General features: G+C 37.7%; 233 protein-coding genes, 3 tRNA genes and 2 pseudogenes. 45 read left to right on the forward strand and 193 right to left on the reverse strand.

Features of this window, described 5'->3' with window-relative positions:
* Positions 1-55 precede the first annotated feature (55 nt).
* The 3 genes from FC27_RS01230 to FC27_RS01240 all read right to left on the reverse strand — a co-directional run bounded on the left by FC27_RS01230 (position 56) and on the right by FC27_RS01240 (position 4728).
* Positions 56-1024, reverse strand: a complete 969-nt coding sequence (locus FC27_RS01230; RefSeq protein ID WP_010623916.1) for a serine hydrolase domain-containing protein — start codon at positions 1022-1024, stop codon at positions 56-58.
* A 120-nt stretch (positions 1025-1144) separates the two neighbouring features.
* The gene (locus FC27_RS01235) at positions 1145-3019 is read right to left on the reverse strand and encodes an ABC transporter ATP-binding protein (protein WP_010623917.1); all 1875 of its coding nucleotides are present in this window, start codon (positions 3017-3019) and stop codon (positions 1145-1147) included.
* Positions 3019-4728, reverse strand: coding sequence for an ABC transporter ATP-binding protein (locus tag FC27_RS01240; RefSeq protein ID WP_010623918.1), 1710 nt, complete (start codon positions 4726-4728; stop codon positions 3019-3021). The genes FC27_RS01235 and FC27_RS01240 overlap by 1 nt, the downstream gene beginning before the upstream one ends.
* A gap of 100 nt (positions 4729-4828) precedes the next feature.
* Here FC27_RS01240 and FC27_RS01245 point away from each other — a divergent pair, with 100 nt between their 5' ends.
* From FC27_RS01245 to FC27_RS01255, 3 genes are all read left to right on the forward strand, one after another.
* Positions 4829-5503 (forward strand): CPBP family intramembrane glutamic endopeptidase, encoded by a 675-nt coding sequence (locus tag FC27_RS01245; protein ID WP_010623919.1) that lies wholly within the window; start codon positions 4829-4831, stop codon positions 5501-5503.
* A 1-nt stretch (position 5504) separates the two neighbouring features.
* The gene (locus FC27_RS01250; RefSeq protein WP_010623920.1) at positions 5505-5735 is read left to right on the forward strand and encodes a hypothetical protein; all 231 of its coding nucleotides are present in this window, start codon (positions 5505-5507) and stop codon (positions 5733-5735) included.
* A gap of 42 nt (positions 5736-5777) precedes the next feature.
* Positions 5778-5850, forward strand: a tRNA-Glu gene (locus FC27_RS01255).
* A 687-nt stretch (positions 5851-6537) separates the two neighbouring features.
* Here FC27_RS01255 and FC27_RS01260 read toward each other — a convergent pair.
* The 42 genes from FC27_RS01260 to FC27_RS11730 form a co-directional block, all read right to left on the reverse strand.
* A complete protein-coding gene (locus tag FC27_RS01260; RefSeq protein WP_010623921.1) occupies positions 6538-6723 on the reverse strand; it encodes a CsbD family protein in 186 nt (61 codons plus the stop codon).
* Between the two features lie 26 nt (positions 6724-6749).
* Positions 6750-6887, reverse strand: a complete 138-nt coding sequence (locus tag FC27_RS11890; protein ID WP_010623922.1) for a hypothetical protein — start codon at positions 6885-6887, stop codon at positions 6750-6752.
* 13 nt (positions 6888-6900) lie between these two features.
* On the reverse strand, positions 6901-7146 hold the full coding sequence (locus FC27_RS01265) for a GlsB/YeaQ/YmgE family stress response membrane protein (RefSeq protein ID WP_010623923.1): 246 nt from the start codon (positions 7144-7146) through the stop codon (positions 6901-6903).
* A 116-nt stretch (positions 7147-7262) separates the two neighbouring features.
* Positions 7263-8249: an N-acetylmuramoyl-L-alanine amidase gene (locus FC27_RS01270; RefSeq protein ID WP_010623924.1), complete on the reverse strand. Its 987-nt coding sequence runs from the start codon at positions 8247-8249 to the stop codon at positions 7263-7265.
* Positions 8250-8669, reverse strand: a complete 420-nt coding sequence (locus FC27_RS01275) for a phage holin family protein (RefSeq protein ID WP_010623925.1) — start codon at positions 8667-8669, stop codon at positions 8250-8252. It lies immediately after the preceding gene.
* 113 nt (positions 8670-8782) lie between these two features.
* A complete protein-coding gene (locus FC27_RS01280; protein ID WP_010623926.1) occupies positions 8783-9190 on the reverse strand; it encodes a hypothetical protein in 408 nt (135 codons plus the stop codon).
* 12 nt (positions 9191-9202) lie between these two features.
* A complete protein-coding gene (locus tag FC27_RS01285; protein WP_010623927.1) occupies positions 9203-10888 on the reverse strand; it encodes a hypothetical protein in 1686 nt (561 codons plus the stop codon).
* Positions 10889-11164 (reverse strand): hypothetical protein, encoded by a 276-nt coding sequence (locus FC27_RS01290; RefSeq protein ID WP_010623928.1) that lies wholly within the window; start codon positions 11162-11164, stop codon positions 10889-10891.
* The gene (locus FC27_RS11715) at positions 11165-11308 is read right to left on the reverse strand and encodes a hypothetical protein (protein ID WP_155802070.1); all 144 of its coding nucleotides are present in this window, start codon (positions 11306-11308) and stop codon (positions 11165-11167) included. It abuts the gene before it with no gap.
* Positions 11308-12978, reverse strand: a complete 1671-nt coding sequence (locus FC27_RS01295; protein ID WP_010623929.1) for a phage tail spike protein — start codon at positions 12976-12978, stop codon at positions 11308-11310. The genes FC27_RS11715 and FC27_RS01295 overlap by 1 nt, the downstream gene beginning before the upstream one ends.
* Positions 12975-13610, reverse strand: coding sequence for a hypothetical protein (locus FC27_RS01300; RefSeq protein WP_010623930.1), 636 nt, complete (start codon positions 13608-13610; stop codon positions 12975-12977). The genes FC27_RS01295 and FC27_RS01300 overlap by 4 nt, the downstream gene beginning before the upstream one ends.
* Positions 13611-13710: 100 nt before the next feature.
* On the reverse strand, positions 13711-18663 hold the full coding sequence (locus FC27_RS01305; protein WP_010623931.1) for a phage tail tape measure protein: 4953 nt from the start codon (positions 18661-18663) through the stop codon (positions 13711-13713).
* 198 nt (positions 18664-18861) lie between these two features.
* Positions 18862-19197, reverse strand: coding sequence for a phage tail assembly chaperone G (gene gpG / locus FC27_RS01310; RefSeq protein ID WP_010623933.1), 336 nt, complete (start codon positions 19195-19197; stop codon positions 18862-18864).
* Positions 19198-19296: 99 nt separating this feature from the next.
* Positions 19297-19860 (reverse strand): hypothetical protein, encoded by a 564-nt coding sequence (locus FC27_RS01315; RefSeq protein ID WP_010623934.1) that lies wholly within the window; start codon positions 19858-19860, stop codon positions 19297-19299.
* Positions 19861-19897: 37 nt separating this feature from the next.
* The gene (locus FC27_RS01320; RefSeq protein ID WP_010623935.1) at positions 19898-20491 is read right to left on the reverse strand and encodes a major tail protein; all 594 of its coding nucleotides are present in this window, start codon (positions 20489-20491) and stop codon (positions 19898-19900) included.
* A gap of 53 nt (positions 20492-20544) precedes the next feature.
* Complete coding sequence (locus tag FC27_RS01325) at positions 20545-20955, reverse strand: hypothetical protein (protein WP_010623936.1); 411 nt, start codon at positions 20953-20955, stop codon at positions 20545-20547.
* Positions 20952-21323 (reverse strand): HK97-gp10 family putative phage morphogenesis protein, encoded by a 372-nt coding sequence (locus tag FC27_RS01330; protein ID WP_010623937.1) that lies wholly within the window; start codon positions 21321-21323, stop codon positions 20952-20954. The genes FC27_RS01325 and FC27_RS01330 overlap by 4 nt, the downstream gene beginning before the upstream one ends.
* The gene (locus FC27_RS01335) at positions 21324-21656 is read right to left on the reverse strand and encodes a phage head completion protein (RefSeq protein WP_010623938.1); all 333 of its coding nucleotides are present in this window, start codon (positions 21654-21656) and stop codon (positions 21324-21326) included.
* Positions 21656-21970 (reverse strand): head-tail connector protein, encoded by a 315-nt coding sequence (locus FC27_RS01340; RefSeq protein ID WP_010623939.1) that lies wholly within the window; start codon positions 21968-21970, stop codon positions 21656-21658. The genes FC27_RS01335 and FC27_RS01340 overlap by 1 nt, the downstream gene beginning before the upstream one ends.
* A gap of 148 nt (positions 21971-22118) precedes the next feature.
* Positions 22119-23279: a phage major capsid protein gene (locus FC27_RS01345; RefSeq protein ID WP_010623940.1), complete on the reverse strand. Its 1161-nt coding sequence runs from the start codon at positions 23277-23279 to the stop codon at positions 22119-22121.
* Positions 23280-23327: 48 nt separating this feature from the next.
* A complete protein-coding gene (locus FC27_RS01350) occupies positions 23328-23960 on the reverse strand; it encodes an HK97 family phage prohead protease (protein WP_010623941.1) in 633 nt (210 codons plus the stop codon).
* Positions 23923-25173, reverse strand: coding sequence for a phage portal protein (locus FC27_RS01355; RefSeq protein ID WP_010623942.1), 1251 nt, complete (start codon positions 25171-25173; stop codon positions 23923-23925). The genes FC27_RS01350 and FC27_RS01355 overlap by 38 nt, the downstream gene beginning before the upstream one ends.
* Positions 25174-25362: 189 nt before the next feature.
* On the reverse strand, positions 25363-27072 hold the full coding sequence (locus tag FC27_RS01360; RefSeq protein ID WP_010623943.1) for a terminase large subunit: 1710 nt from the start codon (positions 27070-27072) through the stop codon (positions 25363-25365).
* A gap of 12 nt (positions 27073-27084) precedes the next feature.
* Positions 27085-27537, reverse strand: coding sequence for a phage terminase small subunit P27 family (locus tag FC27_RS01365; protein ID WP_010623944.1), 453 nt, complete (start codon positions 27535-27537; stop codon positions 27085-27087).
* 267 nt (positions 27538-27804) lie between these two features.
* Positions 27805-28683, reverse strand: a complete 879-nt coding sequence (locus tag FC27_RS01370; RefSeq protein WP_040521112.1) for an HNH endonuclease — start codon at positions 28681-28683, stop codon at positions 27805-27807.
* 75 nt (positions 28684-28758) lie between these two features.
* Positions 28759-28828: transfer RNA gene (locus tag FC27_RS11720), tRNA-OTHER, on the reverse strand.
* 302 nt (positions 28829-29130) lie between these two features.
* The gene (locus FC27_RS01375) at positions 29131-29553 is read right to left on the reverse strand and encodes a transcriptional regulator (protein ID WP_162097645.1); all 423 of its coding nucleotides are present in this window, start codon (positions 29551-29553) and stop codon (positions 29131-29133) included.
* 7 nt (positions 29554-29560) lie between these two features.
* Positions 29561-29854, reverse strand: coding sequence for a hypothetical protein (locus FC27_RS11895; RefSeq protein WP_010623947.1), 294 nt, complete (start codon positions 29852-29854; stop codon positions 29561-29563).
* A complete protein-coding gene (locus FC27_RS01385; protein WP_010623948.1) occupies positions 29836-30192 on the reverse strand; it encodes a hypothetical protein in 357 nt (118 codons plus the stop codon). The genes FC27_RS11895 and FC27_RS01385 overlap by 19 nt, the downstream gene beginning before the upstream one ends.
* A gap of 20 nt (positions 30193-30212) precedes the next feature.
* Positions 30213-30623: a hypothetical protein gene (locus FC27_RS01390; protein WP_010623949.1), complete on the reverse strand. Its 411-nt coding sequence runs from the start codon at positions 30621-30623 to the stop codon at positions 30213-30215.
* Between the two features lie 209 nt (positions 30624-30832).
* Entirely contained in the window at positions 30833-31177 is a 345-nt protein-coding gene (locus FC27_RS01400; RefSeq protein ID WP_029508119.1) for a VRR-NUC domain-containing protein, read from the reverse strand.
* Between the two features lie 278 nt (positions 31178-31455).
* Positions 31456-32724, reverse strand: coding sequence for a virulence-associated E family protein (locus tag FC27_RS01405; protein WP_235807878.1), 1269 nt, complete (start codon positions 32722-32724; stop codon positions 31456-31458).
* Entirely contained in the window at positions 32693-33517 is an 825-nt protein-coding gene (locus tag FC27_RS01410; protein WP_010623953.1) for a bifunctional DNA primase/polymerase, read from the reverse strand. Before FC27_RS01410 ends, FC27_RS01405 begins: the two co-directional genes overlap by 32 nt.
* A complete protein-coding gene (locus FC27_RS01415) occupies positions 33501-34001 on the reverse strand; it encodes an AP2 domain-containing protein (RefSeq protein ID WP_010623954.1) in 501 nt (166 codons plus the stop codon). The genes FC27_RS01410 and FC27_RS01415 overlap by 17 nt, the downstream gene beginning before the upstream one ends.
* 71 nt (positions 34002-34072) lie before the next feature.
* Positions 34073-34672, reverse strand: a complete 600-nt coding sequence (locus tag FC27_RS01420; RefSeq protein ID WP_010623955.1) for a hypothetical protein — start codon at positions 34670-34672, stop codon at positions 34073-34075.
* A gap of 2 nt (positions 34673-34674) precedes the next feature.
* The gene (locus tag FC27_RS01425; RefSeq protein WP_010623956.1) at positions 34675-35427 is read right to left on the reverse strand and encodes an AAA family ATPase; all 753 of its coding nucleotides are present in this window, start codon (positions 35425-35427) and stop codon (positions 34675-34677) included.
* Positions 35424-36794 (reverse strand): DEAD/DEAH box helicase, encoded by a 1371-nt coding sequence (locus tag FC27_RS01430; protein ID WP_029508122.1) that lies wholly within the window; start codon positions 36792-36794, stop codon positions 35424-35426. The genes FC27_RS01425 and FC27_RS01430 overlap by 4 nt, the downstream gene beginning before the upstream one ends.
* 3 nt (positions 36795-36797) lie before the next feature.
* Positions 36798-37277, reverse strand: a complete 480-nt coding sequence (locus FC27_RS01435) for a siphovirus Gp157 family protein (protein ID WP_010623958.1) — start codon at positions 37275-37277, stop codon at positions 36798-36800.
* Complete coding sequence (locus FC27_RS01440; RefSeq protein WP_010623959.1) at positions 37278-37472, reverse strand: hypothetical protein; 195 nt, start codon at positions 37470-37472, stop codon at positions 37278-37280. It abuts the gene before it with no gap.
* 2 nt (positions 37473-37474) lie between these two features.
* Complete coding sequence (locus FC27_RS01445; RefSeq protein WP_010623960.1) at positions 37475-37687, reverse strand: hypothetical protein; 213 nt, start codon at positions 37685-37687, stop codon at positions 37475-37477.
* Complete coding sequence (locus FC27_RS11725; protein ID WP_155802072.1) at positions 37672-37839, reverse strand: hypothetical protein; 168 nt, start codon at positions 37837-37839, stop codon at positions 37672-37674. Before FC27_RS11725 ends, FC27_RS01445 begins: the two co-directional genes overlap by 16 nt.
* 199 nt (positions 37840-38038) lie before the next feature.
* Positions 38039-38188, reverse strand: a complete 150-nt coding sequence (locus FC27_RS11730; protein WP_155802074.1) for a hypothetical protein — start codon at positions 38186-38188, stop codon at positions 38039-38041.
* Positions 38189-38229: 41 nt separating this feature from the next.
* Here FC27_RS11730 and FC27_RS01450 point away from each other — a divergent pair, with 41 nt between their 5' ends.
* Positions 38230-38835, forward strand: coding sequence for a hypothetical protein (locus FC27_RS01450; RefSeq protein ID WP_029508123.1), 606 nt, complete (start codon positions 38230-38232; stop codon positions 38833-38835).
* Positions 38836-38915: 80 nt separating this feature from the next.
* Here the strand turns inward: FC27_RS01450 and FC27_RS01455 are convergent, their stop codons facing one another.
* From FC27_RS01455 to FC27_RS01470, 4 genes are all read right to left on the reverse strand, one after another.
* The gene (locus tag FC27_RS01455) at positions 38916-39095 is read right to left on the reverse strand and encodes a hypothetical protein (protein WP_029508124.1); all 180 of its coding nucleotides are present in this window, start codon (positions 39093-39095) and stop codon (positions 38916-38918) included.
* Positions 39096-39237: 142 nt separating this feature from the next.
* Positions 39238-39561, reverse strand: coding sequence for a DUF771 domain-containing protein (locus tag FC27_RS01460; protein ID WP_010623962.1), 324 nt, complete (start codon positions 39559-39561; stop codon positions 39238-39240).
* 3 nt (positions 39562-39564) lie between these two features.
* Positions 39565-40341, reverse strand: coding sequence for a phage antirepressor (locus FC27_RS01465; RefSeq protein ID WP_010623963.1), 777 nt, complete (start codon positions 40339-40341; stop codon positions 39565-39567).
* Positions 40342-40363: 22 nt separating this feature from the next.
* Entirely contained in the window at positions 40364-40567 is a 204-nt protein-coding gene (locus tag FC27_RS01470) for a helix-turn-helix domain-containing protein (protein ID WP_010623964.1), read from the reverse strand.
* Positions 40568-40829: 262 nt separating this feature from the next.
* On the opposite strand from FC27_RS01470, the gene FC27_RS01475 reads away from it, so the two are divergent.
* From FC27_RS01475 to FC27_RS01490, 4 genes are all read left to right on the forward strand, one after another.
* On the forward strand, positions 40830-41165 hold the full coding sequence (locus tag FC27_RS01475) for a helix-turn-helix domain-containing protein (RefSeq protein WP_010623965.1): 336 nt from the start codon (positions 40830-40832) through the stop codon (positions 41163-41165).
* Positions 41166-41168: 3 nt separating this feature from the next.
* Positions 41169-41567: a M48 family metalloprotease gene (locus FC27_RS01480; protein WP_010623966.1), complete on the forward strand. Its 399-nt coding sequence runs from the start codon at positions 41169-41171 to the stop codon at positions 41565-41567.
* 61 nt (positions 41568-41628) lie between these two features.
* Positions 41629-42246 carry a DUF5067 domain-containing protein gene (locus FC27_RS01485; RefSeq protein ID WP_010623967.1) on the forward strand — a complete coding sequence of 206 codons (618 nt, stop codon included), beginning with the start codon at positions 41629-41631 and terminating at the stop codon, positions 42244-42246.
* A gap of 125 nt (positions 42247-42371) precedes the next feature.
* Positions 42372-43493: a tyrosine-type recombinase/integrase gene (locus FC27_RS01490; protein WP_029508125.1), complete on the forward strand. Its 1122-nt coding sequence runs from the start codon at positions 42372-42374 to the stop codon at positions 43491-43493.
* Between the two features lie 465 nt (positions 43494-43958).
* Here FC27_RS01490 and FC27_RS01495 read toward each other — a convergent pair whose 3' ends face one another.
* The 4 genes from FC27_RS01495 to FC27_RS11965 form a co-directional block, all read right to left on the reverse strand.
* Positions 43959-44279 carry a hypothetical protein gene (locus FC27_RS01495; protein WP_010623969.1) on the reverse strand — a complete coding sequence of 107 codons (321 nt, stop codon included), beginning with the start codon at positions 44277-44279 and terminating at the stop codon, positions 43959-43961.
* Positions 44280-44440: 161 nt separating this feature from the next.
* Positions 44441-45499 carry a permease gene (locus tag FC27_RS01500; protein WP_010623970.1) on the reverse strand — a complete coding sequence of 353 codons (1059 nt, stop codon included), beginning with the start codon at positions 45497-45499 and terminating at the stop codon, positions 44441-44443.
* A gap of 634 nt (positions 45500-46133) precedes the next feature.
* Positions 46134-46358 (reverse strand): hypothetical protein, encoded by a 225-nt coding sequence (locus FC27_RS11960; RefSeq protein ID WP_010623971.1) that lies wholly within the window; start codon positions 46356-46358, stop codon positions 46134-46136.
* A 92-nt stretch (positions 46359-46450) separates the two neighbouring features.
* Positions 46451-46684 (reverse strand): TetR/AcrR family transcriptional regulator, encoded by a 234-nt coding sequence (locus FC27_RS11965; RefSeq protein ID WP_010623972.1) that lies wholly within the window; start codon positions 46682-46684, stop codon positions 46451-46453.
* A 159-nt stretch (positions 46685-46843) separates the two neighbouring features.
* Between FC27_RS11965 and FC27_RS01510 the strand changes: the two genes are divergently transcribed.
* Both FC27_RS01510 and FC27_RS01515 read left to right on the forward strand, forming a co-directional pair.
* Positions 46844-48118 carry a YhgE/Pip domain-containing protein gene (locus FC27_RS01510; protein ID WP_010623973.1) on the forward strand — a complete coding sequence of 425 codons (1275 nt, stop codon included), beginning with the start codon at positions 46844-46846 and terminating at the stop codon, positions 48116-48118.
* A gap of 171 nt (positions 48119-48289) precedes the next feature.
* On the forward strand, positions 48290-48826 hold the full coding sequence (locus FC27_RS01515) for a TetR/AcrR family transcriptional regulator (RefSeq protein WP_010623974.1): 537 nt from the start codon (positions 48290-48292) through the stop codon (positions 48824-48826).
* 89 nt (positions 48827-48915) lie between these two features.
* Here the strand turns inward: FC27_RS01515 and FC27_RS01520 are convergent, their stop codons facing one another.
* Positions 48916-49182, reverse strand: coding sequence for a hypothetical protein (locus tag FC27_RS01520; RefSeq protein ID WP_155802078.1), 267 nt, complete (start codon positions 49180-49182; stop codon positions 48916-48918).
* A 260-nt stretch (positions 49183-49442) separates the two neighbouring features.
* Between FC27_RS01520 and FC27_RS01525 the strand changes: the two genes are divergently transcribed.
* From FC27_RS01525 to FC27_RS01550, 6 genes are all read left to right on the forward strand, one after another.
* Positions 49443-49652: a hypothetical protein gene (locus tag FC27_RS01525; RefSeq protein WP_056938057.1), complete on the forward strand. Its 210-nt coding sequence runs from the start codon at positions 49443-49445 to the stop codon at positions 49650-49652.
* 784 nt (positions 49653-50436) lie between these two features.
* Positions 50437-51723 carry a glycosyltransferase family 2 protein gene (locus tag FC27_RS01530; protein WP_010623976.1) on the forward strand — a complete coding sequence of 429 codons (1287 nt, stop codon included), beginning with the start codon at positions 50437-50439 and terminating at the stop codon, positions 51721-51723.
* A gap of 14 nt (positions 51724-51737) precedes the next feature.
* Positions 51738-52724, forward strand: coding sequence for a glycosyltransferase family 39 protein (locus FC27_RS01535; protein WP_029508126.1), 987 nt, complete (start codon positions 51738-51740; stop codon positions 52722-52724).
* Entirely contained in the window at positions 52702-53460 is a 759-nt protein-coding gene (locus FC27_RS01540; RefSeq protein WP_056938058.1) for a hypothetical protein, read from the forward strand. Before FC27_RS01535 ends, FC27_RS01540 begins: the two co-directional genes overlap by 23 nt.
* Before the next feature lie 316 nt (positions 53461-53776).
* Positions 53777-54898 (forward strand): glycosyltransferase family 2 protein, encoded by a 1122-nt coding sequence (locus FC27_RS01545; RefSeq protein ID WP_010623977.1) that lies wholly within the window; start codon positions 53777-53779, stop codon positions 54896-54898.
* Positions 54899-54925: 27 nt separating this feature from the next.
* Entirely contained in the window at positions 54926-56554 is a 1629-nt protein-coding gene (locus FC27_RS01550; RefSeq protein ID WP_010623978.1) for a glycosyltransferase family 39 protein, read from the forward strand.
* 733 nt (positions 56555-57287) lie between these two features.
* Here the strand turns inward: FC27_RS01550 and FC27_RS01555 are convergent.
* The 3 genes from FC27_RS01555 to FC27_RS01565 form a co-directional block, all read right to left on the reverse strand.
* A complete protein-coding gene (locus tag FC27_RS01555; RefSeq protein WP_010623979.1) occupies positions 57288-57584 on the reverse strand; it encodes a hypothetical protein in 297 nt (98 codons plus the stop codon).
* A gap of 138 nt (positions 57585-57722) precedes the next feature.
* Positions 57723-58634: a serine hydrolase domain-containing protein gene (locus FC27_RS01560; RefSeq protein WP_010623980.1), complete on the reverse strand. Its 912-nt coding sequence runs from the start codon at positions 58632-58634 to the stop codon at positions 57723-57725.
* Positions 58631-58834: a hypothetical protein gene (locus FC27_RS01565; RefSeq protein ID WP_010623981.1), complete on the reverse strand. Its 204-nt coding sequence runs from the start codon at positions 58832-58834 to the stop codon at positions 58631-58633. The genes FC27_RS01560 and FC27_RS01565 overlap by 4 nt, the downstream gene beginning before the upstream one ends.
* Before the next feature lie 203 nt (positions 58835-59037).
* Here FC27_RS01565 and FC27_RS01570 point away from each other — a divergent pair, with 203 nt between their 5' ends.
* Positions 59038-59589 (forward strand): LemA family protein, encoded by a 552-nt coding sequence (locus FC27_RS01570; RefSeq protein ID WP_010623982.1) that lies wholly within the window; start codon positions 59038-59040, stop codon positions 59587-59589.
* A gap of 14 nt (positions 59590-59603) precedes the next feature.
* A complete protein-coding gene (htpX, locus tag FC27_RS01575; RefSeq protein WP_010623983.1) occupies positions 59604-60512 on the forward strand; it encodes a zinc metalloprotease HtpX in 909 nt (302 codons plus the stop codon).
* Between the two features lie 74 nt (positions 60513-60586).
* Here htpX and FC27_RS01580 read toward each other — a convergent pair whose 3' ends face one another.
* Both FC27_RS01580 and FC27_RS01585 read right to left on the reverse strand, forming a co-directional pair.
* The gene (locus FC27_RS01580) at positions 60587-61402 is read right to left on the reverse strand and encodes an NEAT domain-containing protein (RefSeq protein ID WP_010623984.1); all 816 of its coding nucleotides are present in this window, start codon (positions 61400-61402) and stop codon (positions 60587-60589) included.
* Positions 61403-61648: 246 nt separating this feature from the next.
* Positions 61649-63001 (reverse strand): FAD-dependent oxidoreductase, encoded by a 1353-nt coding sequence (locus tag FC27_RS01585; RefSeq protein WP_010623985.1) that lies wholly within the window; start codon positions 62999-63001, stop codon positions 61649-61651.
* A 181-nt stretch (positions 63002-63182) separates the two neighbouring features.
* On the opposite strand from FC27_RS01585, the gene FC27_RS01590 reads away from it, so the two are divergent.
* Positions 63183-63983, forward strand: coding sequence for a DNA/RNA non-specific endonuclease (locus tag FC27_RS01590; protein ID WP_010623986.1), 801 nt, complete (start codon positions 63183-63185; stop codon positions 63981-63983).
* Positions 63984-63995: 12 nt separating this feature from the next.
* Entirely contained in the window at positions 63996-65225 is a 1230-nt protein-coding gene (gene glyA / locus FC27_RS01595; RefSeq protein WP_010623987.1) for a serine hydroxymethyltransferase, read from the forward strand.
* Positions 65226-65294: 69 nt separating this feature from the next.
* Here glyA and yjeM read toward each other — a convergent pair whose 3' ends face one another.
* Both yjeM and FC27_RS01605 read right to left on the reverse strand, forming a co-directional pair.
* Entirely contained in the window at positions 65295-66809 is a 1515-nt protein-coding gene (gene yjeM / locus FC27_RS01600; protein ID WP_010623988.1) for a glutamate/gamma-aminobutyrate family transporter YjeM, read from the reverse strand.
* Positions 66810-66841: 32 nt separating this feature from the next.
* Positions 66842-68272, reverse strand: a complete 1431-nt coding sequence (locus tag FC27_RS01605; RefSeq protein WP_010623989.1) for a C69 family dipeptidase — start codon at positions 68270-68272, stop codon at positions 66842-66844.
* A 234-nt stretch (positions 68273-68506) separates the two neighbouring features.
* Here FC27_RS01605 and FC27_RS01610 point away from each other — a divergent pair.
* Positions 68507-68578, forward strand: a tRNA-Gln gene (locus FC27_RS01610).
* Positions 68579-68642: 64 nt separating this feature from the next.
* Here FC27_RS01610 and FC27_RS01615 read toward each other — a convergent pair.
* Positions 68643-69365 carry an SDR family NAD(P)-dependent oxidoreductase gene (locus tag FC27_RS01615; RefSeq protein ID WP_010623990.1) on the reverse strand — a complete coding sequence of 241 codons (723 nt, stop codon included), beginning with the start codon at positions 69363-69365 and terminating at the stop codon, positions 68643-68645.
* A gap of 528 nt (positions 69366-69893) precedes the next feature.
* Here FC27_RS01615 and FC27_RS01620 point away from each other — a divergent pair.
* Positions 69894-70709, forward strand: a complete 816-nt coding sequence (locus tag FC27_RS01620; protein WP_010623991.1) for a Cof-type HAD-IIB family hydrolase — start codon at positions 69894-69896, stop codon at positions 70707-70709.
* A 52-nt stretch (positions 70710-70761) separates the two neighbouring features.
* Here the strand turns inward: FC27_RS01620 and FC27_RS01625 are convergent, their stop codons facing one another.
* The 8 genes from FC27_RS01625 to FC27_RS01660 form a co-directional block, all read right to left on the reverse strand.
* Positions 70762-70998, reverse strand: coding sequence for a hypothetical protein (locus FC27_RS01625; RefSeq protein ID WP_010623992.1), 237 nt, complete (start codon positions 70996-70998; stop codon positions 70762-70764).
* A gap of 53 nt (positions 70999-71051) precedes the next feature.
* Positions 71052-71336: a hypothetical protein gene (locus FC27_RS01630; protein WP_010623993.1), complete on the reverse strand. Its 285-nt coding sequence runs from the start codon at positions 71334-71336 to the stop codon at positions 71052-71054.
* A gap of 88 nt (positions 71337-71424) precedes the next feature.
* Positions 71425-71847 (reverse strand): nucleoside 2-deoxyribosyltransferase, encoded by a 423-nt coding sequence (locus tag FC27_RS01635; RefSeq protein ID WP_010623994.1) that lies wholly within the window; start codon positions 71845-71847, stop codon positions 71425-71427.
* Between the two features lie 176 nt (positions 71848-72023).
* Positions 72024-72482 (reverse strand): hypothetical protein, encoded by a 459-nt coding sequence (locus FC27_RS01640; protein WP_010623995.1) that lies wholly within the window; start codon positions 72480-72482, stop codon positions 72024-72026.
* Positions 72483-72488: 6 nt separating this feature from the next.
* On the reverse strand, positions 72489-73643 hold the full coding sequence (locus tag FC27_RS01645) for an ABC transporter permease (protein WP_010623996.1): 1155 nt from the start codon (positions 73641-73643) through the stop codon (positions 72489-72491).
* Positions 73643-74326 carry an ABC transporter ATP-binding protein gene (locus FC27_RS01650; protein WP_010623997.1) on the reverse strand — a complete coding sequence of 228 codons (684 nt, stop codon included), beginning with the start codon at positions 74324-74326 and terminating at the stop codon, positions 73643-73645. Before FC27_RS01650 ends, FC27_RS01645 begins: the two co-directional genes overlap by 1 nt.
* Before the next feature lie 16 nt (positions 74327-74342).
* Positions 74343-75371, reverse strand: coding sequence for an efflux RND transporter periplasmic adaptor subunit (locus FC27_RS01655; RefSeq protein WP_010623998.1), 1029 nt, complete (start codon positions 75369-75371; stop codon positions 74343-74345).
* Positions 75372-75531: 160 nt separating this feature from the next.
* A complete protein-coding gene (locus FC27_RS01660; RefSeq protein ID WP_010623999.1) occupies positions 75532-76269 on the reverse strand; it encodes an NADPH-dependent oxidoreductase in 738 nt (245 codons plus the stop codon).
* Between the two features lie 101 nt (positions 76270-76370).
* Here FC27_RS01660 and FC27_RS01665 point away from each other — a divergent pair, with 101 nt between their 5' ends.
* Positions 76371-76697: an ArsR/SmtB family transcription factor gene (locus FC27_RS01665; protein WP_010624000.1), complete on the forward strand. Its 327-nt coding sequence runs from the start codon at positions 76371-76373 to the stop codon at positions 76695-76697.
* Positions 76687-77307, forward strand: a complete 621-nt coding sequence (locus FC27_RS01670; RefSeq protein WP_010624001.1) for a cation efflux transmembrane domain-containing protein — start codon at positions 76687-76689, stop codon at positions 77305-77307. The genes FC27_RS01665 and FC27_RS01670 overlap by 11 nt, the downstream gene beginning before the upstream one ends.
* Positions 77308-77394: 87 nt before the next feature.
* On the opposite strand, the gene FC27_RS01675 is transcribed toward FC27_RS01670, so the two are convergent.
* The 6 genes from FC27_RS01675 to FC27_RS01700 form a co-directional block, all read right to left on the reverse strand.
* Complete coding sequence (locus tag FC27_RS01675; protein WP_010624002.1) at positions 77395-78315, reverse strand: aldo/keto reductase; 921 nt, start codon at positions 78313-78315, stop codon at positions 77395-77397.
* 197 nt (positions 78316-78512) lie between these two features.
* Positions 78513-80510 carry a polyphosphate kinase 1 gene (gene ppk1, locus FC27_RS01680; protein WP_010624003.1) on the reverse strand — a complete coding sequence of 666 codons (1998 nt, stop codon included), beginning with the start codon at positions 80508-80510 and terminating at the stop codon, positions 78513-78515.
* Positions 80500-81873 (reverse strand): DUF2252 domain-containing protein, encoded by a 1374-nt coding sequence (locus tag FC27_RS01685; protein ID WP_010624004.1) that lies wholly within the window; start codon positions 81871-81873, stop codon positions 80500-80502. The genes ppk1 and FC27_RS01685 overlap by 11 nt, the downstream gene beginning before the upstream one ends.
* 393 nt (positions 81874-82266) lie before the next feature.
* Positions 82267-82770, reverse strand: coding sequence for a GNAT family N-acetyltransferase (locus tag FC27_RS01690; protein ID WP_010624005.1), 504 nt, complete (start codon positions 82768-82770; stop codon positions 82267-82269).
* Position 82771: 1 nt separating this feature from the next.
* Positions 82772-83224: a MarR family winged helix-turn-helix transcriptional regulator gene (locus FC27_RS01695; RefSeq protein WP_010624006.1), complete on the reverse strand. Its 453-nt coding sequence runs from the start codon at positions 83222-83224 to the stop codon at positions 82772-82774.
* A gap of 67 nt (positions 83225-83291) precedes the next feature.
* Positions 83292-84083 carry a hypothetical protein gene (locus FC27_RS01700; RefSeq protein ID WP_010624007.1) on the reverse strand — a complete coding sequence of 264 codons (792 nt, stop codon included), beginning with the start codon at positions 84081-84083 and terminating at the stop codon, positions 83292-83294.
* A gap of 178 nt (positions 84084-84261) precedes the next feature.
* On the opposite strand from FC27_RS01700, the gene FC27_RS01705 reads away from it, so the two are divergent.
* The gene (locus FC27_RS01705) at positions 84262-85023 is read left to right on the forward strand and encodes a hypothetical protein (RefSeq protein WP_010624008.1); all 762 of its coding nucleotides are present in this window, start codon (positions 84262-84264) and stop codon (positions 85021-85023) included.
* Positions 85024-85179: 156 nt separating this feature from the next.
* Here the strand turns inward: FC27_RS01705 and araA are convergent, their stop codons facing one another.
* The 6 genes and pseudogenes from araA to FC27_RS01735 form a co-directional block, all read right to left on the reverse strand.
* Complete coding sequence (gene araA, locus FC27_RS01710; protein WP_010624009.1) at positions 85180-86610, reverse strand: L-arabinose isomerase; 1431 nt, start codon at positions 86608-86610, stop codon at positions 85180-85182.
* 24 nt (positions 86611-86634) lie between these two features.
* Positions 86635-87379: pseudogene (locus tag FC27_RS01715) on the reverse strand (L-ribulose-5-phosphate 4-epimerase).
* Positions 87380-87391: 12 nt separating this feature from the next.
* The gene (locus FC27_RS01720; RefSeq protein WP_010624010.1) at positions 87392-88993 is read right to left on the reverse strand and encodes a xylulokinase; all 1602 of its coding nucleotides are present in this window, start codon (positions 88991-88993) and stop codon (positions 87392-87394) included.
* A 34-nt stretch (positions 88994-89027) separates the two neighbouring features.
* Entirely contained in the window at positions 89028-90431 is a 1404-nt protein-coding gene (locus FC27_RS01725; protein ID WP_010624011.1) for a sugar porter family MFS transporter, read from the reverse strand.
* Between the two features lie 212 nt (positions 90432-90643).
* Positions 90644-91735: a GntR family transcriptional regulator gene (locus FC27_RS01730; RefSeq protein WP_010624012.1), complete on the reverse strand. Its 1092-nt coding sequence runs from the start codon at positions 91733-91735 to the stop codon at positions 90644-90646.
* 156 nt (positions 91736-91891) lie between these two features.
* Complete coding sequence (locus tag FC27_RS01735; protein WP_010624013.1) at positions 91892-92833, reverse strand: LacI family DNA-binding transcriptional regulator; 942 nt, start codon at positions 92831-92833, stop codon at positions 91892-91894.
* A gap of 400 nt (positions 92834-93233) precedes the next feature.
* On the opposite strand from FC27_RS01735, the gene FC27_RS01740 reads away from it, so the two are divergent.
* Positions 93234-93956 carry a VIT1/CCC1 transporter family protein gene (locus FC27_RS01740; RefSeq protein WP_010624014.1) on the forward strand — a complete coding sequence of 241 codons (723 nt, stop codon included), beginning with the start codon at positions 93234-93236 and terminating at the stop codon, positions 93954-93956.
* Positions 93957-94009: 53 nt separating this feature from the next.
* On the opposite strand, the gene FC27_RS01745 is transcribed toward FC27_RS01740, so the two are convergent.
* The 5 genes from FC27_RS01745 to FC27_RS01765 all read right to left on the reverse strand — a co-directional run bounded on the left by FC27_RS01745 (position 94010) and on the right by FC27_RS01765 (position 97154).
* Positions 94010-94408, reverse strand: a complete 399-nt coding sequence (locus FC27_RS01745; protein WP_010624015.1) for a hypothetical protein — start codon at positions 94406-94408, stop codon at positions 94010-94012.
* 43 nt (positions 94409-94451) lie between these two features.
* A complete protein-coding gene (locus tag FC27_RS01750) occupies positions 94452-94943 on the reverse strand; it encodes a CAP domain-containing protein (RefSeq protein WP_338025902.1) in 492 nt (163 codons plus the stop codon).
* A complete protein-coding gene (locus tag FC27_RS01755) occupies positions 94944-95327 on the reverse strand; it encodes a spore germination YkwD domain-containing protein (RefSeq protein ID WP_010624017.1) in 384 nt (127 codons plus the stop codon).
* 68 nt (positions 95328-95395) lie between these two features.
* Positions 95396-96448 carry a WxLIP family cell surface protein gene (locus FC27_RS01760; RefSeq protein ID WP_010624018.1) on the reverse strand — a complete coding sequence of 351 codons (1053 nt, stop codon included), beginning with the start codon at positions 96446-96448 and terminating at the stop codon, positions 95396-95398.
* Positions 96449-96536: 88 nt separating this feature from the next.
* Positions 96537-97154: a WxL domain-containing protein gene (locus FC27_RS01765; RefSeq protein ID WP_010624019.1), complete on the reverse strand. Its 618-nt coding sequence runs from the start codon at positions 97152-97154 to the stop codon at positions 96537-96539.
* 795 nt (positions 97155-97949) lie between these two features.
* Here FC27_RS01765 and FC27_RS01770 point away from each other — a divergent pair.
* Entirely contained in the window at positions 97950-98228 is a 279-nt protein-coding gene (locus FC27_RS01770) for a hypothetical protein (RefSeq protein WP_010624020.1), read from the forward strand.
* A gap of 260 nt (positions 98229-98488) precedes the next feature.
* On the opposite strand, the gene FC27_RS01775 is transcribed toward FC27_RS01770, so the two are convergent.
* The 10 genes from FC27_RS01775 to FC27_RS01820 form a co-directional block, all read right to left on the reverse strand.
* A complete protein-coding gene (locus FC27_RS01775) occupies positions 98489-99124 on the reverse strand; it encodes a DUF6198 family protein (RefSeq protein ID WP_010624021.1) in 636 nt (211 codons plus the stop codon).
* Between the two features lie 84 nt (positions 99125-99208).
* Positions 99209-100165: a zinc-binding alcohol dehydrogenase family protein gene (locus tag FC27_RS01780; RefSeq protein ID WP_010624022.1), complete on the reverse strand. Its 957-nt coding sequence runs from the start codon at positions 100163-100165 to the stop codon at positions 99209-99211.
* 10 nt (positions 100166-100175) lie between these two features.
* Positions 100176-101036, reverse strand: a complete 861-nt coding sequence (locus FC27_RS01785; protein WP_010624023.1) for an NmrA family NAD(P)-binding protein — start codon at positions 101034-101036, stop codon at positions 100176-100178.
* Between the two features lie 55 nt (positions 101037-101091).
* On the reverse strand, positions 101092-101637 hold the full coding sequence (locus FC27_RS01790) for an O-acetyl-ADP-ribose deacetylase (protein WP_010624024.1): 546 nt from the start codon (positions 101635-101637) through the stop codon (positions 101092-101094).
* Between the two features lie 130 nt (positions 101638-101767).
* Positions 101768-102802, reverse strand: a complete 1035-nt coding sequence (locus FC27_RS01795; protein WP_010624025.1) for a WxLIP family cell surface protein — start codon at positions 102800-102802, stop codon at positions 101768-101770.
* Between the two features lie 42 nt (positions 102803-102844).
* The gene (locus tag FC27_RS01800; RefSeq protein ID WP_010624026.1) at positions 102845-103540 is read right to left on the reverse strand and encodes a WxL domain-containing protein; all 696 of its coding nucleotides are present in this window, start codon (positions 103538-103540) and stop codon (positions 102845-102847) included.
* 41 nt (positions 103541-103581) lie between these two features.
* Entirely contained in the window at positions 103582-104187 is a 606-nt protein-coding gene (locus tag FC27_RS01805; protein ID WP_010624027.1) for a WxL domain-containing protein, read from the reverse strand.
* Positions 104171-104581, reverse strand: a complete 411-nt coding sequence (locus FC27_RS01810; RefSeq protein ID WP_010624028.1) for a hypothetical protein — start codon at positions 104579-104581, stop codon at positions 104171-104173. Before FC27_RS01810 ends, FC27_RS01805 begins: the two co-directional genes overlap by 17 nt.
* Positions 104582-104985: 404 nt before the next feature.
* Positions 104986-105165: a hypothetical protein gene (locus tag FC27_RS01815; protein WP_010624029.1), complete on the reverse strand. Its 180-nt coding sequence runs from the start codon at positions 105163-105165 to the stop codon at positions 104986-104988.
* Entirely contained in the window at positions 105158-105916 is a 759-nt protein-coding gene (locus FC27_RS01820; protein WP_338025903.1) for an NAD(P)H-dependent oxidoreductase, read from the reverse strand. The genes FC27_RS01815 and FC27_RS01820 overlap by 8 nt, the downstream gene beginning before the upstream one ends.
* Positions 105917-105995: 79 nt before the next feature.
* Here FC27_RS01820 and FC27_RS01825 point away from each other — a divergent pair, with 79 nt between their 5' ends.
* On the forward strand, positions 105996-106277 hold the full coding sequence (locus FC27_RS01825; RefSeq protein ID WP_010624031.1) for an SLAP domain-containing protein: 282 nt from the start codon (positions 105996-105998) through the stop codon (positions 106275-106277).
* Between the two features lie 48 nt (positions 106278-106325).
* Here the strand turns inward: FC27_RS01825 and FC27_RS01830 are convergent, their stop codons facing one another.
* Together FC27_RS01830 and FC27_RS01835 are read right to left on the reverse strand one after the other, a co-directional pair.
* Positions 106326-107654: an aspartate kinase gene (locus tag FC27_RS01830; protein WP_010624032.1), complete on the reverse strand. Its 1329-nt coding sequence runs from the start codon at positions 107652-107654 to the stop codon at positions 106326-106328.
* On the reverse strand, positions 107654-108865 hold the full coding sequence (locus tag FC27_RS01835) for a homoserine dehydrogenase (RefSeq protein ID WP_010624033.1): 1212 nt from the start codon (positions 108863-108865) through the stop codon (positions 107654-107656). The genes FC27_RS01830 and FC27_RS01835 overlap by 1 nt, the downstream gene beginning before the upstream one ends.
* 110 nt (positions 108866-108975) lie before the next feature.
* Between FC27_RS01835 and thrC the strand changes: the two genes are divergently transcribed.
* From thrC to FC27_RS01850, 3 genes are read left to right on the forward strand one after another with little or no spacing between them, the layout of a single operon-like run.
* On the forward strand, positions 108976-110463 hold the full coding sequence (gene thrC, locus FC27_RS01840; RefSeq protein WP_010624034.1) for a threonine synthase: 1488 nt from the start codon (positions 108976-108978) through the stop codon (positions 110461-110463).
* A complete protein-coding gene (gene thrB, locus FC27_RS01845) occupies positions 110450-111331 on the forward strand; it encodes a homoserine kinase (RefSeq protein WP_010624035.1) in 882 nt (293 codons plus the stop codon). The genes thrC and thrB overlap by 14 nt, the downstream gene beginning before the upstream one ends.
* A 1-nt stretch (position 111332) precedes the next feature.
* A complete protein-coding gene (locus FC27_RS01850; protein WP_010624036.1) occupies positions 111333-111767 on the forward strand; it encodes an ACT domain-containing protein in 435 nt (144 codons plus the stop codon).
* A 94-nt stretch (positions 111768-111861) separates the two neighbouring features.
* On the opposite strand, the gene FC27_RS11735 is transcribed toward FC27_RS01850, so the two are convergent.
* Positions 111862-112014 (reverse strand): hypothetical protein, encoded by a 153-nt coding sequence (locus FC27_RS11735; RefSeq protein WP_155802086.1) that lies wholly within the window; start codon positions 112012-112014, stop codon positions 111862-111864.
* 145 nt (positions 112015-112159) lie between these two features.
* Here FC27_RS11735 and FC27_RS01855 point away from each other — a divergent pair, with 145 nt between their 5' ends.
* Complete coding sequence (locus FC27_RS01855) at positions 112160-113323, forward strand: cation:proton antiporter (protein ID WP_010624037.1); 1164 nt, start codon at positions 112160-112162, stop codon at positions 113321-113323.
* A 69-nt stretch (positions 113324-113392) separates the two neighbouring features.
* Here FC27_RS01855 and FC27_RS01860 read toward each other — a convergent pair whose 3' ends face one another.
* Positions 113393-114040 carry a DNA-3-methyladenine glycosylase family protein gene (locus FC27_RS01860; RefSeq protein ID WP_010624038.1) on the reverse strand — a complete coding sequence of 216 codons (648 nt, stop codon included), beginning with the start codon at positions 114038-114040 and terminating at the stop codon, positions 113393-113395.
* 107 nt (positions 114041-114147) lie between these two features.
* Here FC27_RS01860 and FC27_RS01865 point away from each other — a divergent pair, with 107 nt between their 5' ends.
* On the forward strand, positions 114148-115119 hold the full coding sequence (locus tag FC27_RS01865; RefSeq protein WP_010624039.1) for a DMT family transporter: 972 nt from the start codon (positions 114148-114150) through the stop codon (positions 115117-115119).
* Positions 115120-115193: 74 nt separating this feature from the next.
* Here the strand turns inward: FC27_RS01865 and FC27_RS01870 are convergent, their stop codons facing one another.
* The 4 genes from FC27_RS01870 to FC27_RS01885 form a co-directional block, all read right to left on the reverse strand.
* On the reverse strand, positions 115194-115883 hold the full coding sequence (locus tag FC27_RS01870; RefSeq protein ID WP_010624040.1) for a GntR family transcriptional regulator: 690 nt from the start codon (positions 115881-115883) through the stop codon (positions 115194-115196).
* Positions 115884-115998: 115 nt separating this feature from the next.
* On the reverse strand, positions 115999-116721 hold the full coding sequence (locus FC27_RS01875; RefSeq protein WP_420805441.1) for a DPBB and LysM peptidoglycan-binding domain-containing protein: 723 nt from the start codon (positions 116719-116721) through the stop codon (positions 115999-116001).
* 302 nt (positions 116722-117023) lie between these two features.
* Positions 117024-117731: a hypothetical protein gene (locus FC27_RS01880; RefSeq protein ID WP_010624042.1), complete on the reverse strand. Its 708-nt coding sequence runs from the start codon at positions 117729-117731 to the stop codon at positions 117024-117026.
* A 150-nt stretch (positions 117732-117881) separates the two neighbouring features.
* Positions 117882-119867, reverse strand: a complete 1986-nt coding sequence (locus FC27_RS01885) for a PTS sugar transporter subunit IIABC (RefSeq protein ID WP_010624043.1) — start codon at positions 119865-119867, stop codon at positions 117882-117884.
* Between the two features lie 234 nt (positions 119868-120101).
* Here FC27_RS01885 and FC27_RS01890 point away from each other — a divergent pair, with 234 nt between their 5' ends.
* Positions 120102-122813: a glycoside hydrolase family 65 protein gene (locus FC27_RS01890; RefSeq protein WP_010624044.1), complete on the forward strand. Its 2712-nt coding sequence runs from the start codon at positions 120102-120104 to the stop codon at positions 122811-122813.
* A gap of 111 nt (positions 122814-122924) precedes the next feature.
* On the opposite strand, the gene FC27_RS01895 is transcribed toward FC27_RS01890, so the two are convergent.
* Positions 122925-123713 (reverse strand): Cof-type HAD-IIB family hydrolase, encoded by a 789-nt coding sequence (locus FC27_RS01895; RefSeq protein WP_010624045.1) that lies wholly within the window; start codon positions 123711-123713, stop codon positions 122925-122927.
* A 269-nt stretch (positions 123714-123982) separates the two neighbouring features.
* Here FC27_RS01895 and FC27_RS01900 point away from each other — a divergent pair, with 269 nt between their 5' ends.
* A complete protein-coding gene (locus tag FC27_RS01900; RefSeq protein ID WP_010624046.1) occupies positions 123983-125359 on the forward strand; it encodes an MATE family efflux transporter in 1377 nt (458 codons plus the stop codon).
* A 98-nt stretch (positions 125360-125457) separates the two neighbouring features.
* Here FC27_RS01900 and FC27_RS01905 read toward each other — a convergent pair whose 3' ends face one another.
* The 57 genes from FC27_RS01905 to FC27_RS02185 all read right to left on the reverse strand — a co-directional run bounded on the left by FC27_RS01905 (position 125458) and on the right by FC27_RS02185 (position 172239).
* Positions 125458-126492, reverse strand: a complete 1035-nt coding sequence (locus FC27_RS01905) for an alpha/beta hydrolase fold domain-containing protein (RefSeq protein WP_010624047.1) — start codon at positions 126490-126492, stop codon at positions 125458-125460.
* A gap of 151 nt (positions 126493-126643) precedes the next feature.
* Complete coding sequence (locus FC27_RS01910) at positions 126644-127213, reverse strand: cob(I)yrinic acid a,c-diamide adenosyltransferase (RefSeq protein WP_010624048.1); 570 nt, start codon at positions 127211-127213, stop codon at positions 126644-126646.
* An 18-nt stretch (positions 127214-127231) separates the two neighbouring features.
* Positions 127232-127675: a flavodoxin gene (locus FC27_RS01915; protein ID WP_010624049.1), complete on the reverse strand. Its 444-nt coding sequence runs from the start codon at positions 127673-127675 to the stop codon at positions 127232-127234.
* A gap of 2 nt (positions 127676-127677) precedes the next feature.
* Positions 127678-128373 carry a uroporphyrinogen-III synthase gene (locus tag FC27_RS01920; protein WP_010624050.1) on the reverse strand — a complete coding sequence of 232 codons (696 nt, stop codon included), beginning with the start codon at positions 128371-128373 and terminating at the stop codon, positions 127678-127680.
* A 4-nt stretch (positions 128374-128377) separates the two neighbouring features.
* Entirely contained in the window at positions 128378-128980 is a 603-nt protein-coding gene (locus tag FC27_RS01925) for a histidine phosphatase family protein (protein WP_010624051.1), read from the reverse strand.
* Positions 128977-129720: an adenosylcobinamide-GDP ribazoletransferase gene (gene cobS / locus FC27_RS01930; RefSeq protein ID WP_010624052.1), complete on the reverse strand. Its 744-nt coding sequence runs from the start codon at positions 129718-129720 to the stop codon at positions 128977-128979. Before cobS ends, FC27_RS01925 begins: the two co-directional genes overlap by 4 nt.
* Positions 129721-129743: 23 nt before the next feature.
* Entirely contained in the window at positions 129744-130334 is a 591-nt protein-coding gene (gene cobU, locus FC27_RS01935; protein WP_010624053.1) for a bifunctional adenosylcobinamide kinase/adenosylcobinamide-phosphate guanylyltransferase, read from the reverse strand.
* Between the two features lie 3 nt (positions 130335-130337).
* Positions 130338-131084, reverse strand: a complete 747-nt coding sequence (locus FC27_RS01940; RefSeq protein WP_010624054.1) for a hypothetical protein — start codon at positions 131082-131084, stop codon at positions 130338-130340.
* An 8-nt stretch (positions 131085-131092) separates the two neighbouring features.
* Complete coding sequence (hemL, locus tag FC27_RS01945) at positions 131093-132382, reverse strand: glutamate-1-semialdehyde 2,1-aminomutase (protein ID WP_056938060.1); 1290 nt, start codon at positions 132380-132382, stop codon at positions 131093-131095.
* Positions 132383-132397: 15 nt separating this feature from the next.
* The gene (gene hemB / locus FC27_RS01950; RefSeq protein ID WP_010624056.1) at positions 132398-133381 is read right to left on the reverse strand and encodes a porphobilinogen synthase; all 984 of its coding nucleotides are present in this window, start codon (positions 133379-133381) and stop codon (positions 132398-132400) included.
* A complete protein-coding gene (gene hemC / locus FC27_RS01955; protein ID WP_056938061.1) occupies positions 133374-134318 on the reverse strand; it encodes a hydroxymethylbilane synthase in 945 nt (314 codons plus the stop codon). The genes hemB and hemC overlap by 8 nt, the downstream gene beginning before the upstream one ends.
* Positions 134319-134329: 11 nt before the next feature.
* Positions 134330-135592, reverse strand: a complete 1263-nt coding sequence (gene hemA / locus FC27_RS01960; RefSeq protein WP_029508135.1) for a glutamyl-tRNA reductase — start codon at positions 135590-135592, stop codon at positions 134330-134332.
* A 25-nt stretch (positions 135593-135617) separates the two neighbouring features.
* Complete coding sequence (locus FC27_RS01965) at positions 135618-136046, reverse strand: precorrin-2 dehydrogenase/sirohydrochlorin ferrochelatase family protein (RefSeq protein WP_010624059.1); 429 nt, start codon at positions 136044-136046, stop codon at positions 135618-135620.
* A 2-nt stretch (positions 136047-136048) separates the two neighbouring features.
* Positions 136049-137557, reverse strand: coding sequence for a cobyric acid synthase (locus tag FC27_RS01970; protein ID WP_010624060.1), 1509 nt, complete (start codon positions 137555-137557; stop codon positions 136049-136051).
* Between the two features lie 2 nt (positions 137558-137559).
* Positions 137560-138387 (reverse strand): energy-coupling factor ABC transporter ATP-binding protein, encoded by an 828-nt coding sequence (locus tag FC27_RS01975; protein WP_010624061.1) that lies wholly within the window; start codon positions 138385-138387, stop codon positions 137560-137562.
* A gap of 10 nt (positions 138388-138397) precedes the next feature.
* On the reverse strand, positions 138398-139078 hold the full coding sequence (cbiQ, locus tag FC27_RS01980; protein WP_010624062.1) for a cobalt ECF transporter T component CbiQ: 681 nt from the start codon (positions 139076-139078) through the stop codon (positions 138398-138400).
* Positions 139078-139404, reverse strand: a complete 327-nt coding sequence (locus tag FC27_RS01985) for an energy-coupling factor ABC transporter substrate-binding protein (RefSeq protein ID WP_010624063.1) — start codon at positions 139402-139404, stop codon at positions 139078-139080. The genes cbiQ and FC27_RS01985 overlap by 1 nt, the downstream gene beginning before the upstream one ends.
* Complete coding sequence (locus FC27_RS01990; protein ID WP_010624064.1) at positions 139394-140170, reverse strand: energy-coupling factor ABC transporter permease; 777 nt, start codon at positions 140168-140170, stop codon at positions 139394-139396. The genes FC27_RS01985 and FC27_RS01990 overlap by 11 nt, the downstream gene beginning before the upstream one ends.
* A gap of 147 nt (positions 140171-140317) precedes the next feature.
* Positions 140318-141007 carry a cobalt-factor II C(20)-methyltransferase gene (locus tag FC27_RS01995; RefSeq protein WP_010624065.1) on the reverse strand — a complete coding sequence of 230 codons (690 nt, stop codon included), beginning with the start codon at positions 141005-141007 and terminating at the stop codon, positions 140318-140320.
* The gene (locus tag FC27_RS02000) at positions 141000-141785 is read right to left on the reverse strand and encodes a sirohydrochlorin cobaltochelatase (protein WP_010624066.1); all 786 of its coding nucleotides are present in this window, start codon (positions 141783-141785) and stop codon (positions 141000-141002) included. The genes FC27_RS01995 and FC27_RS02000 overlap by 8 nt, the downstream gene beginning before the upstream one ends.
* Positions 141778-143175 carry a uroporphyrinogen-III C-methyltransferase gene (cobA, locus tag FC27_RS02005; protein ID WP_010624067.1) on the reverse strand — a complete coding sequence of 466 codons (1398 nt, stop codon included), beginning with the start codon at positions 143173-143175 and terminating at the stop codon, positions 141778-141780. Before cobA ends, FC27_RS02000 begins: the two co-directional genes overlap by 8 nt.
* Positions 143172-143924 carry a precorrin-6A reductase gene (cobK, locus tag FC27_RS02010; RefSeq protein ID WP_010624068.1) on the reverse strand — a complete coding sequence of 251 codons (753 nt, stop codon included), beginning with the start codon at positions 143922-143924 and terminating at the stop codon, positions 143172-143174. Before cobK ends, cobA begins: the two co-directional genes overlap by 4 nt.
* A gap of 1 nt (position 143925) precedes the next feature.
* Positions 143926-144657, reverse strand: coding sequence for a precorrin-3B C(17)-methyltransferase (gene cobJ / locus FC27_RS02015; RefSeq protein ID WP_010624069.1), 732 nt, complete (start codon positions 144655-144657; stop codon positions 143926-143928).
* A 12-nt stretch (positions 144658-144669) separates the two neighbouring features.
* Positions 144670-145731: a cobalt-precorrin 5A hydrolase gene (locus FC27_RS02020; protein ID WP_010624070.1), complete on the reverse strand. Its 1062-nt coding sequence runs from the start codon at positions 145729-145731 to the stop codon at positions 144670-144672.
* On the reverse strand, positions 145721-146491 hold the full coding sequence (locus FC27_RS02025) for a cobalt-precorrin-4 methyltransferase (protein ID WP_010624071.1): 771 nt from the start codon (positions 146489-146491) through the stop codon (positions 145721-145723). Before FC27_RS02025 ends, FC27_RS02020 begins: the two co-directional genes overlap by 11 nt.
* A 1-nt stretch (position 146492) precedes the next feature.
* Positions 146493-147056, reverse strand: coding sequence for a decarboxylating cobalt-precorrin-6B (C(15))-methyltransferase (locus tag FC27_RS02030; protein WP_010624072.1), 564 nt, complete (start codon positions 147054-147056; stop codon positions 146493-146495).
* Positions 147046-147648, reverse strand: a complete 603-nt coding sequence (locus tag FC27_RS02035; RefSeq protein WP_010624073.1) for a cobalt-precorrin-7 (C(5))-methyltransferase — start codon at positions 147646-147648, stop codon at positions 147046-147048. Before FC27_RS02035 ends, FC27_RS02030 begins: the two co-directional genes overlap by 11 nt.
* On the reverse strand, positions 147645-148778 hold the full coding sequence (gene cbiD / locus FC27_RS02040) for a cobalt-precorrin-5B (C(1))-methyltransferase CbiD (protein WP_010624074.1): 1134 nt from the start codon (positions 148776-148778) through the stop codon (positions 147645-147647). Before cbiD ends, FC27_RS02035 begins: the two co-directional genes overlap by 4 nt.
* Positions 148779-148782: 4 nt before the next feature.
* Positions 148783-149442 (reverse strand): cobalt-precorrin-8 methylmutase, encoded by a 660-nt coding sequence (locus FC27_RS02045; protein WP_010624075.1) that lies wholly within the window; start codon positions 149440-149442, stop codon positions 148783-148785.
* Positions 149443-149450: 8 nt separating this feature from the next.
* A complete protein-coding gene (cbiB, locus tag FC27_RS02050; RefSeq protein ID WP_010624076.1) occupies positions 149451-150404 on the reverse strand; it encodes an adenosylcobinamide-phosphate synthase CbiB in 954 nt (317 codons plus the stop codon).
* Positions 150405-151790 (reverse strand): cobyrinic acid a,c-diamide synthase CobB, encoded by a 1386-nt coding sequence (locus FC27_RS02055; protein WP_010624077.1) that lies wholly within the window; start codon positions 151788-151790, stop codon positions 150405-150407.
* Positions 151791-151792: 2 nt separating this feature from the next.
* Positions 151793-152860 (reverse strand): pyridoxal phosphate-dependent aminotransferase, encoded by a 1068-nt coding sequence (locus FC27_RS02060; RefSeq protein WP_010624078.1) that lies wholly within the window; start codon positions 152858-152860, stop codon positions 151793-151795.
* Positions 152860-153378: an ECF transporter S component gene (locus tag FC27_RS02065; protein ID WP_010624079.1), complete on the reverse strand. Its 519-nt coding sequence runs from the start codon at positions 153376-153378 to the stop codon at positions 152860-152862. The genes FC27_RS02060 and FC27_RS02065 overlap by 1 nt, the downstream gene beginning before the upstream one ends.
* A 23-nt stretch (positions 153379-153401) precedes the next feature.
* Positions 153402-153971 carry a cob(I)yrinic acid a,c-diamide adenosyltransferase gene (locus FC27_RS02070; protein ID WP_010624080.1) on the reverse strand — a complete coding sequence of 190 codons (570 nt, stop codon included), beginning with the start codon at positions 153969-153971 and terminating at the stop codon, positions 153402-153404.
* A gap of 12 nt (positions 153972-153983) precedes the next feature.
* Complete coding sequence (locus tag FC27_RS02075; RefSeq protein WP_010624081.1) at positions 153984-154763, reverse strand: inositol monophosphatase family protein; 780 nt, start codon at positions 154761-154763, stop codon at positions 153984-153986.
* Entirely contained in the window at positions 154760-155218 is a 459-nt protein-coding gene (locus tag FC27_RS02080; RefSeq protein WP_010624082.1) for a EutP/PduV family microcompartment system protein, read from the reverse strand. The genes FC27_RS02075 and FC27_RS02080 overlap by 4 nt, the downstream gene beginning before the upstream one ends.
* Positions 155219-155232: 14 nt before the next feature.
* Positions 155233-155913, reverse strand: coding sequence for an ECF transporter S component (locus FC27_RS02085; RefSeq protein WP_010624083.1), 681 nt, complete (start codon positions 155911-155913; stop codon positions 155233-155235).
* Positions 155903-157543, reverse strand: a complete 1641-nt coding sequence (locus FC27_RS02090; RefSeq protein WP_056938062.1) for an ATP-binding cassette domain-containing protein — start codon at positions 157541-157543, stop codon at positions 155903-155905. Before FC27_RS02090 ends, FC27_RS02085 begins: the two co-directional genes overlap by 11 nt.
* The gene (locus FC27_RS02095; RefSeq protein ID WP_010624085.1) at positions 157477-158409 is read right to left on the reverse strand and encodes an energy-coupling factor transporter transmembrane component T; all 933 of its coding nucleotides are present in this window, start codon (positions 158407-158409) and stop codon (positions 157477-157479) included. The genes FC27_RS02090 and FC27_RS02095 overlap by 67 nt, the downstream gene beginning before the upstream one ends.
* A gap of 55 nt (positions 158410-158464) precedes the next feature.
* A complete protein-coding gene (locus tag FC27_RS02100; protein ID WP_010624086.1) occupies positions 158465-158815 on the reverse strand; it encodes a BMC domain-containing protein in 351 nt (116 codons plus the stop codon).
* A 14-nt stretch (positions 158816-158829) separates the two neighbouring features.
* Positions 158830-160005 (reverse strand): acetate/propionate family kinase, encoded by a 1176-nt coding sequence (locus FC27_RS02105; RefSeq protein ID WP_010624087.1) that lies wholly within the window; start codon positions 160003-160005, stop codon positions 158830-158832.
* 29 nt (positions 160006-160034) lie between these two features.
* Positions 160035-161162: an iron-containing alcohol dehydrogenase gene (locus FC27_RS02110; RefSeq protein ID WP_010624088.1), complete on the reverse strand. Its 1128-nt coding sequence runs from the start codon at positions 161160-161162 to the stop codon at positions 160035-160037.
* Positions 161163-161178: 16 nt separating this feature from the next.
* Entirely contained in the window at positions 161179-162594 is a 1416-nt protein-coding gene (locus FC27_RS02115; protein WP_010624089.1) for an aldehyde dehydrogenase family protein, read from the reverse strand.
* The gene (locus FC27_RS02120) at positions 162594-163067 is read right to left on the reverse strand and encodes a GlcG/HbpS family heme-binding protein (RefSeq protein ID WP_010624090.1); all 474 of its coding nucleotides are present in this window, start codon (positions 163065-163067) and stop codon (positions 162594-162596) included. The genes FC27_RS02115 and FC27_RS02120 overlap by 1 nt, the downstream gene beginning before the upstream one ends.
* Positions 163068-163069: 2 nt before the next feature.
* Positions 163070-163642 carry a cob(I)yrinic acid a,c-diamide adenosyltransferase gene (locus tag FC27_RS02125; protein ID WP_010624091.1) on the reverse strand — a complete coding sequence of 191 codons (573 nt, stop codon included), beginning with the start codon at positions 163640-163642 and terminating at the stop codon, positions 163070-163072.
* Between the two features lie 11 nt (positions 163643-163653).
* Entirely contained in the window at positions 163654-163923 is a 270-nt protein-coding gene (locus FC27_RS02130) for a EutN/CcmL family microcompartment protein (RefSeq protein ID WP_010624092.1), read from the reverse strand.
* Entirely contained in the window at positions 163904-164419 is a 516-nt protein-coding gene (pduM, locus tag FC27_RS02135) for a PduM family microcompartment protein (protein WP_010624093.1), read from the reverse strand. Before pduM ends, FC27_RS02130 begins: the two co-directional genes overlap by 20 nt.
* A gap of 25 nt (positions 164420-164444) precedes the next feature.
* A complete protein-coding gene (gene pduL / locus FC27_RS02140; protein WP_010624094.1) occupies positions 164445-165092 on the reverse strand; it encodes a phosphate propanoyltransferase in 648 nt (215 codons plus the stop codon).
* A gap of 29 nt (positions 165093-165121) precedes the next feature.
* Positions 165122-165400 (reverse strand): BMC domain-containing protein, encoded by a 279-nt coding sequence (locus tag FC27_RS02145; protein WP_275452734.1) that lies wholly within the window; start codon positions 165398-165400, stop codon positions 165122-165124.
* 14 nt (positions 165401-165414) lie between these two features.
* Positions 165415-165894 carry a BMC domain-containing protein gene (locus FC27_RS02150; protein ID WP_010624096.1) on the reverse strand — a complete coding sequence of 160 codons (480 nt, stop codon included), beginning with the start codon at positions 165892-165894 and terminating at the stop codon, positions 165415-165417.
* Between the two features lies 1 nt (position 165895).
* Positions 165896-166261 (reverse strand): glycerol dehydratase reactivase beta/small subunit family protein, encoded by a 366-nt coding sequence (locus FC27_RS02155; protein WP_010624097.1) that lies wholly within the window; start codon positions 166259-166261, stop codon positions 165896-165898.
* Positions 166261-168093 carry a diol dehydratase reactivase subunit alpha gene (locus tag FC27_RS02160; protein WP_010624098.1) on the reverse strand — a complete coding sequence of 611 codons (1833 nt, stop codon included), beginning with the start codon at positions 168091-168093 and terminating at the stop codon, positions 166261-166263. Before FC27_RS02160 ends, FC27_RS02155 begins: the two co-directional genes overlap by 1 nt.
* Before the next feature lie 23 nt (positions 168094-168116).
* A complete protein-coding gene (locus tag FC27_RS02165; protein ID WP_010624099.1) occupies positions 168117-168659 on the reverse strand; it encodes a diol dehydratase small subunit in 543 nt (180 codons plus the stop codon).
* A 17-nt stretch (positions 168660-168676) separates the two neighbouring features.
* A complete protein-coding gene (locus FC27_RS02170) occupies positions 168677-169408 on the reverse strand; it encodes a propanediol/glycerol family dehydratase medium subunit (protein WP_010624100.1) in 732 nt (243 codons plus the stop codon).
* Between the two features lie 29 nt (positions 169409-169437).
* Positions 169438-171102, reverse strand: a complete 1665-nt coding sequence (locus FC27_RS02175) for a propanediol/glycerol family dehydratase large subunit (RefSeq protein WP_010624101.1) — start codon at positions 171100-171102, stop codon at positions 169438-169440.
* A gap of 36 nt (positions 171103-171138) precedes the next feature.
* The gene (gene pduB / locus FC27_RS02180) at positions 171139-171942 is read right to left on the reverse strand and encodes a propanediol utilization microcompartment protein PduB (RefSeq protein ID WP_010624102.1); all 804 of its coding nucleotides are present in this window, start codon (positions 171940-171942) and stop codon (positions 171139-171141) included.
* A 9-nt stretch (positions 171943-171951) separates the two neighbouring features.
* Complete coding sequence (locus FC27_RS02185; protein ID WP_010624103.1) at positions 171952-172239, reverse strand: BMC domain-containing protein; 288 nt, start codon at positions 172237-172239, stop codon at positions 171952-171954.
* 396 nt (positions 172240-172635) lie between these two features.
* Here FC27_RS02185 and FC27_RS02190 point away from each other — a divergent pair, with 396 nt between their 5' ends.
* Genes FC27_RS02190 through FC27_RS02200 form a run of 3 tightly spaced genes read left to right on the forward strand, consistent with a single transcriptional unit; the run spans position 172636 to position 173939 of the window.
* Positions 172636-173196 carry an NADPH-dependent FMN reductase gene (locus FC27_RS02190; RefSeq protein ID WP_076613319.1) on the forward strand — a complete coding sequence of 187 codons (561 nt, stop codon included), beginning with the start codon at positions 172636-172638 and terminating at the stop codon, positions 173194-173196.
* On the forward strand, positions 173189-173539 hold the full coding sequence (locus tag FC27_RS02195) for a BMC domain-containing protein (protein WP_010624105.1): 351 nt from the start codon (positions 173189-173191) through the stop codon (positions 173537-173539). Before FC27_RS02190 ends, FC27_RS02195 begins: the two co-directional genes overlap by 8 nt.
* Before the next feature lie 19 nt (positions 173540-173558).
* A complete protein-coding gene (locus FC27_RS02200) occupies positions 173559-173939 on the forward strand; it encodes a DUF4430 domain-containing protein (protein WP_010624106.1) in 381 nt (126 codons plus the stop codon).
* 58 nt (positions 173940-173997) lie between these two features.
* Here FC27_RS02200 and FC27_RS02205 read toward each other — a convergent pair whose 3' ends face one another.
* A complete protein-coding gene (locus FC27_RS02205; RefSeq protein WP_010624107.1) occupies positions 173998-175341 on the reverse strand; it encodes an NCS2 family permease in 1344 nt (447 codons plus the stop codon).
* Between the two features lie 240 nt (positions 175342-175581).
* On the opposite strand from FC27_RS02205, the pseudogene add reads away from it, so the two are divergent.
* Both add and FC27_RS02215 read left to right on the forward strand, forming a co-directional pair.
* A pseudogene (gene add, locus FC27_RS02210) lies at positions 175582-176580 on the forward strand (adenosine deaminase).
* A 194-nt stretch (positions 176581-176774) separates the two neighbouring features.
* A complete protein-coding gene (locus FC27_RS02215; protein WP_010624108.1) occupies positions 176775-178100 on the forward strand; it encodes an MATE family efflux transporter in 1326 nt (441 codons plus the stop codon).
* A 46-nt stretch (positions 178101-178146) separates the two neighbouring features.
* Here the strand turns inward: FC27_RS02215 and FC27_RS02220 are convergent, their stop codons facing one another.
* The 3 genes from FC27_RS02220 to FC27_RS02230 all read right to left on the reverse strand — a co-directional run bounded on the left by FC27_RS02220 (position 178147) and on the right by FC27_RS02230 (position 181523).
* Complete coding sequence (locus FC27_RS02220; protein ID WP_010624109.1) at positions 178147-179043, reverse strand: EamA family transporter; 897 nt, start codon at positions 179041-179043, stop codon at positions 178147-178149.
* A gap of 133 nt (positions 179044-179176) precedes the next feature.
* The gene (locus FC27_RS02225; protein WP_010624110.1) at positions 179177-181285 is read right to left on the reverse strand and encodes an AAA family ATPase; all 2109 of its coding nucleotides are present in this window, start codon (positions 181283-181285) and stop codon (positions 179177-179179) included.
* Positions 181286-181301: 16 nt separating this feature from the next.
* Positions 181302-181523, reverse strand: coding sequence for a hypothetical protein (locus FC27_RS02230; RefSeq protein WP_010624111.1), 222 nt, complete (start codon positions 181521-181523; stop codon positions 181302-181304).
* A 153-nt stretch (positions 181524-181676) separates the two neighbouring features.
* Here FC27_RS02230 and FC27_RS02235 point away from each other — a divergent pair, with 153 nt between their 5' ends.
* Positions 181677-183392 carry a DUF6792 domain-containing protein gene (locus FC27_RS02235; RefSeq protein ID WP_010624112.1) on the forward strand — a complete coding sequence of 572 codons (1716 nt, stop codon included), beginning with the start codon at positions 181677-181679 and terminating at the stop codon, positions 183390-183392.
* Positions 183393-183442: 50 nt separating this feature from the next.
* Here FC27_RS02235 and FC27_RS02240 read toward each other — a convergent pair whose 3' ends face one another.
* Positions 183443-184783: a glucose-6-phosphate isomerase gene (locus FC27_RS02240; protein WP_010624113.1), complete on the reverse strand. Its 1341-nt coding sequence runs from the start codon at positions 184781-184783 to the stop codon at positions 183443-183445.
* 40 nt (positions 184784-184823) lie between these two features.
* Entirely contained in the window at positions 184824-185456 is a 633-nt protein-coding gene (locus tag FC27_RS02245) for a VanZ family protein (protein WP_010624114.1), read from the reverse strand.
* A 109-nt stretch (positions 185457-185565) separates the two neighbouring features.
* Here FC27_RS02245 and FC27_RS02250 point away from each other — a divergent pair, with 109 nt between their 5' ends.
* Complete coding sequence (locus FC27_RS02250) at positions 185566-187722, forward strand: LTA synthase family protein (protein ID WP_010624115.1); 2157 nt, start codon at positions 185566-185568, stop codon at positions 187720-187722.
* A gap of 54 nt (positions 187723-187776) precedes the next feature.
* Here FC27_RS02250 and FC27_RS02255 read toward each other — a convergent pair whose 3' ends face one another.
* Positions 187777-189273, reverse strand: coding sequence for a sensor histidine kinase (locus FC27_RS02255; protein ID WP_010624116.1), 1497 nt, complete (start codon positions 189271-189273; stop codon positions 187777-187779).
* Entirely contained in the window at positions 189270-190025 is a 756-nt protein-coding gene (locus tag FC27_RS02260) for a response regulator transcription factor (RefSeq protein WP_010624117.1), read from the reverse strand. The genes FC27_RS02255 and FC27_RS02260 overlap by 4 nt, the downstream gene beginning before the upstream one ends.
* A gap of 69 nt (positions 190026-190094) precedes the next feature.
* Here FC27_RS02260 and FC27_RS02265 point away from each other — a divergent pair, with 69 nt between their 5' ends.
* Positions 190095-190880 (forward strand): Cof-type HAD-IIB family hydrolase, encoded by a 786-nt coding sequence (locus FC27_RS02265; RefSeq protein ID WP_235699637.1) that lies wholly within the window; start codon positions 190095-190097, stop codon positions 190878-190880.
* Positions 190881-191017: 137 nt separating this feature from the next.
* Here FC27_RS02265 and FC27_RS02270 read toward each other — a convergent pair whose 3' ends face one another.
* Together FC27_RS02270 and FC27_RS11565 are read right to left on the reverse strand one after the other, a co-directional pair.
* Positions 191018-192013: a zinc-binding alcohol dehydrogenase family protein gene (locus FC27_RS02270; RefSeq protein WP_010624119.1), complete on the reverse strand. Its 996-nt coding sequence runs from the start codon at positions 192011-192013 to the stop codon at positions 191018-191020.
* Positions 192014-192165: 152 nt separating this feature from the next.
* A complete protein-coding gene (locus FC27_RS11565; protein WP_010624120.1) occupies positions 192166-192837 on the reverse strand; it encodes a hypothetical protein in 672 nt (223 codons plus the stop codon).
* A gap of 342 nt (positions 192838-193179) precedes the next feature.
* On the opposite strand from FC27_RS11565, the gene FC27_RS02280 reads away from it, so the two are divergent.
* Entirely contained in the window at positions 193180-193734 is a 555-nt protein-coding gene (locus FC27_RS02280; protein WP_010624121.1) for an NADPH-dependent FMN reductase, read from the forward strand.
* 111 nt (positions 193735-193845) lie between these two features.
* Here FC27_RS02280 and FC27_RS02285 read toward each other — a convergent pair whose 3' ends face one another.
* The 4 genes from FC27_RS02285 to FC27_RS02300 all read right to left on the reverse strand — a co-directional run bounded on the left by FC27_RS02285 (position 193846) and on the right by FC27_RS02300 (position 198987).
* Positions 193846-196557, reverse strand: a complete 2712-nt coding sequence (locus tag FC27_RS02285) for a glycoside hydrolase family 3 protein (protein ID WP_010624122.1) — start codon at positions 196555-196557, stop codon at positions 193846-193848.
* Positions 196558-196736: 179 nt separating this feature from the next.
* Complete coding sequence (locus tag FC27_RS02290; RefSeq protein ID WP_010624123.1) at positions 196737-197723, reverse strand: 3-hydroxyacyl-CoA dehydrogenase; 987 nt, start codon at positions 197721-197723, stop codon at positions 196737-196739.
* 125 nt (positions 197724-197848) lie between these two features.
* A complete protein-coding gene (locus FC27_RS02295) occupies positions 197849-198724 on the reverse strand; it encodes an ABC transporter ATP-binding protein (RefSeq protein ID WP_010624124.1) in 876 nt (291 codons plus the stop codon).
* 71 nt (positions 198725-198795) lie between these two features.
* Positions 198796-198987, reverse strand: coding sequence for a hypothetical protein (locus tag FC27_RS02300; protein WP_010624125.1), 192 nt, complete (start codon positions 198985-198987; stop codon positions 198796-198798).
* A 52-nt stretch (positions 198988-199039) separates the two neighbouring features.
* Between FC27_RS02300 and coaBC the strand changes: the two genes are divergently transcribed.
* Positions 199040-200245 carry a bifunctional phosphopantothenoylcysteine decarboxylase/phosphopantothenate--cysteine ligase CoaBC gene (gene coaBC / locus FC27_RS02305; RefSeq protein ID WP_010624126.1) on the forward strand — a complete coding sequence of 402 codons (1206 nt, stop codon included), beginning with the start codon at positions 199040-199042 and terminating at the stop codon, positions 200243-200245.
* 13 nt (positions 200246-200258) lie between these two features.
* Here coaBC and lpdD read toward each other — a convergent pair whose 3' ends face one another.
* From lpdD to tnpA, 16 genes are all read right to left on the reverse strand, one after another.
* Positions 200259-200666, reverse strand: coding sequence for a prenylated flavin chaperone LpdD (lpdD, locus tag FC27_RS02310; RefSeq protein ID WP_010624127.1), 408 nt, complete (start codon positions 200664-200666; stop codon positions 200259-200261).
* Positions 200666-201241, reverse strand: coding sequence for a UbiX family flavin prenyltransferase (locus FC27_RS02315; protein WP_010624128.1), 576 nt, complete (start codon positions 201239-201241; stop codon positions 200666-200668). The genes lpdD and FC27_RS02315 overlap by 1 nt, the downstream gene beginning before the upstream one ends.
* A gap of 12 nt (positions 201242-201253) precedes the next feature.
* The gene (locus FC27_RS02320) at positions 201254-202726 is read right to left on the reverse strand and encodes a UbiD family decarboxylase (RefSeq protein ID WP_010624129.1); all 1473 of its coding nucleotides are present in this window, start codon (positions 202724-202726) and stop codon (positions 201254-201256) included.
* Between the two features lie 98 nt (positions 202727-202824).
* On the reverse strand, positions 202825-203706 hold the full coding sequence (locus FC27_RS02325; protein ID WP_010624130.1) for a LysR family transcriptional regulator: 882 nt from the start codon (positions 203704-203706) through the stop codon (positions 202825-202827).
* A gap of 97 nt (positions 203707-203803) precedes the next feature.
* A complete protein-coding gene (locus tag FC27_RS02330; protein ID WP_010624131.1) occupies positions 203804-205228 on the reverse strand; it encodes a C69 family dipeptidase in 1425 nt (474 codons plus the stop codon).
* A gap of 144 nt (positions 205229-205372) precedes the next feature.
* Complete coding sequence (locus FC27_RS02335; RefSeq protein WP_010624132.1) at positions 205373-205567, reverse strand: PspC domain-containing protein; 195 nt, start codon at positions 205565-205567, stop codon at positions 205373-205375.
* Positions 205536-205778 carry a PspC domain-containing protein gene (locus tag FC27_RS02340; RefSeq protein ID WP_010624133.1) on the reverse strand — a complete coding sequence of 81 codons (243 nt, stop codon included), beginning with the start codon at positions 205776-205778 and terminating at the stop codon, positions 205536-205538. The genes FC27_RS02335 and FC27_RS02340 overlap by 32 nt, the downstream gene beginning before the upstream one ends.
* Positions 205779-205879: 101 nt before the next feature.
* Complete coding sequence (locus FC27_RS02345; protein ID WP_155802088.1) at positions 205880-206083, reverse strand: hypothetical protein; 204 nt, start codon at positions 206081-206083, stop codon at positions 205880-205882.
* A 35-nt stretch (positions 206084-206118) separates the two neighbouring features.
* Positions 206119-206445, reverse strand: coding sequence for a TetR/AcrR family transcriptional regulator (locus FC27_RS02350; protein ID WP_010624135.1), 327 nt, complete (start codon positions 206443-206445; stop codon positions 206119-206121).
* 131 nt (positions 206446-206576) lie between these two features.
* Entirely contained in the window at positions 206577-207404 is an 828-nt protein-coding gene (locus FC27_RS02355; protein WP_010624136.1) for a MetQ/NlpA family ABC transporter substrate-binding protein, read from the reverse strand.
* 136 nt (positions 207405-207540) lie between these two features.
* Complete coding sequence (locus tag FC27_RS02360; RefSeq protein WP_010624137.1) at positions 207541-208230, reverse strand: methionine ABC transporter permease; 690 nt, start codon at positions 208228-208230, stop codon at positions 207541-207543.
* 2 nt (positions 208231-208232) lie between these two features.
* Complete coding sequence (locus tag FC27_RS02365) at positions 208233-209294, reverse strand: methionine ABC transporter ATP-binding protein (protein WP_010624138.1); 1062 nt, start codon at positions 209292-209294, stop codon at positions 208233-208235.
* 4 nt (positions 209295-209298) lie between these two features.
* A complete protein-coding gene (locus tag FC27_RS02370; protein ID WP_010624139.1) occupies positions 209299-210636 on the reverse strand; it encodes a M20/M25/M40 family metallo-hydrolase in 1338 nt (445 codons plus the stop codon).
* Between the two features lie 18 nt (positions 210637-210654).
* The gene (locus tag FC27_RS02375) at positions 210655-211482 is read right to left on the reverse strand and encodes a MetQ/NlpA family ABC transporter substrate-binding protein (RefSeq protein ID WP_010624140.1); all 828 of its coding nucleotides are present in this window, start codon (positions 211480-211482) and stop codon (positions 210655-210657) included.
* Between the two features lie 17 nt (positions 211483-211499).
* Positions 211500-212327, reverse strand: a complete 828-nt coding sequence (locus tag FC27_RS02380; RefSeq protein WP_010624141.1) for a MetQ/NlpA family ABC transporter substrate-binding protein — start codon at positions 212325-212327, stop codon at positions 211500-211502.
* Positions 212328-212906: 579 nt separating this feature from the next.
* Positions 212907-213166 (reverse strand): IS200/IS605 family transposase (tnpA, locus tag FC27_RS02385; protein WP_156402499.1); only part of this gene is annotated, 260 nt, incomplete at its 5' end.

Genomic DNA, 213166 nt, shown 5'->3' on the forward strand with positions numbered 1-213166 from the left:
CAGAAAGTTTAGACCCAAAAGTTCTGACCACTGATGTGAAGTGATCAGAACTTTTTTATTTATCTTCGATTAGAAAACTACTCAAAATATTCTCACGTCGATTCAAAAACAGTTGGTTATCCTCGACCGGGTGTACACGATTAGATAAGAAGACCATTGCAGAATCAGTCTGCTGATCCAAAGCAATGAAATGACCAGTATATCCAGTATGGAATAACACATGACCATTACCATCTGGCTTGATATCCCAACCGAGCGAACGTCCAGGATCCAATTGAGTGAAATTATGATACAAGTTTTTGAATTGTGGCTTTAACATGATAACTGCAAATTTCATGACATCATTTAAATTAGAGAACATCCCTGCAGACCCACATCTGACTCCTAGTTGACGCGCCTTAGGGTCATTTGCCACACCTTGCATAAATTCTCCATGTAATTGATAAGTGGGCGTACAGCGTGATTCTACAGGCTTAAAAGTACTATCTTCTAATTCCCAAGGAATCAAAATCTCATCAACGATGGCTTTTTGGACCGGCTCTTTGACAATTTTCTCAATGATCAAGCCTAAAAAAATCATTCCGGTATCTGTATATTTGACGATTCTTTCAAAATTTTCAGTTACCGGTAAATTCAACAGTGCATCGATCAACTCATCGCCATTCAATCGATCACGATTAGGGATATATCCGTCAATACCCGATGTGTGGGTAAGCAAATGAATGATTTTCACCCGCGGATCAGCAAATTTTGGTAAAATTTTTTGGATCGGATCTTCTAGAGAAATTTTTCCTTGGTCAACTAATTTTAGTATCAATGGGACAGTTCCCATGATTTTGGTCAAGGAGGCTAAATCGTATAATTCGTCGCCTTCTAGAGCTTGCTTTTCTGGCTGCCAGGAGCGATCGCCGTAAAATTCCTGCAAACTTTTTCCGTGATCGATAAAACCATAACTTACTCCGGGAACTATTTGTTGATTGACTAATGATCTGATCATTGCTGTCGTTTGTTCAAATGAGCTCATAGTTATCTCCTTTATCTAAAATAAAAGGTCGCAAATCCACGATGTGAGTTTGCGACCTTTGACGCAAGAAAACGCAACATCTATGCGAAATCTAATACGTCTGTATTATAACAAATTTCTTTAAATAGCAACGTTTCCAGCAAACTGACTATTATATAGATCAGCATAGAAACCGTTTTTAGCCATCAATTCTTCATGATTACCAGTTTCAACAATCGAGCCTTCATTCATGACGATGATCTTGTCAGCATCACGGATAGTTGATAATCGATGAGCTACCACGAAACTTGTCCGATTTTGCAACAAGCGCTGCATAGCGTGTTGAATATGGACTTCAGTTCTGGTATCGACTGAAGAAGTAGCTTCATCTAGAATCAGAATTTCTGGATCGGCAATAAATGCACGAGCAATAGTGATCAACTGACGCTGACCTTGAGAAATATTTGAGGCCTCTTCATTTAGGACAGTATCATAACCATCAGGCAACTGACGCACGAAACTATCGACATGGGCAGCCTTAGCAGCAGCCAGGATCTCTTCTTTAGAAGCTGACTCATTACTGTACTTAAGGTTGTCGTAAATCGTTCCTGTGAACAACCAAGTGTCCTGAAGGACCATGGCATAGTGTTGCCGAACTTCTTCACGACTCATGTTTCGGATATCACGACCGTCTAATTTGATCGAACCACCCTTCACATCGTAGAAACGTTCTAACAAGTTGATGACAGTTGTCTTACCGGCTCCCGTCGGTCCAACGATGGCAACCATCTCACCAGGGTCTACTTGCAGATTGTAGTCCTCCATTAACAATGGCTTATCCGCATAACCAAAATCCATATGATCCAAAATGATCTTCTTATCAGTCTCGATATCAGGGATATCGACTGGGTCATTATTCATTTCTGGTTCATCGATAACTTCAAAAATACGTTCTGCTGAAGCTACAGTGGCCTGAATAGTATTGGCTAAGTTAGCTAACTGAGTGATCGGTTGTGAAAATTGATTCATATATTGAAGAAAGGCTTGGATATTACCCAAAGCAATCCCACCATTAGCAACTTGGATACCACCAAACATGGCAATGAAAACATAACCCAAGTTATTAACTAAAGTCATTAAAGGCATGATGATACCAGAGATCATTTGTGCACGCCATGAAGCTTTATAGAGCGTAGCATTTTCCTGATCGAATTTTTCTAAAGCTGTCCGTTCATGGTTAAAACTCTTAACGACCACGTGACCAGCGTAATTTTCCTCAACTTGGTTGTTCAAAAGACCAAGTGATTTTTGTTGTCGAGCAAACAACTTCTGTGAAGCTGGAGCAACAAAACCAATCACGATCAAACTCAATGGAATAGTTGCTAAAGCAATCAGTGTAAGCTGCCAACTGATCGTGAACATCATGAACAAAACACCAACGAACGTCACAGTACTAGTTACGACCTGGGTGATACTTTGCTGTAAAGTACCAGCAATGTTATCCATATCGTTAATAGCACGAGACATGATATCACCATTGGAATGCTCATCATAATAACTGATCGGCAAACGTTTCATTTTAGCTTTCAGGTCTCTTCTTAATTTATACACAGTTCTTTGCGAAATCCGTGACATCACAAATTGTTGAACGAAGCCAAAGATGGCTGAAGCAATGTACATTAAGAACACGATAAGGATAATTTGTTTGATCTTATCAAAATCAATTGGGAATTGATCTACTTGAATACCAGCTTTTTGTTGAGCAACACCAGTCATGAAACCTTTATAAATAACTGTTGTAGCCTGACCTAAAACAGCCGGTGTCATTACTTGAAAAACTGAGGACAAAATTGTCAAAATGACGACTAAGACCATGCCCCAAATATAAACAGACATATACGAAGCCAAACGCCGAACTGTTTTCCAGAAATTCTTCGGCTTGCTAGCTTTAGGTCCAACTGCATGAGGATTTTTAGGCCCAACTGATTGAGTGGTAGTTTCTTTGTCTTTAGCCATTATTTGCCCCCTTTAATTTGAGACTCAATAATTTCTTGATAAGTCTTATTATTTTCTTTCAATTCTTGATGAGTTCCTAGTCCAACCATTTTACCGTTATCAAGGACTAAAATTTGATCGGCGTCAGCAACAGTTGAAACACGTTGTCCAACAATGACCACAACACTTTGATTGATCTTAGGATCTGCTTTTAGAGCAGTCCGAAGATTCAAGTCGGTCTTGAAATCAAGTGCGGAGAAGGAATCATCGAAGACATAGATCGAAGCATTTTTAACCAATGCACGTGCAATAGCTAAACGCTGCTTTTGACCACCAGAGAAGTTATCCCCGCCTTGTTCAACTTTGGCATCAAGGTCATCGACAAATTCAGTAGCTTGTGCGATATCCAATGCATGCCAAATATCATCATCAGTCGCATCATCACGCCCATAAAGCATATTACTGCGAATAGTTCCCTTAAACAGCACTGCTTCCTGAGGAACTAATGAAACTTGATGATTGATATCTTCAGTATTCAAAGCTTTAACATCCGTCCCATTGATCCGAACCGTTCCGGTTTCTGAATCATAAAATCTTGGGATCAGATTGATCAAAGTACTCTTACCAGATCCAGTACCACCAATAATAGCTAAAGTCTGACCTTTTTTCATATCAAAATTGATATTTGATAAAGCCAATTTTTCAGCACCTAGATAGCGGAAGTTTACATCATTGAACTCCAATGAAGCTTCCCCTTTGATCTTAGCTGGTTTAGCAACTGTATCGATCTGACTTTGTTTATCTAAAACTTCATTGATACGAGCAGCTGAAGCTGAAGCTCTTGGAATCAAAACAAAAATCAATGATAAAATCATAAAACTCATTAAAATTTGCATCGCATATGTCATAAACGCAATTAAATTACCAACTTGCATCGATTGGTTAGCGATATAATGAGACCCCAGCCAAGTAATACCAATATTAGTCCCACTCATGATCAATGTAATAAATGGAACCATCATTGCAACTATTGTATAAACTTTGATAGCATTGTTTGTATAGTTGTCATTGGCTCCTTTGAAACGATTTTGTTCAAAGTCATCCTGACGAAAGGCTCTAATAACCCTTACACCAGTCAATCCTTCACGGAAGATCAAGTTAAGCCGATCGGTCTTCTTCTGCATTGCCTTAAATAATGGCACTGCAAAATACATAACTGTACCGACAACAATGACCAAAGCAGGAATAACAACAATGAATATTTTTGTCATTGCCGCATTCTTCTGATAAGCCATAAATCCTGCACCTACTAGTAAGATTGGAGCCATGATCATCATCCTCAACATCATCACGATAACGTTTTGAATCTGCATAACATCGTTTGTAGTTCTCGTCGTCAAAGATGAAGTGTCAAACGCATCAAATTCATCATGAGAAAAGAATAAAACTTTTCTAAATAAATCTGAACGTAAATTTCTTCCTAATCCCTGTGAAGCTTGTGACGCCAAGAATACGTTACAAATCGAAGCTAGAACTGTTAGCACTGATACAAAAATCATTTTCATACCGGCAGTCACAATATAACCTGTTTGTCCTTTGGCAATACCGTTATTAACGATATCCGCAGTAATATTAGGTAGATATAATGAAGCAATAACTTGAACGATCATGAACATGATCGATCCAACGACTTGCCAGATATTCAAACGTCCGCGCACTACCTTAAACATTCATTCACTCCCTTTTCTCGAAGACCAAATCGGTCATTCTAGTATTAAATCACTTCTTGCGATAGAATTCTATAAATAGAACAAATAAGGTGGTCTTACATTGACTAATAAAAATCCAGAATTTAATCCATTTAAAAGTCTATTTCATATTATAGCCTTTATTTTACTTTTTATCGTTGAGCAAATACCATTAAGCATTTTAACTTTCACCAAAGCTCAACTTGGACCAAATTACGAAAGTTATTTAAAAGTTGCTCCAGTAATTTCATTATTATTAATGATCGTCACAGCAGCGATTTTATACTTCACATTTAAAAAAGCGCAAAAGTTCCCAACTGTTAGATTCACTAACAAAACCTGGCTGACTATTTTAGCTGGTACCATTTTGGCTCTGGTCATTAACTACGCAACAATACCCTTTATGAAGGCTCAAAATTCAAATGTTGATGCACTACAAACACTCGGGCAAAACAGTCAGATTTTATTAGTCTTTTCTGTCCTGGTTGTATCACCGATCTTTGAAGAGATACTCTTCCGAGGAATCATGATGAATTGGTTTTTTGTTAATCGACCATTTGTTTCAATTTTGATCAGTGGAATAATTTTTGGATTTGCTCATGCTCCGATTTCAAATAACATGGATTGGATCTATGCACTATCTAAGATTCTCTTAGGAATTTTACTAGCAATTGTATATTATAGAACCAAAAATATAAAAGCAGACATTTCTGTTCATTTCTTAAATAATTTCTTATCAATCGTGCTGGCTATATAATATGGATAAACAAGAGAAAACACTTCAAACAACTATCAAAAACACTATTCGAAATACTTTGATCTATGCTATCTTCAGTATTTTATTACTGACGACTGGCACGATCACAGGTTGGATCTTCTTTGAATTTGTCGCAATTGCCTCAGTCTTAGTCACCTTTATCTACTTAATTTACCTAGTGTATTTAACGATACTTAAAATAAGATTAAAAAATGACCAAAATCATCATTGACATATCTATGTCTTTCAAGTTAAAATATAAAAGTTGTTTAATTGCCCGTTGGTCAAATGGTTTAAGACGCCACCCTCTCAAGGTGGAGTTATGGGTTCGATTCCCATACGGGTGATATTTTAAGTATTTTATAACATTTTCATTTTTATAAAAGGGCTGTAAACGTTGAGTTTACGGCTTTTTTATTTTTTGCATATTCTAAAGCATTCTAGATTTTTATATAGTTGTCACACAAGTGTCACACAAATCACGCAAAAAAATACCCACACCTAAATTAATAGATGTGGGTTGTTATATAATTTTGCAAATAAAAAAGCCCTACTTGACAAAGGCAAATGACAAGCTAGGCTTCTACTAGAACGGCAAGACTACTGAGCGTTGTAGTCAAGAGATACGAAACATTCAAAACTTAATACAAGTGAATCTTAACAAATTATGTAGCAAACAGTCAAATTTTTTTCACTTTTCTCTTTCTTTTTGATAATATCTTAAAAGAGGACATGCACTGCGCTTCGTTCTCGTATGTTTGTGCTCTACGAAGAATAAATAGTTCTCAAATGGAGGTACGAACATGAAAAATTTAATACAATTTTTTGTTACACATGGATTCGAGTTGTTCACACTTGGCATAGCTATCATTGCCGAGTTATTAATCGCAATTTTTATTCATTAGTCAGCAGTGCGGCAGATGTGGGATTGAGCCCCCGCATCTGCTTTTTTTTTGTTTACACAATAACACATACTTTAATTTATATCCAATAAAAAAACCACACCTAATTTAATAGGTATGGTTAATTCAATATTACTTTTCAGACTTCTTGTTAATTTTTTCAGCAACCTTATCAACAATATTGTCGGCTTTTTCTTTGGCTTGTCCAACCTTTTCTTGAATCTTACCTTTTAGCTCTTTCTTATCATCGTCAGTTGCTTTCCCAACTGTCTCATTAGTTTTTCCTTTAATCCTATCCTTTTTGCTATCAATACTCATATTAACATCTCCTTTTGAATATATTATTAATGAACCTTTTTTTGCAATTCATCGCCAGCTTTATCAATACCTTTAGCGGCAACAATAGTTCCTCCTATAAGTACACCTCCGACGATCAATGTACTAACAGCCATAAAAACAAAAACATTCTTTAATATACCCATGATGTGATCCTCCTCAAGCTTTTTTTCTTACTACGAAGGATACAATCAATACAAGAACGATTGCTCCAATCAACGATGGAACGATTGCCATTCCTGCAAGTTGCGGACCCCATGATCCTAATATTCCTTCACCAATGAATGATCCCACAATACCAGCTATTATGTTAGCAATCCAGCCCATAGATTCTCCTCTATTAGTAACTGCTCCAGCGATTGCACCAATAACTGCACCTACAATTAGAACCCATAACCAATGCATAAAATCACTCCTTTTTATATTTATAATTAGATGCTAATATATTGAGATTATTTTTGCAAATTATACACAAAAAAAGACCCACACCTAAATTAATAGATGTGGGTATTATTGTATCTTTATCCCTTGAATCCAGAACCTTGCTGAAATTTTACTGGGATATATTCATCTGTGGAAACTTGGTAGCACCAGCCTACATTAGGTACTTTAAATAGTTCTTCACCGGTTGCCCATGAAGTGCCACCTTTAAATAATTGGTTGCTGTCTTTGATACTTTGACCTTTAGAATTGTATGCATTAACTCCGTAGCCGTCTAGATAATTAATCACGATCTTACCCGCCTTGTCAGTTACCGACTGTGGAATGTAAGTATCATTACCGATTTTAAAGTACGCTTTTTTATCATGTACTAGAATATCAGACGATTGCCATGCCGTTCCACTAAGGATGTCAGTCCCAATATTGGGAACGCCTTTGCTACTCGTTGTGGTAAATGCTTTGAAGTAATCAGCCGTCACGGTCACCACATTATTAATAGTGGCTTTTTTCTCTGGTTCGGGCTCGTCATCAAATCCGTTTGCAAGGTCATATGCTAGCTGTGATTTAATGATACCCATGCTTGCAAAATAAGGATAAGGGTCAACATGGTCACCGCCAAAATTATTAGTTACCCATTGATGTGTCTTGATTCCATTGCCCCCACCATCTAGGGTGAGTGGGATGCCGTAAGCATTAGCATAGTAGCGAGCTACTTCCACATACAAACGATAGACTTCTTGAAATTGCTGCTTGTCGCCTGTTCTTGCAAATTCGATTTGTACTGGTGCGTATGGATTAGCCGTTAATGCTCCCCACGATACGTAGCCTGGTTCACCGATTTGGTAAATTTGCGCCTTGCCATCCATATAACCAACGAAAAACTGAACGTAAGCACTGCCATAGTTATTATGCATATACTGTACTTCATGCAGTAACGCTTGTGAATCTCGCTTGTCGTTATCATTACCAGATTCGTGGAGGATAATAAAACGGTTAGAAGCTAGCCGTGTATCACCTTGATAATCGCCCAGTGCGTATGTCTTATTAATAATATTCGGATTAAACATTTATTTGCCCTCCTTATTTTCTTTCTTAGGTTCGCCATTCTCAGCATCTTGGCTAAGTTTGCTTAGCCTATCCTTGATAAATTGCGGAAGTGGCAAGCCCATTTGTCCTACGTTCTCTGTAATTGACGTAGCATACATAAATATCCACAACCATAGAACCGCATCGCCTACCCATTTATATCCAATAGCAATTGACCACGGATATAATAGCCACACTAAAAGTATGATCGTGATATGAATAGCGAATCCTTTTTTGCCGATACCGCTATCGGTTGTAGATGTTACTAATGATTTTGAAATCCCTGTAATCACATCGGCAAAAATTAAAACTGCCAATGTGAATAGCAACGAATTTTTGTCTAAGTGTTCCATTGCATCAATCCAATTAATTGGACCGACATTTGGTAATGGTGCATACATATATATATTTCATCTCCCTAATTTTTCGTAACTAAAATAAGCCTATAAGGCTGTGATTTTAGTTATTTTTATGTCAGTTACCTGACCCACCGTGATTTGTTGATTATTAATCATCAATTCCATTCTTCTACTGTTATCATAACTGTATAGTTATAGCCTTTGGATGTTGTCACTATAAGTTTGTCTGGTTCATCAGTCAAACTTCTTTCTCGATGGATTTTCAAAGATGTATTTTGGAACTGAGTTGGTTCATCAATCGAATTGACATCAAAAACCTGTTTCGATGTTACAGAACGAATTCTAAATTTTTTTAAACCCTCCCAATGTTTCCCCACGTTAGGAAATATTATTTCCGCCGTAGAGGGTGAGAGATATAAATCATCATTATATCTAGAAATAGTCGAGTCATGGTCACTACTTATATACAAAATAGTACCTGGTTCTAATTTAGCTGCGCCACCAAACTCTTGACCGTTATACATAATTTTACCCACGTCATTACCTCCAATTTTTAAATTCATTTAGATACCTCCTTAAGCATCAGGAATCACATACAGAATTTTTGGATCAACAGTTCCAGCACTAACTAACGCATCGTAGTCGTCTTGACTGATTGAAGTAATCATAGTTTTAACGGTGTTCTGTAGTGCTGTAACGTCCGTCTTGTCGGCTTTCTTCGTGATACTTTCATCAATAGCATCAACAGTAGTTTGATTCTTACTAATCGTATCTGCCAGTTCTTCAATAGTATCCATATTTTCAGGCGCTGACCCGATAATATCCTTGATACTTTGTTCAGCGTACGTTTTGGCTTGTCCAACACCTGTAGCAACCTTGCTGTCGACATTGGCAGTTGTGGAATAGTTGGCTTTGTCTAAGGCATTTGTAATAGATGTTTGAACATCTTCCGGAGCTGGTGTCCAATCAGTTACAATATTTCCTTCCTGAATTTGAACATTATCAACAGTTTTCCAGCCATATCCATCATTTAATGCAACAAACCCAAAGCGAAACCTAGTTATAGCAAAATCTTCTGAAATTTTTACAGTGCTAGTCCATCTCTCCCATTTTGTAGAATCACTTGTAACGTGCCGTGAATGTTCCATAAATGCACCCGTTAAAGGTGTTTCTCCAGAAAACACATAATCAGATGCCTGACCACCTGCGGAACCTGCGGTTGAATAGTAATAACTAAAAGTGTATGTTTTGCCGGCTTTTAGTTCAATCGGATTATCTAGCGTCCACGATTTACTATAATCCGTTACTTTTTCGCCAGAAATCTTTGCCATGTATGTTCCGAATGGCTTGGGAGAACCATCATATTCTTTAGACAAAATTAATCCATGGCTTTTTCCAGACTCAAAACTAGAATCCAAAACTAAGTTTCTAGTTCCAATTTCAGGAACCTTCAAAGCATCATATCTGTTTTCAATACCTGTTGCTCGGCTATCTAAACCGTCTAAAGATGTATTTAAATCTTCAACGTCTTTATTAATTAATGCTTTGAAGCTGTCATAGTCGCCTTGCAAAGTCTTTAGTAGTGCTTTAAATCTGTTTTCGAAGTCTGCTTTTTGCTTGCCGAAATCAGTTTCAAAGCCTGCTTTTTGGCTATTAAAATCACTTGTCCGTTTGCCTTGAGCGTCTGTAAATGCTGTCTGTGAACTACTTTGGAATTTGTTCCATGCCGCTTTAGCAGCATCCAAGTCTTCCTTCGACTTATCCACAAAGTCAGTCATCTTGCCAGTCAGCTCAGCGACTTTCCTATCAATCGTCGAATTTCCGGTATCTGCAAAGTCTTTTAATGCTAAAACGTAAGATTGACCTTCCTTGATTAATGTTTCAAAGTCATCGATATAACTGCCTGCTTCTTTTATTGATCCGATCCCTTGTAGCACGACTAACTTCACACTTGATGTGGAATCATCTCCGATTTTGAAATACATGTTTCTGAACACGCCGACATTTGTGTACATTTCATCTGGAAACTTGACCTTGAACGTGTTTCCCGACTTATCGGTCACAGGTTGCTTAATCAATCTTTCATCGGGTGTCTTGGCAATGAGTTCAATGTCAACTGTAGATAAATCAGTGTACTTTTCGAATGACTTTCCTAAAGTAACTTGTAGCTCGTCGCCTGTGTCGCCTTGACGAATCTTTAAAGGTAACTCGTAAATAGGCACTGTCTTGTCTGTATCTAGAATAATTTTAGGTAAACTCATTTAATTACCTCCATTCAAAATATTATTAATTAAACTTCTATCAAAATTAAAAGGTCTATGAAGTTGACCATCAAAATATGTATAGTAATCATGCAACTTTTCAAATAATGGATATTCCAAATCAATTAAATGAACATATGTATATCCTTGTTCGATAATGTTTTCATCCGGCTTAAAATCATTAAACAATTTGAAACTATATTTGGAATCGTCATCTGATTTAAGATAATCAGTTACGGCTCCAACATCGTTGGTTTTGATATAAATATTTGCCAATTATTTTTGCTCCTTTTTTAATTTTTCATTTTCTTCTTTGAGATGTTTATTTTCGATAAACAAAACAGAATTCTCAACCTGTGTATTAGCCAGCTTTTCAGATATATCCTTAATTACTTCATTTGCATCTACATTTGAATTCATTATTCTGTTAGCACCTTTCTGCCATTGATTAATAAATCTCCATTACTTGTACCGGTTAATTTAGCACCATCTACCCAGATGTACCCACCATTTGCAGTTGACATTCCACGAACTCCATCAATCTCATAAACAGTCAGATTAGGCGTTGAAATACCATAGCTAGTGACTGATGTTTTGGTTGAACCAGAACTTAAAGCAAGACCGGTATCACCAGTAATACTTACACCATGAATTTCACCACCATTGATATAAATACCTGTCATTGACTGACCCACAAATTTATCAGCATAGACGTTACCACGGTTATCAATAGCTACCGTACCTTTACCGTCATAATAGATACCTTTAGAGTTCCACCGCATTCCATAGTTACCACCCGATTCGCTGGCAACAATATCCGTTGGGTTTTCTCTATTGGGAAGGAACCTTATTACATAACGACCGCTGCCATTGATATAGCCCAACATGTTATCCCTGGTATCGTTAACATTTTTCTTCAATTCGTCCATCAACTGCTGTTTTTCTTTATCGCTGGCTTTCAAATCATCGACATTTTTGTTGGTTTCGTTAACATCATCCTTTACGTCTGAAACATCCCCAGAAACGTTATCAATTTTCTTGTCTAAATTATGAAATACAGACGTGGCTTGAGTACCTGCTTTAATGACTGTGGCACTTTCATTAATTGGGTCGAATTGCATTTCATAAATTCTTAGTTGAACGTTGATATCAAAATCGGGATCATAAATCTTAGCAAAGTCAGCAAGTTCAAACTTCTGCTTTCTAAGACTTCGATATTCAAATGTATTGATTTCAACATCATATGCTGGCTTATCAATTCCTGGATTGTCATTGAAGTAATTGTTTGCTTCCGTGGAGAAATCCTTTCCGCCTTCGACTGCACTAGAAAAGTCCACCGCTTTCAAATACTCGTGCTGGTATTTTGAATAGAGTGGACTTTTTATTTTACTTCCATAAATAGGTTCTTTATTTTCTCCCTCTTTAGGCTTGTAATAAGGGATGATTGCTGTTACCAATCCGTTAAGTGAACGTTTTACAGATATATTTGAGATATTCTTTCCTTTTCTCAAAACAATCGTCTTAAAATCATTGGCTTTAGTTAAATTCATATTGAATTTATCTTTTAAAACATACGTACCAGTAACTTTTGCGATTGAATTGGTTGAGCCTATAACCATCTCGTTGACATTAGTATTAGATTCAAAAATAACGTTAGTGCCTGTAAACTGCTCATCAATGTCAGTTGTCAAACTGAACTGACTTGGCGTATTAGTAGCACTTTTAATCTGGTTCAAAATATATTGTGCATTGAACCCATCAATTGGAATCTGATTTTGAGCCATGTAATTGTTAAGAATTACGCTAATATGGCTGCATGAAACTTTGACATATCCAGATGTGGAATCCTTATCGATGTCGGTAATCATAAATAGATCATAATCCCGAACTGAATCAGGTTTAACTTTCACTATCATTTCTTCTTTAACAACATTATAGAATCGACTGTTCTTGGCCAATTCAAAGTCAAATGTATAAGCACCATTCAATGTATTTTGAACAATAGCACTTCCTTGGATAATCCCAGTTATCTTACCTAAGCCATTATTTGTGAATTCAGTTTCATCTGCTTTGTATAAAATTGGCGTCATATTGTTCGCCACCTTGGTCTAACGATTACTTGTGATACATCACCATCCCAGGAGATTTTATTAACTCCACGAGAGAGAGAGGGAAATTCGTCTATAGTTGTATTCTCATTAACGAATGTGATGCTTCCATCGTCTTTGGTCTTAAAAGCATCTTGATTTTCTTCAGCTGAATCCAACTCAATAAAACCATCAATGTTTAAATCAAAAGTACGATCATTAATTTGAAATTTAACAGCACCATTCCCAGTAATTTTGAAATATGGTTTCGCATCAAATAAAAAATAACTAAATAGCTCAAAAGGTTCTGAGAAAGTTAATTCTTTATCGATTTCAAAATATTTAAACGCCGCTGCTGACAATTTATATTTATAAATTCTAGCATTAGACAAACGTGTAATTCTATCAACTTCCACATTTTCGATGTTCTTAACAAAGTATGTAAAATCAGGGTCTGTATATATTCTAAATGGCTTATAATCAAATCCGTCAAACAATGTAAATAACTGAGCCTCTAAGTTATATCGTTCCTGTTCAGTCTTAGCCATGGTTACGAATTCTAATTCGAATTCACGATTCTCGTATGAATTTTCATCAGAAATTAAAGATTTGCTAGAACCATCAATACTTGTCAAACTCCCTTTTCGCTTTGGAAGCGGAATTTTAACAAATGATGTAATACGTGAATTTAATACATCCACGCTTGAAATATTATCGATTACAAATTCTCCATCTTTAATAGTTAACTCCTCCTCCCTGAGCTAGTATGTTTCTATCATCTTTTCGCTTAATTTCTCTCATTACCTTATCCGCCAACTTTCTAATATCCGTGTCACTTGAGACAGCTGCTTGAATGTTGATTGTGTATTCATTGTGGTTTTTTACAGGACTGTTATTGACTGGGTTACTTGAATTAAAGTATTGAGTTGTCTGATTAGTAAGGCTTGGACTTAATTCATTAAAGTCTTTAACAACGCTTGAATATCCAGGAGTACCGTTAGCATATTGCTTAATTCCACCTAACAAACGGTTAGTTTGATTAGCAGGGACAACTTGCGAATGCTTTGGAAGTGTAACCATGACATTACGTCCTTGTGGAATAAATTGTTCGCCAGTTGGAAGTTTGATCAACTCACGGAACATTGAACCACGTTCATCATTGACCATTGCAATTTCTTCACCAGAATCATTAGTACCTTTGGCGTGTCGGAATATTTTAGAAACAACTGTGACGAACGAGTGAACTACTGGATTTTGTCCATTCCAGTTTAAAATAGCACCAATAGCTGCCTTGGATTTCTTTATGACGTCTCCGGCATCACCTTTATACTTTTTGGTATGAGCTTTCTTGTTATTATGTCTTTGGGTGGCATTTTGTGATTCTTTAGAAGCTTGCTTGTTATTTGAAGGGTCACCTTTATACTTTTTGGTATCAACTTTCTTCTTATTGTGCCTTTGAGTAGCATCACGTGATTCTTTAGAAGCTTGCTTGTTATTTGAGGCGTCACCTTTATACTTTTTGGTATCAACTTTCTTCTTATTGTGCTTGTTGATAGCATCACTTGAAGCATTGATCTCACCAATTAATTGAGCTTTGTCACCTCTGAGTTTTTTGATAATAACAGGTTTTCCGTTATATGTACCGACTGCTCTTTCACCCGTTTTAGTCTTTTCCAAAACGTCTAGGTTTTCAGCTGTTAGTTTTTTCTTATCAGATTTAGACATATTCCAGCGAGTTAGCGTGTTGCCTGCATCAAAGAATTTAACCATGGCATCATCAGAATTAACAATGATATTCTTTTGAGCTTCTGGCATTTGATCGAATGAAACATATGAACCAATCAAATTACCTAAATCAGTTGCGGAATTCTTTGAATTGATAATGGCATCTTTTTCATCAACTGGTAGGTCATTCCACGTTCCAGCTTTAACCATTGCTGCAACAACCGGCGCAGAAGCTTTATCATTAATAATCGCATCATGAGCCTTAACGTCTAACCCATTCCATAATCCTGCTTGATAAAGTGGCTGGACAAGCTTAGCAGTTGCTTTATCGTGAACGATAGCATTCTTGTCTTCTAAGTTAAGTCCTTGCCATACACCAGCCTTAACCATAGCACCAATCAATTTACCAGACGCATTGTCACGTACAACAGCATTTTTCTCGTCAAGTGTTAAGCTGTCCCATTGTCCTGCATCAATCAACGCATCCACAATTTTACGGCTAGCCGTGTTGTTAACAATCAAATCTTTTTGCTTAGGGTCGAGTTTGTTCCACTCTCCGATATTTTTCAATTGATCAACAACTTCCGCATTACCTTTACCAGTAACAACAGCTTCCTTAGCTTTCATACTTAGGTTATTCCACGTACCAGTTTTAGTTAGTAAATCTGCTAAATCTTTCTCACCAGAAGTATTAACCAATGCTTGCTTGTCTTTCATGGACATATCGTTCCACTCGCCGGCATTGATCATAGCAATAGACAACTCTTTTTGACCTTTGGCACGTACAATTGCAGTTTGTTGCTTTGGTGTGAGCTTATCCCAGTTGTCAATATGCTTTACAACCTTGGTTAAATCTTCATCACCCTGTACACGAATCATTGTTTCCTTTTCTTTCCAAGGAAGGTCATTCCAACGTCCAGACTGTATTGCTGCTTCACCAATCATTGACTTAGCATTTGATGTGATTTTTGCATGTTTAAGCTCGAATTGAAGCTGTGCCCAACCCATACCAGTCTTGGCTGTATCGTTGATAGTCTTTTGTGCATCAGTCTTGATACGACCAGTCTTAGGGTCAAGGACCATTTTGTTCCACTGATCACTTGCTGTTTTGGCTGTTTTACTCATTTTTTTACTTGTATCTGCAATACGTGAGTTGGATGTGGATACTTTCTTTGCGGCTTTTTCAGTGTAATTAGCAGCATCTTCATACGATATTCCCATGGAGTTCAAGTACGATTGAATACTCCCAACTTGATGCTCTGCTATTATTCCAAGCTCAATATATTTCTTGCCTTGCTTGTTCATAGATTTTTCTTGGTCTTCATCAAGCTTGGACATGGCTTTGTTATAATCTTTTTTGCTCTTAATAAATCCGTTCTTGTATAGTGCTTTAATCTGCTTAGCTTGTTTCTTGTACGCCGCTTGTTCTTTGTTCATAGAAGCTTCAAGTGTTCTTAATTGGTTTCCAGCTTCTTTTTTAGTTATGTTCTTGGTGTCTTCACTCAATATTTTTTGAATTTGAGCTTTCTTCTTGCCTGAAAGACCTAGAAGTTTAATCTCATCATCATTCATTTTCTTCTTGGAATTCAGAATGTATTGATTTTCGTCATCAGTGTACCCACGGTGTTTTTTTGCAGCATTTTTAACAATGTCATTAACGTTGTCACTCGTTTGCTTAGCGTTCTTTTTAATTTTCTCATTGTTTTTCTTTTGCTTTTCCGCCGCTTTACTGACAATTTCAGCAACATCGTCTGGCAACCCCTTTAGGCCTTCGGTAAGTTTCTTATTAGCGTCATCAGCTGTTTGACTAATTTGGTCAGACATGCCTTTAAATGACTTAACAATAGAACTTGCGCTCTCACTGGCATTACCATCAAATTCTTTTAATGCTTGACTTGCTTGGCCATTAAAATCTTTCATGTGGGTGAGTGCTGTATCAGCTTTCTTACCAACAGTAGTTCCCCACTTGCTGGTTTCAACGCTTGATTCCCAAGCCTGTTTACCCCACGAATTCCAAGCCCAAACACCACCAGCGACTGCAGCAACTACTCCCGCAATTCCTAATGCAACTGGTCCAGACATTAAAGCAAATCCACTTGCTGCGCCTGCAGCACCTTCCATGCCTCCCGCTAATGTTGCTGCGCCACTTGCACCTTCGACTGCTGCGCTGCCAACTGTAGTAGCTGCTTTAGCAGCAGTTGCAGTTTTACCTGCAAAATTAGTGGCTTCAAATGCACCTTTACTAAGCATTGACTTAAATCTTTGTGCGCCAGTTGCTCCTAGCTTACCCGCTGAACTAAATCTAGCAATACCACCAGTCAACACAGATATAGCTGTAGATGTTCTACCAATAGTAGAAGTAAGTTTTCCAAAAATGCCAAGCACTGGACCAATGGCAGCGGTCAGCGCAACTGTCTTGATAATGGTCTGTTGCGTGGATGAATCCATCTTACTGAATTTCTTTACCACATTAGTTAAATCTTTGACTAGTGGCATAAGTGTAGGTGTTAACTTCTCACCAACCGTGATGGCTAAGACGTGTAATGATTCTTTAAATCTTGCAATTTTGGAGGCTGATGTATTGTTCATGGTATCAGCAATTTCTTTAGTCGAACCACTAGCTTCTTTAGTCTTCTTAGTCAGGTCAGTTAAAGCACCACCACCTTCATTGATAAGTGCATTCATACCTGCTTGTGCTTGTGTACCAAATGCCATAGCAACAGCGCTGGCTTTTTGCTCTTTCGTCCAACCCTGAGTATTGTTTTTGATCTTGTTCAATATCTCGGGAAGAGTGAGAGAGTGATTTTTAAAGTCTTCCACATTAATACCAAGCTCTTTAAACCCTTGAATGTTCTGTCTACTTGGCTTCATCAAACGTGTTAATGCTGAACGCAATGCAGTACCGGCAACTGAACCTTCAATACCTTGATTACTCATCAAACCAATTGCGGCAGCAGTTTCTTCAAGTGAGATACCAGCAGAATGAGCAGTAGGACCAACGTAAGTCATGGCATCACCCATGTCAGTAAATCCTGCAGCAGTTGCATTAGCTGTATAAGTCAAACTGTCAGTAACACGTTCAGTATTCTTAAGCATTCCAGCTGTACTATTAGACTTCAAGCCAAACTGTTCAAGTGTTGAAGTTGAAACAGTCATAACATCATTGAAGTCGTCACCAGAAGCTTTGGCAGCATTCAATATGGAAGGCATTGCTCCCATTGTTTGGTTGGCTGAATATCCACGCTTTACAAGCTCTGTCATACCAGCATTGATCTTATCAGTTGAAATACCATACTCTGTTGCCCATTTTTTACTTGCATCAGACATTTGTGTCATCTCTGATTTAACTTGAGATGCACTCTCACCATTAGCTTTCAGAAGTGGTGCAATATTAGCAATCTGTGAATTAAAATCAATAGCTGATTTAGCAGCATAACCAAAACCTGCCACAATTGGTGCAGTTACTCGTGTAGTCATGGTCGTTCCGACTGCACTCATTTTTTCACCGGCACGTGTGGCTTTATTACCAAATGCACCTAGTTTTACAGAAGCTTTTTGCCAACCAGAGTTTTGCAACACAATTTGCTTATTAGTGCTTTGCATTGCAGCATCTAACTGCATCATGTTCGCCTTTGTCTTGTTAACTTGAGCAGCGGCGTTTTGTTGTTTACGTGTTAACTTATCTTGTTCTTCAGACGTTGCGGCTGTTTTTTTGGATAGTCCAGCGTAAGTTGCTTCTTGCTCTTTCAACCGTGCTTGATAGTTACGCATTTGCTGTTGCATTGTTGAATATTTGGCTTTCAAGCCATTCAAACTATTACCATATGCTTTAGCGGCAGCATCTTGAGCTTTTAAAGCAGCTTTTGTATTTTTGATTGTGGAAGTTAGTGCAGCAGAAGATTGTTTAAACGGGTCAATGTTTAACGTGACCGTTGCAGCTAAATGTCCTAAGCTTCCTGCCATATTCTAACCCCTCTCTTTAAGCAAACAAGAACGGGAACGCTCTATCGATAGTAGTTTCTTTCTCTTCGTAAATATGGTTCAACCTGTGGACATCGTCCATAGTCATTTTGTCTAAATCAGACAACTTGTAATCCTGTTGCATCATACTTTTGTAAAAACTATCGATATTATCGAGCGAATCCGTAAGTGATTGCTTTGTTATTTTTTTGCTTTACCTTCGTCAACTTCATCATCGTTAGGTGTTCCCAGTGCATCATCAATAGCTTTGGAAACTTCTGTCATAGCCTTTAAATCAGCACCGTTTAAAACATCTTGACGTGAGAACTGGTTGTTCCAGAAATTAACAGCAAAATCGGCTACTTCTTCTGAATTCTTTAAAAATTGTTTATCAGTTGGACCATCATCATCTTGATACATAGCCACTTGATGTTGCTGTAAAATCAAAGCTCTTGTGATTTCCTTCAAATATGGTGGCTCTGTTCGTTTAAATTCTTCAAGCTTGCCATCAATTCGCAATTTAATTTTATATACCATTGATTTCTCCTATAAAAAAAGCCGAAACAAAACGTCTCGACTTAAATATTTGTATTCCGACCGCCACCGCTACCAGACAGGGAGTATGCTGTTAAAAAATTATTCTGTGGTTGTATCTTCTGTGGTTGTATCACTCTTAGTCGTATCACTTAAAGTTGTGAATGATACTTTCACACGATTCGATTCACCACTTGAGTTTTCCCAGTAAATTCCGTATTTATCGGTATATGTTGTTCCAGGTTTAAGGTCTTTCATTCCTATCCATACAAAATTGCTTGTGTTAGACGAGCCTAATACTAGATTGTCACTCACTCTATAGCTGTTTAATTTGGATTCTTCGTCCTTCGAATTTCGAGCAGTGTTATCTGTAACAACTATATGGTCAGAAAATACTTCAACTTTTACCTTGTTTGGATCGATATTAACTGGCTTAGGTATAGGCAACGTCTTAAATCTAGGTACATCCACATACTCACTAAATAGTTGAGTACCAGGGTTGTACCAACGGATACTATACATATTTTCATATGCTGTATTTGGCTTAAGATTATCTATCTTAATGCTAAAATTCCCAACCGCACCATCAATTAACTCTGATGGTGTTTTTAATTGTAAATTTTCGCCTATATGTGACTGTGGGTCACCATTTTTATCAGTGACCACAACGAATGACGGCGTTATTGAGCCAATTGATAAATCACTAGGCTTTACTGGGAATTTCGTCTAAGGCCTTCAAATCTTCTTCTGTCTTAGCGAATACATATTTCTTGAATGAAGCAAGATCAAACTCTTCACTGTCTTCACGACCAATAACAACCATCATGCCGTCATCAGCATCTCCACGAGGTGCAAATGTACCAGTTGATTCATCTGCTTGTGGGTCTGGTGTTCCGTCAACAGTTTTTGTATCGATACCTGGAAGTGAGAACTTACCTTTGAGCATACCTACCCAAACGCCTTTACCGTCTTCCATTTTCGTCTTGAATACTACGGCGATATCATTAGGTACAAGGTTCTTGTTGTACAATTCAACGCCTTTCTTAACATTGATACCAAACCAATCTTTACGTGCGTCTGATGTAATATCATAGATTTTAACGTCCAATGTTGCTTCTGAAATACCACCAGATAGAACAACGTAAGGACCATCATCAGCTGCGATCGATTTCAATTCATTTTTTAGGTCCATCTTAACTTCTGTTAAGCCTGGAAGTGCTTTCTCTTCACCAGGTACAAAATCATCTTCAACTAATCCATAACTGAAATGTGATGCACCAAATTTAACTTTTCCCATTATTAATACCTCATTTATTTAATATTTTTTTGCATAAAAAAAGGACTTACTGATTAAGCAAATCCTTGAAATTCATAATTACTTTGGACCATCAATAGGTCCGTCATGTCTGGATCGGTAGCTCGATATTTGTAATAACGTTCAAATCCAAACGAACGCATCAACTTATATATCAACCGTTCCATATCAACCGATTCTTGAGCTTTAGTTTTAACTATCCAGAAATCTATTTGAAAGCGTGGATATTCGATAATTCGTTCATCATCAGCATAGTAAGCCAAATCACCTGGGATAGATGTAATCCTTATCCACGGTGCATTCTTGTTCTGAACAAACGAATTAACTGGTGTACCCACAAATATTGGATTGTTAGATAGTCGTTTACCTCTTACATCATTCATAAAATCAGTCAATGAAGTGCTTTGATTTAAAAACTTATATACGTCATATTCTGAAATTGTCATACTTGTAAATTATCCTTAAAAATTTGTAGTACTTGACCACGTGTCTGTTCTTGAGTTTCCTCAATAAAATGCTGTGGCTCTTGCTTTGATGTACCTGAATTAGGAAAGTGAGCAATTGGACCTTTGACCTTGTCGTAACCAACTGGTGCTTGATATTCACCAGTCTTAATGGACACACTACCAACTTTCATATGCTGTTTAAGGTGTCCTTTACCACTGTGGTCAATTGATGAAACTGGGGTGTTTTCTGCTAATTGCTCGCCAAAAAATCGAGCACCTTCACGTACTGACTTTCTAGCCTTCCTATCAAATCCAGCTTCTAATGTTTTAACGTTGTTCAACATCTCTTCAATACCTGTTACAGTCATTTATTCCACCTCCTTACAAGCTATCTTTGTGACATTTCGTTTGTCATAGTCTGGATCGATACTGTCTATCCCGTATTCTTTACCACGCCAAATTACGTGCCACATGGAATCAATAGGAATACCGATCTCAAATTTGATAGCAAAGTTAGGCGATTCTTTACGCATACCGACCTTAGTAGACGGGTCACGAAATTCCCGTATTGGTGTGTTCAATAGTTCTGCCCAGCAAGAATATTCTGTGGTTTTTTCTTCTTCGGTAGGCACGCCAAATTCTGTAACGCCTGGATTTTTAGAGATGAATTCAATACGTTCAGTCATGTGTGTCAATCTCATTATTCATCACTCCCTAATTCGGTACGGAGTTGATTAATGACATTAACAACCGTTGTATTTTGGAGTGGAAAACGCATGACTTCTGAACCCGTACCGCGATAGTAGTAATCTTCTTCCACATACTTCATCAGTGCCACAAAAAAGCGGCTATCCTTAATAAGATCGGTGGGAGTGAGATCGGTGTCAATAGCTCGTGCAATCTCCATTGAACCAGAATCGATTAATTGTTTTAAAACATCATCATCAAATGATTGGTCAATTTTGCAGTAGTTTTTTAACGTTGCAAATCGCTCTTCATTAAGTAGGTCTGCCATAAGCTAGCCCCCAATCTTTGAAAGCAATGTGGCCTTTGTATCGCCACTTGCGTAAGTAATACCTTGACTATCTAAATATGCTTTAATCTCTGCAACAGTAGAGTTCTCATCAACCGCCCGTGTAGTTGGTTCTACTGTTTTATATGGGCTAGTCGCTGGGAGTTGAAGCCTTTTGTGTTAAGAAGTAACCAGCTTTTTCATCAGCAACTTTAACGTCAAAACGTGTTGCAGCTTGCAAGTATTGACCAAAAATCTCATTGTCAACCCAACGCACTTGGATATCTAATCTATCAGCCATGATAATTGCACGTTTAATATCACCAACCCAAGCATGTGATTCTCCAGCTTTGCCAAGTGCTGTATCTTCCACAACAGTCACTGGGATACCTAACAATCTAACTGGTGAACCGTCTACGATTGGTTGTTGTAATAAGTATTGTCCGTTGCCGTCTTTCAATGTATCTAAGTAATTATAGAATGATTGACTGGCAATAATTACCTTTTGATATGCAGGGTCGAGATCAACGTTAATAATGTGTTTAATATCATCAACTGATTCACCTGCAACGTCCTTAGCTGTAAAGCTTTGCAATGCTGTAGCAATTACAGAGTTTGTTGCATTGATTTTTTGTTCTTGTGCGTTTTGTGACACGATACCCAGCAAGTCCACGGCTGAATCAGCAATAGATTCGTTTGATACAGGAATAGCACCACGATATGTCTTAACTTCCCAGTTCACTGTTTCAAATTGTGGTTTTGCTAACTCTGGATTTTTAGCAAGTTCATCAACTGATGTAAGTCCAGTAGTAGCACGCTTCAAAATAGGATATTTACCTGAAGCAGTATTGGCTTTAAAGTGTTGTACTAATTTTGATAAGTCAGTAACTGATTTAACTTCTGATTCTGGATTGTAAACAATGTCCTCTGGGATAGTTACATCAGCATCTGGACTTGTTAAGCCATCACGTACAGCACCTTTAGTATGTAGATATGTATTCAATGCTGAACGTAATTCAGTGTTTCCACGCTTGAGTGAACGTTCTGGTCCTTGTTCGTCATCTGGCTTAGGTGCATCTTCTGGCTTGTCGTTTGCAACAGCCTTGTATGATGCAAGTGTTTCGTTTCCAGACTTGACTTCAACATCCAAATCTTTTACTTCTTTAGCTTTTACATCAGCGTTTTTAATATCATCATCTGATGGTTTTTCAGCATCTAACAATGCTCTTGTTTCTTGTACTAATTTTGTTTTACGTTCTTGCATGTTTTGAATGTCATTTTGCAATGAACGAATTTTTTCGTCGAGTGTCATATATGACCCCTTTCTGCCTACTTTTAGGCAATAAAAATAGCCATCCCATTAATCTTGGATAGCTTCTTTAATTTCTGAAATTTTTAACTCACGTAATAATTCATCACGTTTCTTGAGCAGTGGCAATTCTCTGATAGCCTTAACTTTCTCAAGCGACCTTGCACCAACGGAAACATTTGTATCTGAATATGCAGGTGTGGTAACTACTGATACATCATACAAGTGTGCAATGTTATTGATACGGCGTTCATAATCCACACCTTCGATATCACTACGCTTCCAGGTGTCGGCTGTGTCGTCATCTGGCATATCAAATGCAAATGAGCATTGATTGATAATACCCGATCTAATGTTTTCTAGTACATCATGAGCAAGTGTTGTATCTGGGAGTGTGACTTTAAACCTTAATCCAACGTCATCAACATTCATTTCAAGATTAACGCCCGACCGCCCTAACACTTGAGATTGATCGTGGTTAAAAGTAGCAACTACGTTAGACATGTCTGTATTATCTAAACAACGTTTGTCTAGAGTTTCCACAAACACATTAACAAATCCCAATGGATTGGAGCGTTTATCGAATTTCAACGCATAGCCTTCAATCACATTGCTGTTTGTTTCTTCATCACTTCGTAACTCAACCTTAGATTGTATCGTTCTTAATTCCCGTGTTTGATTCATTTCCCTCACCCCCTTTCTGGTCTTGATATTGTTCTTTCTTATCAAGGAATACGGTATTCAATGAAGATTGATAACGATTCATATTAGGGTCATCAATAGGTTTCTTGCCTAACTCACGTCTACCTTCGTTGTTTGAGTAAATACCATTTTGCTGAAGGGTGGCAATATCCGCAACAGCCATGCCTATTTCCTTAGATATATCAAAATCAAAGTATCTATCGTGTCTATCTTCATCAGACAGCAGTTTGAGCATCAATTCTTGCTTGATAGGCGTTAAATAAAACGGTAGATCGTACTTAACATATCCTTCTTGCAACTGCTTTACTGATTGGTTAGGCGAGTTAACGGCAAGCTTGAATGCGGGAATACGCAACGCCTTAGCAATTTGATTGGTTGACCAGTTATTTGAATTGATTAAATTCAAAACGTTGGTATCAACTTCAATAGGCGTGTACTTCATTGTGGAATCAATGATTACTGGAGCATTGCCACCAGTAGACTGTGCATATTCAAAGTCTTCACGAATCTTCTTACGAGCTTTCTTGTTCAATCTCGAACCAGGTACTTCAAGGACGGCACTCTTCAATCCACTCTTAAAGAACTTGGATAACGTATTAACTCCAGAACTTTGAAGATTCATCTCATCCCCCAACGATAAGAGTGGGGAGCGACCTAAAATAGTATCAGTTGAGAAAAATTTCATATGTATTACGTCTTCTGGCTTGCACTCAATCATTTTCCTTCCATCATCTGGAGTAAATTGATAAACATATTTAGCACCAGATGTAGTATTGATCTGATTGATGTTTGTTTGAGATGGAGCAAAGAATTCAAACTCAAGTGGCTTATGTGCTTGTGGTCCTCGCTTGCGTGGGTCACGTTTGATACGTGAATAAGCATTACCAGTAAGAATTGCATTAGCGACCATGGCAAACTTCCACGTGTAAGCAGAAATGATTTCACTACTCTTCTTATTCAATAAATAAGTAACTTCATCATCTTCCACAAATGTATCATCTTTGTCTTCGAATTCCAGTATTGGAAAGCGAGCAACGTCACCAGCAATAATTGATACAGCTGTTAGAACGTCAGAATTCTTTAAAGCCCCAATACCTACAGTGCTTCCACGTGAGATACTTGGCAGTATCCCGTCACTCAAGTACTGACCCGCCCAGTCATCTGGGTTAGTGTTTAAACTTCTAAAAAAGGCCATTTATTTACCTCCTATCTGATAGATATGCAATTACGATTAGTTCAATGCCGGATACTATCAAACCGGCAATCGTATTGATCTTGAAACCTGCAACAGCAAGCAACAAAAAACCACAGATTAGTAATATCTGTGGCACGTTTATTATTAACCAGTCAAATATGACCGATAATATATTTTTCATATAATCACCTAAAATCCAAAATCATCAGACATAACATAATCATCTGTTAAAAAGTTTTCAATATTCTCGGTAAAACAGATAGCGTAAGCATCAAGCAATGCATCAAGGGCATCAATTTTATTGCTGTACTTATTCTTATCGATTCTTACACCATTGTTGTCAGTCATGGTAACAGCGTTGTTGGCAGCATTCGTTAAAATCTCATTGCCAGAATGTTTTATCTTGCCTTCCAGAACGTCATCTCTGAATTGCTTTGTTGGCATTGAGAGTGTCATTGTCCCCTGCCTAATCGTTATCTGTTCCCATTCGGGGTGGTTCTTTTCGATAAGTGTTAACAGTGGTCCATATTGGTAAGGGTCATACATGATACCTTGTACTTGAATATCGTTACTTTCAATGAAGTTATCCAACCATTCGTAAACACGTTCGTTATCGATTACACCAGATTCAAGTGTGGTGATCTCGCATTCACCTTTTTCTTCCACACGTCTGTAGTCCATACGGTCACGTTTGATTTTTGCATCAAGTCCGTACTTCGTTCCAACAAATGAATAGTTGTCAGAATACCAAACACCCTCAACTGGATACATCCACGAGATGGCATACAAGTCAGAACTCTTACCAACGTCTACACCAAACCAAACACGCTGGCCATTAATAGGTGGCATTTCGTCCGCTGCGGCGTTTTTCCAACTTTCAATATCAATATATGAATTCTCTTCTGCTTGCCTCCACATGTTGAAATTCTTGACCAGAACGGCATTCTTTTCACCAGTTTGCTTGGCTACTTCCCAACGCTTACTCAAGTATTCTGTAAGCTTGCCACTGACTGACTTAACTTCTAACAGTGGATTGCTTTTAATCCATGTGGATTGATCTTCAATCTCATCAATAGATTCTTGTTCGGCTATAAATGCAAAATACTGGTCGTCTTCTATCTCACCTTTAAGGATTTCCTTCGCACATGGATATTCCACAGTGAACATAGGAGCGTTCATATTAAAGTTAGCTGTAGATATAATCACTATCAACGGATTATCCAGCTGACCTTGACCAGATTCAAGCAGTTCCATCATCTCTGATGTTTTACTTGCTCCGTATTCGTCTAGCATTCCCAGATATGGTTCAAAACCATCAGTCGCCCCCGTATCACGAGAGAGCGGGCGTACATAAGAATCATCATCAAGGTTAACAAGTAGCTCTCTAACCCGCTTGGTTGACTTCTTAACATCTGGATACTTAGCACGTAACTGATCTAACTGTTTTCTTGCCATCTCAAATGCAATTTTGGCTTGTTCTTTGTCGTTAGCAGTACAGAATATTTGTCTTGAACGTGCAGGATTCTTACCAAACAAGAATTCATAAAGGATAATACCGGCTATAAGTAGCGTTTTGCCTTGCTTTCTAGCCATTGACACGAACACTTTATGAAATCTACGTAAGTCGTGGTTGTCTTTTCGTACCCATCCATAGATAGATTCGATAATAAACTTCTGAAAACCTGCTAATTTGTGGTTATCGCCCTTTGGGTCGGGCAACATTTCAATAAATCTAACGGCTTTTTGTGCTTTTTTCTTGTCGAAAATGTACGGAAAGTCACTATTTTCGGACTTTTTGACGTCTTTTTCATGCCTTTTAACAGCATTTAATACTGACTTGCAGGAGAGAATATCACCGTTTAGTATCTGTTCAACATAATCTTCAAATGTTTCTACCAACTGGCATCCCTCCTATCCAAATATTTCTTTTAAGTTGTTCTGTTTCTTGGTGTCTTTTGGTATGTTCAATCTCATTCTGGAATCAATAGTCAATCCAATTTCAGAAGCTGCAGAACGAATATTTTTTGATATCTTATCTAGTGCATTAATCAATGTGATACGTTCGTTCATGTCATCCACATCATCAAGTGCCCTATTGATCTCATCAAACTGCTGATACCAAACACAATATTGTTCCACCATTGCCCTATCCACAGCTCTTATAGGAAGGTTACGCAGGTCTGGTACGATTCTCTTCCATTCTGCTTTAGCAACTCCAGATAGCCGTTTTGGGGGTGTTGGTTGCAGCATCTTGTAACCATCAGAAGCCAACACTTCGGCATTGTATTTGGCTTCTTGTTGTTGCTTAGTTAGATTAGCCTTAGACTGCTCTAACAGCCTATATCTCCCACCTTTACCAGCCATAAGCATCACCCCTTTCTGTTAGTCCCCACTTTTGGCAATATATGGGGTTTAGCCCCCACTCTAAAAGCTTATTAAATAGAATTTCGCTCGCAAAAAAGGGGGCGTGTGTTCAATCGTGTCCCAAATCTTCACCCCCGATTTTTTTGGTGGGGGTAGGTTTGCCTACTCTCCCATAGGGTGCAGAGATTTACGGCGATATTTTTTTCTGTTTAAAAAATCAATAAAATAAAATTATTTGAAATTGTCTTTCACAAACAATAAATTTTTTTATTTTTTATTTTTTCCTTTTTTTGTTTTTATCAATTTATAATCATCAAACAATCCTTCATCATCTAATCTATCTATCTTGTCCATAGTAGTAGACATACTGTCCGTATACCGTCCGACTGTCTTCAATCTTCTTGTACATTCTTCTCTTGTTGTATCAAGTCTTAAGTACTCAACATCATATCCAGTTGTGACTAACAAGTTCTTTAGTCTTTCGTCTGGGAAGGTTCTTAATATCCACACATTATTAAACGTACGCTCTGTCCTTAACTTGCGTAGTATCATCTCGTATATCAGTTCCACATACTCATAGATATCTATGTTGGACTGATGAAGTCTAGACTTGATGTCAGATAGTTTGGCTTGACTGTTTAATTGATTGTCATTGTCTGAATAAATCGATTCAATTAAATTTCCATTTAAAGAACTCATTAATAAATCGTAATCAAATACTAGATCGTGACTAGTATCCACCATACTGGCAACATAGCTAGCCATACCGCTACCTGGGTATCCTGATATAACGTGTACCTTCATAGCTCGTTGTACTCCTTTGTGTCGCTTTGTCCATTCTCTTTTAGTCTTGAGTTGATGACACTTCTTACATAATGTTTCTAAGTTATCAATGTCATATCTGTTTGACCAATCATCTTCTGATGGAACAATATGATCAACTAGATAACCTTTATTGCCACATCTCACACATAGGTCAAGGTCTCTGGTCATGGCTTCAGCTCTCACCTTTTGCCACTGGGTACTATGGTAAAACTTAAGGTAGTCTGGTTTCTCAACGGCACGCCTTCGATTATATTGCTTGTCGTATTCAGAACGGGAAACCTCATCAAAATCAACCAGTACCCGTTTTCCATTTTTGAACATTAGCTTCTTTGGTTTGCTGATACTGGTCACCACCTAAAATAAAAAGTCACCCCGTTAAGAGTGACTTAGTTAATATTGGGATGGCAGGAATCGAACCTGCATACTTGCTAGCGTATAGTATATCCACACCACTGGATACATCCCACCGAGGAGGATTCTATAATAAATAAGGGATGGATACACTCCCGGTATGTATATCCAATAAGGATCAGTGGAATCGAACCACTATCGTACGCCAGTATCCCCACAATGCCATGCCGTTATCATAAGCAGGCATTAATAGCGTTGAGCTAGATTTTAACGTGTTTACTCACGGTAGTTAGAGACAGGCTGTCTTTGTGTTATAAATATTTTATTTTTATTTAGCTTTTACAGTATTCTTAACTGTTTGGCTATACTACCAATATAAATCATTTTAGGTGATATTACCACCGTTTCTAGTCTCAATTAGCAGTAGCCAATTTGCTTACCTAGTAATTCTAAAAACTTGTATCGTTTGCGGTAAATAGTCGCACGAGAATATCCCATGATGTCACCAACGATATCCCAGTCATAATAATCATTAGATAAGTATTTCAATTCGTACATACGCTGTTGCTCATCAGTAAATTGTTCAACTGCCTTATCACCAGCCTTCTGCAACTTAAGTAGCCACTGGAGCCGAATATCGTTTTCCCGTTTGATAACAATTTCTTCTTGTGGTCTGGATACATGACTAGAACGACCACCACCTGTATTAGTGTCTTTTTCTCTCCACGGGTGGTCGATCTCATCACGCCGTATTGCTATAAGGTGGTCAATGTCCGTATAGTCTGAATACAGTTCTTCTAAATACCCCAGTTTTCGTTTTGATAGTTCGATACTTGCCACCCCCATGTTAAGGCTGTATTAAAAACGTGATACGTTTCCCATTCTCTTGTGGTATGTGTTCTGTGATTGTGTCAGCAATTGCGCATGCTGAACGAAAATCTACACACTCGGCAAATGGATATGATTGCTTAGCTTTTAATATTACATTTGCATTCCGAATAATATTTTCAGCCACCTTCCCCATGGCGTCACTTCTCATTACCTCACGCTGAAACTTCCCTGGAAGCATTGATTCGTCGTTTAATCGTTCTAACTGTTCGAATAAATGGTTGTTTAAATCAATTAGTGTATTCTTAGCCATTTCTGTATATCCTCCAATAATTTAAGATAATCAGTGTTTTTATCAATCGGAACAGTTACTAAATCCAATTTACGAAGTCGTTTTTGAACTGATGGTTTTAATGAATTGTATTGATCGATAGTCATGACTATTCGTTGTTTATCGTGGGCTTCAACGTCAAATTCTGGATACGTTTTAAACTTACGTTCACACTCACCATCAGTGGAACGTATGATTCTTTCAGTTGGCTCGATTTCAAGTAGTTGCATAATGACCGATTTCAAATCTAAATTACGATTTCTTACTTCCCTTAATTCGTGTCTTAAATCTATTAATTCACGGTTTTTGTTACCAAGCATGTCTTTTTAACCTTTCCTTTCTATTCTTCTACCCTTTCTAGCATTGGTTCGTATGCCGGGTTAATTGCTAACCACTCCTCTTTGGTCTTTGTCTCTGCACCTGTACCTGAGTGAGGTTTACCCCAGCGCAAACCCTTCTGTTTTATATTGTAATAAATATATTGACCTGTGACTGAATCGTGAACAACATATTTATTCTCTGGAAAAATAGCAGTTCCCATTACCACATTATTAATGTCGGCCATAAAATCAAATTCGTCTTCATGTCCCATTGCGAAATATTTTGCCCGCAAGTTTTCGAATGGATCGTTACCAATTCCTACGTTTAATATATCCTGTATTGCCTCCATTGGACTAAAATAATACTTCCCAAGTTCTTTTAATTCCTTTAATTCTTCTTCCGTGTAATCTAGTTTTAATTTATATTTCATTGTTCCCCTCCAATTTATCGATAATTTAAGACGGGTCTAAAATTTCCCGTATGATTTCGTTACGTTGTTCTACCGTTAATTCTCTTTTAGCAGCTTTAAATATTTGTGGTGTCTCGCCGTAATGTTTACTCATCCACACAATCGTGCTTTCAATTGAATTGCCGTGGCATTCAAACATGTATTGCATATAGTTTTTGTAGACGTGTTTATCATTCACTGAAACCATAACCTACCAACTCCTCATCAATAATTTTTAATGCATCTTCTGGACTTCGAGCTATGCCGTGAATAATTCCATGGTTAGTTAACATGTAGTGAAACTGCTTTTGATCTTCACGTGCTCGTCCATGTTTGTTTTTCACTTCTATGTAAAATACCTTGCCGTTGTTAAATTTAAATCCATATAAATCGGGGTGCCCTTGTGGCAATCCCGTATCAAAATACCTACCCGTGTCAGTTCTGACTTTTCCCACGTTAGTTCTAAAAATCATACAATCATGAGCGCCCACAGCTACACGGATATCATTTTGAATCGCTGCTTCTGATTGGGTCATAACTTGGGTTACACTAAGAAATCGCATAGTATCAATACTTAAAGCGAAAGGTTACACTAAGTTACACTAGAGGTTACACATGTCTATCCTTACTCGCTCAACGGATTAACCCCCAAAAGTTACGGTTACACTAAATTTTCTTTTCCCTTGTAGTGTGTGCTTATATATAAATATATAAGTTAATAAGTGTAATTAGTGTAGTTAGTGTAACCTTTCTTAGGTCACACTTAGAGTGCCAATGCTTTCAGCGGTTACACTAAGGCACTTTTTAGTGTAACTTAGTGTAACTTTTCATATCCTCTTTTCGTTTTACCATTATTTTTTTTTACTATGGCGGACCAATTCGACTTGTTATCCATCACGTACTTTATCTTTTTAGATAATCTACGATTCTTGACAAGATTATCTTCGCCTAAATATTTACCAATTTGTTTGCTACTTACGAATTTTTCGGGATAGCTCTCCAAAAATTCTTCAATCTGTGCTTCTACTTCATCCACATACATAAATTCTTTACGGTGCTTAGACAGGATAGCTTCTTGCGTTTTAGTTAATCCAAATGTAAATCCATGCTGATAATATGAAACAAATTCGCCCCATAACTGATTGATAAGATCATCGTTCAAATCATCGAACGGGGTCTTTTTTTGTCTACTTGCATTAGCTTTGACAGGAAGAAATCTACGCTCACCTGTTCGATCTTTCAGATATGTCATTTCATTGGTAGTTCTTGCTAGAACAAAGTTCTTGTCATATCTAATGGATTCATGTCCATACGGTGGACGGAACTCTAATTCTTGAGCTGATACAAATTTCTTAAGTGATTCAAAACTACTATTATTTGTTGCAGTCATTTCATCATCATTAGCAATCAATGAACGTAACATGACACTGAAATTATCCTTGTCCTTAAAATCAGTGAACTGGTCTGTGTACCATTCGCGGGCCATCTTCTTCAAAAAGGTTGTTTTTCCTGCTCCCTGTCCACCTACTAGATCAAGAACGAAATCAAATTTTGTTTCAGGTTCATAAGCCTTTGACACAGCACCAGTGAAAAAAATCTTTGTGATCAAGGTTGTGATGTCCGACTTCTCGACTCCAAGAAAATCGGGTAGTAAATCGGCTACACGTTCTTTTCCATCCCACTCCGTATATACGAAGTCGAAATAATCAACTGCTGGATTGTATCTACGTTTTCTTGCATCATTTACTATCGCCATTTGCAATAAACTACGATTAAAAAATATTCCATAGTTATCTTCAATGTAACGAAGTATCGCTGGGTCATAATCATCCAACATTTGACCTTTATCAACGCTAAGTTCTGGGACGTCTTTAACTACTCCGATTTCATGAGTGAAGTCATTGAATGCAAACAACACTCTTAACGTCTTATCGTGTTCTAAAATCAAACCGACATTTTTTATACTTTTTGCTTTCACATCACCCTTTGAATTCAATGCGAAGTTTATCGGCATTTTAACGACTTTGTTTTCTTTTTGCATTTTGGATAATTTATCCATGCTTTGTTTCAACTCTGGATCCAATTTTAGTAGCCATCTCCCTTCTCTTTAATTCTTTGTTGACCATCGATTTAAAAGTTCTTTCAAACTCTTTGGGTGGTAATGACTTAGGAGTATTGTTATTAGCCAATTTACCCAGTTCATAGGCTGTTTCTACTTCTACATTCCGATATAGCAGGCCACCTATAAAACTAGCCAGGGCATTATTCCTGCCGCCCGTTTCGCCAAGTCCGTTTACGATCTCTTCAAACAATTCAGATGTTGCGGTTTTATCTGTTGAATACGTTTGTCCGTTGTACCGTTGCTTGCCTGCTGGCTTGCAATTAATTAATTCAATTAATTCACGGCTAGGCGTCACAATTGAGTTATGGTTCAACCACTCGTATTGCTTGCCTTTGTGAGTGCTGGGGGCAATAACAATGTAGTTATTAACATGTGCCTTGACATCTACACCAGGAAGCCACCCGATATTTTGAGATACTTCAATATCGTTACGTTTGAAATAAATCAACTGCCTGCCACCGCTTGCTGTTTTCTGCTCTAACGTTGGTATTAACAAATCTTTGTGTTCGTATTCATCAATAGACTTAAAACCGTCATGACCGTGTGCATCAGCTGTATCGATATCGATAACGAAAAAATCAGTTGTTCGTATCGCAATCTGTGCAAACGGGTATTTCTTCCACAATTTTCGTATCTCTGACTCTTTCAACGCTGGTTGATCAGCGAACTTTATCAATGGTTTTTTGTTTAACATAGGGAGTACGCTCAAACCCTTGTGAGCATAAGCAACTGCATAATTAACTAAATTTTTCATAGTCATACTTTTCTAGGATAGGTTTAAAATATTTTTCTTCAGCTTCTTTACGGGCATTGATAGCATCTTGCTTATTTTTAAAATGTTTATCTAAAACATCTACGCCTTTAAATCTCATTGTGGCAATCCAACATTTATCTCTTTTGTTCCAATAAACTCCTTTTGTTCCACTTGTATTATTTTTTTGAATACGAGCTTTCGACAATTGAATTAAATCAGTATTTTCCACTAAAAAAATATCTCTCCGCTTTGTCAGTTCAGTAATGCTCTCTAAAGCTCTTTCATTTTTAATACATCCACAACTTTGTGTTTTACCGTTCATTAAGGATCTGCTTCGAACTGTTTTTTGATTTCCACAATCACATATGCATTTCCAACATGCACAATTTATTTTCTTACTCTTTTGATATTCATAATCTCGCTCAATAACTGTCAATCGTCCAAACCTTTTGCCTGTTAAATCAATTAACTTTCCCATCGTCATCCTTCCCCTCCTTATAAATCGGGCATTCCACCCATTCGGCATGTTTAAGTGGTACTGCACTATGTGGATGTTTAAAATGGACGTTCGCCATTCTTATCCAGTGGTGCATCTGCATCTGATGGTGCTGGTGCATTCCCAAATGGCAAATCTTCATCTTTAATCTCCAGTGGTGCATCTGCATCTGATGGTGCTGGTGCATTCCCAAATGGGTCTTCGGCAACCTCTTCAAATTCATAAGTCTTGTATGGATATGCAGGATTGTTCTTGTTTTCTTTAAGTGTTAGATCCATATTGAATTGTTTACCTTCACCTTTTTGGAACTCGTTAGCCATTTCTTGAACGTCGTCCCAAGCCGCATCAGAAAGTGCTACGCCTAGCACTGCTGCTAAACTAGCAATTGTTTTAATATTTCTATCAATAATGAAGTCTGGCAATGGTTCACCATTTCTCTTTTTTTCATCTAAGCTGACATTTATGAATTCGTTTTGTCCGCTGTGCTCCCCTTCAATTACTTGTGCTCTAACAGATAATTGACCAAATTTAGAAGGTGAAATTGCTTCTGTCAGCATATGATACTTGCCTGCTGGTAGTCCTTCGTATCCATTGATCTTGTCATTCTTTGGGTCAAATCCTTGTGCTTCTAGTGCGTTCTTTCTATCTCTTAAACTCATGTTTATTTACCATCCTTATTATTTGTTTGTGTCGGTCTTGCCGTAGGTGTTTTCGACTGTTTGTCTTTAACCAAGGCACCAGGTATTACACTTAAAATCTTTAAAATAATCGGGTCTTCGATTTCTGATTCCTTGTACTTTCTTCTGATGTCAGTCACCGTTTGAACGTATCGACTTCCCAAATGTTGAGTTCTGATAACTAAATCACAGTTACCATTTACAACGTTGTAGTACTTTTCTTTTAATGCTGGTGCAGGTACTGGATTATCATTTGAATCTGTTTTAGTAACCTCACGGCTGATATAAACAACGTTCATTTTTAATGCCTTTAGATCGATAACCAATTCTTGCAGCATTGAATTGAACATTGAATAACCTTTTCCATATGGAATATCAGACAATGATTTAACGTTGTTTTCCATGCATATTGCTTGCTCAATCAATACAGTCACATCTTCAATAACATCAATGACCACTGTCTTGAATGAATGCTGTTCCGTCCGCAAAGCTAAAATATACTTATCTAAAATATCGATAACTGATTCTGTAATTTTTCCTTGTGCGTTAACTTTGTTTTGTAATGCAATGGTAGGACGAGTACCAGAATTTTTTTCATTACCGTCAGTACTAAATACGATAGAATCTGGAAAGTATGAGGCCAGGTAACTCTTACCAGACATAGTTGCACCCCAGATAAAGAAATTTTTAGGTGTGTTATGTGGTTGGTGTGGTTCATTCTTTGGTAGTATGCTCATTTAATAAATACTCTTTTCTTTCCGTAGTAATAAATCCATCCTTTTTTGTAATTCTTGAATTCAGCAAATGCTTTTATCTCTGCCATATTCTTCAATTGGTTTGGCGTCTTATCTGCTACTTTGGCAGCTAGATTGTTGTTCATAATCATATGGGCTTTTCTTAATCGTTCCTCTTTAACTTTTTCAAGTTTGGCATCTTCTACTACTTCTAATTCTTTTTCCTCGGTCAATTCAGCACCACAGAAAGGACATTTATCACCCTTGCGGTAAAACGTCATGAAACACTTTGGACATACCGTCACTGATTTAACATCACTGTGGCCATTGCTACGGTTCGTTTTTTTTGAACCCTCAAGTTTCCATTCACGATTTTCAGTAGGAAGTCCAAACCTATTCACATTTCCAACGTGGTCGATAATGATAGCTGTCTTGCCTTCACGTGGATTCATGCACCGCATAGCGAATTGCAAGTACAACGATAGTGACTGTGTGGGGCGTAGCATAATTACACAATCCACGTTTGGAAGGTCAAGCCCTTCGGTAAATAATTCAGCATTGGTTACAACCTGTATTTTCCCGTTGCGATAATCTTGAATTATCTGGTCCCGCTCGTCCTTTGGTGTCTTACCACTAACAGCCCTAGCAGTGATACCATTGCCATTCAATTCACTTGCCAATCGTTCAGCACTAGCCACGTTGTAGGCATATGCAATAGCCTTTTTGTCGCCTGCTAGTTTTTGGAACGTCTTCACGGCGTTTCCATACACCTTGGGTTTGAACGCCTTAGCGATAGATTTTTCATCAAATTCGCCGTTTCGTTTCACTTTCAACTGATCAACGTCCAACTGCTTTGGTGCGTAATAATCGACTGGTGCCAGAAATCCATCACTGATCAAGTCTTTAATCGTATTCCCTAGTATTAAGTCGTCAGCCACATCATCAAACCCGCTACCGTCTAAACGGTAAGGCGTGGCAGTAAAAAGTAATTTCAATGCATTAGGAAACGTATCAAGTATTCTCATGTAGCTTTTAGCCTTAACATGGTGTGCTTCGTCAACAAAAATTATTGATGGTGGTTTTAACTTGTCCACGTGTCTTGTTATGGTTTGCACCATTCCAATTTTCGCCAATGGCATGTTCACACCTTGTTGTTTGAATGTCGAAATTACTTGGTCAACGATCTCTTTACGGTGGACAACAAACAAAATACGGTTGCCATTGTCTGTTGCACGGCGGGCTATTTCAGCCATGATTACCGTTTTACCTGTTCTTGGTGGTTGCTGCACAATGATTGACCGGTTGCCTCTATCAAAAGAATGATAGATGTTATTGATTGTTTTTAGTTGATAGGGTCTTAACTCAAACAATTTCTATCTGATTCTCAATGATTCCGAGCGAGTTAGTTCAGCACCTGGGACATCTTTGCCTTCCTTTAATAGTGATGAGATTTTTTTCTTATCTATAACCTGTTTGGTTTCAAATAAATAAGCAGGAATATCATGTTCGTCCACAATATTCACAGATGGATTGTTTTTCTGGATATAAATAGTAAATTCTGGAGTTTTGATCTTAGGTGTAGAAGTTTCTTCCATAGCTAGTTGCAGGTTCTCTTTTAGTCGCTTGCGATTGTTTGCAATAGCGTGAGCCCGTGCAGTAAGTCGTTGTGCTTCTTTTTTTAGTGCAGCTTCGTCTTTTGCTAGTTCTTTATCTACTTTTGCGTAACCAACGGCTTTATCATCGATAGCGTCCGTAATAGAATCCATCGTGTCGGCGAATAGTGTTGGGTCTGTATCTTCTGATAATTCAAGCAGTTTATGATAACTACCCGTTAATTCATATAATGTGGCCATTTATTTTTCCTCCTTTATTTCAACGTGTTCAATTGAATATTCAACGAAGCGATTAACAATTTGGCGAATAGGTAGACCAGTTTCTGCTTTCAACTCGACAATTTTTTTGTAAAGATCACTGTCAATGAATACGGGCTTTGAATAATTTTCTTGTGACTTAGGTTGTTTTTCTAATACTAGTTTTTCTTCCTTCATATTTAACGTTCCTCCGTGGTATAATTTGAATGTAAAATATTTTTATTTGTGTCCTTCGTCATTGTAGTGATGAGGGACTTTTTTAATTGGTGCAACTCGTTAGCTTGTTGAATGTACTCCGCTTTGTTTCGTTTAGTAGGCATCCAGTTATATGCATGTCTGGCTTTGTAGAATTCAATAGCCTTATCGATCAATACATCTAGTTGGTTCTCCATTGCCTTAGATCCTCCTTAGTACGGTTCATCTCGTCCACAAGTTTGAAATAATCGTGGACAACAGCGCCGTATGTTAATTGTTTCTTAACGATTTTGTCCCTAAACTCTTCCCAGTGTCGCTGTGCATAATACGCATCAGTCACTTTATCCATTGCGTTCACCTCCTAATAATTATTAATAAGTTCTTTTCATATACTTCTTAGTAAATAGAGAGTACTGTTAACTTGTGATCTGATGAGCGAAATTTATTTGTTAGAATTAACTACCTCTTAAAAAAGCAGAATACAAATGGGTCCCTCCTGTAGCTATCCAGTTTGTCAGGTCATTTGTTACCTCAACTTGTGGCCCCTTTTAATTAAGGGGTCTTTTTTTATGTATAGGCACTTTTAAACCAAGGTGCTTACCTTTTTTCCGCCACTTCATCAGGTTCAGCTGACGGGTAATATGGTTCTTGGTTATCTGGTGGCTGTCATCTGTTAACCATTCGTCAAAACCAGGCATGTTGGTAGCTCCTTTGGTATAATTTCTTTGAGGTGAAATTTATGGTTACATTGCTATCTATTATTGGTTGCGTTACAGGTGTTGCTTCACTGGTGGTTCAAGGGCTAAATTATCGTTTATCGTTGCCAAAAATCACTTGTACTCAAAGCAAACGACATAATTCTTATTGGGTTGACGGTGCGACTCTCGAAAACGTCAAGCAAAAGCCATACCCAGATGATTTTGATGAACTTGCAATAAGTACGTATGTTTCGATTTTGTCCTTGAGGATTGCTAATAATTCAGCGAATCCAATCACCATAAATGACATATCAAAGGTTGGTGGTGGTACAAAAGAAATAACATCTGATTCTTTCACTCCATTGATATATGATTCAAAAGAGGTGATGTTCTGTGAAAAACCATTTGAGTTACCACTGAGAATTGACCCTTATAACACGGTCAATGGATCAATTGCTTTTTTTGATGTTGTTGGAAGTCCCGACGGAATAAAATCCGAAAAGATTAAGATTGATACACCCTACAAAAACTTTATTGTTACTTTGAATGTCAAAAGTATTGACTTACTTGCCAGTGAGCAACAAAAGCAAAACGATAAATTGGCAGAGTACAGAAATTCCTGTCAAGAACATGGCAAGGATTTGTAAAGGGTTTACTCTGCACATTAATCCAAAGTTTATTAAGTGGTTTTTAAATTTTATTCTCATTCCCTAACACCTCCGGGTGTTTATTTTTTTAGCAAAATAACTTCATAGTTATTAGGCATGTTAACTGGTTCACCGTGCTTTTTAACAAGTTCCCAATCGCGATATTCCCCACATTCAAGAATTTCAGGACTAAAAGCCAGTAACATTTTTAAATGGCTTACTTCTTTCATAAGTTCCTTAATTTCATCTTCGGAATCCATATTTTCACCTCCTAGAATCCAAAAATATGTTTCTTAATGTTTTCCCACGTTTTGTATTTAGTAAATAAGTACGTGATCAGACCAGTCAATACTCCAGTAAAAACCGGTAACCATACGATCATTGGTATTCTTATCATCTTCATCACCCATTAATTTCAGCAAAATTATCTTCCATAAATTTTTTGAATCGTTTCGGCTCAAAGCTCCAATAACGTCCATCATCTAAATCGGAATAGTGAACGAAACCACCATTTTTGGAATCTAAAATCTTTTTAAACTTGGGAACATACAAGATTTTTTGTTTGAACCAATCCATTTTGTGGTTGTATCGTTGTTCAATGTCTTTAGAAGTCCACCAACGCCCATCATCTTTTAACGATTGGTATTCATTAAATTCTGCTTTAGTAATTACTACTTGATCAGATGGAACTTCCATAATTACTTCAGCCTTAATAGTTTGTGGCATTGGCTAGACCTCCATAAGTTGTTCAATCATCGGATAAATATTGTGCTGTTTAAGAACTTCATATAGTCCTAAACGTCCTTTTTGAGTCCACTTAGTGTTTAAAACAGCCTTTTCAGTTCCATCTTTTCGTTTAACCATCGTTGTATCTGAATGAGTCCAACCATTATGTTGATATTTAGAATAAAGCAACCACGTTTTACCTTGTTTATATTGAATTCCAAGTTCATGAAGTTTAGCGTTCATTTCTCTACCACTCATCCCATAATCCTTAGCGATAATTGTGATGGTTACTAATGATGGATTAGCAAGAACTTTGTCATAATAAGTAACTTTTGGTCTGTCCTCTGCCACTTGTTGTTCAGCAATCAACCTACCCTCACGTTCCGTTTTAAGCTGTGTGGCTAATTTAATTAGGTAATCTGGATCAGTTAGTGTTTGTTCAATTGCTGAATCAGTTAGATAAGCACCATGTTTTCGTATTGTTGGTAGAAACTCTGATGTAACCCAACGTTTGAATTCTTTTGAAGCTGGTAATTTACTAGAAAGAATTAAACTATATAATCCCGATTCGTTAATAACTTTCATTTTTTGAATACCAGAGGGTGTAACGATTCGTTCCTCCCTCACATCTTCGACATCAACGTGATCGCTTATGGCTTTACGTCCATTTTTATATTTCAAGGTATTTGTAATGTCGTTACCAACAAAATAAGGTGCGTTATCAATTTGTACCGTTCGTACATTGTTTCCTTTAAAATTAAATTCCTGTAAGTTGTTCATTATTTCTTTCCTTCTTTTTTATTTATAGGTTTAAAACTCGTGCTACTTGTTCACGTAGTTCACGTGACTTAGGTGTCATGTCACCTTTGATTGCTCTATTGAGTTGTTGTGGATTAGCATGAATCAATTCAGCTAACTCTTTTTGAGTCATATCTCGATTAAGCAATGCGATCTTAATTGATCGTTCAATGTCATATGCTACCTTTGCGAATTGTTGTTCTGGCATGTAATCAACTCCTTTCCATTCTGTTATTTGTTCATCAAGTTGTTGACAAAATATTAGACTAAGTCTAATATAAAGACATACTAAATAAGCAATGAAAGACCTACTACTACTGCAATCCTCGCCAAAGTATTGTATCGGTGGTCGTCTGTTTTTGTTGCTCAATTACTTGATGAATTAATAATAAGACTAAGTCTAAAATAATGCAAGTATATTTTTAGCCTAAGTCTAATTATTAGTCGTCATACATTGGAGAAAGCCTATTATGACAACGTTAGATAGAATTAAAAAAATTTCAAAACAAAGAGGTTTTAGTCTTACAAAAGTGAACGATATGGCTAATTTGGGTACCAACACTATATATTCATGGAAACATAAAGAGCCTGGAATTAATAATCTTAAGGCTGTTGCTAATGTTTTACACGTATCTGTAGACTACCTATTGGGGAAAACGGATGATCCGGATATTAACACTAAATCTAAGAAAGTAGATATCAAAGATGTGATGCAAGACGATTACACTGTTATGAGTTATGGTGGTAGAGAAATACCACCAGAGGAATTAGAAATGATTAGACGTATCTTAGATGGGGGAAAATAATGTATGAGCGATGTTACAACTTATTTATTGAATTATGCACTGGATCATCACATAGGATTTGAGCTATTAAATGAGGTAGATTCATTCTGGCCTTCAGTTGCTATACCTGAACGGAATATGATGCTCATTAATACAAGCTGGTATAAACAGGAAGAATTGCCTATGGTTGTGGCTCATGAGATTGGCCACATGCTTAATGGCGATACCTGCTACATGTATGACCATTCAAATACTGGAAAGATTTGTTCTGAGGGGGCTGCTAATAAGGTAGCAATCGATTTACTACTACAGTATTGCCGTGATAATGACATCCAATTTAATAACTACATTATGTTCCTTCAACAATTCTGTATTCTTCTAAGATACGAATATATAGTAAAGAAGAAAATGGTAATGAATTAGCTTTTAATGCATCCCTTCTGATATGCTTATACTGATTAAATGTATATTTATGGAGGAAATTATGAAAAACAAAGGTTTAGCATTAACGGGATTAACTATTCTTTTAGCTTCAACATTAGTGGCTTGTTCAAGTGGTAGTGATACAAGTAAAAAATCTGAGAAACCAAATGATGTCAGTACAAAGACAGTTAAAAAGTCTTCAAAAAAGACTAATTCAACAAAAAAAGAAGCTGCTACTAAAATTCCAACTGATGATAATCATGAATGGTTTTTTAAGGATGATGTTTTTTATGCTGGTATGGAAACATATAAGTTAACCAAATCTGAAATACGTGATGGTGCTGAAGATGGTACTAAGGTTCTCGTTATTTATACTGATATAACAAATAATTCTAAAAAAGAACAAGATCCATCAAACGTATATATGGTAGTTCATGCTAAACAAAAAACTGATACTTCAAATGTTGAACTTGAACCAGGCATGATTGGCACCGACGAAAATGGGGATAATCCATTACAACAATATGAAGATAACCTCAATAACGCTTTACTACCTGGTAAAACAGTAACTGGTATTTTGACATTCAAACTTGGGGATAACAATAATAACCCTGTCTCATTGGAATTTGATAATTCTGATTTCGATAAAATTGGTACTAAAACTTATCAAATTAATTAAAGACAAAATAAAAAAGCCATATTCCTACACCGACCAAAGTAGATGGAATATGACTTAATAAGAAAGTATTTCTAAACGGGCTAAAACTCCCCTATTTAGCTCCTTTAGTATACCATACTGGAGGAATTAAACGTGGCAAAACTTGGACGTATAGAGTCAAATACTATGATTCTGAAGGTAAACGTAAATCAATATCTAAATCTGGATTTTCCACTTCAAAAGAAGCTAAAACAGCAGGTATTGATGTAGAGACGAAACATCTTCAGTCAGGCATTTCAAAAAAAGAAAATGTTTCATTTGTAGCTTATTCAAAAGAATGGATAGAAACTTATAAAAAAGGAAATATTACTGAGCATAGCTATTATATATATTCTTTAATACCCGTTGAAATTGAAAATCATTTTAAAGATACAAAATTAAAAGATGTTACCAAAATGGAATATCAAAAGATGCTTAACACGTATGGTAAAACTCACGTCAAAGAGAGCATATCTAAATTAAATAGTCGAATTCGGGCAATTGTTCAAGATGCTATTCAAGAACGTATTATTTATACTGACTTTACTCACGGCGTTACTATAGCAAGTCAAAAAGCAAGTAAACCTGAGGAAGCCAAATACATCAATGAAAATGATGCTAAAGCCTTAAAATCAGATTGTTTAAAACATGCTTCAATGAATAAGATGGTTAATTATGAGATAATATTTTCATTAATGACTGGATGTCGTATTGGTGAAGTTTCTGGATTGACATGGGATAATGTTCATTTTAAAAAGAAAAATGTTTATATTAAACATGGATTTAATTATTCAAAAGTTCAGAATTTCAAAAAGGTAAAAACTGAAACTTCTGATCGTGAAATTGCTATTTCAAATTCACTCATAACAATACTTAAACAACTAAAAAAAGAACAACAAGAGCTATTTTTAAAAAAGGGATACAGAGACGAACAGAATCTAGTATTCAAAAATTCTAATTTTAATATCATTTCTGATAGTGCTGCCAATCAGGCTTTATCGGATAAATTAAAAAAACTGGAGATATTCCCTATTATCACTTTCCATGGATTACGACATACACACGCATCAATTCTAATTTCTCACGGCGTAGATATAGCTTATGTCTCTCAAAGATTAGGTCACAAGAATATAGCTATAACTTTAAGCACTTATGCTCACCTTCTTCAAAATGGTAAGAAAGAACAAGAAGAAAAAACTAACCAAATATTAGATGAAAACTTAGGATAATATTTTGGGGCACAAATAGGGCACAAACAAGTTAGAAAGTCAGTGATACCAGTCGTTTAGGTCGGCTACATATTCCCATACGGGTGATTTTTTCTATTCTAATGGCTGCCGTATCAACGTTCTTTCGTTGCTATGGCGGCTTTTTTTGTTTGTGGTTCACTGCCGGTACTAAGGAATTCCGGAAATATCGCCGTGGAACGCTGTGGGCCCACTTTGAATCAATCGAGAAAATCACTCGCTTGTTTCAAAGCTGGACCTTTTTCTAAGCTCCTCCGTCACCAAGAAAAATTTCACAGCTGACGGCGAATTTCCTCCACCCCTTAGTGCCTAAATTAGACATTCATATTTTTACTGGTGGATCAAATACCAAATCATATTTTACTTTTACTACTAATGTATTTATTTAATTATTTAAAATTGTCTTAAAAATCAAACAAAATTTAAATAAAAAATGGAGCAAATTCATTATGAATTTGTTCCACTAATAAAATTAGCTTCTTCTGGGAAGTAAAAACCTTTTGTGAGTAGTGCATCTTTTGAATAATCGTTGCTGGGCATATATCCATTCATCAAAAAATCCTTAATATAGAATTTATTATAAATAAACGAAAAAACTAAGTGTGATGTCCCTAAAGTAAAGATTCCACTCAAAAATTGGATCAAACCATATTTAACATCGCCTCGAATAAATGCTGGAATACATCCAAAGAAAAGTGTTGTCCACGAAAAACCAATCTTTGCTTCACGTCTTTGTCCAGTGCGAACATTCGATAAATGTATATTCATTAGGATCTCCTTATAGTTAAAGTTAACACCATTAATATAGTTCACACTTTAAATTGATACAAATATTTGATATCAATCTATTTCAACAAAAAGAAGCCATCTCATATAAGAAGATTGGCTTCTTGAAAATTACTTAAAAAATTTCAATAATTATTCATATCTTATAAAACAAATGCTCCTACTAATCCAGCTACTAGTCCGAAAGCAAAGACACTTATGAAGGTGATACTTAGGCTCTTCCAACTTAAAACTGGTTTTAATAGGGCTAGTGATACGATGCTGACTGCTGGTAATGTCATCAACAATGCTGCTGTTGGTCCGGCTGTTAATCCCAATGCCATTAAGGCTTGTATGATTGGAATCTCACCTGCAGTTGGGATAACGAAAAGTGTTCCGACTAAAGCAAACAAGATCACTGCTAACCAGCCGCCGCTTAATCCACCTTGAATAGCTGGGAACAATACTCCCTCGAATGTTCCTAGTAAGAAAACAATAACGACATAGGCGGGAATGCTGTCGATAACTAAAGTATAAAAGGCTTTCCACCAACGTTTTAATAAGCTTTCTCCATTTTCTTCTACTGGATCGAAATCTCCCCCTTTGTCAACTTCGACCTGCTTATTGTTGCTTAGTTTACCCACCAATGTAGCAATTGCAATTACCATCAAGATCCCAAAAATTATCCTAAAAATCGTAAAGTTCCAACCTAGGACTAGTCCCATAAAAATCAAGGTGGCTGGATTCAACAATGGATTTGCTAAAAAGAAAGCCATGATACTATTGACTGAAGCCTTTGATTTTGATAACCCGACTGTTACTGGGGCTGAACAACAGGTACACATCATGGTTGGTACTCCCATCAAAGTACCGATAACCGTATTTCTCAATCTAGTTCCACCTAAATAACGACGTACCCAACGAACTGGAATCAAAACTTGTACTAATGAACCAATGATAATAGCCACTACGAAAGCCTTCCAAACTGATAAGAAGTAAGCAATCGTAAAGGTATATCCTCTTTGCAAAGATACTCCGACTGTTTTCGCACCAACTCCAGCAATAATTGAATCACCGATCGAATGCGTTGAAGCTGCCGTAATGGCTTTACCATAATATGGCCACCACTTAACGTAAAATATCCCTGCAATAAAAATCACGAAAAACAATACCGCAAAAACAATTTGTTGCTTATTGCGATTATTTGAAATTTGACTATCCAATTTAATTCCCCCTCAATAAAATGTATCCCCTTTCATATATGACTAAGTACAAAACAATTTTTTCAATGATTCCATGAAAATGTGAAACACATCACGACTATTTATTCATAAAATCCTTATATCATCAGGATTTTTTCAACTATCAATTTATTTCCAAGCTCTAATTTATCAAGTGATAATTACATTTTGAAGTAATAAAAAAGGAAATTTCTCATCAACATCCGTTGACAAAGAGTCAAAAAAATCAGGACCGAGATTGTAAAAATCACAATTCAGGTCCTGATTTTTCTATTTTTTTGATTCAATGAATAAATTGGGAGACTATAGATTTAATATATATACCGGCTTCTAAAGTGTTATTGGCGCTTATATGTAAAAGCCTATGAAGCAATGCTCTCACACCTTAAAACCAACTTAACTCGATAACAACTAATCGTTTAAGGCCTAAACTTAGGCGAGAAATTTCGCCAAAACTATTATACAGTCCACGCCCTTAGTCAAAGCCATTCAAGCCAGTAATTTTCGGCTCACCATTATCCACCAAAAATCCTACGAGACTTCACGATCAGGCCTAATCACTATGACAAAGTGTCACTTTAAAATGTAATTGTGAAGGAGATGTGGCGGACCAATACTACGTACCAAATATCAAATTAACAGTGTCTGATAATTGATGAATTTCTTTGCTTGATGGAAAGTCATTTGTCTGCAAGTAATATCCTATCATCCCTAGCATTATGCCACCAATAACATTTATTTCCAAATCTGACTCTGGCCGTTTGAGAGCTGCCTGTAAATTATTACTTAAAATATCTTTAATACCATCCATTAGTTGCATTTTAGCTTGTGGAATTGTCATTATCGCGTTTATTGGTCTGCTCCAGCAACTCAGTAATTGTCCAAGTTCCGGTTCTAGTTCACTAATTGCGTCACTTAAGACAATTCCCTGATTTATGAGTAATAGCTTTTTTTCAAGGTCTCATCAAGCCACGTAAGAATATCTTGTAATATTACATCTGTCAGTGCAAATTTATCCTCATAATGTAAATAAAACGTTTTACGACTAATCATAGTTCTGAGTGCAATATCCTTGACAGTAACTTTGTCAAAACCATTCTCTATTACTAGGTCAATAAATGATTTTGTGATAACATCGTCAGTTTTTTTCATTCTAAAATCCGTCATATCGATTCCTCCATTATCAATTTTGTCAATTCTGTAACCTTATGGCTCATATTGCTCCTATTTGTAGCATTAAGACACAAATCATATTAATTTAGCCATGTTTTTAATTTAAAAATCAATATAAACTACCCATAGAAAATAAAAAAGGTGGTAATGAAAATGTTCAGTGTATTTAAGAGAAAAAGTATCTGGATCTGTATGTTAGTCGCTGCTATATTAATTGGATTATTTGCCTTTGCGCAAGTTGGAGCTAGAAGCACAGTTAATGTTCGTCATTTACCATTAGCTTTAGTAGTAAACGATAAAGGAAAAGATGCTAAGAATGTTGTGAAGAAATTACGGAAAGAGAGTCATAAGAAAAATTCTGAAATCAAATGGGTCAATGTAAAACACACGAGTGAACTCACTAAAGGTTTTGCATCCGGAAAATACTACGGGGCTGTTGTCATTCGTTCAGGATTTACTAAAGATATCAATCAGCAAACAGATTATTTAAAAGGTAAAATCATAACTCAGAAACTAGACGCACTGGTAGTTAAAACGCCAATGGCTGCTAAGACGGCACAATTCCAACAACAAAAAGTCTTAGCAGATTCATTAACCAAGAAAACTCCCAAACAAGCAAAAGTATCTTTATACGTCAGTCAAGGAAGTAACGTTACAGTTGCAAACATTTTGACTACTGCACTTCCAAAGATGACTGACCGTCTAAATCAGAAGATTTCTAACGAATATATAACTGTTGCAAATAAATCAGGGCTAACGCTCTCTCCACAAGACTGGTCTAAATTGCAAATGCCAATTCACACAACACTTATAAAACGTAATAAAGTTTCAACCAAAAAAATAAGCGGTATGGCACCATTCTTAGTAACCATATTCTGTTGGCTCGGTAGTCTTATTGCTAGTTTACTAAACTGGCGAGACCATAGTAAGAATGAGAAGAAACGTAGTGATGGTCGCCTCTCATTAACTAGCGTCACAAGTCAATTGATTTCAGGTGTAGCAATTGTTACTGCGATTGCTGTATCAGTTTACTTCTTCACAAAAGTTTGCTACTCCGTTCCAATTCATGATCCAAAACAATTTCTATTGCTGATTGGCGGTGTATCACTTGTTTTCTATCTACTGCAGTCAGCTGTACTCGATTTGCTTGGAATAAAAGGATGGCCACTATTGCTTATTATCTGGATAGGTTCAATGGCAGTCATTACTTTCATTCCACAAATGCTGAGTCCCTTCTATCATAATTATGTTTATGATATTACTCCAATTCGATTTGCCTATGATCTTATTCTTAACCAGATGTATATTACAGATGCATCAATCACTGGATCTTCAATGATGAGCTTGCTGTACATTGGAATAGCTTCAATCATTGTCATGTATGCATCTACTCTCATTAAGAAACGGAAAGAAGACAGCTTAGCATAAAATTTATTTACAACTTTTTTAAAAATCCTGAGCTTCGTAAAAACGAAGTTAAGACATGAATAGTGGTTAAACTAGGTTGTGTGTCCAGCATATCCTTGGTTTGCCACTATTTAATTCAACAAATGATAATTTATCTACCCAAAAGGGTTTTGATGAAAGGGGATAAAGTAAATGTCACTAGAACAATATCAACTAACTGATGCTAAATTGGTAAATCATTTATTTGATTTAATTGAGGATGGACAAAAACTCGAAAGCATTACCGTTACACAACTTTGCTTAAAGTCAGGGGTATCCAGAAAAACATTTTACCGTCACTACCCATCTACTCAAAAAATCATTGAAGGCTTTGTGAACAATTCCGCAAATGAGTTTATCGGAATATTGAAAGAGACTCCAGTACTTTGTTTAAACGATTTTATCGACGTTTTTTTCAAATTTTGGTTTGACAACAAAAATCGCCGACGAGTTTTACAAAATTACGAACTTTTCTCATACACGATACATCGTTTAATTGTGCTCAAACTGTTGGATATTATCAACTTGACCGAAAGCTCTAATTGGCAACATCTCACGTTAAAACAGCAATCCATTTTTTTCGAATTTTGTACTGGTGGTTTATGGAGTGCTTTGAATACTCAAAGCATGACTATTACCGATCTTAATGCAAATTTTGTAATTAAATCACTCTTTCAACCAAACAATTAAAGCTCCTCATCAACAGCTGTTGACAAAGAGCCATTATTTTTAAATATTTTCAAAAAATTGCCAAATTAAATAAGTGCGAATACGAGATTTTAACCCACACTATCCACCGTATAAGTCTCGATCGGTAAATCGTTCATTGCTGCTTTCATGAATTGATTCAATTCTTGACTTGTGACCATCTTCATATCAAAAATCTTGCTTGATTTCTTGCAGCAAACCATTTTCCCAGAACTTTGTTCTAGGTACATGGTAATAGTGGATCTGACCTTGTTGCGAACCACTTGTAATCGTAGGAATTCATCTTTATGATAATTTTTTTGAAATTCCTTTACGAATAAGTCAGTTTTTCTCATCATTATCACCCTACTCTTGGCAATTTCCGTTGCCTATGAATTTTCAAGTAAATAAATTAAACTCAAAATAAGATAATATAATTTTATTTATTTACATTATTATAATAACTTATTATGAAGTTTTCTCTGTACCATATTTGGTAAAAAATTTTTACCTATTTATATTCAGGTGAAAGCAATTACACAAAGTCGTCTTATTTGTCTTTTAAAACGAATGGAAGTACACTCAAGTGTTCCATAAAGAGACCACTGGAGGCTCGATCATGCCAATAGAAGATAGAACTTATAGTTCACAACAATTAATGTTCATGAGATCAATTTTGGAACCATTATTGACTAAAGATTCATTGGATCTGATCATGAATTTTGAGGTCCATAATGAGGAACAATGGAAGTATCAACCAAGTCCACTTTATATAAAAAAAAAATTTCCAATAATAATCATGTCTTATTTAATTAAGGCGTTATTATAATGTCGTTCCTAGCAAAAGATATTTTTTCTCCTTGTATCCGCCACATTTTGGAAACTCCTTAAAACTTGCTGGGAATAATTAAAATATGTTTTGTAAGTTCAAATATTATTTCATGTGTTTCTCCCCAATTACTAATCAGTGACCTCGGAAAAATCACTGATATTAAACACGAATTCTTGCTAAGAATCCGTGTTTTTTTATTAAAAAAAGTCGAAATAAATTGACTTAAATTTCTGGCTAACTTATTATGAAATTGATAAACGATATATAAATTATATCTTATACCTTAGTCCAAAACCTGATGACGATAAAAGCTGACAATATGAGGGGGAAGGATTGTTATGACAAAGATCGTAGACTTTTTTAAGCAATTATTTAATTCTGGAAAAAACAACGATGATGTTCATGCAAAAGAGGTCCTTTCAGAACTTCAAGCTGAAAATAAATAATTAATTTTATTATCCAGCTTGGAATAATAGATCCTAAGTAAAGATTTTATCTTTACTTAGGATTTTTTTTGTCTATTTTTATTCCAAGATCACCTTTCATCATAAAAACGTTGGAACTTATTTAAGAAATTAATAGATACCAAAAGAAAAATTCCATGAAAAATCAATAATCTCAAAATAAATTTTTACAAAATTCATTTTTCAAGAAATGAACTTACAGTTTTCAATTAATTTTTGACTAACGGCAGACCTAGAATAAAGTTGATTTTAAATCTGGTTCTGTCTTTAGTCTAATTTAAAATCATAAATATTCTTTTATGGAAAAATTGAGGGTGATGACAATCATAATTTTTACAAAAATCCTTCTAGTCGTTTCCTTGATCACATTTCTATCTTATCTATTATGGTTTTCTATTTTTTATCTCGAACGAGTTAAAGATATTAAATGTGGTAGTAATGAAGATGCCTATGACCTCTTTATTATGATCCCCCTTCTGGATGAAGAGAATACCGTCACGACCTATGTTAAAAATATGATCCTGGAACTCAACAAAATGGGCGACAACATCCACACTAACATCGTCCTCATTAATGATGGTTCAACCGACCATACTTTGAAAAGATTACATGATATTCAAAAAAGCGTTTATAGCCCCAATACGCAGGTTTACATATTGAGCCGTGAATACCCTAATGCCCGCAATGGTAAGGGCAATGCTCTAAATTATGGTTTAAATTTTATTAACAATTTACCGTCGCCATTCGATTCAGACCATACTATCGTTGGCATCGTTGATGCTGACGGCTTTATTTCTGCTAAGCATATGAAAATGGTGATCGGAACTTTCGACAATAACCGTGTCGGCATGGTTCAAACCGCTGTTTCAATGAACCTTACTTCAAATAATTGGCTCTCCAAAATGCAAGATATGGAATTTTTAGGAGCTAATTCATTCATGCAGGAAAGCCGCAATAAGATTGGTCAAGCAATCGCCAGTGGTAATGGTCAATTCACGACTTTGAGAATGGCCGATGAAGTACGCTGGGGAAATTCCTTGCTGGAAGATTTCGAATTCACTGTCCGTGGTCTTTTAAAAGGTTATCGGACGATTTTCTTATCTGAAGCCATCGTTTACCAAGAAGCCGTTCGAACACTTCGTCCCCTTTGGAAACAACGAATCCGTTGGTGCCAAGGGTCAATGCAATGCTGGCTGAAATATTCCTATAAGATTTTAAAATCACCAATCATCAAAAAAAGTATCAAGACTGATATGTTACTGTTTTTATCAATGCCATTTTTCAGCATGGTCTTAAATATTGCTAATTCACTATCGGCCCTACTTCAGATCAATAATGTTTTTACCGAAAAACCGCTTCCCGTTATGGTTGTTTTCTTGACCGTACTGCTCTTCACATTATTCATTTGGTTACTGATGGGTTTGGAATACCATCAAAATACCGATCGCTTTTCATTATTTAAATGTGTCACGAGATCATGGGAATGTATCTTATATAACTACATTCTGTCATTCATCCCTTACTTTGCCTTCACATACCTACTCATGGGTCGGGTAAAGTGGGATAAAACGGCCCATGGTCAGACTGCCAACGTCACAGATTAAGGGAGGTAGCTTTTATGAATCGTCCTGAAGTCCATTATCCTAAGAACCTTAATTCACGTTACAAAAGACATTGCTTTAAAAATAAGATTATTCGTAATCGTCTGATCAGTCCTTTAGGAATACCACAAAAGCGAGCTCCTTTAGGTCCACATTCCTTACAAAGGCCAGATAAACTAGAGGCTTTATCACAAACGAACCAACACCAAAAAAGTTCAAGTATCGTCGAATCACTGAAATTGCTCGGACAAGCGGTCAGCATCATTGTGGCCATAATTTTGCTAGCTTTTATGTCGATTGTGACTTGGAAGGCCAATGCCCATTTGATTTCTAACATGTGGGAGACCGTTGCGATGGTCTTGATCTGTTTGACGATTTTCTTAGGCATCTATCTCATCTCTAACGTCTTGAAAAAGAGTGCCTTCATCGTCTTCGTTTCTGTCCTGGTCTTGATAGCCATTGCTAAGATTGTCTTGATCAGCGTCTATACTATTCACCCAACCTCAGATTTCTTCAGCTATCACTACCTAGCTTTCGCACGTGTATCTGGGATCGCTTGGACAAAAAAATTGGTCGGGATAAACCTGTTTTATCCTCACGTGTTAAACGTCGCCTTGATCGATTCGATTCCTTATTCCATCATCGGCACCAATTATTTGACCGCTCAAGTATTTAATATCATCCTGACCTTGTTCGATGCTATCTTGATCTACAAACTAAACAAGCGCATTTTTAATCAATCTGCAGGAGTTTTCGCCGCTATAACATTCTCACTCATTCCTGCATATTTCCTTTATACAGTATTGAATGGGGCCGAACCATTATTTTTGACTGCAGTCTTAGGGATGATGCTTGCCTTTGATACCTTCGTCCACTTGGATGACGACTCTAGCATCGCCCAATGGACGTCAAGCTATCGCAACTTATTCCTACTATCGATGATCGCCTATTTGATCAGACCGACTGTAGGTATCTGGCTGATTGCTGCACTGCTCTACTTGTGAATTCAAGTTAGCTCGTCAGGTAACAATCAAACGTTACCTAGTCTACTTTGCTTTTGCTGCCTCATTTTTGATCATCACCGCTTTTTCAACGCCACTATTGTCCCAAGCTTATAAATTACCTTTGGTCGATGATTCCGTTAACGACCGTTACAGCCTAGCTACAGGTACATCAATGGCTACCAATGGACAATATAGCGTTAAGATTCAGCAGCAGCTAAAAGATGATTTGCGCCACCGAACATCATCCGCTGAACTAAAGACCAAAGTCACTAACGATATGAACAAAGATATTCAAAAAAACATCAAGCAACTCAATCAAAAGCATGCTTGGAAAAAATTCATCACCAATAAGTATGCTAATTTTACCAATGAAAACTATGGATATAACTGGATCTTGTACAATAGTAATTCCAGCAATCATCTAAGAAAGAATTACTTGCAGTTAAAGAGTCCCCTTATCGCATTCTCAACTGTTTTCTACGAGTTCATGTTGATCATGTCGATTGCAACGATGGGGTTGATCTTGATTTTTCGCAAGCAAGTTCAAAAAGAGTTCATGACACTTAATCATTTATTTTATTTCTCGTTGTTGCTGAATGGTTTCATCATTGGATCGATGCTCTTTGAAGTCCAAGGACGTTACCACATCATCTTATATATCCCATTGGTAATGATTTTGGGAGCAGGTGCGAGAATCTTGACTGAACGTAAAAAAAAATTGCTAGTTGAGATTTAAATTTAATATCTTGATTTGATTTTTGATCAGATCAAGGTATTTTTTTGTGCAATTTTTATCTTGGAAAATAACATTAATTTACTTAAATTTATAGTTATTTTTGTAATACTGATGTAATATATACTCGTAAATTTATCATGTGATATATTTAAATTCACAAAGGGGGACATATATCATAGCAATATTTACAAATATTCTGTTAATTCTTTCTCTGACGACCTTCATCTGCTATTTATTATGGTTTTACATTTTTAACTTTGAACGAGTTCGTGATATTAAAAAGCAAAAGCAAGCTGATCATTTTGACCTATATATCATGGTCCCATTATTAAATGAGGAAAATACTATTTTTTCATATATTAATGATTTAATTAATGAGCTAAATCAAATAGATCAAACTATAAACCCCAACATTTTACTATTAGATGATGCGTCCGATGATGATACCTTGAGAAATTTGCATATTCTGCAAAATTCACTTCATCATCTTCGGACTAAAGTATATATTTTGGAAAGACATTTTCCCAATGCTCAGCAAGGAAAAGGTGCATCCCTAAACTTTGGACTGGATTTTATCTCCAAGCTGCCAACAACGTTAGACAAACAACATACCATCATTGGCATCATCGATGCCGACGGGTTTATTTCCGCCAAAGACATCAATGACATCATTGGTACTTTTGAAAACAATCAAGTTTCGATGGTCCAAAGTGCCGTTGCGATGAACCGGCGCGATTACAATTGGCTATCTAAAATGCAAGACACAGAATTTTTAGGTGCCAACTCTTTTATGCAAGAAAGCCGTAATCGTCTTGGTCAAGCAATTGCTAGTGGCAATGGACAATTTTTGACTCTTCAAATGGCACAGGATGTGCGTTGGGGAAATTCATTATTGGAAGACTTCGAATTTACTGTTCGTGGTCTTTTCAAACAACATCGGGCTATTTTTCTACCTTCGGCCATCGTTTATCAAGAAGCAGTCACGAGCCTAAGACCACTCCTGCGCCAACGTATTCGCTGGTGTGAAGGCTCAATGCAGTGTTTTGTCAAATATACTAAGAAAATCATCCAATCAAAGGTTATCAATCCAGGGGTCAAAATTGATTTATCACTCTTTTTGATTTTGCCCTTTTTCAGTATGTTGCTCAACATCGCTAATATCTGTTCGATCATCGTTCAACTGGACAACATCTTCACTCGTAAGTCCATCCCAGTATTGATTGTTTTTGGAATCGTCGTTTGCGCGACCTTATTAGTCTGGCTGATGATGGCAATCGAATACCATCAAAATACACAAGGATTATCTTTATTTACTTGCATTCTACGAGCATGGCAATGTATTCTTTATAATTTTATTTTATCGTTTATCCCATACGCTGCTTTTGCGTTTCTACTAATGGGCAGAAACTCGTGGGCTAAGACTTCACATGGCACCTAAATCATTTCACATTAGGGGGGTGAAATAATGAATGATCCAACCAATTACTATCATTTTTTGACTGTTCCAACTCGAGAAAGTCTTCACCAAAAGCATCGCCGTTATGCTCTTGATCATGCTGATTCTGTCGGTGGAAATTCTGGAATCAGTTATCGCTCTCCCCAAAACACCCGAATTGACGGTCAAAAACTGCGGACACGACAAGTAAATTTTTTCCGTAAATCGACAGTTAAAGCCTTCAAACGTCTAGGCCAATCAATCGCAATCTTAGTCGCTATCACTTTATTGATTTTGATGACCGTGGCAACTTGGAAAGGTTCCGCGATGACTAACGATTATGGTCTAGCAGCCTTTACCATGATCCTAGTTTCCACCCTCTTATTCTCATTTGCATATTTGACTGCTTCTTATATTAGTAACAAATCATTTGTCTTCTTAGTAATCGTCTTATTAGTCATTGCTTTGTTAAAAATTATTTTGATTTTAAATTATAAACTGGGGCCAGCTTCTGATTACTGGACTTATCATTATTTGGCTTATGCGCGCGCCTCAGGCATCCCTTGGACAACTAGTTTAGTCGGTATGAATTCCTCATGGCCTCACGTGCTCAACATTGCTCTGTTGTATTCGATCCCTTATTCATTGATTGGGACCAGCTACATTACTGCGCAAATTATCAACATTACTTTGACTTTTTTTGATGCGCTACTTATTTATAAGTTATGTGCTTCGATCATCAACAAACAGGCTGGCATCTTTTCAGCTTTGATTTTTTCATTAATACCATCATATTTTCTTTACAGTTTATTAAACGGCGCTGAGCCAATGTTCATGACCTTTGTTCTTGGCATGTTAGTTTGTTTTGATACATTTATGAAACGTGATGAATTTACACCTAATATTCGCTGGTTCACTAGTGTTGTTAGTTTATTTATCTTAGCTGTTTTAGCTTACATGGTCAGACCAACCATAGCTATTTGGTTAGTGGCTGGTCTACTGTTCCTGATTTTTCGTCAAGATACCAAACCAGTCAATACAAATCTTCGTTTTAAGCGGTATTTATTTTATCTAGCATTCTTTGCTGCGTTCTTTCTATTTAGTGCCCTATCCAGCAATATTTATTCACTGTTGTATCATTTGCCGATAGGCACCAGTTCCAGCATGGATCGGTATAGTTTGGCTACTGGGACGTCTTCAATGACTAACGGTGCTTTTAATGAAAAAATCTACAAGATAATGAATAAAAATCATCACCGCTATCCTGATGTTAAAGAGCGTAATCAGCATATCGATAAAGATCTCAATCAACAGATCTACCAAAATGTCGATCAACTAAACGATACCCATCATTGGGGTATTTTCCTAGATCAAAAATACACTCAATTCTCTTCCGAAAGTTATGGATATGACTGGCTTTTGTATAATAGTTCTCGAAAAAATATTCATTCGAAAACTTATTATCATTTGCGGACACCCTTGGTAGTCTTGTCGACTATCTTTTTTGAATTCGTCTTAGTGTTATGCATCATTACCTTGAGTGTTATTTTATTATTCTCACCTATACTTCGTAAATCAACTGATATCCTGAACAAACTCTTCTATTTTGCATTGTTACTTGATGGATTCATTCTGGGTTCAATGATTTTCGAAGTCTAAGGACGCTACCACACCATTCTTTATATTCCACTGGTGATGATCTTAAGTTTAGGAGTTAAATTATTAACGGAACGTGATCATAAATTAAACATCCATTTAACAATCTAACCACAATAAAAAAGGGTTCACAGTCAAAACTGTGAACCCTTTCTTTCCCAAATATATAACGAATCGATAAGTCGAAGAAAAATTATGAATTAGCTATTAGATGATGTCAAGCCACTGAACAATGTTGAAAACAGTGTGCCGAATGCTGATCCAATACTACTATTGAAAGTGCCCAATGCAGACACGATATTAGTTAAAAATGTCATAATTTATCTCCTAACCTATAAAATTTGTTGTACAACAATATAATATTATCACTGTAATTTTTGATAGGCAAACGTTTTTCAGCTTTTTTGAAGTTGTCATAATCCACGCTAAATTAACGAATAAAATATGCGCTTGTCCAAGAGATCATTATTTCAAAAAAATTCCATACAAAAACTCCCCTACCGTAATTTGATAGAGGAGTTTTTGTGTTGGTAAATAAGGTATAGTACTACTACCTAAAACTATGATTCTTTGATAAATGAATCTCATTTATCTATCTCCATTATTACCATTTGGAAAAAATATGTCCACATTTTTAAGCTATCTTTAAATAAAATAATTTAAATATAATGAAGTCTTAACTCTCTTTATAAACAGTCTTATGAAAAACATAAAATGTCCAAATATTAATTTTTTTCTATTGTTTAATTTGAATATATGCCGGTTGTAATTGGTTATTTTCTTTCCAAACATAATAACCATCGAAAGGCAGTTCTTGTGCGGCAGCATTGAATATCAAATCAACTGTTTTTTTGTTCATCGGTGAAATCGAATAAATTTTCTTAAGTCGGTCGACCTGAGATTGATCTTGCTTAATAAAAATGGTTGATTGGTCCAACGAATCATTATTGATAACTTCTATTCGTTGAAAGGTCCTACTATCATAACGTTTGTTAAACTCCCTAATAAAATCATTTAAAATTACTTTGTTCATTCTTTCCACCCCTGTTAACCATATTATACGAACATATGTTTGCGTTAGCAAGTAAAAAATCGGAACAAAAATTTGCTCCGATTTCGTCAACTTCTATGTAAAATCATAACAACCAATATCTTAAATGTAAATCACTATCTAATATTGAACTGCCATGTCATATAAACTGCTTGATAAAGGTTTGATATTATTAGCCAACCTCTGATAATTGCTCATCGTGATTACGGCAGTCTGGCCATCATCAGAAATATGTACCACCGATTGAAAACCGTAGCCCCAACCATTAGCTGAATGACTTTGATGATTATTGTAAAAACCACCACCATACGTACTGATACTGGCTGGGACGAACAATTCAGAACGAGATTTTTTCGATAAGAAATTGCCAGCCACTAAATAATTTTCAAGTTTATATAAATCATGCGGACTCATGAATACTTGACCAGTCCCTAATTCATCCCTAGTTTCATACCCTTTAGTGATATAGGGATTACGATAATTAGACTCTGGAGACAAGGGATCACGGTTGGTGTATCCTTGGGCTTTCTTTAAACCATGCGAACTACCATAAGCAAAACTAGTTTGTTTCAAATTCAGTTTATCAATATATTCTTTGGTAAAAACTTGTTTATAAGTCTTGTGTGTCACCTTTTCGACAATCCGAGCCAATAATACAAAATTGATCGGTGAATATTGCCATTTATTCAACATGACTCGACTAAAAGTCAAGGTACCAATATCAGAAGCAACGATTTGATTGTCTGGCAAAATCTTTTTCGGACCACCACCTGGCAAAACTAGGCCTGTTTTCATATCTAGCATTTGACGCAAAGTAATCAAGTTACCACCTTGAACATTCGGAAAATATTTCTGCAGATGGTCATTCAAACTCAACTTATGTTCTTGAGCTAACTTCATGATCAGACAAGCAGTTAAATTCTTTTGGATAGAGTCAATCTCATAAGCGTTAGCTGCGGAATTTTTTTCACCAGTACTCTTGTTGGCATAGCCCCGGCTTCTTGAATAAAGTACTTGTCCATCTTTGATCACAAGAACTGACCCAGAAAAATTATTTTTTTCAAAAGTGTATCTGCTTGGGCATTAAATTGGGCGTCACCATTTTTTACGATTGTACCAGGCAATCTCTGTTGATCAATGTTATCTGCTTGGATAGTCTGACAAGTCAGCAAAGGTGTCGAAAAAACCATTAAACTAGTAATAGCTGCTAGGATTCGAAATTTTCTTTTCATCAGAATCACCCTTAATCAATAAATTCAAACTACAAAATTACTTTTATAACTCTAATTATAAAAAGTTGATACACAGATATATTACTTAATTTATAAACTTTTTTTATTACTAATTGACCAACTTAAACCTCATTTTAAGGCCTAATTCGATTGTTTATTATTGCATGTGGTAAAATGTATGCAATTAATTAAAGGAGAAAAAGATGAGCTTAACAATAATCGTAATTATTATTTTAGTAATCCTAGTCGTTGCTTACGTCGCTATGTACAACGGACTAGTTAAATATCGCAATCGAGCCCGCGAATTTGATTCACAGATCGATGTGCAATTGAAACGTCGGACTGACTTGATCCCTAACTTGGTAGAAACAGTTAAAGGTTATGCCAAACACGAACAAGAAACCTTAACAAAAGTAATCGCCTATCGAAATAATGTCACAGAAGCTGACAACTTACAAGATAAGGTTGCTGCTGATAATAAATTGACTGGCGCTTTAAGACAAGTTTTTGCCTTAGCCGAAAATTATCCTGATTTGAAAGCTAACCAAGAATTCTCTCAATTAATGGAAGAACTCTCCAATACTGAGAATAAGGTTTCTTATGCCCGCCAAGCTTATAATAGCCAAGTTCAACAATATGACACCGCCATTGAGACTTTCCCAAGAAATATTATCGCTAACATTCATCACTTCGAATCAATGAACTTTATCGAGATCCCTGAAGCTGAAAAAGAAGCTCCAAAGGTTAAATTTTAAACTAGGAGAAAACCATGATCTATCAGCAAATTGACAGTAACAAGCGCAAGACTTACTTCATATTTGTTATTTTCTTTTTGATCCTAGCGGCTCTCGGTAGTTTTATTGGTTATTTCGTAGTCGATAACATTTGGTATGGAATCATCTTCTCATTGATTGTTGCGGGAGTTTACTCATTAATAACCTACTTTCAGTCGACCAGCATTGTCATGTCGATGAACAATGCCAAAAAAGTTAATTCGGCCAGCGAGGCACCACAGCTGTGGCATATCGTCGAAGATCTTTCAATGGTGGCGGATATACCGTTACCAGCAATTTACATCATCGATGATCCTAGTCCAAATGCTTTTGCTACCGGACGTGACCCACAGCATGCGGCTGTAGCTGTAACACGTGGACTTTATGAAATGATGAACCGTGAGGAACTTGAAGGTGTCTTAGCACACGAAATATCCCACGTTAAAAATTTTGATATTCGAGTCTCAACTATTTCAGTTGCTCTTTCTTCGGCAATTATTCTGATTTGTACGTTGATCGGCAATGCCTATCGTTTTGTGTTACCTTTTAATGACGACGATGACCGTAATAGTAGTTGGGTGGCTGTCAGATTGGTTTTATGGTTAGTGGGGTTAGTCTTTATGATTCTAGGTCCGATCATCGCTAATCTGGTCCAAATGGCCATTTCTAGAAATCGAGAATATTTAGCGGATGTTTCTGGAGCTGAGCTGACTCGTAATCCACAAGGCTTGATCAATGCCTTAGAAAAGCTCAAAACTAACGATCAACCGATGCAAAAAGTTGATGATGCCAGTGCTGCTTTGTATATTTCCAATCCTAAAAAGAAAAAAGATTTTGCAGATTGGTTCGACACTCATCCACCATTAGACAAACGGATCGAAAGATTAAAGCAAACATTTCAATAAATATTTAACAATAAAAAAAGCAGAGTTACCAAGGATTTTAAATCCCTTGATAGCTCTGCTTTATTTTGTCTCAATTAAGATTTTCTTTTCCAGAAGTAAACTCCTGCAGCAAGTGCTGCTACAATCACCACAGTTCCTGAGGCAATTGCAATATATGGTCCGTGAGAAGCGGCGGCCTTTTTCTTTTTATCCTTTTCAGGATAAATAACTGAATCACCATTATTCGATGATTTAGATTTTTTCTTAGGTTCTTTATTGTTTTTAAGTTTAACTGGTTTTTTGACAGTGACCTTTTGTTCATCAGTTTTATCATCTGATTTTGGCTGATCACTAGTATCGGTGTCTGGATCAGTAGCTGAATCACTACCATTATCACTGTTATTTGCTGAGTCATCGCCACCAGTGGCAGCAGCCTGATCACCATTATTATTGTTGCTGGAATTACTATTACCACTATTAGAACTGCTCAAAGCTGGTACATTCAAAAATTTCAAGTAGACCATAGCATCCATATTGATATTAGCAACCTTGACATCCAAATGCATCGTCACAGGGATCTCTTTATTCAAATCAGTTGTTGAAAATTTGAAACTTGCCCCATGAGCATTATTAACGATTTGGCCATCCCCATTGTTGATACTAGTATAAGTTACCGGATGAGATCCGATCCAAGTCGGGATCGTCGAAGTCATCGAAACATAATACTTACCGTCCTTAATGACCACATTGGCTGGTTTATCCATGTACTGATCAGCATGACTAGTCTGACCATTAGGTTGCAGAACTTGGTACTGCAACGAAACCGCCTGTGCTTGATTGATCCAAACCAAGCCACTGACAAAAGCAAATATAAACGCTAGAAAAAAAGAAAGCAACTTTTCCCTTTTCATAATTATCCCTCTTTATATATCCTAATAATATTATTTTACTAGACATCTCATTTTTGTGAAAGTGCATTCACTCTTTTAATTTAAGATTGAGTCAAAAAAAGAAGCTGGAATCAAATTCCAGCTTCAGTTACTTCCTATCGTGTTGTATTTGAGTATGAATGAGATTCATTTACGATACTCGTTTGCATTTCAGATGATTCAGAATATAAAGAAACCTCTTAATGATTAAAAAGTTATCCTCAAAAATTATTTTTCTTGATCGACAGCTTTTTGTGCAGCTACGTTGATGATATTCCATGGACGGTCAAATCCAGGTTGGAAGAAGAAATCAGCATACTCAAGATCCTCAATGATCATTTTTGCTTGTATTGCAACAGAAATGGCGTTAATGTCAGCTGTAACGTCAGCTTTTGACATAATTTGAGCTCCAACTACTTGATGGTTGTCGGCATTATAAGTCAATTTGAAGTATACTGTGGCATTCTCATCCTCAGGGACGAACTTAGGACGATATGTATCAGTCACATATGCTGATTTTACATTTGCATTATAAGCTTTTGCTGTGGCATCTTTGATACCTGTTGAAGCAAATTTATAATCAAAGACTGTTAAAGCTGAAGAACCAGAGATTCCTGGGAATTTTCTAGTTGGTTTCTCAAGGTTTTCAGCGGCAATTCTACCTTGACGACGAGCATTAGTTGCCAAGGAAATGTGTGCCTCGCCATCATTTGGCAAGAATTTGATATGAGTTGCATCACCAACAGCAAAGATGTCTTTTTGACTAGTTTGCATATAATCATCAGTGGCGATAGTACCATCATCGTTAAGTTGAAGAACGCCTCTGAGCCATTTAGTGTTGGGACGAACACCGGCAGCTTCGATAACTAAATCAGCATCGTAAGTACCCTTGTCTGTTTCAACTTGTGTAACTTTACCATCTTTGCCGATGAACTTTTTAACTGATTCTCCGGCAGCAATCTTAACCCCATGTTCTTCCATGTTCTTAGCTAAGATATCAGTAAATTCTGGATCGAGATATGTGCCTAAAACACGAGGTAAAATATCGATAACAGTAACGTTCATACCTGCTTTAGCAAATACTTCCGTTGCTTCATTACCAATGTAACCTGATCCAACGACCACAACATTGTTAACATTAGGATCAACAGTCTTGGCCTTTAATTTCATTGCCCAATCACGTCCACGCATAGCGTAGATGTTTTGCAAGTCACTACCATCAACAGGAATCTGTGTTGGTACTGCACCGGCACTCAAAACCAATTTGTCATATTTTTCGGTTCTAGTTTCATTATCAACATGATTGACTACTTCAACTTCATGTTTTTCAGGGTCGATCTTAGTGATTTCTTGTTGTAAGAAAACTGAAACACCCTTCTTTTCCATTTCTTCTGGTGTTGCGTAACTAACGCTATTAACTTTTTTAACTTTTCCTTCTAGATACAATTGCATACCGCAAGATAAGAATGAAAGAAAATCACCTTTTTCATACCATTGGATCTCGGTATCAGAGTCTTGTCTGAGAAGCCCTTCGACTGTTTCGTACCCACCGTGTGATGAACCTACTACTATAACTTTCATTAAGAAACCTCCTCTTATTTATAATTCAATGATAATTTTAACAATAATTTTTTTCAAGTATTTTCGATACGAACATACGGTCTTTCTATGATAAAATTGACTGTATAAATCTGAAGATATCAAGCATATTTGAAGTATATAAAAGAATATCTTGTTAAAATATGAGGGGGAAAATAAACATATGTATATGTTGGTATTAATTGCCATTGGCGCCCTAGTCTTACTGACCGCTTGGATAACCAAACCTAAAAAACGCCGTCGTAAAAAATTGCTCACTTTAGGACTTTTATTGATTTTAGTGGGTGGCTCAGGTGCGTATCAGGATTTTCAAAAAAACCATGAAAATAACTCGAATCAAACAACTTCGACTCAGGCCAAATCGTCTTCCCAATTAGCCGATCTCAACTACAAGGATAGCCAAGAAGTTGAAGTTAATCACAATCAACCTGATTTTTCTCAAGCTGATCTCAGTTTAAAAAATGGTGCTTGGCAAAGTTTCAGTGACTTGGATCAATTGAATCGAGCCGTTCAAGCTGATGCACTATTGAATAAAAGTTTAATGCCAACTGCTAAGAGAAAAGCTCTTTATGTCGATCCAACTGGCTGGCACAACAAACGGATCAAGGGTGGCTGGCTCTACAATCGTTCTCACTTGATTGTTTATCAATTGACTGGTCAAAATAATAATCCGAAAAATTTAATGACTGGAACTCGGTCTTTGAATTCTCCTGAAATGTTAAAACATGAAAACGATATTGCCTACTATTTGAAGCAAAATCCGAACAATTTCATCCGTTATCGTGTGAAACCAATTTATCGGGGCAACGAGCTCGTAGCTAGAGGTGTACAGATGATGGCGCAATCATTAACAGCCGATGGTCAAAAAGATAAACAAATTAATTTCAATGTATACATATTTAATGTTGAGAAAGGCGTAACAATCAATTATGCTGATGGTACAAGTGTAGTTAATAATACTTAAGGAGTTGATTCAATGAAATACAGTAATGGTGATAAAGAAATTTTTGATTTGATTCATAAAGAAGAAAATCGTCAAAACCGTAACATCGAACTAATTGCCTCTGAAAATATTGTTTCAGATGACGTTAGAAAAGCTCAAGGTTCTGTCTTAACTAACAAGTACGCCGAGGGTTACCCTGGCCGTCGTTACTACGGTGGCTGTGAGTACATCGACCAAATTGAACAAATTGCTATTGACCGTGCAAAGAAATTATTTAACGCTGATTACGTTAACGTACAACCACATTCAGGCTCACAAGCCAATGCTGCGGCTTATCAAGCAGTCTTAAAACCTGGTGATGTTGTTCTAGGTATGGACTTAAATGCTGGAGGACACTTAACTCATGGTTCCAAAGTTAACTTCTCCGGAAAAATGTACCAATTCCACTCATATGGTGTCAACGCTGATGGCTTGATCGACTATGATGAAGTCAAAAAAATCGCTCAAGAGGTTAAACCAAAATTGATCGTGGCTGGAGCTTCTGCTTACAGTCGGATCATCGACTTCAATAAATTCAGAGAAATTGCTGACTCCGTTGATGCCCTTTTGATGGTCGACATGGCTCATATTGCTGGACTAGTAGCAGTTGGTCTACACCCAACCCCAATCGGTGTCGCTGACATCGTTACAACAACAACTCATAAGACTTTAAGAGGACCTCGTGGAGGTATGATTTTTGCCAAAGCTGAACTCGGCAAGAAAATCAATTCAGCTGTCTTCCCTGGAACGCAAGGTGGCCCATTGGAACACGTTATCGCTGCTAAAGCTGTGGCCTTCGGTGAAGACTTACAACCTGAATTCAAGACTTACATGGAGCAAGTTAAGAAAAATGCTGCTGCCATGGCTGAAGTGATCAATGACTCAGAAGATCTTTCCGTGTTAACTGGTGGTACTGATAATCACCTACTCAACGTGGTCCTAACTGAAACTGACCTTAATGGTATGGAAGTCCAGAACTTATTAGATTCGATCCACATCACAACTAATAAGGAAGCTATTCCAAATGATCCATTGCCACCAAAATTGACTTCTGGTCTACGTTTAGGTACACCTGCCATAACTTCTCGTGGCTTTGATGAAGACGATAGTCGTGAAGTTGCCAACATCATTATTGAAGCTATCAAGTATCATGATGACGAAGACAAGCTTAAAGAATTGGATGCTCGGACTCAAGCTCTAACGGATAAACATCCCATCAAATAATTATTAAAATCAAGTCGAAACAAAACGCCGAAGTTGAATACCAACTTCGGCGTTTTTTGCTGATTATTTTTAATCTAAATCTTTTTTACGTTCATGTCTGGCATAACCACTGTATAGAACTAAGGCAATGGCACCAAATAGGATTGGACCTAAGATTGTCCAGAAAGCATCCATATATGCGTGCTCAATAATTGGTTCAAGCAAGGTGAAGATGATTGCAAATAGGACAACTAAAAAGACAATTATCGAAGTGGCCCACATCCACTTTTTATTCTTATAAAATTGGTAAGGCTTTTCGATATCATCGTTCATGCTGAAGAATGGGAAAGCTCCAACCAAGAATAAGTAAGGGACACTTGTGGCCACATTAGCCATCAAAGTTAAGACAGCGTATAGATTCTTGGCATTTCTACCACCTAAGAAATCGACTGCTAAGATGACCAAGCAAACGAACAAGGCTTGCATCCACATAGCATTGGCTGGCATACCTTTGCTATTCAACTTAGTAACCTTCTTAGGCCAAAAGTCCTTGGGAGTTCCTAAGATAAATGACTTCAATGGTGAATAGATCAAAACAAAGAAGGCACCCATGTAAAGAATAAACATGTCTAAGGCTGTAAATCGTGATAACCAAGCCCCTAAGGTCATAGCTGCCGCATGACTTAAGTCAATGTGAGTCCCAAAGGTATAACCTAGATTACTCATCATGACATAAGTGATATTAGCCAAATTGACTCCATCTTTTCCGATAACAGAATTCCAGTTGGCACTGATACCCCAGAATAAGATTGTTAATGAGTATAATACCACAATGATAGCAGCAGAAATCAAAATCCCACGTGGGAAGTCACGTTTAGGGTTTTTCATACTATCCGTGACGCCACCCATGGATTCCATACCACCATAAGCAAAAATTGCATAAACCACGAATGATAACATCCCTAGTGGTGAAGCAAATTCAGGGTTTGGTGAATTGATAAATGTACTGATACCGTGGACAGGCTCAGCCATATGAAAACCGGATAAGAAGATCATCGCAATACTTAGTCCGAAGAACAGGACATTCAAGATGATCATCATCGTTCCACCAAAAGAAGTAAATTTCGAGATCTTGTCGATTCCTCGTGAAGCTGTATAAGTGACAAAAATGATCCAAAGAACAGCTAAGATACCGATTGTCTGTGTTGATGACAAAGAACCGATATGCCAACTAGGCGTAGTATCATGTCCAGCAAAAAAAGTTGCCATAGGGATCCAAACTTTTGAAGCTGTCGAAACTAGCCAAACTTCCCAAGAAGCTAGCCAAATAAATGTTCCGGTAAAAGCTAAGCGTGGTCCGATAGCTCCCTCGATCCAAGAATAAATACCACCTTGAGCTTCATTGTAGGCTGAACCATATTCGGCCATCATAAAACCTACCGGCAGAAAGAAAAAGATTGCCGCAAACAAATACCAAATAATACTTGCTAACCCCATCTGTTCATAAGCAACAGTGGTATTAGCGAAACCAAATACTGACGTAAAAATCATCATGATCAAACCAAACATCGTGATGGTCTTTTTAGTCGAATTACCTTCATCCATGATTCAAGAAACTCCTCTTCCCTCAATAAAAATTATAAATTCATATCTGTCTTAAAATTAAGTGGCGAAAAATCTGTTGAATCGGTAATCAGACTAGCAATTAGTTCACGATACGCTTTCAGAGCAGTTTGGGCCATTTCATTTGATGCATCGGTTAAAAATTGTGGTAACTCATCCTCAGGACGGTTGAGTGCTTTAATATCATCATCACGTAGCATCTTACGTAAAGTGATATTGATATCCTTTTGCTTTTGTTCAAACATCGAACCCAGTTCAGAATAATGACTATCTAAAAGAACTCCGGCTAACTTATAAGTCCAATAAGCAGATTTAGGATCGTATGGCAATCCCCCTAGTTTGTATTCTGCAGGCGTATCAGTCATCCCCATATAAAATGGTACGTAGATACTTTGAGACGCTACACCCATGGCTAACCATTGGATACAAGCAATCTCTGGCTTCAAGTCCGGACGGATCTGCAAGACATGTGACTCTTGGGTCTTGGCCAAACTGATTGGACGGTAACGATGATTGTTCTCACCTTTATTCAAAGGATCGAACTCAGTACCTTGATAGTGTGAACTCAAATAATATTGAACTTCATCAATACTCAATAAGTGGTCTGGTTTCATAATAAATGAGAGATCCTGGCTTTCAGGACTTTCATCAGTCTTACCAGAGAACTCTTGTTGGCCCCACCAAACACGGGGAGTACTATAAATGGCATCTGATAAGTCATGTGTTCCAAAAATTTTTCTAAAGTTAAAAGTTTCTGGATCTGGATTCAGACCATAATCATTAACAAATTCAGAAATATCATTTTTAAACATAAAATTATCAGGGTCATCAAAATCAATCTCTTGAATTGCTAATTGATTGGCAACAACAGCATAAGAATCATCAGGGATCCTTTGAGTGACCCAATAATGACCTGAACCATTTTCAAAATACCAAACTTCTTCTTGATCAGCGAAAAGGACCCCATTAGTCTCTGAAGTACCATGTTTTTCAACTATTTGACCTAAACGTTGAACAGCTTCCCGAGCAGTTTTAACGTAAGGCAAAACGACTGTGATCATCGCCTCTTCACTGACGCCGTCTTCAACTAAGGGATCAACACCTAAGACAGTTTGATTGGAATAAGCACTTTCGGTAGCACTCATGGCAACACCATATTGATTGAAACCATCCTCTTCAAATAGCCCTTCTTTATCTGTCCATTCAGGTGTGGCCGTATATTTGTATCGGACTTTTGGCAATTTTATTTCAAAACCATTTGCCTTGGAAACAAATTTTTGTGGCTCGTCATACTTTTGGTAATCGTGAACGACAAAATGCTTTGGCCAAGATGGTTTAGCGTCTTCATTACGACCAATAATAGTTGAGGCACCAATGGTAGCTTTTTTACCAACTAAAATACTGGTACATGCAGACAATAAATTTTTGTTGTATTCTAATTCCATCTAATCACCCTATTCGTACATTATGAAATAAATCACGTTGACGGTGATTATTGTTAAAAGGAAGAATGACTTTTAATAATAATCTAATTTTCAATATAAATTAACCTCATAATTTATTTATTACACAATAAATAAGGATACCACAGTTACCGTTCACAATCTAAATGATTTATGATAATTAAACTTGACATAAGCCATTATTTTGCATACAATTTTAAGAGTCTTAACAATTAATGGGCAATCGCCAAACGGTAAGGCAGCGGACTCTGAATCCGCAATTTGTTGGTTCGAACCCAACTTGCCCAATAAAAACTTTACAGTCAAAAAAGGTATCAGGCCACATTTCAGTGACTTGATACCTTTTTTATTGTTAATTTTCTGTAATATCTACTCCAGATATTTCTATCAATTTGCTTAAAAAATTATTTTGAATGGCGTCATCATCCGCCCGAGCATCATAATGTGCAGGCTTTAAATGATGGAAATATTCACCGGAAACATTTTTATCCTCTAAAGTCGCAAGCCAAACCTGTGTGGTGTAACCTAACGTCAAATCATCGGTTGCCATTGAGTCACCCATTTTGGTAGGTACCCATCCAGGATCAACTGCGGTGAAAACTACTTCGGGAAATTTTCGAGCTAATAACTTAGTTAGTATCACAATTTGTAACTTTGAGGATGAATAATCAGTAGCAGTTAATAAATTTTCTAAATCAAGCTTTGAACCAACATGCATTCCTGATGATACATACACGACCCGTTTGTGAAACTTTATCAACGCGGTCAATAAATAAGGTGCCATTACATTGACTTTGAAAGTGAGTTCAGAGTTTCCCGAACTAATCCCGGCATTATAGATCACAGCATCCATTGAACCAATTTGGTTAACTTGCTTGGCTATATCTGAAACCTCTTTTTGATTTGCCAAATCTCCAATAACAATTTCTTTAGCAGAAGGTACTTCACGCCGAATATCTTCAGCTCTTTTTTGATTACGGGCGTGAAAAACAACTTCATTACCTTTTGAAATAAGGTCTTTTGCAGCCAGCAGGCCTAAACCGTCTGATGACCCCGTAATAAATATTTTGGACATCTAATCCCTCCCATTCAATGGTATTATAATCCAATAATATTTTCATATCATAAAAAAAGCTAACGACTACATAATGTCGTTAGCTTCGAAAAATTCAAATATAATCAAGATTAATAATAATTTTCAGATTCAAGCTCAGAAACCACGATCCGTTGTTTAACGTCGATTTCCTTAGGAGCTGGACGGAAGATGTGCTTTATCATTTCGAAAAGTTTCATGATCTCATATCCTTTCAATGGGGTATTTGTAAACCACAATAACTATCCATGAACCAACTAGATAATAACCGATTATTTTTATAAAATAATTCATATTATAAAAATATTTTTGGCTATTATTGCATATCCTATGGTAGTACCTAAATTATACAACACCGATGAAGTTTGTGGTAATTTTTTGTAAAAATCATCGTTGATTTTCACTAATTTTTCAGTAGATATCTTCTGCATCAATCAAGAATTTTGAGAAGTTTTAATCTTTTTCCTTCTTAGTCTACAATAAGATTATTAACTAGTGAGGAGAAATATTATGGGTTATGAATTAATTGCCATAGATTTAGATGATACATTATTAGATAAACGAAAAAGTATTACTCCAAAAAATAAATCGATGATTCAAAAAGCTTTGAAACAAGGTGTTAAGGTCGTCCTGTGTTCTGGAAGGACTCATAACGCAGTAATCGACTATGCAAAAGAGTTGGATATAAAGGGTAATGATCAATACATGATCACCAATGGTGGCGCCTTAGTTGAGACTATGGATCAAAAAATTTTAACACAGCACACGCTTAGCAATGAATTTTATCGCCGGTTCGTTCAATTCGTTAAACAAAATCAACTCCATTATAATGTAGTTGATCTCCAAGCTAAAACTTACACCAGTCCTGAAGAATGGTTTGATAAGTATACGATTGCCCAAGCTTATGAAAATAATGGTGGTCTCTACATCCGTGAGCCAGATCAATTACCAAGTGATTTTGAGATCACTAAAGCTATCATCAATGGAAATGAAGCAGAACTGGATGCCGTTTCTCCCCTAGTCCATGCAACGTTTGATAAAGATTACTTTGTTGTTCGGACAGGAGAAGGCTTTTTAGAGGTCTTTCCACGAGACGTCAATAAGGGCCGAGCTTTGAAAGAATTAGCTCAATCTTTGAATATCGAACTTTCAAAAACGATTGCTATTGGAGATCGCGACAATGATATCCCGATGATCAAAATAGCGGGGCTAGGTATTGCCATGGAAAATGCTCAACCTGAAGTTAAACAAGTAGCTGATACCATCACGACTGATAATAATCATGATGGTGTGGGTAATGCCATTGAAAAATATCTGATCAAATAACAAAAAGTCCCTTCTGAGCAGTTGCTCAGAAGGGACTTTTGATCGGTAAAAATTATTTATCGATTATTCTAAATAAGAGTGACAAGACACCATAAGCGAGCATATAGCCAAAAACAAATAATGTCATAAAAGCTAGTAGCCAAGTTCCATAAATACTTGCATAGATCAGCAGTTGGCTATTTGCGATTACAAAGACCATTGCCACTGTGATACTCATAATGATTTTTAAGACGTTGTTTTCAAAGTAATCTTTGAAGTAATCTATCCATGAAAAACATTTTGCGTTCATAATATCACCCCTCTTATTCAAATAAGTGTATCACTTTCAAGAGTGGTATTCGATTACTTTTGGGTAGCCTGAATAATGTTTTCTTTCAAGAATTGTGATTCGCCAAAGCCACTATCAAGAAAAACAAAGTGACTGTTGTCGTAATCAAAACTGATTCGACTCCCAAATTCTGTATTCTCTGATAAATTGGTAACTTCATTGATCGGAATAGATATCCTCAAGGTCTTTTTGAAACCACGCATGAAAGCCAAGGTAAGGCTCCCATTAATAAATTCAAAACTAGCAAAGCCATTAAAACGCTTCTTTTCAGCATTAATTATTTGTACATAAGCGAACATATCAATCACTTTCCTTTGTTATTATTTCCTTACAAATTCAGTGTATGGTATGAAACGCGTTTTAGAGCAAGCTTTAAATACAATTATTTTAATATTGTTTACCAGATAACTTTTCTTCCAATATTTGAATTGCATCATGGTAATTCTCATAGTAATTAACGTCAAAGAAATAATCAGTTCCATTGATCATCGCTGATAACTTGCTTTTATCACGATTATGTAAAATAATCACAGGTTTTTGAAGACGTTCAGCATAGGCCAATTCATAGCCGACACCTAAACTGGGATTAGTTGTATCCGCAATGACGATATCTGCCTGTGACATCCATTCAACATCACGATCTCGAATATCCTTATCAGTCAATTCTGTTTGACCATCTGCAGTCAGATTTTGATCAGCTAAATGTTCTGTTAATACGTCATTATCTTTTTTTAAATATTTAACTATTTTCTTATAAACTTTGGCTTCATCTCTTCCACCACGAATAGAGGCAGCAAAATATATCTTCATGTTCTATCCCCCTTGCTAATATTATACAAATAATCAGTCATAAAAGTATAACTATTTTTAGCCCCATTATGACCATGACGTTTAGTAAAATGCAATTGATTGAATTACCAAAAATAGTAAACAAAAAACGAGTAAGCCAAGGATAATCTTGGAATACTCGTTTATTTGTGTTTTTTTTAAAATAATGAAATGATGAACATGATCAAAGTCCAAATACTGATGTTGATCTTAGCTTGTCGAGAAACTGCTAATGATGTCCAATTGATCCAAGCCAACAACCCGAATTGGATAACTCCAATCAAGATATTAGCCAGAATATTAGTATTTGCTTGAGTCGATAACATAACTATGGTCTGTAAAACTCCCCCGATAGCAAATGTGACTGCAACATTGACTAATAAAATGGACCGATACTCAACTGATTCTTTCTTTAAAATCAGTAAGTAAATGGCATAAACGATTGCCAAAACTACTACCATTGCAATGATTGCCAATAAAACAACTAAGGCTTTATTAGTTTGTGAGAACTGATCCATTAGCACAAACTTACAATAAACTTCGGCAAACAAACTGATAGCAGCAATCAAAATCAAGCCGATGATTGAACTACGCTTAACTTTATATAATATTCCCATGTGTAATTACTCCTCTTTTAATAAACCGACTAACGAAGATTTAGCAGCCTTATTTGCTGGAATAAATCCAAACAATAAACCGACTGCACATGAAACTAATAATGAAATCAAAATCGAATAAATGGTGATGACCGCTTTAAACGGCAAGAAGGCATTTATCAATAAGACTAGTAAGTAGCCAATGATGATCCCTAAAATACCACCGATAACGCAAAGTACGATACTTTCAGTTAGAAATTGGTTACGAATATTCTTCCCAGTTGCACCGAAGGCACGGCGGATACCAATTTCACCACGACGTTCTGAAACTGAAATATACATCACGTTCATGACGCCGATACCGGCAATCAGCAACGAAATACCTGCTACTAACGCCACAAAATAAGTCACACTATTCAAGACTTTTTGGAACGACTTCATCGCTTTGGTTGGATCTTCGATACTGTATTTACCTTCATGCTTATATTCACCGCTAGCTTTGATTTTCTTCAATGCTCTTTGGCCGACGGCTTTTTTGCTCTGACCACTTTCAACGGTCAATTTAGCTTGATTCTTCCCAGATTTACCAGCAAAAATATGATTGAAGGTCTTCTTAGGCATATAGACATTCGTCGAGTATTCATCTGTAGAGAAGGTTCCGCGGATAACGAAAACATCAGTACCGATTTGAATGGTCTTTCCATTGGCACTATCGTTACCGAACAGCTTTTGCTTCAAACGATTGGAGATCAAGACATTGTAAGAATTGTCATCAATCAATAATGATGAACGTTGTGTCCGATTGACATCGCTCTTCTTTCCAATAGCGCCAATGTAAGTTTTCATTTTATTACCTTGAGAACTAACATTGGTGAAAACAGTACTGTCATAGTTACTTAATTTGACGTCATTGACACCTTTGACATCTGATAATAAGGCCGCATCCCCTGAAGTGAATCCAGACGAATCTGCAGAGTCAGCCGAGTTAGCCTGATAATCCAAAGTAACTTTATTTGAGGTGTTACCTTGACCCAATTCTTTGGTAATACTTTGTGTGAAGCCATCGCCAACAGCCAAAATGCAAATCACACTGGCAATACCAATGATGATACCTAACATAGTCAGTAAATTACGATTCTTATTTTTCTTAATCGAACGCAATGCGATAGTTAAATTTTCCATTATTTATCCACCACACTTTGTTGGTCCTGATAAAGCTTGCCATCACGGATATAAACTGTCCGCATAGCGAAATCTGCAACTTCTTTATCATGTGTGACCATTATTATTGTTGTATTGAATGTTTCATTTAAATGTCTAAATAGATCCATGATCTCATGCCCTGTTTTTGAATCCAGTGCACCAGTAGGTTCGTCAGCAATGATGATCTGTGGATTATTGACAATAGCTCGTGCTATCGCCACTCTTTGTTGCTGACCACCAGATAACTCACTTGGCAAATTATTTTCCTTACCTTGTAGGCCGACTTGCTCGATAACTTCATTTATAACTGTTTGACGATCCGTGATTGTCTGCGTTTTGCTATAAATCAAAGGTATCTCAATATTTTCAAAAACTGTGTAATTACTTAATAACTTAAAATTTTGAAAAACAAAGCCGATTTTATCGCCACGGATATGCGACATCGAAACATCGTCGCTATCCTTGTACTCTTGATTATCAAGGTAATAATCACCTGTGTAATCATTGTCCAACAATCCTAAAATATTGATCAAGGTAGACTTTCCAGAGCCAGAGGGTCCCATAATAGCTAAAAATTCACCATCATTTACATCAAGATCGATATCGGACAAGGCTTTGAATTTACGATTATATACTTTAGAAACTTTTTTAACTCGCAACATCAATTTTCACCCCGCTCTAATCTAAAACTAACTTCTGTCCAGCTTTAAGACCAGAATGTGTGTAATAGAAGTCACCATTTTTATTCAAGTTCAAATAAGTTTTCTTCTTCTTACCATTCTTTAAGACGTAGACATAGTCATCGTCATGAACAGCATCACTTGGGATCTTATAACCCTTAGAACTTGTCTTGATCTGGACATGCATACCATATGTTAAGTTTTGATCTGCAGTAACTTCAAAATGATAATACGAGACTGATGATGATGAATTGTATGGTGCTTTATCGATGCCAGTAATAGTTCCATACATCTTTTTACCATTGTTCTTGTAGACCTGAACGTCATCATTATTGTGGATACTTGTTAAAGCATATTCATTAATATTTCCGAGAACTTCTGGTTTGCCATAAACGTAATATGAACCATTGGTTTCCTTGATCAAGGTACCAGCAATCGGAGCAGTAACTGTTCGATTGGCTTCTTGGTTCAACTCAGCTAATTTATTTTGGTCACTTGTGATCTGTGCATTGTTCTGAACAATTTCAGCTGAATTATCAGTTGCTGAACTAGTTGTTGGTGTACTTGTATCTGAACTAGTTGAATCATCACCAACAAAGGCACCGATGGTTGAACTATCTGAAGAATCTCCGGTTACAGATGATGTAGAACTTGTATCGTTCACTGAACTAGCACTTTGTAATGAAGCATTAGTTGATTGCAATTGCTGAATTTCAGCATTGACACTACTGATCTGTGTTGACATATCTTTGTTAAACGTAAATAACGTTTGACCTTTTGTGACCTTTTCACCATTCTTCATTGGTGTTGAAGTTAAAGTTTCACCTTGTAATGGTTTGTCACTGACACTTTGTTTCTGGTTTGGAGCTACGACTCCACTGTAATAAGTTTCCTCGCGAGACGAAACAGTGTAAGTCTTATAATTCACTTGGCCATTTTTGCCATTGAATAAAGCTACAACGACAATTGCCAAAATCAAAAATATGGTACAAATACTCCAAATTGCATAATCAATTCTTTTACTCATAATCTTCCCCACATTCAAATTCTAAAAAAAGTCATGTCCCCATTATATATGTATTTCTTAAAAATGTATCAATGAATTCGATTACAAAATAAAAAGATAGTGAAAAAAATATTTATCACTATCTTTCATAATTAATTTTATAAAGAATTAAATTTTTTGTCTAATTAAGAGAGAATCCTTGATCCTTCAAAAATGACCCAATGTCGTCACGTCTGATTTCTTTAAAGAAATCAACATTCTTCTCTGTCCAATCCGTCGATTGATTATTACTACCACGATTTAAGTAATAGTTGTGGATCTGTTGATCATAATCAGTCAAATCAGTAAAACTGCTGATATCATAAGTATCGACTGAAAATTGATTAGACTTAGGTAAACGAGGTTTCACTTGATTTTTATTTTCTGGAAAACCAATCGTCATCCCAAACAATGGGAAAGTGAATCTTGGTAAATGTAATAACTCCGCCACGCGACGGATATCGTTCCTGATCCCACCGATATAACAAATACCTAAACCTAAAGACTCAGCTGCAACCGCCATATCTTCTGCCGCAATCGTCGTATCGACACTAGCAACTAATAGTTCTTCCATGTTTTTTAGACCATCAGTTGATTTTTTGGCGTCTTTCAACATCTTCGATTGACGATAAAGATCCGCTACAAAAACGTAGAATACTCCGCTTTTTTTAACATATGGTGCACTATTAGATATTTCCGCCAACTCATCTTTGATTGTCTTGTTACTGATTTCAATGACCGAAAAAGCTTGAACAAAATTAGACGAAGAACCGCTTTGTGCAGCTGTCATCAATTGTTGTTTCATATCAGCCGAAAGTGGTTGATCCTTAAATTGTCGTACTGAAACATGTTTTTGCATATTTGTGATTAAATCGTTCATTCCCTACACTCTTTTCTAAAAGTTTATTATTTTGGTTTACTTTCTCAGTACACATGTTATTATTTTCATATGAAAAACATCATCATATAAGGAGGAGCACCATGTCAGATATTAATCTTATCAAGCCTGACTTATTGTCGGAAGTTCAAAAAATCATGAAACTTCTAAGCAACCCGACTAGATTGCAGATGTTAAACATTCTAGAACAAAAAGAACTAAATGTCAGCGACTTAGTCTCGATTTTAAATCTAGAACAGTCCAGCGTCTCACATCAACTAGCTTCATTACGTCAATATCAATTAGTCAGTGTCCGGCGTATCGGTAAGTCTAACTATTATCGGCTGAGTGACCCCCATATACTTGATGTAATCAACGAAACGCTCGAACATGCTGATCACGTTCTTAGGGGGAAGAAACATGGTGAATGACACTAGCTTGATTAAAAAAAGTTTACAGATCGAATACTTTTCAACAGCCTGGATGGCTTTTGAATTTGCAGTTGGACTGTATTCGGGTATTACTGCGGGTTCTATTTTATTGATTGCCTTTGGGATGGACAGTTTTCTAGAAATCATTTCTGGAAGCACCTTGATCTGGCGCTTAAAAAAAGAATCTCACAATGCTTCAGAAAAGGAGATTGCCCATGCAGAAAAAATCTCTTCTACTATAGTTGGTTCGGTTTTATTGCTCTTATCAGCCTATGTGGTCTTTGTATCACTTTTCAATTTGCTTAATCATCAAGAAGCTGATGCTAGCTTATCAGGGATCATGATAGCAATTGCCTCAGTTGTACTGATGCCATTTTTGACTATCAAGAAACGTCATTTAGGAAAAAGCATCAATTCCGATGCTTTGATCGAAGACGGTATGTGCAATATCACTTGTGCTTACATGGCCGCTACCGTACTAGTCGGAGTCATCGTCACTGCATTATTTAATTTGTGGTGGATCGATTCAGTTGCAGCCTTAGTTCTAGTTTACTTTATCGCTAGTGAAGGTGCTGAATCGTTGCGAAATGGATTAAAAAATAAAAACTGATCAATGTTCCAAAAATAAAGGCTGATTCATTTGTGATTTTTCGGAAAATCACAAATGAATCAGCTTTTTTATTTTAAAAATTGATTTTTATGGCAATGTATTACCAGCTGCCAAGTACAAGTCATACCACTCTTGCTTTGTTAAGCTAACATCTGCTCCTTGAGCGCTGTCAGCAATGTGTTTAGGATTCATTGTCCCAATCAAAACTTGCATGTTAGCTGGATGACGCAAGATCCAAGCCACAGCAATTCCGTTTTTGCTGACATGGTATTTATCAGCTAGCTCGGCCAATTTTTGATTCAATTCAGGAAATTTATCGTTATCGATAAATGTACCTTCAAAAGTACCATATTGAAATGGTGACCAAGTTTGGATAGTAGTTTGCTGACGTCTTGAGTATTCAATTAGACCACCGTCGTGATCAATCGACCCAGTATCAGTCATATTAGTATGCATTCCAAAATCGATCATATTGGTATGTTCGAGACTGAATTGTAGCTGGTTGATCAACAGCTTTTGATCAAGATTTTCTTGCAAGAATGCAAATTGTTGGGGATTAAAGTTGGAGACCCCAAAATGACGAACTTTTCCTGCAGTTTGCAGCTCATCAAAGGCAGCCTTGACCTCTTCTGGTTCCATCAATGGATCTGGTCGATGAAGCAAGAATGAATCTAAATAATCGATTTTCATCCTTGAAAGGATACCGTCGACTGATTCGATCAGATGTTTCTTGGAAAAATCATAACGTTTATCTGGTACGATGCCACCTTTTGATTGGATATACAACTGATCCCGATTGACACCAGAAAGTTTTAAACCTTCAGCAAAGTGTTTTTCAGATTTCCCTCGGCCATAAATGTCTGCTGAATCAATGAAATTGATACCATTTTCATAGGCTGTATCGATAGCATCAGCGGCCTGTTTTGGTTCAATCGTACCCATCCGCATCACACCTAAGGCAACTGCAGAGGTTTGCCAATTTGTATTACCGATTTTAACTTGTTTCATTGCATTTCCCCCTCATATTACAAATTTAATTATAAACTTATTTGAAAGTATTTTATCTTTTCATATTATATGTGAAGAATTTTTGCAATCAGTTCTTTGAAATGAATATTAAAAAAGCGGTTATTTTTCCAATTCAGGAAAAATAACCGCTTTTCGTTAATGCACGTAACTTACGCATTTTTTACAAACAATCCATTTTAATTAACGTATTTACGCCATTTTAGACGTTTCAACCAAGTTTGTTGAGTCGAGATACCAAAGATCTTATGTTTCTTGAAATATTCCCCATTAGCATTCAAAAAATATGAATTTTCAGTATCTTTCAAATACATTTTGATCATTTTAAGTAATTTCTTCTTAGGCTTTTCTTCAACGACTGGTACGGCCACTTCGACACGACGATCTAAGTTACGAGTCATCATATCTGCTGAAGAGATCCAAACCTCTTGTTCCTGATCTCCATAATTGAAATTAAAGATCCGACTGTGCTCTAATAGTTCACCAACGATACTTTGAACGACGATATCTTCTTTAGCACCACATAGGCCAAGTTTCAATGAACAAGGACCACGGACAATCAATCTAAATGGTAGACCCAAGCGAGCCGCACTATAGATGGCATTAATAACGTCGATATCAGTCAAGCCGTTAACTTTCATAAAGACGCTGCCCTTACCTGTCCGTAAATAATCTTTCGTAGCTCGTTTGATGTTGTTCAAGATCATTGGTTTCATTTGGTTCGGTGAAGTCACCAACAAGTCATAGTCGACTTCTTGATGATCAGACAAACGTTCAAAGAACTTGATAGCGTCGACCACGTATGCCTTGTTGCTGGTGAAATAACTGACGTCAGAAAAGACATTTGAAGTAACCGCATTATAATTACCAGTACCGATTTGAACATAGCCATCGCCATCGTTGCCTTGTTGAACTAAGCAAACTTTCGAATGAACCTTGTTTACTCTATCGCCATATAAAACTTTAACGCCAGACGAACTCAATAATTCAGAAACCAATAAATTATGTTCCTCATCGAAACGAGCTCTTAATTCAACTAAGGCAGTAACTTTGATACCTTTTTTGGCAGCTCTTTGCAAAAGTTTTACTAGCTGAGAATTTTTTTCCGTCCGATAAATCGTAATACTGATGGCAGTAGTTTTAGGGTCATCCACTGCGGTCTCCAAATAGTTTAAGAAGACACTAAAGGAGTCATACGGATACTTCAAAAATAGTGGTGATTTATCAAGATATCTAAGGATATTCTTAGACTCGTTCCACTTATTAGCAGTGAATGGTGCAAAAACCAGATTCTTCTGCGATTTATATAGTTTGAAGAAACCATTCAATAACTTTAAGTCGACCGGACCAGGAATCTTATAGACACTCTTCTTACTGATCCCAAATAATTGAGCAAAATAACTCCGTCCCCGGCTACCATCAGCCGCAAATTCGATTCGAGTAATTTTTCTTAGATCACGTTCATTTAAATACTGTGTCATTTTGGTCAGATATTGTTTATCAGTCAACTTTTCATCAAGAAAGTCATACTTTTTATTCTTATCATAGGTGACTCGGAAAATATAAGACTTCAAAATATCATATTTTTGGAATATTTCATCAGCCACGTGCAAGATCAAATCTTCAATCAAGACATAATGATCCTCTACACCGGTAGGTATCAAGCGTCCCAAATCATTGGGAATCGCAATTGTATAAGTGTAGCCTTGTGATTGCATCAAGATGTTGAGATTGTGACGGAATTTATGTTCCGTCGTAAATGTCTTGACGACTAATTCATCAGCAATATTGCTGTGATAATAATCTTTGACGTTTTGCTTCTCGAAGTCACTCAATTCACGATACTTCAGTAATTGAAAAATATTTCTATCCTTGCATGACTCCATTAAAAGTGAAAAAGCTTCATATTGTTTTGTCATATTACGAATGTTAAATTCGTAGACAAGTTCCAAGACTTCATTCCCGGTCAGGCCAGTTCTTTTTTCCACCTTTTTACTACCGATCATGCTATGAATATTGTGCATTCTGACGCTAAAAAACTCATCTAAATTATTAGATGCAATCGCCAAAAAACGCAATTTTTCTAAAATTGGCACTTTCTGATTATATGCTTGATCGATAACACGATTATCAAACAACAACCAACTTAAATCCCTATTATAATATTTACTTTTCATTTCTTAATTCCTTTTCGAAAGACTCAAAATCATACTCTACTTGCTTAACATAATTATTGGTGAAATTCATTAACGAATTAGCTATATCAGCATACTCTTCCCCAAAGCCGATAATTAATGGATAGTTCGGTGAATGTGAATGTGCTCTTGCCAGTAATATGACACAAACTTTGACGTAATCTTTGAATGATTCAAAATCCAATTTATCAAGTTTAATGGATGATTTCATATCCTTGAATTGACGCATGTAAAAACTATATTTCTTGGTATCAAAGGCCCCTAAGAATGGATCAGAGGCGCTTTGTAAAATCAATTGACTATCAACGATATTTTGTCCTTGACTGACATTCTTATCGGAATACAACTCATCATTATTGTAAATCGGTAAGGCTTGCTTGGCTTGCAAGACCAAGTAGTTGGAATCAAGATCTTCTAACAGAATCAGATAACACAAGGTACCAACGCTACCAACACCCACACTGTGGCGGACGACATCAATAATATTGAAATCTTCCAAAAACAGTCTGACATCACTGCGTTGGTTACGTTTATAACTCTTGTATCCTTCGACTAAATTCTTGTAATCTTTGTCGTTGATATGCTGAGTGACAGGTTTATTTTCAACGAACCGGCGTTGCCCCTGTTCATTCAATTCAGTATATTTTTCGATTACTAATTTTGAATTACTGCGTTGAGCCTTTTTGATACTCTTAGCAATCACTTTATTGAATGAATCTTGGAAATATTGTTCAGTATCTTGTAGGTTACCAAATATCTCCGTAATGTTTTGAAGCGTATTGGGCAGGATAAAACGTTTCATCTCAGATATTTTAGTCATATGTTTCAGCGTATCGAAATAAGTATCAACAACCGTTAATAAGAATTCTTGAATGTCTGATTCTTCAAAACCATGGTCTCTGGCAACTAACAGCGCACTGACCAGCAATCGTTTCAAATCGTATTCCCAATGACCTAAATGAGCCTCATCGAAATCATTCATATCAAATAATAATTGTCCTTCAGATGATCCATAAAAACCAAAATTTCCGATGTGAGCGTCACCACCAACTAAAACCTTGATCCCACTATTTTCATTTCTGGACATATCATAATGCATAACATCAACTGTACCTCTTAAAAAGGCAAACAGTGACTCTGACATACGTTCTCGTTTAACAGCGAGCAATTCGGGAACTAACAGCTTGTTTTTGATATTCAATATCTTATGGATATTCCGTTTCTTAGGTTCGAATTGATTGAACTCACCGGAAACAGTCGTCGCGAAGAAACGTCCCTTGATAATTAATTGCTCTGTACTTTTAAAAGCATCTGTGTCCTGAAAAGTATATGGTGTTTGGCGCATACCCTCATCTCCTTCTAAGCTATTATACAATAGCTTAGCTAGATAACTATTAGCTTTAGTCACATTTTTACCATTAAAGTTTGCAATAACTAAATATTTTTCTTAGGTTTAATTAAAATATTGTTGTAAATATTGAATTATTCTCCAAAGCAACTGATTTATAAATAAAATTGTCAAAATATTTTTTGACAGAAAACAAAAAAATCCTTCTAAAATGATCAAATGAATTTCAAGAATATCATCTGATCATTTTAGAAGGATCATGTGAAATATTTGCACATTCAGATTATCTTAAGCATTTAAAATCGAGCGAACCTAAGCGTACAACAAATTACAATTTTTTTAAAGTGATTATATGAATATTTTTATATATCATGAGGAAAACGTTCTTATCTATTTAGTCCGAATTTTCTTAGTCATCAATAAATCTGTCTGAGGATCATCGCCCAATTTGAAGACATGCTGGCCAGTGTGATAAAAACCCATTTTTTTATAAAATGCGATGGCATTATCGTTATGTTCCCAAACACCTAGCTTTATCTCTGGCAATTTCATCAATTTAGCCGAACTAATGGCATGATCAAGGATCATCTTACCTAAGCCGATCTTTTGATACTCTTTATCGATGTAGATCCGTTCCAACTCGAAATAATCAACAAAGGCATTTTCTTTGCTATATCCTGCAATGTCACCATCAACTTTAACAAAATAAAATTTTGAATTGATGTCATCCAATTCTTTTTCTAATTGCGGTGTACTGTATGCAGTATCCAAAAAACTATCCATGTTTTCTGCAGTATTTTGCTCGCTGAAGGTATCGTAAAAAGTTTGACGTGAGATCCGTTGAATCGTGGGTAGATCATCCTTATTACAAGCAACCATTTCTATTTTATTCATTTTAATACTTCCTTTGATATCCCTTTTTTACTTGATGCCAATCATCGTCAACGTTTTCCGCAACTCGATTTAATAGGCTTTCCAATTGAGACTGTTCATCTGCTGACAATCCCTTTAACGCAGTCTGGTTAGAGTAAGCTTCCTCACGTTGCAATTGAGGATAAATTTTTTGAGCCGATTCGGTTGGAAAAATTTGTTTAGACTTACGATCCCCAGGCAAGTTCTTACGAACGATCAAGCCTTTTTTCTCCAATTTTTGCAGAGCTCTCGTGACCGTGGTTTTATCGACTTTCACCAAGTCAGCTAACTGTTCCAAAATGATTCCCGGTTGTTCGCAGATACGTGTCAAATACAAATATTGTCTTCTTGACAGATCAATGTCTTGGAACTCGATATTGGCAATCGAATCCAGTGCCCGGAAAATCACTCCGATAGGTCGTAGTATTTCAGTCATTAGCATCCTCCTAATTCTCAATTGCAATAAAATTATATTTCCTTTTAGTTGCACTTGCAATATAATTTTATAAGAAACTTAAGATACCTATCAATAAAATCGAAATAACCACATATAATATAGCTTGCATTAAAAATATGATCGATAAAACAAAGAAACCATTCATGAACACTGTCATTGGAACTTGAAAGTTGAATAACAACGTCAAAACGGCAACGACGATCACTACTACGATCCAGGATAAGATACCTTGGTTGACTGTCTGAAAATCCTCACGACTCAAATCATAACCTGTACTAGCAATCATCACTGCCAGTATCAAGTATATGATGATAAAGATCCACGATGCATTGGTCAAACCAGTGATAAAGCTATTTGTTATTTGATTAAAAACATTGCCAAATTCAGATAAATTTAAAGAACTATTTTGATTGATGTACTTAGTAAATTCCAAAGAGTTTCCTAACAAAAACTTTTGTAACAAAAAAATTGCCATCGAACATGTATAAAACGGGGCTAAACCAATGAAAAAATTACCAAGTCTTTGATAAATGCTTTTTTGGTTCCAAGAATGTTCAACTGACCCTAAATTACCAGTTGCGGCATAATGAAAATTTAATAATTGAACATGGGTCACCTTATGATGAAACAAAAAAGCAAAAGCTGCATGTCCCAACTCATGGATCGCCACACCTAGACCACCGACGGCTAATTGACTATTGGGACCTAAGTCTTCGACTAACATCTTTTTGGAAATGTGGCCAGCCCAGGAGACTACTCTTGCAGTCAAATATGGTGTCAAAACAAAGACCAACAGCATTTCGACAATTAACTCCCAATTAGAATTTCCATTCACCATAAAATCACGATCCTTTAAATTTTTTTCAATGCTATTAGTATACCAAATATGATTTAAAAGAATATCCATTACTTAAATCAGAAGCATATTATTAGAAAATTATTGCAATAAATGCTAAACTTAATTTAACAGATGTTTTAGGCTAAACTAATTTTAGAAAGGACTTTGATCAAACTTTATGAAAAAAACCTTACCAATTCTTACGTTATTATTGGCAATCGTTACAATTTCTGCATGCACCAACAATTCTCAATCTGAAAACGCTAGTTCACAAACTGAGTCGTCGATCGTCTCTCAACCAAAGGATAACGTTACTCAAGATGAGATCAAGACCAACAAAACGAATTGGGAAAATGGGATAAGTTCATTAAAGGTTGTTCATGACAAATCGTCCATTTCCGATTATGCTTCTTTTCCGACTAAATTAGCTAATTTAAAGAAAAATAATGATTATGTTATTTCTGGTACAGTTACTAATTTAGAAACAATGACCGATCACAATCAAGCTCCAATGACCAAGGCTACAATCATGGTAGATAACGTTTTAAGTGGTAATGGAAAATTGAAGAAGCACGAGATCAAGGTTATTTTCAATGGTGGTATCACGACTAATGATAAATCAAAGCAGGTTTTCGTTGAGAAGTCTGATACACCTATACCAAGTATTGGTTCAAAAATAATCACTGGTATCACTTCTAATCGAAGCGGTGACACAGATAAAGAATACGCTAAGTACTTGAAGAAAAATCACTTAGGTGGCAGCGACTCATTCGCTATTTCAGTGCCTGAATATAATCTTTGGATATACGAAAATAATTCACACAAATATGTTCTGAATAACCCTCAATTGATCGGTAAAAAAGTCTCTTATTCCAATGAAGATAATGCTAAAAAGCTAAAAAAACTGACGAAACAAATTAACCAAAACTTCAACAACTAACATCCCCTAGTCTAAAAACATCATGTGTAGACAATTAAAAAATCTGACAATCAATCGATTGTCAGATTTTTTTCTATCATATTTATATGTATGTACGACTATGTGTGTGTATATTCTTAAAGGATGATATTTATTGATAAATAATGATAGAAGGAACTATTTCAAATTAAGGTTGTCGTAAGTTAAACCAAACATTCTGCAGAGGTCATTGATTTGTTCTGAATCAACTGTGAATAAAAGAACTGTATGGTGACCACCACCAGCAGTTAACCATTGTTCGGCACCCTTCTTCCAACCTTGTTTTGGAGTCCAAAGTTGTTTAGCAATTGGCAAATGTGGTGTTTCTTTTTCAGGCTTGTTACCTTCAACATCATATGAGATCATCTTGAACTCATTACCAAAGTCAGCCATTGTAACATCGATAGCATCACCTTCTGAACCAGTAAATACTAATCTAGCAGGATCATCTTTACCACCAATGTCTAGTGGATGTACTTCAACACGTGGTTTAGTTGAAGCAATTGTTGGATCGACTTCAAGCATATGTGAACCAAGGATAGCTTCGTGACCCTTACGTAGATCCAATGTGTAATCTTCCATGAATCCAGTTTGTTTGTTATGAGAAATGATCTTAACCAAACGATCAAGAGCAGCTGTCTTCCAGTCACCTTCACCAGCAAATCCATAACCTTCTGCATTCAATAATTGAACAGCTAATCCAGGCAATTGTTCAAGACCAGCTAGATCTTCAAAGTTAGTTGTGAAAGCAGTGTATCCACGGTCATCCATAAATTTCTTCATAGCAAAGTATTCACGAATTTGATACTTAGTACTCTTTTCAAATTTCTCAGAACCATTGTCTCCTTCATTGAAGTCATAGTCCTTTTGCAATTCAGCGTATTTCTTGTTGATATCGTCTTCAGAAACGGCTTTAACTTCTTTAACTAAGTCAGCGACACCCCAGTAGTCAACAGTCCAACCAAATTTGATTTGAGCTTCGATTCTGTCACCATCAGTAACAGCAACGTTTCTCATCTTACCAGCAAAGGTAACAACTTTAATGTTGAATGATTCGTTGTAAGCAACAGCAACATCCATCCACTTAGAAATTTGTTTTTGAATATCATCGTCACCCCAGTAGCCAGAGATGATCTTGTTATTTTTACGTAAACGAGCATTAATGAAACCATATTCACGGTCACCATGAGCTGATTGATTCAAGTTCATATAATCAAAGTCAATCGTGTCGTAAGGGATATAGTTTAATTTTTGAGTGGCTAAGTGAAGTAATGGTTTTTGCAATAATTTAGTACCACGAATCCAGTTCTTAGCAGGTGAGAATGTGTGCATCCAAGTAATAACACCAGCAACTTTGTCGTTGTAGTTAACTTCCTTCATAACCTTAGTAATATTTTCAGCAGTTGTAGCAACTAACTTAAATTTAATAGGATATGGCAATTTCTTAGATTCGTTTAATTTATCAACGATTTCTTTAGCATCTTTTTCAACTGATTTTAATGTTTCAGGACCATATAAGAATTGACTTCCTGTAATAAACCAAAATTCATAATCTTGTATTTTTTTCATTGTTGATTCTCCTCCAAAATTTTATTAGTCTTCAGCATCTTTAGCGTGTTGAGCATGTTGTTTTGACTTAGCATTATTTTGTCCATAATAGGCGTTCTTACCATGTTTACGATAATAATGTTTGTCTAGCAAATACTGGGGAACTCGGATATTATCACGTGTCAATTGCAAAGCGTGATAACTGATCTCAGCAGCAACCTCCAAAACCTTTGCATTGTATACAGCTTTATCAGGAGTAGCACCCCAAGCAAATGGACCATGTTGACTAACCAAGACAGCGGGAACAGCTTCAGGATCGATGCCACGTTCCTTAAAAGTCCTGACGATAACTTTTCCAGTATTTTCTTCGTAAGCTTCTTCAATTTCTTTTTTAGTCAATGGATCTGACACTGGTACGTCACCATAAAATGTATCAGCATGAGTTGTACTTGCTGCTGGCACATCCATATTGGCTGAAGCAAATGAAACAGCCCATGGTGAATGAGTGTGGACGATCCCGTCAATATCTTTAAATTTGTTATATAAAACTGTATGTGTTGGTGTATCACTTGATGGATTCATGTTGCCTTCAACAACTTCACCATCGAGGTTTACAACGACCATATCTTCTGGTTTCAATGAACCATATTCAACCACAGAAGGTTTGATAACAAACAGACCTTTATCACGATCGATACCGGAGACATTCCCCCCAAGTAAAGGTAACTAGATCTAATTCTGGTAAACGCATATTAGCGTCGTATACTTCTTGTTTTAATTTTTCTAGCATAAATCTACCCTCTTAATCTTCAATTGCTGAACCAGCTGCTTCTTCAACTGGTAAACCAGCAACATATTTCTTAGTAAACTCTTGATAACCTTTGACACCCTCTGGTTCTGGACTCAAAGTCATACTCTCTGGATCACTGAAAACATTATGATCAAGATAGTCATCTAACGCTTGGCCATTGTTATCCTTGGCATAAAGGGCTAAAACAGCCATACCCCAAGGTCCACCTTCACCAGCATTGCCCATAACTGTGATCGGTAGGTCCAAGGCGTTAGACAATACTTGTTGGGCCATGACCTGAGTCTTGAATAAACCACCCTGAGCAATCATTACATCGGTCTTAATATTTTCTTCATTGCTTAAAATATCCATACCAATTTTAAGAGGTGCGAAGGCTGCATAAAGTTGTGTCAAAACAAAGTTTGGTAAATTGAATTTACTGTTTGGCGTTCGAACGAAAAGTGGGCGTCCAGCTTTGATATCAGTAATATTCTCACCTGATTGATAACTGTAATTGACTAGTCCGCCAGCATCAGGATCTGATTTGGTTGCTTCAAGGAACAAAGCTTCATACAGTTTATCGGCTGTGAGATTGACTCCTAATCTAGTAGCAAATTCGGAGAACAAGCTAGCCCATGCGTTAATATCTGATGAGCAGTTATTAACGTGGACCATGGCGACTGGCGACCCATCAGGTGTCATCACGATATCGATATCACGGTGTACCGATTTCAAAGGCTTTTCCAAAACGACCATTGAAAAGGCGGAAGTACCAACGGAAATATTACCAGTCCGTTTTCTAACACTGTTAGTTCCGACCATGCCGGTACCAGCGTCACCTTCAGGTGGTGCCATTACACTGCCAGCTTCTAGATTACCGGTATTATCGAGCAACTTAGCACCTTCAGCAGTCAAGTTACCAGCGACTTCACCAGCTTTTTCAACTTTTGGCAAAATATCTTTGATGTTCCAAGGATATTTTTTGACGTTATCTAATTCAGAAAATTTATTTAACATTTCTTCTGAATAATCACCAGTTTTTTCATCGATTGGAAAAGCACCTGAAGCATCGCCGATCCCTATTACTTTAGCGCCTGATAACTTCCAAGTTACGTATCCGGCTAAAGTTGTGATGAAATCAACATTTTTAACGTGATCTTCATTATTCAAAATAGCTTGATATAAATGAGCGACACACCATCTTTGAGGAATATTGAAATCAAAGACTTTAGTCAACTCTGCAGCTGATTCAGCTGTGATGTTATTTCTCCAAGTTCTAAAGGGAACCAATAACTTGTCTGACTTATCAAAAGCCAGATATCCGTGCATCACGGCACTAATACCAATCGAACCTATTTTTTTTAATGGTTGATGATATTTGCTTTGAACCGAAGCAGCCATTTGACTATAACTAGTTTGAATACCTTCCCAAACTTGTTCGATGGGATAAGTCCAAATATTATTTTCATATTTGTTTTCCCAGTTATAATTACCTGAAGCAATGGTCTTGAAATCTTCAGTTACTAATACAGCTTTGATATTAGTTGAAACTAATTCGATTCCTAATGAAACCTGACCTTGTTCAATAGCTTTAGATATTTCTACTAAGTTCATTGAAATCTCTCCTATTTGAATTTTCGTTTACTGCTTAACTTTCTTGAGTTGTGGCAGCTTTTTTACTTTCATGTCTAGTTCCTTCTTCTTCGATTTCTTCAAGAGTGTGACCTTTAGTTTCAGGAACTCTAGTTCTAACGAATAAGACACCTAACAAGCAGATGATCCCGAAGATAGCGAAGACTGCTTCTTGACTCATGTTTGCAGTCATGATTGGGAATAATAATCCAACTAAGAAAGAACCGATCCAGTTGAATGATGATGCAATACCTGACGCACGTCCACGAATTGCTAGTGGGAAAATTTCACCAACTAATACCCATGTAAGAGGTGCCCAAGTGAATGAATAGAACGCCACGAAGATACTTAAGAATACGACGATCATCATTGGGCTCATATTAGGAATCATCATATTTAAAATTGTTGGAAGGATAAATGATAGTCCCATTACCGTACCACCCAACGTTAAGAGGCTACGACGATTAAATTTATCAGCAATCAACAAGAACAATAATGAGCCAACAACCAATAAGATGCCTTGAACGATTGGCCACATTAAGGCTGAACTTGCTGCATTACCAGTAGCCTTTTCAACGATCAAAGGAATGTAATAAAAGATTGCATTAGCACCTTGGAATTGTTGGAAAGCAGCTACACCGACACCAGCAATAACCAAATAACGATATTTACCACTGAATAATGTCTTCAAAGAAGTATTCTTTTCAGCAACATGTTCATCGGTTGCTGTTTCTTGGATATTTTTAATTTCTGTCTCTACTTCGTCAGATGGTCTGATGAATGATAATACTTGTCTTGCTTCATCTAGACGATTATTTTTGACTAAGAAACGTGGTGATTCAGGTAATCTCAAGACACCGCAGAATAGGATGATAGCCGGAACGGCCGCTAAACCTAACATCAGTCTCCAAGCCAATTGTTCTGGAAGACCTTTCAATAAGAAATCAACAATATAAGAAAGCAACATACCGGAAGTGATCATTGTTTGGTTGATACCTGAAAGACGACCACGCAAACGAGCTGGAGCCATTTCAGACATATAAGCAGGTACTAAAGCAGATGCAGCACCAACAGCCAAACCTAGGAATATTCTGACAATGATCAAGTAATACTGACCATCATGTGGTGAAATACCTGAAAGAATTGAACCAATTGCAAAAATAATTGCGGAAATCAAAATCATCTTCCGACGACCTAATTTATCGGATAAACTACCTGCCAAAGCTCCACCAAAGATGGCACCAAACATAACAGCTGAAGTGATCCACCCAACAACACCAGCACTATTTTGTAGGCTCCAATCATGTAGTAAGAAAGGTAAAGCACCAGTCATTACACCAATATCATATCCAAATAAAATTCCCCCAAACGATCCGAAAAAGTAAATAAAACCACTGGGGATTTTTTTAACCTTATTCATCTATTTATCTCCTCATTTAAAGCATTTATATTTGAAAGCACTTTCATAAGCTCAAAAAATATCATAAGACATTTATACGGATAAATCAGGATAATTTTTTCACATCCTTTAAATTCATTCGGATAAATTTACCAATAAAAGTGCAATAGATTAGGATTTGCAGACAAAAAAAGACCACTCAAAAAAATTTGAGTGGTCGTGTTAAATGGGATTTATTTATTTTGCTCTAATTTAGCGGTAGATTCACGCAAAATCAATTGTGGCGGATATTTAATAACTTTCTCGGTATCTTTACCATCCATCAAGTCAAAAAGCATCTTAGCGGCGTCACGCCCCATCTTTTCTTTCGGATGTTCAACTGTACTAAGCTTTGGTGAGATATATCGCGAAAGTTGGTAATTATCAAACGCAATCACTGAAATATCGTCAGGGACTTGCATTTTCAGCGATCTAATCAAATCAATCACTTGAATCGCTAATTGATCATTGTAGCAAACGATTGCTGTCGGACGATCTTCTCGCCGTAAAATAGCCTCGATCCTCATAAAAACTGAATGTAAGTTATCGGATGATTGGTACATAACAATCTCACTTAGATACGAGTATTGATTATGAGCTTGATATGATTTTATATAACCATTCATCCGATGAACCCCCTGGCTATCATCAATCTTGAAAATACCTAAAATCCGCTCATGTCCCAAGTCAAACAAGGCATCCGTAACAGCCTTTCCAGCGTCAACATCTGCCATTTCGATGTAGGGAAAATCCAAATCGGGATAATGCGAATCAATAAAAATCGTTGGTAACTGAGAATTTTGCAGTTTTATGAACAGATCGTGATTAGGATTCTCAATCGCACTTTGCGTCGGTTCAATAATTAATCCTGATAAATTACTATCGAGCATCCGTTGCAAACTGGTCCGTTCCTTTTCAGGATTATTTTGAGTATTACTCAGTAGGATCGAGTAACCCTCATTAGAAATAAAGCGGTCGATACCAGTGATGATATTTGGAAAAATATAATCAGCTATATGCGTAGTGATAACACCAATTTGCTTACTTTCTAGCGGTTGTTTCTTTATATGTTTCTGCCAGTCGTCGACAAACATCCCTCCACCTTGGATAGTGTAAATATAATGTTCGATCTCTAAGTCACTGATTGCTCGTCTAATGGTATAGCGACTAACATTGTAGGTTTTCATCATGACTGATTCAGTCGGTAATTTATCATTAATCTCGTAAAATCCAGAGAGGATCTTCTCTCGTAGATCTTGTTTGACCGTTTCATATTTGGTTTCCATTTCATCACTTCCGTTAGATCGTTTATCAACCTATATCTTAGCATGATTTTTACTTATCAAGACGGATTTTCTTAAAATTTATCCGTATAAATATTTAATAAAAGCCAAATTTGGTTTCCGATATCATAAAACATTTTATAAAAACTAAATTAAACTTTAAGCACGATTAATAAATCTTGAAGGTATCCGGACGATTTTAGATTCCCCACTAATGGCTAATTCCATTGCTGCATGTCCTACTTTTAGTATCTGATGATCGATCGTGGAAAAATTTAAAAGTTGACTAGGAAGTTGATGTTCCTGCCCCATAAAATCTGGAGCAGATAATTTTTGATCCAAATAAAACTGCCGAAAGCCAGTGGCAATATCATCACTGTTACAAAAAACAAAATCAGGTTGTTGCTTAAGTTGATGATAATACTTACCTGCCTGGTAACCATCTTGGTAAGTCATCACTTCATTAACGATCATTTGTGGGTCGGGCATCTTTGAAAAGACAGCCGAATATGCAGCAATTGTTTTTTCACTGGTGGCACTGACATGATAATCACGATTTTGCATTAGACCAATCCGGGAATATCCCCGTTCTTTGACCCATTTGAATGCTTCTACATAAGTCTCATAACGTTGTGTATAGGCAGCTGGAATCTGGACTTCTCCAGGATCCTGGCAACAAACAATCTGTCCATAACGAAGATATTTGGAAATTTTTGTCAATGGAAGTCCATGAGAAGTAAAAATCAGTGCATCGAAAGCTCTTCTTCGCAATTGCTCTAAGAATTCCAATTCTTTATCTTGCTCATAATTAGATAATAAGATCAAGACTCGATAACCATGTTTAAAGGCTGCCGACATAATACCGTCTAACATTTGATTAAAATAAGCATGCTCGGTATATGGTAAAACTACGCCAATATTATATGTTTTCACACGACTAAGATCTCGCGCAACATCATTGGGGACATAGTCCATTTGATCAATGATAGATTTTATTTTTTCCCGCGCCTTATCAGAAACATAGCCACGTTGATTTATCACCCGTGAAACAGTTGCGGCAGAATAACCCGATAATTTGGCAATATCATGAATATTAGTCATAAACTTACTCCTCTCATGCACATCAAAATAAATAATTTCTCCACAATTAAAACCAATTCTTTTTCTAAATATAATTACTAAGATACCTAAGAATGTTTTCAGTAATAAAAAGCATTATTTTCAGACAATTGTAAATCATTGATCAAGAAACTATTTACATTTATTAAATATTTTTGAACTTAAAATCAATAAAGAATCATTAAATAAAGCGTTGACAACACTGTTAAATTAAGTTATTTTTACAAACAATCAATTTAACTTATCTATCCAACGAATAGATAATATCTATTAATTTATGAAAAACTATCATAAAATGAGTATTTATTCACAATTGTACCTTGTTTCACCCTAATTTACAGCTATACTAGCCTTAAATCGTTGGAAATGAGGGCTTAATATTATGAAATCAATTACTTCTCCAAATGAACAATCTTTATCGCAGAGGCTGATTCATAAATTTCATCTTTCAGAACAACTGAATATTATTCGTGCTGGTGTCTTAGGTGCAAACGATGGAATTGTTTCAGTCGCTGGTATCGTACTTGGTGTCGCCGGTGCTCAACAGAGTCAGGCAGCGTTATTCATCGCTGGGATTTCTGGTATGTTTGCTGGTGCTCTCTCCATGGGAGGCGGCGAATATATTTCAGTTAGTACCCAACGTGACACTCAAAAGACTATGGCCGAATTTCAAAAATACCATATTCAAAATGATTACGATGCTGAACGTAACGATTTAACTCAACACTATATCAATGAGGGCTTAACTCCTAGTTTGGCCAGTCAAGTCTCAGATCAATTAATGGAGAATGATCCATTGAATGTAACTTTAAAATCAAAATGTAACATCGAGTTAAAACATTACTTTAATCCTTGGCATGCAGCCATCTCATCATTTTGTTCTTTCATTATGGGTTCATTATTACCGCTATTATCAATCACGTTCATCCCCTACCCATACAAAGTCCCAGGAACTATCGGAGCCGTTGTACTAGCAATGACCTTTACTGGTTACGCCAGTGCTGTACTAGGTGATTCAGATCGATTAAAAGGTATTCTGCGAAATCTTTTAGTGGGAATAGGAACCATGGCAGTCACCTATTTGATTGGGGGATCCTTAGGCTAGCTGTAAAATAATACAAAAATAACGTCAATTCAAAATGAATTGACGTTATTTTTTTACCATCCAGTTCGATGTTTTGAAAGATAAATTGCATTCACAATAATCAAAAACAGTAAGACAATCATATTTATCGGCGTAAAGACCAGCATCACGCCTTGTGAGAAACCAAAGGGCTGCTGTGAAAAAATGCTATTCAGCAAAAGTTGTAGCATGACCGCCACCTCCATAAAAATGCTGAATGCCAACACGGCAATACTTGTTTTACGACTAATAAAAATTGCCGCCACGATAAACGGCGTATACAGGATCATCAAAGTGAATGTAAAAACAATCAGTAAAACCAAACTTCCAGTGACTTGTAGTCCTCCTTGCGCTTGATCAATGCCAGAAATGAACATCGCCACGATCAATAATAAATAACTCACACAAAGAGCAACAATATTTTTTATTCGCATATTATTCTCCTTGTGAACATTATACATGTTTACTCGTTATCATTTAAAGATATTCAAGGTTGGCATTATCGATCTGAGCCCATTCACTCGTTGAGACCCGATACAAAGTATGACCATTTTGGTCAGTAAAGACCTTGTCAGTGTACCAACCAGTATGTTTAGCCAAACTTCGATTGTCAGTCTTGCCATTTGGACCAATCGTTAACGGCGTTAACTGACTGGTGGTGACGACTGCATTGATCTGTCGAACGCCCATATCAGTAGTTTGGGAACTGCTTGAAGAATTACGGTCATAAACAGTTGGGTAATTAGAACTAAGACCAACTTGAGAAGTATATTGTGAGTAGGCCCTGGCACCAGCCCACTTATTGCCTAATTCAGAATTAGTTGTCCCGAAATCTTGGGCATAGTAAATGTAGCCATTTGCTGGATTGACCGAAACACCAATTCCGACATGTTTGAAATAAGGATTTAGCATATTTTTACGATGACCAAAAGTTGACACCCCAGTATCATCATAGAGATCAGCAATTATTTATTTAGCAATTTTCTCAGGATCATTTACTGAAGAATTATACCAATAGCCGATATTTTCACCAGCTACCGCAGTATACGGTTCTCCAGCAAGATAATTGTAGCCAGAATGTTCATCTAATGAGTTGATATTAGACAAATGATTAGCTCTTGTTTGTGCTAAATAAGTTAGCTCATAAACTCTGTCTAATGACTGTTCGCCATTTTGATTGCGCAGATTATTGAGTTCCTTTTGCACATCACGAGCAATCGCTTCAGTTTGTGAACTAGTAGCAGCCATTGCCGTCGACGGACTAGTGGTCATCACAGGACTAGCGGTAATCATAGGTGAACCAATTATTAAAACGCTAGTCATCAGTACAGCATATTTTAATGATAATTTCATCAGTAGATCCTCCCCTATAACAACTATTAACTAGATAATACCATTAACTCATATATGCCGTGACATTTTTAATGACGTCCACGTCTTTGTAATTTAAAGTTCCAAATCAAAAGACCGATGATGATCAAAGCCCCTAAAATTGCTAGACTGATGATCAATCTATAATTTGGTTGGTTGACACTTGTTGGTGTTGCAGCCGCAGTCTTTTGTAACTTTTTGAATTCTGATTTGGTTATGATAAAGTTTTTCTGCATCTGCCATTTTTGAGTGCCATTATCACCGTTAGCAGCGATATACATCGTATATTTGCCTGGTTTCAAAACTTGATCACTAGTATTGACTGGTAGGTCAAAATTTGTTTCCGGGGCAATTTGCATATTGTGCTTATCCATTTGAATCAGCTTATTAGATTTATTGACAGGGGTAACTGTAGCTTTGACTTCAGCTTGATTGATGATTGTCGGAGCATCATTAGCTAATTTTGCTGCAATATCAGTCTTGCCATTATTTTTTTCAACTACGCCTTGACGGAGCTTTAAATCAGGTTTAACCGCATCCGTATTTTGTTGGATCTGAACTCCTATGATATATGCGTATTGATTTTTAGTTATTAAATTTTTGCCTTTAGTATTATCTGTTTTACTGATTTGATTTAACTGAATGACCCTAATACCCCCTAAAATCATTCCCGTAAATGCTTCATTAGGAGTTGTCATGTGCAAAGTAACTTCTTGACTCGAATTTGCGGCGACAGTGACTTTTTGAGGCTTAGGAAACATTGCTTCGATATCAAACTTTAAATCAGGGTCTTTTTTAGTGCCATGTTGAGTGTAGTCAATTATGCCATTAGAATTAGTCGATGCCCGATTAACTTCGACTAAATATTGATGTTGGGCACTACTGTTGTTCATAATTTTAAATTTCAGATCTTGAGAACTACCAGGAGTTACTTTTAGATCGAAAAAAGAGACTTTCCTATTGATCTGATTATCAGGGATCTCAGCACTAACTGCATAACTGGGCTCACTAGCTGCAGCCTTAGCCGTTTGACCATTGATCACTAAAATTGCGGTCAAAAAAAACGACAATGTGCAAAGAAAAAACAATTGGGTTCTTTTCATAATATTATCTCCATTACTGAATAGAAAAAGGAGGCATACCGTTGATAAAATTTATAACGGTACTCCCCCTCTTATTTAAATTTTTAATTTATGCGGATGGTGTAGTTGCGGATGTTGAAGCATCTGACAATGTCCATGTCAAGGTTGATGTATATGCTCCAGCAACTGTTGAACCAGCTGGGATCGTTAACGAAGCATCACCAGCTTGGAACGAATCTGAAAACTCACCAACACCAACATGTGCCTTATCGGTTGAAGCAGGAGCGCTAAAGATAGTTGCAGGTGTTGAAGTGAGAGCAAATGGAGTTACTGCAGTTGGTAATTCAGCGGCTGATTGACCACCAGTACCAACGATTGGTGTTTTACTGGAATTATCCAATTCAAAGGTCGTCCCTTCAAGGACTCCGCCATCAGCGGAAGTAAATGGTGAGGCAGAAACAGTTACTGTCCAACCGGCAATACCTCCAGCATTGGCAACATCCAAACTTCCAGTGATTCCAGTTGAAGTATATGTCTTAGTTGTTAATGAAACTGGGCTAGTCCCAAAATCGATTGATGGTTCACTATTTAGGGTTGGTGGAACTGCGGTCAATGTCGAATTAGCATCAGTTGTTGCCGCACTGGCAATCCCAATTGCGGCACCACTAGTTCCGAGAGCAAGCAACGCAGAGGTCATTGCAACTCCAACTTTAATTAATTTTCTCATAGTAAATTTCCTCTTAATCTATCTGATCAATACTCTCCTCGTCGATCAAATAGACTTTCATTTAATGCCCGTAAATACGAAATTACTGCTGAGGTTTTAATTAGTCGTTAAGGGCTTAGGACTCATGACTTTTCAAATTGTAAATCCGTTACAGTCACATTCCATTTACAATCGAAATCTTTTAACCTTCGCAGATGTTAATGTGATAGATGGATACGTCTTCATCTATTCACACTTAATTTATATGATTATTGGCCCAATTAAGCAATCAAAAAGCACCATATTTTAAACATAAAAAATGGAATATATATTTATATGCCTAAACAAAAATATTTAAAAAAAAACGTATAAAGCCAAATTTTTACAATTGGTTTTATACGTATCAAAGTGGTGATTTCAACAAATTCATCTATTTTAAAAAATCAAAATCATATTACTTTGAAATTTCTACTTTAATCAATTATTAAAATAAAAAAGATTACATTTTCGTTCATTTTTGAACCTGAAAAAATTGACTAACACTGTCACTTGATTACACAATTGTCGAAGAAAATATTTTTTTTGAGCCACGGTATTTAGCACCACAATTTTAATTGTAAAATTGTGAAAGATTATACCACGATAATTTAATAAAATGAGATCGTTTTCTCGAATATTATTTTGCATAATTCAGTTGAATATAATTTTTAAACACGGTATATTTAATTTGAAAATGTCAGTGGAATGTTGAACATTTTAATATTTACTTCGAAATACAATACTTTAATTCATCACCGATGGCTGGAGGTTGTGACATTGAGAAGAAAGAACAGATTAGAACTTATAAATTTAATTGATGAAGTCATGTCAGAAACTGAAGGTACCAGCATGATACCTATTTTGGAATCATTCCGGATCAAAGTGATCGACGGTTATGATAGTGGCAAATATTTAGATCAAATGTATTATAAAATTCAACATATTTGTTTAACTGATCGAAACGTCAACTCAGATCGAATCTTTGATCTCTTACAATTCATTGATAAAAGTAACGTTTGGCATGATTTAGGAAAGCATTTAGTTAAATCTCGATAAAACGATAAAACTATAGCCGTCCATTCAAGAGTTTAATACCTTGAATAGACGGCTTTTGATTTACTGAAACGTGCAACAAAAGGCAGCTTATTCCGCTTGACGCATCTATGACTACCCCCAACCTTTCATATTGTCGAAACGTGCTCCAAAAGACAATTTGTTCCGCTTAACGTTAAAAAGCCCGTTATTCCAAAACCAGGAATAACAGGCTTTTTCTCGTTAATGCTCGCAAATCAACCGTCTTTTGGAGCATTCTTTTTTCATTCTCTATTTTCAAATTTGATTTTAAAATTATGTTTCAACCGAGGCCAAACTAGTTTATCTGAGGTGGCGATGAACACTCCGTTAAACAAGATTGACACTAACGTAGCAATATTGATCGAATATATTTGGTGAGTAAAGATAAAGGCTACAATGACAACGATGGTTGGTGGGATAAAGTCAATGATCTGGGCTGCGGTCGAATTACCTTTTAGATAATGGAAACGCAGGATATTAGTTGTATCATCATTTGGATGCATGACGATGTTAGCCCGTTGATACAATGAAATAGCCACGCAGAAACAAATGATACTTAGGATTGCTATCAATGCTCTTGGAAAGATTGGTAATTTGGGAATACCCATGAACTCGAACAGCATCGTAAATAGGTCAATAAAGTAACTGTAAAATGAAACGAATAAAATCTGACCTATAAAACGCTTCACATCGACTCGATGGATCAAGAATTGGTTGGTCAAAGCATTCAGTACACCGATAATAAACAAGACCAATCCGGTATCTACTCCCAGCCACTGGTTCAAATTTACGGCTGAGGCGGTCCAAATACCACTTCCCATATTTGATGAAATACAAAGTCCATTGCCCAAAGCATTAAGGACTAAGCCGAGGATCAAACCAATGAATCTGACTCCAAATGAATTTTTGATAATACTTCACTCCCTACTTGTTATCATTCCCCTACAAAATAATACAAGTGATTATTCAACTGAAATAACGACCTTACCAATACTCTGACCACTTTCTAAGTAAGCATGGGCAACATCAACTTGATCTAGATGATAAATTTTTGTTGGCGATACGTCCACGTGACGTTCTTCAATCAAATTCAACATATCATGGATCCAAGAAAGATTGACATCACCCGAAGAAAATGACGTTAAGTAACGATTATTGGGGATCATAGGAATGGGGTCAAAGTTTTTGATGTCCCAAACACCACCTAATTCTCCAGTTGAACTTACGATACCGTTAAATGCTAACGCAGCCAGAGAATTTTTCAAGGTCTTGGGACCAATCAATTCCAAAATTTTGTCAAATTTCAATTCTGTCTGTAATTTATCATCTTTATCAAGGATCACATCGTCAAAGCCTTTGTTTAATAAGAGCTCTTTTTTGGCAATCTCACGCGTAGTTCCGGTCACATGGATATTTCGGTCGACCGCTTTGGCCAATTTAGCTGCTGCTATCCCGACACCACTAGTCCCACCGCGGACTAATAACGAGTCACCTTGTGACAGCCGCAGTCCAGTCAATGCACCATAAGCAGTGTAATAAGTTTCCGGAATGGCTGCTAAATCAGTCCAACTTAGATTTGAATTGATCGGATAAATCTGTTCATTGGGCAATAAAACGTATTCGGCATAACCGCCATCAAAATCACGCCCCATCTCACCCATCAATGACATGATTGTTTGACCGACTGGCAAATGTTCTGGATCTGTGGTCTTAGCAATTTCACCAACGCACTCGATCCCTAAGATCCTTGGAAAAGAAACTGTAGGAGATTTGCCTTGACGAGTGAAGATCTCTGAATGGTTGACCCCAAATGCCTTGACCTTGACTAAACTCCAGCCTGGCTTTACTTGAGGAGTAGGAATTTCTTGATATTTTAGGGCTTCTGGCCCTCCTGGATGTTCAACAACAACTGCTTTCATGGCGTTCCTCCTATTGTGAATATTCTTCAGTCAAAAATTGACTTAATTCAGTGGCCTTTTGACCAGTGATATGTTGATAATCATCACTTAATTCGTCCAACAGACCCATAGCACCAGCTTGATACATTGAGGCCAACATCAAACCTCCACCGTCTTCGTTATAAGTCTGAGCAAACTCATCTGAAGTCATCGGTTGATAGCCGATCTCATGACCACTTACTTGCGTCAAAACTTGTCCCAATTGGTCCATTGTGTAGTTTCTAGATTGTGTCAAAGTATAGATTTTTTGTGAGACTAAAAGCTTTGGTTCAGTCGCGACTTTTGCAAAAGCTTTGGCACTGTCTTGCAAACTGATGAAACTCAAAGCTTGGTCTGACATTGGATAAACTACATGTCCTCTTTGAATCAATTCTGGCAAATATGGTACCAAGGGATCGGCGTACAAAGCATTGCGAATGACAGTATACTTCAAGCCGGTCTCCGCTAATCTTCGTGGCAGATACCCGTAAAAGGCCGACATGGAAAATGGATTATTGACTTGATCAGCAATGAAACCCATCGCTAGAAAATGGCCAACTTTTGTTGCCTCTGCCGCTGTGATAACTTTTTCTAATTCTTTGATCCGTTCAAAGCTAGTAGAACTTTTACTTGGTATGTAAATAAAGACATCGGTATCTGACAACAATCTTTGCAAACTCGTTTCATCAAAGAAATCGAATCCTTGAACATCGAACCCGTTCTTGATTAAATCAGTGGCCTTCTTAACCGTATGAACGCCGACACGAATATCGGTAATTGGTACTACTTTACTTAATTTTTCAACGATTTGTGAACCTAAATGTCCAGTACCGCCAGTAACGGTATATCTCATTTTCTGCTCCCCCTTTGAACAATGTACTAATAACTATTTAAAATCATATTGATAATCAATATTTCATTTTCTGCAAATAAGCGTTACTCCCAGAATAATTTTGAACATAATCTGAGTATGAATCGTAGACACGATTGTCAAAACAAGTTAGTAACACATCCATGTCATAATCTGAATTATCATTCAGCCAAGTGCTAGTCGTAGTTAAAGCAATCACGGCTGCTTTATCCAGCGGATAGCCATATACGCCAGTCGAAATAGCTGAAAAGGCCACACTATGTAAATCTTTTTGGCGTGCTAGATCCAGTGAATTTCGATAGCAATTGGTCAGCATCTCTTTATCCTTGGCTTTACCTGAATAAACTGGGCCAACAGTATGGATAACAAATTTAGAAGGTAAATTATATCCTTTGGTGATCTTAGCTTCACCAGTTTGACAACCGTTGAGTGTCTTACACTCCTCTAACAATTGTGGACCAGCGGCTTTGTGGATCGCTCCGTCGACACCTCCACCACCTAACAAACTTTTGTTGGCAGCATTGACGATTGCATCATATGGTACTTGTGTTATATCAGAAATCTCGAATTGTAAACTACTCATCTACTCATCCCCATCCGTTTAATCTTATTTTAATACTTTTTGAAAAAATGTTTCATAAAATATTGATTATAAAAAGAGGGTGCTAATTCAAATTGAATTAGTACCCAAATATTTGTGATTCATTTATTGATCAATGTCGACGTTTTGATTGATTCTTTTGATTCAAGTAGATGATGATTGCTAGCAGGATAATGACGATGATCACTGCTACTAAGATCCAAATGAAATAATTTGGTCCTTGTTTAACATCTACCGCCGACTTGTTCAACTTGTTGGCATCTTTTTCGGTGATGACGAAATCTTTCGTAAAGTGCCAATGATATCTGCCCTTTTCAGCTGTCGCTTTAAGATCCAGAGTATACTTACCTGGTTTTAAGGCCTGTTCGTTAGTTCCGATTGGAAAGTCAAAATTACTGTTTGGCGCCATAGTCATATTATCTTTCTTATAGCTTATGACCTTATCTTTAGTACCACGTGTATGAACTTTCGCGTTAACAGAAACATCATGCATGATCGTAGGCTTGGTATTTTGTAAATTAGCCGTGACGTAATTTCGAGCATTATATTGTTTGGCTTTGACGCCGAGCAATTTCATTTGTGGAGCAACGTAATCTTCATTGCTTTGTAGCTGCAACCCGATCACGTAAGCAAATTGATTACTGATCGAAACGGCATTCTTAGATTTTTTTGAAGTCTTTTTGATCTGTTGGACCCGGACACCACCCAAGATAACACCTGTAAAGGATTTCTTAGGTACTTTCAAATGAAAGGTATAGTCTTGACTGGTATTGGCCGGTACAGTGACTGTCTTTGGAGCTGGAACTAATTTTTCTAAATTATTAGTCAACGACTTATCAGCTTTAGCCCCATGAGTCGAATAATCGATCACACCATTACGATTAGTTCCTGCTCGATTGATTGAAACCCGAAATTTCTTGGCTTTTGAAGAATTATTATTGATCTTAACAGTTAGATCCTGGCCTTCACTAGGTTTTACTAACAAATCAAAATAGGTTTTTTCTTTGTCGATTTGGTTGTCAGCCTGAACTGCCGAGATATCAAAATTCAAATTTTCGGCGTCGACTGTTTTGATATTATTGACCAAAAAACTCAACATTGCCACGGTAAAAATACTTACAATTAACCAAAATTTTTTCCTGATCATGTTTATCTCCTCTCCCTAAACATCCTCTACTTCGAATAATACTTATGTTGGCGCATTGGTCAAGGACCAACTTAAGGAACCGACATAATGATCAGCTTTTAAACCACTCAGATCATTTATCACCAAGGTTGTCGGTGAACTTTCAACTTGGTTGAAGCCTATCGTCCAAACGCTTTTACCAGAATTCACTGGTGCGGTGACAATATTTTCCCATTGTCCAAGAGGAATCCTAGTCGCCTTGACGTTTGGCGCTGAACTCACATTGGTCGACGGCTTTCTGATCATGATCGAGCCGAGATATAAATAGCCGTCACCTATTACCGAGCCAGTTTGTTCACCGACTAAATAATCGGGACGCAATTGCAGAGTCCAGCCAGCTCCATTTCCTCGACCATCAGTTATCTGTGCCATCGCATGGGTGTTTAAAGCTGTAGCTGTCAAACCGCCATTCCTTATCTCATGACTTCCAAAACGTAAGTTACTAACGTAATCTAAGGTCAATTGACCTACTGAACCTGTTCCTTTATTATCAGGATCTGCTGGATCGCCTGGATAAGGATCATCAGGATCATAGGGATCCCAAATATCGTTAGGACCATCCGGTTCAGGACCATCAAGCAAACCAACTGTAGCCTTAGTCGTTAGTGTATCTGAAGCTTTTACAGCTTGCCGGAATGCTGAAAAGGACAATAGTGCACCAATCAGTATTCCGCCAAATAGCTTGTGACTGAGTCGCATTATTGTCCTTTCTTAAAATGTATTTGTTATATCAAATTAATTTATGAAGCGGAAGGTGCATCCTGAATTTCCCAAGTAATGGCCGCAGTATATGTTCCTTCTGAATTACCATCCGGGATATGCAAAACGGCTGAAGTGTCATTTGGTGAAAATACACTAGTCCAAGCAACCAGACCTCCACCAGGATTAGCATGGAAAATTGGGGTGTCTGCTGAATTTAATTGAACCGTGTCTGAGATCGGAGCGGTCGAAATATTATTGCTATCTTCTGCTTGCGACTCTCCCTTCAATGTTAGATAAGCACCATTCAAAGCATTACCACTAAGATCATCAAAATTTTTTGCACGAGCTGTAACGACCCAACCACTTTGTAATCCTGGATTCTCAACTCTTAAATTATCGACGACAGTTGCTGCTTGCAGATTCATCGCTGCAGCACCAATCGTATGAGTCCCAAAGTCAAACTCTGGCGCATTGGTCAATTTATATTGTGCGTTATTTTCGTCGACCTCTAGATTAACGTTTGCGTCAGTTTGACCATTTGAACCGTTATCGATCGTAGCGGCTGACGCAACGCCTACTCCTGCAGTTGAGATTCCCATAATTGCTGCACCTAAAATTGCTGACACCCTAATCAAATTTTTCATTAGTATTTCTCCTTCTCCTGTTTTTAAATAGTAGAAATATCATCCACATGACTAAACTTAAGATCAAAACTAATAGTCCCAAAAGGACACCTTGTTGTAGATTACCGGTCTGTGGTAACAAGCCAGAGAGTGCTGTCTTGGGTTGACTACTTGTTACATCAGTGCCGGGAGCTTTAGTAATCTGATTATTCCCACCATTATTTCCATTTGAAACATTGCCACCTGACCCTCCTGAACCAGCTGACGTATCGCCATCACCATTCAAATCATGTTGAGTTAAGGTGATGTCATAATAACTAGACTGTGAATCTGCCTTGACGATCGTTGGTTGCAACTGCCAAAGCATCAATATTGGAATCAGTAAAACGAAACAATATTTAACTATTCGCCACATTACAACCTCCTTATAGACCAATTATTAAATCAAAAAAATAGTCGATTATTTTATTCAATAATAATTGGCAATAATTGGTGCTTATTTAATTCATCAAGATTATACTATAATTCTATACTGCTTGGCTATGTTACCGCATTCATTTTTTGAAAAATATTCTTTTAAAAATGAATTTCATAAAGTTACATAAAAATGTTAAACATTTGAATGATTTTTCTATACCAATTAACATTTATATTGCTGATTTGCTTATAACAGTTCAAATTCGGCGATATCAATAGTCTAAAGATAGAATTTATTTTGTAATTTTTTGCTTAAAATAGCCATGATTTAACTCAAAATAAAGGCAGATATCTCTATTCAGAAATACCTGCCTAACGTTTTTATTTATAATATGACCTCTTTTACCAATTGTCATGATTCCAAAGTCTTCCATCCAACTCGCCCTGGATTTGTTCAGTCCGTTTTTGCTGTTCTTTGATGACCGATTGCAAGGCGTACAAGAAAGCCCGGTCTTCATATTCCGGTTGCTTTTTTGCCAAAGCTTTGACCTGTTCTACTAACCAAATATTTTGATTACTCAAGATTATCGTCCTCCCCTTGCTTGATCATTTTTAAAGTATCGTTCAGTTGATCCAACTGCTCGATCTGTTGTTCAAAGGTATCAGCAATTAAATTACCAGTGGTCTGGTCGTTCACCGACAAATTTTCGACGAACTTGGCTAAATTGTTTTTAAACCACTCTTGGCGATTAGTTAGGGAGTCAGGTTGGGGTTGATCCAAGTATCTTTGATAATCAATCAATAATTGCATTTGTTGATTCTCAGTCTTATACCAAAATTGATCGACTAAAAAGTATGGTAAGACTTTCATCTTAGCACGATGAGCTAATGCACGGTACGGAGCTAAGATCTGATCGATAGTGATATTTTCCAAACCACCGATTTGAAATTCCTTTTCAGGCATCCCTGTTGTGACCACGATTCCAAATTCCTTATCGGCCAAATGAAACTGCTGATCACCATAAACGAAGTTTTGACTCATTACAGTATCGATCCACTGTTTTAATCCTGATGGTGCAGCATACCAGTATAATGGGAACTGAAAAATTATCCGATCAGCGGATTGGAGTAATTCCCGCTCATGCTCGATGGCAATTTTATCGTGTGCTTCAACATGATGCCATTCGGCATTCATAAACTCGGCTCCCTTTTTTAAAAACTGCTGAGTCTGCGAATTGGCAATATCTGGATGTGAAACTACTACTAAAGTTTTGATGTGATCACCTTCATTATTTGTTAATTTCAGAATAGCAGAATTTTTCTTTTTTTTCAGCGAAATAACTCCCCAAAAGAGTTGAATTTTATGAATTTATTTATTAAGCTAATCTTGACTTAAGACTGGGGTGGATCTTATGAAAAAATCACTTAGAAATACCATTGGAATCGCGGTTTTGGTGGTGGCTTTATTCTTGATTGGAACGGTCCAAACTGCTTCAGCTAGTGGCATTGTTTCAACAGCCAACAACATAGCAGTTACGAGACTCTATGATCAAAACGGAAATCTGATCAAAAACCATTCACTGGCCGCCAACACCAATTGGGTCGTTGGAAAGACTATTACAATTGATGGGAATACTATTTATCAGGTTTCAACTAATGAGTATGTCAATGCTAGTGATGTCATTTTCCGCTAATGACCAGCAAAAAAATTCTGTGATCAAAATTTGATCACAGAATTTTTTTTAGGCTGGAATTCGTTTAGCCCCTTTGAACATGGCTTCTTGATAGATCTTGGCGATTGTTTTCTCGTAGTCTTGATTGGCGACCCCGATGACGATCTTAATATCGCCACCTTCTTGGATAACTAAGGGGACATTGATCAAACTATTATCAAGGTAATCTAAAATTTTTCCGGCAATGGCTGGATTTTTGCCCAACTTCAAAGAAACAGCGGCGATCAAAGCGATATCTTGATTGACTTCAACTTTGTCTAAGCCACAACTCGTCTGCAGTTTATGGACTAACTTATCCAAGCGCGAACTGATCTCACTTTTTTGGAACAAAAAGCTAAATGAATCATTCCCGGAAGGTACATAATTGACGCTAATATGGAATTTTTGCAATAGGGATAAAACTTTTTGCAAAACTTCAATGTGTTTGCTTAATTGATATTTTCTAATTGTAATGACAGTATAATTTTTCTTACCGGCAATACCAGTGATGATCTGGTCAGACAACATATGACTTTGCGCATCGACCACTAGTGTGCCACCCTCTTCAGGATGATTCGTATTCAATATTTTTGTTGGGATATGACTTTTACGAACTGGTTGAATGGCCTCTTCCTGAAAGACGCCAATACCCATATATGACAGTTCTTGCAGTTCATCATAAGTTAAAACATCGATCTTCTTGGATTCACTGACGATCCGGGGATCAGCCATCAAAATACCTGAGACATCTGTCCAATTTTCATAAAGATCTGCTAACAGTAATTTAGAAACGATCGAACCAGTGATATCACTACCACCACGAGGCATCAGATGAATGTTGCCTTTTTTATCTGCACCATAAAATCCTGGAATGACCACTCGTTGATAACGGGCAAAAACGTTATTGAGCAGACTGTTTGATTTGCGGTAATCGAGTTCATTTTGGTTGAATATCAAAACATTTTTAGGATCGATGAATTGATAATCCAAGTAACTGGCCATCAACTTACCTGTTAAGTACTCTCCACGGGAAACTAAATAGTCGTGTGAACAAGTTGAAATTTTGTTTTTGATCTCTTGAAGACCTTTTTCAATCTTGACGTTAAGATGCAAGTCGTCTCGTATCTTAAGAATGCGGGCACTCACGTGCCCGAAAAGTTGTTGGAAGTCTGTACCATTTTTGACCGCTTCTTCAATTTGAATCAACATGTCAGTCACTTTGACTGGTTCGATAGAACTCTTCCCAGCTGCACTGACAACGACAACTTTTCGTTCTGGATCACTTTCAATGATCCGCTTTACCTTTTTGAATTGATCAGCGTCAGAAACAGAACTGCCACCAAATTTTGCTACTTTCATTATGCGACGGCCTCCTGCTTTGATAAATGACTATCTGAACTCTTGATTTTGTCTTGCGGCAAACTTGCCATAAAGGCCGAATCATCATCTTTTAAAATCACTTGCATGATTTGATGCATCTTTCCAACAGGAATTTGATGGATCAAATAGTAGTTACCTTCTTTAGTCGGCGAGTATTCTTTCAATAATGAACCAACATCAGCATTAGCTCTAACCAGATAATCGGCTTTTGTCATCTCAGAACTATAGATCATCTTCTTATCAAAATTGCGTTTCAAATGATCCTTATCTTCTTTGATATCAAGGATATCTTGAATAACAGCATTAGCAGTTGGTAACATCCCTGCTCCTTGGCCAAAGAAATCTAATTTGCCAATTGTCTCTCCGTTTAAAGAGATCAAATTGTAGTTGTCTGGTGTATTTGCTTCCAACGAATGGTGGGCAAACAATGTTGGTTCAACCACATAATCGAACTTGTTGTCAGCTTGATGAGTCCGTCCAATGAGTTTAACAGCATAACCGTGTTGCGAGAAGAAATCGACATCTTCTAAAGTAATGTTGCGAATTCCGAAAATAGGTAGTTTTTTGCGATCTTGAAGATTAATATTGTAAGCAATATCAGCACTGATGCAAAGCTTATTAGCAACATCAATACCATCGATATCAGCACTGGGGTCAGCCTCTGCATAACCAAGCTTTTGCGCTTCAGCTAGGACTTCATCGAATGACTCTTCATTGCGACTCATTTGATCCAAAATGAAATTGCTTGTTCCATTGAAGATCCCGGAGATCGTATTGACAGTGTCGATCCGTAAAGCTTTCTCTAGGCCTTGGATCCAAGGGATACCGCCACCAACGGAAGCCTCAAAATAAAATTTGACGCCATGCTTATTAGCAGCGTCACTGAATTGTTTCAAATAAATAGCAATCACAGCCTTATTAGCTGTAATGACATGTTTTCCATGTTCCAAAGCCTTGAGAATATATTGATGAGCTGGTTCGATACCACCCAGAGCCTCGACGACGATATCTGTTTCTTGATCATTGACGATTTCATCGATACTATCTGTCATTTCTTTTAAAACCCGTGGCTTATTCTTTCTGACCAAGATATGGCTAACAGAAAGGTTTTGGGTTTGTACATTGGCCTTCTTAACTATTTCATAGACACCTTTTCCAACTGTGCCAAATCCTAAAATTGCAATTTTCATAGGTTTTACCTCCTGTTATCCTTTTCTTGTGTTCATGATTGGTAAACACTTGTTTTTGAATTAAAAACAGGTTACCATATAGATATTCGAAATGCAAGGAGTTATAACTCATGAATAAAAACTATACAAGTACTCGAGATAATCAAATACAAATTTCAGCGAAGGACGCCATCCGAAAAGGATTTGCAGACGACGGTGGCCTTTTTGTTTACCCTGAATTAGCCAAGTTAAAAATCAATCTGAACGAATTAAAAGATCTCAATTATTCGCAAATTGCTCAAAAAGTCTTAGCCACATTATTGCCAGACTTCACAGAAGCAGAAATCAAAAATTCTGTTCAGAATGCCTATCAAAATAGTTTTGACACCACCAACATAACTCCAGTTGTTAACGTCGATAATTTTCACGTCTTGGAATTATTCCATGGACCAACTAGAGCCTTCAAAGACGTTGGACTACAGATGCTTCCCCAATTGATGAAACACGTTTTAAAAGATGACAACAAAGTCATGATCTTGACAGCAACTAGTGGTGACACTGGTAAAGCTGCTCTTGAAGGTTTCAAGAATCTTCCTAATATGGGTATCACTGTCTTTTATCCTCACAACGGTGTCAGTGAAGTCCAGAAGTTACAGATGCAAACAACTAACGGTAACAACACTGAGATCACCGCGATCGAGGGAAATTTTGATCAAGCACAAACTAACGTCAAGAAAATCTTCAACAATCAAACATTATTAGCAAATATTGGTAAAAAAATCAGCCTATCCAGTGCTAATTCCATCAACATTGGCCGGCTGATCCCGCAATTAGTTTATTATTTTTCTTCCTATGTACAGTTATGGAAAAAAGGTGACATCAAATTTGGCGACAAAGTAAATTTCACGGTTCCAACTGGTAACTTTGGCGATGTCCTAGCTGGCTATTATGCTAAGCAATTGGGCCTGCCTGTAAACAAATTTGTTGTCGCCAGCAACGAAAACAACGTCTTAACGAAATTTTTCAACAGTGGCATATATAACCGAAATCTTCCATTTATGCAGACTGTGGCTCCAAGTATGGATATCCAAATTTCCAGTAATTTTGAACGTTTGCTCTATTATAAGAGTGGCGAAGATACAGACTATGTTCAATCATTGATGAATGATTTGGAAACTAGTGGGCAATATCAAGTTTCTGATGAACTGTTAGATAGTATTAAGCAGGACTTCTATTGTGGCTTTAGTACTGATCAAGAGGTCAGAGAAGCTATCCAATCTGTTTATCAAAAAACTGGTTATTTGATGGACCCACACACGGCTGTCGGTTATAAAGTCATGCGTGACTATCAAAAACTAGATGACACTCCAATGGTCTTGTTGAGTACAGCCAGTCCATATAAATTTGCTAATGTCGTAGCTGAAGCAATTTTTGATGATGTTCCTGATAATAGCCAACAGATCATGGATAAGATCTCTAGAGAAACGGAAATTCCAATCCCCGAAAATCTCAAAAACGTTTGGCACTTACCTGTCTTACACGATGATGTGATCCAACCCGGCCAAATGGCAAAATATGTTGAATCAAAAGTTACGGAGGAGTTTTATGATAAGAATTAAAGTCCCGGCTACAAGTGCCAATATCGGGGTCGGTTTTGACTGCATGGGCCTGGCAGTCTCCCTATATTCATCAGTCGACTTTGAAGAATCTAATCGACGGTTGGAAATTTATGGCTGCCCAAAAAACTTTCGTAATGAGAATAATTTGATCTATCAAGCATTTGTAAAATGTTGTAACTTCTTGAACCAATCTATTCCAAATTTAAAAATCACTATCGAAAATAACATCCCACTTTCAAGAGGCCTAGGCAGTTCGGCTTTTTGCATCGTGGCTGGTCTTAAAGGTGCCAACGACTGGTTTGATGCCCCTTTAAGCAATGATCAGTTGTTAGAATTAGCCACAGAGATCGAAGGTCATCCTGATAACGTTGCTCCAGCCATTTTTGGACAATTGAACGTTTCCTTTACTGATGAAAATTCTGACGTTCAAACCGTTCATTACAACGTTGATGGCTCTTTACAATTTGTCTGTTTGATCCCTGACTACCCAGTCAGTACGGATCAAGCACGAAACATTCTGCCTAAAGAGATGTCTTATCCGACAGCGGTTTATCAAGTTGGCCATGCGATAGCCTTGTCCAAAGCTTTGGTCGATGGCAATTTGAAACTGATCAAGCACAGTATCATCGATCAAATGCATGAACCATATCGAAAAAAATTGATCCCTGATTATGACAAAGCTAAAGGTATTTGCCAACAAGCTAATGGTACAATGTATATCAGCGGCAGTGGCTCAACTATGATGGCCATTGTAAAAACTCAAAAAGATGCTGAAAAAATCATCCAGCAAACAAAAACAAGCTTTCCTAATTGGCAAGCTTATCACCTGCACATTGATGCTAAGGGAGCAACGAGCGAGGTAATTTAAAGTGGAAAAATACTATATTGTTGATGGCTCAATTTTGCCTGAGTCATTTGATAAGGTCATTAAAGCCCGAAAGTTAATTGAAAGTGGCAAAATACATCAAGTCAGCGAAGCTGTTAAAAAAGTTGGTATCAGTCGGGGGACTTATTACAAATATAAAGACCTAGTCTTCCTACCTGAAGAAAACATGACGACGCGCAAAGCTTTGATTTCATTAATGCTAGAACATGAGCAAGGCTTATTATCGAAAGTGCTAGTCTTGTTATCTGATTCCAATGCTAGCGTCTTGACCATCAATCAAAATATCCCCATCCACGACTTAGCTAGTGTAGTGATTTCTTTTGATATCAGTAATCTCACTGGCACGATCGATGAACTGCTCGACAAATTAAATCATTTTGAAGGCATCAGTGGTGTCCAACTGATCTCGATCGAATAAAATAAAAGGTAAGTATCCCAAGCTTCGAAGCTTGGGATACTTACCTTTTTGTTTTCCTACTAATATTGCATGTATCTTTATCATAATTTTATGGTTATTTGGGCCAAGCAATATACATTGCTAAGATAACACCGAACATCCCCACTCCATAACAAATTCGTGAGACTGAACTACTTTTAATATGGGTCCCTGAAACTAGAAAAACTAGTCCAACCAAAAATGCTACGATCATGAAAATGAAATCCATTCGATGCCTCCATTCTGTATCCAGTTAATAGAGTAACTTTAACGGATAAATGTGACATTTGTTTGAATATCATATGTATTTTTAATGTTTGTTTGGTTATTTCTCTAAATTGAGATATTATTAACTTGATTTGGGGGAGATATAAATGGCTCAATTTTCGTTATTAATTACTTTATTCGTGGCGTTAGCTACGCCATTGATCCTTGGACGTTTAAATATTCAACGAATCCCCAGCGCAGTTTCAGAGATCGTTATGGGTATTATTATCGGCCAAACTGGATTCAATATTGTACAACCAGATATGACTTTAAAATATCTGGCCAATTTAGGTGTTATCATGCTGATTTTTCTTGGAGGAATGGAAATAAACTTTTCACTCTTCAAACCAAAAGAAGTAAAATCCAAAGATGCACCACCGTTATTGATGGCAACGTTTGGATTTATCTCAATACTGATTTTGTCACTGATTTTAAGTGCAATTCTCTATTTCACTGGGATATTTGATAACTTTATCTTAGCAACAATCTTATTCTGTACGATTGCCATGGGTGTCCTGATATCCCTGCTGAAGGAATCGGGACTGCTTGATCGCGAATATGGTCAAACGATATTGTTGACGGCTGTCTTAGGAGAATTTATTCCCTTATTGGCTTTAACAATTTATTCAGCTATCCAACAAAAAAATTATATTTCAGCCTTTGGACTACCGGTGATCTTCCTGATAGCGATCATCCTCTTGCAACGGTTCAAACAAGTCTTTCATTTCTTTGATGAAATCGATAAGTCCACCACTCAATTGGACATTCGACTAGCTTTCTTCTTGATTTTTGTCTTAGTCACCTTTGCCGAACAAATCGGTGCCGAAAGCATCTTAGGAGCTTTCTTAGCTGGTGCGGTCATGAAACTGCTGCAACCAAAGGAAGAAACACAAGAAAGATTGACTTCGATGGGTTACGGTTTTTTCATCCCGATTTTCTTCATCGTTACTGGGGTAAATCTTAACCTGCGAACCTTATTTGCTGATCCTAAAGCATTAGTGCTGATCCCAGTATTTTTGATAGCCTTTTTCCTTTCCAAAGCCGTCATCTACTTTGTCTTCAAACCACGCTTTGGCAAACGTCTAGCAACTGCCGCAACAGTCTTGACTGCCACGACCATCACTTTAGTCCTACCAATTTTGGAAGTTGGTAAAAGTCTAAAATTGGTCAATACAACTCAGTCAGGTGCGATCACCTTAGCAGCTATCATCACTTGCTTAGTTTGCCCAACGGTATTTAATAAAATTTTAGACAGCAAACGAGCTTCATAGATTGAATAATTTTTGATCGTACCGATAACCACCAGTGGTTATCGGTATTTTATTTTGTCATTAGACGTCTTATTTGAATAAATGAAAAGGATTTTTAGTTAGTCCTTTATCTAGTGCGACATACAAAAATCTGGCAGCAATCGATTCATATGGATGCCACTTACGGCATTTCTTGATGACGCTTTGTTTGTGATAATCTTTTGTCTTATGGATCCAACCATATCCTTGCAGAAAGGCAATATCTTCATATGGCAAAACATCTTCTCGATTCAAGCAGAAGATCAAATACATTTTTGCCGACCAATCACCGATTCCTTTAACTGTTTTTAAGCCTGCCATGATATCATCATTACTGATATCCGGATATTGATCGAAGTTGATTTGACCATGTTTCACCGCCTGAGTCAAATTTCGAATATATTGGACTTTCGAATGTGAAATGCCGATACTTAAGATTTCTTGATCAGACAATTTATCGATACTTTCAATCGTAATGTCAGCTTGGCATAATTTTTTTAAACGATCGTACAGAATATCAGCAACCTTGTTGTTCAACATTTGGCCAATGATCTGACTGATCAAAAAGGCATAACCATCACTGATCGGTCGGTATTCGATTGGTCCGACCAACTGAATAGCCTTAGCTAAATGTTTATCGCGTTTTAGTAAATACTTAACTTGTGGTGAATCATTATTTAAAAATATTTTTTTAGCCACTGATATTCCTTTTTCCAAGACTGCGTTACACTGAAGGTGTTAGAAAAGTTCGTAATGGTGTATACGATATACATCATTAGCTATATATTCAAACGGGGTGATGCCTAATGAATGATAAGCTCTACGATCCACAACCATCCGCTATGAAGGCGCGCAACCGCGGTTACTTGCTTTCCATCGGTAGTCAAATACTTTGGGGCACTGCAGGAAATGTGGCACAATATTTATTCACTAACACCCACATTACCGTCAACTGGATCATTAGTTTTCGAATGATGATCGCCGGTTTGATCCTTTTAGCTTTCACTAGTTTGACCCATGGTTTCCACTACACTTTTGCAATTTGGCATGGATTTAAAAGTTCTATTTCCCTACTAGCGTTCAGTATCCTAGCGATGCTAGGAATCCAATTGACCTATTTTATGACGATCAAATACAGTAATGCCGCGACTGCAACTATTTTACAATTTACCTCTCCGGTGATTTTAATTACTTATGTCGCTTTGAAACGTAAAAAAATGCCTTCAATAGTCGAAGGATGGACAGTCGCCTTTGCTGTTGTCGGAACTATTCTCTTGATCACTCAAGGTGATTTTTCGACATTAAGCGTTCCACTGCCAGCAATCGTCTGGGGCATCTTATTAGCAGTTTCTGATTGTCTCTATATCCTGATGCCTCTCAAACTACTGCATAATTATGGCACTCTACCGGTAGTCGCTTGGTCATTTTTTGTTGGTGGGTTGATTATGAACTGTATTCAGCCTATTTGGGTCGGCTTCCCACCAATCAATTGGACCACTTTTTGGATCCTATTCTTCATGGTCGTACCAGCTACTGCCTTTGCCTATTTGATGGAACTACAGAGTATCCCACTTTTACCCCCAGTTACCATCTCGTTGCTTCAATCAGGTGAGCCGATTTCAGCAACTCTAATAGCCGTTCTCTTTATGGGTGTAAGTTTTAACTGGATCGGTACCTTAGGGATCATTTTAGTCATTTCGACTGTCTTTATCCAATCAATTCCATATAGAAAAAAGCAATCATTCAAGTATCACAAACGTATCCATTTTAAATTATAAAAATAAAGCCGATAGCTTGGTAAATATAGCTATCGGCTTTTCGGATTTTTCATACTGTATACAATATGCATTTCTCATTCTTCGGTTAGCATCGACTGCAAACTTTTAAGTTTACGCATCGTCATCAACCAATCTTTGGTCATGGCGGAACTAGCTTTAGGTGAATTTTGTTCGGCTAAAGATTTCAATAACAAATCATGTGGCTCGATCACATTTTTAAAATTAATTTTAGCTTCTCGTAATTTTTTCAGCAGATCAAGTTCATAACGCATGATATGGCCAAACAATAAATTAGAAAATTGTTGTTCATATTTATTTCCAGCAATCTCTAAAATGGCTTGATGAAAATTTCTATCGCTTTCAATCATTTTGACAAAATTTGTTGAATTAACATTAGCTCGATATTTTTTTTCAAGATTAGCAAGTTTTTTCAAATCAGTCTCATCTAATTCAGAAGCAGCTTGATTGGCTGCCAAACCTTCGATAACTGCCATTGGTTCATACAAATTAGCAATATCATCATCATTCAATGGCGCCACGCGGGTCACTTTACCAGCTTCCATGACGACAAAACCATCCTCATTCAAGCGCAATAAGGCTTCTCTGATTGGTGTTCGACTGACATCGATTGATTTTGCCAGTTCGACTTCGGCTAGTTTCTCTTGTGGCATCAAAGTCCCCTCAATAATCCACTTTTTTATCTGTTGATAGGCACGATCTTTTGCAGTTTGTTTTTCAAATGGCTTGGATGTTGGTATTGGCATTTTTATCTCCCCTTATATGGTCAGTGCATACAGTATATCATTCGAGCAATATTTAGAAAAGATAAAATCAAGACACAAAAAAAGTCTTTCATATATGAAAGACTTTAAAGTATTATTATCCAACAACTTCAACAGTAGCGTTAGTAACACCATATGAAGGGATACTTGAACTTGGCATAGCCATATCTAATTGATATGGGTTACTGTATGCAAAGTAACCTGTATCATTTACAGTACGGTAGTAAACTGTTCCATCTGATAATGTGATCTTAAGTTGTGTTCCCTTAGGGAAGATTGATAAGTTGGCAGCAACACCAGAGTAACCCATGTTTGAACCAAGTACGGCTGGATCGTAGAAACTGATCTTGAATGTACCAGCTGATCTACCTGTTGTACTTGTTTGTGTTTGTGTACTTTGGGCTGGAGCTTGTGTTTGAGTTTGTGTTTGTGCTTGTTCTTGAACTGGTTGTGTTTCTTGGGCTGGTTGTTCTTGAACTGGTTGTGTTTCTTGGGCTGGTTGTTCTTGAACTGGTTGTGTTTCTTGGGCTGGTTGTTCTTGAACTGGTTGTTGTTCTTCTTGAACTGGTTGAGCTTGTGTTGCTTGAACATTTTGTTCAACAGCAGTTGTAGTTGGAATAGTTACGATATCGCCAGGGAAGATGAGGTCAAATCCCCCAACCTCACGACCATTAGCTTGTTCTAATTCAGCAATTGAAATACCATTTGCTGCGGCGATACTCTTGTATGTGTCACCTGCAACGACAGACACGTGGCTGTCGTCTACAACAGTAGCAGCCTGAGAATTACTTGCCTTGATTCCAAAGGCTGTCAATGCCATTGCACTAACAAATGCGAGTGATAATACTTTTTTCATAAAATATAAACATCCTTACTTTTTTTAAGTTTAGCTCTCTTTGCTATGAGAAGAACTATAACAGGTCAATGTTACATAAACAGGCAATATTTATTACAAAATCCTATTATTATGTAACTTTAGTAATATTGTCGTAATCTAAAAATTTCAAAGACTGTCATATCAACGATTAGGCCACTAACAATTTTTTATAATTATGAAAATATATAAAAAAAATACCTTAATGAAAAGGTATTTACAAGTTCAGAACAAGTTTTGATTAAAAATCAATGACGTGGGTAAAATCTCGCTAACTCATATGTCATATGAATCAACTCATAAGAATGTGGGTTTTGAAGATTACTGAAATCAAATCCTCCTTGATTTAGCTTCAACAGTTCAAGGACATCTTGAAAGGCTCTGGCAACTAGAAAATAATAGTTATTTACAGCAGGTGTGAAAATGATTGTTAAGGGATTACGGGTAAACTTAGGTGCACTCATAGGTTCTTTGACCAAAGTCTTAACGAATTCATCATCATCTTGATTCCAATCCAATATCCCGAAATCACTGGGCTTGATCTCGCCAGTAAATCCTACACCATGAGCTAACGCAATATCCAATAGCCAAATCATTTTACCTGGTAGGACCATTTTTTGGCCTAAAGCCGCCGCCAAATAAAGTGCCCCGACATAAGGAACGTTACCAGAATTATCACGAGAATCCAAATCATCCATAATTGAGAAAGCATGACCTAAATAAATATTTTTGCTAGTTTGATCAGCCACTAATTGATCTAAAGTCTGCTGTTCAAAGGTCTCGATCATCCCATGTTCGACCCATTCGCGTGTTTTCTGATTTTCTTTACCTGTCATACTTAGCAATAAAGCATCCTTATCTTGCTTGATCAAGTCTAAAACTTGTTGAGCATTATCAGTCCAAGGAATTGCTAGTTCATCTTTTTTCATCACTGAATAATAAGTTGTCTGTTTCATATGATCACTTCACCCACTAATTAACTCTTACTTACAATATAGACCCTACAGAGTACTCTAATGCAAGTGATTTTTCAAAAAATAACCAATAAAAAATGCAAATCTACTATAATAGTAAATTTGCATTTCATCATATTAAGATATAGAAATTTATTTAACAGCTGGAGCACGACTTCCTAATCTTACTTTTTCAACTGTATGTACCTTTTGATCAAGATCAGATTCTTTGAATCCGAAGAAGTATGTACATGTAAAGGCAACAATCAAAGCTGCAGCTGAAGCAATTAGATAGCCGGTGAAGCTGGCATCGATACCTTTAGGATTAATGAAGGATGCAAAACCGATAAATGAACCGGCAAAGCCCCACATATCAACGTGGAACAATCCTGTTAGGAATCCACCAACAGCACCACCAATATTGGCTGTCCAGAAAACACGTCCGTATTTCAAGTTAATACCATACATAGCCGGCTCTGTAATACCAGAGAAAGCTGAAAGTGTAGCGGCACCAGCAATTTGTTTGATTGCTGGATTTTTCTTAGTCTTCAGAAAGACTGCTAATACAGCAGCACCTTGGGCGACCATGGTAGCAGAAACGATCGCATTCAATGCACTGTGACCAGTTGTAGCAATTTGGTTGGCAACGACCGGAATAACCGCCCAATGCAAACCAAAGATAACCAAGCATTGATAAAATCCACCAATGACCAATCCCGATAATGCCGGACTGAATTTCAGTAAAGCAACGATTCCACTAGCAAGTAATGAACTGAGGAATGTGATGATCGGTCCCACGATAACTAAAATCACGGCACTGACTACGAAAACTTCGACTAACGGTGAAACGATCATTCTAATCGAAGCATTGATGTGTTTCTTTAACCAAGGTTCAATTTCTGCAGCCAACCAAGCAGCGGCAATCATAGGGAAAATTGAATACGTGTAATTGGCAACATGGATCGGAATACCTAAGAAACTAGCATTGATATTCATTTGACTACTTGCGGTCTTGGTTGCTAATTGTACTAGGGTTGGATAGGCCAACACACCACCGACGACCGCAACGATGATCTGATTAGCACCGAGCCGACGGGCAGCTGTGAACCCTACCAAGATCGGTAGGAAGTAGAAGACTGAATCACCCATCGCATAAATCACCATGTATGTATCACTTGAAGTCGATAAAACATGGAAGGAAACAAATAGAGAAACTAGACCTTTCAAGATACCGGCGGCAGCCAACAATCCAATAACAGGCATCATACTAGCAGTAATGACACCAATCAAGGAACTAAAGTAAAATTTAGTTTTTGGCCATACGCCCTTTGGAGCCTTACGTTTTGGTGCTTTTGGTGCAGCATCGCCATCGCCACCAAATCCAGATCCTAAGACCTTAACGACAGCATCAAAGGCTTCTTCGACTTTCGGTCCAATAACGACTTGATATTGACCTCCAGCTTTAGCTACTTCCAAGACACCATTCAAATTTTCAATGGCCTCATCATTAGCCTTTTTTTCATCTTTCAAATAGAAACGCACCCGTGTGATACAGTGAATCACACTGTCAACGTTTTCGGCACCACCAATATTTTTAACGATGTCTTTGGCTAAATCATCAAAATTAACTTTACCACTGGTAGTTTTATGAGCATTTTCATTTTGCTCACCTTCTGCCAGCAATTTGACGACTGCTCCATCAGTCCCGGCCTTGTGGTCACCCACATTGGCAATAACTGAACTGACCATTTTAGCTGTATTAGTGATAGCGATGATAATATCAGTTGCTTTGCCAGCTTCTTCGACTGCTTTGAAATCCATCGTGGCAATTTTTTGTCCGGCATGCACTACATCGCCTTCAGAAACGTCGATCTCGAATGGTGTCCCATTCAATTCAACTGTATCAACACCCATATGGATCAAGACTTCTAATCCATTATCAGCAGCGATACCAATTGCGTGTTTAGTCGGTGCGACCAACATTATTTTTCCTGTCAATGGAGCTTCGATGACATCGTCATTCGGGATAACGCCAAATCCATCACCCATGGCTTTTTCAGAAAACATCGGGTCATGAACTTTCGTGATGTCAAGGATATGACCACTTGCAGGAGAAAGCAATGTTTCTTCATTCTTCATTTATAACACCCCCAGCTTCGGATTAAGAACGAGTTAAGTATATCGTTTACATGTTTTATTTTATATCATTGCAATTATTTTATTTATCAGATTACGAAAGTATTTTTTTGAAAATTAGGAAATATTTCACTATTGATTGATATATGTTTTAATTAAGAGATTTTTTTGTAAAAAATGATATAAAATTGCTTATTTTTCGACATAACTTTACACTAATAATAGGAGGCAAAAAATATGAAACCGCTGTATCTAACTGTTACGGACAAGCATATACGCTATTCTTATGAGGATTCAGATGATAGGTCAACTATTGATAAGGTTTACAATATCAATGCCAAAAAAACTTTAGGAGATAATTTAGATAACTTTAAATTAAAACTTCCCAACGACTTTGATGTCGTAGTGATCCTTAATCCAATCGATGTTGAATTAAGAGACACAATCGTCAGTTGTGGTAATCAACCAATTGATATGGGTCTCACGATGGAAAACCTACTACACACCCCCACAGTCGGCGTCCACGATGTTGCCCGCCTAGGCTTAAAACAAGCTGCTTCAGCAGAAAGCGAGCATGCAGGTTGGCATTTAGAGTATTATGGCTCTTATTCAGGCAAACGCCAATACGGTCAAGAATCATTACAAACCATCGGGAATGGTTACTTTGGTCTACGTGGCTCTTATGTTGAAGCTAAGGCTGGCGATGACTATTACCCTGGTACTTATGTTGCCGGAGTTTTTAATCAACTAACTACCAATATCAATAATCGTGATATTGTGAATGAGGATTTGGTTAATTTACCAAATGCACAATATATGACTTTCAGTATCGATGATGGTGATGTCTTCAAAATGACACCCGAAATGATCGATAACGTTTATCGTTCACTGGATATGCGTACTGGAGTCTTTACGATCACCATGATACTTTCACTACCAAACGGTAAACGTTTGAAGGTGATCACTAAAAAAGTTGCTGATATGAAAAATTATCATAACTATTCACTGCAATATACTGTTCAACCGTTGAACTTCTCTGGAGATATGAGGATCTTTTCAGAGATTGATGGATCAGTAACTAATACTAATGTTGAAAGATATCGCTCTTTTAACGGTAAACACTTAGTCGTTGACAATACTAAAGTCGATGGTGATCGAGCTATTTTATTGGCTCATACCAAACATTCTGGTGTCAATATTGCCGTGGGGACACGGATCCAATGTCCAAACATTGTTGACTCAGAATTGACTTCGAACCGTTTCCAGGAGCGGATCAGTCAAGCTATTGCTTTTCATGTCGTCGAAGGACGGACTTATACCGTAGAAAAAACTGTCAGCATTTATACTTCTTTAGAGACAAATTCTGACTTGGAATTTGCTGTCAACGATCACGCATATCACAAAAATTTTGCTGATGCCGTCGCTAATTCAATGCGTAGTTGGCAACAGATCTGGAGTAATGAAGATATTCAATTGAGTGGCGATATTACAGCTCAAAAACTACTTCGTTTGAATGAATTCCACGCCACTGTTTCGGCTCAACAACATGTCAATCAAGACCTTGATGCGTCTGTTGGCGCACGTGGACTTCACGGTGAAGCCTATCGTGGTCACATTTTCTGGGATGAATTGTTCATCCTACCTTATTACACGATGCATTATCCACAATTAGCTAAGGCCTTATTGATGTACCGCTATAACCGTTTGCCAGCCGCCAAAAAGTACGCTGAAGCTAACGGATATAAAGGTGCTATGTATCCTTGGCAAAGTGGTATGTATGGTGATGAGCAGTCACAATCACTACACTTAAACCCCATCACCAATCAATGGGATCCTGACAACTCTCGCAAGCAACGTCATGTTTCTTTAGCCATCGCCTATAACGTTTGGAATTATTACAATATGACCGAAGATGACGACTTCATTAAAAATTACGGCCTAGAAATGTTGCTCAATATTGCTAAGCTGTGGATCAGTAAGGCTGAATATGATCCTGAAACGAAGAAATACTCGATCAACGATGTCATGGGCCCCGATGAATTCCATGAGGGCTATCCTGATCGTAAAGAATCTGGTTTGGATAATAATGCTTACACTAATATCATGACTAGCTGGCTCTTTAGCAAAGTCGATTTCTTGATTCAAAAAGAACCAGAAAAAGTAGTCAATGACAATTACCAACGGGCAGACTTCACTGATGACAATCTCAATGACATGAGAAATATCGGAAAAGATTTGAAGCTTGAATTCAATCAGGATGGTATCTTAGGTCAATTTGAGGGTTACTTCAAACTCAAGGATATTGATTTTGATTACTACAGACGTCAATACGGCGATATCTCACGGATGGACCGAATCTTGAAATCCGAAGGTGACTCCCCTGACCAATATCAACTTGCCAAGCAAGCTGATGCTCTGATGGCTTTGTATCCTTTGAAGGAGTCTACCTTTATGAATATTTTGGCCGATATGGGTTATCAAATCGATGATCCACAAAAATTCATCAAGGACAATGTAAACTACTATTTACAAAGAACAACTCATGGTTCGACTTTGTCGCGGATTGTTTACTCGATGTTAGCTCTCAAAGTTAACGACACTGAATTATCTTGGAAATTATTCTATGAAGCTCTGACAAGTGATTACTATGATATTCAAGGTGGTACGACTGCTGAAGGTATACACCTAGGTGTTATGGGAGCTACCTTAAATGTGGTTACATCCTACTTTGCTGGAGTGGACTTCCGGGGTGAGGAATTGTCGATCGATCCACACTTCCCTGAGTCATGGAATACTTTGACCTTCAACTTGGTCTTTAAGAATGCTCATTATTATTTCACAGTTTCGAAAGATTCAGTTACCGTTAAAGCTGACCATGCCACAGATTTATCATTTAGAGGTAAGCAAATTACGCTTAATGAAAACGAAGAAAAAACTATTAATTACTAAAACAAAAAAAGATCTAATTAATTCGAAATTGAATTAATTAGATCTTTTCTGCTTTAGGCCTTTACATTTTTTTAGTATGATGATATCTTAATCATTCGCATTTTTGGAAAACTAAATTAATCGCAGGTCTCGTAATTCATAATAAATCCCACTATGATTGTTGTCTTCTTTAGTAATATACTTAGCGTTTTGTTTGGCAACTGACAAACCATTGACCATGGCAATCGGATTATCCACTTTTTTAAACATTGGGATATCGTTATTACCATCACCGAAGGCATAAGTTGGAACACCAGTTAACCCAGCTCGTTGGATCAAACTAGTTATCCCTCCAGCTTTAGAAACACCCTTTAACACGACATCCAATCCCCGTGGATTATTGCGATAAAATGTCAGCGTACTACCAAATATCTCTTCATATTTTGCTTGATGGTCATCTTCGCCGACTGGTGTGTAAACAAATGAGAAATTGATTGTATTTTCTTTATAAAAGTCAGGATCAATAATCTTTTCCAAGCGTAGAGCCTTATAATTATCAGTAACCAATTGATTGTCACCAGTAACTGCACAACCTACGTTATTATAAAATGCCACTTCTTCATTAAAGTGACTGGCAAAGTCAACTAAATCTTTGTTGACGCTTATTGGTATTTCTTGAACATCAATTGCTTTATTTTCGAACACTACATAACTACCATTGGCAGTGATGAAAGAATCGAATTTACCTTCTTTGATCAAATTGGCGATCTCAAACTCATTTCTTCCGGTTGCAATAACTGGTAAAATATCGTTCTCACGTAAAAGATCTAACGCTAATAAGTTTCGGTCTGAAACGTGTTTATCGTCATCAAACAAAGTCCCATCTAAATCGAAGAAGACAACTCCCTTATAGCTTTTCATTATGTCATCCCTTTCTGATCAGGTTAGATGAACTTTACAGATAAAAGTTTAAAATTCAATACTCACTTCTGTGTATGTTTTAGCATGAAAGCCTAACTTTTTCACTCTAAACGCTCAATCTAAGCTTTTCAGATATATTTCTGAAAACCTGCAGAAAATTTGCAGTTTTTATACTATCTAGCTTTAATTTTATAATTCAATGCATTTTTCATCAAGTTTATTTAATTTAGTGTTAACATGTTTTAAATAATTTGAAGGGGGGTTATTTGATGATCGATTTAACAAATGGCAGACCAATGAAGGTTATTTTCCTATATACTATCCCACTCTTATTGGGGAACTTTTTCCAACAATTTTATAGTTTTATTGACACATTGATTGTTGGGAGGACCGTTGGTGTTGATGCTCTAGCCAGTGTTGGTGCTACGGGTGGACTAACTGCCTTGATCATTGGTTTTGCCCAAGGTATAACTAGTGGACTGGCGATTCTGACCGCGAAAAATTACGGTGCAGGCGACTATGAGGGTGTCCGGAAGAGTTTTGCTTCAGGGATCATAATTTCTTTAGCTATCACAGTAGTATTTACTATTATTGCAGTTATCATCGCTTATCCATTACTAGTTATCATGCAAACTCCAAAGGAACTGTTGCATGACGCCTTTATTTTCCTAGAAATTATTTTTGCTGGTATTTTCTCATTCGTCGGATTTGACTTTCTGGCAAATACCATGCGGTCTCTAGGTAACACCAGAGTTCCATTATTTTTCTTAATCGTAAGCACTGTCTTAAATATTATGTTGGAACTAATTTTTATTTTAGTATTTCATATGGGCGTAGCTGGTGCTGGTTTAGCCACCATTACTGCTCAAACAATTACCTTCGTGACCCTTTACATTTATATTCGGATCAACATCCCATATCTGATTTTAAGTAAAAGCGATTTTAGGATCGATAAAGCTGAGATCAAAGAATTGTTAGGCATTAGTATGCCAATGGGCTTCCAGTCATCGATCATCGCTATCGGTTCGATTATCCTTCAATTCATGCTCAATACCTTAGGCGCCAACGCCGTTGCTGCCTATACTGTTGCAGGAAGAATCGAACAGATTGCCACCTTACCTGCCATGAGCTTTGGTATTTCTCTAGTAAATTACACTGCTCAAAACTTAGGGGCTGAAAAATTCCATCGGATCCTCAAAGGTGTTAAAGAGGGTATCATCTTGTCAGTTGGATCCAGTGCAACAATTGGTATCTTGCTAGTCTTCTTCGGGAAAAATATTTCCCAATTATTCATGAGTGGATATCAACCAAAAATCCTCGACTTGATTCAACTTTATTACTATTTCAACGGAACGATGTATTTCGTCCTTTCAATTCTCTTCATCGTTCGCTATACCTTGCAAGGATTGGGTAATCAAAAAGCCCCAACCATCGCCGGTGTTGCCGAACTACTAATGCGTGTCTTCGTTAGTGTCGTTCTGATCAAAGCCTTTGGTTTCTTAGGGGCAGCCATGGCCAATCCACTAGCCTGGATCGGATCAACGCTAGTTTTGATTGGTACTTGGAATTTGACAATCAAAGAACTTCGTAAGAAGAGAAACCAACTTCATGAACGGGTCGAAGAAATTGAATCTGACAAAGATTAACTTAACTATTTACCACTACAACATTGTAGTGGTATTTTTTTAATCTAAAATATAACAAAAGAGCCTTAGAAATTCACTAAGGCCCTGCTTGTCAAAAATTAAAGATGCAAACCAGCTTCACGGATCGAGTCTTCACTAGCGGCCACCTGCCCTAGAAAATTCAAGAAGGCATGTCCTAGCCCCCCATAGCGAATGAAATTGACCTCACCACAAGCAGTGCCAACCTCTTGTGCAAAGGCTTCTGCTTGAAATCTGAAGGGATCAAACTCACCGATTAAGATGGTTACTTTCTTAAACCAAGTTGGGTCAGCATAGAGTGGCGAAATAATTGGTGAAGTAAGATCGACATTCTCGCCAGAAGTATAATATTTCGTCATGATTCGATCCAATTGTCTAAATTGTTGATAATTAGCGTGCAAGACCGGTCGTTCATCAGGTCTGATAGGAACTTTTTTATCATCCAAGATTGGTCCAAGAAGATTGGAACCATGGATAACTGTTGGGTAAAACAGCAAATGATTCGTGATTTTAGATACTCCCAATTGTTGAGCCAATTGACTGACCCCCAATGCGATCGAAGCCCCAGCTGAATCACCCGCTAAGATCAACTCTTCATGATTTCGACTAGCCATCAACACTACCGATAAACAATCCAAAACCGAGGCTGGATATGGATTTTCCGGACATAAACGATAATCAACACTATAAATTATCCCGGAAAATTCTTGAGCCAAGCGAGTCAATGGCTCCAACGTTTCATTAGCACTACCGGCGTAGTATGCACCACCATGCATGTAGATCAATGCTTTTTGATCAGTTGCCTCACGGGAAAAAATTTTTAAGTAAGGAACTGCTTGACTCATTTCAGTCGACATATAATGCTCAATCTTCACATTTGGGTAATCCGCTTCGTTAAATTCAGGTTTGTCGCCACTTCTTAATTCAAAAAGATCATCCGTAATTGTCGGATCATCAACTAATTTTTTTAAATGATTTAAAATAATTGGGTCATAAGTATGTGGATCCAAGCGATCTTTAACGATCATTTTGACACCATCAATGTGTGGGATATCGACAGGACCGACTTGTTGAAGTCGGTGTAATTCCAATGCGTAGTCATTTGCCAACATCATAAAATTATCTCCTTTGACCGTTGTTTTCTTTATCTAATTTACGTCTCAATTATATAAAGATTGTGGGAGTTAAATTTTCTAACAATTTAAAAAATAATTTATAAAAAATGAGTGCAAAAAAAGCTGACTCGAATATGAGTCAGCTTTATCTTTATCTAAATACAGGTTTACTATTACGATATTGAATATCTTCCACGCCATCAAGTACATTGGCATATCTTGCTGCAGCAAAGAAGTAATCAGAAAGACGGTTGATGAATTTCAACACATAGTCGTTGATTGGTTCATCTTGAACCAAGGAAACGATTTGTCTTTCAGCTCTTCGAGTAACTGTCCGAGCATAATGCAATGAAGCAGCTGTCTTTGATCCACCAGGCAAAATAAATTTTTGTGTCTTAGGGACTTTAGCAGTGTATTCATCAATTTTCTTTTCCAACCAATCAACATACTTATAGTCTTCGGTAAAAATAAATTCATGTTTGGTATCATCTTGGGCAATTGCCAAGTCAGTTCCACAATCAAATAATAATTGTTGGATTTCTGTCAATTCATCAGCCAATACTTTAGTTTTATCACTTAGATCAGCAATCAAAACACCAACTAATGAGTTAAGTTCATCAACGGAACCATAGGCTGTAACACGTTTATCAGACTTGTATAAAACATTGTTACCAATAATCCTTGTCTTACCTTTATCACCAGTTCTAGTATAAATTTTCATATTTTTTCCTCTCAATTGTTAAAATTTGTTGGAAATATTCTCTGCAACTTTAGCAATATTCATAATATCATATTCATCTGGTTCCAGTTCAATTTTAAGACAATTAGTAATTAATTTTGCTCCGGTCAATTCAAATTGAGCAGCAAATTTATCGACGGCCACATTATAAAATTTTCCATAATAAGTATCACCTGAGCCTAAAACTGTGTAATATTTTCCACTCAGATCGGTATCGCCGAGATCTTCATAAAAGTCCATTCCCTCTTCAGGCAAGGCACCTTCATCATAGGTGTAAACGCAGACGATGGCAACATCGTAATCAAGAAAGTCCTCTGGGTCAGTTTGACTCATTTCAGTTTCGGTTACTTCTAAACCCAATTTATCCAATTGATCAGCCAGGATATCAGCCATCATTTGATTATTTCCGGTGATCGTCGCATAAACGATTAATGCATTTGCCATCTTTATTGCTCCCTCGTCATTTTTAGGATTACTTGTTTTAAAACATTTCGGGCATGAACAGGTGCATAGGTGTCAAAACCTAATTCCGTCATGATCCGCTGAGTCGTGTGACCCAAAGTATAATATTTAGTCGTCATAAATTGACTAGGAATGATCTCCATGATCTCCTCTAGTCGATAAAAAGCCGACGGACTAGTCACTAAAACCTTGGTAAAGTCTAAACCGGCCATTTTTCTGATTGCTTCATCACGATCAGTACCAGTCCAAACATTTTTATAAACTGTAATATTATCCACTTGAGCGTTCAATGGCAAGTCGCTGGCCAAATTACCTTTTAAAAAGACCACCTTCTGGTCCGCTGTAAAGATCTGGTTCAACTGCTCAACCAAAGATTGACGATTTTCAATCTTCGAAACGATCAAGTTAGTAAATTTAAAGCTTCTCAATAAACTAGCCGCTTTCGGACTGATCACAGCAATTCGCTTATTGGTAGATATATCGGATTTGACCAAAGCTTGGATCGCCAACATGCTAGTAACGACCAAGCAATCAGCATCGGCAACCTTTTGATAGATTGCCTGATTGAAATCAAGATACTCGATCCGTTTCAATGGCAAAAAAAGCGGACGCCTTTTATCGAGGCCCGCTAACATTTCTTCACTGAATTTATCTTCTGGATATGTAATTAAAATTGCCATGCTATCACCTGACATTTCTCTTTTCTAAATGAAAATCATCTTGATCATCACTAATAAATTCCGTATAAGTACCAGCATCAAAATGAATATCCCAAAAAGTCTGTGAATCATGCAATAAATATTGATCGACCACTCTTAAGGTGCCCAAATGAGCAACTACTAGGATGTTTTCTTGATGCTTAAACTCACCAGTTTGAATAATCTTGTCGATTGCCGTTTGAACTCGCTGTGCAAACGGATAATAACCTTCAGCTTCTGGTGGCACGTAATCAAAAGGCTGATCTAACCATTTTTGCCATTCGACTGGATATTGAGCTTGAATTTCGTCAGCATCTAAAGCTTCCCACTTACCAAAGCCTTTTTCATCTAATCCAGGCATTTTTTTGATAGTCAGAGTATCTTTAACGCAGGCAAAAGCTGTCTGGTAGGTCCGATACAAGCCACTGCAGTAAACAGCGTCAAACTTGAGATGGTGCCCTGCAAAAGCTGCCGCTAGCTCCTTTGCCTGTTTTTCACCAGTCGAATTTAAAACACAGTCATTTGAGCCATAAAACTTTCTTTCGACGTTTAACTGGGTCTGCCCGTGGCGAGCTAAAAATAATCTCATAATTTGACCACAGCCGCAAAAACGATCAAAAAGACGACTTGGCAAATACTGGCATATGCACCTAGTGTATCACCAGTAAAGCCACCTAATTGATGATTGATCCATTTTTTATATACCAGCACGAACAATGCTGCCGCTAGATAGGCAATCAATCCACGGTAACCAACACCTAAAAAGATGACGATGATGGAAACCACTTGGCTGATGATGGCACGCCAAGGTTCAATCTGACCCCAGCTTTTCAACAATCCCTTTTCTTTTTGTGAATTGGTGATCCGTAAAAAGACCAAGGCGACACCAGTTTTAGTATTCATGATAGTGATTGCTGCCAAGAAGACGTTAGTCCAAAGCGACAAATGACTGCTGACATAAAAAGTTGTCCCAATCATTAAAACATAATAATAAATCAGCGCTAAAGCACCCATAGTACCGAGGCGACTATCTTTCATGATCTGATACATTTTATCTTTATCACGTGAACTGAACAGACCATCGGCTGTATCAGCTAAGGCATCCAAATGAAAACCCCCGGTGATCATCCCATCGATGACCAATAAGAAGATCCAACAAAGCCAGGTTGGAAAAAGGAAACTCAAGCCATAAAAGCACAAAGCTTCGATAGCTCCTAATAGCAATCCGAACAACGTCAAATACTGAATACCTTGATTGAACTTCTCTTGTGGCTTATCGATCGGTATCGGGATCGGGACTCTTGTAAAAAATTGTCCATATAAAATCATTGACGTTATCACATTGACACCTTCTACTTAATTTTTTGTGAGATACCGCTAATTACGAACCAAACTTGGTCACTGCGGTGTGCGATCAATTTATTGGCCGAACCATAAATATCACGTAAGACCCGCGACAACTTGGTAGCTGGGACGATACCCAAACCAACTTCATTAGTCACGATGACCAGTTTCTTTTCTCGTCGGCTGGCCACTGCCAATAAATGGCTCCACTGTTGAATGATCAAACTAGTGACTTCATCTATCTGTGAACTAGTCATCTGCTCGACGAATTGATCAAAAGACTGGTCAGTATCTTTGATCTGATGATTGACCCAATCAAAGAATAAATTGGTAATCATATTCGTCGCATCATCCAAAAGAAAATATTGGTCTGATGAACGATTCAAAAAACCAGCTAAGTCCTGATATCTTTCCTCAGTTGACCATTGGCTCGATCGTCTTTGTTGATGTTTGTTGATGCGGTCCGTCATTTCAGCATCCGAACGATCGACCATCCCCGTAGCGATGTAACAAACGGACTGGTCGCGCGAATATAAATTCTCGGCAAATTCTGATTTTCCACTGCGTGAACCACCAGTGACCATAATTAAATGTTCCATAGCTTACTTCCCTAATCGTGCTATCCATTTTAAATCAGGATATTTTTGTAAAAATTGATGTTTCATTGAATTTTCAACAGCAACCAATAATACTGTCGATGGTCCGGCTGTCTGTTTGATCTCCAAGTCATCTATTTGTTGAGACAGCTCTAAATTCAAATTATGTGTTTTAGCAAGGACCCCAAGTTCATAACTAACACCCTTGGAGCCGACCGGGATCATGTCAGAAACAAGTGGATCTTTTCGCAGTTCAATCACTTGTTTGACGGAAAAAATTTTCGAGAAATTATCCAAGACGGCTTGGCCCATGTAAGGTACACCTAATTGAAAAATTGCCAAGTCTGATCTTTCATTCGTCAAATCAACTTTTTTGGGACTACGCCCGATCACAGTAATACCAACAGTGGTCATTTCCGTATTGAGATTGTCTTCAGTGCTGCCGTTGATCGGGACATTCGAATACCCCATTTCTTTAAGATCACTTTTCATTTGTGCAATGACTTTTAATCCGGTTGGGTCATATTCCACGCTCAATGTATCGATCACATTGATCGGAGTCGCGCCATAACTGATCAGTTCAAGCATGGCAGTCCGTAAAGTCAGAGACACTGATATCTCTGGTGAACATTTAACTAAATCATATTTACGGTCTCCAAAACCAGCACTGACGTCACAACTAACTACCAAGTCTTCTGTCTGACTGATTGGAGTAATTGTTAAATCTCGAAATTGATGACTATTGTTGTCCATACTCTCTCCTATTTTTCAACATTGGCGAAGGCGTCACTGAAGACTTCGATTGTCTTGTCGATATCGGCGTCTGTGTGCTTAGTTGAAATAAAACTTGTTTCATATGGTGATGGTGCTAAATAAATGCCTCGTTGGATGACATATTGGAAAAATCTAGTGAAGTAATCTTTATCGGATTTTTGAACGTCAGCAAAGTTTTCAACTGGTCCTTTATTAAAGAAGTAGCCCCACATTGTTCCGCGATGACGAATCGTGAATGTAACGCCATTCTTATCGGCAGCAGCTTGTAATGCTGTACATAGGCGGTCCAATTTGGCTGACATTTGATCGTATGTTTCTTGATTCAATTGTTCAAGTGTCTTGATACCAGCCATCATGGCTAGGGGATTTCCGGACAATGTCCCGGCATGATAGACCTTACCATCAGGAGTGATATTCTTCATGATCTCACGTTTGCCACCAAAGGTACCGACTGGTAGGCCGCCACCGATAACTTTTCCTAGAGTAGTTAGATCAGGCTTGATGTCATAAAGATGTTGAGCACCACGCATATCACATCTGAAGCCACTCATAACCTCATCAAAGATCAAAACTGAACCATATTTAGTCGTTAAATCACGTAAAGTTTGTAAGAAAGATTTTTTAGCGGGGACAAAGCCCATATTTCCAGCTACAGGTTCAACAATGACCCCGGCAATCTCATCACCGTGACGTTTGAACAAATCAGTGATTGCTGCTTCATCATTGTATGGAACTGTCAATGTTTCTAAGGCAACATTCTTTGGCACACCAGGTGATGTGTTGATATCAAAGGTGGCTAAGCCTGAACCTGCATCGACTAATAGAGAGTCTGAATGACCATGATAGCAACCGATGAATTTGACGATCTTATCGCGTTTTGTATAGCCACGAGCCAAACGTACGGCACTCATAGTTGCTTCAGTCCCAGAAGAGACCATCCGCATCATTTCCATGGATGGGACAAATTTTTGAACTAATTCAGCAATTTTATTTTCAAGTAAGGTTGGGGCACCAAAACTGGTCCCCTTGTCGATCGTATCTTTTAAGGCTTTGATAACTTCATCGTCAGCATGTCCTAAGATCAGTGGTCCCCAAGATAGGACATAATCGATGTAGGCATTACCATCAATATCATAGAGATTTTGATTTTTGCCTCGTTCGATGAAGATCGGTGTCATATCAACATTTTTATAAGCTCTAACTGGACTGTTGACACCACCAGGCATTAATTTGACTGCTTCTTTATATGCAGCAATCGATTTTTCAAAACTAATCATTATTATCCCCCAAAATTATTTCTGATTATCTAAATAGTTAGCAAAGTCTTTCGCAAAGTATGTGATGATCAAATCTGCACCGGCACGTTTCATACTTGTCAGCGTTTCATAAACGACTTTTGTTTCATCGATCCAACCATTTTGAGCTGCGACTTTGACCATGGAATATTCACCAGAAACGTTATAAGCAACTAGTGGTAAAGTGGTTTGGTTCTTAACATCGCGCATGACATCCAAAAAGGCCATCGAAGGTTTGACCATGACAAAATCAGCACCTTCATTTTCATCACTGATTGTTTCTCTCATGGCATCCAAACGATTAGCAGGATCCATTTGATAAGTCTTTCTGTCACCAAATTTAGGTGATGAATTAGCAGCGTCACGGAATGGGCCATAGAAACTTGAAGCATATTTAACTGCATAAGACATGATCGGCACATTGACTAATTTTTCATTATCAAGACCCTCACGAATAGCAGCTACGTAACCGTCCATCGCATTAGATGGTGCAATGATATCTGCACCGGCTTTAGCTTGGCTAACAGCAGTTTTAGAAATGTACTCTAAAGATTCATCATTTTGAACATAACCATCACGCACAATTCCACAGTGACCAGTTGAAGTATATTCACACATACAGCAGTCAGCAATAACAATCAAATCCGGATAATTTTTCTTGATCAGACGAGTAGCTTGTTGAACGATACCATCATCACTCCAGGCACCCGTTCCAACATCATCTTTGTCTTCATCCTTAGGCAAACCAAACAAAATGATGGCTTTGATCCCGTCATCAACAATTTCCTTGATTTCTTCTAAAATGGTATCCATACCAAAGTGGTAAACACCTGGCATCGACTTGATCTCAGTCTTACCATTCAATCCATCTTCAATAAAGACTGGTTGAATCAAATCAGTTTTCAAAACATGTGTCTCTCTCACTAGATCACGCATAGCAGCGCTAGTTCTAAGACGACGGTGACGATCAAATTTAATCATTAGTATTACTTCCTTCTATTTCTTCAATAATTTTATTTGCTCCGGCATTCAACAATTGCGAAGCAACCTCATTCCCCAAATTACCAGCCGAATCAACTGCTTGGCTAACAGTCTTTTCATACCAATCCTGCCCATCATAAGATGAGATCATGGCATGCAAAGTCACCGTTGAACCATCGACATGGGCATAACTTCCTACTGGGAAATTACAACTTCCGCCGAAGGCAGCCAACAATTGAAGTTCAAGTCTGACGGAGACTCTAGTATCCTGATCGTCGATCGAATGAATAATTCCATTGATATAATCATCATCAGCTCGACTCTCTAAAGCAAGAGCCCCTTGTCCGGATGCTGGCAAGATCTGATCACTTAAACTAAAACGGTAATAATCACCAGTATCAGCATTGAGACGTTTCAATCCGGATTCGGCGACCATGATACCGAACAAATTCAAGTCAGCAATTTTTCTGATCCGTGTATCTAAATTACCTCTGATCGGTACAACTTCAATGTCAGGTCTTAAATGATGCAACTGGGCTGTCCGACGGATACTGCTGGTACCGATCTTAGCTCCCTTGGGAAGATCTGCTAGATCATTCAGCGGTTTAACTGTGATCAAGCAATCAAAGGCTGAAGCCCTCTTTGGTATCCCAGACAAAACAAGGCCAGTTGGCGTTTGTGGCAAGAGGTCTTTTAAACTATGGACAGCAATATCGATTTTCCCATCCAGTAGCGACTGTTCAATTTCTTTGACGAATAAACCCTTTCCACCAATCATTTTGATATCAGTGGAGTGATTAGTGTCACCTTCAGTAGTGATATAACAAAGTTCAAACTGCTTATCGGGATATTTTTCCTGAAGCATTTGAATCGCTAATTCAGTCTGGCAAACGGCTAATTTACTTTTACGCGTGCCGACTTTAATGGTTTTTTCCAAGATGTCCCCCCTCATACTTCAAGTTTAAAAATTGTTTTCAAAACATCTAAATATTTATCTGCTTCATCATTGGTCGAAAGTTCCTTGATCTCTTTGATCGGTTCTTTCAACATTTGATTGATAATACTTTTCATATGTTTGCGGATAACTTTTTGTTGATGATCATTTAATTCTGGCAATTTATTGAGTAGACTGTCATAAACATTTGATTGAATATCAACAGCTTGTTCACGTAACTTTCTGATCATTGGTACAACATTCAACTGTTTTTGCCACAAGAAATAATCTTCGATCTCATTTGGAATCTGTTTCTTCACTTTATCGATTAATTGCAGCTTTTCGTGATTATTATGACCAACGATCTCAGTCAAACCATCCATATCAAAATATTGACAATTACTGATTTTTTGAAAATTACTCAAGTTTCTAGGCACACCCAAGTCAACAAAAACCATCTGGTCAAATTCCTGGTCATGTTCTCTGACCCAGTCTTCACTATAAAGCGGTTTTTTAACTGAAACGGCTGATATAACAGCATCTGAATCGTCCAACACTTCAGGCAAACTGTCTAAAGGTTTAACCTCAGCAGTTAGATGCATATCATTAACGACTTTTTCAGCTCGTGAGACTGTCCGATTGACTATATAGACTTTCTTAAAGCCCATCGTTGATGTGTTCAAGAGTGCTTGTTGACCCATTGTACCAGCTCCAATGACAGTCAATGTCTTATCAGAAAGGTCAGAAAAACTAGCCTTTATTTGATGAATACCAGCTTGTGTGGATGTTTCAGCGTGTTCGTTGATTTTGTATTCTGCGTGAGTCCACTTAGCAAAAGTGATCACCTGTTGAAAAAGATGATTGAACAAAACTCCAGTAGTCTTGTTATCTTGAGCGGTAAAAAAGGCATGCTTAACTTGTCCCAAGATCTGAGCTTCTCCGATATCTGGTGAATCGATCCCACAGGCAACTTCGAAGAGATGGCGAACAGCTACTTCGCCAGTCCTGAGTGTCAAATAATCAGCCAACTGATCCATATCAAATTCAAACCAATTTGCCAAAAAACGCTTGATGTAATAGCGACTGGTGTGGACCTGGTCAACTACGGCATAAATCTCGGTCCGTTCACAAGTTGACAAGATCACATCTTCAAGGATACTCTTTTCGCCAAAAAGTGCTTGATGAGCTTCAGCTATTTCTTCTTTGTCAAAATTGATCTGCTCTCGTAGTTCAATTGGCATTGTTCTAAAATCTATTCCCACACAAACTATAAACATTTTTACACTACCAATTCTTTCTTAATTATTTATCCAGCCAATTTTGCAAGGCTTGGCGCTTTTTCTTAGTGGCAAAAGGATCTTTGCCTAAACTTGAGATCGAATAAACATAGCCATCGTATTTAAAGGTCGCAACATTGTAAAAATCTGAATTATATTTGTCACTGGTATTGTTGACTAATTGATGAGGATAAGCTGCTTGATAGACTTGTTCATTGACTTTTTTATCATTGGTACAAGCTAAAACTAGATCGGCATCAGCTAAGAGATCTTTTGAATACTTTGCTTTGATCCAATTAACTTTATTAAGATTGATCCGTTCATTGATACTTGGACTGATGATTGTGATTTTGGCATTTTCAGCCAGCAATTTTTGATATTTTCGAAAAGCTACCTGACCACCACCAACTATAGTTACTGGTCTATTGGTCAGATCTACCATAATTGGATACATCTTTATTCCACCTTTTGAGATTCATCCATAATTTTTAAGATCTGGTCGACATCAACGTTTTCTTGAAATTCTTTACAGAGTTCGTCATATTGAGTTTCTTTAAAGTCTTTCAAGGAACCAACGACATTTTTCAAAGGTCCTAATCCTTTACTGCTACGGATCCGATTCAAATAACGTCTCGTCCACTCAGGATTATCAAAAATTCCGTGTAAGTACGTTCCATAGACCTTTTTGTTATGACTGATAGCACCGTCTAAATGATCAGCAACGTTTCCATTAGTTTCAATGATCCGAGCTAGTGGTTGCGTACCTTCGTCCAAAATAGTTTTACCCATATGGATCTCATAACCATCAACTTCTTGCTGACCAATCATGGCTTTTGACTGATTAGTTGTCTTGGTATCTTCGTAATACGTCGTTGTCGACAACAGTCCTAACCCTTCTTGTTCTTTGATATCTGATTCAACTTCGTTGGCATCGATCAACTTCTTACCTAAGATCTGGTAACCACCACAGACACCAAAAATAAATGTCCCACGACTATGTAGGGCTTTAATTGCCATATCGAATTTGGATTCTTTTAAGAAGGCTAGATCCTCATTGGTATTCTTACTGCCGGGAATAATGACCAAATCTGGAGTTCCTAACTCATTAGGACTTGTAGCGTATCTGACAGAAACATCTGGGTGCATGGCTAAACTATTGAAATCAGTGAAATTAGATATCTTTGGTAAAACGACAACTACGATATCAAGATCCTTAGAAACATCCATGACTTTATTTTTCCGAGTCAAGGCTACAGAGTCCTCATCATCGATCTGGACCTTACTGTAAGGCATGACACCTAAAACTGGGACACCAGTCAAAGCTTCGATCATATCGTTACCGCTTTGGAGCAAAGAGATATCACCACGGAATTTATTGATGATGATACCTTTGATCCGCTCTTGATGGCGACGTGGCAAAAGCTTGATAGTTCCATAAATCGAGGCAAAAACTCCACCCTTATCAATGTCAGCAACCAAAATGACAGGAGAATCGGCTATATCTGCCATCCCCATATTGACCATATCGCGGTCATTTAAATTGATCTCAGCCGGGCTCCCGGCTCCTTCCAAAATAACGTCATCATATTCGTCAGCTAAACTTTGATAAATGTCAGTAATATCGCCTCGTAATTGGGGTTTATATTCTTGATATTCTGCTGCACTCATATCGCCAATAACTTTGCCATTGACGATAACTTGTGAATCACTGTCAGTCGATGGTTTTAATAAAATTGGATTCATCCGTACATCTGGTAAAATCCCTGCTGCTTCAGCTTGAAACACTTGGGCACGTCCCATTTCTTGACCATCGGCCGTAATATAAGAATTTAAAGCCATATTTTGCGATTTAAAAGGAACAACACGTTCATTTCTATCAGCTAAAAAACGGCAAAGAGCAGCAACCATCCAGCTTTTACCGGAGTCGGATGCTGTTCCTTGAAACATAATTGATTTTGCAGTCATAACTATTCTCCATATTCTGAAACAAAGTCCCTCAACTTTTGATCAGCAAATAATTGCTCTTCGTCATTATAAAGTGGTAATCCTATCTCCCGATGGAGACGAACGATGTATGGCACTTCAAGCTTGGCTTGGCGAATTGCTTGATCATCTTCAAAAACCTGTTCCTTTTTTCCTTCGGTAATAATTTTACCATCACTCAGAACATAAAAATAATCGCATACTTCATACATGAAGTTCATGTCATGACTGGAAATAACTAATTGGATACCATCTGAGATGAGTTGCTTGATCAAATTTTTCATGCGTTCTTTACCATCAAAATCTAATCCAGCAGTTGGTTCATCCATCAAGATCCATGAAGGCCTCATTACTAAAACACCAGCAATGGCAACACGTTTCTTTTGGCCACCGCTTAAATATTGAACAGGTCGATCTTGCAAGTCCTCAATACCTAAACTTTTAAAGACCCAATCAAGCCGTTTTTCGATTTCTCTTTCGTCTAACTTCAAATTACGCAAGACAAAGGCTACGTCCTCTTTCACATTCGGGTAAAAAATTTGATTATCCGAATTTTGAAAGACCATCCCCAACTGCGTCCGAAGTTTGCGAAGACTACGATTATCATACTTGATTGCCTTATCGCCAAAATAAATTTTCCCAGAAGTAGGTTTTTCAAGGCCAACGATATTTTTCAATAAAGTGGATTTTCCGGAACCATTAGGACCAACCAGACCAATTGAATAACCAAATTTTCCAAAATCAATGTTAATGTCATGCAATTGCTGACTTTGACTGTCATATCCAAAATTTACATGTTCTAATTTGATCACTGAGATCACCTCATTTCAGGTTAAAGTTGCCGTCAAATAGTTTCATTTCAAGACTATCTTGCAGTTGTTCGTATCTGATCATTACTTGCATGAAGAGCATTTTTAACAAAATTGAGATCGACTCGAGTGAATTTTTAAAGCCGGAATAGCCTAGCCGCATTTGCTGGGCGTGGTAAATCTTGATACATTCGTCGAGAAAAATAAAAATGAAGCGGTAAATCAGCATCGTTTGCTCAACAAATAATTTTGGTAAATGGATCTGTAACAAGACGCTCATTAATTGCTGAAATGGTGTCGATAAGGCCAGAAAATAAGTACAAACGATTGCCGTCATTGCTTGAAGTCCAAGGACTAATCCTTGGACTAAGGTCACTTTGGAAACTCCAAAGTAAATCGAGCCCAACTTGAGCGACCAGTACATGACCGATGGATCACTTGAAGCGGTCAAAATAATTCCGACCACGCTCAAAAGCAAAAATGGCAAGATTGGATAAAACCATTTCAAATAGCGATGAACTGAAACTTGGGTGATATTGATTGTTAAACCAGCGACAACGATCATCGTGAAAACTTTCAACCAAATCAATGGCTGAAAAGCTCCGGTCAGACCAACGATGAAGAAAATAATTTTCCACCAAGCACCTAATTTAGCAAGTTTATTCTCATAAGCATATTTATCGATGACTAGCATTAGGCTGTTTGCTTCTTAGCGGAAGTCTTGGCAGCTGTCTCCGCTTGCTTTTTTTGCTTATTTTTACCACGTTGATAACCAAAAATATAGGTGATAATCCCAGTCCCTAAGCTTCCTTGCAAAGTGAATAATAAAGTTTCAATCTCACCGGATGGTGGAGTCCATAATGGTTTGGCCCAAACCTTATATCCAGGATCATTTTTAGTTATTTGTTGCGTACCTTGATCATCGCTACCACCAAATTCACCGTGTGATAAAACTAATGGACCACCAATCAAAATAAATATCAAAACAATCAAAATAATATTCTGAGTTTTATTTTTCATATAGCAATGCACTCTCCTCGCTCCACAATTTGTTGCTGATGATCAAGTTGTAAACAATAACTGTTAGTAATCCTTCGGCAATAGCTAGTGGTACTTGAGTTACCGCATAGATACCCATGAACTTGACCCAGGCACCAAATACGCCATGATTAGGATCTGGAAAGACCACTGCCAATTGACAAGCAGTTGTCACATAAGTAACCAAATCAGCAAAGAAGGCACAAAGAAAAATAGAGATTTTTTTATTAACGTGTAATTTTTTACAAATAATTAAAACTAACCAACCGATTATCGGACCAACGATCGTCATTGAAAATGCATTAGCACCCAAAGTGGTTAAACCACCATGAGCTAGTAACAAAGCTTGAAATAGTAAAACAATGACACCCATGATAACTAAGACACCGGGTCCGAACATAACCGTTCCTAGGCCGACACCAGTCGGATGTGAAGATGAACCTGTTACTGATGGTAGCTTCAGCGATGATAAGACAAAAACATAAGCTCCACAGAGGGCAAACATTAATTTTGTGTTCTTTTCATGACTATCTTGTGTAATTTTTTTCAATCTATAAAGTCCATATATGAAAAATGGTGCACTTAAAACATACCAAAAAATACACCATTTTGGTGGCAGCATACCTTCCATGATATGCATGGCATATACTGTCCCAGGGGCAATTGCAAAACCAACTGCCATGATCAACATACATTGAACAGTTAGATCCTGAGATAATTCTTTAATTCTTGAAAATAATCTTTTCATGTTTTCCCCCTAATTTTGTGATTAACTGAACACTTATTCACATTAATTTATCAAAACCAAAAATACTAGGTCATTTGAGGAAAACCACTAGAAAATGAAAACGCATAACTAAAGTTTATAAAAATTCATTTTTTAGATATTCACCGATTATTTTTTAATAATCATTGTTGAAAAATAAGGGATTTTCGACGTTTCATCTAAGTCCTGAGCATAAGTAATTACTTCATTGGTCATCGATGCATTCGAAATGATTGCTGCCTTTGATAATAGTTGCTGCTCTTTTAAGAACTGATAGATCTCAGGAAACTTACTGGAGATTTTCATCAAGACTAAATTGTCGTTGTCGATGATGAATTTTTTGATCTCGTCGATATCCTTAGTGGCTGGTACGACTGTCAAACTTTGATCATCTAACATCAATGGTTCTTTCAAAGTTGCGGCAATTTGCGAGAACGATGATATTCCAGCGATGATTTCAACTTCGATCTCTTTTTCAACGATTTTTTGAATATAACTAAAGGTACTATATACCGAAGGGTCACCTAAAGTTAGAAAACCGACATTTTGGCCTTTTGTGACATCTTCGATGACCTCTTTGGAGATTTTTTGCCAACTCTTTTGACGTTCTTCAACATTACGAGTCATTGGAAAATGGCGTTCCTTGATCTCGGTCTTCGATTGCAAATATGGTTCCGCAATCTTAAAAGCGGTACTCTTCATGCCATTGTGGGCAATCGGTGTATAAATAACATTCAAATTTTTGATGATATTGACCGCTTTAACTGTGATCAACTCACTGTCACCAGGTCCGACCCCAATCCCAAATAATTTACTCATGAACGACACTCCTTATCGCAGCTCTTAAATGTTTAACGAATTGTTTCTGGATAAATTCTGATTCCCCAAGACCAACTACGTGAGTCGTCGTTGTGAAACCTTCTCGTTGAAGGATCGAATTCCAAGAATTCTTATCGTCAGAAGCCATATCCTGATTAGCATGATTACCTGCGACCAGCATGAACGGATAAAGCTGAACTTTCTTGACGCCAGCCTGTTTCATCCGCTTGATCTCAAGTTTCAAATCTGGCCAACTTTCGACTGTTCCTAGATACTTACCGCTCCCCATCAACATATGATCTAAACAGCCATATGCAGTGAAAGCAACGTCAGTCGCTGTCCCATGACCCATGAATAAAATTGCTTCATCGTCGGCTGTAGTTTTAAAGTTGATCAAGAAATTCTTAACGTCACGATAATCAACTAAACTAGTCAATAATGGTTTCCCAATCACAAACTTCTCAAAGTCTTGAGCGTATGGAGATAGTGATTTAACAACTAAATCATATTCATGTCCAGGTATTATGTGAAGTGACTGCACAAAGACTTGTTGATATCCTAACGACCTGATCTTCTCGATAGCCTTGATCGGAGTATCAATATCCAAATGTTCCTTCTCGAGTATCCGTTTCAAAACAATTTTGGAAGTAAAGGCTTCAAAAACATCTGCTTCCGGAAACTGTTTGGCAATCGCATTTTCAGTTGCATTGATAGTCTTTTTTCGTGTATCAGGATAGGTCGTCCCAAAACTAACAACTAAAATAGCCGTTTTAGACATTTTGTTCATTCTCCTCTAATAAAAATTTGATGACTTCACTTGATTTAGGTTTAAGCAATTTAATCTGAGTAAAGCCTTTTTGAATCAGCAACTTTTGCACCATTTCCCCCATTGCCAAACAAGGGATATTTTGCAGTTGAGATTTTTTTCCTACCATTGTACTGTCGACCAAATCATCGACCGCATTCGAACTGATAAACACCAGTTGGGAAATCCCAGTCAAATCTAAATTCTCATTACTGACAACTGATCGATAATAATTTGGGAAAAAGTTTTCTTCAGGTAGCTTGTCAGGTTTGTTTCGTCCGACGAATGCCAGTAAACTTGTTACGTCGTAATCTTCTAACAATTTAGATTTGATGCCCAATCCGAACAGGTGATTCTGTACTCGAGTGTTAGCAGTCAAAATTTGTTTATCAGCTAATTCTCGAATATCTTGGCCTGAATTGACTAATTGTTTGAGAAACATTTGATAATTAGTGGCATCTTCAAAACAAATTTGCTTAAAATCTAGTAACTTAGTCAAATCAATTTGCTGAGTTTTTTGAATACTGCGCCGGTAAGTTACTACACTTGCTCCGTGATCTCGTAACGAATCAATCAACTTCTGCGATTTATTATCAGCAATCAAGATACGCTGCCCAGATAATGGCTTGACTTGTTGTAGCTGGTCATGCAGCTTAACGACATCTCCCACCGCGATGATGCTCGGTGAAGCAATCGTAGACTCTGCTGCCTTAGCTAAGATGTTGTCTAAGTCACCGATCAATTCTTGCTGACGCCATTGGGTCGCCCATTGAACGATAGCTACTGGCGTGTGGATATCTTTACCAAAATTAGTCAATTCTTCAACAATCAGTTGAAGGTTTTCCATTCCCATCAAAAAAATCAACGTGCCTTCTTGATGGGCAATATTTTCCCAATCTAAACTGCCATTTTCTTTTTTTAAATGGGCCGAGATAACGTGAAAACTGGAGGCAAAATCTCGATGTGTCACCGGGATACCAGCAGCAGCTAAGCCACTGATGGCACTGGTCAATCCGGGAATAACTTCAAATTCGATCCCGTTGGCTTGCAAAAATTGGGCCTCTTCGCCACCACGTCCTAAAACGTAAGGATCACCAGCCTTTAAACGAACGACGTTTTCTTCGTTCAAAGCATAGTCGACTAACATTTTATTGATCTCAGTCTGTTTGACCCGATGATGGTGTGGCATCTTACCAACGTTGACCAATTTGGCATCTGGTCTAGTAGTAGACAAAATAGCCGGATCGACTAGTCGATCAAACATGACGACGTCAGCCGAACTCAACCTTCTTTTAGCTTTGACAGTCAACAGTTCTGGATCTCCTGGACCCGCGCCGACTAATGAAACTAATCCATTGCTCATGCCAGTTCCTCCATCTCCGTTTTCAGATCAGTCAAATTATCAACTTCATGAGGATAATCTAATTTAGGACGTTTAATGATATAGCAAGGTATGTTCAAATCTTGACAAGCCTCGATCTTCTCGTTGATACCACCCTGTTTGCCACTTTCCTTGGTGACTAAAGCAGTTGCATCTGCATGCTTCAGTAGTTGAATATTAAGCGCTTTCTCGAAGGGTCCACGAATTCCATCCACTCGATCAGCCGGTATACCTAGCTTAGTTAACTTTTCCATCACCCGTGTCACAGGCAAAACGCGCACATGGATCCGGTCAACACCTAAACGATCGACATACTGGCCGACTGTATTGCTACCAGTGGTCAAATATACATTGCCAGTCGTTTTTGCGAGTCGGTCACAAACTTGTTCTAGATTGTCCAACAAAATAATATTGTCATCATTTTCATAAACATTTTTGCGTTCAAACCGTAAATAATTGATCTGACATGCTTTGGCTGCCTCCATTGCATTCTGTGAGGCAATCTTAGCAAATGGATGGGTCGCATCGAGGATCAGCCCGATTTGATTATTATTAATATAGTTTTGCAATTGTTGCTGATCCATCGCTGCTTGAAGGACTTGCGAATGATGTTGTAAAGCTAAATCAGCACCATACTTTGAGACGACGGAAATAATAAAATCTACGTGCTCTTTTTCTAAAAAATCGGCGATCTGAAGGCTTTCAGTCGTTCCCCCCATCATTAAAATCATGCTAGATCCTCTTTTCGTATCCTCTTGGTGTGATCATCTTGTCACCTGATTGATAAGTGTGTTGATTACCGACGATGACGATGGTTGTCATATTGATTTCAGTCTCATCAAGATCTTTGATGGTCGTGATTTTCTCAATCTCATTTTCACGCGCAACATCTTTACCGATACCAACGACTGTATCTTCTGATTTATATTTCGTAATAATATTCAAGGCTTCTCTTAATAAAGTTGGACGTTCGCGACTTCTTGGATTGTAGAGACAAATGACAAAATCGGATTTAGCCGCAGCATCGATTCGTTCTTGGATAACTTCCCAAGGAGTCATATGGTCGCTAAGGCTAATGTGACAAAAGTCATTCATCAATGGAGCACCTAACTTGGCAGCTGCTGCAATACTAGCAGTCACACCGGGAACGATTTTAACTTTGACTGAGCTTTCTTTTTTGTCGATCAATTCTAAGATCAATCCTGCCATACCATAGATTCCTGAATCCCCACTGGAAACGATGGCAACATCTTGGCCCTTTTCAGCTTCCTCGATAGCTTGGGTACAACGTTCGATCTCACCACGCATCCCATTACTGATCGTCGGTTTGTCACCAATCATATCTGAAATGATATTTAAATATGTCTTATAACCAACAATAACTTGTGACTTATCTATGGCATCAATAGCCTCTTGAGTCATTAAATCTCGTGAACCTGGTCCTATTCCTACTACGTATAACATGAATTTCCTCCATTATTGATGGCTCATGGCCATAGTGATTTCCTTGCCAGTAAATTGTTTGATAGCAACTATATTGCCACTAACAAAGTTGGCAGAACTAGAAGCAACATTACCTACACCGACCGTTTTTTTAACGAACTCAGACGAAGGATAATTAACATCGACCACGGAAAGTTCTTCTGCTGAATGAAATTCCGTTTGGGCATTTAAAGTCTTAGCTAAATATTGGATCGCGGGTTCATTTTTCTTCAAGTCGATCGAACAAATTGTATTGATCGATGACCAAGCCAGATGATTGATACTCATAAACATTGCAAAAGTTGTTTGCATCATTTCGCACGTAACGTTCTTTCGACATCCTACACCAAGCACATTGAGCTTTGGAACAACGTGAATGGTATTCACTTGCTTGTCAAAATCAGTTTGGTCTGAAACGACTACTACGGGAGCGTCTGTAGCTTCAGGTATTTGATTTTTTGTTATGATTGTGAAGCCCTTGAGCATGTGGACTTTTGGCAAAAAGTAGTCTTCTATGTATAAATAAACTCGTTCTTTTTCAGCTAATTTACGATTGATCAACTTAGTATTTTCTTTGAAATTTGGATACCAAGCATGCAAATTCTTAGCTAATAGATCCAGCGAAGCAACTTTCTCAGTATCAGTTGCAGTAGTGATGACTGGATCAGCTTTTAAGATCTCAGCAATTTTTTGAGTCCATTGATTTGCACCACCAACGTGGCCTGATAACAAGCTGATCACATGTTGGCCTAATTCATCGATCACTAAGACGGCTGGATCAGTCGTCTTATCTTGGATCACCGGCGAAATCGTCCTAATGGAGATACCAGTGGCCATGATCATGATTAAGCAGTCAACTTGTTTGAACAATTGTTGAACTGTCGGTGTAAATTCACCTTTAGCAATCGAGTGATCGACTTGGTTATTAGAAATACGCTCAGGTGCGTATAAATGAACTTGTAAGAGATTTTTAAGTGCTTGTTTAATCTGTATACCTATTTTCGTACCAGCATTGGTAATTGAAACGATAGCGATGGATGGATCATTAGTTAACATTTTTCTTACCTTGACGGAATCCAGTTGAAAATGTTGGATCATACAAATGCGAATAGTTATATTCATCACCTAAAAATTTACCAACCATGATCAATGCTGTACGAGTAATATGCGCTTCTTTGACCTTATCGCCGATATCGGCTAAAGTTCCTTTGACTAATTTTTCATCTGGCCAAGTAGCCTTATAAATAACGGCTGCAGGGGTATCTTCTGGGTAACCACCTTCAAGTAGTTGACGGATAACTTTTCTGACACCTTGAACAGATAAGAAGATGATCATTGATGTTTGATGCTTAGCAAATGATTGAATAGATTCACGTTCAGGGACTGGAGTACGACCCGCCATTCTAGTGATGACAACACTTTGAGAGATTTTGGGAACAGTATATTCAACGCCCATTTGCGAAGCGGCACCTAAGAAAGAACTAACGCCGGGAACAAAATCAAATGGGATATCTCTTTTCTTCATTTCCTCGATCTGTTCACGAACTGAACCGTAGATTGAAAAGTCACCTGTTTGTAGGCGGACAACGTCTTTATCAGCTTTGATTGCCTTATCCATGCAATCAATTATCTCTGGAAGATCCATTTCAGCACTGTTATATATTTCAGCATCATTTTTGCAATAGTCTAAGAGTTGCTTATTGACTAGTGAACCAGCGTAAATGATCACGTCAGCTGCCTGCAATTTTTTATAGCCTTTCAATGTGATTAAATCTGGGTCTCCAGGGCCCGCACCTACGAAACTTACGATTGCCATATTAATCTTCTCCCTTTTTTGCACTAATAATGATAGTTGGATTTTGTGGTTTGAAATAATGTCCTGGTCCTAAGTGATACCACTTAGAAACAGCCACTTGAATAACGTCTAGATCAGTGAACGATGATTTCTCTAAGTAATCGATTGCCGTCGTGGCATTCTCATTCAGAATAAAATTCAGTACTAGGTGACCTGATTTTTCTAAATGCTGATAAGCATAATCAATGATGCCTGATAACTCACCGCTAGAACCACCAACGAAAATACTGTCAAATATTTTTTCTGGCAGATCCTTAGGAGCATCCCCTTTGATCAATTGCAGATTTTCGATCTGGAAATGTTTTAGATTCGTTTGATTTATTTGAATCGCATCAGGATTCTTTTCGATTGCAACAACTTGCAATTGTGGGAACTCAAGTGCCGCTTGCATGCTGACACTACCAGTACCCGAACCAATATCGAGCATGGTCTTTTTATCACTAAGATGTAACTTATCGAGACTGATTGCCCGAACCTCTTCCTTTGTCATTGGTACCTTATTACGAATAAATTCATCATCTTTCATTTGTTATCAACACCACATTCATTTTGTATTCTCGATCCGAGATTGAATTCTCATCTGTTCGAGTGATTTTTTCATCAGGATAACTCAGGTTTTCGCCAATAACGATTTGACGATGTTGGCCTCGTTTTTTGATTTCTTGAGCAATTTGAAACGGGCCAATTTTATCGTCGGTCACCATACAGATAATTTCGTGTTGCAATAAGAAATCAAAATCAGGTATCCGACCATGACTACTAGTCAAATAACTGTCGTTCATAGCGATGCCGACCCGATTGAATAAATATTGAATCGAACTGATACCAGGAACTACCGTAACCTCTTGATTTGAGATCTCTCGCTTGAGCCAATTGGCGATACCGTATAAATAAGGATCTCCTGAAGCCAATAAAACGATTCTCTGTGTCTGATTTTTTAACAAGAAATCCTTTAAAACCATTAGTTTAGGCAAAACCATCGATTTATCTTCCGGCAAGTCAAACAGAGCCAATTGACGTTTACTACCGATCACCAAGTCAGCCTTTTCAACTTCATCAAAGACTCGTTGGATCATTAAATTTTTTGCACCAGGTCCGATACCCGTAACTGTAATCATCGCCAGCTCTCCTTTAAATGATCTAGGTCATCTGTCGCAGCCAGAAATTTTTGTCCCGAGAAAATCACCGCATCGATAGCAACTTCTGGTTTTCTGTGAGCTAAAAGTTTCTCCGAACGGTATTTGATTCGATCAACAATTTGCTGATAAACTTTTTGATAACCTGCTTTGTCAATATAATCAACCATCGAAATAGTCGTTAAACTGTTGTAAACATCATTGATCAATTGCTGTGGAGCTCCTAAAAGTGCTAAGTTGGCCACCATGATCTCAGCTCGAGCATCAGCATCTTTACTGTGCGTCGAAAAAATCCCTCCAGCGACCTTGATGAATTTACCAAGATCTCCGACCATCAGACAACGTTTGAAACCAAGGCGCTGAACCTCATGCAAAACGTAACCGACAAAATTACTCATTTGAACTTGTTTATCCATTGGCAATTGCAAAACATTCTTAGTGAAATCTTCACCATAATTACCCGGTGTCAAAATAATATCTTCGTCACCGCGTTCGCGATGGATATTCATCTCGATTGAAATAGAATGCTTCCAACTTTCTTCAGACATTGGTGTCACGATGCCACTCGTCCCTAAAATCGAAACTCCACCAACAATACCTAATTTGGGATTGTAAGTTAGTTTGGCGATATCGACCCCTTCTGGAGCTGAAATGACCACATCAGCTCCACGGTCTTTACCTAAAACTTCTCGGACCGCTTGCTTGATAACCTTTCTAGGGACTGGATTGATTGCTGCCATCCCTGGAGGATTGGCCAGACCCTTCTTGGTCACGCGACCAATTCCTTTACCGCCGTCTAACGTCAGCTGATCATCGTCACGTAGATTGACAGTCGAATAAACGATCATCCCATGGGTAGCATCTTGATCATCGCCACCGTCTTTTTTGATCCCGACGGTTGCCTTGTCTTGATCAAATTCAACACTTTCTAAATGAAATTCAGCTGTTTGTCCATTGGCTGCATTGACACTGATCTCTTCCAATGGTTCCTGCGACAATAAAATTTTTAAAGCTGCCACTGACGCTGCCGTTGCAGTAGTTCCAGTCGTATAACCTTTTCGTAATCTTTTCCCGTTGTAATAAACGTAATCTTGCTCATTTTTCTCGACCATCAGTTTAATCTCCTTCGATCAGATCCAAATTATAAGAAATAGCATTTACTAATGCTGCCGCTAAGTTGCTGCCTCCTTTACGATCAATATTGACAATTGAAGGTATCTCGCTTTCATCTAAAGCGACCTTGCTTTCCTTAGCTTCAACAAAGCCAACTGGGACACCAATGACTACAGCTGCATCGAGCTTGCCTGCTTGCTGCATATCAATAATTTTGTATAAAGCAGTCGGAGCGTTACCAACGACAAACATTTTCTCCGTCTCATCTTGAGCTGCCAACTCGATTGCGGCCATTGAACGAGTAATACTTTTCTCCTTGGCCATTTTGAAGGTTTCTGGTTCAGCGATAAGACAATGATATTTGACACCTAATTCATCCAACTTTCGTTTGTTGATACCTGATAAAGCCATGGTTGTATCAGTGTAGATTGCTCCTTTGTGTGTCAAAACGTGTTTAACTTTTTTGATAGCGTCTTGTTTGAAACTCAATGTATTCAAATAATCAAAATCGGCTGTAGTATGAATGGCTCGCTTGATGATGGCAGCTTCGATATCAGATTTGAACTGATATCCGGGATGTTTCTCATCGATCTCGTCTTGGATCATTTCAAAACTTTTATCGGTAATTTTATTGGGGATTTTAATATATTTTCTATCTTTCATAGTTTCTCCTAAACAAAAATTAGTCTAATGGCAATAAATAATAATAATGTAATAATTGCGGTTACATAAAGTATCTGAATAGTCTTTTGAATATCTTTGACTGTGGCAGTCTTACCTGAATCGTTGCCAATATATGGCTTATCGACCACATCACCAAAGTAAACATGTGGTCCCCCAAGTTGGAGGTCCAATGCCCCAGCTACGACTGATTCTGGATAAGCACTGTTAGGACTGCGATGCTTGTTGTGATCTCGACGACCCACTTGCCAAGCTTCTTTAAAATTTAAGTGCATCAAAAACGTCGCTAAAGTCATCAACAGCCAAGTCAGACGGGCAGGAATAAAGTTCGCAATATCGTCGATCCGAGCTGAAGCCTCACCGATATTTTTAAAACGATCGTTTTTATAACCGACCATTGAATCTAAAGTGTTGATGGCCTTGTATATCAAAGCTAAGATTGGGCCACCGATGACGAGATAAAATAATGGTGCAATGACGCCATCGCTAGTATTTTCAGCAATCGTCTCAATCGTTGCCTTGCTGATCTCTTCTTCTGATAAATCATCAGTTGTTCGCCCAACGATCATCGACAACTGATAACGGGCAGTTTTGATATCATCTTTTTGCAAAGATTTGATGATCTTGCGAGCTTCAAAAGCCAGTCCCTTGATCGACAAAGTCGTATAGGCCAAATATGAACCAACGAGCAAATACAACCAATCGTAAAAATGAGCTAAGTACATGATCAAACTGGAAATAATTGCAGTAACAACGATCACAATTAACCACATCAAAAAGCCCAAATGAATTTGACTCTTGGCACTATGCTCATGAGACTCGATTTTCTTATCAATTTTATCGATCAACTTACCCATGAATTTGACCGGATGTGGCCAACTATATGGGTCGCCCAAAATCAGATCCAGTACAAAACCAACTACAGTCATAATCACAACTTTCATTTAAATAACCCCTAACGACGAAAAAATAGCTTTAGCAAGTTGTGGGCTTTGGTAAAAATGAATATGGAGGTAACTAGCAAAGGTATTTTCAAACTGATAACCACCAGTCCACTGGCTAGCTAGTTTGCCATCACGATACTTTTGCATCGTTAATATCTCAGTTGGACCCTGTTGCGGATCAGGCGTGAAGATTGAATGATGAAATTCGTGACCGTAAATTTTGGAATCTTTAAGACCGATAAAACAATCTTGTTGAGGGATTGCTTGGCAGTATCCAAATTTCTTTAAACGCTGTGTCATCTGACTAGTTCCCTTGAAGATCCCGACCATTTGGTGATCATCGCCATTGTCGGTCACTAAATCATTACCTAAATACATTAGCCCACCGCATTCGGCGTAAATTGGCTTACCTTCTTTGGCAAATTCTCTGATCCGTTGTTTCATCTGAAGATTAGCTGCCAATTTATCAGCTTGTTCCTCTGGATAGCCACCACCAAACCAGAGTGCATCTACTTTAGGTAGTTGTTGGTCATTGGTCGGACCAAAGGAGACTAATGTGATTCCTAAGTCCTTCAAAAGTTCTAAGTTATCTCGATAATAAAAATTAAAAGCATCATCTTGAGCCAGTCCAATCGTGATCGGATTAACTTTTAATTTTCGTATCTCCTTAGAAAAAGTCCCTTGATAATCCAATTTTTCATCACTAGCGACTTTCAAAATCTCTTCTAGGTCGATATTTCGTTGAACTATTTTAGCTAGACCCGCGATTTTCTGATCCACCGAATGGACTTCTTGATCAGGAACTAATCCCAATTGGCGCGATGGTAGTTGCAGTGTTTGATCAAATTTCATATAACCGAAGATTTTGACTTGCGGACAATAACGAGAAATCGCAGCTTTGATCAATTGATAGTGATTCTCACTCATAACGTTATTGATGATGACACCAGCAATATTTACTTCTGGATCAAATTCAACAAAACCTTTGACCACTGCAGCAGCTGAAGTCGAAATAGATTTGCCTGACACGATCAAAACTACCGGCAAATGTAATTTTTTTGCTAAAGCAGCGGTCGAATGAGCATCTTTATCGCTACCTAAACCATCATAGAGGCCCATGACTCCTTCTACGATACCGAGATCGATATCTTCAGTATCTTTTTCAAACAAATATTTCAATGTATCATCATCGGGGATCAAATAATCATCAATGTTTCTCGAAGCATGCCCAGAAACCCGTGTATGAAATTTTGTATCGACATAATCTGGTCCAATCTTATAAGGTTGGACCGAATAGCCCTTTTCGACGAGTGCAGATATTATTCCTAGCGTGGCACTGGTCTTACCTACACCAGAGGTAGCTCCGGCAATCAAAAATTTTTTCATAATTAACTCCCCATTAACTCATTGAGCTTTTCAATCAGTTGTCGATTTTCCAAATGTGACTTAACTGCGATCCGGTAATACCCCTTGGTCAAACCAACATAATTATCACAATTCCTGATCAAGATACCCTTGTTCAATAATTCTTGGTATAGATCTTTTTCTCGATATTTTAATAAATAATAATTTACAGCTGATGGGAAAAATTTGATTTGAGGTATCTTTGATAATTCTTTTTCTAAATACGCTTTCTCGGATGATAACCATTGGGAAGTCTTTAAAGCATAGTCTTGGTCGTTGAAAACATCTGGTGTCAATTCAGCGGCAAAAGTATTGACGGACCAGGGTTCGGAGTAGTCAATCAGGGTATTAACAAAATATTTATTGGGCAAAAGAGCCATCCCTAAGCGTAGTCCGGGAATGGCGTAATACTTTGTTAATGACTTGATAATAATGACTGAGTCATCATCTTGTAGCTCCTGGACAAAACTATATTTTTCTTTATCGCTGATAAAATCGTTAAAAGCTTCATCGATGATCAACCAGATCCCATTGTCATTGCAATAGTTAGCCAATTGACGTAACTGATAAGTATTGACCATCGTAGCCGTAGGATTATTGGGATTACAGAGACAAATCGTGTCGATATCGTGGTTGACCTTTAATGTGTCGATCAAAACGTTGATGTCGAGTTGGAAATTATTTTGCTCAGACAAATAAAAATGTTCCACCTTGGCACCACTCTTAGTGAAGGCATGTTCGTATTCACCAAAAGTTGGTGCTAACAGCAAAGCATTTTTCGACTGCAAAACTTCAATAATATTAAAAATCAAGTCAACTGACCCGTTACCGATCCAGATCTGTTCAGGGTCAAAGTGATATAACTGACCAAGATTTTTACGCAATGATCGATAATTAACATCCGGATAATAAATCAAATTGGATAATGATTTCTTAATACTTTGAATCAATTTATCTGGGGTGCCGAGCGGATTGATGTTGGCGCTAAAATCAATGATTGGAACTGATGATGCTAATTCTCGACCATACCCACCGTGTTGTACTTGCGACATTAATTTCCTTCCTCACTTCTGAATAGATTGATGATTCTTGGAAAACGTGACTTCAATAAAATGTAAACGACCTCGGCGATGATAATATTGACAATTGATGCAATCGTTAGTGGTACGAAATAGACGTAAACGGTTTGTTTCAAGATCGGATAAAGTAAAACTAATTCTAGTGGTACGTTCAAAATATATCCGACGACGTCAGACAAGATAATATATTGCCATTTCATACTGCGTCCCCCGCGACGGATAAAACCGTAAACTGCCATAGTGATCATCATGCAAAAACCAATAATCAAATGAACTGGTAGAGTCAGTGGAAATCCTGATAGCATTGCTGAGAATAAATGTCCGAACAAACCTAAGAAAGCTCCGGCGACTGGTCCTAAAGCGACTGCTCCAAAAAAGGCTGGAAACGAATCTAAAGCGACTGAACCCATCAGTTTGATATTGGCGCCGATGATACACAACGCTAAAATAATGGCGGTAAAAGTTAATTTTTTGATTCTTGTATTATTCATAAATCTCTCCCCTTAGTCCCTCTTTAACGAAAAATGATGCGACTGTTACGATAGGAAACTTCTTCAACTTCTTCTAATACGTTGGCGTATCTTGATAGTGTGAAGAAATAGTCTGACAATCGGTTGATAAATTTCAACACTTCTTGATTTATTGGCTCATCCTGCATCAAATCAACGATCGACCGCTCCGTTCTGCGGGTGACAGTACGGTCAACGTGTAAATCAGCAGCTGTTTTACAGCCACCAGGTAAAATAAATTTTTGGACCTTGGGTAATTTCTCAGTGTAAAAATCGATTCGATTCTCTAACCATTCCGTGGCCTTATTATCAGCCGTGAAGACGAATTTACGTTTGGTCTGGTTAGGAGACTTGGCAAGATCAGAGCCACAATCGAACAACAATTGTTGAACTTCTAATAATTCTTCTGCGAAAACTTTGGTCTTGTCTGAAAGATCGGCAATCGTCAAACCAACAAAGGAATTCAATTCATCGACCATTCCATAAGATTGAACTCGTTTATCTGATTTATACAAAACATCATGGCCAATGATCCTGGTCTTTCCTTGATCACCTGTCCGGGTATAAATTTTCATATAATCACTCCACTAATAAGTTTGGATTTTTCTCATATCGCGATATGTTTGGTCATTAGCTACCATTATATGGTTGACCTTTTTCAAATTGATGGTATTACCGCTTACGTTAGTGATCTTATAGCCTAAGGCTTGAACCAAGACATTGCCAGCAGCGATATCCCAAGGATTCAAAGTAGCTAAATAAGCGATATGTTTTCCAGTGATAACTTCAACGAACTCTAATCCGGCACTACCCATGACTCTGATACCAGCACTATTTTTAGCGATCCGGATCTCTTCAAAGGCATTCCGTAAGAATTGACGCCATGAAACACCGACTAAACCTTCCTTTAAAGACTGATCGACTGCTGGATGCAATTTTTTATCATTGCAATAGACACCAGTCTCCATACCACCCCAATAAAGTTTTTGATTCATAACATCCATGATGCCTGAGCAGACTGGTTGCCCGTCGTAATAAACACCGATCATAATGGCAAAGCAATCGTGTTTTTTGACCAAGTTTAGAGTCCCATCGATCGGGTCGACAAAAAATACCAGACCAGAATCAATCTGGTCGTAATCCTTTTGAGCATCTTCTTCGCCAATGATGACTGCTTCAGGATAATGCTCACGGATATTTTGATCGAGCATTTGCTCGACCTCATCATCGATACTAGTTACTAGGTCGTATTCTCCTGACTTGGTCCTGATATCGTTGATCGAATATAAGTGCTGATGAACATACTTATTGGCTGCCAAAATAAAGGAAGTGATGTCATCAAGCAATTGTTTTTCTGATGGTTTCATTTTTTGACTACATCCTCCTTCAAATAGTCGATCAATTGCTGAATCTCATTTTCTGGTGAAGGATCTTCAACATTAGAAATGTAATAGATCTTGGTAGCACCAGCTAAGATCAATTGATCTTTGGCAAACTCGATATCACCTTCGTCTTTGGCAAGATCGATTTTAGTGACCACTCCACTGACTGGTTTTAGAAACATCCTAGCAAAACCGGGTGAAAAGATCTGTCGATGATCAGAAACACTTTGCATCATTACGACTAGATCAGATGAATTGGCTGTTACATTCAAGGCCGAATACATTCGGCGATGCTCAGTAAACTCACCTGGGGAGTCGATCAGATTATTAAAAAATTCAATGGCTTGAGTTTTATCATAACTTCTTTTTTCATTCATCATGACTTGCTTGAAGGTAGTCTTACCACAACCGACTGCCCCAACTAAGAAAGCTTTTTTCATAATAATTACTCCTGCTATTCAACTTGTTGGTTAAATAAATCATATTTAACCTTGTAACGCTTGAAGATCTTGATCCAGGCCGTTCCTAAAAAGAGCAACAAGACAGCGGTAAAGATCGCATGAGTTCCATCGAAGGGAACACTTGCAACAATTGCAGCCGTTACACTCTTAGGTGTGATTGGTTTAACATATCCTAGGATAAAGTAAATATCCATGATCCAACCATATAGAAATCCTGAAACAAATCCCCAAATAACTAACAACCAGCGGGAAACATTCTTATTGGCCATTAATCCGGAAATGATACCCAAAATCCCCAAGGCAAACATCTGCCATGGAGTCCAGGCACCTTGACCAAAATACATATTTGATGCTAATGCGATAATGTTTCCCATTAAAAATCCCGTTTCAGGTCCACTTACTAATGAGCCTAAAATCAAGATAAATATTTCTGGCTTTAATGATGAAAATGCTGCTAAAGCAATCCTTCCGGCAACTGCTAAAGCGCAAATGATGGCAATAAACACCACTTCTCGAGAGTTCTTCCCCGAGCTTTCAAACTTCCAGAAGTAAACTCCCATCGTTACCACTAGAAAAACAAACGAAAGCAACAAATAATTTTTGCTACCGAGAGCATCTAATAAAACCAGGATGACGACCGAAGATAGTAATAGAACTAACAATTTACGATTCATTATTGATGATATCCTCCCATATCAAGGCTTTGGGAAAGTAATCCCGAACGGCCTTGTTGATCTCAGTTGTATAAAAATACTTCTCGGGGAAAAAGTTGATTGGTGTTTCGAAATCTCCTAATTTCCCATCGAACATCAGACAAACATAATCAAAATGTTTTGTAGAAAACAACACATCATGCGTACTGGCAAGTATTGTTCCCCCTGATGCTTGGTATTGCTGCAACATCTGGGCGACACTTTTTTTCATATTGGGATCCAGTCCTTTGGTGGGTTCGTCTAAAAATAAGATTGTGGGATCTTTGATCAATCCGATGACCAATCCTAAATATTCTTGCTGACCACCACTGAGATCGTAAGGATTCGTATCTTTTAAATTTGTTAAATGATATTTAGTTAAATATTCTGTAGTTTCGGATTCAGTTGTTTCGGGATCCTTTTGTTTCAACTGATACTCGATCTCGCCCTTGACTGTATCCGTCAAGAACAACAAAGCTGGATTTTGTGGCAGAATAAAAATTTGTTCTAAAAATTCTTTGCCGAATTTTTTGATTTTATGACAGTTCAAATAAATTTGGCCATTAAGTTGGGACAATTGATGCGTGAGGACTCTCAAAAGTGTGGTCTTACCCACCCCGTTAGGTCCAAGGATTGCATACGAGCGTCCCTTTTCTAAAGTGAAGTTCAAATCATCTAAAATATTGCGAGCATTGAAATCAAATCTAAAGGTTAAGTTTTTTATTCTTAGGGCTTCACTTGTTGGATTATGTTGTTTCGTAACGTGGTCCCGATATTTCAAATATTCGACCTGATTTTGTAATAATCCATCCATCCGACGATTATTTAAGGGTAATTGAATGGTCGGATAAATCTCGTCCAATTGATTTTCTAAGAACAAGCGATCCAATTGAGGTAGATATTCTCGATAACCATCGTGTTTATACAAGTCACGTAACGCTCGGTCTGTAGGCTGATCTAAAATTATTTGACCATCTTCGATCACAAACATCCGATTAACATAAAAAATAGCTTGCTCTAAAGAATGTTCAACTAAGACAACGCTGATTCCTAAATCATCGTTGATTTTTTTTACTAAACGCAAAAACTTTTCTGAAGTTATTGGATCAAGTTGCGAAGTTGGTTCATCCAATAATAGGATATCTGGGTCAAGAATCAGAGCTGCCGCCAAATTGACGATCTGCTTTTGCCCACCAGACAACTCAGCTTCTTTAAGATCTAAAAGATTAACGATATCAAAATAACTAGCAATCTCAGCAATTTTTGAGTGAACTTGATCAGGCTGCATACCTAAATTTTCTAAAACGAAATGAAACTCGTCACGAGCCGTCTCCGTCACCATTTGATTATCAACAAACTGAGAAATATAAGCTACCCGGCTGAAATCATCATCATTGTGACCATTAAACAACGTCAATTCACCAGCAGTAGCTTTCCCTAATGCTAATTCAGGCTTTAATTGTCGCAATAAGGTGCTCTTTCCACTACCAGTCTTGCCAATGATCAATGCGAAATCGCCTTTGTTGATCGTCAAATTCATTTTATTTAACGATAATTTCGAGCTGTTAGAGTACTTGAAGCTGTAGTCCGAGAAACGAACGATTTCCACCATAAGTAATGAAATTCTCCAATCATTAAAGGATAGACAATGCTAATAAAGTTAAGCACGATGATCATGCCAATCCAGAAATCAAACTTAAAATTGACCGTTCCTGAACCGAAATCAACTTGACCGTTGCCTCTGGTCATCATTATCAAATTGAATACCAGAGAAATAAAAATAACCGACCGGAAAATGATATCGCTTAACTTATTAGTTTCATGTACAAAACTTTGCCTTCTTTGATTGTACCCTTTACTTATCAATGCGTCAGACATGTTCATAAAGTTAGCAATCGATTTATCTAAGACGATTTGATTCAAATTCATTGTTTCTTTCATCCGTTGAATGAATCCGCTATCACTTGTGGGACTTGAATTACGGAATTTATACAATTGCCGAACGTCGTTAAAAATATCAACGATCTTGGGAATAAATTTAACCGTCAAGATGAAAATAATGGCTATACTTTTGAAAAGATTGGACAAGATTTCGAAAATTAATTTGGTGTGCATCAAAGCATCATATAAATAAAATGACCATAAAATATTCATAAATGAAATTCCCAAAATAAACGCATTCGTTAATGATTGAACACTTACGGTCACATATGGAATTCTGAGTAACACATTGGTCCCATTTTGATTGATCACTAAATTGAATAACATCGTCAAAATAAAAATGAACAACGATGCCTTCAAGAAATTTCCAAATTTCTTTCGACGGGTCAACCAGCCCATGACTAATAAGAAAAAACATTCAGTCACAGTAATAAAAGGATTATTAAAAATCAAAGCAATAAAAATAGTATTGAAAAGATAGAACATGATCGTCAGCTCATTGACGCTCAAAACAAAATTTTTGATTAGTTTATTCATAAAACACCCCATAAAAAATAAAAGGACACACTAAAAGAAGTGTGACCATTTTATTTTATGATTTTGTTATTTCAGGAATATCAAAGCCCAGGTTTTGATGCAAAGCATCGATACCCTTTCGTAATGAAGCTTCAACAGCACTGACATCCCCAGTTAAAACAACCGAACCACTAAAACGGTCGATAAAAGCAATCTTAACCGCACCTGATTTACTGGCAATATCAGAGATAATTGCTGCAGCCTCTGGCGGCGTTATAGTAATTATACCAATAGAGACGTCAGTTTCATCAACCCCAATGCTTCTTAAAACTTTGACACTGGGCATGGCTATCACATGAGCAAGTGTAATTTGTTTACCTGGTACCGATTCTTGTATAACTCTTCTCAATCCGTTGTGTTCTGTCATTTTATTCATCCTAGCTAAACTAATCTAAATACATCGCGAGCAATCACTATTTCCTCATCAGTCGGGATAACAGCAATGTTTACCTTGCTGTTGTCTGAACTAATGACTAGTTCACTACTCTTATTTCGTTCTGGATCCACTTCTGCACCAACATAGTGGAAATTTTTAATGACGGCATCTCTGATATTAGCATCGTGTTCCCCGACTCCAGCAGTAAACACGATGGTATCAACACCATCCAACTCAGCAATATAAGAACCAATGTAAGTTTGGATCCGATGGACAAAGGCTTTAATAGCTAATTTCGCACGCTCATTACCGCTCTTAGCAGCTTTTTCGACATCACGAAGGTCATTGGAAACTCCGGATATTCCTAACAATCCTGATTGTTTATTAAGAACATCTTTAACTTGTGCGGAGGTCAGATTCTCATTTTCCTGAAGGAAGGGAACAATCTGTGGATCCAAATCTCCGGAACGAGTTCCCATGATCAATCCTGCTAACGGTGTAAAGCCCATGGAATTATCAATCGTCTTACCATCCTTGATGGCTGAGATACTAGCACCATTGCCTAAATGGCAACTAATAATTTTTGAACAAGCATTAGGGAATAAGTCATAAATTCTCTCTTTCATATATAAATGACTTGGTCCGTGGAAACCAAAACGTTTAATACCATATTTTTCATAATACTTATATGGCAAAGCATAAAGGGCATTTTCTGGTGGAATCGTTGAATTAAAAGCAGTATCAAAAACCGCAACTTGAGGTGTGTCGGGCAATAGTTTATCGAAGGCTTTGATGCCTAAGAGATTGACTGGATTATGTAAGGGTGATAATGACGACAATTTATCAATCGTCTTTTCAACATCATCGTTAACAATAACTGACTGCTCATATTTTTCACCACCATTAGAAACACGGTGGCCAACACCTTTGATCTCATTCAAATCGTCAACGATTTTATTTTTCAATAAACTATTAACGACTAATTTAACTGCCTCATCATGATCAGGTACATCGAGGGTCTTGTTTTGCTTAGTGTCATCGAACGCTTCTTCAAAAACAGCGTCATGATGACCAATCCGATCGACTAGACCTTTGACGATCAGCTTTTCCTCGGGCATTTCAAATAATTTGAATTTCAAAGATGAACTTCCGGAATTTATTGCTAAAATTTTTGATACCATGTTATCCCATCCACTTCTAAAAAAATTAACTAACCAATTACCTTTTGATAAACAGCACGTAAATCATCATCACTTGGTACAACAGGATTGCCAGGGAATGTGGCATCCTTTTTAGCATATTCGATCACACGATCAGTTTCCTTAACTGCTTCATTGTGATCAACACCAAAGGCACGTAATGATTTAGCACAATTCATTTCTGACATCATTTGATTAATAGTTCTTTCAATCTTCTTAACGGCTACTTTGTCGCCGGCACCATTGCCAACGAGACCACATTTACGTGCAGCAGCCGCATATTTATGGAGCGCTGTTTCACTGTGCTCTGCATTATATTCAACAACATATGGTAATGTCATTGCACAAGCTAACCCATGTGGCACGTGGAAGATTGCTCCAAGTTGATGAGCAATCGCATGACAGAATCCTAAGCCTGCAGCATTAAAGGCCATACCAGCAGCTGTTGAAGCTTCGTGAACTGTCTTACGCAACTCGAAATTATCAGGTTGTTTCATGACAACTTCGACTAAATCATCAAGAATGACACCCATTGCCTTTTCTGAGAAGGCTTCAGTGAACAAATTAGCATCTTTTGCTACCAATGATTCCAATGAATGTGTCAAAACATCCAACCCAGAATAAGCAGCAACTGAAGCTGGTGCACTCATAACTAATTCAGGGAACAAGATGGAAATATCTGGTGTCAAATAATCATCCATGATTGGAAATTTAACATTATTCTTTTCATCTGTAATAACCGCTGTATTAGTTACTTCTGAACCTGTACCACTTGTTGTTGGGATACCAATGAAGCAATTAACTTTCTTATTAGTAACCTTTTCTCCAAAGAAACGAATCCCTTTGGCAGTATCAATAGCGGAACCACCACCAACAGCAATGATGATTGTTGGGACAATTTTTTCAAAGACACGTACCCCAGCAATGATATTTGTTAACGGTGGATTAGGTTTAACATCGGAAAATACTTCGACATGATTTTTAGCATGAACATGACTCCGTATTTTATTTAATTCTTCGCTTCCGTCAAGGAATGGATCACAAACCATTAGGATTGTTTGATCTTTAATGGCATCAAGTGTGTCTAGACTGTCTTTGCCGGAAATAATATGTGGCTTTAAACTGAAATCTACTACCATTATTTACACTCCTTTTTTAGTTCCATGACTTTAATGAAAATCCTTGTGGTGAATTCAATCTGCGACGACGAGTATAAGTCTTGGCAGTAGCAGTTCCTTCACCAGTAGGTGTAGCAATTGTCAAGGCTGAAGCACCTGTATGACCAACACCAGTACCTGCAAAGGTTGGACCATTAACAACAAAAATCGATGTGTTCATACGGTGAGCAGCTTTGTTGATATGAACTAAATTATTTGAGTGGATCGAGGCAGTATGGTGATTACCACCTTCAACGTAGTAAGCAGTCTTCAGTGTGCTATCAAAATCAGGGCAACAAACAATAGGAACAATTGGCATCAACATTTCTGTAAGTGTAAATGGATGATCTTTGTCAGCTTCCAAGATAATGATCTTTGGTGTACCTGTGTATGAAACATGAGCTTCATCAAGAATAAAGGTTGCGTCTTTACCGACAAACTTACGGTTGGGAGTACCATTCTTATTGATAGTCATGTCTATCATTCTGTCGATATCAGCTTTGTTAGTAACCATGAAGGCACCTTCAGCTTCCATCTTTTGGATCAATTGATCTTTGACAGGTTTTTCAACGATAACTTCTTTTTCGGCTGTACATAAAATATCATTATCAAAAGCAGCTGAAGTTACGATATTGTGAGCTGCCAAATCAATATCAGCAGTAGCATCAACGATAGCTGGAGGATTACCAGCACCGGCGCCAATAGCCTTTTTACCTGATGTCATTGCTTGATGAACAACGGCAGGACCACCAGTAACTGAAAGTGCGGCAATATCAGGATGTTTCATCATTCTTTGAACTGATTCGATAGTTGGTTCACTGATACCAGTAACCAAATTCTTAAGACCAGTTGCTTGATAAACAAACTCATTCAACTTTTCAATTGTCCAACGAGTAATGTTCTTAGCACCAGGGTGAGCACCAAAGTATACTGTGTTACCACCGGCCAACATCATGATGGCATTGGCAATAACTGTTTCAGATGGGTTAGTAGAAGGACCAACTGCACCAATTACACCATAAGGTGCATATTCGTACATGATCAAACCACCATCACCTGTTTCAGCTTCCGGTTGTAAAATTTCTGGTCCAGGTGTGTTGTATAAAGCATTGTTCAATTTAGCAATCTTTGCATCAACAGTACCCATACCTGTTTCTTCTTTAATTTGTTTTGCCATCCATTCGATGTAAGGTTTAAAACCTGTTTTAATCGCATCGAGAACTTGGTTTCTAGTATCAATTGAAGCATCGATAAATGAATCTTCAGCAACCTTAGCTGCTGCAATTGCATCGTCAACATTATCAAAAATACCGTTCTCACCAGAATCATTCGATACACCATTTGAGCTGGATGCACCGGCATTTTGTAGTTCTTCAGTTAAAATGCTTCTGATTTTATCTTCTAAATTATCCATTATTTAAGTCCTTCCAAAATATAGTTGACGATTGTTAAACTGACTGCTTGATCTTCTTCAACAGCACCGCCACTTACTCCTACTGATCCAATGATCTGATTATTTACGATGATAGGATTACCTCCAGCGAATGAAGCTAATTTACCATCCAACATGCCACCCATTTGATACAAAGGTGCACCTGGTTGAATCTGATCACTAATATCTTTAGTAGGCATTTTCATTGAGACAGCTGACCAAGCCTTTTTCGGAGCAAGTTCTAAGCTGACCATATTTGCATTTGGCATATGATACATCAGGATCGGTTGTGCATATGCATCGGTGATGCACATTGTGACTCCGACGTTCATATCATTTGCCTTTTTTTCTCCGGCATCTAAAGCTTTTTGGAGATTATGTCTGTCAAAAGCTGAAGTGCCATCAGAATTTTTGATTGAACTTTGTATTTTCACAAAAATATTCTCTGGTGTCATCGTTAATTCACTTCTTTCTTATAATTATCAAGAACTTTATCAACTAAGCCTTCTATTTGATCAACATAATCTTCATCTCGAGCTAAGATGTATAGAAAATCTGATAAACGGTTCACGTACTTGAGAACGTCTGGTCTGATCGTGACTTCATCGTTAAGATGATCGATCAGTCTTTCAGCTCTCCGACAGACCGAACGGCACAAATGTAAATGTGCGCCGGCCACGCTCCGCCCTGGCAAAATAAATTCATGCAAAACGGGCAATTTAGCCGTATATTCGTCAATAACATTTTCAAGTAGTTTGGTATCAGATTTACCGATTGCTTTACTATGTTGGTAAAAACTCTCGGCATCCTCATTTGCCAGTTCTCCAGCAACGAGAAATAGATTATTTTGAATTAAATCCAAAAGTTGAAAATTCTTTGGATCCTTACAAAATTTTTGAGCAACGCTTAATTGGCTATTTAATTCGTCAACTGAACCATATGTCTCAACACGTAAAGAATATTTCTTAACACGTGTCCCGTCATACAGAGAAGTTTTACCTTTGTCACCTTTTTTTGTATAAATTCCCATAATAAATTCCTCTACTTATCAAATCGATCTATGATTCCGACGATTGCTGAATCGCTGGCCTCATTTCTCACTGGACCGTTCTTGGTGTCGGAAATTCTAGCAGCCGCACCTCTTACTAATAGAACAGCTTCTCCAATACCTGCTCCGACGGTGTCAATCGACACCTCTTCACAACGTACCGGATTTTTTGAACTATCGACTGGTTGAACGATCATTAATTTCTTACCGACCAACGAATGGGCCTTTTGTGTTGAAACAACACTACCAACCACAATTCCCATGTACATTTTCTTCAGTCCTTTCCACTGTTTCTATCTTTCTGGAATATAATTCTTCGTTTGCATAGGCCGTAATGATTTGGTGATGACTTTTCAATAAATAACTACCAGGTGTTAAAAACATTACGTCATTTCGAGTAATAGCTTTACGTCCAATTGCATTTATTGTTTTACCATCTTTACTAACAAATGAAAACGGCGTTTTAACGACTAAATTCCAAGGCAACAACTGTAAATTTAAAAATCCTAATCTCATTTCAAATTCAACATCATAACTAAGTCCTTTTTGAATCCAATCGACCCAAGGATCATGAATATCAAAATCATTGAGATGATGAATCAAGGAAAGATCCAGAGATGAAATAACAATTTTTTGGTTTTCCAAAAATACTTCAACATCCGGAACTTGTCCGCTACCTTCGACCTTAAAAGTATTATGTGATCTAGCTTCAATGACTTGCATCACTGTATCGATCAATTTGTTTTGATCACCATTCATCTAGGTCACCATCCTTTCTTAAGGTCTATTTATCTTGATCATCATTGATGATATATGCCTTTGTGTCACTTTGAACATTAGCGGCATTGGCTTCATCAGTATCAATGTGCATTTCAGTAACAAAATCTTTTCTTGGTCTTGCCACAACATCTTCAAAAATGGTCTTACGATCTTGTGATCTGACTTCAACTTTGACGATGTCACCATATTTCAAACCATATTTTTCAGCATCAGCTAAACTCATGTGAATATGACGTTTAGCAGCAATCACACCCTGTACTTGAATTTCAGCGTTATCAGTTTTAACGGTGATTGATGGAGTTCCGTCTAAATTACCTGATAATCTGATTGGTGCATCAATATTCAATTGACGTGCCTCAGTCCGTGAAATTTCAATTTGTGAATGGCTTCTAGCTGGTCCCAACAGTCTAACATGTGGGATCTGGACCCCATTAGGTCCTACTAAAGTAACTGTTTGCTTAGCAGCAAAATCGGCGGGTTGTTTCAATTGACGATACAATTCAAACTTTTGACCTGGAAATAATGTTGCGAAATCTTCTTCTGACAGATGAATATGGTGGTTTGAAACACCGATTGGGATGCCGCCATCATCCTTATTTAATTCTTCACTGATGATACGACGGATCGTCGTACGTAGTTGTTCATCGTTCATTGTTGTTCCTCCACTCTATTGATCACAGATTATTTGTTGTTTGGTAAAATCTTTTCAACATCTGAATGTGGACGAGGGATTACGTAACTTGAAACGACTTCTCCAACTTGTTCAGCTGATGATGTACCAGCATCAACGGCAGCTTTAACGGCACCAACATCACCACGAACGAGAACTGTTACTAGTCCTGAACCAATTTTTTCATATCCTTCAAGAGATACATTAGCTGCTTTAACCATTGCATCGGCTGCTTCGATAGCACCGACTAAACCTTTTGTTTCGATCATACCTAAAGCGTTATTCATAATAATTTCCTCCGAACTTATTTTTTCTTGTTGTCTGTATTATTGTTTCTAGTGTTGTTACTGCGTCTAGTAGTTGACTTATTAGTCGAATTCGATTGTTTTGGAGTTGACTTCTCAGTCTTATTACTATTGTCAGCTGGTTTAGTTTCTGACTTAGACTCAGTCTTTGGTTCAGCCTTTGTGGCTGGTTTAGTTTCAGTTTCTGGTGCTTCTGGTGCACTAGGTTTTGTTTGACTAAACTCAGATAAATCATTTGCTGGTCTAGCGATAACTTTGCTAGATACGAAATTATCGACTCTTTTAGCAGTATCTTCTCCAGCGGCAACACTGGCATTAACAGCGCCTACGTCGCCTGTAACGTAGACTGTCATCCAGCCATCACCTCGAGCACGTTCAACCTTTTGAATTTCAACATCAGCAGTTTTGACCATTTGATCGGCTACATAAACAGCCGTTGAATAGCCAACAACTTCAACTAATCCAAGGGATTCACTCATTTTATTCACCCTCTTCTGTTATGACTTTAAATGGAATACCTTTAACTAACCGAGCAGCATTAGTACCTAGTCGATTAATATTTGTTTGATTCGAGAGAGCCACTTTAAATAATGGCTCGTCAGCAGGAAGATTTTTTTGATGCAAGTATGCAAATTCATTGTCATAAGCCAACCCAACTCCTAATTGAGAAGCGAGTGCAGCTTGGTAAGCTTTTTCAACAGTCGACATCGTTGAAAGATCAGCGATATCTTGGTCATCTATTTCACGAAAGGGGATACTTTCTTCTTCAATGCCATATAGTGCAGTTTGAAATTGCTCTGAATTATCAGCTTTAGCAATAAATATTTCCGGCTTTTTAACATCCATTATTTATTCCTCAAACTTTCTGCATACGTTAAGATCAATCCTGTGGCGACGGCATTACGTGGTCCTTCGATTGCCCGAATATTTCCTCGACCGGCGACTAAGTTGTAATGTGATAGTTCATCAGTAACTAATTGTGGTATCTCAAAGTCCAAAGCAGAACCACCAACGATGACTACAAATGGAATATCCCGAATGTTGCCAGTTGGCGAAACGTGCTTCAAAGCTCTAATTGCATTCTCGACAAAGACCCGTTTCTTAGCTGTCCGACGAATCGTCTTGATTTTCTCGATACTAAGATCACCGGGAACAGGAACGAAACCAGTTGGTTTAACAACCACGGTTTTAGCAAACAAGTTACCTGGTAAGGCTTTGTCGAAAAATTGAACACTGCCATCTTCATGGCGGATAAAGAACAAACTTTCAACTTTTGCTAATGGATACTTCTTGATATCTTCAGCTAAGTACAAATCATCTAAACCTAATTCCGAGTTAATGATCATTGAGACCATATCCCCAGCACCAGCTAAATGAATCGCAACTGATTTCCCAGTTGGATCAATGATTGAAGCATCAGTCGAACCAGCGCCTAAGTCAAGAATTGCCATTGGGGCTGATGTTCCTGGAGTAGTTAGGGCTCCTAAGATGGCTGATTGTGCTTCAGCACCACCAATTTCAACGTTCACACCAAAAGCCTTTTCCATCTCATCAGCTATCATCGACATCTGAAGATGATCGGATTTCACCATTGATGCGATCCCGACGGCTTGTTCCATTGAGAACTCACCAGCTAGACCACCTTTAACATTGATAGGAACCGAAGTATTGACTGCTAGTAAATCTTGGATGGCAATTTGATCCATCTTTTTGTCAGTCAATTTAGCCATTGTTTCCCGAACACGCTCAAGCATTCCACCGATATTAGTACCGGCCTCACCTGTAACATCATCAATTTGTTCAAACGAAGAAACAGCTTCCATGATCTTATCGGCACCACCTGATAGACTCACTGTCTTCGGAGCTGGTTTTCCATGGATCGTGATCGAACCTGCTGGGATGACTCTTTCTTTGACATCCCCTTTAGGAGTTTTGATGACGACCGCTGAACGGTTACCGATCAAGGCTCTTGAAACAGGTACAATATTTTTCGTTTCTTTGGAATTCAAATTGAAAACTGTGGCGATACCGTATGGGTTGGACAATTGAGAAATAACCTTTCCCTTGTCGGCAACCTCAACGGCCGATAACATATTGATCGGAATCTTGTCGATGAAAGCAACTTCATCGACGATGGGAATCGTTTTGTCCAAACGGTTGTCAACTAAGACACCGTCATCGGATTGAAGAATAGCAGCAGTGATTTTATAACCGTGTTTCCAGTAGGCGTTGATCAACTTGGCAACGTCAGCGAAATCAAGTTCTTTAGGAACGATGACTACGTAGTCGCGACCGTCTCCACCCTTGTCAGCTAAATCTCTAATATCAATCGTGTAACCGATTCCGACGCCAACACCACCAGGTGTCTTGGGGTTGTGACCGATCATTGTCGATTCAGTGATGACTGTTTCAGTGATTGTTTCCATTGCAACATCACCAATTACCGGTGTAGCTTCATTGATCCTAATAAGGTCAACGTCGCTCATTTCAATGTCGCTTTTTTTCAACAATCCATTGATTGAATTACGGATACCCATCATATTTTGCTTGGTACCTTTGATTCCGGTAGTTTCAGCAATATTTGAATTAATAAAATTTATTGAACCATCCTCAGCTATTTCAGCTAATACAACTTCAGTAGATGAATTACCTATATCTACACCAATTACTCTTTGCAAATTAATCACCAACTAGTATTAAACTAGTTGTCTCCTTTGAGCTTTTTACGTTTCTTGTATTCAACAGCAGCCTCACGAACGAAGTCGGCACAGATTTTTGCACCATATTTGTTCTCGAGCTCATCTGCCATATCTAACAACTCTTGTTCTGATGAACGATATGGTCTTAATGAACCATACATTTCCAAAACTCTCTCATCAGGAACCTTTGTTAATTCAGCAGCACGATCAAAATTACTTTGAATCGATGGTCTACCAGCACTAGCAGCGATTTCTCCTTGTGCCTTTAATGTTTGTGGAGAGATACGAAGATCTTCCGCCTCAACATCACCATTGATAGCAGCTTCAAGGGTTACTTCCTTAACATTTTTTCCTGTTGGTGCATTGACCATATCAGGATGTTTTTGGAACAAAGGATAATCATCACGAGTCATTGTTTTATTTGAATCTGAGCTAGTTGAAGTTGAACTAGCTGTAGCTGTGGTTGTATTTGAAGATGATTGATTGTTCGATTCATCTTGAACATTGTTAACAATTTTGCTAATTAAATCATTTATTTCTGTCATTTATACCACCTGTTAGATTAGTCGAAGTTTAATTCGATTTCGTCTGGATCCTTTCCAGGTACAACGTATTTCGTTTCCTTAATATGCATCAAAGCTGATTTGGCTTGATATTTAACACGAGCCATCTGGTCATTGACAGTTGGAACTGGAGATGGAGATTCTCCTTTGGCATATCTAGCGGCATTAGCACCGATAGAACGATATGTCTTTAAATCAAGCACTGGTGCTTGTGGGAATAATTCCAAGTTTGATAATGGTTCCAAATCTTTTTGATGAATAATACTTGTACCTTTTGATTGGATAGCAACAGCAACTCCTGAGCCAGAGTACTTGTCACCTTCAGCTCCGGCGAAAGAAACATCAGCGGTCCGGTAAACTTTGATGACACGAGCTTTAAGCCCTTGCTCTTCGATTCCGGCTGTTACTTGACGAAGGATATCTTTATGTTTTACACCAGTCATATTTTCTGTCATATGTTCAGCAAATCCTGGCAAAACAGCAACGACGACTTCATCAGTTGAAGTTCCTTTTTTAGCTTTTCCTACATGTTTGAACCAATCTAATTGCAATGGTGCATCTGTACCTGGCTTTGGCTTAGTAGCAGTAGCTGTGGCTGTTGCACTATTTGCAGATTGGTCACTTGTTGAGTTGTTGCCAGAAAAATCAACCTTTTTATCAGTTGCCTTTGTTTCAGCAATAACTTGACGAATAATATCTCTTAGTAATTTTTCATTAATTTCTTCACTCATAAATTTGACCTCCCCTCACACTATTTTTTCTAAACATCGGTTGGATTGATTGCCATTGGAATATCGATGATCTTCTTCCATAAGTCATCATCAATGTGATATCCAGTGCCAGGTCCGTTGTAATCATTTGTATTATTTACAGCTGAAATAACGTTCCAATCCTTATCGAAAATAGATGAGGTTTGTAAAAAGTCACCAGCAATTCTTTGTTGTAGCAGACTCAATACGGCTTGGGCAACATCAGTGAAACCACCGTTATATAGACCCTTGATAACGTCAACACCAGTTACTCCACGATCCATAAGGTCTTGAGCAGCTTTCATATCTTCAACCATGTTACGTTCAGGCATATCTTTGGAACTGAATGCATAAGTAGCAGCTTCAACTTCTTCGTCAGTGATCTCTGGAAGATCCAATGACTTAAAGACAGCCTGGAGTGCTTTAGCAGCTTTATTTCTGATCTTGATAATGTCAGCCTCTTTAACTGGAACCAAACCACCATTAACTTTTAGATCACGTTGCATAGCGTAGTAATCATCGTAGTCAGTAGCATCAAAGTTTGAACCAGCAAAAGTATTATCATAGTTTGGAACTGTTGAATAACCTGATGAAATATAGTCAGTACCAGAAATAAATTGACCGACCATTCTTTCAGTTCTACGAATATCTGAATGTGAAAATGACTGGTCATTACCAGAAGCACATTCAATATCCATAGCCATACATAATAGGTTTTCACCAAGAACTTCACGCAGTCCTGAAGGAACAGCACCGGGGATACCAATACAACTTACGGCACCATTTTGTAGTCCTTGAACACCACAGCCCTTAGTGATGAAAATACAACGAGCTTCAAGGTAAAGCATTGATTTACCTTCGGCATAACCCATCATAACTTCTGAACCTGAACCAGATGTGAAACGCATCTTCAATCCACGGGATGCATAACATGAAGCTAAGAATCCTTTAGACCAAGGTGTATCATCACCATCTGTAAATACTTGTTCAGTACCATAAACGGAAATAGTTTCGGCATAAGCAGTGAAACCACGCATACCTAGACTCAATTCCTCAGCTTCCTCAACAGAACACTGAGTCAGAACTCCGGGACGACCAGTTTGAGCACCAACCATAATTGAAATGGCATTCAATGGAGCGTAACGAGCAACGGCAGTTGTTGTTTCTTGTTCAGGAAAGCCTCTTAATGCGGCATCAGCAGCATCAGCAGCAATCAAAACAGGATTATCACGAATGTTAGTAACGTGACCTTGAGTTGCCGGTGTCTTTCTTGGACGCATCTTTTGAGTAGCCATCATCATTTCAACGAAATTCAATTGACAAATAACTTCGGCTGCTTTGGCAGGTGTGAATCCTGTAGTAATAGGGATGATCTTGTCACGGGTAACATTAGGATCGCAAAGCATGTTGGCGATTTTTTGAGAATCCATAGCAAGAACTTTTTCTGTTGTGTCAAGATTGATTGAATGCTTAGCAATGAAGCTGTCGATCAAATCGAAATCTTCTTTCTTCTTACCATCAAGTTCAACAATCTCACCATTTTCAATTTTGACGCTAGGTTTTGGATCAATCGGTCCGTCCATTGCAACGAAACCTTCTTCAGGCCATTCGTCGACGAAACCATCTTCGTGAACTGGTCTTTTCTCCAAGACCTCAAATCTCTTTTGTCTCTTCAAACTATCCACCTCATATCTGGACATATTTTTTTATTATTAAATGTATGAAGGATAATCATTTGTTGGTGTACCACCGAGCTGACTTAATAATTTAAGTCCAACTTCTCTGGCGGAAAGAACTGCTTGTCTAACAGCTCCGGACTCACCTGAAATGTGTAAAATACCCTCGTTTGAAAAACTTGTTCCATGAGCTGGTGATGCAAATGAAAGTGCTTCAACATTAGCAGCTTTCAAAGCAACATCAGCCATTACGACACCAATACCTGAAGGGGCTCCAGCAATCAAGCCATAAGCTTTTCCTTCAGGGGCTCCAAAGGCTAGATTGCAAGCTTGACTTGCTCTAGCTGTATATTGCAACTCCAAGTGTCCTGCATCAGTGTTGTAAACATCTCCGAAATGCTTAGGCACATTCTCTAAACCAATATGAACGGCTTGTCTGACATCAGAAACGTCATCACCACCGATAATGATTAAAGAACCATGTCCGGCACCCATCTTTGTATCACGAGGCATTTGAACACTGATTGCTTCTGTATTAGTACCCTTGACAGCTTCATCCATTGATAAGATTTGTGGACCAGCACCAGTTCTGGCTGATAATAGTCCGATTGAACGATATGGATGATCGACATGTAGATTCTTCAGTAATTCAGGATCTACGTTGGCGATTGCCATCCCAATCGTGTCACCAATGGGAGCTGTACCAATAAATTCTGTAACTCCATTAATAGATGAACTCAAGCGACTCACACCTACTTTCTGTTTGTTATCAACTACATTATTTTTTAGGACCTGAGTTAGAACTTTTTGAACTAATTCATTTTCATCAGGCGTCTGCATCAGTTAAACCTACTTCTTACCAGTTTCTAATGCGATCAGCTTATCAACGTCTTCGTGTGGTCTTGGGATTACGTAATTTGATGTAACCTCACCAATGTTTTCAGCGGCTGAAACACCTGCATCAACAGATGCATTGACCGCACCAACATCACCACGGACCATGATAGTAACCAATCCATGTCCAACTTTTTGTTCACCAACTAGTGTTACATTGGCTGCTTTCAACATAGCGTCCGCTGCTTCAATAGCCGGAACTAGTCCTCTCGTTTCTACCAAACCTAAGGCTTCGAGTGCCATAATTAGTACCTCCATTAATTAAAAATTGAATACGTTCTCAGTATAAAAGAGTTTTTCCGAAAAAGTTGTTAATTTTTTAACAATGCCACAATATTGAAATTTGCTATTTTTTGTCATTCACAAGCGATATGCGGTCATGAGAGCGATTTCAAGCGTGATTTTCACGCATTTCACATATGAGCGGATAGTCTAATTCAGCAAGAAAATGAAAACCCTTGCAAAAATATTGTTTTTTTCACTTTTTTGTTGTTTTTATAAAATAAAGCCTTTTATTTCAATGCTTTCAGCAAGTCCTTAAAATTTAACTATTCCAAATATTGATAAATCAATTCAAAAATGCAACACTAACTATATATATGTGAAGTGACAAACAAATTAGGAGTGATCAGATTGACAATGAAGGTAGTAGCTCTCTGTGGTAGCAGTAAACCAGGTTCGTATAATCAATATTTAGTTGAATACCTTCGCAAGAAGTACATCAACGAGATGAACTTACAGGTTTTGCAAATCGATGACTTACCTTTTCTTAAGTTCATGAAATACGAAGATCTACCTTCTAAAGTTAGATATCTCTGCTCTAGCGTTCAATCAGCCGATGCAATGGTTATCGCCACTCCTGAGATCAATCACGGCATGACTGCAAATATAAAGAATGCCATTGATTGGTGTTCAATGTACCCACGACTTTTATTTCATAAACCAATTATGTTGATGGGCGCTTCGACCGGTCCATTAGGAACTGTTCGTGCCCAAATGCAATTAAGACAAGTATTAGAGTCTCCACAAATAAATGCCAAAGTCACTCGAGGAGTCGAATGTCTGGTAACTAATGCGGCCGATCGATTTGACGAAAAGGGTAATTTGAACTCCCAAAAATCGATCGACATTATGGAGCAACAATTTAATGAATTTAAGCAATTGATCAAAGAAAGAAATCAGGAGTTAGCCCATGAATGATGAAGAGTTCCCAGAAAGAATCATCCAGGAATACGTTCCTGGTAAACAGATAACTTTAGCTCATATTATTGCCAATCCTAATCCGGATCTATATGAAAAATTGGGTGTTTTAAATACAACTGACCCGATTGGTATCATCACTTTGACCCCTGCCGAAGCAACAATCATTGCTGGTGACATTGCTATTAAGTCTGGTGATATCCAGATAGCCTTTTTGGATCGTTTCAGTGGATCATTATTTATTGTCGGTCGGATCGACGATCTGAAAACTTCTTTGCAAACAGTGCTTGATTACTTTGAAAAACGGCTGAAATTTAGTGTTACAATGATTACACGCAGTTAATAAATTTGAGGGGGAAATTATGAAAAAACTAGCTTCGTTACTAGTTGCGTTATTGTTATTGATCGGAGTAGCCACTCCAGCAACCACAGCTCAGGCTAAGAGTAAGAAGAGCAATAATATCAAAGTTACTTATGTTTTGAAGAAAAATAAGAAACAGATTGCTAAAAAGAAAATTACTCTAAAGAAAAATTCATCTGTTATGAAAGGTCTTAAAAAAGGTTGGAAAGTATCTGAAAAAGATGGTTTCATTACTAAGATCGACGGCCACAAACAGAATGATAAGAAGAAGATCTATTGGACATATACTGTTAACAAGAAAACAGTTAATGTTGGTGCCAACAAGAAAAAGCTTCATAACAAAGACCACGTTCAATTTAAACTTTCAAAATATGAAGGATAATAAAAATCGCCTCATGATCAACTGATCATGAGGCGATTTATTTATATCTGATTATTAATTATTTAGGTAAAACGTTGATTACATATAATAGCAATAGAAAGACAAAAAATAAAATATACATTACTGGATTGACTTCTTTATGTCTGCCAGCTGCAATCATCGTGATTGGATAAGCAATAAATCCGAAGGCAATACCATAAGAAATATTGTATGTAAGTGGCATACCAACGATCGTAAGGAAAGCTGGCATGGCAATTTCGAATTTTTCCCAATCAATATACTTCATCGATTGAGCCATTAAAATACCGACAATGATCAATACTGGAGCCGTAACATTAGTCGTTACCACTGCTAGTAATGGTGAGAAAAACATTGATAGTGCAAACATACCACCTACTACCAATGCCGTAAGTCCTGTACGACCACCAATAGCAATTCCGGCTGACGACTCAACAAACGCAGCCGTTGGTGTTGTTCCCATAAAGGCACCACCTAACATTGAAACAGAGTCTGCCATCAGTGCTCGACCGATCCGGGGCATTTTATTATTTTTCATGAATCCAGCTTGTTCAGCAAGGCCAATCATAGTCCCGGCTGTATCGAAGAAAGCAACTAATAAGAAAATCAAAACAACTGCCCACAATTGTGGCTGTTTGATATCTCCTAAGTGTGCCACAGCAACACCAAAAGTCGGTTTCAAACTAGGAATCGTTGAAATGATCTTATCTGGTAATGGAATAAGCTTCGTTACCAAGCCAAGGATCGTAGTTAAGATCATTCCAATAAAGATTGAACCAGGAATCTTCCGAGCCATTAAAATACCGGTCACAATCAAACCAAAGATAGTTAACCAAGTACCAGCAACGGTAAATGAACCCATCGTTACTAACGTGGACTTGCTGGCAACGATCAAGCCACCGCCCTTTAATCCTACAAAGGCGATAAATAATCCGATACCAGACGCCACAGCTAGTTTTAAATCGTGGGGAATCGCGTCGATAACAATCTCACGAATTTTCAAGACCGAGATTATCAAGAAGATGACACTAGATACTAAGACACCTGCCATCGCTGTTTGCCACGGAATACCCATGGCCAAGACGACTGAATAAGTGAAGAATGCATTGTCACCAAGTCCGGGGGCAATTGCGATTGGATAATTTGCTAATAATGCCATTAAAACTGAACCTAAGATTGCTGACAAGGCGGTCGCTGTAAAAACGGCTCCTTTGTCCATGCCGGCAGTCCCTAAAACTTGCGGATTGACAAATAAAATATATGCCATTGACACAAAGGTCGTTAAACCTGCTAAGACCTCACGCTTTACCGTTGTCTTCTGTTCATTCAAATGGAACAGACGCTCGATAAAACTGAGATCTTTTTTGTTATTCGATAAATCCAAAATAATTCGCCCCTTAAATATTACTTTTTGAATAACCACATTATGACAAAGGTATATAAATTATGCAAGAAAAACAGAAACAATAGACATAAAAAATTAAATATTGTTCGTGAATATAGTTTTTTTTGTAATCTTAGGGCTTGTCTTTTTATATAAAAAGTTTTAAAGTGTTTGCAACAAATCGGTTTAGAGTCTGGAGAATAATACAATGTTACCAAAAAAAAAGTTTCACAAGAATTTATTCAAGGTTTGCCAAAGTCCGAACTTCACGTTCATATAGAAGGAACCCTTGATCCGAAGCTAAAACTTAAATTAGCTCAAAGAAACAACGTCGATATTGGGCAGGAAACTGTCGAAGATATCGAAGAAACTTATCATTATTATTCCCTAGCGTCATTTCTAGCAGTCTAATATCCAGGAATGGACGTTTTACTGACTGAAGAAGATTTTTATGAATTAGCAATGGAATACTTGAAAAAAGCTCATCAAAATAATGTTGCCCATGTGGAAATGTTTTTTGACCCTCAAGCTCACCTAGTACGAGGCATCCCCTTAGATTTTGTTATCAATGGACTTTATCGGGCCTGTATCGATGCACGAGCCTTCAACGTTGATGCGCACCTGATCATGTGTTTTTTGCGTGACTTGTCTGCCCATTCAGCTAGCCAATTATTGGATATGGCACGACCTTTCAGAAATAAGATTCTCGGTATTGGTCTCGATTCTGACGAACATCACAATCCACCATTAAAATTTCTGCAGCCATTCGCTAAAGCTGTAGATGAAGGCTATCATATCACAATGCATGCTGATGTTGACCAAGTCGATTCGATCGACCACATCAAGCAAGCTTTGGAGATTATCAACGTTGAACGGCTCGATCACGGTACTAACATAGTTGAAGACCCTGATTTGGTCGACTGGGTCAAACAACTACATCTTGGCTTGACCTCCTGCCCACTATCCAATGAATTGATCACAGATGACGATCTCAAAGGAGACGAGATACTTGATCTGCTCGATGAAGGTGTAAAAGTTTCAATCAATTCCGACGACCCGGCTTATTTCGGCGGTTATATTTCTGATAATTACACTGCTCTCGCCCAAGAATACCGCGTCACTCCTGAACAAATCGTCCAACTAGCTAAGAATTCATTCGAAACAGCTTGGATCAGTCCCACTCAAAAAGAAACTTATCTACGAGCAATTGACGATTATGTCGTCAACTTCAATGAATAAATAAAATATGTTATTTGTATCCATCCTCCCAAGAAACATATATGCGAAATGAATCACCTGTATTATGGTGGTTCATTTTTTGTTGCAGCAAAATTTTTGCAATAGTATCATTTACATAATTAACAATTATTATTGATTCTGTTGTAGTCTGACTCCTTTCTGCCAGTAAACTGCTCAGATAAGGAGTGAAGATTTTGAATGATTTATTTGAAAAAGTACCGATACCAAAGGCTTACATGCAATTAGCCATCCCTGTAGTCTTAGGAATGGTCGCTAGTATGATCTATAATCTGGCCGATACCTTTTTTGTTGCGCAAACCGGCAACGCAGATTTAGTTGCTGGTATCGCCTTAGGTAGTCCACTATTTTCCTTTATGTTAGCGGTCGGTGACATTTTCGGATTAGGTGGTAGTGCTGTCATCTCAAGAGCTTTAGGCAAACATGATTACCAAAAAAGTGCCCGTGTCAGTAGCTTTTGCTTTTATATCGCAATAATTTTGAGTTTAGTTTTAACTGCATTACTATTATTTTTCGAAGGTCCAATTTTGAATCTTTTAGGTGCTACTAACGCTACTCGCCCATATATTTCAGATTTTTATCGTGTTTTAGTTTTAGGATCGACTTTCATCATTGTGTCTTTGGTTCCTGGTAATATTATCCGGACCGAAGGTCTAGCTCAGTTTTCAATGATTGCCACGATCAGTGGTACTGTTTTAACAATTATTTTAGATCCACTATTCTTGTTCGTCTTCAATTGGGGAGCATCAGGGGTGGCTTTTGCCAATGTGATCGGTTATGCGGTCAATACTGGCTTATTAGTACTCTTTATGCGCCGCACTAAATCATTATCCTTAGCACCTAAATTGGCTCATATATCCCACCCAACATTCAAAGCGGTCGTAGCGGTCGGCATCCCCGCCTCACTGACAAATTTGACACAAAGTTTCGGAATGATGCTGTTGAATAGTTTCTTAGCGGCTTATGGTGCTAATGCTGTGGCTGCGATGGGGATCGTTCAAAAAATTTACATGGTCGTTATGATGGTCATGGTCGGCTTTGCCTTTGGTGCGCAACCGTTAGTTGGTTATAACTATGGTGCCAAAAACTGGTCGCGACTGAAAGAAACTTTACACTTCGACTTGAAGGTCGAAGGACTATACGCAACTGTCGTTGCCTTGATTTTGATTGTTTTTGCACCGCAACTGGTCCAATTATTCATGAATCAAACAGCCATCGTTTCTATGGGTACGATCATGCTGAGAGCAATGCTTATCACGACACCGCTAGTCGGCTTTATCTTGGTCTTTACGACCGTCTTCCAATCAGTTGGTGCTGGTACTAGTGCATTGATCATGGCTTTATCACGCCAAGCGATTCTTTTAGGATTAGCCATCGTCATCTTAGCTTATTTCTTTGGATTGAACGGTATCATCTGGGCTCAAGCTGTGGCCGATGTCCTTACTTGTTTGATTGGTTGGCATTTATATAGTAAAGCTTTTAAAAATGTGAATTTGAGTTAAAAAAACGCGCTGACATTTTTGTCAGGGCGTTTTTGCTGAGAAAAATTTAATTTTTGACTCGATGATGCGGCAGATTCATGCTGACGATATTCGGCAAGATGACCGCACTGATAATGACAAGCACACCAAACACTTGCAACCAATTGACCGTCTCACCTAATAAGATAAAAGCAACTACGATCGAAGCTGGTAGCTCTAATGAAGATAAAATCGGTCCGATACCGATATCAAGATATGGCATGAAGATCGAATAGACCACCAAAGGAAAGACCATTGAAAATACCGCAATCAAAACGCCCCATTTAACAGTCGCAAAGGTCGTGGCAGTCGTGACAATCTCCGGTGCCCAAATGAAACTGATCAATAAAAACGCCCCGATACATAGCAATAAGGTCTTCGATAAGGGGTCAAGATTATTACCTAAACTGGCTGTGAATTGCATCGTACAAGCATAAGCACAGGCTGCTAAGAAACTGAATAAAAGACCTAACGGTGATAATGCAGAAGTGATTGGGAAAAGACCTGCTGCAAGTACGGTCCCGACTAAGACTAAAACAATACTCAAGACCTGCATCCGGGTCGTTAACCGGCGATGAATGATTGCTCCTAATAAGGTCGATAACCAGACTGCTTGCATCAGCATAACTGCAGCAACTGCGACAGGAATCAGTTTTAAGGCTTGAATATAAAACGTATTAGTAAAACCAGAGGCTGTCCCAGCAGCAATCAATAAACCGACCTGTTTCCAACTAGTGTGTTGGCGATAGATCCACTTACGACGTACGATCTGAATAATACCCAATATCAAAACGGCACTTAAGAAAGACCAAAATAATAAGGGGCCATTTACTACCCCTTGGTGACGGGCGATTTTAAACAGTGAGGCTGGGATGCCAAAACTGATCGCACCTAATCCGACAAAAATTGGAGCTATTTTCTTCAAAAAAATCATCCTTTATCTAACTTCGCTATCATCTCTATATTACACTTTGCGGTCATTATCTGCTATTGAAGCTGAAAACAAAAAGCCGAAGTTTCTGGATAATTCCAGAAAGCTTCGGCTTTATTAACGATTATTATGCTGTAACTGATTCATTTTGACTAATTTTGATTGTTCCATCAACTAAATCAGCCCGAAGATTTTTAACGTCCAAATGATCTAAGTAAAATTCAGCGACTTTATCACGAATCTGTTGTTCGATCACCCGACGTAAAGGTCTTGCACCCATAGCCTCATCGTAGCCTTCATTGATCAACCACTCTTTAGCTTCAGGAGTGATGGTCAACGTCAAACCTTTCTTAGTCAAACTCTTATTTACATCATCGATCAACAAATCGACAATCTGATTCAAATCCGTTTTATCCAAATGACTGAACTCAACGATGCCGTTGAATCTGTTCAAGAATTCTGGACGGAAGTATGGAGCTAATTTGTCCATCAACTTCTGGTCCTGATCACTGTCGTTACCAAAACCAGCGTTTGACGTCGCAATCACGATAGTATTTTTGAAATCAACGACATTGCCTTGTCCATCAGTCAAACGACCGTCATCCATGACTTGCAATAACAGTGTCAAAACTTGTGGATTGGCCTTTTCGATCTCATCAAGCAAGACGATCGAATATGGATTGCGTCTTACCTTCTCAGTTAAGGTATTACCATTATCTTCGTATCCGACGTAACCTGCAGAAGTTCCAATCAATTTTGAAACGGCTGTCAGGTCAGAATATTCAGACATATCCAAACGGATGATTGCATCTTTATTGCCGAACATATCACTAGCTAACTGTTTAACTAGTTCAGTCTTACCAACGCCAGTTGGTCCAACAAATAAGAAACTACCGATTGGACGATTACCTTCATCAAAGCCAGCCCGATTTCTTCTGATTGCCCGAACGACCATATCGACAGCTTCATCTTGACCAATGACCTTGCTCTTGAGACGTTGTCCCATCCCTTTCAACCGTTCGATATCACTAGTGCCCATTTGAGAAACTGGAACACCGGTCAATCTTTGAACGGATTCAGCAATATCATTGACAGTGGCAACTGCTTCATCTGGTTTTTTGTCGTTGCTATCTAATTTCGTTTGAAGGTCAGCAATCTGTTTCTTCAGATCAGCCGCCTTTTCAAAGTCCTCTTTTTTAGCTGCTTGATCCTTTTGAGTTTCAGCTGTCTTCAAAGTCTTTTCTAAACTGACTTTATCTGTAACTGGATGTTTAGCAGCCAAATGAGCCGCCGTCATGTCAATGAGATCAATTGCTTTATCAGGCAACGATCTTTGTGGCAAGTATTGGACTGAATAATCTACCGCTGCCTTTAAAACTTCATCGGGCAACTTTACATGATGATGATCTTCATAGGCTTTACGCAAGCCTTTCAAGATTGCTACTGAAGCATCTTTAGAAGGTTCATTGATCGTTACATCATTGAATCTTCTAGCTAAAGCGGCGTCTTTCATAATCGTATTACGATACTCGTCTTGAGTCGTAGCACCAATGATCGATAAATCTCCCCGACTTAAAGCTGGTTTGATAATATCAGCTAACCCTTTACTACCGGCATCTCCACCAGTAGCGCCGGTGCCAATGATCTGCTGGATCTCATCAAAGAAGAGCACGACATTTTTAGCCTTTTTAACTTCTTTGATCAAATTTTGTACATTCTCTTCAAAGGAACCCCGGTACTGAGTACCGGCTTCTAATGAAGAAAGATCAACTGAAATGATTTGTTTGTCTTTGATAGCTTCTGGCACGTCACCTTTAACAATAGCTTGTGCTAAACCTTCAACAACTGCGGTTTTACCAACACCAGCATCACCAACTAAAATTGGATTATTTTTCGTCCGCCGACTTAAGATCTCAGCTGTCTCCTGAATCTCTTGATCACGACCAATAACTGGATCGAGCAAACCATCACGAGCTTCTTGTGTTAAATTACGCCCTAATTTGCCCAAGACACCTTGGTCCTTTTTATTATTGTTAGTTTGTTCTTCCACCGGCACTTCTCTGCCAGCGGTTCTTTCTTTTTGATATTCTGCTAATTCTTCTGGAGTTAATTCATGACCATTGATGTAGTACTTAGTCCCTGAATTACCCTGTGAATTTGAATTCATGAATCTATTAAATAAATCATCCATGTTGTTGTTTGAGAATGGATCTTCGTCCCAAAATGATCTAGCCATATATAAAAAGCCTCCCTCATTTGAGATAGTGCATCTCCAATTCACGTAAAACTTTCCACATTTCCAAGTCTTGTGCCTTGGCGATGGCATCTATATCTCGAATATTGATTGATGTCGCGGAAGATTGTTTTTTATTGAAGGACTTGTGAAGGGTCGTGTATCCATAACCACTCTTTTTAGCTATTAAATAAATAGATAAATGTCTATCCTCCAAATATGATTTGATATCTATTTCCATAATTCTTATCCTCCACAAATAATATTATAACACATCTGTGATATATTACAAGTGTGACATACCACAAAAGTGAATTATTTTCTTACTGTTGATTATACAACAATTTGTTAAAATATAGGTGATACTCTAAATATTAATATAGCCGGTGATCGAATGAAAAAATTAATGAAAACTGCTGAAAAGCTAGAAAAGGTCTATGAACAATTTGACCTCCTCAACTTTCGAGCCCACAAGGCCATACCACTAACCTTTAATAAAAAGGATAGCCGACAATTATTACCTCAAAACAAGCGGCTATACTTTACTTATCGCTACTTGGATAAAGAAAAAACCCGTTTGACTAATCTCTTGCTCAGTCAAATGATCGATGTTAAAAGTTCTGTTTTTCAAACAAAGCCGATGTTACATCCTCAATTTATCGACAAAGGATTGAAACTGAAAAACATTGATGAAAACCATCGTCAAACATCTTCTAAAACTCCACGAAGAAACCGCAAGATCAATAAAATAAAGCAACTTATCGCACTGATCGATGATGAAGATTTAACTTTGAGCCGTGGTTACTTGAACCAATTCTTGATCCTAGCTTATGAAAATTTCCCTAAACTGATCGATCAACGTTCAGACAAATATCAGTCTGAGGAATTGCTCAATAATCTCGATTTTCGAACCAGATTAATGCAATTTGATTATGATCGCTACCTGTATGAAGAAAATTTTCAAACTGAAAGCTTCTTGAAATTTTTAGTTTATAGTTGTGTCAAACGTGTTCCAAGTTTTGTCCGTTCCTACGATGCTCGAGAGATTTGTCCTGATGCTCAAAAAACTGGTTTCTCTGGTATCGCCTATGAAATCGAGATCGATGGCATCAAGGAATGTTATGTGACTTTCAAAGGTACCGAAGCCGATATGGATTATACTGAACATTCACGTAGTAAACGGATGGAAAAATATATCCTCGAGGGTTATAAAGATTGGGATTACAACGTCAATGCCATTTTAGTTGGCGATACTGTCGATCTTGATCAAATGTCAGTTGCTCAAGATTTCATTGCTTATTTGCAGGCACATTTACAAAAAAACTGTCATTTATACGGCTTGGGGCATTCATTGGGTGGGCATTTTGTTCAGACACTGCAGTTAGTCGAAAATTGCTTTGATGCTGGTTATACAATGAATTCAGCTCCCGTCCAATTGAAACAAATTCAAATATTAAAACCAGATCTGTTGTCCAAAGAGAATTGGAAAACTTTATTTGCTTTAACGGAAAGTAAGTCAATCACAGTCGATTTAAACAAGCAGATTCAAAAATTATTGCCTCGAGAATACTCAGAGATCATCAATCAAGCTTTTGAACAAGATATGACCCAGATATTCTATGAATTACCATATACGATCTGGATCGGTCAAAAATGGGAATACAATTTTTCCGAATGGAAGTATCCTTTTGAGATTCATCCTAGACGTTATTTATCCCAAGCTGAGGTCAATTCTTATCAACGTTTCTTTGCGGAATTATTTGTATATACGAAAAATTCGGCCACTGGACGGCAAATTATGCGTAAGAGTGCTGACTTTGCATTTGACCGTTTTAAATTGCTGAGAAAGGATATCAATAAGCCTGAGACCTATAAATTCTTCTTTGACTACGCCAATTACATGTACAATTCTGGCTTTTTCAAAGACAAGCCTAAAGTTGTGACCGATTATTTAAAGAAAGACATTGATACTATTGTTTGGAAAAGCTCTCGACGAGAATGGCCATTTTTGAGGAGCATCAATTCTGATATGTTTGAATTGGCGATTTATTTCCATATTATTGATGGTTCAAAACATTTTATGAAACGTACTCCTAAATTTAAACAATAAGACAACAAAAAAGGCTTGGAGAAATTCTCCAAGCCTTTTGATTTATCTGATTATAGACGTTTGTTTAATTCTTTACCTAATTCTTCAAAACCTGGTTTGCCAAGAAGTCCAAACATGTTCTTCTTGTATGCTTCAACACCTGGTTGGTTGAATGGGTTGATACCATTCAAGTAACCTGAGATTGAAACGGCTGCTTCAAAGAAGTAGATCAAGTAACCTAAGGTGAAGGCATTTTGTTCTGGGATATGAACGCTCATTACGGGAACGCCACCATCAGTATGAGCAAGTACCACACCTTCGTAAGCACGCTTGTTAGCGAAGTCCATTGTCTTACCTTCAAGATATTTCAAACCATCAAGGTCTTTTTCTTCTGAAGGGATCTCAAGGTCATGGCGAGGTTTGTCAATCATAACGACAGTTTCCATCAAGTTACGACGACCTTCTTGAATGTATTGACCTAATGAGTGCAAGTCAGTTGAGAAGTTAGCTGATGAAGGATAAATACCTTTTTGGTCCTTACCTTCTGATTCACCCATTAATTGTTTCCACCATTCACCAAGGTATTGCAAGTTTGGTTCATAGTTTTCAAGTAATTCAGTTGTGTAACCTTTACGGTACAAAATGTTTCTCAATGCTGCATATTTGTAAGCATCGTTCTTTTCGATATCAGCAGATGAATAATCCTCACGAGCTGAAGCAGCACCTTCCATCAACTTGTCGATGTCAATACCAGCTACGGCAACAGGTAACAAACCAACAGCAGAAAGAACTGAGAAACGACCACCTAAGTCATCAGGAACAACGAATTCTTCATAACCTTCAGCATCAGATTCACTCTTAAGTGCACCCTTAGCACGGTCAGTAGTAGCGAAAATACGTTCTTTAGCGCCTTCCTTACCATATTTTTCAACCAATTTAGCCTTCAAAATACGGAATGCAATTGAAGGTTCAGTAGTTGTTCCTGATTTGGAAATAACATTGATACTGAAATCACGATCACCGATCACGTCGATTAAATCTGAAAGGTAGTTAGGAGAAATTGAGTTACCAGCAAAGTAAACTTCTGGAACATCTCGCTTATTCTTAACATTGTAAAATGATGAACTTAAGAAATCGATAGCCATTCTAGCACCGAGGTATGAACCACCGATACCAATACCTACGAAAACTTCTGAGTTCGATTGGATTTTTTTAGCAGCTTTTTTGATACGTGCAAATTCATCTTTATCATAATTTACAGGTAGATCAAGAAATCCACGAAAGTCATTACCAGCACCAGTACCTTCACGTAGTTCTGTGTCGGCAGCAGTAACCATTGCTTGCATTTCACCAAGTTCGTTTTCATGAACGAACTTGCCTAATTTTGAATCATCAAATTTAATATGTGTCATTTCTTTTCCTCCATATCTCTTAAACTAGATTAATCATTTTTCACTGAAATTTCAATTGTTTTACATGTTTTTTAACAATATGACAAATAAAATATAACAGAAATCCGATAGCAGTTCCAATTGTGTTGGATATTACGTCATCAATATCGCTGACTCCAGTCTGAAGCAAGAATTGGAACGTCTCAATAGAAACTGAGATCAATGCTCCAATTATGACCACACGGATAAAGCCTCGATTTTTCTCGAGCAGAGCCGGGATAAAAAATCCCATCGGGACGAACCACATGATATTGCCATAAAGATTGTACAAGAAATCAAGGATCGACGTTCCATTAAGAAGCTTAAAGGTTTCCACTAATGGTGTAAAATTGACATCTGACAGCGGTAGATCCCAATACAACTTGAACTGCCAAGGGAAATAACCATCCCGAAAGACAGTTAAAAAGTATAGTAAGAAAACATAAAAAGCAAAAACCGTTAGCCAAAACTCATGACTCACGACTGGTTTTTTGTGCTTCCATTTCAGCCAAATAATCCGTAAGATGATAAAGAATAACGTGTATAATATAGCTTTATCAACACCAAAAAAGGATAAACGGATCAAAGGAAAATGATTTATTCTTGTTGAATATAAATTTGCTATATAACTGTATAGCGGTCCTAAAAATATCATTTTTTTATTCTCTCACAATTTTTATTGGATTCGTATTATACTTTTTTATAAGCATGCAACTTAATAATAATTCAACATAGCTATTATTTTAAATTATAAAGGATTTTTTATGCGCAAAATACAGAATTTTCTAAATAAACGTCTCGGTTTTATGACTTTATTGATTTTTTTCCTATGGATCAAAACTGTCATCGCCTACTACATTGATTTTTCATTAGGTGTTGCCGACCCTATTCAACATTTTATTTTGATCATCAATCCAATCGCAACTTCAGTCTTGCTGTTAGGGTTTGCTCTTTATATCAATCGAGCGAAGATCTCATACATCGTAATGGGCTTGATTTACTTTTTAGAATCAGCCCTTTTATACGGTAATATTTTGTATTATCGTGAATTCACAGATTTTTTGTCATTCAATACCATCGCCGGTGCTGGAAAAGTTTCCAAAGGTCTAGGTGCCAGTGCTTCCAACATGGCGAGTTATCATGACATCATTTACTGGATCGACTTCATAATAATTTTAATCTTATTTCTAACACATTTCATTAAAATCGATAAACGTCCTTTCAGAAAATTAAATGCCTTCGCCATCACGATGACAGGTTTGATGCTTTTCTCACTAAACCTGATGTTGGCTGAATGTAATCGTCCCCAGCTTTTAGGTCGAACTTTTGATCGAGCTTATATCGTTAAATATCTCGGTTTCAATTCATATTTAGGTTACGACTCAATCAAAACAGCTCAAAATAGCCAAGTCCGTTCAAGTGCTGTCGGGACCGATATGGACAACGTCTTACAATACACGACTGACCACTATGCGGCCCCAAACCCTAAGTACTTTGGCAAAGCTAAGGGAAAAAATATCATCATCATTCATCTAGAAAGTTTTCAACAATTTTTAATTGGTCAAAAAGTCAATGGTCAAGAAGTAACTCCATTCTTAAATAGTCTTTATAATGATAAAAACACCATGTCCTTTGATAACTTCTTCCATGAAGTTGGTCAGGGTAAAACTAGTGATGCGGAAACGATGCTTGAGTCTGGTCTTTATGGTTTACCCGAAGGTTCCTTCTTTACTAGTTTAGGAACAAGCAATACTTTCCAAGCTGCCCCTGCTATCCTAGGTCAAAAAGAGGGCTACACGAGTGCAGTCTTTCATGGTAATATCGGTAGTTTCTGGAGTAGAAACGATGTTTACAAGAATATGGGTTATGACTATTTCTTTGATAAATCGTACTATGATCAAGATGTCCAAAACTCGACCATGGAATATGGGATGAAAGATAAAATATTCCTCTCCGAAAGTGCCAAGTACCTTGAACAGCTCCAGCAACCGTTTTATGCTAAATTCATTACTGTCACTAATCACTATCCCTTCCAGCTACCTGACGAAGATGCCAGCAATGATGGATTTGTTAAGCCTGATACTGATAACGATGTCGTCAATGGCTATTTTGAAACTGCCCACTACTTGGATAGTTCACTACAAGAATTTTTCCAATATTTGAAAGACAGCGGTATTTATGACAATTCAATGATTGTCTTATATGGTGACCATTATGGCCTATCCAACTCGCAGAATCCGGCACTGGCTCCGTTACTGGGGTATAATGCTGATACTTGGAACAATTTCAACAATACTCAGCTACAACGGGTACCTTTTATGATTCATATGAAGGGACTCAAAGGTGGTGTCAACCATACTTACGGTGGTGAGATCGATGTCTTGCCAACTATCTTGCATTTGGCGGGGATCAATACCAAACAATATATTCAAGTCGGTACTGATCTACTTTCGAAGAACCACAGTTCGATCGTGGCCTTTAGAAATAAGAATTTCGTGACACCACACTACACTGTCTTGAAAAATTCAAATGATGGCTACAATGTCTACAGCAATAAAACTGGCGAAGAGATCGATTTGAGTACTAATCCAAACTTGAAGGCTAAGGTCAAGAAATGGCAAAAAGCTGTCAATCAAAAGTTGCAGATCTCTGATACAGTCAACAACAAAAATCTGTTAAGATTTTATACACCCAATGGTTTTGAACCAATCGATCCTAAAAATTATAATTACCAAAATGAGATCAATCATTTGCTTGATACTCGGTCCGCACTGGGACTGAAATCGACAAGTATTTATTCGAAGAATAATAATCAATCAACTACGTCGATGTATCACACTGATGCACCTGAATTAGGTGGCGACAGATCTTCGATCGATAATTGGGATTACTTTAAAAAGAACCAAAAAAATCAACAATAGTGTATAAAAATAGCTCTATAATTTCGTTTGTAACGACAATTATCGAGCTATTTTTTAATTCATTCGGGCATTGTTGACCTTGTGTTCAAATCCTTTATCAAAGAATCTAACTACGAAGGTACTACCAACATTTTCCTTACTAGCAACCTCAATCTCGCCACCATGGTTTTCAACCAATTGATGGACGATTGACAGGCCTAGTCCTGATTCACCGTATTTACGGTTCTTTCGTGAAGGATCAGCTTTATAATACCGATCCCAGATATTTTTAACTTGATCAGACGACATCCCGACCCCAGTATCTTGAATCTTAAAGACTGAAGCGTGATTCTCGTCTTCACGATAGCCTCTAACAACGATTTCACCATTATTAGTAAACTGGATCGCGTTCTGAATAATATTGAACATAACTTGAGTGAACCGGTCATAATCGGCATAGGTATTCAATTTTTCTTTTGGCGTCTCAAGTGTCAATTTATCGTTCGACTCGCCCGCTTTCTTTTGCAATTGCGAAACGATATCGTTCAGTGGCGTGTTAGCGTCAAAGACCCGTTTAGCTAAAGTGATTTGGTTTGTCCTAATCTTCTCGTAATCGAGATTCTCATTGACTAATCTGATTAAACGATTGGTTTCATTTCGCATCAATTCGATGCTTTGCCCCTTCGATTCTTCAGGGATAGCATCATAAGCAAGTCCTTCCAACAAACCGTTGATAGTCGTCAATGGCGTTCTCATCTCATGAGAGGCATCGGCCATGAATTCCTTACGACGTTGCTCTTGTCGCTTGATCTCTTTGTCAGAAGCTTCTAGTGACCTAACCATGGTATTGAAATCATTCGCAAGATCGTCTAATTCATCACGATTACGACTCTCAATATGAACAGAGAAGTCATTATTGGCAACTCGACGAGTCGCACTCCGCAAACGGTTGATCCGATTGACTTGATATCGAGACAACAAGAAACTCAAAATGATTGCAGCTAACAATGAGATCAACAAGGCAATATAGAGCCGATTGTTTATCTGACCAATATTAGTCTGCAATTGACTCACATCTGAACCTGCCCAAACAGCCGCGACCAGCTTCCCTTTGTGGAACCAAGGAGTCAAGACATAAACATAATTAACATTAGTCTTCTCCCGTAAAGCCGGGTTCCCACTCTCATCAACATGACGCTGAATATTACGGATAGTCTTACCTTGTTTCAATTTTTTCCAGTAATTACTTGGTAAACTAGCCGTGATGCCATCACGTAAAGTTGGATAAACTTGCTGATTTCGATAATTGAAGATAGCAAATTGAACATTCCGGTCAGACAAAACTTGTTCGACCATCTGAATGTTTTCACCAGTAATATTATGAAATTGACCAGTGTTTTTATCTACTTTTAAAGCAATCTTCTCTAAATTCCCAGCATAACCTTCGAGATCTCGATAGGTCCGGTTATACTCCCAAGTCGTTGAAGTGCTAGTAACGGTATACAAAATAATTCCTAAAGTCGTCAAGATAACGACTAAAAAGCTCAGCATATTTTGATAAATTAATTTCATTCTTTATTGGCCTTTACTTCAGAATCATCAAATTTGTAACCAACACCCCAAACAGTCTCAATCACTTGTGGTCCAACTTTTTCGATTTTCTGACGTAGTTTTTTGATGTGAGCATCGACAGTCCGCTCTTCACCAAAGTAATCATAATCCCAAACTTGTTCGAGCAATTGTTCACGTGAAAAGACCCGTTTAGGCTTGCTAGCCAAAGTCTTTAAAAGATCGAACTCTTTTGGTGTCAAATCAGGGATCTCTTTACCACCAAGATAAGCTTCACGTGTATCAGCATTCAATTGGAAGAAGCCAGTGTCGATATCAAATTGATTGTAATCATCTTCAGTCTCATTTGAATTATTGACGCTATTTTTTGAAGCTTCTTCAGCAATATTTTCGCTCCGGCGGTGAATGGCTTTGATCCGAGCAATCAAAGTGATGGGACTGAATGGCTTAGTGACGTAATCATCAGCACCAAATTCGAGTCCTAGCACTTGGTCACTTTCACTGTCACGGGCGGTCAACATAATCAAAGGGACAGTTTTAGAAACGTTCCTGATCTCTTTAGCAACTTCCATCCCGTCTTTTCCGGGCAAGTTGAGGTCCAAAGTGATCATGTCCCATTCGTCAGCTGCAGCATTGAATTTATCCATCGCCTCATTCCCATCATAAGCAAAGGTGACATCCCAGTTTTCCTTTTGGAAAAACATGCTCATCATTTCGGAAACTGATTTGTTATCTTCTATCATTAGTAATTTCATTCGATAATCTCCTATCGGTTTTAAGTAAAACTTGTTAAGATGTAATAAGTCAAAAATTTTATTAAATTGGTGAATACTTTGCACAAAAATTATAAGGGAACCGTCTTTTTCGATTTAGATGGAACATTAATGAATGCTCAATCTCAAATCGACGATTCCGTTGCTACAGCCGTTCATGAACTCCACGACAACGGTTATCTACCAGTTATTAGCACCGGACGTTCAACTAATGAGTTGCAACATGTTCTTGGACCCACAGGTATTGACACCTATATCACATTAAACGGTGCTTATATCGAATCTGAGGGTACAGTTGTTTACGAAAGTAGCTTGGATGACCAAACAATTGAGTCTGTGCTTGAAACTGTTGATAAATTTGGTGATACTTTGGCTATGCATACCAAAGATACAACGAAAGTTTACTCTGATAAACCAATCGTGACAGAATTTTATAATTCCGTCCATATTGAAAGACCAGAAATCGACCCAAACTTTTATAAACATAATATCATTCCAATGATCATCGTTATCTCTAACGAAGGTCCGGAACGCTATCAAAAATTATTCCCGGGCTTGAATTTCTTCAAGACAGGTAAATATTCTATCGATACTGTGAAAAAAGATGTTTCTAAGATGCACGGTATCAAGCATCTTCTTAACGGTCTCGACTTGGAAAACAAACCAGTTTACGCCTTTGGAGATGGCGCTAATGATGTACCGATGATTGAATTTGCTGACCATGGTGTTGCCATGGCCAATGGAATCGATGAAGTCAAAGAATTAGCTGAATTCATTACCACTGCTAATACCGATAACGGAATCGTCAACGGTTTAAAACACTTCGAGTTAATTTAAAATTAAAATCAATCATAACAAAATGGGACCTTCACAATGTGGAGTGTCCCATTTTTTAAACCGACAATCCACTAGGCTCATTACTGGTTTTGTTAATTAAGTGTACAACTTAATCACCCATTAACAAAATGGTTTTTCTACTTCAGAACAACGACTTTCCCCATCATATGCCCTGCTTCGACTAATTCCGTGGCTTGCTTAATATTATCAATATTGAATCCGTGAAAAACTTTTGTCGTCGTCGACTGAATCTTGCCATCATCAAGATCAGTGGCTAATTTTGTAAGATATTCGCCTTGTTGAGCCATTTCTGGCAATTTAAAGAAGGCTTTAGTAAACATCCATTCCCATTTGAAGTCAACCGATTTTTGTTTTAATTCAGCAACTTTTGATTCACGCAAATTAGTGATCGTCGCAAAAATACCCAATGGCTTGATCAATTCAACGATTTCCTTGAAATGTGGATCATTGTCACTCAAACCAATGATATAATCATAATTATCAATCCCGAGGTCATGTGATTGTACAACGAGATCCTGGTGATGATCAATAGTATAATCAGCACCTAATTTTTTGACCCAAGCAATTTTTTCATTTGAGGAAGCAGTCGAAACAACCTTCAGTCCCGCTTGATGAGCCAATTGAGTCATTACTGAACCGACTCCACCAGCACCGTTGATGATCAAAATAGTCTGGTCAGAATTATCAGCTTTAGCGTCAACTTGTAATTTCTCGTATAACAACTCACTGGCCGTTAATGTTACTAGTGGCATTCCCACACTATTTTCGATCGATCTCTTCCTAGGAGCTAAGGCAGCAATGTTTTGGTCGACTAATTCGTATTCCTGGTAACTGCCGTCACGTGAATAGTCTCCAGCATAAAAGACCAAGTCTCCTTTATGAAATTTCGTTACCTTGGGACCAACATCGACGACTTTACCGTAACCGTCATAACCAAGTACCTTAGGTCCATTGATTTCGTCAGTCAATTTCTTTCTAGTTGCAATATCAACTGGATTGATCGAGATCCCCTCGACCTCGACTAAAATATCATTTTCTAATGGTACAGGAGTAGCCTCATCAAATTCGGATAAGCTGTTCAATGTGCTATCAGTCATGCCAAATATTTTCATGGTAGTACCTCCTCGATGACTCCATTTTACAACAAATCTTCTTATAATTTTTAATGAGTGAACTTCTTGATAACTAAAATATCCGTCAGCTCAAATTACGCGAACTGGCGGATATTTTTTGTTGCTTATAGTTACTAATAAAATCGTGCTATTTAGCCAACGATTCCAACTGTTGCACTAGTTATTCCATAAGAAGGAACGGCATTATTTGGCATTGCTACATCGATCTGATGTGGATTTGAATTGGCAAAAGTACCGGTATCATTAACCGTCTTATACCAAACATCACCTTGTGCAGTAGTGATCTTGATCTTGGTACCGCGTGGCAATACGCCTAAATTGGCGGCTACACCATCATAACCCATGTTTGAGCCTAAGACAGCTGGATCATAAAAACTTACTTTAAATGTCCCAACATTTTGAGTAGCAGGAGCAGCACTAGCTGCCTCGACTTCTGGTGTAGCAGCCTCTTGTTCCGGCTGTGCTACTGGTTCTGGTGAAGCTACTGGAGCTTGTTCTGACGTAGCTTCTGCTGGTTCTTCAGTTTCTTCGACTGGGACCTCAGGCATACTGAAATCTTTTTCACTCCCCTTGATCCCTGGCATGAATTCTTTGTCACCAGGTAACGAAACTTTTTTATTTAGTTTAGTTTGATCTTGTTCTGTATTTAAATGGTTACCTGCGATGGCATCTGAAACGCTTACACTATTTTCAACTTGGGTATTTTCATCTGCTACAGCATATGCATTTGCTGAATATCCCATAAAACTTACAAATAAAATCCCCGCGAAAAATAAGGCATCTAATTTAAATTGCTTTATCAACTAATCCCTCCGATTTGTTTAACAACGTAGATGACTATACAAGATTTTTATTTCAGTTGTATTACATAGAGAATAAATAACATTGCATATAGATTAGTTTTGTAACAATTATGTAAACTCAAACATTTAATTGAAAATATTTTCAAATTAAATGATATTTGTCTATTATTTGAAGACACCAGTTCATTTTTGTAATCTACTTCATATGTTAAATTTGACAGTATAAATTCATATTTGAAATGAATATCAAAAAATTTTTTTCAGATTTACGAGAACAATCTTTTGTTTAAAAAAACCTTTTATGCTAATTTGAAGTTAACCTAATAAATTGGAGGAAAGTTTATGTCAAAAAAAATCGCTGTTTTAGTCGGAAGTCTTCGGACAGGATCATATTCTAAGCAAATTGCTAAGAACATGATGAACCTATTCCCAGAAGGATATACACCAGAAATTATCGAGATCGGTGATCTACCTCTTTACAATGAAGATATCGATACTGAGGAAAGTACTCCAAAAGAATACACTGAATTTAGAAACAAATTAGCTGATATTGCCGGTGTTTTGTTCGTCACACCAGAATACAACCGTTCAGTACCAGCTGCTTTGAAGAATGCCTTGGACGTTGGTTCTCGTCCATACGGTCAAAGCATGTGGGATAAGAAGCCAGCTGCTATCGTGAGTGTTTCACCCGGTGCCATCAGTGGATTCGGTGCCAACCACCACTTACGTCAATCATTAGTCTTCTTGAATATGCCAGTCGTTCAACAACCAGAAGCCTATATCGGTAACGTAACTGACCTTCTAGATGACAATGGCAATGTTAATGAAGGAACAAAAGGATTCTTAAAGAGCATCGACGATGCTTTAGTTGACCTAATCAATCGTTTCGACGACTAATTATCAATCAATAGTTTTTCGCCTACGATCAGTTGATCAACTACTAAACAAGCCACCAATTCGAATTTGAATTGATGGCTTGCTTTTTTTTGGACAAATCAGTTGTCCTAATTATTTAATTTGAAAGTAACTTTTAAGGCTTTCAGGATCATTTAAGGGAGTAGCCGCTTGGTCAACTAAACTAGCGAAGCGGTCAGTCTTCATTACGACTTTCAAAATATTGAAAGCAGATTTTTGAAGATCTCCCAAATATAATTTGTTATTGTCTTTCCAATGACCGGAGATCAAAACCTTATGATCATTGACGATTTGGGCTGTCCCAGCAAAAATCATCTCAGCGATACTATCATCTAATTGCTGACTCTTGCCCAGATTGATAGCAACAACGGCCTCACCGGATTGATCAGGCACAAAATCGTTCCACAATTCTTTAGTCTTAACACTCATACTTGCGATATCAAACACCCGACGAGATTTAATGACACCATTTTCGTCAAATTCCGGTGCAAGGTTTGATATTCCGGCTTCGACCTTATCTTGATTTGCACCTGGCATGACTAGATCATTACCAGCATGAAGTCCTTCCACTGGATCAGCTAAACTGAACCAATCAGTCATGACTAATCCTTTGAAATGCCATTCGTCGCGCAAAATGTTAGTCAATGAATCAAAGTTTTGACCGGCAAAAGTCCCATTGACCTTGTTGTAAGAACTCATCACGGCCATTGGTTGAGATGTTTCAACAGCAATCTTGAAGTTCTTCAAGTAGATCTCGCGCAAAGCTTGTTCACCGATGATACTATCTCCAGTGTTACGCTTCGTCTCTTGGTTATTGCCCAAGAAATGCTTGATAGTTGCTCCGACACCAGGATTCAACTGAACACCGTTGACCTCAGCTGCAGCAATGGTACCTGACAAAACAGGATCCTCTGAATAATATTCGAAGTTTCTACCACCAAGTGGATCACGATGGATGTTCATACCAGGAGCTAACCAGATCGTGACACCAAACTCTTTCATTTCTTCACCAACGGCTTTACCAACTTGTTTGATCAAGTCGACATCCCAGGTTTGAGCTAATAGAGTACCAATTGGCCAAGCAGTAGCGTATTGAACTTGAGTATTCCCGTCATCATCTTGATATTTCGGTGTTAATCTCAAGCCAGCTGGTCCATCCGCATTGACAGTTGCGGGGATCTTATAAGTATCATTTGAATAAGTCTGACCGGCAGCACCAGGCACATCTTGTGCTGCGTTACCGACGATACTTCCCATTTGTTCCGGTTGTAAGATACCTTCGACTAATTTGATCAATTCCTTTTGGGGCAATTGAGCGACAAACTGTTGTAATGAAACTTTTTTATTGTAAACATCAATCAAAGTTGATGAAGGCAACTTCTCAACTTGGTCAACGATCTCTTCGCGACCATTACCAGGCAGACCATCTTCGTGATCAGAAATCGTATGAACGATATTTTTATCTTGATAATTAACAATCGTTGGTTCATCAAAATTGACAGCTTTTAAAATAAAGAACGGAACTTTATCAGCTTGAACGATCTTAACGTTATTGCTCCGTAAAACTGTTGGATCATTTTCGGGAACTAATTTATGTTTGTATTGCTTAACGATGACTTCTTCATCGAGTCTAAATTCACCAACGACCTGTGTCTTCTTAGAACTATTACCAACCCGAATAATGTAGATCCCTGGTACTAGAACTTCAGCTGCCCGACTTTCATCAAAACTAGCCAAATTTTTAACTGGGATCGACATCTCTAGTTCCTGTTCCTCATCAGGACGGAGATCTTTCGTCTTCACATAACCTTGCAAACTTTGATAAGGCGTTGGAATATCTGATTGAGGATTGGAAACATACAATTGAACGACTTCAGAACCATGATAGTCTTCGCCAATATTCTGCACTTTGATCTTCAATTGGATTGATTGTTCATCAACATGAATCTTGGGCACTTCGATGAAGAATTTGGTATAACTCATCCCATAACCAAATTCATATCTTGGTTTAATATTGAAACTATCGAAATAACGGTAACCAACATAAATCCCTTCTTGATAATGAGGATCTTGTTGGCCAAAACTATTAGCTGAATAGTAATCGCGATATTCTTTAGCCCAGGTATCAGTCAATTTGCCCATTGGGGTAACGCTGCCATCCAAAACGTCAGCTATTGCCAATCCAGCATCCATTCCTGGTTGTGACACTAATAAAACACTATCCAGTAGAGGACATTGCTCAATGAAGGACGTATCGATCACGCCACCAACGTTCAAGAGGACAACGCTATCTTGGTAAAATTGACTCATAGCTTGAATATTTGACAATTCATTGTCAGTCAGTTGATAGTCACCTGGCTTGTTCTCACGGTCCTGGCCCTCACCAGCACTACGCGAAATAACGTAAATACCAGTCTTAGCCGGTGAAAAATCACTGACCTCAGGATCATCCATTGCAAAAGCTGGTGCCAAAACGGATAATTCTGAGTCTTTATATTGATCATAATATTCATCGCGACTTTTATGAAAGGCTCGTTTGAAACGGTTCAACCAACCTTGAGAAGTGATCTTAAAGCCTTTTTTCAGAAGGCCTGATTCAATATTGATAACACTTCTTTGATTGACATCACCGGAACCAGTTCCACCTTTATAAGTTGCAAAAGCCCCACTACCATACAAAGCCACAGACTTATTTTTGATCGGTAAGACTTGATTATTGTTCTGAAGCAAAACCATCCCTTGCGCAGCAACCTGACGAGATAATTCTGCGTTTCTGCTCTCTCTTTGAGACATTTCTTTTTCCATCTAATAATCTCTCCTTTGGTGGAAATCGTATCTAAGTCTAATTTTACACTTTCTGACTGGAAAATGAGGATAGAGAAATAAATGCCATGAATAATCTTGCAAAAAAATATCAAAAAAGTTCTGTGGAAAATTATTTTTCCACAGAACTGATTGATTCGTGTCATCTTCTAAGTAGGCTTTCATTCCAAAAAGCTTGGTTGTAAATAAGCTGGATTAGGATATTTATAAAATCCTTCGCCGGTGGCGACACCCATCTTACCTTTATCAATATAATCATTTTTGATCATATCCGCTAATTCTTTGTACTCAGGATCTGTTTGAGCAGCATTAGCCGTAATATCATAAGCAGTCTTTAATCCAACGATATCCAAGATTCCGAATGGTCCAAATGGAGCTTTGGTTGCTAGCATCCAGGTTTTATCGATTGTTTCGATATCGGCTACGCCTTTGGCCAATAGCATTTGGGCAGCATCTAAAAGTGGAACTAATAATGTATTTAAAACATAACCAGGTTGTTCTTTCTTCAACTTGATTGGGATCATTCCGATACCTTTGGCAAATTCGACTACTTGATCGTAAACTTCTGAGTCAGTCCATTTCGTCCCCATGATCTCAGCAGTATTGTTTTTCCAAATCTCATTAGCAAAATGAAGAGCTAAAAATTTTTCTGGACGTCCAGTAATTTCTGCAAATTGACTTGGAAATAAAGTCGAGGTATTAGTGGCAAAAATCGTCTTCTCATCTGCCACCTTAGCTAGTTCTTGATAGTAGCTTTCTTTGATGTCCATTCTCTCTGGAATGGCTTCGATAACTAAATCAGCGCCCTTAACGGCTTTTTCCAGATCAGTCTCATACTTCATGCTGGCTGGAACAGCTTGAGCGTTCTTAGCTGAAGTCGATAAGTCACGTAATAAAGTATATTTCAAGTTCGGTAAAATGGTACTTTCATAAACGCCTGGTTTTAAGAAAACATCCAGATGTTCGCCCTGACCTTGAACTTCATCTTGATAAGTCCGAGCCAGTCCTAACATCCGATCTTTAGCCTTGGCAATAACTTCATCATTAATATCATAGATCGTAACGTTGTATCCACGAAAAGCAGTTTGAAAAGCAATCTGACTCCCTAAAACACCACTACCGGCGATGGTGACATTTTTGATTGACATAAAAAACTCCTCCAGTCTATTAATAATACACTTGTAAGCGTTTACAGTATATCGAAATAATTTGCTTGAAGGCAAACACAAAGCCTTCTGTTCCGACAGAAGACTTAAATTATCGCAATTTGATTTTAAAACTGGCAATTACCGATGACAAAATGTTGACAAGTGATACTTTCGATTTGAATCTGTGAATCAATCAGTAATTGGAAAAGTGGATTAAGACTATCACTGCCACTGACCGTTAATTCAATCGGATCGTCCTTAGTGGCTAAATAGCCCCGGGCTTTCAATAGTTTTTGAGCAGTTTGGTCAGCATCAGTCCTTAAATAATAGACTTGAGCCGATTTATCCAGAAGATCAGCTAGCGAACCAGCGGTTACGACTGTCCCTTGATCTAAGACAACTACGTCATCGACCAAATTAGTAATCTCGGTCAGGTTTTCCGCAGTAATGACGACAGTTTGTCCAGCCTGTTTGGCCTTTTCAATTGATTCAGTAACCCTTTTTTGATCAGCCATATTCAGATGAACGAACGGCTCGTCCAAAATCAACATTTGTGGGTGATTTACCATCGCCAAAGCTAAGCCTAATTTTTGTTTCATTGCTAATGAATAGGAGCTAACTGGTTGAGACAAATAATCATTCATCTGGAAATAATCTGAAACAAACGCTATTTGTTGGTCAGCATCAGGACTATTGTCATATAATTTTAAGTGTTCCAAACCAGTAAAAAGTTGATAGAAACTTGGTGCTTGGATCAGTGCCCCAACATTTTGGACTTTAGGTTGATTATTACGATTGATTTGATTGCCAAACATTTCAATCCGGCCTTCATCAACTGAAGCCATCCCCATCATCGTGCGCAATAAGGTCGATTTGCCAGACTCGGAAGCGCCGACGATACCAATAACGTGGCCTTCTTCCATCGTCAAGTTGACATTTTTTAAAACAGTTTTCTTACCAAATGATTTTTGTAAATTAGTTATTTTTAAAATATTACCCATACTACCCTCATCAATCAATAAACTATAATGACCAGTTTAACAAGTCAGGCGGCTTTTACAAAACCAAGTGCTTATTTTTTTAAGATAAACTTGTTTACTAGCCAGCTGATCAACAATACCAAAGCAATCACGATGATTGCAATGATTATTTCATTGATCCAGAAACTTAGGTTAAATCCATGGGCCAAAAATTTCAAGATTGGATCGTTTAAAGCTAAAAACAAAATAATTGTTATAATTATGTACATGGTGGATTTATTCATGTTTGACCTCCTGAAAAGTATTATAACAATTTAGAAAGTAAGAGATGAAGTTATGTTAAATTCAAAACATGTGGCAATTTACGTTACTGGTGGGATTGCTGCCTATAAGGCTCTGAATGTCGTCAGGGCTCTGAAGAAAAATAAAGCTGAAGTCCAAGTGGTGATGACTAAATCCGCACAAGAATTTGTTCAGCCACTGACTTTTGCGACTCTGAGCCAAAATCCGGTGCTAACTGATAATTTCACTACCCAGTCGGCCAATAATGATTTCATCCCTCACATCAAATTAGCTCGTTGGACTGATTTAGCAGTCGTGGTTCCTGCTACAGCAAACTTTATCGGTAAAATGGCCAACGGAATCGCGGATGATTTGGCTAGTACTGCCTTGATGGCAACTGAAGCCAAAAAGCTGGTCTTCCCAACTATGAACACCAGTATGTGGGAATACCCACCTGTTCAGACAAATATCAAAGTCCTTGAAAATGCTGGTATCACAGTCGTTTCTCCTGACAGTGGCTTTTTAGCCGAAGGTGAAGTCGGCAAAGGACGTTTGCCTGACCTCAAACATATTATGGCAGCAATCGAGGACCAATTTGCCGAAAGCTTTTCTCTAGCCGGAAGTAAAATAGTCGTCACCGCAGGAGGTACCAAAGAACCACTTGATCCTGTGCGTTATATCGGTAATAATTCCTCAGGTAAAATGGGTATCGCAATGGCTGAACAGGCCGCTCAATTAGGTGGACAGGTCACACTATTGTCAACTGTTCCCTATATCAGTCATCTACCCAATTTAACAGTCGAAAGGATCTCTTCAGCAGCAGATTTGTTAAAACGATTGTTAGAACTATTTCCCAAGATCGATGTCTTGGTTATGGCAGCCGCTGTCGCCGACTTTCGACCAGTTAGTGTGTCAGATCAAAAAATCAAGAAGACTAGCGACAACGATCATTTAAACATTGAGTTGGTCAAAAATCCTGATATTTTAAAGACTATTGCGACTGATAAAAAAAATCAATTTGTCGTTGTTTTTGCTGCTGAAACTCAAGATGTAATTAAAAACGCCGAGAAAAAATTGCAGACAAAAAATGCCGACGTAATCTTGGCCAACGATGTTTCTCGTTCTGACGCTGGCTTTAACGTCGACACTAATCAAATAACTTTAATAACCGCAGATAAGCGACCAGATAATTGGCCATTGCTTACTAAGAAGCAAGTTGCTCAAAGATTCTGGCAATATTATCACTCTTTAAAAAATTGACACTAGTTATTAATTACTTGGGAGTTTCGTTTTTTCCATAATAAACTGGTTGATGACTATCTAAAGTAGTTTTTTGTAGCCACTGACTGATCTGGCGTCCGAGATTTTCAGACATTGGCTTTGACGCCTTTATCTGTTCCAGACTGATTTTATCAACATGAACTCCAGAAGTTATAGTACAACTGCCAGGAAGTTGTGGTTGAATGATTTTTGCAACTGCTTCTGCTAATACTCCATCTTTATGATAACGACCATCGTGGCTTGGGAAACGATTGGTCGTTATTTTTTCTGTCTTAGTCAGAGTGGTAACGGTCCCGATATGGGGAACGTTGCCACCAGTGATCTCAATCAACAAGTCTTGTCCAATGACAGTCAAATTTGCTTCAATCGTATAATTTGCTTGGGTCACGGAAAAATTCATTATATCCCCTCCCAGCGTCCGGTCGAATCATTATGAATATGCAATGCATCCAATAATTTCATCGTCTGGTGACTGACTAGGTCTTGGATCGTCTCCGGATGATTATAAAATGCTGGGATTGGCGGAATCATTTCGACACCCATTTGCGACAATTTAGTCATATTTTCCAAATGAATCGTGCTCAAAGGAGTTTCACGTGGCACCATGATCAGCTGCCGACGTTCCTTTAAGGTTACATCTGCAGCACGGCTGATCAAGTTGTCGCCTAAACCTACCGAAATACTAGCGATTGTCTTCATGCTAGCGGGAACAATGACCATCGCGTCGACAAGAAACGAACCACTGGCAATCTTGGCACCTAAATCATGATCATTATAAGAATAATCGAGCATCGCATTGAGCTGTGCTAATGAATAGTCGGTTTCAAGCTGAAGATTTTTCTTGGCCCAAGCGCTGAAAACTCCATGGGTCTCAACATTTGGATTTTTCTGCAACTTTTTGATCAAATCAATTGCATAAATAGTTCCAGATGAACCAGTAACAGCAATGATCACCTTTTTTTTAGGTTCAATCATTAATGGTCCTCCTTACTTCAAGTACTTCTTCCAATCGGGAACTTTCTTAAATCGTGCTCGAACGAATTGGTCTTTCATATCAAATGGCACTGTTCCATCAAGGATGGTCTTTGAACTCATCCCTCTAACACGGATCGACTTAGGATCGTATTCCGGTCTTTCAGATGGGTCTAGTGGATGGTTTCTCATTCCCGGCAAGACCATGATGTCCTTGTCGCCTTGGAAACGAGTGTTCAAAGTCCAGATGACATCATTCATATCAAAAATATCAACGTCTTCATCAACTAAAATAACTGTCTTCAACTCTTTAAAGGCTGACAAAGCCAAAATTGCTGCTTGTCTTTGTAACCCTTCATCGGCTTCATCGTCTTTATGGATCTGCATGATGGTCATCAACTTACCACCACCTGCGGGTGGATTATAAACGTTGGCCACCTTACCAGGGATCACTTTATCAACTAATTCTAAGATACTGGCCTCAGTTGGGATACCAGCCATTGAAACGTGTTCCTCACTAGGTCCGATAGTCGTTTGCATGATTGGATTATCTTTACGATGAGTAATAGCCTTGACTTTGACCACGTTAACTGCCGGATTAGCATCGCCATCATATCCAGGGAATTCTGGCATCGCTTTACCAGTATTAGTATTGATATCTTCCTGCATGGTCTGATTAGGCATGATCTCGGCTTCGATCACGTATTCTGAACGAGCGATGGCCTTTTCATCGACCTCAACACCATCAACTAGTTGGATAGCTTGATTCCTCAAAGCTCCGGCGATGCATAATTCATCGTAACCAAGTGGAGTTGTAGGTGGCTCAAAGGTAGCCCCAATGGTTATTGCGGGATCAAGTCCAATATTGATCGTGATCGGCATTGGTTTGTTGAGTTTTTCAAATTGCTTCTGGAAATGTCCGATATGACGTCCACCGGGCATGATGTACATTCCGATAGTATCTTTATCTTCTAGGACCATTCGATGAATCGTAACATCACTCATCGTCTTATCAGGATCAGAACCTAGAACTAGACCAGTCGTGATATAAGGACCAGCATCATATTCAGTGTTAGTTGGAGCTGCAATGATCTTTCTAAGGTCAAAATCATCATCAGTGGCATAATGAACTACTTCTTGAGCCGGCGCCTGTTCATGTTTGACCTCAACTGGTTGGACTGGATGGTCGACTGAATCTCTTAGGAAACGACCTAAGGTTTTGTAATCGTGATGCAAGATCTTGCCCACACGCTTACGACTAGCCATTGAACCAATATAAACACGCGTGTCAGGAAAACCCTTGACGTTGTTGAACATCATTGAAGGGCCTTCCTGAGTTGGTCTTTCAACAGTCCCACCAGCACCAATATAGCGATAAACTCCTGCTAGTTCCGCATTCGGATCAACTTCTTCATTAGTTTCATGATATTGTCCAGGAATCTCTTTTAATTCTTCGATAACTTTTCTCAAATCATATTGATCTGACATTTTATCCCTCCTCGATTAATTTCTAAGTTAATTGTATAAGGGTATTAATATTGATTCAATTCAAAAAAGCAGTAAAGGTATTCCAATCTGGAATACGACTACCGCTTAGTTTTTGTTTTGAGAAAATCCCAGAAAATATTACTGGCATGACTGTGAGCACCAATTTTTCGAATAAAACTCAATTGATTATCGATCGTGTTGACTAACGGCACTTCGACCAACTTTTTACTGTCAAAACTGTTAGCAATCTTTTTCATCACGATTGAGATTCCCATACCTTTTTCGACCATCCCCATCAATAGGTCGACTCGGGTCCCTTGATAGGTGATATTTGGCTCAAAACCAGCGCGACGGCACAATTCAATGACTGGTTTCAATAGCTTGGTCGTCGGTCCTAAAAGTAAAAATCGTTCAGTTGATAATTGTTTGATATCGAGTTGCTTCTCTTTTGCCAATGGATGGCTACTTGGTAAGACAGCAACAAATTTATCTCTTTCGGTAACTATCCGTTCAAAGCCGTCCTCGACGAAATTAAAAGTCCGGGCAAAAATCAAGTCACATTGATCTTGACGCAATGAGGTCAACAATCGATTACTTTCCTCTTCTTTTAAGATCAGATGAACTTCAGGATGCTTTTGAAAAAATTCACTGACATAGGTGAAACTCAAATAATTAGGCATCGTTGGGATGGTCCGTAATTGTAGGGTCAGATTTTGTTCATCTTTATAGTCTTCTAGTTTTATCTGCATAGCTTCGTAATCATGTAAAAGCTCACGGGCATAAGGGATCAAAATATTCCCAGCAGGCGTCAAATTTATCTTACGATGAGCTCGAACAAATAGCGAAACCCCGAGATCTTTTTCCAATGCTAAGATCTGTTTAGAAATATTGCTCTGAGTGGTATACATTTTGACCGCTGTTTCGGAATAATTCAACGTACTTGCTAGACTCAAAAAAATCTCAAATTTATGGATCTCCATCTGCGCCACCTATTCCTTTCAAGAATACTATAGCACAACAAAAACTCATCCAGTTTAGGTGTCTGATTCACCTAACTGAATGAGTTTTGATTGAAAATTATAAGTTTTGACCCTTTTCCCAAGTCGTCTTGGATAAATTAAGTCCTTTTTTGACTAACGTATCAAATAATTTATGCGTTCTCGAAGAAATCTCTTTAGCTGTTTGTAAGTTATTATCAGTCAAATATTGTGTAACATCTTTGGCTGCATCCACACCTTCATCAGCTTGTTCAACCCGTTGGCGAGCATATGATTGACAACCGTCTAAATATGCATGAATAATATCTGAATATTCATGATACTTAGGTTCGATCAAAACTGACAAAGTCTTTTCGAGCCAATAAACGTTGTCGACAGAAACATCTGCTGTCGTGTTCTTATAGTCCTCTGGTGTGTCGTTGGCGTTAGTGAAGAATGGAACGTATGGACTGTAAGCAAAAAATCCCATGGCGATCCATTGGACACCAGCATGATCAGAGTCAACATCGTTTCTGATTTGGAGAATCGATGAGCATTGATTACGATCCATGGCAATCGATCTATATTGACGTTGTTCTTTTTCAGTACCTGAAGCAAAAGTTCCGAATGGATCAAATTTCGTTCCATTGTAGTGGGACTGCAAGAAACGTTCAACGTCTTCAATCGCTAATTTCTTAGCCGGTTTGCGGGTCATCGGCATATCTTGAGCAGTTGGCTCTTGGTCGATCTCAGGATTAAATAATTTTTGACCATACCAAGTCCGCGGCGTGTTGTAATAAGCATCAGCTTCACTTTGAGTTCCAAAAATCTCACGAAAATTGAAACTTTCTGGATCAGGATTCAAATGGTGCTTTTCAACGAACTCGACCAAATCACTGGCGACCAAAAAATTATCCGTATCATCGGCGTCAACTTCTTGAATCACGGTCTGATTAGGAACGATGGCATAAGTATCTTCCGGCAATCTCATGGCTGCCCAATGATGGCCTCCGGCTGTCTCTAACAACCAAACGTCATTTTGATCATTGAAGGCAATACTATTGCATTCACCAGTACCATATTTCTCGAGCAATTTCCCTAAACGGGCAGCACCTTCTTTAGCAGTTTTGACGTATGGTAAAACTAGTGTCAGCATAGCTTCTTCATCAATACCATCGTGAACCAAGGGATCATATCCTAAAACTCGAGCATTGGTAGCGGTCGTTTCAGCGGAACTCATCCCTACATTATATTGATTGATCCCAGATTCTTCCCACATGCCGTCACTTTGATCAGCTTGAGGAGTTGCCGTATAGTGATAAGCTTCATCAGGTAGCGGTACTTCAACTCCAGTCGTTACTGACTTGAAAACTGCATTGGTCTGTTTCTTAGCCTCATGGACGATATATTTGATCGGATTGATCGGTGCATAACCATCTTCATTTCTAGCTACGATGGTCGAACCATCCATTGATGCTTTTTTCCCAACAATAATCTCAGTACAATCAGAACTTCTTTTGTTCATTACACTCACCTCTCACTCTTAAGTATAGATTTAGCGTTTTCATTATGCCATAGCTGGTTAAAATTTAATTATTCATTTCACAAAGACAAGCAAAAAAAGAACACCTGATAAACGGACAATCAGATGTTCTTTTCTAACTAAACTTTAATTGACGTAATCAGGATTTTCCATCAATAACCAAAGGATCAAATAAACTGGAATCCCTGCAAACCACGAAGTAAATGTGAGCAAAACGTAAATTATCCGCCCAATTGTGACATTCCATTGAAAATGTTCACAAAATCCAGCAATCACGCCACCAATCATTTTATTGTTCGATCTCTTTACGGGAATGTGCATCGTTACTTCCTCCTTTATTATCAGGGTTCAGCATCAATAACCAAAAGAATAAATAGACGATCACGCCGATCCCTGTTGTAAATAAGCCAATTGTTACCACAATCCAAATAATCCGAGCCAAGGCAACGTTCCAATCAAAGTGCTCGGCTAAACCACCGATCACCCCTGCCACTAATTTATTATTGCTAGATCTTTTTATCTGAATATGCATTTATAACTAACCCCTTTACTTTTCAATATCTTTATATTAACGAAAAAAGGTATCCACAGCCATCTCTTTGACTTACAAGTAACTTACATTATTGTAATGTATCACTTCAAAATGACTGCCAAAATACCAGCAATCAAATCATCAAGCAATTGAGGATAATCTTCTGTCTTGATATCTTTTTGATGAAAATCCAAAACTGTCAATGAATTGAACAAACTTAAAATACGTTCTTTTGTCATACCATCTTTGATCAGATCTTCTTCGCTCCACTTGTCGATCAAGACTGTCAAAGTTGAATAAATCAAACTGTCCTCATAAGTATTGATATTTTGCTTAGCAATCAAGGAATTAAGCTTTGGATTAGTGAACCATTCTTCGAGGATCCGATTGTTGCTGGATAGTTTAAAATTTGTTGGACAATTTGTGAAATGACCGAAACTGGGTCACCATCCAAATCGACTTTGGAAATGATCTCATTTTTGATGTGTTCATTTTCACTGTCGTAGATCTGAACAAAAATGTCTTCTTTCGATTTAAAATATAAATAAAACGAACCAACTGCAACGCCAGCAATATCTGCAATATCAGCTACACTAGTATTTTTAAAGCCTCGCTCTAAAAATAAAACGTGGGCTGCGTCAAATAACCGGCCTTTCTTATCATCCATCTCCACAACACCTCTCATGATGTTATATTTGAATGAATTATATTTCGATTCATTCAACAAGTCAAGTGATTAGGCAATATAAAAACCACTGATTCAAAAATTTATTTGAATCAGTGGTTTTCAGCAATCAATTAGCTTTGTAAAATTTTATAATTCCAAGCTGGAATTTGGAAATTACCGTAAAGTTTCTTAGTTAACTTGGCAATGTCTTCTGATTGATAAGCTTCAACGACTTTTTTGTAATAAGGATTGTTCTTATCTTTTTCATTTGCCGAGATGATATTGACATAAGGTTTTGACTTAGCAGTGACCTTTTCCGTATAAATAGCAGTTTTCGGATCGAATTTAGCATCACTAGCAACACCACTATTAACTACTGCTGCTGTCTCATCATTCAATGAACGAGCTGTTTGACCAGCATCGAGTTGAGCAATCTTTAAATGTTTAGGATTTGAAGTAATATCTTTGACTGTATGCAAGGCAGCTGAATTGAGTTTAATTAATCCTGCACTCGCAAGTAATTGTAAGGCACGACCTTCATTAGTTGGATCATTCGGAATGGCAATCTTAGAACCATTCTTCAATTCGGATAAGTTGTGGATCTTATGCGAATATAAAGCCATCGGTGCTATGTCAGTCTGTCCGATAGAAACGATCTTAGTATGATGGGTCTTATTCCAGTTATCCATGAAATAAACTGTTTGGAAAGCATTAATGTCAACCTCCCCTTGATCAAGTGCAGTATTCGGCTGACTATAATCTGAGAATTCCACCAATTTAATATGGATACCCTCTTTTTCTACTTTCTTCTCAACTGCATCCCAAACTCGGTTATCCGATCCGGTGATACCGATCTTGACTGTTTTCGTATGACTGGATGAACCGCCACAACCTGTTAAAACCACCGCCAACAAGGCTACCAAAAATAAAATTGAAAAATACTTATTCCCTTTTTTCATGTTCTTTCCCCCCTAAATTAAAAACAGTCACTTCCTAAATTTTGGAAGTGACTGTTTTTTCGATACTCCGAACAGGAAATAAAAACCCCTCCCCGTTTCAGGTACAGACAATTACTTCCTATTTATAAAACTTAAATTAATGCTCGAGCTTTCTGACTGCAAAATCTCCGATACCTTGGATAACGAAAACTAGAACTAAGATCAAAAGCATGGATACGATGGTAACATCATTTTCGAAACGTTGGTAACCAACTGAGATGGCCATGTTACCTAGACCACCACCACCAACGGCACCAGCCATGGCTGTTAGACCAATCAAACTAATGATCGTCAGAGTTCCGGAACGGATCAATTCAGGTAAACCTTCTTTTAAGTAAACCCGGAAAATAATCTTCATTGGTGATAAACCAATCGACTCAGCAGCTTCGACCACTCCAGGGTCAACTTCAACTAGAGCTAACTGAACTTGACGAGCGAAGAATGGTGCTGTACCGATAACTAACGGTACTAAAGCTCCTTCAGGTCCGATTGTTTGACCAACGATCAATTTAGTGAAAGGTCCAATAACCGCTAGTAAGATAATGAAGGGAATCGATCTGAACAGGTTAACTAACTTATCGATGATTTGATAAGCGACCTTGTTAGGTGTGATTCCATCTTCAGCAGTAACAACTAAACAAATTCCTAAGATAATACCAAAAACACCAGCAAACAGTGCACTGACAAAAGTCATATAAAGAGTTTGCCAAATTGCGGTAACAAATCCGTTATCGCCGTACCAGTTGGCAACAACGTTGGGTAAAAATGTATTAATAAAATTAGACACGGTTATGCTTCCTCACTTTCGTTGAGTTCTATTTCTTTAACACTAATATCCAGGCCATTCAAGTAATCAACAGCTTCTTGGACCTTGCTGTCATCCCCACTTAAAGCAAGAACCATAATACCGATGGTCGTACCTGAAAGTCTTTCGATATTACTGAATAAGATACTTGCAGAAACGTTGAAACGCTTATACAAACCGACCACGATTGGTTCGTTAGTCACATCACCAGTAAACTTCAACTGGATCAAACGGCCGGACAAATCATTAACGATCCCACTAGTCTTGATCTCTTCAAGGGCTGATTTAACTTGAGTTGAAGTATCAACGAAGTCCTTAGTAAGTTTTTGTTGTGGCTTACCGAAGATCGTCAACAAGCTACCTTCTTCGATCAAGCGACCATCTTCCATGACTGCAACACGGTTACAGATCTGTTTAATAGCATCCATTTCGTGGGTGATGATAACGACGGTGATACCTAATTTTTCGTTCAAACGTCCTAATAGATCCAAAATTTCTTTAGTGGTTTTAGGATCCAAAGCACTAGTAGCTTCATCAGAAATCAAAACTTCTGGATCATTAGCTAAAGCACGAGCAATACCAACACGCTGTTTTTGACCACCAGACAATTGTGAAGGATAGTTTTGAGCCCGATCTGTCAAACCAACTAAATCCAACAAATGATCAACTTTTTCTTTACGTTCACTTTTAGAAAGTTTGGAATCACGTAAAGGAAAATCAATATTTCCATAAACAGTCAATGAATTCATCAAGTTGAAATGCTGGAAGATCATCCCGATATTCTTTCTAGCTTGTCTTAATTCTTTTGAACTTAGAGCTAACATATTTTGTCCGTTGACAACTACTTCTCCGGCAGTTGGTCTTTGTAACAAATTGATGACCCGGACCAAGGTACTTTTACCAGCACCAGAGTATCCGATGATCCCAAAGATATCTCCACGATCGACTGTTAATGAAATGTCTTTGACCGCTTCAATTGTTTTGCCTTCATTATGGAAGGTCACATCAATATCTTTTAATTTAATTATTTCGTTCTGATCTGCCATTAAATTACTCCTTCACAATTTTTCCTAAGAATTCATCGAAAAAGTCGATAAAATCTAAATAATCTTGGATACGAATGTTCTCGTTAGACGCGTGATTGCCAGCTTTAGAATAACTAACTCCACAAGCGACGATTGGTGCCTGAGAATATTTATTGACCAAGTACATCGGCCCAGTTTCTGGACTCGATGGTAATATTTCAACTTTGTCTTCACCGCCAAAATAATCTTTAGCAGTATCGATCAAGGTATTCACAATGGGACTGTCTAGATCCCAGCGATAACCTTTCTCACCTAACAGGTAAGATACCTTGATATCTTCAAATCCTTGATTATTCAAATAATCGGTCAACTTTTTAAATAAATCATGAGGATCTTGATCTGGTACCAAGCGGAATTCCAATTTAGCTTTGGCCAATTTAGGAGTGACGGTTTTGACACCTTGACCTTCCCAACCACTAGATAAACCTTCAATGTTGATCGTTGGTTCAAAGGTCAAATTGTAATTGACCGATTTATTTTTCAATAGTGGAGTCGTCAAGCCTAATGCCTCTTTCAAATCGGGTTCGATTGTTTGTGCGACTAAAGCTTTTTCACGCTCACTAGGTTCAACTACATCATCGTAAAAACCAGGAATCAAGATTCTACCGTCTTTATCCCGTAAAGCATTCAATGCCTGAGTCAATCGCCAGGTAGCACTGTCGACTACTGCAGCATATGATGAATGAAGATCTGCGTTAGCAGAAATAGCTTCAAGTTCAAAACAGAGCACACCTTTAGTACCACCATTGAAGCCGAACTGCTCATGTTCATTTTTAAAACCAGACTCCCAAATCACCATGTCTGCTGATAATTCATTTTGATGAAGTTTTAAATAATCTTCCAAATGTTGGCTAGCAACTTCTTCAGCACCTTCAATCAAAAATTTTATATTACAAGGCAGGTCACCATGTTCTTGACGATAAAGATTCAGAGCTGCGATCCGGCTGATCAAATCACCTTTACAATCTGAAGCACCGCGACCGATAAACTTGTCTGACGTTACCTGCAATTCGAAAGGATCCGACTCCCACAATTCAAGTGGCTCCTCCGGCTGAACATCGTAATGATCGTAAATCAAAATCGTTGTGTCGCTTGGTTTTTCCGGCTTGGCGGAGGCAAAGACACAAGGGACATCGTAATCATTCCAAACAGAAACTTCAGCGCCAAATTCGGTTAAGAGTTGTTCTAGAAATTTAGCTGTTTCTGGTTGAGCTTGCTGTTTAGCTGAAACGGATGGCAAAGCAATGTATTTCTTTAATTGTTCGATTGATTGCTGAATCAATGGATCAGTAAGCTTTGACACGAAGATCCCTCCTTTTGATTAATTAAAGTTATAATTCCAAGCTGCGTAAGTTGAACCGTTGTAGACTTCTTTGATCTTCTTAGCAATAAATTTGGTCTGGTAAGCTTTAACAACTTTCTTGTAAGTCTTGTTATTCTTCTTGGATTTTGTTGTAGCAATAATATTAACGTAGGGTTTAGATTCTTTATTGATTTGTTCCTTATAAATAGCTGGTTCTGGTTTCAAATTAGCATCTTGAGCAACATCATTGTTGACAACTGCTGCACTAACATCGGTCAATGAATGAGCAGTTTGAGCTGCGTCTAATGGTGTCAGCTTTAAGTTTTTCTTATTCTCAGTTACATCTTTTACGGTGTGCAATGAGGCATTATTCAACTTGATTAATCCAGCTTGTTGAAGAACTCTCAAACCACGATCCTCATTTGTTGCATCACTAGGGATCGAAACCTTGTCGCCACTCTTCAACTGACTAAGACGTTTGATTTTATTTGAGTAAATTCTTTGCGGTGCAATGTAAGTATCACCGATAGCCACAACATTACCTTTATTAGCTTTATTCCAATCACGCATGAAGTGATAATTTTGGAAAGCGTTGATATCTAGCTCCCCAGATTCCAAAGCTTTATTTGGTGTGTTGTAATCGTTGAACTCAACTAGCTTCAAATTGATACCTTGTTTCTTTAACTTGTTAGCTAGAGGCTTCCAGATCCGGTCATCAGAACCGTAAATACCTACTTTAAATGTTGTTTCATTAGCGTTCTTATTCCCGCAACCGGCAATAACTAATAATGAAACAGCCGCACAGACTACTAATAAAATTTTTCCTATCTTGTTGAATTTTTGCATCTTTTCCACCCCGAAAATTATTTAAGTTTCAAATTCCAAGCTGTCACAGCATTATCTCCATAGACCTTTTTGATCTCTTTTGCAGTCTCCTTCGATTGATATGCTTTAACAACCTTCTTGTAATTCTTGTTGTTTCTTTGTTTCTTGTCAGCCACGATGATATTGATCCAGGGTTTCGACTTTTTAGTGATCTTTTCCCGATAGACCGCATTCTTAGGATTGAACTTAGCATCAGCAGCAACATTACCATTAACGATGGCTGCTGTTACATCATCCAATGATCGAGCTGTTTGCGCAGCATCTAATGTAATGAATTTCAAGTGCAATTTATTAGAAGTAACATCCTTAACAGACGGCAATTTCTTGTCCTTCAAAGTAATCAGACCAGCTGATTCCAATAATTGCAATGCTCGCGCTTCATTGGACGAATCATTTGGTATCGTGATCTTAGCATTCTCCTTGATCTGGTCAATATTTTTGATCTTATGAGAATACATTGCCAGCGGTTGAATGATCGAATATCCAATTGGTACCAGATCCGTATGATGCGACTTGTTCCAAGAATCCAGGAAGTATGTATGTTGGTAGGCATTCATTTCTAATCCGCCTTGGGCTAACGCCATATTAGGTTGATTATAATCATTAAATTCCAGAATCTTTAAATTGATTCCTTCCTTCTTGACCTTCTTCTTGACCACTTCCCAGATAGGAGCATCTGAAGCATTGATACCGACACGCACAGTATTACTATCGTGTCGATTGCCACAGCCTGTTAATAATACTAAGCCCAGCATAACTGTGAACAACAACATTGGGACTCTTGCTACTTTAAAAAACTTGTTCATTACTTTCCCCTTAATTCAATTACAAAAATGTACGATCAATCATGATGATACCTCAATCTTTGAAAGAAGTTCTTGGTGGCTTAACTAATTTTGTAATAATCAGATTCCTCCTTAAGAACAGCATTTCTCAAAGTTAAAAAATATATTAGAAAACAAAAAAAGCCGCTTCTAATCAGAACTCATATGAGTTCTATTTTAGAAGCGACTATTCGCGGTACCATTCTAATTCGAGACGAGCTTACACTTGTCTCCTCATCAACGTACAGACTAATTCTATACGCGTGTATGATAATGGATACCAGCCATTGCATCTTTATCAATTAAGACTCAGCGCACCAATCACAGGTCATTTTCATTAAATCCATCTATTATCTCTCAGCAAATGATAACTTTCTGTAGTTCAGGATGTTAATTACTTCCCCTGATCGAGTTGTTTAATTTAATAATTCTCTAACTAATCGTTGTTATGATAATACAATTTGAGAATTAGATTGTCAAATTTAAATATTTGTTTGCAGAAAAGATAAATTTATAAAGGTCGTCAATTGAGAAAACTCGGTAATTCATTGCCGAGATGAATCAATGTCTAGGACGACCCCCGTTGTATTTTGTTAATTGATCTTCGATATACTGCGCTACTATCTCCTTTGAAACATTACCTGACGTACTCATGAAATAACTCGGCGACCACAAATGACCACCCCAGAGTTGGGACTTCGTTTCAGGATATTCCTTGAACCATTGTCTAGCTGACATTCCCTTGAATGACTTCACGACAGAACTTGGTGTCATGTCAGGCGGGAAACTGATCATCATACGCACATGATCAGGCATTACTT

This window comes from Companilactobacillus versmoldensis DSM 14857 = KCTC 3814, from assembly GCF_001434295.1.
GTDB lineage: Bacteria > Bacillota > Bacilli > Lactobacillales > Lactobacillaceae > Companilactobacillus > Companilactobacillus versmoldensis.

What these genes read in the sequence shown, in the direction of transcription:
- FC27_RS01835 (WP_010624033.1), bottom strand. Translation starts at nt 108,865, where the DNA reads ATGAAAATTGCAATTTTAGGATTTGGCACAGTTGGAAAAGGTGTCTAT.
- FC27_RS01665 (WP_010624000.1), top strand. Translation starts at nt 76,371, where the DNA reads ATGTCAGATATTAATCTTATCAAGCCTGACTTATTGTCGGAAGTTCAA.
- FC27_RS02195 (WP_010624105.1), top strand. Translation starts at nt 173,189, where the DNA reads ATGAATGATGAAGAGTTCCCAGAAAGAATCATCCAGGAATACGTTCCT.
- FC27_RS01565 (WP_010623981.1), bottom strand. Translation starts at nt 58,834, where the DNA reads ATGAAAAGAAAATTTCGAATCCTAGCAGCTATTACTAGTTTAATGGTT.
- FC27_RS01345 (WP_010623940.1), bottom strand. Translation starts at nt 23,279, where the DNA reads ATGACACTCGACGAAAAAATTCGTTCATTGCAAAATGACATTCAAAAC.
- FC27_RS01570 (WP_010623982.1), top strand. Translation starts at nt 59,038, where the DNA reads ATGAGCTTAACAATAATCGTAATTATTATTTTAGTAATCCTAGTCGTT.
- FC27_RS01700 (WP_010624007.1), bottom strand. Translation starts at nt 84,083, where the DNA reads ATGGTGAATGGAAATTCTAATTGGGAGTTAATTGTCGAAATGCTGTTG.
- FC27_RS02260 (WP_010624117.1), bottom strand. Translation starts at nt 190,025, where the DNA reads ATGAAATTACTAATGATAGAAGATAACAAATCAGTTTCCGAAATGATG.
- FC27_RS02320 (WP_010624129.1), bottom strand. Translation starts at nt 202,726, where the DNA reads ATGTCAGATCAATATGATTTGAGAAAAGTTATCGAAGAATTAAAAGAG.
- FC27_RS01925 (WP_010624051.1), bottom strand. Translation starts at nt 128,980, where the DNA reads ATGAGATTATTTTTAGCTCGCCACGGGCAGACCCAGTTAAACGTCGAA.
- FC27_RS01805 (WP_010624027.1), bottom strand. Translation starts at nt 104,187, where the DNA reads ATGAAAAATTTGATTAGGGTGTCAGCAATTTTAGGTGCAGCAATTATG.
- FC27_RS01970 (WP_010624060.1), bottom strand. Translation starts at nt 137,557, where the DNA reads ATGACTGCAAAATCAATTATGTTTCAAGGAACAGCATCCGACTCCGGT.
- FC27_RS01335 (WP_010623938.1), bottom strand. Translation starts at nt 21,656, where the DNA reads ATGAGATTGACACACATGACTGAACGTATTGAATTCATCTCTAAAAAT.
- FC27_RS01410 (WP_010623953.1), bottom strand. Translation starts at nt 33,517, where the DNA reads ATGAAAAATTTAGTTAATTATGCAGTTGCTTATGCTCACAAGGGTTTG.
- FC27_RS01480 (WP_010623966.1), top strand. Translation starts at nt 41,169, where the DNA reads ATGAGCGATGTTACAACTTATTTATTGAATTATGCACTGGATCATCAC.
- cobK (WP_010624068.1), bottom strand. Translation starts at nt 143,924, where the DNA reads ATGATTTTAATGATGGGGGGAACGACTGAAAGCCTTCAGATCGCCGAT.
- FC27_RS01690 (WP_010624005.1), bottom strand. Translation starts at nt 82,770, where the DNA reads ATGAATAAAATAGAAATGGTTGCTTGTAATAAGGATGATCTACCCACG.
- FC27_RS01660 (WP_010623999.1), bottom strand. Translation starts at nt 76,269, where the DNA reads ATGAACGATTTAATCACAAATATGCAAAAACATGTTTCAGTACGACAA.
- FC27_RS01705 (WP_010624008.1), top strand. Translation starts at nt 84,262, where the DNA reads ATGAAAAAAACCTTACCAATTCTTACGTTATTATTGGCAATCGTTACA.
- FC27_RS01270 (WP_010623924.1), bottom strand. Translation starts at nt 8,249, where the DNA reads ATGTTTAATCCGAATATTATTAATAAGACATACGCACTGGGCGATTAT.
- FC27_RS01475 (WP_010623965.1), top strand. Translation starts at nt 40,830, where the DNA reads ATGACAACGTTAGATAGAATTAAAAAAATTTCAAAACAAAGAGGTTTT.
- FC27_RS01320 (WP_010623935.1), bottom strand. Translation starts at nt 20,491, where the DNA reads ATGGGAAAAGTTAAATTTGGTGCATCACATTTCAGTTATGGATTAGTT.
- FC27_RS01895 (WP_010624045.1), bottom strand. Translation starts at nt 123,713, where the DNA reads ATGAAAAGCTATAAGGGAGTTGTCTTCTTCGATTTAGATGGGACTTTG.
- FC27_RS01900 (WP_010624046.1), top strand. Translation starts at nt 123,983, where the DNA reads ATGATCGATTTAACAAATGGCAGACCAATGAAGGTTATTTTCCTATAT.
- FC27_RS01915 (WP_010624049.1), bottom strand. Translation starts at nt 127,675, where the DNA reads ATGGCAAATGCATTAATCGTTTATGCGACGATCACCGGAAATAATCAA.
- FC27_RS02020 (WP_010624070.1), bottom strand. Translation starts at nt 145,731, where the DNA reads ATGTTAACTAATGATCCATCCATCGCTATCGTTTCAATTACCAATGCT.
- thrC (WP_010624034.1), top strand. Translation starts at nt 108,976, where the DNA reads ATGAATAAAAACTATACAAGTACTCGAGATAATCAAATACAAATTTCA.
- FC27_RS02120 (WP_010624090.1), bottom strand. Translation starts at nt 163,067, where the DNA reads ATGACACCAGAGAATATTTTTGTGAAAATACAAAGTTCAATCAAAAAT.
- FC27_RS01965 (WP_010624059.1), bottom strand. Translation starts at nt 136,046, where the DNA reads ATGTATCCAATTATGGTAGATCTGACCAATAGACCAGTAACTATAGTT.
- pduB (WP_010624102.1), bottom strand. Translation starts at nt 171,942, where the DNA reads ATGCAGACGCCTGATGAAAATGAATTAGTTCAAAAAGTTCTAACTCAG.
- FC27_RS02125 (WP_010624091.1), bottom strand. Translation starts at nt 163,642, where the DNA reads ATGGGAATTTATACAAAAAAAGGTGACAAAGGTAAAACTTCTCTGTAT.
- thrB (WP_010624035.1), top strand. Translation starts at nt 110,450, where the DNA reads ATGATAAGAATTAAAGTCCCGGCTACAAGTGCCAATATCGGGGTCGGT.
- FC27_RS02240 (WP_010624113.1), bottom strand. Translation starts at nt 184,783, where the DNA reads ATGACACATATTAAATTTGATGATTCAAAATTAGGCAAGTTCGTTCAT.
- FC27_RS01855 (WP_010624037.1), top strand. Translation starts at nt 112,160, where the DNA reads ATGGCTCAATTTTCGTTATTAATTACTTTATTCGTGGCGTTAGCTACG.
- FC27_RS01495 (WP_010623969.1), bottom strand. Translation starts at nt 44,279, where the DNA reads ATGAATATACATTTATCGAATGTTCGCACTGGACAAAGACGTGAAGCA.
- FC27_RS02295 (WP_010624124.1), bottom strand. Translation starts at nt 198,724, where the DNA reads ATGGGTAATATTTTAAAAATAACTAATTTACAAAAATCATTTGGTAAG.
- FC27_RS01355 (WP_010623942.1), bottom strand. Translation starts at nt 25,173, where the DNA reads ATGGCCTTTTTTAGAAGTTTAAACACTAACCCAGATGACTGGGCGGGT.
- FC27_RS01745 (WP_010624015.1), bottom strand. Translation starts at nt 94,408, where the DNA reads ATGCGAATAAAAAATATTGTTGCTCTTTGTGTGAGTTATTTATTATTG.
- ppk1 (WP_010624003.1), bottom strand. Translation starts at nt 80,510, where the DNA reads ATGAAAAGTAAATATTATAATAGGGATTTAAGTTGGTTGTTGTTTGAT.
- cobU (WP_010624053.1), bottom strand. Translation starts at nt 130,334, where the DNA reads ATGGAACATTTAATTATGGTCACTGGTGGTTCACGCAGTGGAAAATCA.
- cbiB (WP_010624076.1), bottom strand. Translation starts at nt 150,404, where the DNA reads ATGAAAGTTGTGATTATGACTGTAGTTGGTTTTGTACTGGATCTGATT.
- FC27_RS01470 (WP_010623964.1), bottom strand. Translation starts at nt 40,567, where the DNA reads ATGCCAGAACAACAATTCGCAAAGGTAGCATATGACATTGAACGATCA.
- FC27_RS01260 (WP_010623921.1), bottom strand. Translation starts at nt 6,723, where the DNA reads ATGAGTATTGATAGCAAAAAGGATAGGATTAAAGGAAAAACTAATGAG.
- FC27_RS01880 (WP_010624042.1), bottom strand. Translation starts at nt 117,731, where the DNA reads ATGAAACAGACAACTTATTATTCAGTGATGAAAAAAGATGAACTAGCA.
- FC27_RS01795 (WP_010624025.1), bottom strand. Translation starts at nt 102,802, where the DNA reads ATGATCAGGAAAAAATTTTGGTTAATTGTAAGTATTTTTACCGTGGCA.
- FC27_RS01875 (WP_420805441.1), bottom strand. Translation starts at nt 116,721, where the DNA reads ATGGCATTGACAGCCTTTGGAATCAAGGCAAGTAATTCTCAGGCTGCT.
- FC27_RS02110 (WP_010624088.1), bottom strand. Translation starts at nt 161,162, where the DNA reads ATGGTAGTAGATTTCAGTTTAAAGCCACATATTATTTCCGGCAAAGAC.
- FC27_RS01735 (WP_010624013.1), bottom strand. Translation starts at nt 92,833, where the DNA reads ATGACTAATATTCATGATATTGCCAAATTATCGGGTTATTCTGCCGCA.
- FC27_RS02340 (WP_010624133.1), bottom strand. Translation starts at nt 205,778, where the DNA reads ATGCATATTCAGATAAAAAGATCTAGCAATAATAAATTAGTGGCAGGG.
- FC27_RS02070 (WP_010624080.1), bottom strand. Translation starts at nt 153,971, where the DNA reads ATGAAAATTTATACCCGGACAGGTGATCAAGGAAAGACCAGGATCATT.
- hemB (WP_010624056.1), bottom strand. Translation starts at nt 133,381, where the DNA reads ATGATTAAATTTGATCGTCACCGTCGTCTTAGAACTAGCGCTGCTATG.
- FC27_RS01590 (WP_010623986.1), top strand. Translation starts at nt 63,183, where the DNA reads ATGTATATGTTGGTATTAATTGCCATTGGCGCCCTAGTCTTACTGACC.
- FC27_RS01725 (WP_010624011.1), bottom strand. Translation starts at nt 90,431, where the DNA reads ATGAATAAGGTTAAAAAAATCCCCAGTGGTTTTATTTACTTTTTCGGA.
- FC27_RS01550 (WP_010623978.1), top strand. Translation starts at nt 54,926, where the DNA reads ATGAATGATCCAACCAATTACTATCATTTTTTGACTGTTCCAACTCGA.
- FC27_RS01365 (WP_010623944.1), bottom strand. Translation starts at nt 27,537, where the DNA reads ATGGCTGGTAAAGGTGGGAGATATAGGCTGTTAGAGCAGTCTAAGGCT.
- FC27_RS02155 (WP_010624097.1), bottom strand. Translation starts at nt 166,261, where the DNA reads ATGGATGTTAAAAAGCCGGAAATATTTATTGCTAAAGCTGATAATTCA.
- FC27_RS01330 (WP_010623937.1), bottom strand. Translation starts at nt 21,323, where the DNA reads ATGACTGTAACAGGTATTGAAGAGATGTTGAACAACGTTAAAACATTA.
- FC27_RS01415 (WP_010623954.1), bottom strand. Translation starts at nt 34,001, where the DNA reads ATGACGATGGGAAAGTTAATTGATTTAACAGGCAAAAGGTTTGGACGA.
- FC27_RS02085 (WP_010624083.1), bottom strand. Translation starts at nt 155,913, where the DNA reads ATGAATCGTAAATTGTTAGTTCTATTACTATCTTCGGTCGTCATCCTG.
- FC27_RS01520 (WP_155802078.1), bottom strand. Translation starts at nt 49,182, where the DNA reads ATGATGAGAAAAACTGACTTATTCGTAAAGGAATTTCAAAAAAATTAT.
- FC27_RS01905 (WP_010624047.1), bottom strand. Translation starts at nt 126,492, where the DNA reads ATGATGTTGGCAAATGACTACGCATTGGAATTACACCGACTTCAACAA.
- htpX (WP_010623983.1), top strand. Translation starts at nt 59,604, where the DNA reads ATGATCTATCAGCAAATTGACAGTAACAAGCGCAAGACTTACTTCATA.
- FC27_RS01740 (WP_010624014.1), top strand. Translation starts at nt 93,234, where the DNA reads ATGAAATCAATTACTTCTCCAAATGAACAATCTTTATCGCAGAGGCTG.
- hemL (WP_056938060.1), bottom strand. Translation starts at nt 132,382, where the DNA reads ATGATTAGTTTTGAAAAATCGATTGCTGCATATAAAGAAGCAGTCAAA.
- FC27_RS01990 (WP_010624064.1), bottom strand. Translation starts at nt 140,170, where the DNA reads ATGAAAAGATTATTTTCAAGAATTAAAGAATTATCTCAGGATCTAACT.
- FC27_RS01250 (WP_010623920.1), top strand. Translation starts at nt 5,505, where the DNA reads ATGGATAAACAAGAGAAAACACTTCAAACAACTATCAAAAACACTATT.
- FC27_RS01230 (WP_010623916.1), bottom strand. Translation starts at nt 1,024, where the DNA reads ATGAGCTCATTTGAACAAACGACAGCAATGATCAGATCATTAGTCAAT.
- FC27_RS02095 (WP_010624085.1), bottom strand. Translation starts at nt 158,409, where the DNA reads ATGAATAAACTAATCAAAAATTTTGTTTTGAGCGTCAATGAGCTGACG.
- FC27_RS01535 (WP_029508126.1), top strand. Translation starts at nt 51,738, where the DNA reads ATGAATCGTCCTGAAGTCCATTATCCTAAGAACCTTAATTCACGTTAC.
- FC27_RS01885 (WP_010624043.1), bottom strand. Translation starts at nt 119,867, where the DNA reads ATGAAGAATGAAGAAACATTGCTTTCTCCTGCAAGTGGTCATATCCTT.
- FC27_RS02200 (WP_010624106.1), top strand. Translation starts at nt 173,559, where the DNA reads ATGAAAAAACTAGCTTCGTTACTAGTTGCGTTATTGTTATTGATCGGA.
- FC27_RS01650 (WP_010623997.1), bottom strand. Translation starts at nt 74,326, where the DNA reads ATGTTGCGAGTTAAAAAAGTTTCTAAAGTATATAATCGTAAATTCAAA.
- FC27_RS11890 (WP_010623922.1), bottom strand. Translation starts at nt 6,887, where the DNA reads ATGGGTATATTAAAGAATGTTTTTGTTTTTATGGCTGTTAGTACATTG.
- gpG (WP_010623933.1), bottom strand. Translation starts at nt 19,197, where the DNA reads ATGGTATATAAAATTAAATTGCGAATTGATGGCAAGCTTGAAGAATTT.
- FC27_RS02035 (WP_010624073.1), bottom strand. Translation starts at nt 147,648, where the DNA reads ATGATTACAGTTACGGGTATCGGACCTGGTGCAAAAAATTTAATGATC.
- FC27_RS01555 (WP_010623979.1), bottom strand. Translation starts at nt 57,584, where the DNA reads ATGAACAAAGTAATTTTAAATGATTTTATTAGGGAGTTTAACAAACGT.
- FC27_RS02115 (WP_010624089.1), bottom strand. Translation starts at nt 162,594, where the DNA reads ATGGATAATTTAGAAGATAAAATCAGAAGCATTTTAACTGAAGAACTA.
- FC27_RS02380 (WP_010624141.1), bottom strand. Translation starts at nt 212,327, where the DNA reads ATGAACAAGTTTTTTAAAGTAGCAAGAGTCCCAATGTTGTTGTTCACA.
- cobJ (WP_010624069.1), bottom strand. Translation starts at nt 144,657, where the DNA reads ATGTTATACGTAGTAGGAATAGGACCAGGTTCACGAGATTTAATGACT.
- FC27_RS01810 (WP_010624028.1), bottom strand. Translation starts at nt 104,581, where the DNA reads ATGTGGCGAATAGTTAAATATTGTTTCGTTTTACTGATTCCAATATTG.
- FC27_RS01445 (WP_010623960.1), bottom strand. Translation starts at nt 37,687, where the DNA reads ATGGAGAACCAACTAGATGTATTGATCGATAAGGCTATTGAATTCTAC.
- pduM (WP_010624093.1), bottom strand. Translation starts at nt 164,419, where the DNA reads ATGAATGGTGATCAAAACAAATTGATCGATACAGTGATGCAAGTCATT.
- FC27_RS01635 (WP_010623994.1), bottom strand. Translation starts at nt 71,847, where the DNA reads ATGAAGATATATTTTGCTGCCTCTATTCGTGGTGGAAGAGATGAAGCC.
- FC27_RS01790 (WP_010624024.1), bottom strand. Translation starts at nt 101,637, where the DNA reads ATGAGTAGTTTACAATTCGAGATTTCTGATATAACACAAGTACCATAT.
- FC27_RS11730 (WP_155802074.1), bottom strand. Translation starts at nt 38,188, where the DNA reads ATGCCTGGTTTTGACGAATGGTTAACAGATGACAGCCACCAGATAACC.
- FC27_RS02055 (WP_010624077.1), bottom strand. Translation starts at nt 151,790, where the DNA reads ATGAAAAAATTTTTGATTGCCGGAGCTACCTCTGGTGTAGGTAAGACC.
- FC27_RS01425 (WP_010623956.1), bottom strand. Translation starts at nt 35,427, where the DNA reads ATGAGCATACTACCAAAGAATGAACCACACCAACCACATAACACACCT.
- FC27_RS01385 (WP_010623948.1), bottom strand. Translation starts at nt 30,192, where the DNA reads ATGCTTGGTAACAAAAACCGTGAATTAATAGATTTAAGACACGAATTA.
- FC27_RS02365 (WP_010624138.1), bottom strand. Translation starts at nt 209,294, where the DNA reads ATGGCAGATCAGAACGAAATAATTAAATTAAAAGATATTGATGTGACC.
- FC27_RS01825 (WP_010624031.1), top strand. Translation starts at nt 105,996, where the DNA reads ATGAAAAAATCACTTAGAAATACCATTGGAATCGCGGTTTTGGTGGTG.
- FC27_RS01730 (WP_010624012.1), bottom strand. Translation starts at nt 91,735, where the DNA reads ATGGAAACCAAATATGAAACGGTCAAACAAGATCTACGAGAGAAGATC.
- glyA (WP_010623987.1), top strand. Translation starts at nt 63,996, where the DNA reads ATGAAATACAGTAATGGTGATAAAGAAATTTTTGATTTGATTCATAAA.
- hemA (WP_029508135.1), bottom strand. Translation starts at nt 135,592, where the DNA reads ATGTTTATAGTTTGTGTGGGAATAGATTTTAGAACAATGCCAATTGAA.
- FC27_RS01265 (WP_010623923.1), bottom strand. Translation starts at nt 7,146, where the DNA reads ATGCATTGGTTATGGGTTCTAATTGTAGGTGCAGTTATTGGTGCAATC.
- FC27_RS01440 (WP_010623959.1), bottom strand. Translation starts at nt 37,472, where the DNA reads ATGAAGGAAGAAAAACTAGTATTAGAAAAACAACCTAAGTCACAAGAA.
- FC27_RS01545 (WP_010623977.1), top strand. Translation starts at nt 53,777, where the DNA reads ATGGTCCCATTATTAAATGAGGAAAATACTATTTTTTCATATATTAAT.
- FC27_RS01920 (WP_010624050.1), bottom strand. Translation starts at nt 128,373, where the DNA reads ATGGCAATTTTAATTACATATCCAGAAGATAAATTCAGTGAAGAAATG.
- FC27_RS01400 (WP_029508119.1), bottom strand. Translation starts at nt 31,177, where the DNA reads ATGACCCAATCAGAAGCAGCGATTCAAAATGATATCCGTGTAGCTGTG.
- pduL (WP_010624094.1), bottom strand. Translation starts at nt 165,092, where the DNA reads ATGAACGATGAACAACTACGTACGACGATCCGTCGTATCATCAGTGAA.
- FC27_RS01655 (WP_010623998.1), bottom strand. Translation starts at nt 75,371, where the DNA reads ATGAGTAAAAGAATTGATTATGCAATTTGGAGTATTTGTACCATATTT.
- FC27_RS02025 (WP_010624071.1), bottom strand. Translation starts at nt 146,491, where the DNA reads ATGGCAATCGTAAGTTTCGTAGGTGCGGGCCCTGGAGACCCAGATTTA.
- FC27_RS01615 (WP_010623990.1), bottom strand. Translation starts at nt 69,365, where the DNA reads ATGTCCAAAATATTTATTACGGGGTCATCAGACGGTTTAGGCCTGCTG.
- FC27_RS02090 (WP_056938062.1), bottom strand. Translation starts at nt 157,543, where the DNA reads ATGGTGGAAATCGTTCGTTTCTCGGACTACAGCTTCAAGTACTCTAAC.
- FC27_RS02170 (WP_010624100.1), bottom strand. Translation starts at nt 169,408, where the DNA reads ATGAGTGAAGAAATTAATGAAAAATTACTAAGAGATATTATTCGTCAA.
- FC27_RS01350 (WP_010623941.1), bottom strand. Translation starts at nt 23,960, where the DNA reads ATGAATCAAACACGGGAATTAAGAACGATACAATCTAAGGTTGAGTTA.
- FC27_RS02315 (WP_010624128.1), bottom strand. Translation starts at nt 201,241, where the DNA reads ATGATTGAACCTAAAAAAAAGGTGATCATTGCTGTTACTGGTTCATCT.
- FC27_RS02235 (WP_010624112.1), top strand. Translation starts at nt 181,677, where the DNA reads ATGAAAAAATTAATGAAAACTGCTGAAAAGCTAGAAAAGGTCTATGAA.
- FC27_RS02150 (WP_010624096.1), bottom strand. Translation starts at nt 165,894, where the DNA reads ATGAGTGAATCCCTTGGATTAGTTGAAGTTGTTGGCTATTCAACGGCT.
- FC27_RS01720 (WP_010624010.1), bottom strand. Translation starts at nt 88,993, where the DNA reads ATGAACTTAGTAGAAATATCTAAAGCTATTGAACAAGGTCAGGTTTCA.
- FC27_RS01870 (WP_010624040.1), bottom strand. Translation starts at nt 115,883, where the DNA reads ATGCCAATACCAACATCCAAGCCATTTGAAAAACAAACTGCAAAAGAT.
- FC27_RS02285 (WP_010624122.1), bottom strand. Translation starts at nt 196,557, where the DNA reads ATGGAAAAAGAAATGTCTCAAAGAGAGAGCAGAAACGCAGAATTATCT.
- FC27_RS01530 (WP_010623976.1), top strand. Translation starts at nt 50,437, where the DNA reads ATGACAATCATAATTTTTACAAAAATCCTTCTAGTCGTTTCCTTGATC.
- FC27_RS01625 (WP_010623992.1), bottom strand. Translation starts at nt 70,998, where the DNA reads ATGAACGCAAAATGTTTTTCATGGATAGATTACTTCAAAGATTACTTT.
- FC27_RS02225 (WP_010624110.1), bottom strand. Translation starts at nt 181,285, where the DNA reads ATGGCTAGATCATTTTGGGACGAAGATCCATTCTCAAACAACAACATG.
- FC27_RS02280 (WP_010624121.1), top strand. Translation starts at nt 193,180, where the DNA reads ATGTCAAAAAAAATCGCTGTTTTAGTCGGAAGTCTTCGGACAGGATCA.
- FC27_RS11960 (WP_010623971.1), bottom strand. Translation starts at nt 46,358, where the DNA reads ATGACAATTCCACAAGCTAAAATGCAACTAATGGATGGTATTAAAGAT.
- FC27_RS01485 (WP_010623967.1), top strand. Translation starts at nt 41,629, where the DNA reads ATGAAAAACAAAGGTTTAGCATTAACGGGATTAACTATTCTTTTAGCT.
- FC27_RS02000 (WP_010624066.1), bottom strand. Translation starts at nt 141,785, where the DNA reads ATGTCTAAAACGGCTATTTTAGTTGTTAGTTTTGGGACGACCTATCCT.
- FC27_RS01525 (WP_056938057.1), top strand. Translation starts at nt 49,443, where the DNA reads ATGCCAATAGAAGATAGAACTTATAGTTCACAACAATTAATGTTCATG.
- FC27_RS01435 (WP_010623958.1), bottom strand. Translation starts at nt 37,277, where the DNA reads ATGGCCACATTATATGAATTAACGGGTAGTTATCATAAACTGCTTGAA.
- FC27_RS02185 (WP_010624103.1), bottom strand. Translation starts at nt 172,239, where the DNA reads ATGGCACTCGAAGCCTTAGGTTTGGTAGAAACGAGAGGACTAGTTCCG.
- FC27_RS02060 (WP_010624078.1), bottom strand. Translation starts at nt 152,860, where the DNA reads ATGTCGCAAGTACAACACGGTGGGTATGGTCGAGAATTAGCATCATCA.
- FC27_RS01585 (WP_010623985.1), bottom strand. Translation starts at nt 63,001, where the DNA reads ATGAAAGTTATAGTAGTAGGTTCATCACACGGTGGGTACGAAACAGTC.
- FC27_RS01235 (WP_010623917.1), bottom strand. Translation starts at nt 3,019, where the DNA reads ATGGCTAAAGACAAAGAAACTACCACTCAATCAGTTGGGCCTAAAAAT.
- FC27_RS02045 (WP_010624075.1), bottom strand. Translation starts at nt 149,442, where the DNA reads ATGAAAGATAGAAAATATATTAAAATCCCCAATAAAATTACCGATAAA.
- FC27_RS02375 (WP_010624140.1), bottom strand. Translation starts at nt 211,482, where the DNA reads ATGCAAAAATTCAACAAGATAGGAAAAATTTTATTAGTAGTCTGTGCG.
- FC27_RS02100 (WP_010624086.1), bottom strand. Translation starts at nt 158,815, where the DNA reads ATGACAGAACACAACGGATTGAGAAGAGTTATACAAGAATCGGTACCA.
- FC27_RS11965 (WP_010623972.1), bottom strand. Translation starts at nt 46,684, where the DNA reads ATGACGGATTTTAGAATGAAAAAAACTGACGATGTTATCACAAAATCA.
- FC27_RS02080 (WP_010624082.1), bottom strand. Translation starts at nt 155,218, where the DNA reads ATGAAAAAAGCTTTCTTAGTTGGGGCAGTCGGTTGTGGTAAGACTACC.
- lpdD (WP_010624127.1), bottom strand. Translation starts at nt 200,666, where the DNA reads ATGAATTTTTCCGTGACCCAAGCAAATTATACGATTGAAGCAAATTTG.
- FC27_RS02165 (WP_010624099.1), bottom strand. Translation starts at nt 168,659, where the DNA reads ATGACAGAAATAAATGATTTAATTAGCAAAATTGTTAACAATGTTCAA.
- yjeM (WP_010623988.1), bottom strand. Translation starts at nt 66,809, where the DNA reads ATGGATGAAGGTAATTCGACTAAAAAGACCATCACGATGTTTGGTTTG.
- cbiD (WP_010624074.1), bottom strand. Translation starts at nt 148,778, where the DNA reads ATGGTCGAGAAAAATGAGCAAGATTACGTTTATTACAACGGGAAAAGA.
- FC27_RS01510 (WP_010623973.1), top strand. Translation starts at nt 46,844, where the DNA reads ATGTTCAGTGTATTTAAGAGAAAAAGTATCTGGATCTGTATGTTAGTC.
- FC27_RS02075 (WP_010624081.1), bottom strand. Translation starts at nt 154,763, where the DNA reads ATGAAACCATCAGAAAAACAATTGCTTGATGACATCACTTCCTTTATT.
- FC27_RS02335 (WP_010624132.1), bottom strand. Translation starts at nt 205,567, where the DNA reads ATGCACATTCCCGTAAAGAGATCGAACAATAAAATGATTGGTGGCGTG.
- FC27_RS01755 (WP_010624017.1), bottom strand. Translation starts at nt 95,327, where the DNA reads ATGAAATTATCATTAAAATATGCTGTACTGATGACTAGCGTTTTAATA.
- FC27_RS01580 (WP_010623984.1), bottom strand. Translation starts at nt 61,402, where the DNA reads ATGAAAAGGGAAAAGTTGCTTTCTTTTTTTCTAGCGTTTATATTTGCT.
- cbiQ (WP_010624062.1), bottom strand. Translation starts at nt 139,078, where the DNA reads ATGCTAGTCATCGATAAATATGCTTATGAGAATAAACTTGCTAAATTA.
- FC27_RS01465 (WP_010623963.1), bottom strand. Translation starts at nt 40,341, where the DNA reads ATGAACAACTTACAGGAATTTAATTTTAAAGGAAACAATGTACGAACG.
- FC27_RS02190 (WP_076613319.1), top strand. Translation starts at nt 172,636, where the DNA reads ATGAAGGTAGTAGCTCTCTGTGGTAGCAGTAAACCAGGTTCGTATAAT.
- FC27_RS02330 (WP_010624131.1), bottom strand. Translation starts at nt 205,228, where the DNA reads ATGAACAAAAGAAGTTCTGATTGTACTGAGATTATTGTTGGGAAAAAA.
- FC27_RS02255 (WP_010624116.1), bottom strand. Translation starts at nt 189,273, where the DNA reads ATGAAATTAATTTATCAAAATATGCTGAGCTTTTTAGTCGTTATCTTG.
- FC27_RS11725 (WP_155802072.1), bottom strand. Translation starts at nt 37,839, where the DNA reads ATGGATAAAGTGACTGATGCGTATTATGCACAGCGACACTGGGAAGAG.
- FC27_RS01420 (WP_010623955.1), bottom strand. Translation starts at nt 34,672, where the DNA reads ATGAGTTTAAGAGATAGAAAGAACGCACTAGAAGCACAAGGATTTGAC.
- FC27_RS01640 (WP_010623995.1), bottom strand. Translation starts at nt 72,482, where the DNA reads ATGGGAATATTATATAAAGTTAAGCGTAGTTCAATCATCGGCTTGATT.
- FC27_RS01995 (WP_010624065.1), bottom strand. Translation starts at nt 141,007, where the DNA reads ATGAGTAAATTATTTGGGATTGGGGTCGGACCTGGTGACAGTGAGTTG.
- FC27_RS01785 (WP_010624023.1), bottom strand. Translation starts at nt 101,036, where the DNA reads ATGAGATATACCGTTACTGGCGGTACTGGACATTTAGGTTCACAAATC.
- FC27_RS01670 (WP_010624001.1), top strand. Translation starts at nt 76,687, where the DNA reads ATGGTGAATGACACTAGCTTGATTAAAAAAAGTTTACAGATCGAATAC.
- FC27_RS01645 (WP_010623996.1), bottom strand. Translation starts at nt 73,643, where the DNA reads ATGGAAAATTTAACTATCGCATTGCGTTCGATTAAGAAAAATAAGAAT.
- FC27_RS02250 (WP_010624115.1), top strand. Translation starts at nt 185,566, where the DNA reads ATGCGCAAAATACAGAATTTTCTAAATAAACGTCTCGGTTTTATGACT.
- coaBC (WP_010624126.1), top strand. Translation starts at nt 199,040, where the DNA reads ATGTTAAATTCAAAACATGTGGCAATTTACGTTACTGGTGGGATTGCT.
- FC27_RS01865 (WP_010624039.1), top strand. Translation starts at nt 114,148, where the DNA reads ATGAATGATAAGCTCTACGATCCACAACCATCCGCTATGAAGGCGCGC.
- FC27_RS01450 (WP_029508123.1), top strand. Translation starts at nt 38,230, where the DNA reads ATGGTTACATTGCTATCTATTATTGGTTGCGTTACAGGTGTTGCTTCA.
- FC27_RS02030 (WP_010624072.1), bottom strand. Translation starts at nt 147,056, where the DNA reads ATGAAAGATGATGAATTTATTCGTAATAAGGTACCAATGACAAAGGAA.
- FC27_RS02230 (WP_010624111.1), bottom strand. Translation starts at nt 181,523, where the DNA reads ATGGAAATAGATATCAAATCATATTTGGAGGATAGACATTTATCTATT.
- araA (WP_010624009.1), bottom strand. Translation starts at nt 86,610, where the DNA reads ATGAAAAAAATACAAGATTATGAATTTTGGTTTATTACAGGAAGTCAA.
- FC27_RS01630 (WP_010623993.1), bottom strand. Translation starts at nt 71,336, where the DNA reads ATGTTCGCTTATGTACAAATAATTAATGCTGAAAAGAAGCGTTTTAAT.
- FC27_RS11895 (WP_010623947.1), bottom strand. Translation starts at nt 29,854, where the DNA reads ATGGCTAAGAATACACTAATTGATTTAAACAACCATTTATTCGAACAG.
- FC27_RS01390 (WP_010623949.1), bottom strand. Translation starts at nt 30,623, where the DNA reads ATGAAATATAAATTAAAACTAGATTACACGGAAGAAGAATTAAAGGAA.
- FC27_RS01460 (WP_010623962.1), bottom strand. Translation starts at nt 39,561, where the DNA reads ATGCCACAAACTATTAAGGCTGAAGTAATTATGGAAGTTCCATCTGAT.
- FC27_RS02300 (WP_010624125.1), bottom strand. Translation starts at nt 198,987, where the DNA reads ATGAATAAATCCACCATGTACATAATTATAACAATTATTTTGTTTTTA.
- FC27_RS02065 (WP_010624079.1), bottom strand. Translation starts at nt 153,378, where the DNA reads ATGAATAATACAAGAATCAAAAAATTAACTTTTACCGCCATTATTTTA.
- FC27_RS01325 (WP_010623936.1), bottom strand. Translation starts at nt 20,955, where the DNA reads ATGACAATTTCAGAATATGACGTATATAAGTTTTTAAATCAAAGCACT.
- FC27_RS02355 (WP_010624136.1), bottom strand. Translation starts at nt 207,404, where the DNA reads ATGAAAAAAGGGAATAAGTATTTTTCAATTTTATTTTTGGTAGCCTTG.
- FC27_RS11735 (WP_155802086.1), bottom strand. Translation starts at nt 112,014, where the DNA reads ATGGATTTCATTTTCATGATCGTAGCATTTTTGGTTGGACTAGTTTTT.
- FC27_RS01910 (WP_010624048.1), bottom strand. Translation starts at nt 127,213, where the DNA reads ATGAAAATTTATACTAGAACTGGTGATAAAGGTAAGACAAGGATTATT.
- FC27_RS02130 (WP_010624092.1), bottom strand. Translation starts at nt 163,923, where the DNA reads ATGGGAATTGTGGTTGGTAGTGTTGTTTCAACACAAAAGGCCCATTCG.
- FC27_RS02290 (WP_010624123.1), bottom strand. Translation starts at nt 197,723, where the DNA reads ATGTCAATCAAAAATGTCACCATCGCCGGTAGTGGTGTTTTAGGGAGT.
- FC27_RS02325 (WP_010624130.1), bottom strand. Translation starts at nt 203,706, where the DNA reads ATGGAGATCCATAAATTTGAGATTTTTTTGAGTCTAGCAAGTACGTTG.
- cobA (WP_010624067.1), bottom strand. Translation starts at nt 143,175, where the DNA reads ATGAGCAATGGATTAGTTTCATTAGTCGGCGCGGGTCCAGGAGATCCA.
- FC27_RS01800 (WP_010624026.1), bottom strand. Translation starts at nt 103,540, where the DNA reads ATGCGACTCAGTCACAAGCTATTTGGCGGAATACTGATTGGTGCACTA.
- FC27_RS02105 (WP_010624087.1), bottom strand. Translation starts at nt 160,005, where the DNA reads ATGGTATCAAAAATTTTAGCAATAAATTCCGGAAGTTCATCTTTGAAA.
- FC27_RS11715 (WP_155802070.1), bottom strand. Translation starts at nt 11,308, where the DNA reads ATGAATTCAAATGTAGATGCAAATGAAGTAATTAAGGATATATCTGAA.
- FC27_RS01285 (WP_010623927.1), bottom strand. Translation starts at nt 10,888, where the DNA reads ATGAGTTTACCTAAAATTATTCTAGATACAGACAAGACAGTGCCTATT.
- FC27_RS01455 (WP_029508124.1), bottom strand. Translation starts at nt 39,095, where the DNA reads ATGGATTCCGAAGATGAAATTAAGGAACTTATGAAAGAAGTAAGCCAT.
- FC27_RS01685 (WP_010624004.1), bottom strand. Translation starts at nt 81,873, where the DNA reads ATGCGCCAAACACCATATACTTTTCAGGACACAGATGCTTTTAAAAGT.
- FC27_RS01275 (WP_010623925.1), bottom strand. Translation starts at nt 8,669, where the DNA reads ATGTATGCACCATTACCAAATGTCGGTCCAATTAATTGGATTGATGCA.
- FC27_RS01295 (WP_010623929.1), bottom strand. Translation starts at nt 12,978, where the DNA reads ATGACGCCAATTTTATACAAAGCAGATGAAACTGAATTCACAAATAAT.
- FC27_RS01240 (WP_010623918.1), bottom strand. Translation starts at nt 4,728, where the DNA reads ATGTTTAAGGTAGTGCGCGGACGTTTGAATATCTGGCAAGTCGTTGGA.
- FC27_RS01340 (WP_010623939.1), bottom strand. Translation starts at nt 21,970, where the DNA reads ATGGCAGACCTACTTAATGAAGAGCGATTTGCAACGTTAAAAAACTAC.
- FC27_RS02270 (WP_010624119.1), bottom strand. Translation starts at nt 192,013, where the DNA reads ATGAAAATATTTGGCATGACTGATAGCACATTGAACAGCTTATCCGAA.
- cobS (WP_010624052.1), bottom strand. Translation starts at nt 129,720, where the DNA reads ATGATTTTATATGGACAATTTTTTACAAGAGTCCCGATCCCGATACCG.
- FC27_RS01940 (WP_010624054.1), bottom strand. Translation starts at nt 131,084, where the DNA reads ATGGACAACAATAGTCATCAATTTCGAGATTTAACAATTACTCCAATC.
- FC27_RS01985 (WP_010624063.1), bottom strand. Translation starts at nt 139,404, where the DNA reads ATGAAAAATAAAACTCAGAATATTATTTTGATTGTTTTGATATTTATT.
- FC27_RS01695 (WP_010624006.1), bottom strand. Translation starts at nt 83,224, where the DNA reads ATGACTGAAATACTACGACCTATCGGAGTGATTTTCCGGGCACTGGAT.
- FC27_RS01605 (WP_010623989.1), bottom strand. Translation starts at nt 68,272, where the DNA reads ATGGAATTAGAATACAACAAAAATTTATTGTCTGCATGTACCAGTATT.
- FC27_RS01620 (WP_010623991.1), top strand. Translation starts at nt 69,894, where the DNA reads ATGGGTTATGAATTAATTGCCATAGATTTAGATGATACATTATTAGAT.
- FC27_RS02350 (WP_010624135.1), bottom strand. Translation starts at nt 206,445, where the DNA reads ATGGATGATAAGAAAGGCCGGTTATTTGACGCAGCCCACGTTTTATTT.
- FC27_RS02245 (WP_010624114.1), bottom strand. Translation starts at nt 185,456, where the DNA reads ATGATATTTTTAGGACCGCTATACAGTTATATAGCAAATTTATATTCA.
- FC27_RS01515 (WP_010623974.1), top strand. Translation starts at nt 48,290, where the DNA reads ATGTCACTAGAACAATATCAACTAACTGATGCTAAATTGGTAAATCAT.
- FC27_RS01305 (WP_010623931.1), bottom strand. Translation starts at nt 18,663, where the DNA reads ATGGCAGGAAGCTTAGGACATTTAGCTGCAACGGTCACGTTAAACATT.
- FC27_RS01760 (WP_010624018.1), bottom strand. Translation starts at nt 96,448, where the DNA reads ATGAAAAGAACCCAATTGTTTTTTCTTTGCACATTGTCGTTTTTTTTG.
- FC27_RS01890 (WP_010624044.1), top strand. Translation starts at nt 120,102, where the DNA reads ATGAAACCGCTGTATCTAACTGTTACGGACAAGCATATACGCTATTCT.
- FC27_RS01675 (WP_010624002.1), bottom strand. Translation starts at nt 78,315, where the DNA reads ATGAAACAAGTTAAAATCGGTAATACAAATTGGCAAACCTCTGCAGTT.
- FC27_RS01765 (WP_010624019.1), bottom strand. Translation starts at nt 97,154, where the DNA reads ATGAGAAAATTAATTAAAGTTGGAGTTGCAATGACCTCTGCGTTGCTT.
- FC27_RS01280 (WP_010623926.1), bottom strand. Translation starts at nt 9,190, where the DNA reads ATGAATTTAAAAATTGGAGGTAATGACGTGGGTAAAATTATGTATAAC.
- FC27_RS01830 (WP_010624032.1), bottom strand. Translation starts at nt 107,654, where the DNA reads ATGAAAGTAGCAAAATTTGGTGGCAGTTCTGTTTCTGACGCTGATCAA.
- FC27_RS01780 (WP_010624022.1), bottom strand. Translation starts at nt 100,165, where the DNA reads ATGAAAGCAGTTGTTGTTGAACATCCAGGAGGGCCAGAAGCCCTAAAA.
- FC27_RS01370 (WP_040521112.1), bottom strand. Translation starts at nt 28,683, where the DNA reads ATGTTCAAAAATGGAAAACGGGTACTGGTTGATTTTGATGAGGTTTCC.